Source organism: Photobacterium alginatilyticum (assembly GCF_009910675.1).
Classification (GTDB): Bacteria; Pseudomonadota; Gammaproteobacteria; order Enterobacterales; family Vibrionaceae; genus Photobacterium; species Photobacterium alginatilyticum.
The window spans coordinates 288,358-519,043 of the sequence record NZ_RSEJ01000001.1 but is presented as its reverse complement, the minus strand read 5'-3'; the positions used below and the strand labels follow the sequence as shown (position 1 = coordinate 519,043).

Here is a 230,686-nt window from a genome sequence, read left to right as displayed (position 1 = left end):
CGCCGTAAGTCAGCGTTCCGGTCTTATCAAAGACACAGGTATCCACCTTCACCAGCTTCTCGATGGCACTCCCGCCCTTGAGCAGAATGCCGTTCTGCGCAGCCCGGTACATGATCGACTTAAAAGTAACTGGCGTACTGAGCTTTAGCGCGCAGGAATAATCGACCAAAAAGACCGAGGCAAGACGGTTGACGTCCTGAGTCAACGCAAACACAGCGGCACCGATCCCCAGGGTGATCTTTACACGGCGATCCGCCATATCCTGAGTCACCTGTTGAATCTCGCTTTTCTCGCTCAGCGACTCATAAATCAGCTTGGCAATTTTAGCCGTGGTTGCTTCGCTGCCGACTTTCTCGACCCGTACCTTGATCGAGCCTTCATGGACAGTCGTCCCTGAATACACCACGGCATCAGCCTCACGACGGACAGGTACGCTTTCACCCGTTAGCGTCGACTGATTGATCAGTGCAGCGCCGGACTCAATCGTACCGTCAATCGGAATTGCGTTGCCGGGCATCAACTCAATCAAATCGCCGGCCACCAGCTCGGAGGAATTACACTGAGTCTTACCATCGGCATCAATGCGCCACACCAGGCATTCCTGTGGCCTCATTAGCTCGGCCAGCAACTGATCGCTGCTTCGGCTGGTGCGCTGCTCCATGTATTCACCAAGGCTGATCAGGCTCTGGGTCATCATAGCGGTACGGTAATCACCCCGCCAGGCGGACAAACCAACAGCAACCGCGTCAAGAACCTCGACTGAAACACGCTTATTCCTAAGCTCGTCGATCCCTTCAAATAACGTTGGTGCTATCAAGCTCGCAGTAGCAAGTGCGCCCCAACGTTTGGGTAGCATTGCAGCCGACAGCGTGCCGATAACGTTCATCGCCACATCACCACGGGTATATTCATGCTCAGAATCAGATGCTTCAGCTTCATTGAGATCCAGAGCCGATAAGCGTGCCTTAATGGTTTTGCAATCCAGTAGCTGCGTCTCGTAGGAGATAACCACCGAGCAGGCATGCTCGTTTACCCGAACCTCGCGCACACCCTGAATGGCCATCAGGCTTTGCTTGATCCAGTCACCGATATCCCGATACGCTTTTAGCGCAGGAACTTTGAATCGGATCCGCCCCGGAAGATGATGTCGAACTTGCAGTCCAATCATTCCTCACCCTTGTGAAGATTGCGGTAGTACTCAAGCTCGGCCTGCGTATCTTCCAGACGCTCTTTTAACTCTTCGACTTCGCCACGAACCGCTGACCATGCCTTCTCACCTGTCGCCGCGACACCTTGCTGAAATTTCTTGTTGGTCAGCAGGTACGCAACCGCGGCACCAGCAGCCACACCCATAACGAAGTGAGTCTTGGTGTTTTGCTTCTTATATGTTGGCTCAGCAGCAGGCTGTTGTTGGCCACCGTAATACGGGTAGCCATAATAAGGGTTGTATGGGTTATTATTGCTCATTTTTTTTCTTTTCCGCATATTGTTCCATCATGTACAAACCGGCTGCCCCTGCACTAAGTACAGTAAGCATTGAAAGTACCGGTCTGCCTGCCATTTTTTCAGCGATGTATGTTGTCGCACCACTTGCCAGGCCCGTTTTGAGCGAATCTTTAGCGACAACCGATACCAGCTGATTGGTATCGATCTCACCGGACTGATGCGCCTTCCACTGATTGGCCGCGGACGCCGTGCCGCCAAGAATGGCACCGACCAGCATGGCTCGACTCGCTGGGTTTAGCTTGTCAGATGAATTGCTCATAGATTTTTACTTTTCAAAATCGTCGTGCGCAGGAAATTCATCATCATACTCAGTCTCTTGGGCAGATGCCTTTTCGTGGCTATGGCGCTCAACTGACTCTCTGAAACCTTCTTTGCCAGCTTCATAGGTATCACGGAAAATTTCTCCGCCTGTAGATACATTCTCCTTAACGGAAGAAGCTGTCTGGGTTGCGGTATCTTTTACCGATGCACCACCGCTTTTCAGCATGTCGCCAGCGTTAGATACCATTCCCATCAGGCCCTTACGGACATTTTCGTTGCTTAGGATTAGTGCAGCTGCGGCACCAACCATTGCGCCTTTCCAAAACTCTTTATCATTCATACCCATAGTTCCTAATATCTGCTTAAACATCCCGGCTTCTTCACCGAGAGCACCTTCGAGCATTGCCTGTGCCTGCTCGAACATTGGATCACTTTCCTCTGCCGCCTGCTCTGCCTGTGGTGGCGTCATTCCAGGGTGCATGTATCCCGCATGGGGTGGCGGAGCCATTCCCGGATGCATCTGGCCGGGGTGCATCTGGCCCGGATTCATGTAGCCAGGATGCATATGTCCTGCTTGTGGAGGCGGTACCATCCCTGGATGCATTTGGCCCGGATGCATGTGACCCGGATGTACATTTCCATGAGGATACGCGTGGGGATGCATCATGCCAGGATGCCCGTGATAGTACGGATTCATCATATGGGGGGGATAACCGTAATAACCCGGTGGTGGCACTTGCTGGGCCCACTCCGGCGGCTCGCCATATTGACCGTAAGGGTTGTCAGGCTGCCCCTGGTTTTCTTCATTACTCATGATTCGCTCCGTCTATTTCTAAACAAGCACCAAGTGCATAACAAGCTCGCTCTGCATCTTGTTCGGATTGTGAAAACAATGCGTCTATCAAGTGTGGCTTGACGATGGAAGCGTCATACTCAATGAGCAAGCTGCCAGTCGCATTATTCAGTTTGTAATTTTTAAACGCCGGTATATTCTGCAGTGCACGTTCAATCTCTGAACTGTTGAATGTGGCAAGGTGGGCCAAGATGCCCAACTTGTACTTCAGTCTCACTCGTCCAGGAATATGGTGCCCAACTGTCACCCAGCGTCTTAGCTTTAATGCTGTATCTATATGTTTTTTCATAAGCGGATTATATATATAAAACTATAAATTCAATCACTTAAGGTTAGCCTGAAGTTATTTATTCGCTTTTTCTTTGCGCTCCGTCAATTGGAGTGATAATGTTGCGAATGAAAATGATTTTTATCTACATAAGCATCTTGGTTGGCACTTTTTATGAACACGTATATTCACAAAACAAATCAACGTTTACGGGTGCGCTCAGACTTCATTCGCCAAAACCCTAAAGCCGTCAAAGCGCTAATTGCTGATTTACAACAAATTGATGCCATAGGTGCAATCAAGCATAAGCGCTATGCCGGTTCGGTTGCGATTAGCTTCGACGACAAGGAACTAGATTGCGAGAGCTTACTCGAGATATTAGATAGTCATGGCTGGACCCGTGCTTCAAGCAGACCCACGTTTATTGAAAATGCAGTGACAAATGGGACTAAGACCTTTGCCAGGGGGATGGCGGTAATGGCGCTAAAACGCCTGGTTGGCCCGTCAGTCAGTCGGGTAATAATGAGCCTGTAGAAATTTGCGGCTAAAGACGCTAAACGCGAATATTAAACTTCTTTGCTGCACACTTACAGACGCCGTTATTGAGTGCCGGGCAGCGCTTGCAAGCCGGAGACTTGAGCGGAACACGTACCAATGCTTGCTTTGCATTCAAAGAGCTCGGCAGTTTTATCACAGAACGGAATGAGGGCAAGGAAGACGCAGAGAATTGAAGCTCGCCGCCTTCACGAAACCATGACAAAACCGGATTAAACGGGGTTGCTAACTCCGAGACAGCACTGAGCATCGCCTGCTGTGAAATATCTATTACCTCTCGCCTGACGTCCTCATCAACCCCGGCGACGGACGCTGCTGCCTTGCCAAGCTGCTTTAGCTGCTCTGTCGAACGGTTGGGCACTTTCTCTACTTTCTTCTTCAGTTTTTTCAGTGCTTTTTTGGCATTCACGGCAATAACTTCTTTCTACATTTGTTAGCCGCTAAGCTATCAAAATACCAAGGAAAAATACATATATCCCCCCCCCCCCAACTGAACATCCTGATTGTGCAATGTCACAATCGCCTCATCCACCACAGGCTGAGACACTGTGTTGGTAGACCGGCGCAGATATACCCCACACATATCGCTAACGGGGTAAATTAGGTGCGGAAATAGACAGCCACATCTTTTTTACACAACTTCAATTGTTATTTCTTGTAAAAGCTCTAAAATTGCACGGTTTACTTTTTCTGTCCTGATCTTGAGCCCAGCTCTCAGGCAGATTTTTTAATTCAGTCTTGCAGCCTCCGGTGCTGCAGTCGACGCAGTGAAGGAAACATCATGATTCAAGTAGTAGGGCACAAAAACCCTGATAGCGACAGCATCTGTTCAGCACTAGTAGGCGCAGAGCTTCTTAAAGCACGTGGTTTGGAAGCAAAAGCGGTTCGTCAAGGTGAACTAAACCGCGAAACTCAGCACATCCTGGAACAAGCTGGTGTTGAACAACCAGAAATGTGTACCGGTGTTGCTGGTGAAAAAGTTTGGCTTGTTGACTACACCGATCTGGCACAGGCACCTGACGATATTGCTGACGCAGAAATCCTAGGTATTGTTGACCACCACCGTCTGGGTGACGTGATGACAACAAACCCGCTTGAAGCTTGGATCTGGCCTGTTGGTTGTACTTGTACCATCATGTTCAACCTGTTCAAGATGGAAAACACTGAAATCACTCGCCCACTGGCTATCCTTATGATGTCAGCAATCCTGAGTGACACCGTAGGCTTTGCCTCTCCAACTTGTACTCAAAAAGACAAGGATGCGGTAGCTGAACTGGCTCAACTTGCAGATGTACAAGATCTAGATGCATTCATCAAAGATCTGCTGATTGCTAAAACTGACATCGCGGGCCTTTCTGCTGCCGAGCTGGTAGAAAAAGATCTTAAAGCTTACCCATTCAACGACCGTAACGTCGTTGTCGGTCAGATTGAACTTGCGACTCTTGAGCAAGTAGACAGCATGATCAGCGATCTTGAAGCTGATCTTCAGCGTCGCTGCGACGAAGATGGCCTGGCAATGGCTGCCCTTATGCTGACTGACATCACTACCAGCACCACACGTCTGCTTTATAAGGGCGAGTGGAATGCAACGCTTGATCAGTTCGCTGACAACGGCATGCTGATGATGGAAAACACGCTAAGCCGCAAGAAGCAGGGTTGGCCGTGGCTACAGAAGGTTCTTGCTTAATTGCAACCTTGCTGAACAACAAAAAAGGAACGCCACGGCGTTCCTTTTTTTGATCGAACTAAAGCATAAATCCGCTCAATATTAGTGCTTGGGAGTCAAGGTCGTCGTTTCATTGAGTATGTCGGCAAAATGATCAACAAAATACCGTCCCACCACCTTGCCTTCTCGGTAATCCACTTCTAGATCGTCTTTATCACTCAATAATGCCCGGCTGCGTAATGCTTTTTCCGGGGCTATCTGGATAACTTTCAGGCCATCTGGCGGATTAAGCAAAAAGCCATTAAGTTCATCATAAGAGCGGTAGTAACGGTTAAGCATCTCTATGATTTCTGCACTTTTACCTTTTCCAGTAATCGATAAGAATCGCTCTATATTGTCTGCTGACAATAATCGCCAATTACTGTTTCGAGGTGTAATGATTTGGCTGCTGTCATCGCCGGATTCAATCGATTCATTGCCAGAATCATCATCCGGTTTGTCATTCCACAACTTCCACTGTTCAAGCCGCTGGGTAAGATCACTTCTGATAGCTTTGACCCGATCAATCGACTGGTTCAGGCTCAGCCTGTCAATATAATCAGGCAGCACAGTTTCAATCTTTTCCCGCCAGTCATTAAAGGTACTAGTCTCTCCCTCCGGCACCTGTACCGGCTCAGTCCGGACCACCACCACCAAATCAGCGCCCCGTTGCCAGGCCTCTTTGACGGGTACAGCCGCACTTACCCCGCCATCTACCCATTCAAGATCACGTAAATTTACAGGCTGATTATAGATAACCGGAATGGCACAAGATGCGCGCAGCACTTCACGCCAGTCACTATTGTACATCGGCAGGTAGATATCCTGAAGCGTATCTTTGCGCGTTGCACAAGCCAACGCAAGTCGATGCCTGAGTACCTGCCGGGCGGTCTTAACATCAAGCTGCAATGAACCACCAGGCGCTACTGTTTCCAATGCCCAGTCCAGATTCATCGGCTTTTGCTTGCTCAGGTATTTATATAAGTTGAAGAACTCATTGTCAGTGGTGTAATCGACAATAAACTGATAACCAAACTTGTGTTGACGGCTTATAAACGAGGAAAGATTCAACGCACCAGCAGAAGTGCCGACATAAAGTTCAAACGGGTCAAACCCAGCTTCCAGAAAGGCGTCAAAAACCCCGGCGGTAAAGATACCCCGCTGCCCGCCTCCCTGAACGACTAAGGCAATTCTTTTCTTCCTGGCTCCAGAGAGCTGCGAGGAAAAAGTGTTAACAAGTTGTAGATCGGAATCACTTAAACTAAACGGCAGATGATTCACCATAATCTCCCCACATCAAAGAATACGAGAATTTACTGTCGACACTGTACTATCCTTAGTTTAACCGAAACGGAACACCACTCTTAAAATAGCTAATTTATTAACCTGTTACGCAGTAACTGAGACGATGCCGAAGCTCAACAATACCGTCATCACGACAGCAACAGTACAAAGCGCTAACTTTAGGTCGGTATCCATAATTATATCCCCACTCCCTATAATGTTTTAACATAGTTTTAACTCTAGTTTAGGGTGAGTTCAAGCTTATGACTAATTTAAAAGCATCATTTTCAGATTACTGTCACAATAAGTTATATGTTGAATCAGAGGAATAGAGTCAAAAAATGAAGCTATCAATAATTGCAACTCTCATTGGCGCAGTATTTGCCTCCTTCGTTTCAAGCTCAGCTTTCGCTGAAAATACCATTTACCTTACTCCCTATATCGGCTATAGCTTCTCAAACCAGATCACGGACGAAAACGGTATCGAGATCCGGCCGGAGAGTGATCCCCACACTGCAATCGCAATTGAAACCGATATGGATCTCGGGCGTGTCGGATTATTCGTTAGCCACCAGCCTAATGAATACAGAGATATCGAGGGTGATGGTTCATTTACATATGTACACCTTCAAAGCAGCCTTCGCTTTGACGCATTTACTCACTGGGACTCTTTTTTCGGCGCCAGCCTCGGCGCGACTATCGTTGATGCCGAATGGTCAAAAGACGATCTGCTGTTTTCTGCTGGCCTCCTGGGTGGCCTCGAATACCATATCAACAACAACACACGACTTGTTTTTGAGGCCCGGTGGCTTGCCAACCTCATAGATGGCGATACTTCTGCTGTCTGCCAGCTGCCAACGGGGGCACAAACCTGCCTAATCAGTATTGATTCGGAATGGCTTAGCCAGCTTCAAACAAATGTTGGTGTTACATTTTCTTTCTGAGTATTTGTTCTAAAGGCCGGATTATCTGGCCTTATAGAACCAGACAACCTTTAAGCGCTGTATTTTGATGATTTATCAGTCAATATCGTCAGCCAGAAAAAATAATATTTCACCCTACCCCACCTTCTAAATACAGTTATTTCCTCTACCTACCTATGAGAGTGCAGTAATCTTTGCGCGGCGTATCGCAGTTTGCACAAAAGTTAACACTAAAGCATCACACAATTAACAAACCTACAGTCTATTGCTTTACATATTTTCTATGGTTAATCTCAAGTTATTAACGTGGTCTTTCAATCCAGATCCCACGTTTCAGGAAGTAAAAATCTAGAATAATTCACTTTAAATTACTTGTTTCATAGAGTATTGCAGTACATAAGGAGATGTTTATGAAACGCGAACAATGGGGCTCTCGTGCAGGGTTTATCCTTGCAGCAGTAGGGTCTGCTATCGGCCTTGGGAACATTTGGCGTTTCCCCTATATGGCATACGAGAACGGCGGCGGCGCATTTTTTATTCCTTACCTTTTCGCCATGTTAACTGCCGGTATTCCATTTATGATTATGGAATTCAGTCTTGGTCATAAGCTTCGTGGTGCTGCACCCCGTGCCTTTTCTAAAATGGGCGGCAAGCTAGAGTGGCTGGGATGGTTCCAGGTGTTTATTGCCGCGATTATCGCTGTTTATTACGTTGCGGTTATCGGTTGGGCAATTTCTTACCTAAGCTTTTCCTTCAACCAGAGCTGGGGAAGCGATACCAATGCCTTCTTCTTCGGGGAATATCTAATGCTGGGTGATAACTCACCGAGCAAGCTGGGTAGCCTACAGATCCACATTGCTATTCCGATGGCAATTGCTTGGGCAATTACATTTGCAGCCATCTTTACCGGTGTAAAAGGCGGTATCGAGCGTGCAAGCAAGATCATGATGCCGTTACTATTCCTAATGGTTCTTGGCCTGATCACCCGTATCGTCTTTTTGCCTGGTGCTCTAGATGGTCTTAACTATCTATTCCAGCCTGATTTTAGCAAGATCCTGGATGCCAAGGTCTGGTCTGCAGCCTACGGTCAAATCTTCTTCACTCTGAGTGTCGGGTTTGCCATCATGATTGCATACTCTAGCTATCTGCCTGAAAAATCAGATATCAACAACAATGCCTTCATGACAGTTTTAATCAACTGTGGCTTCTCTATCACAGCAGGTGTTCTGATTTTCGGTGTACTAGGTTACATGGCACAAGAGCAGGCGAAACCGCTAACTGAAGTGGTCTCAGCAGGGGTGGGGCTGGCATTTGTCACCATTCCGGCAGCTATCAACCTGCTACCGGCTCCGTATATCCTTGGTCCACTGTTCTTCCTGGCGCTGGTTGTTGCAGGCTTGAGCTCTCATATCTCGATTATCGAGGCTGTCACCTCTGCCATCATTGACAAGCTGAACTGGTCACGCAAAAAAGCCGCTTCTATTGTCTGTGGTACCGGCTTCGTAGTATCAATGGCTTTCGCTACCAACGGCGGCCTGCTGCTACTGGACTTGGTCGATTACTTCATCAACAACGTAGCACTGCTAACAAGTTGTCTGATTGAACTGGCGGTTATTGGTTGGCTGTTCAAGGTTGCCGATGTTCGAAGCTATGTGAACAACATCTCTGAGTTCAGCATCGGCAAATGGTTCGAGGTCTGTATCCGCTTCCTGAGCCCTGCAATGCTGGCGGTTATTTTGGCAACGAACCTTGTCAACACATTCAACGACGGATACGGCGGCTATGCGATGTCTGATCTACTCGTACTGGGCTGGGGACTGGTGGCAGCAATGTTTGTTGTTGCGGTCATTATCAACCTGGCATCTAAACCACAATCTCATCAGGAGGCATAACTATGACATTCGGTGCAATCATCATGATGTTATTTGGTTTGGGCATCACATGGGGCGGAGCAGCATATTGCATCTCTGTTGCCATGAGAAAACAAAACCAGTAGCAGTATTCGCTTGATACAAACTTTATAGAGGCTCTTCGGAGCCTCTTTTATTTATCTGACTACCCTACCCTTTAACTGCCGCTTATTGTTAAACATCTCAATACAGTTCCGAGTTAAAAACTTTGCTAGCTGTGATTCATTCCTGTAAAGAATCCTTTTCCTTATCTCTATCATATCGTTACAATTGCACCCACAAGCAAATATAATTAACAAAGTCGCACTCAAGGAAAGGCAATGAAGTTATCTGCTATTTTACTCTCTCTCGCTCTACTCCCGTCGTCTGTGCTAGCGGCATCTACCAGTTGTGAAAGCGACAAGTACCATCAGTATGTCGATGCTTCCCTATCGTGGTATCAGAGCCTGGTTGAACTGGCCGTAAAGAAAGATCAAAACCTTGAAGACGTCGGTAAATGGTTCCTGGAAGGTCGCAAGCACCATTTTGAATTGAACAGAGAAGCCGTTGACTGGTATCTGGAAAACGACCAGCAGCAGCTGGATCTGAAACAACCCATCGAAGGCTGGCTAAAACTAACCCAGCAAGATGTTAAGAACCTTGCCCAACAAGATAATGAACTCGGCCGTTTTGCCAAGAAATCTTTCGATGATCGTCAAAGCAAGCCACACCCAAAAAACTATGCGCTACGCAGTGCATTTGCTGATTTGCTGACTCATCCGGGCAACATCGACAAACCGTTAAATGCTTACAATGAAAAAATGACGACCATTGCTGCCATTGAATGTAAGTAACCCTCTACGCTAATCACCGGGAGTTTGTCCTCTTCCCGGTGATACTCTCAGCGCCTTTTGAAAATATCGTAGCATACGATTCCTAATAGCAAATTTGTGATTTGACCTTTCAATGACATAGCGTATTCTAGATTGGCGTATAAGTGACTTTTTGTTAATAAAGTCATAACCTTAAATATCTTATGGCTTTGCAAGGAGCAATAAATGAAGCCTATAAAACTCTGCCTCGTTGCCGGTTTTGCCTCAACATCAGTCTTAGCCAATCAAGGACCTCCACAATGGTCACCGGGGTTTGGTGGTGACATTTCGATACTGGCGGGCTACACCAATACCACATCGCAATTTAACACGGACAATAGTGTCACGGCAGATCTGGACAGCAACGGTGAGTCACAGAGTGATGGCTTCGTTAGCCCGCTTGGAACAATTAGCTACACCATGGAGCAGGCGGACAAACAAATCTACTTTGGTACCAGCCGGTCCGATGTTGCTCTGGGACGTTTTCATGTCGAGCTAGGCTATCGACAACGTATTCCTGATAACGGGCAAATCAGTATCAGCTATGTGCCCGGCCTGCTCTCAAGTGATACGTGGGAAGATCCTTTCGTCACCAACAGCCCACGTACCGAAACCGACAGTACGATAAAAGGCGTACGTCTGCAGTATGATCGTATTCTCGGCTCTAACTTTTCTGTCGAGCTCTCAGGCGGCAAGCAGGAAATTGACTCAGAAAAAAGTGGTCAAACACTGACCTCTGAACAACAGGCACTGCTAGAGCGTGAAGGAGACATCCTGTTTACTCAGCTCAGCTACCTCAAGCCCATTAACCGGGAACAGATTTTCCGTACAGCGGTCAGTTACACGCGTCTTGCAGCCGATGGCGATGCCATGGCCAATGACACTTACGGCGCTGAGGTTGGTATCATTCAAATGTTACCAAGTTCGAGCCTGGCTTTGACTTTCAGCTATGATCTGGCTGATTTTGATGAAACTAACCCCGTATTCAATGAACGACAGAAAGATAACCGCTGGGGTGTATTTCTTGCCTACGAATACCAGGAACCATTTGGTTGGGAGAATTGGGGGCTCGTTTCTCTGGCAGGTTATAATGAGAGTAACTCCAACATTGACTTCTATGACGAAGACGCCTTGCTGATTAGTGCAGGTATTAATTATAAGTTCTGATGCGAACCCAAAATTGGTCAATTAAGGCCGATTTTTACCCCTGACTCTCTTATTACTGATAAGTTGAACAGAGAGCTGGCATCATTTTTTTCGGGACAAGCATGGCAAATTGCATTAAATTAGCAACAATTTGCCAACTTTCACCTTAAGTAACAGCTAAATATGGCAGTTGATAACAGACAAGCCGATGCTTCCGAAGAGTCGCTGCATCGCATATTTACCGTGCCGGAGGCACCCGATTCGACATTAGGCCGAATTGAGAAAGAGATATCGGAAAACCTCAATGCGTTTTTGCAGACGCACATTGCGGCCCGAGAAAAACCACTTGCAGAGATCGAGAAAGACTTCTTATCGGCTGATATACCGGAGAGCCCATCTTTCGTCTCTGAGCATACCCATTTTCTGCTCGACAAGCTCGTGGCACAGTCGGTACATACCTCTGCCCCAAGTTTTATTGGTCATATGACATCGGCGCTACCGTACTTTTTGATGCCGCTGTCTAAGATTATGATCGGGCTGAATCAGAATCTGGTAAAAATTGAAACCTCCAAAGCATTTACCCCACTGGAACGCCAGGTGCTGGGTATGCTTCATAACCTGATATTTAATGAGGAAGAGGCTTTCTACCAGCAGTGGATGCATAGCGCCAACCACTCTCTGGGTGCATTTTGTTCGGGCGGAACTGTTGCTAATATCACTGCCCTTTGGGTTGCACGCAACAATGCCCTCAAGCCTGACGGGGAATTTCGCGGAGTTGCTCAGGAAGGTCTTTTCCGAGCAATGAAACACTATGGTTATGATGATCTGGCGGTGTTGGTATCAGAGCGTGGCCACTATTCATTGAAAAAGGCCGCTGATGTCCTGGGTATCGGCCGAGAGAGCGTCGTCTCAATCAAGACCGATGACAATAACCGGGTTTGCCTTGATGAGCTAAACAAAACACTCGACTCACTCAAAGCGCGTAACATCAAGCCCTTTGCCATCGTCGGCGTCGCCGGTACGACGGAAACAGGCAATATCGATCCGCTTGAGCAACTTGCTGATATCGCCGAGCAACACGGTTGCCATTTCCATGTCGATGCCGCCTGGGGTGGTGCAACCCTGATGTCAAACAAGTACCGACCGCTCCTCAAGGGCATTGAGCGCGCAGATTCGGTAACGATTGACGCCCATAAACAGCTTTATGTCCCTATGGGCGCTGGCATGGTCATATTCAAGAACCCTGCGCTGATGACCGCTATCGAACACCATGCCGAGTATATCCTGCGTAAAGGCTCAAAAGACCTTGGTAGCCATACCCTGGAAGGTTCTCGAAGCGGAATGGCAATGCTGTTGTTTGCCAGCATGAACATCATTAGTCGCCCTGGCTATGAGATGCTGATAAACAACAGCATCGAAAAGGCCAAGTACTTTGCCCAACTCATCGAGTCGAATCCAGATTTCGAGCTGATTTCAGAACCCGAGTTGTGTCTACTGACCTACCGTTATGTTCCTGAAGCCACCCAGCGAGCGCTTAAAATCGCCACGCCGGCGCAAAAAGAAGAACTACTGGACGCACTGAACGATCTCACCAAGTTCATTCAGAAAAAACAGCGTGAATCAGGTAAGTCATTTGTCTCGCGTACTCGCCTGACTCCGGCGAAGTGGGGCAGGAAGATCACGACGGTACTTCGAGTTGTCCTCGCCAACCCGTTGACTACAGATAAAATTTTGAACGATGTGCTTTGCGAGCAACAGACGCTTGCAGCTGAAAGCGAATTTAGTTTTCCAAAAATTATCTCACTGACTAAGACCATTTTAGACAAACAATAACGGCTTCCGAAATTGCTAAAAGAGAGATATAAAATAGCCAGGAAATAACGCCTGGCTATTTTTTTATTAATGCCGAATGCTCACTTTTTAACCACTCAATCGTCTAAAATTCACCCAACCCAATCTATCGACAACAGTTCGCAACTCACGATATAAACGGCTACCAGTCAAATAAGTGAAAAACTCGACATTTATTTCTATGTGTAACATATAAATTTATTTAAAAAACACACGGCTTGCATATTGATTTTTAAAATTTAAACCGTTGTGACATCAACACTTTCAATAAAAACCACAATTAGTTCACAACCTGCTTGTTAATAACAATTAACAACCATTGACCAAGATCAATAAAAGCACCTTTATTAAGCCAATAAAAAAGCCGATATACTGTGTATATCGGCTTTTATATTTCAAATTGTTTCAGCCTGCCGGAATAATAATTTGAATATTCATTCGACAATCATGACTGATTTAGTCACCGGCAAACATATAACCTTCACCGTGGACTGTGACAAAGATTTGCGGATTTTTGGGGTCAATTTCCATCTTGGATCGCATTCGTCTAATCAGTACATCAATGGTGCGATCATTGGGGGCCTCGACGCGATGACTGAGCATATTCAGAATACGTTCGCGGCTAAGAACCACATTAGGATGGGAAGAAAATGCAACCAAAAGTTCGTACTCAGCCTTAGTGAGTTTAACAGGCACACCATTATGGGTCAGTGCTCGTTTGTTAATATCGAACTGCCAGTCACCAAAACGAATGATACTGTCTTCCTGCATTTCAACCATGGTTTCATCGCGCGCTTTTTCTACTAAAGATATGCGCCACAACAAGTTTTTCACTCGTACAAGCAACTCGCGTAATTCGAAAGGCTTGGTAACGTAATCATCAGCGCCCATTTCCAAACCGACGATACGATCAATACTGTCGGTACGTCCGGTAACCAAAATGATACCGACTTCTGAACGGCTTCTCAGCTCACGGGTTAATAACAGGCCATCTTCACCTGGCAAGTTAATATCAAGCATCACCAGGTCAATTTTCTCGCTCACCATGATCTCACGCATTTGATCACCGCTCTCGGCCTGGCTTACTTTGTAACCTTCATTTTCAAAATACCCGACAAGCTTAGTGCGGGTAACAATCTCATCTTCTACAACAAGTACGTGATGACTCATTTTTATCTCTTTATTTATTTCGGCAGTCTTTAAAACGGTAGCACAATACGCGGTTATTAACAATTTGTCATAAAGCCGACTATCCTGTTAACCGCCACCCATATCCTTATTCATATCGCGGAATTAAGATTAAACCATAAAAAATTATACGTCACCGTTATTTACGGCAGACACTCATTCTTTTATGGAATCTTCCACTATGAAAAAACTTTGGCAAAAGTTGATTAAACCAAGCAGCAAGTATCCAATTCTTGCACTGGTTTTAGTCGGTATCGGTATTACACTTGCGGGCACTTTTGTTGTCCACAAGGGCTTTCAAGTCACTTCGACTATCGAATTCTGTACCTCTTGCCACACCATGCAGCAGAACTACGACGAATACAAAGAAACCGTTCACTTCAAAAATGCTTCTGGTGTACAGGCAATCTGTGTTGACTGTCACCAACCGAAAGACTTCCCGGGCAAAGTATTCCGCAAGCTCGAAGCAGCCAAAGATCTCTACCACCACTTCGTGACAGGTAAGATTGATACCCCTGAGAAATTCGAAGATCACCGCCTCGAAATGGCCCAGGCGGTATGGGATCGAATGAGTGGACAGAAATCCAAAACCTGTAAGAGTTGTCACTCTTACGACGATATGGATCACAGCAAGCAGTCTGCAAAAGCAGCAATGGAAATGAAAAAAGCCGCTGCTGCCGACATGAACTGTATTGAGTGTCACAAAGGTATCGCCCACGAACTACCGAACATGGCTGGCGGTTTCCAGAAAGACTTCCAGGAGCTTCAGGCGACAGCAAACGCACAAGGTGGCGCATCCGAGACATTGTACTCGCTGGGTGAGAAAGACCTGTACGCTTCTGCCGATGCTAACGGCAAAGCCGAAGGTAAACTGCTTCCTGCATCGGAAGTGACAGTACTTGAGCGCCAGGACAACATGCTGAAAATCAAGGTTGACGGCTGGCTTGAAAAATCTGGCAAGGGCCGCGTAATGACCGAATACATGGGCAAGCGCGTCTTCAAGGCCACCATCCGCGGCGATGTTAAAGCCACTCAGCAGCTGATTGAAGAGCAAACTGACAGCGCTACTGACATTGAATGGCAGCACGTATCGGTGGAAGCCTGGATCACAGCTGAAGACATGATCGACAACATCCAGCCAATCTGGAACTACGCAGAAGACATGTACGGCTCAACATGCAATGCCTGCCACGCAGCTCCAGACCCTGCACACTTCACAGCTAACGGCTGGATCTCTGGCCTGAATGCAATGAGTGCCTATTACCGCCTTAGTAAAACCGAAGAGCGTACTCTGTTGAAGTATCTGCAGAACCACGGTAAAGACACCGGCGGCGCTGGCGCGCACTAATTCCTGATGCGCGGTGGGTAACACTATCCCACCGCCTTTCGAAAAAGAATTTTAATTTAAGGATTTAACTATGGCGACTCAAATTCTAAGTAAAGGCGTTTCTCGCCGTCGCTTCCTGTCCGGTATGGTTGCAGCAAGTGCTGCCACTGTGGTTGGCACAAGCCTGCTTGCTCCACGCAAAGCCATGGCTGCAACTGACACTAAAGCAACATTCACCGGAGACGTACTTTCAGGCTCTCACTGGGGTGCATTCCGTGCAAAAGTTGAGAATGGCGTCTGGGTTGATACTGTTCCGTTCGAGAAAGACAAGCACCCGACAACCATGATCAACGGTGTCCGCGAAGTTGTTTACAACCCGGCTCGTGTCAAATATCCAATGGTGCGTATCGACTGGCTGAAGCACGGCTATAAGTCAGATACGACCCAGCGTGGTGACAACCGTTTCGTGCGCGTGCCATGGTCTCAGGCGCTTGACTTCTTCTATCATGAAATGGAGCGTGTCCAGAACTCCTACGGCCCTAGCGCACTTTACGCGGGTCACACAGGTTGGCAGTCAGTAGGTAAACTGCACTCTGCCGGGACCATGATGAGCCGCGCTATCGGTCTTCACGGTACTTACCTGGGTAAAATGGGTGACTACTCAACAGGTGCGGCGCAGGTTGTCCTGCCGTACGTTGCCGGTGCGATGGAAGTATACGAGCAGCAGACATCATGGCCGCTGGTCCTTGAGCACTCTGACACCATTGTTATCTGGGGCTCGGATCCGGTCAAAAACCTACAGGTTGGCTGGCTGGTACCGGACCACAGTCCGTATGCCTACTACCATCAGCTTGCCGAGAAAGTGAAGAACAACGAGATCAAGGTGATCTACATTGATCCAGTTCGTTCTGATACTCAGAAACTTGTCGGCGGTGAGCAGGTGCCTGTTAACCCGCAGACGGACGTTCCGCTAATGCTGGCTATCGCTCATACTCTTTACAGCGAGAACCTGTACAACAAAGACTTTATCGCTGACTACACGACAGGTTTCGACAAGTTCGTTCCGTACCTGACAGGCGAGAAAGACGGTGTCGAGAAAACACCGGAATGGGCAGAAAAAATCTGTGGCATCAAGGCCGACGAGATTCGTGCCCTTGCTCGCCAGATGGCTTCCGGCCGTACGCAGATCATCGGCGGCTGGTGTCTACAGCGAATGCAGCACGGTGAGCAGTACGCGTGGATGCTGGTTGTTATTGCTGCCATGCTTGGTCAGATTGGTCTGCCTGGCGGTGGTTTCGGCTTTGGCTGGCACTATAACGATGCTGGCTCGACAACGTCAAACGGTCCGTTGATGTCTGGCTTTAGCGGTGTGACTGGCGTTGATCCTATCCACAACGGTTCATTCAAAGGCTACTCGACCTACATCCCTGTCGCGCGCTTCGTTGACTGTATTGAAAATCCAGGCAAGACCATTCAATGGAACGGCCACGATGTGAAGTACCCTGAAATGAAGATGGCGGTCTTCTGTGGTAACAACCCGTTCCATCACCACCAGGATCGCAACAAGATGATCAAGGTGTGGCGCAAGCTTGAAACGGTTGTGTCTGTTGATCACCAGTGGACGGCAACCTGTCGTTTTGCCGATATCGTTCTGCCAGCAACAACAACGCACGAACGTAACGACATCGAACAGTACGGTAACCACTCGAACGCAGGTGTGATTGCCCTGCCGAAAGTTGTCGAGCCTATGTTCGAAGCCAAAGACGACTTTGATATCTTCCGTGAACTGTGCCGTCGCTACGACCGCGAAGAAGCGTTCACTGGCGGTAAAACGCAAATGGAATGGATCGAGCACATCTACAACGGCGCTCGCCTGCAGGGCCGCGGCCTTGGCGTGCGTATGCCAAACTTCAAGAAGTTCTGGGAAGGCGAAGGTTTTGTCGAATTCCCGGCTGGTAAAGAGTGGGTTCGCCACGAGTCTTTCCGTAAGGAACCGGATCTTGAGCCACTAGGTACAGCCTCTGGTCTGATCGAAATCTACTGTAAGACCATTGCCGATATGGGCTATGACGACTGTCAGGGACACCCTATGTGGTTTGAAAAGAACGAGCGCAGCCACGGCGGTCCGCGTTCTAACAAGTTCCCGATCAACTTGCAAAGTACGCACCCGAAACACCGCCTGCACTCGCAGCTGTGTTCATCAACCGATCACCGCGCAACGTATTCTGTTGCTGACCGTGAACCGATCTACATCAACACGGTAGATGCAAAAGCACGTGGTATTAAGTCTGGTGATATTGTTCGCGTATTTAACGATCGCGGCCAGGTGCTTGCCGGTGCTGTTGTTACCGATGACTACAAGTCGGGTGTTTGCCGTATTCACGAAGGTGCTTGGTACAGCCCTCTGGAAGGTGGCAAGCCGGGTACAATCTGCACCTACGGTGATCCAAACGTTCTGACTCAGGATGTGGGTTCATCTAAACTGGCACAGGCTACATCAGCGGCATCTGCGCTGGTCGATATCGAAAAATATACCGGTAAGGTACCGGCTGTCACCGGCTTCAACGGCCCGGAAGAAGTAACGGACATTAACCCGTTATTCCCGGCTATGGACCTGGCGTAAGCTGACTTTGGCTGCCGGGGGCTAATTGCCCCCGGAGCCTATTATGTTTACGGGAATAGCCCCGTTTTCATTACCTTTTATACCTATAAAGAACCTATTCACATATAATCATTCAGTAAGTTAATGTTCTATCTGAATATGTTTTATGCAAACCGGCGGGATCATAATTTAAACCTTATAAGCCGGAACGCTTTACTCTGGAGTGCCCATGCAAGAGTTTATTGCTTTCAACGAACAACGTGCAGAAATTTACTGGTGGATGTCTTCTCTTCTATCTCGTGAACTCACACAAGAAGATATCACTGAATATCATGGCGGAGAGATGTACACATTCTTGTCTGGCCTTGGTATGACACCGGAGCTGAAACAACCTGTCGAAGCATTTCGTGATGCTTTGAAAAAGCTAGAATCCCGAGAAGATGCGCAACTTGAGCTGGCAGCAGATTTCTGTGGCTTGTTCCTGAGTACACCTAAAAACGGTGCCCTGCCCTACGCGTCGATGTATGTGGGCGAAAGTGGCCTTCTGAATGACAAACCAGCGCAGGATATGAACAAGCTGATGGCTGACTACAATATTGCCCAGCGTAAGGAGTTCAACGAACCCGCCGACCATATTGCCGTCGAGTTAGACTTCATGGGCAACCTTATTATTCTGGCCAACCAGCAGGAAGACGAGAAAAAAGCCGAAGATGTCATGCAGGCACAGCATCAGTTCCTTGAAACCATGTTGCTGAACTGGTTACCAGCCTTTAGCCAGGCATGTAGCGCTCGAGATAAATTTGGTTTTTATGCTGCAGCAGTCAATCTGCTGTTGGCATTCTGTAAATTAGATACCGCTTTCCTGGCGGGAGAAGAACAATAATCCAATCAGCCCATCACCAAGGCTGAAATCACTATCTCATGTTGCCGGCAGATGGATTGCCGGCTTTTTTCTGCCTGTTTCACTTCACGCGGCTTCCCGCTTCCCGTTCAGCTAGCGCACAGCTTTCATGACATTTAACTGACATTTCTCGCTCTGCGCTCCGTTAAATTAAGGACATACAGACAACAAAGAGATATCAGTAATGCATAATATCAATACGATTACGAAACCATCCCCTGTCATGAAGAGCTGGTTTGTTAAAATGTCTTTGCCTCTGGTACTTTTATCCATGATGCTGCTGGCCCCGCAAGTAAATGCCAGCAATGTATCAGCTGACTCACCGGCAGCTCAAAAAGAGACGGTGAACAGAATTAACGCCATACAGCGTGATCTTACCAGTATCAGGCAGCAAACTCTGCAGGAAAACCCAGAGCTTGCCGAACAGGCCAAACAGCTTGAACATGACTTTAAGAAAAAAGCCGATGAAATTGGTTATGAGCCAGAAGAGTTCATTACCAAGGCCCAGGAAATCCAGGAACAGGTACGAGATACTTCGCTCAGTGAAAAGGAGCGCAGCGAACTTATCCAGGAATTTGCCGCCGCCAAGCAAAAAATGGCCGAACAGCGCAAGGCTATTCTTGACGACAAAGAACTAATGGCTAAGCAAGATCAACTACAGGAAGACATGCTAGTCGCCATGAAGGCGCAAGATCCGAAAACAGAACAGCTTGTCGAAGAACTCAACACGCTCGTAAGAGCCATTCAGTAGTGCAACACACTCTGAACCGGTAAAAACGAAGCAACCTGTCAGTTTTAATCCCTTGTTCTGACAGGTTGCTTTCATTTTCTGATACTCGGCAATTCAAAACCCAATCATACCAGCCACCAAAAGCCCTAACTCAGTAGTTCAAGGATCCTTTGCCCTTCAAAAGCAAGTTGAATACCCGAGGACACCCCCATCTTCTTGAATAAGTTATGGCGATGAATTTCGGCTGTTCGTAATGCAATACACAATTCATCAGCAATAACTTTATTAGTTTTGCCCTGAATAATGAGTGGAACAAGATCTTTTTCTCGCTCTGTCAAGGTAGCAACTTTCGCTTTCAAATCGTCGTTACTCTGTCTTGACATTGAAAGGTTAAGGGCCAAATCCTGTGCCTGCGTAACCGCATTGCAAAGCTCCTCGCCATTAACAGGCTTTTGCAGTAAATCATTGGCTCCACGTTTAAACGCAAGTTTAGTAATTTCCACATTGGCATGTCCGGTAAGAAATACAATAACCAAACATGTTTGATGTTCACAGAGTGTTTTTTGCAACTCCAGACCGTCAATACCTGGCATATTAATGTCTAACAGCACGACACCGGGATTAGCCGTATCAACTTGGCTTAAAAAACTCTCGGCATCCGAAAACGTAAATACATCCAACCCTTCCCCTTCCAATAACCAGGATACCGAATCGATTATGGCGATATCATCGTCGACCAAATAAACCGGGCAAGACATAATTATTCCTCTTCTACTGTTAGTGGCAAGGTGATATGAAAACGAGTCCCCAGTGCTTGTTGGTACGCGCTGATAGTGCCATTATGCGACTCGATGATCCGCTTACATATCACCATCCCAAGCCCTAACCCTTCAGGCTTGCTGCTTTGGAAAGGCATGAATAACTGTTTTAGTTGTGCATCAGAAATACCACAGCCACTATCTGAAAGCTCAATAGTTAAGACCTGTTCATCATCATCAACACGTATAGCAATCTCCTTTTGGCTATTAGAAGAAACTTTTAGCGCATCAATACTATTTTGAATAAGGTTGGCAATAACCTGCTGGATCAGTACGGGATCGATATAGATACACGTATCACAAATATCCGTGTTAATTTGAATATGCTGACGTTTAAGAGTGTGCTGAAAAGTCAGCAATGTGTTGTTAATCAATGACCTAATTGAAACGTTTTTTTTGTCATGACTATGGATTTTCATAAAGTTGCGCATTCGCTGAATGATTTCACTAGCATTCAGTGTCTGTTGTTCAATCTTTTCTAGCGCTAGCAATAGTTCCTGCTGGTTGAGCTTTGAGCGTTCGACTCTCCGTCTACAGCCGGTGGCATAGGTACTGATTGCCATTAATGGCTGATTTAGCTCATGGGCCACACCCGAGGCCAATTCGCCACTCAATAAGATACGCTGCGCCTTAAAGAGTTGATTTGTCTCTCTCTCTAACTGGTCAGTTGTCTGCTTGTGTTGCTCAATCTCCTCGCGAAGCTGGGCTGACCGAACATGGACAAGGTAGTTAACACGCAGGTGATAGCAGACAAACAGTAATAGCAAACCAATAGAAACCATGAACCAGCCTCGATATTCCATCCAGATGCGGGTCAAATACGAAGGCTGGATACTCAGTCCAATCTCATCCATCAACTGGTAGATCGCGCTGTCATCAATAGGCACAGACCAGCCACCATAGAGTCCAGAAACAGCTATTTGGCTTGTCGGAGGTATCGTGAGCAGAATTCTGGCAATATGGTTAGCATAGTCTGCCGGAACGTGCTTCATACGCGCCAGTGTCCAGTTTGGATAGAGCTGACTGGATGTATGGCAAGTAAATGCCGATTCTGGAACCTGCCGGCGCACCACTTTTAATGCATTCGCGGGAATAGTGCCATCCCGAACTTTCCTTTCTAACAGGCAAGTCGGTGCAATAGCAAAATCAGCCTCACCCTTTAGTACCTCAGTTAACAAATTCTGCTGTGGGTATCCAATAAATGACAGTTTCTTTAAATCCCCCTGCTCAACCCCCTCAGACATAAACTCCCTGAGCATAACTTTAAAGCCGCCAAAAGCATTCTCGCTGACCGACACAATGGAGCGATTACGTAATGCTTTGAGAGTTACAATTTCCGGCTCGTCTGCCCTAGCTATCAGAGCGGAACCGATAGCATGTTTAGCATCACCATGGAACGGATTTAGGTTGAGCATTTTCACTGCCTGGTGATTGTACTTATACATCAGGAATTGAATGCCGTTGGTTAGGGTGAAATCAATAAGACCACTACTTACCAGGTTATCTAAAGTCGGAATGTCAGCAGGAACTATCACAAAGTGATAATCCGGTAGTGCATAGTTGAGGTAGTCAATAGTCGGCTGCCAGCGCGTTAACGTATAGGCAGGCCCGTTAAATGCGAGCACACCAATTCTGACCAGTTTCTGCTCGGCAAAAGTCGAAAAACTGAGAAACAAGCTCACTGCGAATATCAGAAGGTTTGTTTTCAATGGCGTAGCCTTAGCAAGCGGTTGTTCAAATCTGTGTTTAGCCTCTCATATTGATAGAAAGCTTTTTTGCTGTAGATCAATCATCAAAGGGAACTGCGGTTTACCACTATAGAGGTACTCGCAGCCGCTGCGCACAATGCTCCATATCTTATTGAGAACAACAGTACGCAGCAATGTACATGGAGCAAAAGTTATGTCTGAAAGTAATTCACGTCGTAGTTTCTTAAAACTGGGTTTAGGTGCAGCAGCCATAGCCCCGGTATCAGCGCTTGGCCTTTCATCAGCAGCTTTTGCTGCCACTAATCCTAACGACATCCAGTGGGATGACGAGATGGATGTGCTAGTCATTGGCTCTGGCATGGCCGGAATGATTGCTGCTATTCGCGCAGCAGAAACCGATGCAAGCGCAAAAGTTGTTGTAGCGGATAAAATGTCACGGCTGGGCGGTTCATCGCTGATCTCTGGCCTGAACATGGCTGTGGTCGGTTCTGATCTACAGCAAAACATCGGTGTTACCGATGATTCGTGGGAGTTGCTACTAAAAGATATTGAACGAGAGGCAAAAGGCTACAACCACCGAGAACTAACCGAAGTAGCAGCAAAAGGAACGTTAAAACTGTATAACTTCCTTAAAGAGCATGGTGTGAAATATGACATGTCGATTGGTGGCGGAACGGGTGTTAAAAAGCTTGGCGGTCACTCAAAAGCTCGTTGCGTCTGGCCCCAGGGTGGTGGCACCGAGGTTATCAAAAAGCTACAAGGGTACTGTAGTAGTCAATTGACCAATGTTGAGATACGCAAAAAAATCCTTCTTGACGAGATCCTGCGAAATGGTGAAGGCCGGGTCATTGGCGTAAAAGTCCGTGAGAAATATCGCTTTAGCAGAAAACATGACGATCTGGGCGACAACGACAACCCGACCATCAATAGCTCGGGCAAGGTGAAATACTACAAAGTTAAACGTGGCCTGGTCATGGCAACAGGCGGTTATAACCAAGACCGTAAGTTCCGTGGAGATGAAGTCGGTACTATGTACAATGCCGCGTCAACCACCCAACCTGGAGCTACGGGGGGTGCAATCAAAGCGATGATCATGGCCGGATTTAAACCAATCCATATGACCCTGTTCCGTTTTGCTTTCCCTATTCCAACCGAGGACATTCGATGGGGAATCCTGGTAAATCCTCGCACCGGTGAACGTTTCGTTGATGAGTACAACAACAATGACCGTCAAGCTATTGGTATGGCTATTTTGGAAGAACGCCGCCACATTGATGGTGAGCACACAGTGCTGATTTATGATCAGAAAGGTGCTGAGCATTACCATGACCAACAGCGATTCCACCTGTCTCTTGATGGCAAAAACGGTATAAACGGTACTATCTGGAAGTTCGATACTTTAGAAGCGCTGGCTGATAATTTCAAAATGGATACCAAGCTGCTTAAAGCCAATATTGACAAATACAACAAAAACATGGCAATGGATCAGGACGAATACCATAAGCCAAAAGGCGTGTTAAAAGAAGCCTCTTCTATCTCTCAGCCACCTTTCTACGCAATGCAACTTAACCCTCGCTACAACTATGCGCAAGGAGGAGCAATGATCACTCCGAAAGCAGAAGCGGTTGATGTGGTAACGGGTAAACCGATCGAAGGGGCATTCGTTTGTGGAGAAGCATCTGCTGGTACCTACGGCTATATCCGCTTAACGGCATGCTCAACAATCGATTGCGGGACATTCGGTATGGTTGCTGGTGAAAACGCAGCAAAAACGACACCGTGGGCATAAGCCTAAAACTGGGTGGTGAAAGCCACCCTTCATCCGAAAAAGTATTGCTTATGAAAACCATCCTTACTGCAATGTTAACGTTACTGCTTACAGTAACGGCTTCTTGGGTGTACGCCGATGCTAAACCAGACGGGAAATCATTGGCTGATGAGTACACCTTAAAACCCCATCATCAGAAACTGAAGTTTGACTGTGTTATGTGCCATCAGGGAAATGATCCTGAAGCGTTTGAACCGTTGGAAACAGAAAGCTGCCTGTCATGCCATGGCAGCGCAAAGATAGTGGCCGATCGTCTTCAGTTTATGGATCCCAATCACACTAACCCGCACAACTCTTTTCACGACGGGCTATCACTGGATTGCTATGAGTGCCACGCCGAGCACGAACCATCTACCAACCTTTGCGCCGATTGTCACACCACCACCTCGTGGATGGGCAAGGTGCCATAAGGAGATACTATGAATAGAAAGTGGTTTATTGTGATCCTGCTGGCTATAGGTGGATTACTTGGTACGGGCGCCAGCCTTGTTACAGCTGAAATCGCCCACAGTACAGGTGATGCGGCTTTTTGCGGTTCCTGTCATTCAATGGAACCAATGGCGAATACCTTCAAGCTTGATGTTCACGGAGGTAACAACAACCATGGGTTTGTAGCGCAATGTGTTGACTGCCACCTTCCGCAAGACTCAGTTTTCGGTTACATGGTGGATAAAACTAAACACGGCATCAACGATGTCTTTGTCGAAAACTTCACTAATACGGATGAGATTGACTGGATAGCTCGCAGGGAGGAACGAGAGCGGTTTGTATTTGACAGTGGCTGCTTAAACTGTCACCAAGCGTTATTAGACAGACAAGAAGCTGAAAACCCCAAATCGTTGCAAACACATGCTCACTATAAAAATCAGTTAGCATCAGGGGATCCTATCCAGTGTGTCTCTTGTCACGTTACCGTTGGGCATAATGGAATGCTAAGAAGTGAACTGAACAAGCGCTATCCCGAATACTCTTTTGAGTCCAAATAACCTGATATAAGCCGCCATATATTCTTCTATGGCGGCTTTTTACGCTACGCTAACGCGGCGTGATGGTATACAACCGATCTGCACTATCGTTAACTTGATAGCCGTAAGCCAGAATCTGGTCTCGAATACTATCTGCCTCATCATATCGGCCTTGTTGCTTCAAACTCTGTCGCTGCTCAGCAAGGCGTTGTACCTCATCAGGGATAGTCACCCGCACGACCTTACCAAGATCCAGACCGAAGATTTGATCGAAATAGAGCAACGTTGACTTTTTATCTGCCGGCTCGATTTCACTCTCTATCACTTTCCAAACCAGGGCGAGTGCCTGCGGCATATTTAAATCACGGTTGATATACCCGAGAAATTCCGCTTTGAACTGGCTATCGATATTGCCACCAGCAGGCAGGCTTGTGATTTTATCCCTTAGTCGACGGAGTGTCTTTTGGGCACCCGCCAGCCCCTCCCATGAAAAACTCAAGTGACTGCGATAGTGGCTGGTAAGCGTTAGGTAACGATAGGCCAGCGGTTCATAGCCGTGTTCTATCAGACTCTCCAGACGCAGAGATACCCCGGACTTGGAGATCTTCTCATTGTTAATATTCAAGAAGTAACCGTGCATCCAATAATTTGCCTGCACCTTGCCATTTTTAGCCTGGCACTGAGCGATTTCATTGGTGTGATGGACCGGAATATGGTCTTCACCACCAATATGGATATCGAACGTTTCTCCAAGGTATTTCTCGGCCATCGCTGAACATTCAATATGCCAACCAGGAAAACCTATACCCCACGGACTTTGCCACTCCATTTGCCGCTTCTGCCCGCCACTGAACTTCCATAAGGCAAAGTCCGTCGGATGCCTTTTCTCGGCCATATCAACGCGTATACCCGCCAGCAGCCCTTGCTTGTCTAATCGGGCAAGCTTACCGTAATCAGGCAATTTTTCTGTATCGAAATAGATGCCGTCACTGGTTTGATAGGTATAGCCTTTCTCTTCCAGTGACTGAATAAAAGATATTTGCTCTTGAATATGCTCTGTTGCCCGGCAGGTAATAGAAGGTTTTAGAATATTAAGCCGTTCCAAGTCAGCTAAGAAGGCACTTTCAAAGAAGGTAGCAATCTCCCACGCCGACTTGTGCTGGATACGCGCTCCTTTTTCCATCTTATCTTCGCCGCTGTCTCCATCGGACACGAGGTGTCCAACATCGGTGATGTTCATGACATGGTTTACCTGATAGCCGTTCAGTTGTAACACGCGCTTTAAAGTATCCACGAACAAATAGGTACGCAAGTTACCGACATGGGCGTAGTCATAAACGGTCGGGCCACACGCATAAAGACCAACTCTGAGCGGTCCTATCGAATCAAACGGCATCAGTTGCCGGCTCAGGGTGTTATAAAACTGCAGTGTCGTTTGTGTCATCGTTCATTTCCTTATAAATACAAAAAGGCCGCGGATGTAAACATCAACGGCCTGGGAGATAGTGCGATATATTCGTTAGCTGATAGCTTTTCTAGATAATAGACTTGCTAGATGATAGCTACACGAAAGCGGCCGTAAATTAAGTATTTACAGCAACAACATAGAGGGTAAGCAAGCGTAGTCATAATAGTTTCAAGTTAAAATAGCTAATATTCAAAATCAACCGTTTATTTCTCAATACTTTAATCTTCAGACCATACATCCTTAATTGAAGGCCACTGAAACAATGGCAATCCCTCACCGCAATAAATATTGCGGTGAGTACTCTCAAAGTTTCAGCTATGAACAATCATCTTCATAGTCACTCAAATTGATTCCCATTTCTTCCGCCACCTCGGCCCAATATGGCTCCGCCTCGCAAACACAGCAATCACACCATGGTGCTATCCCTTCGTGCATGTTCTTGCGCTTATTGCGATCCAATTGACGGGAAACTTGGCGTACTCTTTCCTTATCGAGACCAACAGACAAACTTGCCATAAGATACCTCCTCCCACCTTTACAGGGATATCAATGAAAATATAGCCCGACTCCGGCAAGTAGGTGATCACTTCCACGACAGTGGTATGAACATAAAAAAACCGGAACGATGACTCGTTCCGGTTTTCAGTGTTTCATATTGCGTTGCTTATAGCTCTATCGCTTTATTCTGACTAAGCAATTTCATCCCCTGGATATGCTTGACGAACCATTTGACGATTGCCAATGCAGCAATAACAAGCCCAACAACCGGAATGGCACTTAGTAGCTTATCGAGAAAGTCGCTCCGCACCCAGTACTCTGCACCGGCAACCATACCGCTGGTCGTTGCTGCCGTTACACCCAATACCACAAAGAAAGTGAAGAACAAAAAGAAGGTACGGATGATGGTGTAATAGTGGCTGTATGTCAGCTCATCAGTGCCTTTATTCAGCTTATAAGCCGAGTAAAGAACGGCAACGATGCCCGAAATCATAAAGGTTAAAGGGGTTAGAAAACTAGCAATATACGCAAAACGTACACCACTTTTAGTATCACTAGACATAAATAAAACCCGAAATATCTGACGTTAATACATTAATTATCACACGATTTTTCCGCGCAGCAAGCTGGCCATCATATTACGATGATCCGGATCAAGCGTTTCCGCCAGAGTCCGGAATAACGACCTAAACGAACAAAGGCCTGTCGATTACCAAGCAGCGATATGCTGCCAGAATAACCGTCCTGCCATCTGATTTTCTATCTCTAATCTTTACAGCTCTTCGCTCGGTGTTGTGATCTCGCTACCGTCCTTGATTCGCTTATGCCCTTCCTGCATGTGGACAAAATCAACCAGATCGTCACCGCTTACCTGAAATGCCTGGCCAAATCCCTTCACAAACAACCCCTGAGTCGGTTCAAGGCGGAACAAGGTAAAGTCTTCCAACCCGCTCAGACCATCAACTATCTCACCAAAGCGTGCTTTCAACTCTGCAACCGCAGCAAGCCAACGTTTGCTATCTCGTTCAACCACCGCCACATTGGCCTCAAAGGTCAGTCGCTTGCGCGCATAAATAGTCTTTGAAGTCCCTTCATCTTCAATCATCATCAATGACACCTGCGGATTTTCAAGCAGGTTACGGGCATGTTTGGCAATTTGACTGATCAACACATAGTAGCCATCTTCCAACAGGGCAAACGGCGCATAGCTTACGTTGGGCTTACCTTCAGCATCTACCGTTGCCAATTGCAGTGTCAGGCATGATTCTCGAAACTCTTTGATTTCAGGGCCAAGTCGATTTTGAAGGCGTTCTTGCTTTACTTGATTCATCTTTACTTTTCTCCAAGGTATTGTTGTTTTAATTGTTTGAATTTTTCGATTTGATCCGGAAATAGCTGACGTTGCTTGTCACGGCCCAGATACACTTTAAAGACACACTCACCGCCTTTGGCAAAAAAGCCGATAAAATAGCTTTCCTGCCCCATAAACGGTTTGCTGACCAGCGCGATATCTGTGACAAGATCTAAGCGTAAGTGACCGTGTAACTCACCTAACTTCCCCATTAAGTTGTAATAACCACGCGCTTCCTTACCTTTCGGAAACGGTGCTTTCACCTCAAAAATAGAGCCCATTGAATGCACAATAGTCGTTACTGGCCCCCAGGTTGGTAAATCTTCAAGAATTGCTTTAGCGCTCTCTCCCGGAATAGGAACAACCAGTTCGTCAGGAAATGCCATGACGACTTCGCCTTCAGTGATACCAAGTGTGTCAGCAATCGCCATAGCATGCAGCTTGGGATCGGATGTCAGTAGTTCAGCGACTTGGGACTTCATTGCTTCAAAAGACTTATTCTCGTACACAGTTTCTCTCCAGGTAAGGTCATTTCTAAGCTAACTCACGATGCCGTATTCAGAACACCTTCGATAACTTATTTATATAGCTAAATATTAGGCGGCTTTCGGCAATGAATACTTTTGCAGTACTTCTATCATCGCTTGTGCCAACGAGACCGACCAGAATTCGCCAGCCAATGTGAGTAACAAATAGTCACCTTCAAGGTTTACCAATCCGTTGCGCTGCCAGATAGCAAACAGCGGTCGGCAATAATGGAAAATGTCCCAGCCGAACTTGTTACTCAATTAAGCCGCAGACAAGAAGCCCCGATCAAAGCTTGCTTTGACTTCAGAATGCAACACAGCCTGCGGGGCAACACGCGTCATCATGACTACCGGGATCTGCTCCGTTTTCGCCAAACTGTTATAGATGCTCCGCTCTCTATTATCGCGTGCCCAGTGGTTGACACTTAAGCGACGAAGGTGATGCTTGGCCATAAAGTTCACACCATTTTCGAACATCGTTGCTTTCGTCGGGGTATCGGCAGGCTCTGACCGGTGAAACGATCAACAGAGTTTACGGCTGGCCTGTGCACATCACAGCACATCCGACAGATGATTATCTGGTAGTCATATCTTCTGATATAGCAACGGTCTACTCGGAAGCTATCTGAATCTGATATGCATCCAATTGGTGAAAAATCGCATTGAGTTTGTTGATATCTATCAAGAATTTCAAGGTTGGGATACAGAAACGTTGCACTGTGCGCTACACTCAGTAGAATGTGAACGCAAGCGATTACACAATGAAACGCCCGGTAAGGCAAGAGAACAAAGCCGCTCGTGAATGAAGCGGCTTTTTGGCGTTTTAGACGCTGTACCAAACAGACTAATTATCTAATGCAGTCAGATAATTACTCTGTTTGGTACTATTGATGACAAGTGATTATGAAATGGTCGGTTCTGACCTCTGATCTTAAATTATTAGAAGAATAAATATGGCAACGATTAAAGATGTTGCACGTATGGCTGGTGTATCAACGACAACAGTATCTCACGTGATCAACAAAACACGCTTTGTTGCAGAAGCAACACAGAAAAAAGTATTAGCGGCTGTAGATGAATTAAATTACGCGCCAAGTGCTGTTGCACGAAGCCTCAAGTGCAATACTACCCGTACTATCGGCATGCTGGTTACCAAATCGACCAACCCTTTCTTTGCCGAGGTTGTACATGGTGTGGAAGAGTATTGCTATGGTGAAGGCTATACGCTGATCTTGTGTAATACCGAAGGCAACCTTGAAAAACAACGTGACTACCTGCGCATGCTGGCAGAAAAGCGTGTTGATGGCCTGCTGGTCATGTGCTCTGATCTTGACGAAAAACTCCTCGAGCTACTTGAGCGTAAGAAAGATCTGCCTATGGTGATCATGGATTGGGGCCCGGAAAGCCCGCACACAGACAAAATCCAGGACAATGCCGAGCTCGGTGGCTATGTGGCTACAAAATACTTCATTGAGCACGGTCATACCAAGATTGGCTGCCTGTCTGGCCACCCGGATAAATCAACATGTCGTGAACGCCTGAAGGGCTTCTATAAAGCGATGGACGAAGCAAAGCTTGATGTCAATGAAAACTGGCTGCTTGACGGTGACTTCGAGTGTGAATCCGCTGTTCTTGCCGCCAACAAATTCATTGCCATGGAAGATCGTCCAACTGCGATTTTCTGCTTCAATGATATTATGGCAATGGCGCTAATCAGTACCTTTGAACAGGCAGGTCTACGGGTTCCTGATGATATCTCTATCATCGGTTACGACAATATCGATCTGGCTCCTTATTTTTCACCGCCTCTTACTACAATCCACCAGCCTAAGCGTCGATTGGGTAAAACAGCGATCGAAATCCTAATGGAGCGCGTCAAAGATAAAGAACACGAACGACGTATTTTTGAGATGGCACCGGAGCTTGTTGTACGCAAATCAGTAAAAGACCTGAACGCGTAAATGGCATCCCTCAGCCCTTCAAAAAAACCGATATCTGATATCGGTTTTTTTATCTTTAACTCTTTTTTTGCTGTAAACATTTTAAGGCATTTATGCTGCGCTCATCCCATAACCGGGATCTATTACTTGAAGCAAGATCACACTTTTCAGAATGGGAGCAAGTTCAAAAATATTATCTGAGATATTCTTAAAAAGTCACGAACAAGGCAAACCATCCGAAAGGATGGGACGCAAAGCTTCCGGCCTAAAAGTGGTTAGTTTATCAATAACTAAGTTGCTTATGGTAGCGGGGTTGCCGATGGATCTAGCAATAAGTGATGTCATGAATCCTGACATTTTCCTGACATAACTTTTTTGTGAAATTTGCTAATCTGAAATCCTCGCTCTGTTGTTAGGTGACTCAAGATATTTTTCACCGAGAAGAAGCATGGACAAACCAGTACTTAAAGAATCACTACGATTATTCAATTGTTTCGAGAATGTAAAATCTCGCTCGATGTTTGGCGGTTTTGGTATATTCGCGGGTGAAACCATGTTTGCACTTGTGGTAAACGATAAGTTGCACCTCCGAGCTAATGCCGACAATGAAGAAGAATTTAAGCAGGCAGGTTTAACTCCTTACGTTTATAAAAAACGCGGGTTCCCTGTTGTGACCAAGCATTACGCTATTCCGCAGGAATGGTGGGATGAACCTGGAAAAATTCTTTGCCAAGCAAAGCGTTCCTTTACTGCCGCTAAACAGGATAAAGAAACCAAAAGCAAATCAGGTCCTAGTCGTATAAAAGATTTACCGAACCTACGTTTAGCTAACGAACGTATGCTGAAAAAGGCCGGTATTACGACAGTTGAAGAGCTCTTTGAAGCCGGTGCGCTCAATGCCTATAAAGCATTGCAGCAAACCCATCAAGAGTCGGTAAATATCGAGTTGCTATGGGCCCTTGAGGGTGCAGTTAGCGGCCAGCATTGGTCGGTAATTACTAAGCAGCGTCGTTCGGAACTTCTTTCTGAATTACCGTGAACAGCCTAATAGATATTTATAAAAAGAGGTGCTAAGCACCTCTTTTTTTATTGTCTATTTTCAGCATACCCAACTAATGGAAATAAAAATATACGCATAGCCACTCATGCATAATTATTTTATTACCACTTTTTTGCACCTCCCAATGACAATTTTTTGTCATATAACGTCAAATATTGATACCTCTCACAAAGCTGTTCATAAAAGCATCAATATCCTTTTCATCAATGTTGTCATTAGTAGAATTGGGCTGTCATTCTAGCAGGAGGTTGTCATGCACTGTTCCAAGCCTTTTCCTGGACAAGCTGACCAGATGTTCAAAGACAAGTTTTGCAAGTGGCCCAAGCTTATGCGTGCCTTGGTGATCATTAGCTTATTTCCACCCGCTGCTGCCTTGTTTATGGTTACCCGACAACTGGCACCAATAGACGCACTTGATGACACCCTGTCGCTAACGATTGGCTTTAATATCATATTGCTGCTTTGGGGCATATTGCTGAAAATACGCTCCAGAAAATACTGGTACCGCAACTACCATATCGGCAAAACAATGGCCTTGGCTGTCATGCCACTTATCGCATCCGGCTATATATTGTTACAACAGCCTGAAGTGCCGAGTATGGCCAAACAACAAAAGAGCCAAACTGTTTACATTTCACTCAACTAGTCGAAATTAAAGATTTTTTCCTAGTTTTTTGAAATTAATTTGCCCTTTATTCGGTCTCTGTCTCATACCAATCTCGTATTTTATTTGATCATTGCATCTACCAGATTGATATACTCGTTGTAGCATAAAGTTATAACCAGACAGGCATTATTAAGGGGCTCATGTGCGTATTCCAGCCAAACAACACTATTCTTTACTCATCAAGCCATTGCTTTGGCTACAGAAACGCCACTACGGTAATGTACTAAACCCCGCTCTGCTTTGGGGACGCCGCCCTACTCTATTCTGGCTTGTAGCTGGCTTTTTTGGCTACCTGGACCGAAAGTCATCACCTGTTACGCCAGTTACACGTTCTTTGGTCTGTGTGCGGGTGTCGCAACTCAATGACTGCGAATTTTGCGTCGATGCCAATGGCATGAAGCTAGCCGAACGTTGCGACTCTGTCGAAAAAATCAAAGCTCTCGCCAACTGGCAGGTCAGTGATCTTTTCGAACCGCAGGAGCGTGCCGTGCTCGCCTATGTTGAAGCCATTACCATCACAGGCCAACGTGTCGATGAAGAAATGATCGCACAGCTGAAACAATGGTATGACGATGATGCCATTGTCGAACTCACCGCCTTGATTTCATTCCAGAACCTGTCCGCAAAATTTAACACGGCCCTTGATGTACCGAAACAAGGATTCTGTTCGCTACCGATTCAGCCAAACGAGATCCAACAACCGGCAGAACAGCCAATTGCCTCTCCTTCGGACGACGATAAAAGGTAAAGTCATGGATAGAAAAAAACTCCTGTTACTGGCAGCAATAACCAGCCTTATTGGCCTATGGTTTGCCCTCGATCTGGGACAATATTTTACGCTTGAACAAGCAAAGGCCCAGCAAATTGCACTGCAAGACACCATTGCCCAGCAGCCGCTACTATCAAGCGCGGTCTATTTTGTCCTCTACGTTATTGTTACAGCTCTGTCGCTACCTGGGGCTGCCATAATGACGTTACTTGGGGCAGCTCTATTTGGATTCTGGTGGAGCCTGCTGCTGGTTTCCTTTGCCAGTACGATAGGCGCAACCCTGGCCTTCCTTTTCAGCCGCTTCATTTTACGCGACTGGGTTCAGAGCAAGTTTGGTCACCGCCTGGCGCCAATTAACGCCGGGATTGCCAAAGACGGTCCTATTTACCTCTTTACTCTGCGCCTGATCCCCGTGTTCCCGTTTTTCGTGGTCAACCTGCTAATGGGCCTAACCCCGATCAGCACCCGTATGTTCTATCTCGTCAGTCAGGTCGGGATGCTGGCCGGTACCATGGTTTACATCAATGCAGGTACCCAGCTTGGCGAAATCGACTCGCTCAGCGGCATCATTTCAGCACCTGTACTTATTTCGCTGGCGTTGCTTGGGATCTTCCCATTAGTGGCCAAATTCGTTATCAACCTGATCAACCAGCGCCGTGTCTATGCCAACTGGCAACGTCCTTCGAAATTCGATCAAAATATGGTCGTTATCGGTGCCGGTGCTGGCGGGCTGGTCAGCTCTTATATTGCAGCGGCGGTAAAAGCCAAAGTAACGCTTATCGAACGGCATAAAATGGGGGGCGATTGCCTCAATACCGGCTGTGTGCCTTCTAAGGCGATCATCCGTGCCGCCCATACTATGGCCGAAATCTCCCGAGCAAATGAGTTCGGTATTTCAACCGGAAAGCCTGAAGTCGATTTTCAAAAGGTGATGGCACGTATTCACAAGGTGATTGCCAAAATTGAACCCCATGATTCGGTAGAGCGCTACTCCAAACTCGGCGTCAACTGCATCAAAGGCGATGCCAGAATCCTCTCGCCGTGGGAAGTCGAGGTAAACGGGAAGCGTATTACAACAAGAAATATCGTTATCGCTACCGGTGCACGTCCACTGGTACCGGCTATCCCGGGCCTTGATACGGTCACCTACCTGACCTCTGACTCGATCTGGTCGCTTAAGGCACAGCCGAAGCGCCTGCTGGTACTCGGTGGCGGGCCTATCGGCTGTGAACTGGCGCAGAGTTTCAGCCGTTTGGGCAGTGACGTTACCTTGGTTGAAATGGCTGAACAGCTCTTGATCCGCGAGGATAACGATGCAGCTGAGCTTGTCAGGCAAAGCCTGCACAACGACGGCGTAGATATCAAGCTGGGCCACCGGGCCATGCGTTTTGAATCTGTTACCGAACAAGACGGGAAAGTGGTTCAGCGGGCATACCTTGATTTCAACAATGAAAAGCAAGTTGTTGTCGAGTTCGATGCCGTCATGCTGGCACTCGGCCGTGTCGCCAATGTTCAGGGGTTCGGGCTTGAAGAACTCGGCATTACCACAACGGAGCGTGGTACTGTACAGGTAAACGAGTACTTACAAACTGAATACCCGAACATCTATGCTGTCGGTGATGTCTCCGGTCCGTTCCAGCTCACCCATGCTGCAGCGCACCAGGCATGGTATGCCGCAGTCAACGGGCTGTTCGGCCAGTTCAAAAAATTCAAGGCGGACTACTCTGTCTTGCCGGCGGCCACCTACACCTCGCCGGAAGTTGCCCGAGTAGGAATAAACGAAAAAGAGGCTGAAGCCCAAGGTATTGCTTATGAAGTCGTTACTTATGGGATAGACGATCTTGACCGTGCCATCACAGATGGGGAAGATCATGGCTTTATTAAAGTGATTACGCCGAAAGGAAAGGATAAAATCCTTGGCGCGACCGTTGTTGGAAATAATGCTGGCGAGCTACTGGCCGAATTTACACTTGCGATGCGTCACGGGCTAGGGCTGAACAAAATACTGGGAACCGTACACCCCTACCCAACCATGAGCGAAGCGGTCAAATATACTGCTGGCGTCTGGAAACAAGCCAACGCGCCTAAAGGCCTGCTTGCATGGGTCGAAAAATACCACGGCTGGATGCGCAAGGAGAGCAGCGAAAAACAGCCAGATTCCGAACCAGCCAATTCTGTATTAAAAGAAGAAAGGGATAGTTAAACATATGAAGAAATTACTGTTGGGTGCAGCCATTTCGCTTGCTACCAGCCTGACACCGGCCCAAGCCTCTACCGAGGCTGCCGGTGACACATGGCAGCAAACTGTTACAAAAGCCCAGGGACAAACAGTTTATTTTAATGCCTGGGGAGGCAGCCAGGAAATCAACGACTATCTGCGCTGGGCCGGGCGTCAGCTTCAGGCTCAATACGGGGTGACGCTAAAGCATGTCAAAGTGGCCGACATCGCCGAGACAACCCAGCGGCTATTGGCAGAAAAAACCGCCGGCAAAAACAGCGGCGGCAGTGTCGATATGGTTTGGATCAATGGTGAAAACTTCCGCTCCATGAAGCAAGGTGGCCTTCTGTACGGTCCGTTTACCGAGCAGTTGCCGAGCTGGGAATATGTCGATAAATCTCTGCCGATCGACGAAGACTTTACCGAGCCAACCAACGGCCTTGAGGCGCCTTGGGGCGTCGGTCAGCTCGTCTTCATTCATGACAAGCAAACACTGAATAATCCACCCCAAAACTTCAGCGAGTTACTGAGCTTGGCGAAGGCCTTTCCCGGTAAGGTCAGTTACCCGCAACCGCCGGAGTTTCACGGCAGTAGCTTCCTAAAAGCAGCCCTTATTGAACTGACTGATAACAGAGAGGCTCTATACCAGCCACTTGACAGCAAGAAGGATAAAGCCAAGTTTGATCAGGTTACTGCCCCGCTGTGGCAATATCTGGATCAGCTTCATCCGGTATCATGGCAGCAAGGGAAACGCTTCCCGTCCGGCACCAGCGAAACGATCCAGTTACTGGATGACAAGCAACTGTTACTGGCAATTACCTTTAACCCCAATGCTGCGCGGGCTGCCATTGAGCACGGTAATCTGGTCGAAACCGCGCAAACCTATGCCTTCAACCAGGGCGCATTGTCAAATATTCACTTTTTGGCCGTCCCCTGGAATGCCTCGGCTAAAGAAGGAGCCCTGGTCGCGATTAACTTCCTGATGAGTCCGGAAGCGCAGGCTCGCAAAGCTGACTCCTCGATTTGGGGCGATCCGTCTGTTCTTAAGCACAGTGCACTCGCCGAAGGAGGCGCACAAGGCTTCTCACTGTTTAAATCTATACCAGAGCCTCACCCGAGCTGGCTGACTGCGCTGGAACTCGAGTGGCAAAAACGCTACGGTAGCTAAAACTGTATGGGTATTGGCCTTAAACAACGGAGCCAATACCCATTCATTAGGTTGTTTATGATTCGTTTGCTATACCTTTTCACCCTTGCTCTCTGCGCGCTGCCATTTGTACCCGGGGTACTAGGTATTTTAATTCCCGCCTTTTCCTGGCTTCCGCCTTTAGGACTAACCACCCCTAATCTGTCTGCTTTCGACGCAGTTATCCAATGGCCGGCTCTAACACAGTCCCTTTGGCTAACACTGTTTACAGGCCTTGGCAGTACCGGACTGGCGGTTCTATTTTGCTTTCTGATCCTTCGCCAATACTGGAATAGCCCTCACTGGCAACGGGTGGAACATTCTCTATCTCCCATGCTGGCGATGCCTCATGTCGCCTTTGCCATCGGTTTTGCATTTACTTTCGCCCCTGCAGGCTGGTTCTTCCGCTTGTTTGAGGCCATTGGCCTGGATACCCACGGCTGGTTCAGCTTAATCAAAGATGAGTATGGCATTGGCCTTCTGCTCGCCCTTGCTATCAAGGAAACACCATTCCTATTGTTGATGAGCATTTCTGTCCTTCAGCAGATTAAGGTCAACCGCCTGACCGCCGTAGCATCCGGGCTGGGATATAGCCACAATGAAAGCTGGCTCAAGGTTATATTGCCCCAATGGCTACCGGGCATGCGACTGCCGATTTTTGCCGTCGCGGCGTACGGTATTTCGGTTGTCGATGTGGCACTTATTTTAGGGCCAGCCAGACCCCCTACCTTCTCGGTACTGGTGTGGCAGTGGTTCAATGAACCTGAACTGACATTGCTTCCGCGAGCCGCAGTAGGTGCTATGGTATTATTGGGCCTGGCTCTGCTAGCTCTCGGGTTAATCCGTCTACTAGAGTGGCTAATGCTGCAGCACTGCCGCCAATGGCAAATCGACGGCCCTCGCCACTTAAGCTCAAAGGCTCACCGCCGCTTACACCAGCCCCGTGCTAAGCTGCGCTTTCCAAGCTATGCGCCGTTTGTTCTGATACCTATCCTGGTGATTCCGGTATTAGTACTCTGGTCTTTTGCCCATCGCTGGCGGTTCCCTGACTTACTGCCGAACCGATACAGCCTTCGCTTCTGGCAGCAAGAGTCTCTGTCGCTGGTAGAGCTTGCAGCCAACAGTATCAGCCTGGCGCTGGTGAGCAGCCTCTGCGCCCTGGTTTTGGCCGTTGCCTGCCTTGAGTATCGCCAACAGTACCAACGAGGAATACCGAGCTGGCTTATTGCATTGCCAATGGTACTTCCTCAACTATCACTGTTGTTTGGTATTCAGATCACCACCTATTTAATTCCCGGCCAGTGGTATTGGCTGTGGGTCGCATGGAGTCATCTGTTTTTTGTTTTCCCATACCTGTATCTGGCATTGGATGGCCCATGGCGTAATTACGATATACGCCTTGATCAGTCCGCCCGAAGCCTGGGCCTTAATGGCTGGCAAACCTGGTGGCGTGTCAAGCGCCCGCTACTATTGCCTGCGATTTGGCTGGGCCTGGCTGTCGGGGTAAGTGTTAGCCTTGCCCAATACCTGCCGACCCAAATGCTCGGTGCGGGCCGTATCTCTACCCTCACCACAGAAGCGGTAGCACTTGCCAGTGGGCAGGATCGCCGCGTCAGTGCAATATATGGCCTATTGCAGGGAGTATTACCTTTCCTTTTCTTTACCTTGGCTATCGCGGCAAGTCGTTACTCAGCCCGCTATACCCGACGAACTCAGCAACAACGGAGAGAACGCCCAGATGACATTATCTGTGGAAAACCTCACTATAAGTAATAATGAGCAACACTTGTTTCAGCCGATAAACTTTTCAGTTGAACCGGGCAGTATTCTCACCCTGATGGGACCCAGTGGCTGTGGCAAGTCAACCTTGCTCAGCGCCATTGCCGGCCACCTGAGCCCGGAATTCCTGCTCGATGGAAAAGTTACCCTTGACGGGCAAAGTATGGCTGAAATGGCCCCCGACCAACGGCGTATTGGCATCTTATTCCAAGATGATCTCTTGTTTCCGCATCTCAATATCTGGGAAAACCTGGCATTCGGCCTGCCCAAGAGCATCCGAGGAAATGAGCGCAAGATAAGAGCGTTGGAAACCCTGCGACAAATTGACCTGCCTGAACTGGCCGACAAGATGCCGACAGAGATATCAGGCGGCCAACGTGCCCGTATTAGCTTAATGCGTATGTTACTATCCAAACCACATGCAGTATTGCTTGATGAACCGTTTAGCAAGCTAGACAAGGCCCTACGCTGCGAGTTCAGAAGCTTTGTCTTCAACCAGATAAGACAACAACAAATCCCTGCGTTGATGGTTACCCATGACGATGATGATATACCCGAAGGTGGCAGCGTACTGCGCTGGCCATGGATCGATACCCCTCAGGACTGAAGAGAAACACTATGTTAGACCGCTATGCCATCAAGGTCATTCGATGGCCACTACAAACCTTTTCTGCCCTGCCGGACAAACTGGGGATCACAGCCAACCAAATCACGATTTCAGGTTTCATTCTTGGCCTGATGGCGCTGCCAGCATTGATGCTGCAGGAATACTATTGGGCGCTGGCCTTTATCCTGCTCAACCGACTATTTGACGGGCTCGATGGGGCGGTAGCCCGGCGTCAGGGGATCTCCGATTGCGGCGGTTTTTTGGATATTACCTTTGATTTCCTATTTTATTCGATGGTGCCATTCGGCTTCGTTCTTGCTAATCCAGAAGCCAATGCCGTTGCCGGGGCTTTTTTGATCTTTTCGTTCATCGGAACCGGTTCGAGCTTTCTCGCCTTTGCCATAATGGCCAGCAAACGTAATATCGAAAGCCCGGTTTATAAACAGAAGTCGCTTTATTATATCGGCGGACTGACAGAAGGCACCGAAACCATTAGTTGTTTTATACTGTTCTGTCTCCTTCCCCAGCACTTTGCTGTTATTGCCTTGATATTCGGCACGCTCTGCTGGATCACAACGGCCACTCGAATTTGGGCAGGTTACCAAACGCTTAAAGATACCCTTCCCTGATAGTATCAACACCCTTATCAAATAACATACAGCCCCGTTTCGCCGGGGCTGATTTGTTCCCGGTTAACGATTGATATTACCCACCACGCCACGCTAACGTATGCCCTAAAGGGCAACTCACTTATCCGTTGTAGATAAAAGCCGAGATTCCACTTGTCTTCGATCTGGATACCGCTACAATCACCGCCTTACTTTGACAAGCGAACCGACACGATGAACCGAAAGAAAAAAATCAACGAAGCGTTAAAAAAAAGAAAGAAGAAGACAAACGCAAAGCTTCACCGCAGCAACAAGCCTCGTTACATCTCCAAGGCAGAGCGTGCCAAAATGGAAGCGGAAGAAGCCCAACAGCAAGATGCGACGGCCGAATCACCAGAACAGTCTCCGTCAACTGACAGTGAACAAACTGATTCTGAGAGCAAATAGACATCAACCGAATAATGAATAGCTCGCCGTATCGGCGAGCTATTCGATGTGTTCAGCGCATCCACTCGCGGTGAAGCTGCTCACTGTCGCCCAGATATTCCAGCAACCAGTCAATCGCCGGGTTACGGCTCTCCTTATTCCAGGCCAAGCAACACGGGCTCACAGCAGGCTTTGTTGCCAGCTGTTTTTCAACCAACTCACCGGCCTCAACTCTCGGCAGGGCCATATGTTCGGGTACGACGCCGATACCCAATCCAGCTTTCAGACACTGAATCGCACTGTACCAATTTGGCACCATAAGTCGGCGCTGGTTGTCCATCACCCAGGTAACACGCTTCGGCAGCACCCTTGCCGTATCCTCAATACAGATAGCCGGGTATTTCACTAGCTCTTCAGGCTCTATATCATAGTCAGCGGCAGCCAGCGGGTGCTCGGGGGCAACCACAAACTTCCAATACAGCGTCCCCATATCCCGATAGTCAAACGAACCGCTAACCGGTACTGCTGCCGTTGCGCCAATGACCAGATCCGCCCGACCGTCAGCCAGGGCATCCCATACCCCGTTGAACACTTCCATCGACAGATGCAGCTCAACGTCGGGAAACTCACGGTAGAAATCTCGCACCAGGGTATTTACCCGGCTTTCCCTCACAACGGTATCGAGGGCAACCGACACACTCTGGGACCAACCATTGGCAACACGCTGAGTTTGCGATTTTATCTGTTCCATCCGCTTTAGCAGAGCACGTGCCTCTTCAACAAAGTACTCACCAGCAGGTGTTAGCTGTACTTGCCGGTGCAACCTAACAAATAAATCAACAGCAAGACGCTCTTCTATTAGCCTTACCGTGTAACTGATTGCACTTGGAACCTTATGCAACTCTTCCGCAGCGGCCGAAAAACTACCTCTTCTGGCAACAACATCAATAACTTGCAAATCATTGTATGAAAACATATCAAATCAAAATTTTTGAAAGCAGTGTTTAAATATTACCGTTTCACAGTGAAACAAAGCAAGATTAAACTGGCCGCAAATGTAATACAGATAAAGTCTTCTTTTATGAACAAACAACCTTCAAAAATCACCACATTCTGGTTTGCATGTCTAAGTATGCTGGGTTTCCTTGCAACTGACATGTACCTGCCTGCTTTTGAAACAATGCGGTCAGATTTTAATACATCACAGTCACTTATAGGATTGTCATTAAGTATTTTCTTACTTGGCATGGCCTTAGGGCAACTTATCTACGGACCACTCTCCGATCGTGTCGGCCGTATTAAAGTTCTGATGGGAGGAATGATTTTATTCAGTATCGCATCCGTGCTTTGTGCTTTCGCTCCGAACGTCGAGTTCTTGCTGGTTGCCCGTTTTGCACAGGCGCTAGGTGCTTGTAGTGCAACAGTTATTTGGCAAGCCGTAGTAGTAGATCGCTACGAAGGTAAAGTCTCCGAGCGCGTATTTGCAACCATTATGCCTCTTGTGGCATTATCTCCTGCTCTTGCTCCGCTCGCCGGTGCGTTACTTGAACACCAATTTGGCTGGCGCAGCATATTCGTCGCACTAGTCGGTTTTGGGGCAGTTTTGTCCGTTATGACACTAAAAGAACCTGAAAGCGCCAATTTAGAAAAGAAACAGGATAAGATCAGCGTTCAGCTACGTCGCGATTACCAGCAAATCCTTAGCTCAAAAAAATTCATTGGTAACATGATGATTTTTGCCGCCTGTTCTGCGGCTTTCTTTGCCTACCTGACAGGCTCACCGTTTGTCATGTCAGAGATGGGCTACTCAGGCTCTGACATCGGCTTAAGTTATGCACCTCAGACTGTTGCCTTTATTATTGGCGGTTATGGCTGCCGCACATTGCTGAACAAGTTCGACAGCCAGCAGCTTCTTCCTTGGATCCTGAAGCTGTTCATTACCAGCGTTACCGTGATGTTCCTGATTTCGGTCAACACTGAGCCGACAACTATTTGGCCTATCTTAGTCCCATTCTGTCTGCTCGCCGTGGCTAATGGTGCTATCTACCCAATCATTATCAGCAAAGCACTGGAAGACTTTAAGAACTGCAGTGCAACAGCTGCAGGACTGCTGAACTTCCTGCAAACCATGGTCTGTTTCGCAGCCAGTGGTATCGTATCGGCACTTTCCGCATACGGATTGCTTACTGTCACCTCGACAATGTTTGCGACCGCCTTTATCGCGCTGACTGGTTATGCATTGGTTGTCCAAGCTCGCAGGCAGTTGCTTCAAAACGCACAAACTGCATAAAATTCCATTTGAATCAGTTCCCCCTCTCTTGGCCACCTCTGGGTGGCCTTGTTATATCTGGCCTAACCTCCCTTTCCAACAAGACAAAAGATGACTAAAATCTCACCCCTAGTTAGCCTTTCCTTTTTCCCTTCGCGCCATTGTTTAACAAGCTACCTGCAACAGACTGGTTTAATCAGATAAAAACACCAACAATCGAACAATTAATAAACAATCGTATAACACATAAGATTATTTATACATTTTTCTTGCATAAGATCCCACTTTGGGTAATATAAAAAACCAGTGACGATTAATGCAGTATGTCAGCATGAGTATTCAAGTAACCAATATCAATAAATTCTACGGACCCACGCAGGTTCTTCATGATGTGAACTTCAGTTGTGACAAGGGCGATACCCTGGTATTGCTCGGGCCTAGTGGTGCCGGTAAAAGCTCATTGCTACGCATCCTGAATCTCCTTGAAACAGCCAGCAGCGGTGAATTACATATTGCCAGCGAGCAATTCAATTTCGGTGCGTCTGTCGCTGAGAAAGAAGGACTGAAACTGCGCCGTAAGGTTGGCATGGTTTTTCAACAATACAATCTGTGGCCTCACCTGACGGTATTAGAAAACTTAATTGAAGCCCCGATCAAAGTAGCAGGGATTAGCAAAGAAGCAGCAGTAACTGATGCGCTGGCAATCCTTTCGACTCTTCAGCTTGAAGACAAGGCTGATGCCTGGCCGTTACAGCTATCAGGTGGTCAGCAGCAACGTGTTGCGATCGCTCGTGCCCTGATGATGAAGCCAGATGTTTTATTGTTCGATGAACCAACAGCTGCACTGGATCCGGAAATCACCAACCAGGTCGTCAAGATCATCAATCAATTAAGCGAAACCGGTATTACTCAGGTCGTGGTAACACATGAAGTCGATTTTGCCCGAAAGATTGCCAGCCATGTTTTGTACCTTGAACAAGGTCGAATCGTCGAACACGGCAGCAAAGAGGCATTCATTAATCCGACCACACCGGAATTTGCCGAATACCTGACACACTGATTTATCCCCTTTATTTTTATTACCTAATTTCCTGCATCATTCTTGCCAACGATGCAGAGCACAGTTACGCACGGAGTATCGCGATGAAAAAAGTTCTACTAGCTTCCCTAATCGGCCTGGTTTCATTTCAATCAGCAGCTCAGGAAGAAATCAAGTTTGCCATGGAAGCCACTTACGCCCCTTTCGAGTATGTTGATGAAAACAACCAGATTCAGGGCTTCGATGTCGATCTGGCTAATGCGCTATGTGAAGAGATCAAGGCAACGTGTTCTTTCCATAATCAGCCGTTTGACAGCCTGATCCCGGCGCTGAAATTCCGTCGTTATGATGCAGCCATTTCCGGTATTGATATCACCGAGCAGCGCTTGCAGCAGGTCAACTTTACTAATGCCTACTACGAGAACTCTGCGGCTTTCGTTGCTATTGAAGGCAAGGTTAACAGCCAAAAAGCACTGGTTGGTAAACGTGTTGGTGTCCAGAACGGTTCAACCCACCAGAGCTACCTGATGGAACAAATGGACGGTGTGACTGCTGTCCCTTATGCCAGTTATCAAGATGCATTCATCGATATGCAAAACGGCCGTATTGATTCTGTATTTGGTGACACAGCTGTCGTTGCTGAGTGGTTTGAAAAGAACAATAAGCTTGCCTACGTGGGAGAGCAGGTCACCAATGCACAGTATTTCGGTAACGGTTTCGGTATCGCCGTAAACAAGAACAACCAAGAGCTGGTAGATAAACTAAACACCGCACTAAAAACCGTGAAAGCGAACGGTAAATACCAGGTGATCTTCGACAAGTATTTCGGTAAGTAATATGGCGTTATCAGGTTATGCGCTTACCCTGGCAGAAGCTGGCTGGCTGACATTGCAGTTGGCTTTTGCCAGCCTGTTGGTAGGACTTGTTTTAGCGGTACTTTTTGCCGGTGGCGAAATGTCCCGCTACCGCTTTATCTCATGGCCGACAACCGTACTGGTTACTATTCTGCGTGGTCTGCCCGAATTACTGGTTGTGCTATTCATTTTCTTTGGCTCGACACAGGTATTGTTCATTGTGACGGGTGATTATGTCGAAGTCAGTCCGTTTCTGTCCGGCGTTATTGCCCTGTCGCTGATATTTGCCGCCTATGCCGCGCAAACATTGCGTGGTGCATTAAAAGCCGTTCCTAATGGGCAACGTGAAGCCGCCAGTGCCCTGGGGATCAGCAAGTTTCGGGCATTTATCCGGATAGTGCTTCCTCAGGCTGTTCGCCACGCGCTGCCGGGGCTAACCAACCAATGGCTGGTTCTCCTCAAAGATACCGCGCTGGTATCACTCATTGGTGTGACTGATCTCCTGAAGCAAGCCCAGTTAACTGCCGCCGCTACCCATGAGAGTTTTACCTGGTACGCCTGTGCAGCAGCCATTTATCTGGTGATCACCCTGATCACTCAAAAAGCAGTAAAGGTAATGGACAAGAAGTTTAGCGCGCAGGGAATGAGCAATGCACAAGGAGCAGCGGCATGAACCAACAGCATCTTTGGCAATTACTTGAAGGCCTTATTACCAGCATTGAACTCACCGCCGTTTCTCTGTTTGTCGGCTGTCTGCTAGCGCTGTTAATGACATTGACGCTGATCCTGCGTACACCTTTTGTTCATTGGCTCAGCCGCGGTGTGATCACTCTTTTTACCGGCACACCGCTGCTTGTACAGATTTTTCTCATCTACTATGGGCCGGGACAATTTGATGCAGTTCGTGAAAGTATCTTCTGGGATTGGCTAAGCCAACCCTGGTTTTGTGCAATGCTTGCACTGGCGTTAAATACAGCAGCATACAGTACTCAGTTATTTAAGGGCGCTTTTAATGCCATTCCACCCGGCCAATGGCATGCCTGCCAGGCATTGGGTATGGGAAGAAAGGCTACCTTGGGTGTGCTCTTGCCTTACGCAATACGGCGGGCTATTCCAGCCTATTCAAACGAAGTGATCCTGCTGTTTAAGGGAACATCCTTAGCAAGCACAATCACCATTATGGACATCATGGGTTATGCCCAGCGTATTAATGCCCAAACCTATGACACCCTTGTGGTCTTTAGCGTCGCCGGACTTTTTTACCTGGCAGTAAACGGTCTTCTGACCATAGCTTTTCGTCAAGTTGAAAAGAAAGCACTGGCTTTTGAAGCTGCTCGTTAATAGGACTCATCGCTGGAATTTATTATTAAACCAGTCGCAAATGCGGCTGGTTTTCTTTTTATTTGAAAGCAAAACAATTAAGATATTAAGTTACAAATGAGATTTGTTATTATTTAACCTCATAGCTACCACCCACTTTATCTTGATATGCACATTTACACTTATTCATAGTTGATTCACATCTCTCATTTCCTTATGGTGATTGGAAATAACCCGTAAATTGCTAATATCATTAACGCATAATCATAAGCTGATAGACCCCGTTTATAATCAGTAAGAAATAACACTCAGACAACACAACCCACACATTGATAACAATTATCAAACACAGCCCAGCCTGATTATATTTTATTTATCCATTAACATTTATTAATAAGAAAATATAAACAATCACAACTAATTTATTCTTATTCATGTTTCCGTTGAGGATCAAAAAACATAACGATTAAATATATTAATAACGCCAAGCTAATTGAATTGCTGCAAATATATATTTTATGATCATCCTAAAAATAGAATTGTAAAATTCCTCCTTTGTTTTTTGTTAAACAAATAATATACAGGTAGCTCTATGAACAATGGCATAAGCACAGCGAGTCAAGACAAGCGAAAGCTTGAGTGGCGAACTTTCTTTTTAATCACAGTCGTTCTCTTCCCTGTTCTCAGTGTTATGACAGTAGGTGGATATGGCTTCTTTGTGTGGATGATGCAGGTGTTTTTCCTGGGTCCTCCTGGTCACGGCGGCTAACCCCTTCACGATACTAACCAGAATCAACAATAAGAGAACCCGATATGAAATCATTATTAACCAAAACTTGGCAGACCTTGTCCCGCCCAAGTATCCATATCAGTCTTGGTGTACTAACGCTAGGCGGCTTTCTAGCCGGTATCATTTTTTGGGGTGGATTTAATACTGCACTGGAAGCGACCAATACCGAAGAATTCTGTATTGGCTGTCACACAATGGAAAACAATGTTTACCAGGAGCTGCAGGAAACTGTTCACTGGAAAAATACCTCTGGTGTACGTGCAACCTGCCCTGACTGTCACGTTCCTCATGACTGGACAGCAAAAATCGCCCGTAAAATGCAGGCAAGTAAAGAAGTGTTCGCCCAACTTTTTGGTGATCTAGACACCCGTGAAAAATTCGAAGAACGCCGAATTACCCTAGCCCAGCACGAATGGGATCGTTTCTCTGCCAACAAATCTCTTGAATGTAAAAACTGCCACAACTACGAGAGCATGGATTTCGATAACATGCGCCCAACCGCTCGCATTCAGATGAAGCAGGCTGCAGAGCGCGACCAGAGCTGTATTGACTGTCACAAAGGTATCGCGCACAACCTGCCGAAAAATATGGACAGCACCGGCGGCATGATTTCTCAGCTTGAACAACTTGCATCTAACACCAAGTTCACGACCGGCCAAGAGTACATCAGTGTTCGTCATCTGCCGCTTTATGAAGAGAAAAGCCTGTCAACAGAAGCCGGTCTGCTAAACCCGGCGTCTTCGGTAAAAATTATCGACCAGTCTAACGATGCAATCCAGGTTGAAGTATCTGGCTGGCGTAAAGATAAAGGCTTTGGCCGTGTTATCCAGGAAGACTTCGGTATGAACATCGCCGTTGCCTCGCTGCTTAAAGAATCAGCCACCAACGATCAGATCGTCGAGAAGTTCGAGCGTAAAGAAGACGACCTGACCGGTCTGCCTTGGCAGCGTGTTACCGCCAAGCTGTGGATGAAAAAAGAAGCATTGCTGGACGATGTACAACCAATCTGGGATCAGGCGAAACAGTCATACCAAACGAACTGTTCTGTATGTCATACCCAACCTGATGAGGCACACTTTGATGCCAACACCTGGCCTGGCATGTTTAACGGCATGATGGCATTCGTTAACTTCGATACCGATAGCAAAGCGCTGGTACTGAAGTATCTACAAAAACATTCATCAGATTTTTCTGACGGCCACCACTAAGAGATTGATGGAGTATTTTGAGTATGTCTGTTAGCAGAAGAAGTTTTCTTAAAGGTCTGGCAACCACAAGTGCCGTCTCCGTCATTGGCCCTAGCCTACTGGCTTCAGCCAAGGCAACTGCCGCGGAAACCACCGGTACATGGAAAATGTCGGGCTCACACTGGGGAGCTTTCCGTGCCCACATCTATGCGGGCAAGGTTCAGGAAATCAAACCATTAGAGCTTGATAAGCACCCAACCGATATGATGAACGGCATTAAGGGCATTATTTATAGCCCATCACGTGTCCGTTACCCTATGGTGCGCCTGGACTGGCTGAAAAAGCACAAATACAGTGGCGAAACCCGTGGTAACAACCGCTTCATCCGTGTTACCTGGGATGAGGCGCTGGATCTTTTCTACCGCGAGCTAGAGCGAGTTCAGAAAGATTACGGTCCTTGGGCACTCCATGCTGGTCAAACCGGCTGGCGCCAGACAGGTCAGTTCCACAGCTGTACCAGCCACATGCAACGTGCTGTTGGTATGCACGGTAACTTCATTACCAAAGTGGGTGACTACTCTACGGGTGCCGGACAGACGATCCTGCCTTATATACTCGGGTCAACCGAAGTCTATGCACAAGGTACGTCTTGGTCGGAGATCCTTGACCACAGTAAGAACATCGTGCTTTGGGCAACTGACCCGGTTAAAAACCTGCAGGTTGGCTGGAACTGTGAAACTCACGAGTCATATGCTTACCTGGAAAAATTGAAAGAGAAAGTAGCGAGCGGCGAGATCAACGTCCTTTCAGTTGACCCGGTTAAGAACAAAACTCAGCGTTACCTTGGTAACGACCACATGTACATTAACCCGCAGACTGACGTGGCATTCATGCTTGCAGTAGCGCACACCCTGTACACCGAAGAACTGTACGACAAAAAGTTCATCAAAACATACTGCCTGGGCTTTGATGACTTTGTGCCTTACTTCATGGGAACGAGCAAAGACAAGATCGAGAAGACGCCTGAATGGGCGGCTGAGATCTGTGGTGTCGATGCCGACAAGATCCGTGAATTTGCCCGTATGCTGGTTAATGGCCGCACCCAGATCCTGTTTGGCTGGTGTATCCAACGTCAGGAGCATGGTGAGCAACCATATTGGATGGGTGCTGTTATTGCTGCAATGGTTGGCCAGATTGGTCTGCCTGGCGGTGGCGTCTCCTACGGCCACCACTACAGCTCTATCGGTGTTCCTTCAACAGGCTTCGCTGCACCCGGTGGTTTCCCGCGTAACGTTGACCAAGGCCAAAAGCCTAAATGGGACAACAATGACTTCAATGGCTACAGCCGTACTATCCCGGTTGCTCGTTGGGTTGACTGCCTGCTAGAGCCTGGTAAAGAGATCAAGTACAACGGCTCTAAGGTGATTCTGCCGGACTATAAGATGATGGTGATCAGCGGCAACAACCCTTGGCACCACCACCAGGATCGCAACCGCATGAAGCAAGCGTTCCAGAAGCTGCAGACAGTTGTCACCGTAGACTTCGCCTGGACGGCTACCTGCCGCTTCTCAGATATCGTACTGCCGGCCTGTACGCAGTTCGAACGTAACGATATCGATGTCTACGGCTCATACAGTGGTCGCGGTCTGATTGCCATGCACAAACTGGTTGATCCACTGTATCAGTCTAAGACTGATTTCGAGATTTTCACTGAGCTCTCTCGCCGTTTCGGTCGCCATAAGGAATACACCCGTGGTATGGACGAGATGGAATGGGTACGCAAGCTATACGCTGATTGTCGCGAGGCAAACAAAGCGTCATTCGACATGCCTGAATTTGATGAGTTCTGGGAAAAAGGTGTTCTTGATTTTGGTGAGGGTAAACCATGGGTTCGTCATGCCGACTTCCGTGAAGACCCAGAGATCAATGCACTAGGTACGCCATCAGGCTTCATCGAGATCTCCAGCCGTAAAATCGACCGTTTCGGTTACGAGCACTGTCAGGGCCACCCAATGTGGTTCGAGAAAAGTGAACGATCCCACGGCGGTCCGGGCTCTGAAAAACATCCGTTCTGGATGCAGTCTTGTCACCCTGACAAACGTCTGCACTCCCAGATGTGTGAATCGGAAGAGTACCGCGCAACTTATGCAGTAAAAGGTCGTGAACCGGTTTACATCAACCCGAAAGATGCAGCGGAAAAAGGCATTAAAGATGGCGATATTGTTCGCGTATTTAATGACCGTGGCCAGCTACTTGCGGGGGCTGTGCTCACCGACAGCTATGCACGCGGCGTGATCCGAATCGAAGAAGGTGCATGGTACGGCCCGCTTAACGAGAAGGTCGGTGCAGTTTGTACTTATGGCGACCCGAACACCCTGACTCAGGATATCCCGTCATCCGAGCTTGCTCAGGCAACCAGTGCCAATACTTGTCTGGTTGATTTCGAGAAGTTCACCGGCGAGGTACCACCTGTGACGTCATTCGGCGGACCAATCGAAATACACTAACGTCTGTTGCCAAGAAGTTAGCTAGAAAAGCCATGTAGTAAAAATCTAAGCCCCGAACCCGCTAATTCCAAGCCTGGGTTCGGGGCTTTTGTAAATCAAAACCCTAGTAAACTCAGAAGTAGGACAGCTAGCTTTTAACTGGCGACGTAATCCTGTTCACCCCATTTTGCCTTCTTAACAGCAGGACCAAGCAATAGGAAGATAAAAACAGCAACCAGAGATTAACTCCCCACCAGAATGGATCAAATTCGCTATTAATCGCCCAATACGAAATAGCCATCAGTCCTGCACAAAACATAAGAGAAAGCGAAAACACAGAAAGATAAAGCTCGTTCGCTCGGCTAACATTCCCGAATCTGGCCACCAAGCCAGTTAAGGCAAAAATGATATCTATTGGGAAAAACGACCAATTCCATGCAACGACCAATGGGTTTGTATAATCAGAATACATATACTCCGGTGGAATATACATAACATCTAAAACAACCAAAGATGCAAACACCCAATAGAGAACCATGCCAACTTCGGTAATGGTTAATACAACCCTCTCAAATATCATTAAAGCTCATCCAAAAATACGAATATAATTGCTGGTATAGACAGACCTGCTAAATAGACACAGACAACAGGTGTGTTATTTCCGCAAATGTAACAGCTACAACTTCGCTGCCAGTGCAAAAACCTGCTTACTCCATTTTTCTCGCTGCTGCTCAGATGAGCTAATAACAGGGCCGATATAGGTTGGCGATCCGACTTTGATGCCACAGAACTCCAACACTGTTCTCTTAAGTTGTTTGTAGACCGGATTACCCTGAATCCAACGATAATAAAGAGGCGGTGTATCCATAGTAAGAATAATATCGGCACTTCGCCCGCTAAGAAGCTTGTCTGGAGTCATCTTGCCTTCTTGATATTTAAAGGCAAAACCCGATAAAAAAGTCCTGTCTATCAGCCCTTTTAACTTTGCAGGCATTCCTCCCCACCACACCGGCAAAATAAAGACCACATGCTCGGCCCATTTCAGTAGCGATTGAAATTCACTCAGATCAGCTTCAAGGGGCTGGATTTCATCATAGCCATGGTGCAAGTCAGGCTCGAACGTCAACTCACTGAGAGAAAGCACCTTCACTTGATGCTTATTCTGGCTTGATAAAACATATTGCTCAGTTAACTCATGGCAAAAACTGCTTGCCTTCGGATTTCCATTGATTACCAGTATTTTTCGGCTCATAACGCTCTTCCTCTATAACTGAGGGCAGCATAAACCTTGTCCCTAGGGGAAGAGTCAATAAGCTTTTTACGATTGGTTTATGGATGATTTAAGGCTCTGAAGGCAATACTCAGTTTCAGCACGATATAGAGATATCCGTTCACTCAACGCCTTCAGAGCCTCGTTATCCGTCTTTAAGAGTCAGTGACTTCCTCAGTAGATCCGTAACTCAACACCTGCAGGAGCTATCATCTCGGGACCTTGCCTCAGATGCTGGTCAAAGAATTGAACCAGCAGAGCATTGCTGGCATTGTGCATCACTTTCGAGTCGATGCTGCCAAGAATACCTGCATATTTTAGATATGGGAGGTGGTTCAGAATGCTGAAATTCATGTGCGCAGCCCCCGTAAACACGGCCTCACACCCCCCCCCTGAATTCGCCTTTGCTACCTGCTGATCCATCCAGGAATAATCATGAGTCACGCCTTGCAGCTGAGTGTCAGTCGTATAGACGAAACAAATCGGGGTAGCATTATTTGGGTTTAGCGAGAAGGAATAATGCTGACCGTCTAGGTTAACACCAGCTTTCACACGCTCGTCATTCATTGCCAAATGTGATGCCATAGAGCCGCCGAATGAATGACCAAAAGCGGCTAGTTTGTCGAGATCAAGGTGTCCAGTTAACCGCGTTTGTTGTGTGCCACTGGCAATACTTGGCAGTGCGTCCAGTAATAACTGATTGTTCTCCAGCCACGGTTGGAAATTACTCACCGCCTTACTCATGATCTCTTGCTCATATTGTTGCGCTTTTTGCTGCCATTCAACCAGCGATTGGCTCTGACGTATACGCTCAATATATGTCGAAATACTGTTTGCGATGTCGACATTAAAATCATTAGCACTAATTGCAACGCTCCGCTGCTGAGGCACAAGATCACCATTAACACGCTTCATAATCAGACTATGGCCAGGATGGCCAAGTGCCAGAACCACAAAGCCATGACTGGCCAGCTGCTCCACATTGGTCAAGTTTTGTTGCGCAAAAGAACCGTATCCGTGGTTAAAAAGCAGTACTGGGTGTTGTCCGGCCAGCACCTCTGCATCAATAATCGACTCTGTAGGGCGTTCATCCGTCATCAGCTCTCCGGGAAAACCTTGTTGCTCACCTAACGCTTCGGCTAAATAGGCAGGCATATAGGGTAACCGTTCACCATCTGCATTATTTACTGCAGGATACCAGGCTGTCACATGGACAAAACGCCCCCCATCTTGCACTTCGAACTCCGTTACTCCAACTTTATGCTCACCCTCGGGCTCAGGTATCTCCGGAGGTGGTAACAACAGAACAACTCCCACCAGCAATGCTAAAATGCAAACCAAACCCGCGCTAAGCCGGACAAACCACTTCATATCATTTCCCTTACACATCAATTTGGTAAGGAATTTGACAGCAGTTCCCGTAAGCAGCAAGCGCAATTACGCGTCTACTTTCTGTCTTATCACTTGCATCGAAAGTCTTCGGGTCATTTCACAAAACGTTGGCCAGATATGCATAATTAATCATCAACATCTGAACTCAAATGCGCTTTTTTGCCCCAAATCTTTGTGGCTATCACTTCTTTACCTGTGCAGAAGCTTGCCTCTTCGTGGAAATTAACGATACACTTTTTACAATTCGCTATTAGGGCCGACTAGGTGTTCTTAAGGCACTCATCAATTTCAGTCCGATACATAGATATCTGTTTGTTCATCTCCTTCAGCGCTTCGATTTCGGCATTAACCTTACGTTGCTTATGGTCCAGTAGTTCCATCACTGCATACCAATCGAGCGTGTTGCGGCTAACCACCAGCTGCTGTAACTCCGACAAACTAATCCCTAACTGTTGGGCCTGCTTGATGAGTTTGACAAACTCAACATCCTCGGCATTGTAGACCCGGTAGCTTCCTTCCCGACGGACATGGGTAAGCAGCCCAATGTTTTCGTACAAACGAATGGCCTTTGGCGAGGCACCGGTCCGCTTGGCTATTTCACCGATATACAAAGTCATTTTCCTTATCAAAGCTGCATCAACAACAAATAGTAATATCAGTTTTTAAATCAACAATATACCTATCATTCTCATCAGCAATAGCTTCAACTCCATCACAAGATAGCAGCATGATTTCACTAACCGTCTGAACATTAAAGTGTTTTCACGGTAACTGAGATACCAGCTCGTAGTTACCTACTTTAGGTATACACTTCTTTAAGAGCGCCAACGAGGCATTGCTACAATCTAAGAGGAAGCTGGAGCATGGCAAAAGCATTAATTGTATTGACCAGTCACTCGCAAATGGGTGAGACAGAAGAAAAAACCGGTTTTTGGCTATCAGAACTTACCCACCCCTACTACGCGATTGTCGACCGCGGTATTCAAACCGATATCGTTTCGATCCAGGGCGGCGAAGCCCCTGTTGACCCACGTAGCTGGGACGAAGAAGACAAACTTAATGTACGATTTATGTCGACGCCAGAATTGACCCAACTACTTAAAAACAGTCCTTCGTTGGATGATATCGACCCAAATGACTATCAGGCCATTGTCTTTGCTGGTGGTCACGGAACCATGTGGGATTTCCCCGATGATCCTGATGTACAGGACAAAGCGGCAACCATTTACGAACAAGGTGGAATTGTCGCAGCTATTTGCCATGGCCCAGCCGCTTTGCTCAATATCAAGCTATCTGACGATACGCTGCTTATTGATGGCAAACAGGTCGCTGCTTTTAGCAACGCTGAGGAAGAGGCGGTACAGCTAAACAAGGTTGTCCCGTTTTCTCTTCAGGATGAACTGATTATCAACGGTGCCAAATATATTGAGCAACCAGCATGGAATGCCAATGTCGTTACTGACGGTCGGCTTATTACAGGTCAAAATCCTCAATCTGCAGCGGGGGTCGGAAATGCCGTCTGCGATTTACTGCAGGAGCTTACCTGTTAGGGAGTTGAGTTCAATAGAATTAAGAATTGATGGCAAAGCAGAACGCTCTGCTTTGCCATCTGTCTTATCGATTATTTCTCAGCCTGCGGTTTATAGTAATCATTCTGATAGGCAAGGCTGCCCCAGAGGGCATTGGCTTGCGCCATCTTCACCATCTTTTGCGGCTGCGCCTGTTCAATGAGATCGGAGGTATCCTTATTGTATTCAAAGCCTTTCGGCCCCTTGTCCGGCTGGAAAATAACGACATTGTTATTATCATCCATCCAGGCAAAGTTTTTGTAGAACTGCATCATTGCCCGCAAGTCTTTGCTCTCGATATTTTGGGTCATATCATGACCTATCATCGGGTTATAACTGTCAATACCAATAAGGGACAACAGCGTAGGAGGAAGATCAATCTGGCTGGCCAGTCGCGCGTCCTGTTTCGCCTCGATATCCTTACCAACAATAACAGCTGGAATATGGAAGCTGTCAATAGGCACCAACTGACTGCCATACGCCCGTGAGTCATGGTCAGCGACGACGACAAAAACGGTATCATTCCAATAGTCAGATGCTTTGGCCTGCTTGAAGAACTCCCCCAGAGCATAGTCTGAGTATTTCGCCGCATTTTCTCGCGTTTGTTTCGGTTCATTGTACGGCGTAATACGGCCATCCGGATATTCAAACGGACTGTGGTTTGAAGATGTAAATACTAAGCTGAAAAACGGCTTCTCTGACGTAGCCAGTTTGGTAAATTGCTTATGGGCTTTCTGGTACAAATCTTCATCAGACGCCCCCCAAGAACCAACAAAAGTCGGGTTTACAAAAGTCGGAAAGTCCTGCATGTCCTCAAAGCCGTTACCGAGGAAGAAGCTCTTCATATTATCGAAGTGGCTCTCTCCGCCGTATATAAACTGGGTATGATAGCCCTTACTTCGCAATAAACCCGCAATCGTAAAGAAACCTTTCTGACTCTTGCCCAGTTTAACTACGGCACGTGAAGGTGTTGGCGAGAAACCGGTAATAACCGCTTCAATACCTCGTATCGAACGGGTACCTGTCGAATACATTCGGGTAAAGTTCCATCCCTCTTGCATCAAGCCATCAAGGTTTGGCGTTAGCGGCATGCCCCCCAACCCGCCGACATAGCGAGCCCCGAGGCTTTCCTGCAGCAAGATTACAAGGTTCTTGGGCTTCCCCTTATAACTCGCAGAGTGATAAGCCATTGTCGGGATGTCATCGGAGATAAACGCTTTGCTCTCTCGGCCTGTAGATTGACGGACAAGATCTATAACATCGTCACGATCCATGCTGTCGTAATATTTGCTCGCGCTATCTTCCGCTGACATTTGCTTCACGGCAAACACCATTGAATAAGACGAATTCAGCACTAAATCATTGACTAGCGGATCGGTCGAAAACGAAACCATGGCAGGATTAAGCGGACGGTGACCAAGCGTCGACCTTGCCCCCATAACACCCAGTGCAACAACCAGGAGCCCTAAAGGAATACGCCAGTACCAACGAGGGAAAACAAGCCCGGAGACCAGGTGGCGAGTCAGCTTCCAGCCGAAAAAGACAGTTGCCATGCTAACAACAGCGCCAATGAACAACTCTAATTTATAGCCGCTCCATAGCATACCGAACACTTCTTTCGGATAGGTAAGGTATTCGACAAATAACCGGTTAGGACGAACATCATATTCCATAATAAATGATGGCGTCGCCAGCTCCATGTATACCAGTAGCCATAAACCCGCAACTAGCCATAACCTCAGTATAAACAACCAGGTTCTGCCTATAACGCCCTTACCAGCTAATATACATGTTAATAGTCCGGGTAATATCAGCAGATAACTAAGTGTTGCAATATCTATCCGAATACCGCTAATAATTATATTAAGCCAACCATTTGCATCAGAAACCCGATCGCTTTGCCATAAGCTCAAACCAATACGGGAAAACGAGAGAAGCAAAAGGAAAATTAAAAAAGCGGTAGCAATTGGGTAAATAACACCCAGCCGCTTTCTGACAATATTTGTCATTGTTACATCCTGTAATTTAACCGGGTGTTAAAGAACCATGGTTGAAGAAACGATATACACCCAAGTTAATATCGCCATAATAAGGGTTAGCATCACGGCAGCAGAGCCCATATCTTTCGCCTGGCCGGAAAGTTCATGCTTTTCCATGCCGATACGATCAACAACAGCCTCAATAGCGGAGTTTAATAACTCGATTACAATAACCGCGACCACAGACCCAATCAGTAATAACTTTTCCAGCCCAGATACGGGCAGAAATAGAGCGATAGGAGACAAAATCAAAAATGCGACCAACTCTTGCCTAAATGCAGCTTCGCTGCGCCAGGCAGCACACAGACCTAACCAAGAGTATTTCGTTGCGTAGATTAGGCGAATAAATCCTGTTTGTTTGCTTTTCACACCACACCTGTTTTATACACGTCATAAATATACCTTAATGGCATTATTGGGGTGGAAAATAGGTGAAAAGTTCCCGGCAATATACTTATTTATTCCAGAACCTTTAATCCTGTACCAAATTTAGAAGCAGAATAAAGCATGCAGTTTCATATTAATTCTTATAATTTTCATACATACTGTATAATTCATACTAACTTCTCGTGGCTAGTTGCTGTCAAGGAAACTAAACATGTCAAGTTTGTAACTGGCCGCACGCATTCCTTCTCCTCTTCCTTAGCTCCTGCCTAGCTGTCAGAGATCACTTCACACAGACTTGCATACCATTCATGTGATCATGACGATAAATTCCCGCTATCGATATGCGCCTTTTTTCATTGCTACACTATACTGTTAGCAGATAGGTGTTCAATGACATCATGGATGATATATGAAGCTAGCTTTTCTCCGCTTTTTGGCACTGCTACTGCCGTTATTATCAATAACAGCAGCGGCTGCTTTCTATATCTATCATGGTGATGTGATCCAGCTAGAGCAACGGATACAGGAGAGAGAACGCAGTCTTCACCAATCGGCCCTGCATATCACACGGCTGCATTTCGCCCCCATTATTGATGATCTTCGCTACCTGACTCAGAAAGCCAATGAAGTCAGTATCAGCACTCACAGTAGCAACGAAAAGAAAGATATTCTTGCCAATACCTTCAAGCGCATGACCCAGACTCGAGCCTATTACGATCAAATAAGACTAATTAATGCTCAAGGCCAAGAAGTTATTCGTATCAATATGAAAGACGACCAGGCATATCGTGTTCAGGAAAGCCAGCTTCAGAATAAAAGTCGACGGCCATATGTACAGGAGTCACTGAAGATCAATCCCGGCACTTTCTATACTTCACAGTTTGACTTAAACATAGAAAATGGTGAAATTGAAACGCCCATTAAACCTATGCTTCGCTTTATCAGTCACTTTACTATCAACGGTGAAAGCTGGCTAATCGCACTTAATTATCTCGGGCGCGATTATCTGACTGAGCTGGATAACCAATATAACTGGAACAGCGGACAATCTTGGCTTATCAATAACCAAGGGCGCTGGCTGCTGGGCCCTACATCAGACAGTGCCTGGCAGTTCATGCCATCACGGCAGAAAACAAACGGACAAGACTTCTTCGAAGCCCACCCTAAGCTGTGGGAGAAAATCCAGAAAGGTGAAAGCGGGCAGATCCTCCAACAGGATCATCTCTATACCTTTACCCGATTTTTCTCTGGTGACAGGTTCTTAGGAGATGAGCTTTTCACGCTTCCTTTTGATGGTACAGATCTACCATGGACAATCATTTCGCACATCAACATGAATGAAGCGGTTTTTGACCTTGCATTTTCGCAACAGCGAATTGTGAAGTTTACTATTTTCTCCCTCTTGATCATGACATTGGTTTCGGGCTGTATTGTCCTGGCCTGGCATCTTTCGCAAATGCTCCGTCATGAAAAGCGGCTAAAACAGAACATCGAGGATGTTGCACTTCAATATGCCACTGTACTGGAGCATGCCCCTGACGGGCTCATTACAGTCAATCAAGATATGACGATCAATACCATCAACAAAGCTGCAGCGCATATTCTTAATATCAATGACCAGTCTGCCAAGGGAAAGAGCCTTCTAAAACTCATCAGCGGACACAAAAACCGCGAACAAATCAGGCAACTGGTTGACGACGTTCACGAAAATAAGACCAGAAACAATCCGCGGCCGGTAAAAACACGCATCCAGCTAAGAAATCTGAAGACCCGACACATAGAGTTTGTAGCAACCGAGACAACCTACAGTTCAAGCAGTGAAATCCTGCTGAACTTCAGAGATGTGACTTACTGGATTGAACGCGAGGAAAAGCTTAAAAGCATGTCTCGCGCTCTAGAACAGAGCAATGATTCGATTATCATCACCAACCATCGCGGCATTATTGAATACGTCAACCGAGCTTTTGAAAAATTCACAGGCATGAAATCCGAAGATATCATTGGTTCCCAGTCATCCAACCTTCTCAAGCGAACACTGAATGATGAAAAAGATGTCAGAGAAGTTCAGAAGCAATTAAAAGATGGTCAGACAATCCAGCGTGTACTCGCACGAAGACAGAAGGACGACTGTATTCTCTACGAAGAAAAAACCATTTCCCCTATCCTTAACAACCGAGGAAAAATAAGCCACTATATTTCAACAGGGAAAGATATCACTGAACGCGTACTGTTCGAGAGTAAGCTGCACAAACTCGCTCACTACGATATCTTAACCGAGCTACCCAACCGAACGCTGCTCCAGCAATATCTGGAAAAAGCCATCGAAGATGCCAAAACAAGCCACAGCAGCATAGCTTTATTCGCCATCGACCTTGACCATTTTAAGAAAATCAACGATTCGCTAAGCCATGAAACCGGAGACAAAGTCCTCCTCGCGGTTTCAAAGCGCATCAGCAATTCGCTACGCGGCGATGATCTTCTCGCTCGATTAGGTGGAGACGAGTTCGCCATCATCATCAAACAAGAGGTGGAGCCCGAGAATCTGGTCAATATGGCAAACCGTATTATTCATCATATCAGCGAGCCACTTTGTATAGACAACAAAGAGCTGTTTATTACTGCCAGCATGGGAATTAGTCTGTACCCCGATGACAGCGATAGTGTGGAGACCTTATTCAAGAATGCTGACATTGCCCTATATCGTGCCAAAGAAGAGAGCCGTAACAAATTCTGCTTCTTTACCCAGCAAATGGGGCTGGACAGTATCAAGCGTATCCAGCTTGAATCTGAGTTAAGAAAAACAATTGGCACCCCTCGATACCAGTTCTACTACCAACCCAAAGTGAATGCGATCACCCACGACCTCTGCGGTATCGAAGCCCTGCTTCGTTGGGAAGACGAAAATGGCGAAATACAGTCTCCACTTGATATCATCCCTATTCTTGAATATTCCGGGCTCATTATCGAAGTGGGAGAAGACCTGATCCAACGAGCATGCCGTCAGCTAAAACAGTGGCAAGAAGACAACCATTTACTTCATTTTGCCCTCAACATTTCTGCTCGCCAGTTACTGAACTCCAACATAGTCGAGACGGTAAGCATGGCGATCGAGGAAACTGGCTGCGACCCGCAATATCTAGAACTTGAAATCACGGAGAGCGTAATCATGGCGGATGTCAAAGCAGCACTGAGTAAATTAAGAGGGCTGGAGGCACTTGGCGTTAAAATCGCTATCGATGATTTTGGTACCGGTTATTCATCGTTAGCCTATCTCAGCCGTTTCCCGGTCCATATCCTGAAAGTTGATCGTGAGTTTGTTAAGGATCTGCCTAAAAACAAGGATAACATTACGATTACTCGTTCTATCGTTGAGCTTGCCCATAACCTCGAGATGATTGTTGTTGCCGAGGGTGTAGAAACCGAGGCACAAGAGCAATTCCTAGCCAGCATTGGGGTAGAAGAATTTCAAGGATATTACTTTGGCGCCCCAATGCCACTAAAAGACTTTGAGCAGCAGTACCTCACCTTGCCAGATCCACAGCTTATCAGTGAGCAGATTTGTCAGGGTATATAATCGGCGAATAGCATTTGTTGCTTCCCACGTTCAAGCATATAATCGATGTAATCGCACCAAGTAATACCAAATAGCCTGACAGGTAATATTATGAGTTTTAGTGACCACTTAGATAACTTCCTTAAACAACGTGACCAAAAAGCTCAACCTTCTGCCAAGGGGGCATTTCGCCGCCAGTATACTGTCCAGGAGCCAACCAACCAAAGTGTAGCCCGCGAAGCGATAGCAAAGGCACAAGAAGATGCTTCTGAGCAAGCAACGATAGACACCAAGGCCCCCCATATCAGGGTCAATGGTCGATGTGTGACTGAAAGTGAAGCACAGGCACTTGAACAACTAAAAGTTGACGCAGCACCAGCCAACCCAAATCGCATTGACTATATTAAGCGGCTTAGAAAAGAGCTGAAACTTAAAAAACGCTCTTAGTCGAAATATACCGTGCTTAAATCATCGCGCTAATCAGCAATTCAATCGTTATACCTAAGCGAGTTAGCGCTCTTCTCTGCACTTCACCTCCCTAATGCTTCAACTCTTTCAATTCATCAACCATAATACTTGTATCCAAGCGTAAATTTTATTAATTGAACAATATACAACCCGCAAAACCGTACAAAAAACAAACAGAAACTAGTGAAGCCAAGGATAGATTGAATGCTAAGAAAATATTTCGTTGAAAATTTCAAAAATAAAACCGACTAAAAATAAAGCTATCTGAACACTTTTCATACTTGCAAGTAAATATACGCTTTTTTTATATTTCCAGCACGCCCATCAACAAAACACTCACATCAACAGTTCATCTGCTTTTTTTTATCAAAATGAGCATCAAGTTGATAGTTTTTATCTAAGCCATTGTATATAAAGACATTTATATATTTTGATATGTTCACACACGTGTGGTTCATGAAATATCAAATTTCATTCAATTATTTACAAACACCCTTTCAACAACACAAACATAATTACAATTAAAAACAATACCAAAACAACACACACAAAACACAAAACCAGCAAGCCACAAAAAGCAACATTACACACAATTCAACAACCAAGCATCTACACCAATTGCTATTCAATTGCAATATAGGCAGGGCGCTTTTTAAGGGTTAAAATTGCCGTCTAAAAAAGTATGTAAAGACATTATCATGAACTCATTAATTCAAATTAACGAGCTGGAATCTCTGCTCATTGCAATTATCGTACTTTTTCTTGGCTACTTTATTAATAGCAAAGTTAAGGTTCTAAGAAAGTATAATATTCCAGAACCCATAGTCGGTGGCCTCATAGTCGCTGTAATTATTACTATCCTTCATCAGCAAGGTATTGATGTTTCATTCAAGTTAAGCATCAAAGACACTCTGATGCAGATGTTTTTTGCGACTGTCGGACTAGCAGCCAGCTTTAAACTGCTAGCCAAAGGTGGGTCGCGCGTATTTTTGTTCCTCGGTATTGCGACCCTCTATATCACCATCCAGAATGCTGTCGGCGTTAGCCTGAGCTCTCTGCTGGGCCTAGACCCCCTTCTCGGCCTCATTGTTGGCTCTATTACGCTTTCTGGCGGCCACGGTACTGGGGCTGCATGGTCACAAACATTCGCGGACAGCTTCGGGCTGCATACGCTTGAGCTCTCGATGGCGGCTGCAACATTTGGCCTGATTATGGGCGGGATCATTGGCGGCCCGGTCGCTCAGCGACTGATCAACAAGCACAAGCTGAAGTCCGAATTCGGTGGCGGTGAACATCACCATATCGAGCACCCGGATCTGGTTACCTATAGTGATCACGAAGAAGACCGCATCACGGCCAAAAATACAATTGAAATTCTCTTTATCCTGCTTATATGCGTTGCCGGTGCAGCACACGTTAAAGAGTTTATCGACGGATTCGGAATAAGCTGGCTTCGCATCCCAGACTTTGTCTACGCCCTCTTCATCGGTGTTTTCATTACCAACCTATGCGAAACCACCAAGCTCTACAAAGTAAACAACGAAACGGTTGATGCGCTGGGAACTATCTCCCTGTCCTTGTTCCTGGCCATGGCTCTAATGAGCCTGCAGCTTTGGGAACTGCTTGAGCTTGCATTGCCGATGTTGCTGATCCTCTCGGTGCAAACAGTAACACTGGCCATTTTTGCCTACTTCATTACCTTCAGACTGATGGGCAAGAGCTATGACGCCGCGATAATCGCCGGTGGCCACTGTGGCTTTGGTATGGGTGCAACACCGACAGCCGTGATGAACATGGGATCACTGGTATCCAGAAATGGCCCTTCACCACAAGCATTTATGGTGGTGCCAATCGTTGGTGCATTCTTCATTGATATTGCCAACCTGATTGTGCTGCAGACTTATATCAGCTTCATCCAATAATCTGCGCTAAATCACAAAAAGGCCAAGTGACATTGTCACTTGGCCTTTTTTGTTCGCTCTGCTGTCGCATCAACGATTTTTCGTTCTATTATTAATAAAAACAGAACAACAAACTTTCGTGATTCACACCAATAATACGGATTATCATTCTTTATTTGGTTAATTATGCGCAACTAAACTCTTATATCATCGGGCTTTTGCAAGTTGGTATGATCATAACAAAACCAAAGAAAAAGCAGGGCTTCACACACAAATAGTATGGAGTATTAAGATGTTAGGTGAAAATCACGCACTCTACATTGAGTTTCCTGAACTACAAGGCAAAATCCAGCAGCTAAAAATGGCTGATGAAAACTTCAAAGCTATGTCAGACAGATACCACAAACTCGACCATAGGATACGAGGACTAGAAGGAAACAACATCCCTACTGAAGATTCACATTTTTCCCAACTCAAACTGGAACGGGCTCAACTGAAGGACAGAATCTACAGCATCTTAACCAATTAGGCGTTTGCTAACAGGCTAGGTGGCAGCAGCAGCTGTCGTTTCCCTTACTTAGATAATCCCCCATTCGTTAGAACGGGGGGTTATTCACTTCCCCTACTCGCACCAGCTCTGGCCATTCGGGCATTCAGCAGACCAGAAGCATTTGTAACAATGCTATTTCCAGCCATTTTCAATTCAAAAAAAGTTGATAGAATCCGCGCACCTTATCGAGGTTGCAACTTTTGTTGATAAAGCGATGCAGATCCTGCTTGTCGCAGGTGTCCTGCAAGACCGTCTGGGGCCACGCCTCATCCTTATCTTGGGCACCATTAGGTTAGCCTTGGCTGGTTGTTGCCACGGTTGGCGTTGATACTGTCGGTTTTTTATTTCTCAACTTTATACAACCTAGGACTTAGGAAAATCACTTTTTTGCTTAACCTCTTATTAGTAATACACCTTCTTATTTTCAATTACCTTTCATATTAATGTTTTATAAATAACACGGCTCATAAATAATAAATTGTCTTCAATTTATTTATATTAATCACCACTGATAAAAATTCACCAAATCTAAAATTTTTGCCTTACTCCATGTCTTTTAATTCCCACATTTAATAACAACATTTATGTGGTTTCCGGTCATTATTAAATGGCAGTACACATTTAACTCTAACTATAAACACTTCAAGCAACCCATTGGGGATTTTTCAGGAGCAAACAATGGAAAATAATAATATGCGAAAACGCGCCCGGCTAGGCGTATTTATCGCAGCAACGGGTCTGCTCGCGGCTTCCATACAACAAGCCGTGGCAGCATCCCCCGAAAAGCCAAGCAGTTATCTTCCCGATAACCTCCCCCCTGTTCCCGGCATCGAAGAATACATAAAAGACTATGATGCTGCGATTAAACTCGGGAAAGCGTTCTTTTGGGATATGCAAACCGGTAGCCAAGGCCAGAGCTGTGGTAGTTGTCACTTCTCGGCAGGGGCTGACATTCGCGCCAAAAACCAAATAAGCCCTGGTGTACTCAGCACCATAGTCGAAAACCAGGACAAATTTAACTACGACGGTTACCCTGAGCTACCTTCAGGGGGTAAGGGCGGACCTAACTACACGTTAACTAAAGATGATTTCCCGTTATACCAACTCGAAGATATCAGAGACAGGGATTCCAATGTCGTTTACGAGACTGATGATGTTATATCATCACAAGGTGTTTCCTTTGCCAAATTTAAAGACCTCGAAGGTAACCACTACGGGTCTGAATTTGAAGACGGCAAAGAGCGTTGCGAGAACCTGACGGATATCTTCCACGTCAATAACCTCAATACTCGACGGGTTGAGCCTCGAAACACACCAACTGTTATTAATGCCGTTTATAACTTCCGTAACTTCTGGGATGGGCGGGCAAATAACATATTTAACGGTGTCGACCCGTTTGGACCTCATAATGAAGACGCCTATGTCCTTTATTATGATCGGAAGCATGGCAAAACAGTCCCTAAAAAAACACACCTTATTAACTCAAGCCTTGCCTCTCAGGCCGTGGGACCTCCAGGCAGTAACTTTGAAATGACCTGTGACGGCAAACCGTTCAAGGCCATGGCGAAAAAATTGCTTCGCTTGATACCATTAGGATTGCAGGAAGTACATCCAAACGACAGTGCCTTGGGTTATTTGAGTGCCTACCCCGCCAAAGGGTTGAAAACTGACTACCGTACACTTATCAGAGAGGCCTTCCACGAAGAGTATTGGATGAGCCCGCGCCATGACGAAGATGGCTATACCCAGATCGAACATAACTTCTCGCTATTCTGGGGACTGGCAATCCAGATGTACGAAAGTACTCTTGTCTCACTCGGCCATTCGAAGTTTGAAAAAGGAGAAGATCTAACTCCGCTCGAACTGCAAGGTGCGCAAATCTTCAGTAGCTTTGGTGGTCCCAATGCAGGTCGCTGTATCGGCTGTCACGGAGGTCCGGCATTTAGCCAGGCAACTCTGCACCTAACCGGAAACACAGGCGCCGTTATCACTCAAGGACCTGTAGGTCCGACATTTGCGCAGGCAGTCCGCGATAGAGGATTTATGAACATTGGTGTAAGACCAACAGTTGATGATCTCGGCCTTGGTGGACTGAGTAACTTTGGCTATCCATTGTCATTTACTCGCCAGGCGCAAAACGGTGAAACTCCGGATGGCGAGCTTATCAGCGGGCCTGTCGATCCATCAGCAAGAACAGCGATAGATGGTGCGTTTAAGATCCCGCTTCTGCACAACATCGAGTTAACCGGGCCATTTATGCACAATGGTAGCCTGGCAACACTAGAGGAAGTCGTCGACTTCTACTTCCGCGGAGGTAACCGCCGGCTGGATCCAAACAACCCTATCGGCGATAATTCTGGCCATGGTGGCACGGCTTCCAACCTAGTGTTTAACCTAGGTCCACTACCTCACCTGAACGATGATCACAAGAAAGCCCTGGTGGCCTTCCTGAAGTCACTGACCGATGAACGTGTTCGTTGGGAAAAGGCACCATTTGACCATCCACAGCTATTCATTCCTGTCGGTCACGTAGGTGATGAATACAGTGTACAGGATGACGGTACCGGTAAGGCTGAGGTACAGTGGGTAGAGGTTCCAAGTGTTGGTAAAGAAGGCCGTTATGCTGAAAACCTTCCTCCTATTAAAGGATTCCTGGAAGAAAGCAGCGAAGAACCGGAAGCCTATGATGACTATGCCGAAGTCAAATACCCTCATGAGGTTACCATCAACCTGATGGCAAATGACAAGGCAGGTAGCGCACCACTAGACTACTCATCTGTGAAAATTGTTGAAGCACCTGACATGCGTTACGGTGTGCTGACAAATCACGGTGACGGTAAAGTGAGCTACCGCCCAATGCGGAACATGGATACGAGCTTTACTTATCAAATTAAAGATAAAGATGGCTTATTCTCCAGCCCTGCCAAGGTTGAGATAAAAGTTTCACGTTAAACTACAGTAATGCTTAACGCTAATAAAAAGCCCGATATATAAATATCGGGCTTTTCATTGCTGCGTACTTAGCTTGAAGTAGGCATTAACTGATAGCGATACCAGCATAGTTTCATTAACCAGCTCTTCTACATCAAACGTAATATCACCATCAGTATTAATTCTGTCTAACTGGGTTTGAGTAGCTCGTTTATTCTAGATGTTTCTTTAATTGCTTCAGGCACTGTTCAAAACCAAGTAACTCGCTGTACTTTTGGGTTTTATCAACCAACTGATGACGAATAATAGGAGCCTCAACGGAACCATCAAGCATCAGATTATCGATTAATCCAAAGTTTTCCAGTGTCATTTGCTGCTGGTCAACAAATAGTTCATCAGACAAGCGATTTACACCCGGCAGTTCTTCGATGTTACGTTGCAGGAAAAAACGCTCATCATTGGAATAAGCAAAAACAGGTTTGCCTAGCCCTCGAGCTAATCCCATTTCATAGGCTGTACCGACATCACAACTGCAACCTCGAAAAGGGGTAATGTTAGCGATGATTGCATCTGCTTCTTGGATAAGCTTTTCATTGGCTCTTGCAATCATGAGACCGTTTTCCTGTGGATTATTTGCGTTAAGTTCAAGCACATTGTCCAGCGGGTAAAGCCCTTGGAATCCATAAAGTCCACAGAGTTTTTTCTTATATTCACCAATTTCAGTGGCATTTTGTAGAAAGACTTCAGGGCCGGCCAGATAGATTTTATTCATGATTTCACTTGTTGTTTATTATAATAAATAAAAATTAAAGTACTGCGTACTGCTTATTGATTGCATTCTTTAATACACGTCAATGAAATAGTATCTAGTATTTTACCTTTGCCCTAATGAACATATCTAAAAAGCTATTAGTTTAATTTTCATTATTAAACAAAGCCTTAAGATAGAGTAATTACTCTATCTTAAGATGAGATTGATCAATTGATTTCATGAGAAAATCACTATATTTTACTTGTATCCTTTGACTCAAGCCGGCTATTGAGGGAAGCAGCAATCCATGTATTTCCACCAGAATACCACACCATCTGTTGGCTGCTACGAAGCAATCTGCAGCTTCCATAACCTAGCATAAACACCGTCCTGCAACAGCAATTCATCATGAGTACCTTGCTCGACAACCTCTCCGTGCTCAATCACCAAAATCCGATCGGCATACCGTAGTGTATTCAAACGATGCGCAATACTGATCACAGTCCGCCCCTTCGAGATCGCCCCCATATTTTCCATAACCGCAGCTTCCGACTCGTAATCTAGTGCACTGGTAGCCTCATCCAACAACAAAATACCCGGATTGGTCAGCAATGCACGGGCCAAAGCTACCCGCTGCCGCTGACCACCCGACAGACGGGCCCCCTTCTCCCCCACCTGGGTGTTATACCCCTGGGGCATATCACGAATAAAGTCATCAGCACCGGCCAGCATAGCAACTTCAACCACCTCGCCCTCACTGGCTTGTGGACGGCACAGCCGGATGTTTTCAGCGATGGTGCCGGAGAAAAGTAAGCTTTCCTGAAGAACCACACTCATATTACGACGCAGCGCCACGGGATCAGCGATCGCCAAATCAATTCCATCGACCAAAACCTGTCCATGCTGGGGCACATACAGGCGCTGTAACAAACGGGTCAAGGTAGATTTCCCCGAGCCGGAAGGTCCGGTAATACCAACAAACTCACCGGGTTTAATCTCAACGTTCAGGTTGCGCAGCACTTCCTGAGCATCCTCGCTGTAGCGGAACCGCACACCCTTGAATGTGACACCACCACGCAACTTAGGTACCGATGCCAAACCACCGCAACCTTCCTCTGTCTCTTCATCAAGGATATCACCCACCCGGCGCAAAGATATCAGCGTATGCTGGAAATCCTGCCACATCTGTGCCAAACGCAGGATCGGTTGAGTCACGTGACCGGATAGCATATTGAATGCCACTAACTCACCAGGGCTTAGAACCCCATCCATCACCAGAGTAACCCCCCACCAAAGTACCAAAGCCGAGGTCAGTTTTTGAATCAGCCCAATACCTTGTCCGGCCCAAATACCAACAACCTTGGCACGAAACGAAGCACGCACAAAACTCGCTAACTGTCGCTCCCACTGGTGCAAAAAGCCAGATTCAGTCGCAGTAGTCTTGACGGTTTCAATCCCGGTTACAGACTCGATCAAGAACGCGGTATTATCAGCACTTAGCTCATATTCTTGCAGTACACGAGCTCGCAGCACCGGTCCCACCCCCAACCAAAACAAAAAATACACCGCTAGTGAGCCGAGTACTATCCAGGTAAGCTTTGGGGCATAACCAAACATAACCGCGACAAACAGGCCGATAAACGCAAGATCAAGCACCATAGTCAGTGCCGAACCAGTCAGGAACTGGCGGATCTGATTCATCTCGCGAACGCGTGCAATAATCTGACCTGTCTGACGCTGTTGGAAATAACTCAATGGTAGCGACACAAGGTGCTGGTAGAGCCGACTGGACAGCTCTGAGTTCACCTTACTGGCAAGATTCGCGAACAACCAGGAACGCATAAAGCCATAAAGCGGTTCGAACACTGCCAGTGCCAGCATCGCTATCCCCAATACCTGCAGGCTGGATAAACTACGGCTGATCAAAACCCGATCGATCACGTTCTCAAACAACATTGGCGTTACCAGTGCGATCACCTGCATCATTAAAGACACCAGCAACACGTTACGGAATTGAGCAACGTGCTTACGCACAGACGGAATAAACCAGCTAAAACCGAATTTCTGCTTCTTCGGGATATCGCCCATCTCTGCCAGTAACACCGCCTCTCCGTGCCAATGTTTGGCAAAGGCCTGTAACGGATAGCTACGGCATTTATCTGTCGTCGGGTGATACAGGGTAACCAAGGTGTCATCAAACGACTCCAGCACCAGCCAACCTTGATCGGTATAGAGCAAAATCGGCAGCGGCAGCGCCTGCAAGCGATCAAGACCAGTGGTGATGCGCCGCGCCCGAAGACCTATCCAGCGTGCACAGCGACAAAGGTCTTTGCTATCAACGTCCCCTTCACTAAGACCTAGTTGATGGTTCAGCTGGGATGCCTCTACCGGTAAATTAAAGCTATGAGCTGCGCGTACCAGCGCCAGCAATGCAGGATCTATCGATTGCTCGGCCTTGGCAATCACCGCATCCATCTCAAACTGTTCGACCGCCGACATTAGCGTTCCCTCATTGCTTCGGATTGATATTGCTGCAACGGACTTAGCAGGTAGTCAATCACACGGCGATCACCGGTACGGACCTCCGCAGTAATACTCATCCCCGCCTGAAGCGGTACTTCCCTATCTTCTACAACAATACTGTTGCGCGCAATTTTTATCCTGGCAGGAAAAACCAGCCCGAGCTGCTCATTCTGAACCGAGTCACGCGACACATGGGCCACTTCACCGGCAATAGTGCCGTAACGGGTGTACGGAAATGAGTCCACCTTAATTTCCACCGGCTGCCCGCTGTGCACAAAGCCCACATCTTTGTTCAGTAGCATCACCTCAACTTCCAGCACCGCGTCATCCGGGACAATTACCATCAACTGCTGGGCCGGTTGCACAACACCGCCAAGAGTATGCATCGCCAGTTGCTGAACAACACCGTCAACCGGCGCTCTGAGGCTCTGCAATCGATGCTTCTCATTGGCCTTAATCAGCTCCTGGGCCATCACGGCGAGCGATCCCCGGGCGTCATTCAGCTTGTCGTAATATTCACGGCGGTTCCGGGCAAGATAGCTGTCACGCTCCTCCTGTTTGCTCTCATATTCAGCCTGCAACACATCGATTTCGGCATACTGCTGAGACAATGAACGTTCGATTTCCAACCTTTCCCGTTCCTGCTCCAACAGCTCTACCCGCGGGATCAACTTATTGGCTGCCAAAGTACGACTTGCATCAAGGCGATCGCGAATATTGACTGCCAGATTTTCTAAAGCGGCAATCTCCGCCTTCCTCGCCTGCAGGCTCGCGCGGTTAACGCTCATCTCTCCGTCGATAGATTCAAGGTTGGCAATCACTTCCTGCCACTCACTTATCAGGTGCTCTCTGGCCATGGCAGCCTGCAATGGGGAGGCCTCGGCCGGAGCCTTAAAGTTCGCAATGGGGTTATCAGTCAGTAGTGCCTGCAGGCGTGCCTGCTCAAGGCGTTTAAAAATAAGCTTTTCCTGTAATTCGCGGACTTCAGCTTCAACGCCAATAGGATTTAAGCTTATTAACACGTCGCCTTCTTTCACACGCTGACCGTCACGCACGTTGATCGCTGCTACTTCCCCCGGTTCGAGCGACTGAATGACTTTCGAGTGACTGGAAACAATCAACCGGCCTGTAGCGACGGCATGAATATCCAGACGTCCAATGATCGACCAAATCAAAGCCCCCAGCAGTAATAAGGTCAGTGCCATTGCCGTACGCCTCGCCCAAGGCGCTGGCGGGCGTTCTACAATCTCCAGATAGCCCGGCTGAAACTCGTACTCATCACTGGAACGTTTTATCGCTTCAGGTTCCCTGCGCACCTTTAGCCATGCCTCTCGGAAGGTAATCAAGTGCTTCATAAACATCAAACGGATTCCTTACGTAATTCTTGCTGTAGTTGCCATAACCGGGCGTAACATCCCCCCTTTGCCAACAACTGATGGTGGCTGCCAGACTCGCTAATTTGCCCCTGTTCCAAAGTAATGATGCGGTCACAATCACGCACCGTGGACAAACGATGGGCAATAGTAATCACTGTCCGGCCCCGGGCAATCTCAGCCATATTGGCCTGGATCAATGCCTGGGACTCATCGTCAAGCGCACTGGTTGCCTCATCAAAAATCAGGATTTTAGGATCTGCCATCAGAGCACGGGCGATAGCAATACGCTGTCGCTGTCCACCAGACAGGGAACTGCCGCCTTCGGCTAGTACCGTGTCATACCCCAAAGGCAACTGCAGAATAAACTCATGGGCACCCGCCAACTTTGCTGCGGCAACAACTTTCTCCAATCCCACAGTCGGATCTTTCACGGCAATGTTTTTTCGGACACTACGGTTGAACAGGTAATTCTCCTGTAACACCACGCCTATCTGACTGCGCAAATAATTGGGACTCAGGCTATGTAACGGCATTCCATCTATCAGGATTTCGCCGCTTTCAGGGGTATAAAGCTTCTGCAGCAGGCGTGTCAGGGTGGATTTTCCTGAACCGGAAGGACCGACAATCCCCAGACTCTCGCCAGCCTTCACATGTAAATCAATTCCTTGCAATACCGGCTGCAGATCAGGCTGATAGCGGAACACCACTCCCCGCATCAACAAATCACCGTTGAGCGGATCTGTTGGGCTATGACAGCCCAGATCCTGTTCCACTGGCTGGTTGAGCATATCGCCTAGCTTGTCGACCGCTACACGGGTCTGCACGAACTGCTGCCAAAGTTCGATTAACTTGGCAACCGGCTGACTAACATGGGACGTCATCATGTTAAATGCGATAAGCTGGCCGATAGTCAGCTCAAGCGACATCACAAGGCTGGCACCAATCCAGATCACGCCAACACTGGTAGACTTCTGTAACAAGGTGACAAGGTGGTTAACTAGGCTGTTCAGCGTCTGGGTATGAAAGCCAGCTTCCACCATTTCTTTTGTTTGGGACTCCCAACGGCGCTGCATACGAGGCTCAACGGCCAGACTCTTGATTGTCTCCGCACCGCTGACAGATTCATTTAAAAATGAAGTGTTTATCGCCGACGTCTGGAACTGGCGTTCGATACGCACCTGCAAGGGCCCGGTGCTCCACCGAGCCAACAGGAAATAAAGCGGCAGAGATGCCAGCACAATGCAGGTAAGCTGTGGCGACAACCAGGCCATTACACCAAAAAATACCATGGTGAAGGCTACATCAACACACAGCGTCAGCATGGAACCAGTCAGGAAGTTGCGAATGCTATCTAGTTCTTGCACCCGGGTGATAATTGCCCCCACTTGACGGTGCTTAAAATATAACAATGGCAAGCCGAGCAAATGTCGGAACAGCTTGATTCCAAGACCAATATCAATCCGATTAGAAGTATGTGCAAACAGGTACTCACGTAATCCTTTGAGTACCACTTCGAATACCCCAACAACTACCAGAACCAGCACCAGTACATCCAAGGTCGAAAGGGCGTGGTGCACCAGCACCTTATCCATGACCACCTGAAAAAAAAGCGGCGTCGCCAATGCCAGCAACTGCAACATCAGCGAGAATATCAGCACCTCTCCGATCAACTTCCGGTGGCGAACAAACTCGGGGATGAACCAGGAAACATCAAATCGCAGAGCGGCCCCCTGCAAAGTCACCACTTCACCGCCCCACTGGGCATAGAGTTCTTCGAGTGAAACAACCTGCGGCGACACTGCATCAGAAGCCTGAATCAACGCCTGCTCATCAGAAATCCGCGCCAATACGACGAAATCCCCATTTACTTTACGGTACGCCAGCGGAAGATGCTGCTGCGAAATGTCGGCGCACTTCAACCGACCTAAGCTCAGGTTGATCCCATGCGCTCTGCCATATTGCTGAACGAGCTTTTTTAACGGCAGTTCGAGCGCTGGATCTCCCTCGTCCTTTTTCAGCTCAATCCCAGCCAGTTGCAGCAACAACCGACTGCAGGCTAACGCCGATTGTTTCAACCCGGAGCCTGATAATGAATTCACAACTCTTAAATACCTGATATTTTTTATCTGTACTGAATAAAAAAAACCACCTCCATGGGAGGTGGTACAAAAAGACAAGACAAACTTGCGTTATCAGACATATTCAAATGAACATGCCCAGTAACTTTAAAGCTGACTGATTAGAAAGCAATTTCAAGTCTGCTTCGAGAATACTACCTCCAAGGCGCACAAAAACTGCCATTAAATTCCATAAAAAAACACCAAATAAAAAAACCACTTATATCAATGAATTAAAATAGAGTAATTACTCAAAAAGAGCAGTTATAAGCTTAACAAAAATCGGCTTACCGATGGCCCACTCGCTGATCATCAGGTCAACGCAAGGCTTCAAGGCAGGCCGGGAGCTTATACAGATGGAATTGTTAGGAGGGAAACAGAGGGGGCAAGCCCCCTCATCCTATCGAAGCCTGTTAGCAAACAGCCACTTCAGGTATGGTTATCACTGGCTGGGTGCTCTTCACGCTATCTTGCGAAGCGCTTCCACCTTCACCGCCAGCATCGCTGCCGAACGTGGACATTGCGGCAGTCAACTGCGCCAACCGAAGAGTGTCGACGTTAGCATCAACGGCGTTGGTCTCAAACTTCACCGACAGCCCCTCCAGGCGCGCGCCATATTGACCAGCCCACCACTCATTATCCTTACCGGCGTCAGTCACTTCGATATAGTGTACATCACTGCCATAATCCTCCAGGCTATGAGTCACCAACTCAGATTGATCTCCAACTGTCCGGTCACCGGTACTCCAGCTATATAGCTCATTGCCGTTGCTGTCCAACATCCGAACGCTTAGCCTGTAGTTGTCATCGATATGACCGACCTTATGAAAGCTCTCACTGACACTGATCGCATTGGCACCGTAAGTATCGATAAGTCCTGAAACATCAAAGCGGCGAGTCCTGCTGCACCATTGATAAGATGTGTACAAACCATCCTCACCAACCGCAAAGCCGTTCCCGCCATTATTCACGTTCCAACCACTCAACGAATTGGCATCATCCACCAGCTCGACAAAACGCGGTACAGGTGCTGCAGCCTTCTCAGGCAGTTCGGTAGACTGCACTCCAGTTTGCAACAATGCCGTGTACCGGGTCAGCACGTTGATATCTGCTGCACTGTGACTCTTACCGTCCGCGGCCTGTACCGTCATATGCTGATATGCGTTACCTTTGAACCAGTCCTTCACCAGGATCTGAGACTTGGCTTCACTGAGATTACCGTCATCGCCCAATTGCAGCACCAGCAGGTTGTCACCCTGTCGCTGGTAGCTCAAACGGCTCAGCGTAGCCGCGTCCCCCAGCTTCAGGGTATCTTGGCTACCGTCGGTGTCATAGTTGTAGATCACCTTGGTTCCACCGTTGCCAGCCCCGACCTCATAGGTATCGGCCCCTTTTCCGCCTTCAAAGTAGTTGAAATGACCGTTGGCGACAAAAGTGTCGTTGCCGCGACTACCAAGCACTGAAACGGCCTCAGAATCCGCCGCATAACCAATATTCCAACCATGTGAGGTTCCGGTGGCCTCATAGCGGCCCTGAGATAGATCCACACGATAGGAAGCCAGATCGGTTCCGGACAAATCCAGAGATTTCAACTGCTGCCTACCGTCCTGATAATCCCACACCAGCTCTCCGAGGTAACGGTCCTTGCCAAAGCTGAACTCCAGCTTGTCGGTGGTGCCATTAAGATTGATGTGAATATCAGTACCGTTATAGTTCACCGCAACGTCACGATACACAGAGCCGCCGTAGCTTACCTGCTTATAACCAGACGACAGCACGATCCGATCGGTGTTCTTGCCGTCACCCTGCGCGCCGATAAAGATACGCCCCTGACCTTCACGGATCAGGTAAGTATCCTTGCCGTTGCCACCGCTCATACTCACGCCGTAGTCACCGGCAACACCAGCCACGAGGATATCATCGCCGTCCCCACCGTAAAGGTTATCGTTTCCGCCTCGGCCTTGGATCACATTGTCGCGGTCGTCTCCGAAGATATTGTCGGCATGGCGACTACCGATCACATCGACCACATCACCATTCAACAGTTTCGTCCGCTTATTCTCGTTACCACCTCCAACAGGGTTTTCATTGATCTCGCCGCTATACAAGTTGACCTCATACCCGCAGCGAGATTGCAACTGCAAAGTGTTCACAGTTATATTGCCATCTTTGTCGGCAACATAGTCCCCGGTGGCAAGATCATTCGGCAGATAAAGATTACCCAGCGAATCCATCAGCGTCAGATGGCGGTTTGCACTATCCGCGTAATAGTCCTTCACCTTGATCACATCATTACGATTTGGATTCTTCTCCCGGAATGTCTGCGCCAACTGTTCTACCAGCTGTTTTTCCTGCCACGATTCAAGGCTGGTGAAACGCTCCATTGCCGACTCAAGATCTACATCATGGATGGTTTCGCCACACTCTCTCAATGGAACAACGTATTTCTGAGTAAACGCACTTATCGTCTGTTCGTACTGGTTCCAGACTGTCTGGTTCGAGAAATCTTGCAGCGCATCATCCAGCAAATTCTTCAGCGCTTGCAGATCCACACGCAGCTCACTGAAGAAGCGATTGGCAGCCTGCCAGCCAGCATTGACACTGAGCAGCAGATCATCCCCTTCCCTGCGCATAGCCAGTGTATCGACATCCAGCATCAGCACATCCTGATCCTCACTCGGGCTGCCGTCTTCATCCGACCAGTTTGAGTAGTTATCGATAGTGTCCAGATCACCTTCACGGATCAGATCGTCCACAGAGAAAATGTAGCTATCCATTCCCCTGCCACCCCACAGCAAATCGCTGCCATGGCCACCACGCAACTGGTCAGCACCGAATCCACCATACAGCTCATCGTCGCCGCCATTACCGATCAAAAGGTTATCGGCATCATTACCGGAGATAATATCGCTCCGTTGGGAACCGAACACATTCTCGATATTTTTCAGGCTGAGATTAACGTTCTGTCGAGTATGCGAGTCATGCTCGCGGTTAATCACACGGCCGTAATCAGTGCGATAAACAGGAGACAACCGGACATCGAACCCTTGCCCACCATCCTCGGCGTAATAGGACTGCAACGACAAAGTATCTTTGTCAGCTCCACCATCGAGCTTACCAGTCACCCAGCCCCCGACTACTTCAAACGTATCGTTCTTATCTGCACCGGCAAAATCAACTTCAGCCGTCTCATTCATCAGGAACACATTGTTTCGGCCATGGTCGCCCCTGGCGACATCATAACCGCCACCCAGCGCAAACAGGGTAGTTCTGACACCCCCGCTAACCGCTCCTGGATCTTCCTTCACACCGGCATCGTACCCGGTAAAACTTTCAAGCATCGGCTCAGGTGCGCCGGCCATCTGTTTGGAAAACGCCAGCAGTTGCTCGACATCATCATTTGGGTAGAGACAACTTGCAAAGAATCTTGCAATATCCTGATCGTAAGACACCCCAAGCTGGTGCAGTGTATTTGCCAGATCCCATGCTTTCTTACGCTCATTATATAAGGCCATTCCCGTCGACTTAGATGCAGCGCGTTCCTCTTCGGAAGCATGGTAAATATCGTTGGCCTCCTCGACACGCGCCGCGCTATTGCTGTGGAATTTTGTTCCTACCGCTTTATGGGAATAGACGAACTTATCCACTCCGAGTTGTCTGTAATAGTCGAAATTCTCTTTCGCTGCAGATTCAAGTTGCTCGCGAGTGGTGTTAATCGTTGCCTCTTTTGCAATCCGCTCAGGGATCGGGAAACCAAAGAAGCTGACAAATCCTGCGAGGGCACGATCACCGGCACTGATCCCGGCATCCTTGAGACCTTCGCACAACCGCACCGCATTGTAGATCCCCGTTGCCAGAGAAATCGCCACCCCTACAGCGGCACCTATAGGCCCGAAAGCCGAAGCCGCAACCGCTGCCGCAGAGCCTGCAGTAGCAACCGCAGAGACAATGCCGGCAATCCCGCTGGCCACCGAAAGTACCGCGCTGCCGACCTGCAGGGCACCGTTAACAATCAGATCCGTACGGCGGTCGCCGTCCGTCTCAACGTCCAGACCCTTAAAGGTATCCACTGCAGCCCAGATACTGAATGGTGCAGAGAGCAAGCCTCCCAAGCCACCAGAAATCTTGCCCAGCACATTGGAAAACTTCGATGCCACCGAGGCAATCTTCGTACTCTCTGCCAGTGTATCGACCAGCATATCGACGCCGTCAGCGAGCATTCCCCCCAACTCCCGGCCAGCTTCGTAATCGTTGCCTTTAACAAAGCCATCAACAATCGCAAATGCCGAGCCGGGGAACATCGCCATCGATAAGCCTGTGGAGAAGCGGCTTATTCCTTTGCACAGGGCTTTCAGAGGAAAGCGCGTTCGCACGTTTTCCGGACCAAACATCCGATCCTGGCGATCAGCTTCGTACAAAACGGCATCCTTCAGGACATCGACATTCGCCGCACTGATATCTGCATCGGTCAGTTTACTGTTAACCTTATTCCATGACTCCATCAACGCTGTCGTTTTGCTGCGTGACTCATCACTACCAGCCAGGAATGAAGTATCACTGTCATCACCATTCAATCGTCGAATGGCGTCAAGTTTTTCTACCAATTCAAGGCGAGTATCACTTGAGTGCACCGGAGAAGCCATGGCATCAGCATTCAATGTCAAGCGACCATCATTCAGAAGCTTGTTCAGATCCATCTCAGCCAGCTTCCAGTCCAGGCTGACAAGTTTCCCGTCAAGCTTAGCCCCCATCATCAGCAGATCACCGAGGGTCAGCGTCTGATCGCCCAAGGTGACTTTCTGGCCGGAATCGTTCAGGCGTTCCACTTCAGACTGCAGCGGCTTCGCCAATAGCTCATTCAGGCGCGCGGCCTGTGCACGGCAATCGCCCTCTCCCCCGGCTATCCCTGAAAGATCCAGTCGATCGATGTTCACCATGTCATCGTAGATCTTGCGTAGCTGCAGATCGTCATTCTGAACGACAAACCGATTATTTTCATCGATCTTCAGGATAGGCAACTCAAGGCGATGGCTGATTCCCGGTACAGGGCTATCCATTCCCGGATGGGATTTAAGGTGCGCCTCACCGAAGACCACCACGAACTTCTCACCCTCAGGTAGCCCGTTCAGCTTTTCAACGGCGACGTTGTTGGCGGCACCGGCGCGGTACATTAATCCATGTTCATTTGCGTAGCGTGCGGTGCTGTTCGCGTCCAGCGCTATGATCTTCATACCATGCGAATGAGCCTGCTCGAACAGTTGCATCAAATGCCCTTCCGACTTGCTGAGGATCATCGCCTCGAGCTCGGCCGACAATACTCCTGTTTTCAGATAGTCGTCGATGAGCGGCTGCGCCAGATCGGCTCGCAAATGTTCCAGGCCGATCGTCGTCACGCCCTGCTTTTTAAGCGCATCAAGATGCTCGACGATGAAGCGCTGACCGTTCAAATCGGAGCCGTGAGTCTCGCTGATCAACAAGCCTTTCTGATCGTTCAGCAGTACAGACAAACGACCGTCGATATCACTCTCAGCGTTTAAGCGACGGTTCAACTCGTTCAGCGCATCTCCAGAGAACTTCTTATCCCATTGCGAGAAGTCGAAATCCTTACTACTAATGAAGATCTCCCTGGCCTGGTCAAAGCGCGCGACCTGAAGCTCTTTAATGTAGCCGGGATCGCCATACTTGCTTAGCAGCTGTATCTCAGGCTGCAGGGTAGACGCAGAGTCCTTGGCACTCTCCTTGATGAAATAAAACGTCATCGACGCCACTTCACCGAATTTCTGACTGGGTTTTCCGCAGATATCCTGCATTTCCTGATAGCTGTAACCCAAGTGCAGAATCTTACTGTCGGCATCAATGGTCGCCTTCGTCAGTAGCCCCTGTTGTTGGGCCTTGCCCAGAAAATTGGTAATCTCTGTATAATGCGCACTGATGTCTATATGGTATTTGGCTTCAAAACCTAACTCAGCCGAGCCCGGCGTGTTGCCAGAATAGCCCTTCATACCAGCCAGCATCGGATCTTCGTTGACCCAGCGGATCAGGAAGTCGGTGATACCTGCATCTTCCCCACCCAGTTCGCGCTGCGCATCAGAGTAGATAGCTGCCGCCAAGTTAGGGCGATCACCAGTGAGATCCGTCAGGGAACGCTTTAGCGCAGCAGAATCATCGCCGAACAAACTTGTCTCCAACTGCTCCTTCAGGATCCTCAACGCATTGTTGCGGCCCGAATTCGGATGATCGGCCGTATAGCTGTCAATTAAACCAATTAACTTAAACGCTGCCTCTGGTTGCGGTTGAGACTCACTCTTGAACGTCGACAATACGTCGACAATGGCATTGTACGCATCGCCCCGGCGTTTGCCGAAGACCGACGCTTCTTTGACCAGTTGTTCACTACTCATCACCCCGTCCATGTCCATCAGGGCAACCTCGGGTTTAAGCCCCGATAACGACCAATCCCCTTTGTCTTTCAGGTAGTCCGCGGCAAATTGTGTCATCGCGTCGAGGTTGGCAAAGCCTTTCACCTCACCCTGCCCGGCGATATAAACCGCATAGCGATGATTAGCTGCATCGCATATCACCGCCAGTGACTGATCACCAACAGTCAGTTTGTACTGCCCAATGCCTGCAGCTTCCAGTGCACCTTTCAGCCCGATGGCGCTCTGTTGCCCATCTAGGGTGACATAGCTGTCTTTTTCAAGCGTTGCCGCTGTCAGAATCTTGCGTAGCTCACCAATCTGCAGCAGCTCGTCGTCCGTCGCCAATCCCAGCTTTTCCCGGCGCAGGATCTCGTTAGCCTGGTGAATATTCTCCAGCAGAGCATCGCTCCCCTTACCGGATGCCTGCAGGCGGAGGTAGGCGTCTACCGACGCATTTTTCAGGCCATCGTCGCCCAGCAATTGGTCGGCGAACAGTCGAATTGTGGCGTTGGCATCATGATCGCGTACATCTGTAACCAGATCACGGGCGTTTTGCACCGCTTTTTCAGGATCGACCGCGGCCGGCGCCTTGTCCGCTGCCGGTTCGAAGATCTCCCGGTTCAAAGTATCCAGTACGCTAGGCGAAAACGGACCAGTCTTGAACTTTCCAAGCTCGTCCGCGTTAAAGCTAGTCACGCACTCAAACAATGGGGTCTTGCCGTCGGTATCCAGCCCCATTTTATACTTCCCGGCAAAGTTCATCCCATCCTTGCCGAAGTGTCCGTGCATATATTCGGAAAACTTCGCGCTAGAACTGAATTCAACCAAGCCGGTATTAGGATCGTAGAAGCCGAAAATCCGCTTGCCATCCTCGGTACGGGACCAAGCCGACATCGCATGAAACTTGGTATCCACCTCTAGAAAGACCGGCACATGCGTCAGATCCAACTGCCCATCGGCGTCGGTCGGCGTCAGCTTCGCCAAAACACCATCCAGCGTTAATGGCTGTTTATTTTCGACGCTCCACTGACCCCGTACGGCTGCCACAAAATCACTGTCATTCTTTTTGTGGAGCCTGCGCACATCGCTCATGAATACCTTAGCGTTCGCTAACTCCTGAGCCGAATACTTATTCGGGTTGTTGATAACGGTGACCACACTGAAAAAATTCTGCAAAAGCCGGGAACCTGCCGTTTTCTGACCCGATGCGGCTAGATTCTGCGCCACCAACATCAGCTTCGACAGGGGATCACAACGTCCACCATTGCCATCGTTGATCAAATTCAGCAAAAAACCCTGCGGTGCCAGTTGTTGACGCGCCCGGGCGTCAAAGTTCCCACCAGCCGGATGCCCGGCTGCATCCCTGAACAGCTTGTTGCTTTCACTGACCGTATCCGGCATGCTTTCCTGAAAATACCGATATTCGATTTCCCGCGCGATTGTCCCCTGCTGCTCTTTGCTCAAACTCCCACCAGTGAACAAGGCGACCAATTTTTTTAGGCTCATCCCTTCCTGAAAACCCGGAACTTTCGACACCTCCCCACCGGTATAACCGTCAAGAAAGTACTGATTCTTACGGAGGTTGACCAACTTACCATGCGCATCAGGCTTCGGTGATAGCGCTTTGATAAAGTCCTTCATCGAAGGATCTGCGCTTGCTTTCTCCTGACTTTGGATACTATTAAGCTCTCCAGCCGAAGCAATCGCATGCTCGTAAAGCCCGCGGATCAATTCAGCCTGGCTGTCCTGCGGCCATTGCTGCAAATATTCGCCAGTTGCCTGCTGCAAGTTAAACAGCGCCAGATTCTGATCCACCTTATCGCTGTTTAACTGGTTGACTGCATCGACGACAGCCAAGTACGCCTGGGCTCTTCCCTTACTGAGCTGGCGGGTGATCCCCGGGGAATCCGGCAGCAACTGGCCTTGTACAAATGCATTTGCTGCTGCTTTTACATCTCCGCTTGCAGGGTCGAATGTATCTGGATCAGCCTGCTCCTGAATAGCAACTGCCAGCTGACGCAAAACATGGGCCTTGCCGGCATCAGCACGGTTTAATCCTGCTAGAGAGCTCTTGCCATCAAAAAAGTCACTGCCCAGTGAGATCATGATACGGTCGGTGCCAATCAATACCCGCTCGCCAACATCCGAACCGGCCACTACTTCGATACGCCGGTGCAGACCTTCGGGAACGCCTTTCAGCTGCTTCAAGGCGGCCCGTACCCGACTTTTGGTCAACTGATAATCTGCATCGGTACTGCTTTTCTGCATGCAGATCCGTACATCAAACTCTCCCACATAGAGCTGCCGCTTACGGCCATAGAAACCTTCACGGTTCATGGCTGCGTCGATATCGGCTCCAGTTGCCTCTCGACGCTGCGTCGCCTGCTCAGAGAGCGCGGTCTCGATACCACGTTTTTGCAGCTCAGCCGCCACCCAGTCCTGCTCAGCTTCCACCTGCTGGAGCCAGTTAGGTTTTTCCGTTGAGCCCTTAATAGCCTCAAGTGACTCAATCTCAAAAGTGGCTGCATCAGCCGATTGGCCGATTTTAGAAGGCCAGTAACCAGCGCGCATCATGCCGTCGAAATATGAGTTCAACAAACGCTCGAAGGCTGCGGGATCAGACGTACGAGTCACCCCAGTATTCGGCTCAAAGAAGCTGTAGACACCATCACGTTTTGTCACCGCCATCGCATGGTTATCTGACGAGATCAGGAAGAATTTATCTTTATCACCTCCCAGCTTACGGGTTACCAAATCATGGATATTGACATCAGCATCGGATTCGAACCCGGTCTGCGCCCCCTCTTTTTTGAATATAGGATCCTGGTTTCGGGTAGAAGCCTGGTACTGAAACAACTTTACAATCGGATCGGCCAGCGCATCAGCGCCCTGCTCGCGTCGATACTGCCGGGTTAATTGCTCACGTACGCTGTTAGCGGTGTCTTTACGCTCAAGACCGCCGAACACTTGTTGCAGGCGATTAAGAAAAGCATCCCCCCCTTTCTTGCGATACACCTCTGCAGCCAGGTATTCAGCCGCCAGCCCGTAACAGACACCATCGCGTACCGAATCGGCATTAAAACCATCAGGCATACGGCGGTTAACCGTTTCAAAAATCTTCAGCTGCTTACCGGAAAGGAACTCACTGACCTGAGAGAGCTTCTGAACATCACCAAAATGCTTGGCGCCTGCTGCTTTTACTGCATCAAGCATCTTATTGCGCTTCAACGTAACAAATAGCAGGATATCCAGTCGTGCATGTCGGGTCACCGGCGCATCCAGCACATCACTGTCGGACAGGCTCTTGCTTCCCAGCTCCGCCATCTCCTGCTCAGTACGTTGCTTCACGTTATCAGGCAACAGCGCCGCATCAGGCTTGATCGTCCAGTGTACCTGTTGGCTGAATGCAAACCAGGTCGGCATTATCTCGAGTATCGCCTCATCAAGCTTAGCCTCTCCGGCCTGGTAGATCTCTTCAAACCGGGAGAACTCCATCTCCTCATTCAGTACCAGATCGGCCGCCACGGCCATCAGCTTGTCCATGACACCTTTAGAGACATCACCACCTTCGGTCAGGATCTGCTTACTCTGCTCAAGAAACTGCTCGCGCGTCATAACATGTGAAACGCTATCATGCTCCTTTGCCAGCGCGTTGCTAAATTGCTCTATTTCATCCTGGCTGAACGGCTTGCGTTCCATCGGATAGATCGTCCGCTCCGGTTCAGCGGCGGGCACCAACATCACATTGCATGATGCTGCCAGAAAATCTGAGAATATCTCCCCCCATTCCCAGTCATAGATTTCCTCCCGCCATATATTCACAGCGCCCTGTTCAGCTGCCCAGCCACGCATCCAGGTCAACATCTCCTTACGCAGATCGTTTTGTCCATCCTGCTCAAGCTGTTCCCAGCTCATTCCCCTTTCTGCGGCATATTTTTGCAATGTCTGCTGGAAAAGAGCATCGAATTCCTCGCCGGGCACCACGCGTACAGTCATGTTTTTTAGTTTTTCACGATCCCAGTGGAGGGCATCGTTATCCATCACCGCGGCGCACACAGCCTCTTCAGGAATGGCCACCTCGGCATCTCCACTAGGTTGGTTCAGTCCCATTTTAAGCATTTGGATTTTGTTGTCATATCCGAAGTCCTGCGTCAGGATTGACAACTCAGCAAAACTCTCGCCCGCCTTAACAGTGACGCTATATCGCCCGAACGCCCTTGCCATTTCCGAGCTGCCGCGCGACTGAAACAGCACCTCTGGTGAAGCCCCCCAATGCCAGTCTATGTAACCGTCCGCGGTTACCTCGAAGCTGATATCCTGCGTTACCGCCTTATCCAAAACAACCCGGAACTGAAGCGACTGACCCTCTTCAGTCACCGCTTGGACGGCCTCCAATCGCGCTATTGCTTTTTCTGACATATAGTCCTCATACAAGCTTATTCTTTTGATTTTCCAATCAATACAAATGTACTAATTATTTTCTCCCACTCCCCTCACTGGATATAGAGAAATTCAAAACTGTCCATTAAAGACCAAGCCAATATAGACAAGAAACATTCAAATCCATGGATGCATGAATATTGAGTGATCTTGTTAGGTTCAATTCAAAAATAGTGATATGAAAGTCAGCTGGTCTTGGAGGGAAAATGGGCGGCGATATTCTACGCTCAACCCCAAATTAACTGTAATCATCAAAAACAAAGTTTTATTCAGAATAATAATCCCTATAAATCATAGGTATAGGGTAGAGTAATTAATCTAAAGACAGACGCAAAATTTATGTCAGAATTTTTATTATCAATAGTATAAGGAAGAATAGCTTAATTCAGAAAGCAAGAAACAGTATCTGTGACATGAGTATTAAGATCATGCTCTTACAAACACGGTGTTAGTTAGAGGGGCTGCAGACTTTACAGCCATTAAAGTGAATGCGACTTCTCAGTCTACGTTGATGATCAGGTGAACAATTTAATACACTTCACTGAATTCGTCAGTAAGCTTGAATAGCAAACAACTTCACGGTCCTGAAAAATAATCTGAAAATACTGCTCTTGAGGATATTCAAGCATATGTGCTTCAGAATAATCAGGTTCATCCTCAGCCGTATAGTCCTTATCCTTGCTTGTCAATTTTATAGAAAACACATCGTCATCCCAAAAATGAACATCATAGCTTTTCTTTAAGGTTTCCTGTTCATCAAGAGACATAATAGTTGTTTTCATTCGATGCGTTCCTAACATACCGTGCTCAATAGTGTGAAATTTCCTGTACCTGTAAACACTATTTTCTGAAAACTTTATCCCATGACCATAGACAATAGGATCAAAATAGCTTTTCATAAACAGTGGTTGGTTTTGAATAGTTTTGATTAAAATCCCAACAAAGACAACAAATGCACAAATAGCATAACAAATAAGTAATTTATAAATATTTCTCATTTATACACGTCTCAGGAAATCAATTTAACGCACTGAACTGAGTCAGTCAGTAAGCTTGAATAACAACACAGGCCGCTATCCTGGAAGATGACCTGAAAGAACTCCTTCTGCGGATACTCAATAAGATGTGACTCTGTAAGATCCGGCTCTTTCTCTGATGTATAGTCGTCATCCTTCTCGATGATTTTTGCTGAAAATAAAGAATCGTCAAAAAAATAGACAGCATAGGTCTTCTTAAAGATCTCCCTATCATCCATGGATGTAATAATTGACTTCATATTGTGAAAACCAAGTGGATGCGAAATAATTGTATGAAGCTCCTTAAACGCATCACTACCACCCTCAAAGAAGGTGATACCATTAGCATATATAATCGGGTGGTCATAACTAAACAGAAAATAGGGGCGGCTAGTATTACTTTTATATACAATACCAGCAAAAACTGCCAAAGCGCAGAGGGCATAACTAATAAGCAGCTTATCGACAACTTTCATTGATATGCTTCCTAATTTCATCTGCTGTGTAATTAATAGTGAATGTCAGATTCAGGATCTGCCTGTCTTGATGTCGTTGTGAATTGAATTCACAAGCAACATAAAACTGTTCGTGATTTTTAGAAATGAACACCCGTGAAATACTACTTATTATTTGACCCGCTAACTCTTGGTATAACATCTCGCTTGCATGGCTACCCTCGATGTAAAAGGTGGTCCCCTCACTTATTTCGATAGACCAGGGCCGCTTTGTAGCCGCCTGCGATTGCATATATATCGAACCTGCCCAAAGGAAAGTTAAGGTCGATACAAAAAACACAGTAAGGGCCAGCACTTTTACAGCAACTTTCTTCATCGCGGGGAACATCTGCTGTGATCCACCTTCTGGCTGTATCGAAACCGATGAATCACTCACAGCACAAGGCTCTGCAGCATTATCACATTTCGTTTCTATGTTTTTTTCCAAATAACAGGCATCAAAACATACACTACCCGATATTAACTGATAACCCTCCTTGGGCAGCGTTTTAATGATCTTTTGTTCTTTGCCACTGTCCCCTAACGCCAGTCGAAGCTGAGCGATAGCCTGGGTTAAACTCGAATCAGAGACAACTCTGTCCCCCCAAGTTTCAGCTACAAGCACGTCCTTTCGAACGACCAGATCCTCATTATCGAGTAACAGTCTCAATATCCGGCACTCTGTCGATTTAATGCTTCTTGATGCCCCAGACACACTGTTGCTCAATTGCACCTTGTTATTAGGATTAAAAACCCACATCAAGTTATCTCACTTTACTTTCACTATTTACACCTTTTCAAATCGCACAATGCATAATCGTGCGCGAGATCGGTACAGGTATTTTATAATAAGTCAAGACATCATACATATATCTTATTATTAAGTCACATAGTATATGCGCAACTTGGGATTTTAAACACTTACAGTTAACATGTTGAGTTTTAAAGCAATACACCATTAAATGCATATTAATAACTCAGGAATCATTGCCAATTACTGCTCCAACAATTAATGCATTTTGCTTCACACTCATAATGTTGACTATTAGCCGCGTACATCATTTATCTTTCGTAAAATAATCAAACATGCTAGTAAACAGCATCAATTAAAGTAATTACTCTAATTTAAATTGTTGATATTTTTCATTTATTTTAATTGGTGATAATTCACTAGATAGATTACCACCTTACTTATAACCTGCCCATCAACAAGCAAATAAAGCTTGTAGTAACTTATGCACATATTGATTGAAGTTATGTTAGTTAAGCAGTTTTGTCAGCCTTCCATTTGCAGACAAAGCTTGATGGTCTCGACAATCATCGCTTTTCACCCTGCTGACTAAACACACAAGTGCATAAGAACCATATAACTAATTATGTGTAGGATAAATAATGCTATATCCAATCCCAGGTACAGAACAGTCCACAGTTAAGTATAAAGAAAAATATGATAACTATATTAATGGGCAGTGGGTTTCACCTGTAAACGGTGAATATTTTAACAATCATTCACCAGCTAATGGACAGTTGATTTGCAAAGTTGCTCGTTCTGATGCAGCTGATATTGAGCTCGCATTAGATGCAGCACATAACGCAAAAGACGCTTGGGCTAATACAAGTGTTACCGAGCGTTCAAATATCTTATTAAAAATCGCCGATCGTATTGAAGCGCATAGTGAATACCTTGCTATTGCCGAATGTTGGGAAAATGGCAAGCCAGTGCGTGAAACGCTTGCCGCGGATTTGCCTTTGGTTGTAGACCATTTCCGTTATTTTGCTGGCTGTATTCGAGCCCAAGAAGGCAGTGCCGCTGAACTTGACAGTACGACTGCCTCTTATCATTTTCCAGAACCTGTCGGCGTGGTTGGCCAGATTATCCCATGGAACTTTCCTTTATTGATGGCTGCATGGAAATTAGCACCAGCAATGGCTGCTGGTTGTTGTGTTGTCCTAAAACCAGCAGAGCAAACACCTGCATCTATTTTGCTGATGATGGAAATTATTGATGACCTGGTACCGGCCGGTGTTCTCAATATCGTTAACGGCTACGGCAAAGAAGCAGGTAATGCATTGGCAACAAGTAAGCGAATCGCGAAGCTTGCCTTTACCGGCTCTACTGAAGTTGGTAACCATATTTTAAAATGTGCTGCTGATAACTTGATCCCTTCAACAGTGGAACTAGGCGGAAAATCACCAAATATCTTCTTTGAGGATATTTTCCAGCATGAAGACAGCTACTTAGATAAGTGTTTGGAAGCGGTATTACTTGCCTTCTTTAACCAGGGCGAAGTATGTACTTGCCCATCTCGCGTATTAATTCAGGAGTCCATGTACGAGAAGTTTATGGATCGCTTGTTAGAGCGTCTTAAAACCATCAAGCAAGGTAACCCGTTAGACACTGATACACAAGTTGGCTCCCAAGTATCGAAAGAGCAGTTTGACAAGATCTTAAGTTATATCGAAATTGGCAAGGCTGAAGGTGCTGAAGTTCTTGCCGGTGGCGAAGCATTCAATGAAGGTGAAGGTTATTATATCAAACCGACTATCTTGAAAGGTCATAACAAGATGCGCATCTTCCAAGAAGAAATTTTCGGCCCTGTAATTGCTGTTACAACCTTCAAAGATGAAGCAGAAGCGTTAGCCATCGCAAATGATACAGAGTACGGTCTAGGCGCTGGTGTTTGGACACGTGACACGAATAAAGCCTATCGCATGGGACGTCGCATAGAAGCAGGTCGCGTATGGATTAACTGTTACCATGCATACCCAGCCCATGCCGCTTTCGGTGGTTATAAAAAGTCTGGTATTGGTAGAGAAACTCACAAAATGATGCTGGATCATTATCAGAATACCAAGAACTTGTTAGTAAGCTACAGTGAAAGTCCTCTAGGATTCTTTTAATTAAACTTTAACTTCTGGGCTGACGATGTCAGCCCGATATTATTCTGGGGATGAGAAATGATAACTTTTACGGTCGATTCCATTAATAAGATATTGCCAATATTAATTAGTGAAACCAAGAAATCTGAAAACAATTTTCTCTTTGATGATGGAGTAGAAACACATCGTGTTTTAGGTTTAGAGCCGACAGTTGATTGCTTTGAATGCAATGGACAATATAACTATGAAACTGTTGGCTATATATTAAAGCTTGCTAATGACATTATGATATCTTTTAAAGTTTGTGATGATGAAATCATTGTTTGCTAAATATGTACTTAAGAGTATTGAAAATATAATCTAATTTTAACTCTGCGTATTTAAAATGAATTATTATAACGTTCACGATGCTACCATTAATGTGTTGGGGGATTTCCCTTGTGCAGGGCAGGAAACAAAACAATTCACATTAGTTAAGGATGATTTCAATATAATCACTCACTCCGAACTATATGGAAAAAGGTGCGTATTATATTCCTTCTTATCTGTTGACATGCCAGTTTGTGCCGAAAGTGTTCGAGAGTTTAATCGTCTTGCTTATAGGATGAAAGACATCGAAGTTGTCTGTATTTCAGTTGATACTCCTTTCACTCTTAACAGGTTCTGTCAAAGAGAAGGGCTTGACTATATCACTACTGCCTCTTGTTTCAGTTCTAGTGAATTTTCATTGGATTTCGGCGTTAAGATTGATAATCCGATGTTCTCTGGCTTCACAGCTCGTGCTGTGCTCTGCTTAAATGAGCATGGTTTAATTACCCATAGTCAAATTATAAAAGATATAAACCACCCCCCTGACTATGACTCCGTGATTTCTGCATTATGCCCAGCCATTGATTGATGCCGAGACAGCCGGGCTTGCGATCAACCGGGGTCGCACCCTCCGGGACTCGATGGTCCGGCATTCCGGCGGGGACGCCAAGTTACGCGAAAAAGTGCGCAGCACTTTCTAGAGCGTTAAATATGAAAAAAGCCTGACGCTTTCGCATCAGGCTTAAATCATTGGCGGAGCGGCCGAGGTCGCGCACGACCGGGATTCAAGCCGAAGGCTAGAGAGAGTCCCGTTCACGAACCTGTAAATAGCAAAAAGCCCAAGTCTTTTGACTCGGGCTTAATATAGTGGCGGAGCGGACGGGACTCGAACCCGCGACCCCCGGCGTGACAGGCCGGTATTCTAACCAACTGAACTACCGCTCCAATTCTGTACGAAACCCGGCTGTTACCCAGTTTCTAGAATGTGGCGGAGAGATAGGGATTTGAACCCTAGATACGCTACAAACGTATGCCGGTTTTCAAGACCGGTGCTTTCAACCACTCAGCCATCTCTCCGTAAGTGCGGTGAATAATACGGATTTCGGATTTTTCTGTAAAGCCTTTTTTGGCAAAAAAATCACAACTGCTCAAAGCAAGCCCAAACGGTTGAAAATATAACGATCACCAATGGGTTAGGTTATTTATTAAGCACTTGTGCAAGATAGGTTCAGCTTGCCTTCCCTTTGATAAACAAGTTATTGGCTCAATCACTCAAATTCGAAAAAAAAACACCATATCTCTATACTTTCATCAGATATTTCACTTAAATATGACATTTCCTATGATTTCATAGAAAACGTAATACTTTAGCCTCGAGTTATTAGCACCATGATCTGTCAGCAAATACAACGGCCTGCATACTGGCTTATACTCGCCCTTTCTTGCTTTTCATTGAATAGTTACGCAATTGAGTCCAGTACAGCAAACTGCAAGGTAGATAAGGTCGAGTCCGGCTGGCAATATCTGAATGCACAGTGCGATATCGGAAAGGGGCTATGGGGCAGAGCCCCCAAAAACAAGGACAGTAGTTTTTGGATTCAATGCCACTATGGTCAGTCGTTACCCAATTCAAGAACCACGGCAACAATCAATAAGCTGTTTAAGAATAATAGCTACCTGGTTCCTGATAATGGGAAATCTCGATGCCTGATAGGGCCATTTCAAAGTCATGCACAGGCTCAGGGGGCCAAACTACAACTCGCCCGCCACCAGCTAAAAGATACCTTCATCCGACAGACCAACACGCGGATCACTTTGCCTGGACAAGTAAAATACTCACCAGCACCTGTCAAGCCGCAAACAACCAAAACTAGTGCAAAAAGCAGCAGCAGCAGCAGCAGCAAAAAAACCTTAGTTGAAAATAGAGTGGTATTAAACTCTGTCATCTACTCGTTTACTTTTAACAATTTAAAATACCATTTACCAAGAAACATCAACTCTACCCAAGATATGCCACCGATGTTTGTGCGTGAACATAACCAGTACTGGTCAAAGGTTAACTATGCTGCTGCGAATAAATGGTGCCAGCGTTACGGGCTAAGGCTCCCGACAGCTGAAGAGCTTAAGGAGCTTCAAACACACGGGCAACATTTCTTGTTACGCAATAACTGGCCGATCAAGTCGAGTTATTGGAGCAGCACAATTAGCCTCTACTCTGGTGAAATAGAATCTATAAACCTGCGTAATGGTCAGCGTGACGAATACCGCCCACTCGCACTGCTATATACCACATGTGTGATTGCAGCTAGCTGACGCCAAACTGGCTACCGCCCCCCTCTTTGTCTCCCCCTCAAGGCTGCGCAACCGCGCGGCCTTTTTGCTTATCTCCTCCAAAGCTGACGCTGTGTATTATCACCCTCAAGATCCGAAAATATGTTGATAACTAGAAGAATTACAATCTATTCCTATACTGAATACTGATACAAATTACATAGTTTTATTGGATAAGTAATTTATAAGAAATCAAGAGGTTTGTTTTCTCCTCATTTGGATCGACGGGACAAAACTATGAAACAAACACTAAAGTTATCTCTGGCCATTACGACCCTGGCGCTATTACTCTCCGGCTGCGACAGTAACAATGCTCAGGACAAAGAACTGATCAAATCACTGGAAGCAAAAGTACAAGCCCTCGAAAAACAGCTTGAACAAGCTGAACAGCCCGAAGCCACGGCAACAACCGACACAGACACTAAAGCACTGGAAGACAAAATTCTCAGCCTCGAAAAACAACTGGCAGCTAACAAGGCATCAGCTGAGCAACCCGGCGGCACCTTGGAGAAAGTAAAAAAACAAGGGTACATCCAATGCGGTGTCAGCACGGGACTACCAGGATTTTCTAACCCAAATGAGAACGGCGAATGGGAAGGGTTAGATGTCGAATTCTGCCAGGCTGTTGCAGCAGCGACCATTGGCGACAAAACAAAGGTAAAATACATCCCACTCACGACCAAGGAACGTTTTACGGCACTCCAGTCTGGCGAAGTTGACCTTTTAGTCCGTAACACAACCTGGACCCTTCATCGTGACACAGCGTTAGGAGTTAATTTTGCCGGTGTGAATTATTACGACGGCCAAGGATTTATGGTCAATAAAAGCCTTGGCGTTTCCAGTGCCACAGAGCTTGATGGTAAATCGGTATGTGTCCAGTCCGGTACGACCACAGAACTGAATCTGGCTGACTATTTTAAATTCCGTGAAATGAAATATACCCCTGTCGTTTTTGACACCGAAGAGAAAACTGTTGGCGGGTTTAAAGAAGGGCGCTGTGATGTTATGACGACCGATCAGTCTGCGCTCTACGCCCATCGCTTAGGCATGGAAGAGCCTGACTCTGTGGTCGTGCTTCCCGAACTTATTTCCAAAGAACCACTTGGGCCTGCAGTACGTAAAGATGACGACCAGTGGTTCAACATAGTGAAATGGACTCTCTATACCATGCTCCATGCTGAAGATTTAGGGGTGTCATCGATCAGTGTCGATGATATGAAGAACTCCAATGACCCGGACATTCGTCGCCTGATTGGTCTCGATGGCCCGAAAGGCAAAGGGCTCGGCTTAAATGACGACTGGAGCTTCCAGGTAATCAAGCAAGTCGGCAACTACAGTGAAAGCTTCGAGCGTACTATCGGTATGAGCTCTCCGCTCAAAGTACGACGTGATGTCAACGCACTATGGCGTGATGGCGGCATTCAGTACGCCCCACCTATCCGGTAACCTCTGCCGTAGTCATCAGGAGGAGCAATCCTCCTGATTGTTTCATCACACGTCCATAATAGTAACTGCAGTGTTTTCTCAGCGCGTTACTCCCCCTCTCCTGTAAATTGTTGTCATTCTCATCAACAAGCCTGGGATTAATTCTCATTTTTGTGAGCCAACTAGGAGTTGAAACATAAATTTACAACTTAGAGCACCAAGATAATGAATTGTTAAGTATTATCTGTGTCAACAACTTACAGAGAGCATATAGCTGATAGTATTCACTCGATTATGTACTAATGACTTGCATTTATAAGTGAATACCCCAATATATGTCTTATTAGCAATCTCCATAACTAACCCTGAAGGGAGTTTTTTATGAACGATCGTATTGTCAATCGTGGCTCAGCTTACGAAAGCGTACTTTCAACCAACAAAGTTCTACGCAACACATACTTTCTACTATCGCTAACCCTAGTGTGGTCAGCTGTAGTTGCAGGCTTCGCGATGGCAATGAACCTACCGCACCCAGGCCTGATCATTACCTTGGTTGGCTTTTATGGCCTGATGTTCCTGACAGAAAAGAACCGCGACAGCGGTTTGGGTATCGTCTTTACGTTCGCTCTAACAGGCTTCATGGGTTATACCCTAGGTCCGATACTGAACATGTACATCGGTGCCGGTATGGGTCATGCCATTATTCCGGCACTTGGCGGTACGGCACTGACCTTTATGGCATGTTCGGCTTACGCACTCACTACCAAGCGCGATCTGTCTTTCCTTGGCGGAATGATCCTTGCGGGCTTCGTGGCTATCGTAGTGGCTGTTATTGCTAACATCTTCCTGCAGATGCCAATGCTTTCACTGGCTATTAGCGGCATGTTTGTTCTGTTCTCATCTGCTGCTATCCTGCTGACCACACAGAACATTGTCCGTGGCGGCGAAACGAACTACATTTCAGCAACAGTAACGCTGTATGTCTCTATCTATAACCTATTCCTTAGCCTGCTTCAGATCTTGGGTGTTATGGGTGGTGATGATTAATCATTACGATTAACTCTTTTCAAAAAGCGCCTTTCGAGGCGCTTTTTTCTTATCTCTGCATTACCTGTTGCGACTTTTACTTGCAGCCTCTCGCCTTAATCACTATTCTTGCCCGGTTCAAAATATCGGGGCGCATCATGCTTGAATTTGAAGGTAAACAAATCGAAACCGACGCTCACGGCTATCTGAAAAATATAGATGACTGGTCCGTTGAGCTTGTCCCTCTTCTTGCCGATGAGGAAGGCATTGAGCTTAGCGAAGCTCACTGGGAAGTTGTTCACTTTGTACGAGATTTCTACAAGGAATTTAATACCTCTCCAGCTATTCGTATGCTAGTAAAGGCAATGGCAAAAAAATACGGCGAGGAAAAAGGCAGCTCACGCTACCTCTACAAGCTTTTTCCAAAAGGGCCAGCCAAACAAGCCACTAAATTGGCAGGGTTACCCAAGCCGGTAAAATGCATCTGAGGCTATCTAGCCCGGTGACTGGAACCTGGTTCCTAGACACGAATCTTCTCGTTCTAGGTTCTAGGTTCTGACTCTACATAATCTCGAAGCCGTCAATATGACGCCACTCAACTTCTTCGGTCTCGACACTGTCCACTCTTGATGATCTCGGACCGGTATTCAACCATTGCAACAGTTGCCCCACTTTCTCTTCGTGGCCGCAGGCCAATACCTCGACACTACCGTCGGGTAAATTCTTCGCATAGCCAGTAAGTCCGTGCTTTAGACCTTCATGCGCAGTATGAAATCTGAACCCAACTCCCTGAACCATTCCCTTGATCATAGCTTTTACACAAATTTGCGACATGGATCACCTCAAGAATTTCCGCACTATCCCGATAAAAAATTAATATGTGCTTTATCAATAAGCCGCTATAAAACACCCGTAAAAAAAATAGGATGCACTAATGAAAGAAGTAGCCTTTCGATGGATCGATAAGTATCTAATTCATATAACAATACAGGAAAAATTTTATCTTCTCTTCCTACTTCCAATCATTGCTATTCTAAGTATCAGTGCAATTTTAGTTGATGCCGCCGATGAACAACGTATTGAAATCACGACTAATCAGCTAAATTCAACGGCGGCACTGCTATCTGAGTACCAAGTCAGCCTGTCCGATGCACCTGTCTTGCTTGCGAAAACCGGTGCCCGTATCGGTAATGGCGAGCTATCTGCCATCGTGCAGGGCATGAACTACTCAATCACTGCAAATGAACATCCAGGCCTTCTCAGCTACCTATCAACAACTCAAATTAGTATCACTGCCATTATACTCGTAGTCGCTCTTGCTGCTGTGTACTACATCATGACTTTCATTGGTGGTGCGATGTTTACCACCAATAAAGCCCTACAGGCACTCGCTGACGGCGACTTAACCAACCGCCTGAATTTCTTCAAGGTTCGGGATGAATTCAGTACCCTGGCCATCACCATTGACCGCGTTAGTGAGAGGGAACAGAAACTGGTACTGGCAACCCAGCAAGCAACTGCACTAATGCAACAAATCAGCAGTGACTTACGCCAGCGTAGCCACGAAAGTGAATCGCTGTCTACGGACCAACAACAGCATCTGGATTCGTTAGCCAGCGCAACGGAAGAAATGGCAACATCGATCCGCGAAGTGGCTACCCATGCCCATGAAACTTCAGAGCAAACCCGCGAGGCCCAGCAGGTTTCGGAACAGGGCCGAGCTCAGGTGAACCAAACCCGTACGGCTATCTCAGTACTTAGCTCCGAGATCAGCCAGGCATCCGATGCAGTTATTGAGCTTGATAGCAATGCGGCCAAAATTGATGACGTCGTCACCACGATCAATGGTATTTCTGAGCAAACCAACCTACTCGCCCTGAACGCAGCTATCGAAGCTGCTCGTGCCGGCGAACAGGGACGTGGCTTTGCCGTTGTTGCCGACGAAGTCAGAACACTCGCAGGGCGAACTCAGGGAGCAACAGTTGAAATTCAGCAAATGATTGAATCCCTGCAGCAAAACAGCCAGCAACTGATGGAAGTGATGAAAAGTACAGTGACCAACGCAAGCAGCAGCGAACAGCTAATGGATTCGGTTGATAGCGAGATCAACCAGATAACCGAACGTAACCAGCTGATTTCTGACCGCAGTACTGAAATCGCAGCGGCCGCAGAGCAACAAGGCGCTGTCGCCGACAATATCGCTACCAGCGTCGAGCAGGTTCGCTCTCAGTCAAATCAGATCTGCGACGTGATCACTCAGTCTGCCAATCAGATTGAACATTTGAACCAACAGGCGGAAGTCCTCGAATCATTAATGAGCGGCCTTAAAGCCTAACTCTAACCAGTAACAATCCAAGGGCGTGCCAGTGTGCACGCCTTGTTTCTTTCAGCTCCCAAAACAACAAACACAAGCCAGGCAAAGAGAGGCAAAACTCATTTCCATCCCGACCACAAGATAAATTTGCTTTTCCTCCTTGCGAACAACATAATACGCGACCATTCCGAACTCCTTACTGGGCATGTCATGACAGCTTCAATTTATCTGGTTAAAGGCCGCGAAAAGTCACTTCGCCGTCGTCATCCTTGGGTCTTTTCTCGCGGTATTCAACGTATAGAAGGTAAACCTTCTCTTGGAGAAACCGTCGAAGTCTTCGACCATAAAGGCGAATGGTTAGCTCGTGGCGCTTATTCTCCACAATCTCAGATCCGTGTTCGGGTATGGACATTCAATAAAAACGAAGCTGTAGATGTTAACTTCTTCGTTAACCGCCTAAACAGCGCACAAGGCCTACGCGATATATTGGCTCAACGTGACGGCCTGACTGGCTACCGCCTTATTGCCGCCGAGTCTGACGGTATGCCGGGGATCACCATCGACCGCTATCAAGACTTCTTGGTGTGCCAGCTATTAAGCGCCGGTGCCGAAGCGCAGAAAGAGGCGCTGGTTGAAGCGCTGAATATCTGCTACCCGGAATGCAGTGTCTATGAACGTTCAGATGTCTCAGTACGCAAGAAAGAAGGACTGAAACAGCGCACAGGTGTACTCTCAGGCGAGGAGCCGCCAAAGTTTGTTACCATCGAGGAAAACGGCGTCAAAATCAACGTCGATATTGTCGGTGGCCATAAGACCGGCTTTTACCTCGATCAACGCGATAGCCGCCAAGGCGCTGTCAAATACGTAGACGGCAAACGCGTACTAAACTGCTTCTGTTACACTGGCGGATTCGGCTTGTACGCCCTTAAGGGTGGTGCGAGCAAAGTGATCAACGTTGATGTCTCGCAGCCTGCACTGGATACCGCGCGCCTAAATGCAGAAATGAACGAGCTTCCTGTTGAGAATGCAGAGTTTGTTAATGCTGACGTGTTCAAGTTACTGCGCGACTACCGTGATCGCGGTGAAGAGTTCGATGTAGTTATCATGGATCCGCCGAAATTTGCAGAATCGAAATCTCAGCTGGTTGGCGCATGCCGGGGCTACAAAGATATCAACATGCTGGCTATGCAAATCCTCAAGCCAGGCGGTACCCTGCTAACTTACTCGTGCTCTGGCCTGATGGACAATAATTTATTCCAGAAGATCATCGCCGATGCGGCACTGGATGCCAAACGCGAGGTTCAGTTTATTGAGCGCTTCAGCCAGGCAGCCGACCATCCATTGGACAGCGCCTATCCGGAAGGCTTCTACCTGAAAGGCTTTGCGTGCTACGTTAAATAGCCGTACGCAAAAATAACAGCCTCGCAATTAAGCCAGACCAACTATATATGGTCTGGCTTTTTAATCACTCAAGGTCGCAGCAATACAGCCGCAGAGTGTCATAATAAATAAAAACCACTTTAAGGTTTCTGGCTTGGCTTTGATGGCCATCTTGACCGCCAAGTTTGCCCCGAACATGGTTCCGAACGCCAGAATCAATCCAGGTCCCCACATGACCAGATCTTCAGCGATAAACAGCCCTAACGCCACAACAGTAAATACCAAGGTACAAAGCATTTTCAGGGCATTGGCACGGACCAAGTCGTAACGCAACGTACCTGCCAAGGCTGCCAGCAGAACAAAGCCTACCCCAGCCTGTACAAAGCCCCCATAAAAACCAGCAAGACCCAGCCCCCACCATGAGCTTGGTGTCTCCATGACTTTTCGACTTAGCGTTCCCGGCTCCGGTGCAACAATTGACGGCTTGACGAGAATAATGAATGCCATCGCCAGCATTGTGCCCAGCAACAAGGGCTTTATCCAGCCGGATGGTGCGTAAGCGGCTGCAGCAGCTCCTAACAGCCCTCCAATGATAGTCGGAACCAAAATGGGCCCCGTATCCGACGTATCAAGTTTATTGTGCTTACGGAAACCGACAACAGCAGTCAGCCCCTGTATGGCTACACCAACTCGGTTCGTGGCATTAGCAACCTCTGCCGGCATTCCCATCACCATCAATGCGGGCAGTGTCAGGTTCGAACCACCGCCCGCCAGGGTATTGATTATCCCTGCTAAAAAACCTGTAACCAGCAGCAGGGCAACTTCAAGAAGCGTGATATCCATATACTTTTCAACTTCCTATTTAAATTTCTATCAGTTATACATTAATCTCTGTGCTATACGCTACAGCATTCAGGTTATATTCAGGCCATCAGCGCCAAACTGCTGTGATAATAGAACCATCAAGGAACTGACATGAAATTTCGTACTGCCATTCTGGCCTTAGCTGCATGTGGGCTAAGTTTCTCTGCTCTCGCCAATGTCACACTAGAACTTCCCTACAGCGCCGAACTCGTTTTAGTTAACGGCGTTGAAACGTCTGGAAACGATCCGCTTTCACTCGAAAACGGTGAAAACCAAATTGCCTTCCGCTATCAAGACAGCTACCGTGAAAACGGCGAGCACCAGATGTTTAAATCTGATGTCGTCATCATGAAATTCTCCGGTCAGGACGGCACTTATCAGCTTAAGCTACCAAAACTACGTACAGAACAAGACGCCCAGAGGTTCAACCGCAGCCCTGCGATAACTTTGACGGATAAGCAAGGCAACTCTGTTGAAATTCAACAAGATAAGCTGATTAAGCACGGCCTGCAATTCGGCCGTGATTTTGAAAAAGAAATTGCACAGTATAACCTAACGGACAAACCTGCTGCGCTTAAATCGGCTATTGCAACAACCACACTACCAGCCATCCTTCCGGCATCTGGCAGCACCCAGCCAACAGCTGAAGCCACACAACAAGGCCAAAACGTTGCAGAAAGTATGCTGAATTACTGGTATTCCCAGGCTGACGAAGCAACTCGAGAGCGCTTTAAGGCGCGGATCAACCAGTCATAATCGAACAGTTCTGGCACCTTACTCGATCAAAAAAGGCTCAGTTGATCTGAGCCTTTTCTTCATCGGCTTATTCCTTAATTGAGCAAATAAGCGTCGCTCTTCATTTCCCTGAGCATTTGCCTGTAAAGCCGAGGGACCAAATCAAATGAAACGCTGCTTCCCTCCGTCAGCTTGGCCAGTTTATTCCAATCTGCAGATTCATAAGCAATAACCATATCGACCACTTGCTGCAGCTCACCGCCGTTGCCTGTCAATGCCTTCTTGATATCATCATGAATCTTAAGCATATCCAAAGCCTCTTCCATATCTAGGCCAAGGATATCAGGCAAATTTGAAAATAAACCACTTAAAAAAGCCCTATCAACAACGGCTCGTCGTCGGCCCATCTTAATAGCCAGCAACTCACAAAAACGCGCACGACTGGTCGCCTTGTTATAGATATCTTCAGGACGAGTATCCGTAAGCTCCTGCGCCGTCAGTAACGAAATGAACTTACGCATTTTATTTTCACCAATAAAACAGATAGCCTGCTTGATCGAGTAAATATTACCTTCTCGTCCATACATGACTGAATTTAATAATGAAATTAACTTATGCGTCAACTTGGAGTCAGAGGCAAGGATATCGGTTAATTCCCGGTAACAATAATCTTCGGTCATCACATGCTGAAATACATTCAGTAATGACCCTTCCTGCAACTTATTTTCTCTAATCTCAAATAAATCTTGCTTAGCAAATACATTACCCTTGAAAAAGTCCACACTTAATGTGCGGTATTGATTAAATTCCTCATCGGAGGCAATGTTTTCAATAATTATACGGACGCCATGCCTTTGTGCCTTATTTACCAGAAGCTGTATTATTTCCTGGCTTTTACCTGCTGCGTTTACTTTTATGTGACTGACATAATTAAGAAACTTTTCATTTCCGCTTAGCAGCGCCTTCTCGTTCAGCACGATATGATATTGGCTCTTCCTGGCGGTTCTAATTAGCTTAAGAAGCTCTGCATCAAAAACCTCATCAGGAGAAAGCTCCAGCACCAAGCTTCTCGAAGAGAAGAAATAGTCAATAATCCCCTTCAGAGTCTCTCTGTCAAAGGTAATGACCATCGTTTTATTATCTGAATAGCTACCTATTCCCGCACGCTCAAGAAGCTCATTGAGGTTACGGGGATCGGACCTATCTTGGAAGACTGCCGCAGGAATACATTTATTACTCAGCTGCTCCCTATTGATAAAACTAACTTGATATGCCACCTTGGCTTTTCTTGCGTTATATATCGGCTGTCTAACCGCAGAGAATTCCATTAATTTCTATTACTCTCTAATACTGACTCGTACCTAGAGAAAATACTCCATCGTTAAGTTACTCAGAAAGAATACCATCACTTTTATACGAACGCACAGTAATCCAGCCAAACTTCCGAGTTGATTTATATGCTACAAGTTGCAATACTTAAACGACAGTCTGCCTCGAAATACTACAGGTTAGATAATATCGTAATTATCTAACCTGTAACTTCATCTGCTATTTTACGAGCAAATTAATCATCCTACAAAATAATTGCTTCATGACGCGAAACAAGAGAGCATTTATTACATGTTATCAGCAGTTTTTTGCGAGTTAACATGTAAAAGACAACAATAACAGGTTCCTTGTTTGGTTATTTTTCTATAGTTATTTCACGGCGAAACTAAAGCATAAACACGCCGAAATTTTAACTTTACCGATAATAGAACAAAGACTTAAGGATGAAAAAAATGACTCATTTGATACACGGAAAGGTGTTAAAGCATACCTTCAGGTTAAGTGCTCTCACCGTTTCATGCCTGCTCGCTTTCAACGCCCATGCCGCAATGGATTGCAGCACTGTAGATCACTGGGATAGCGCCGTTGCTTATAGCGGAGGAGCTCAGGTACAAGAGACGAATAAAGTTTACAAGGCCAACTGGTGGACACGGGGCAATAACCCAACGGCCAATACCGGAGAGTGGAGCTTTGTCGATAACTGTCGTGCAGGCGGCGAGAACGTCTTGCCAACTGTATCACTAACATCACCTTCTGGCTCTGCCAACCTCACAGCCGGTGACACCGTTTCTATATCGGCCAATGCCTCTGACTCAGACGGCACAATCAGCAAGGTTGAGTTCTATATCGGACAAACTCTTCTCGCAACGCTCACTAGTGCTCCTTACACTGCAAACTGGACCGCAGTAGCCGGCGCTCATACCATTAAAGCCAAGGCATTTGACAATCAGGGCGGCGTTTCGGAATCCGCGACGGCTGTTACAGTACAGGAAGGCAACACAGGCAATACCGCTCCGACAGTCGACCTGACGCTCTCCGCTACCTCAGTCAACCTAGGCACCGCCGTCACCTTGACATCTCAGGCCCACGATCCTGACGGCACTGTCGACAAAGTCGACTTTTTCGTCAACGGTGCGCTAGTCGGCACTTCAGCTACCGCCCCATTCACTCTGGCCTATACCCCGGCTCAGGCTGGTACGCTTAACATTCATGCCCGTGCAACAGATAACTTAGGTGCAACCTCAGACTCAGCAACTGTCCAGCTTGTCGTCAACGGTGGCACAACAGCCAAGGACTGTCGTCCCGACGGCCTCTACCAGACCGAAGGCATTAACGTGCCATACTGTACGATCTATGATGATCAGGGCCGTGAACTGATGGGGACTGATCACCCACGACGTGTTATCGGCTACTTTACCAGCTGGCGTGCCGGTGGTGATCCTCAAACATCCTACCTTGTCAAAGATATTCCCTGGGAACAGCTGACGCACATTAACTACGCTTTCGTTAGCATTGGTTCTGACGGCAAGGTTAACATCGGTAATGTCAATGATCCGGCCAACCCGGCGGTCGGCATGGAGTGGAACGGTGTTGAAATAGATCCAGCACTAGGCTTCAAAGGTCACTTTGGTGCCCTGGCCACAGCGAAAGCCAAACATGACGTCAAGACGCTGATTTCGATCGGCGGCTGGGCTGAAACCGGCGGCCACTTTGGAGCCGACGGCAAACGTGTTGCTGACGGCGGTTTCTATACCATGACCACCAATGCCGATGGCAGTATCAATCATGCGGGCATTCAAAAGTTCGCTGATTCTGCCGTCGACATGATGCGCAAATACAAGTTTGATGGCCTTGATATCGATTATGAATACCCTACATCAATGGCTGGTGCCGGTAACCCGGATGACAAAGCGTTTATGGAACCTCGCCGCCAGTACCTATGGGCGTCATATCAGGAGTTGATGAAGGTTCTTCGCCAGAAGCTTGATCAGGCCTCAGCGCAAGATGGCATTCACTATATGCTGACCATTGCTGCACCTTCGTCTGGTTACCTACTCCGTGGCATGGAGACGTTTGATGTCACCAAATACCTCGACTACGTCAATATCATGTCTTATGACCTACATGGGGCATGGAACGAGCATGTTGGCCACAATGCGGCACTCTTTGACACCGGTAAAGACTCGGAGCTGGCGATGTGGGACGTGTACAACACGGCTCAATACGGTGGAATTGGCTACCTCAATACCGACTGGGCCTACCACTACTTCCGCGGTTCAATGCCAGCAGGTCGAATCAACATTGGTGTGCCTTACTATACCCGTGGCTGGCAAGGGGTTAATGGTGGTGAGAACGGGCTGTGGGGACTAGCTCCGCTGCCAAATCAGGCAGAATGCCTGCCGGGTACCGGTGAAGGACAGAAGAATAACTGCGGTAATGGTGCAATGGGCATCGATAACTTGTGGCACGACAAGGGCGCTGCAGGTAATGAAATGGGAGCTGGCTCCAACCCTATGTGGCACGCTATGAACCTCGCTCAAGGAGTCTATGGTTCATATACTGCCGCTTACGGACTCACTCCGGCAACCCATCCGCTAACCGGTAACTATACCCGCCATTATGATTCTGTTGCGGTCGCACCTTGGCTGTGGAACCCTGAGAAGAAAGTATTCTTGTCTACTGAAGATGAACAGTCCATTAATGCCAAAGCTGACTATGTAATGAACAAAGAAATCGGCGGCATCATGTTCTGGGAACTCGCTGGTGACTATAACTGTTATGTCCTTGATGCCAACGGTAACCGTACGACAGTTGATGCTACGGAAAATGCCTGTAAGACCGGCAATGGTGAATACCATATGGGTAACACCATGACCAAGGCTATCTACGATAAGTTTAAGTCTGCGGCTCCGTATGGCAATAAGATTGCCACCGGCGCAATAGCGACTGAAGCACTTGATATCACTGTTGCGGTAGGCGGCTTTAAAGTTGGCGATCAAAACTATCCTATCAATCCGAAGCTAACTTTCACCAACAATACCGGGCAGGAAATACCGGGAGGTACCGAGTTCCAGTTTGATATTCCGGTGTCAGCCCCTGATAACGCAAAAGACCAGTCAGGCGGCGGCCTGAAAGTAATAGCCTCCGGCCATAGCCGAGCCAACAACATTGGTGGTCTGGACGGTGTAATGCACCGCGTCGCCTTCAGCCTGCCAGCATGGAAGAGCCTACCTGCAGGCGGTACGTACGAACTGGACATGGTGTACTACCTACCGATTTCCGGACCGGCAAACTATAGCGTGAATATAAACGGTAAAGACTATGCCTTTAAGTTCGAACAACCCACCCTGCCTATCGGTGATATCACGACAGGTGGCGGTGATAATGGTGGTGGCGAATGTGTAACAACCGGGCTCAACACCTACCCTAACTGGCCACAAACAGACTGGGCAGGAAACCCGAGCCACGCTAACCAAGGAGACAAAATCATTCACAACGGCGTTGTGTACGAAGCCATCTGGTGGACAAACTCTGTTCCCGGCAGCGATAATACATGGTCGACAGTGTGCGCAATTTAAGCACTTGTTAACCTAACAACCAGGCGCGGGATATTTCCCGCGCTTTTTCTATGGAATTGTCCACTTTTCGACCAGTTACCTGCCTGTACCTTGCAAAACCAAGCGTCAAAATAACGTCACAAGGTGCAACCTGGCTCTTAACAAAAATTTGACACCCCTATGAAAGCTCAAAATAAATGCGATATTGTGCTCAAAAAACAGACAAACAGTTCAAGGAAGGATAATTCATTCTTTGTGTTCCCTACTCACTGTCTTTGCATTATAAAACAAGAATATATAATCATTTCAAATGTAACAGTCTCAGCTTTAGGATATTTTGCACAATCCTGACACTGACTGCTGATAATAATAAATTCCCATTTTAACGTAATGTATTTAAAAACAAACATCACTTCACGCATCAATTAAACCGGATTTTTTTGCGCATCAGCACACTGGTACAGCAATCATTCAAGTCTAAACTTTTTATTATTTTATGGTAAAGTCTCGCCATCTTAGTCATAAATCAAACAATAGAGTGTTTAATAAGAACAATGAAGAAGGCGATTTACCTGTTCATCTTGGTTTTTTGCTATTTGCCGCTGCAAGTATCTGCCAGTAGTACTCACAGCAACTCATATAGTAATGTTAATAGTCCTGATGTCGTCATCAAGCACGTATATAAAGAAGCAAATTTAAAGGGAGTTATTGATTTTCAAGTATTTAAAGAGGGCTATAATGCTTACTATAATACTAAGGGAAGAAAGAAACAGTTACTGACTATTATTGATTACAGCAAGCCTTCTACTGAGAAACGCTTCTTTGTTATTGACCTGAAAAGGAACAAGCTCGTCTACCACACATACGTATCACACGGTGTGAATAGTGGTGGTCGTGAAGCAACACGTTTTTCAAACATTGTAAATTCTCGACAAACGTCTTTGGGAACCTTCCTAACAGACACCACCTACTACGGTGGGAACGGATACTCGTTAAAACTTGATGGCATGACACACGGTGTTAACGACAATGCGCGCAGGCGTTATATTGTCGTCCATGGTGCTGACTACGCGACGGAATCCTTTATTCAGCGACATGGATATTTAGGACGTAGCTGGGGCTGCCCTGCGCTACCAAAAGGATTGTCACGACAAATCATTGATACGATTAAAGGCGGAAGTGTTATTTACGCTCACGCTTAATAAAAACACTCTAATAGGTGGCTGCTATATATTTAACAGCCACTTAATTACTTTCAATACAATCACAACCAGTGAATGAATAATTAAAAACAAACACTTAAGACTAGTTTAAGTGTGGATTCATTAATACATTTTATAGTTAAACCCCACTCATAATAAATACAACAATATTCAACGCAATTATTGGAATTACTCCAACAGCGCATCAAACACCGCCATGAATGTACCTTTTTCTGTATTTTCGCCCATTAGAAAAGTCTCTTGAACTGCTGCACCTTCGCTTGTCATAAAATCAAATAACGTTAATTTTGCATCAGCAGCCAGGTGCAATCCAAAGCTGTTTCTCCCTTTGTCAGTTCCCAAAATAAATTGAAGGAGCTTCATGCCGAAAGCATATTCACCCTTTACAAAGTGCTCAGCATAAATATCACAAACTAGGCCGCTTCCCTTAGCGGAAAATTGCTTCATCATCTTCAGCGTTTGTCGAACCGATGGTTCATCAAGATACAAAGTGACACCTTCCCACAAAAACAATGTCTTTTTGTTCGGATCATACCCAGCTTCCTCGAGATTTTCGCACCTCCCAAGCTCAGAAAAATCTACTGGTACAAATGTCACCGAACTGATATCGATACCCGCTTTCTTCAGGCTCTCGATCTTAAGCTGCTGAACCTTAAACATGTCCAGCTCAAAACAGGCTAGCTCAGAGGCTTGAAATATGTTGTAGCATCGCGTATCAAAACCCACGCCATACATACAAACTGCACCACACTATGTCGGTGTTTATCTATCAGTGAGTCAATATACACAGTCCGTGCGGTAACAAGATCAGAAAGTCCCTCCTGTTCTGTTGACGGTATTGCAGGATAGCCATAGGAATTAACAGAGTCTGCACAATAACGAAAACCACCAAAGCAACTGCGGGCAGGATGATATAAAAGGGAGGCAAAAAAAATCCCTGCCTGAGCAGGGATTTGAAGATTGTCAGTTAAAGAAGTGGCGACTAAGCAAGAGCTTCTTCAGCTGGTACATATGGCAGGTCAAGAGCAACGGCAACTTCATCACAAGTGATTTGGCCGCGGTATACGTTTAGACCGTTCATTAGGTGCTTATCTTCCTGTAACGCAGCTTTGTAGCCTTTATCAGCTAGTTTCAGGATGTATGGCAGTGTTACGTTGTTCAGTGCGAACGTTGATGTACGAGCAACGGCACCCGGCATGTTTGCAACGCAGTAGTGAACAACATCATCGACGATGTAAGTTGGGTCACTGTGAGTTGTTGCGTGAGAAGTTTCTACACAGCCGCCCTGGTCAATTGCAACATCAACAATCGCAGCACCTGGCTTCATTTTCTTAATCATTTCAGCAGTAACCAGTTTCGGTGCAGCCGCACCTGCAACCAGTACACCACCAACAACAAGGTCAGCTTCCAGTACGTGTTTTTCGATAGCATCTTTCGTCGAGTATACGCACTGTACTGTGCCACCGAACTGCACATCCAGGTTACGTAGAACGTCAATGTTACGGTCAAGCACAACAACGTTTGCACGCAGGCCAACAGCCATTTGCGCCGCATTAGCACCAACAACACCGCCACCAATGACAACAACTTTAGCTGGCTCTACACCCGGTACGCCCGCTAGAAGCATGCCGCGGCCACCTTTAGATTTCTCTAACGCAAATGCACCAGCCTGGATTGACATACGACCTGCAACTTCAGACATTGGCGCCAGCAGAGGCAGACGACCTTTGTCATCAGTCACCGTTTCATAAGCAATACATACTGCTTTGCTGTTCACAAGATCAGTTGTCTGCTCTGGATCCGGGGCAAGGTGAAGGTAAGTAAACAGAATTTGACCTTCGCGAAGCATTGCACGCTCTACAGCTTGCGGCTCCTTAACTTTGACAATCATTTCTGATTCGGCAAAAACAGCTTCCGCAGTTGGAAGAATTTGAGCACCGGCATCAATGAAATCTTGATCACTGAAACCGATACCTGTACCTGCCTGTGTTTCAACATACACAGTATGACCATGTGCTACCGCTTCGCTCACTGAAGCTGGAACCATACCTACACGGTACTCATGAACTTTAATTTCCTTAGGTACACCAATAATCATCTTTGTATCCTTGCTGCCTTGTTTAAAAGTTATATACACAATAATGAAAAACTCTTGGAATGTGCGTCCGTTTTTTAACCTATTTACAACAAATGAATCTAGAATTTTGTTCTGCTGTGGCACAATAATCTGTTTTTGACTTAGCTCACACAACATTTGTTTGTATTTACGAGTGAAATTAGACCAGTAAACCAGCTTTTTGCAAACATCCAGTCATTTGCGCCAAATAGAAAAGAACAAGCAGTGATAATACCTGCCTATAAATATGAAATTGCGTGCAAAAAGCAGCTATATTCAGCGTTTTATCATCTACAATAAAGCATAAAATTCAGAATCTGGGCTTTTTTTAGACAAAATATGCACATGTAAAAAAACGCACGCATCAGATCAAAACACAACACACGATCACAAAAAATAAACAAATAAGTGATATTTTCGTGTAGCAGTGCACAGTTTTCCAGGTATAAAAAAAGCCGCTAAAGCGGCTTTTATAAAATATTATGAAGAACAGTTATTCAGCCTTCAAACTCCCAAGGCATTTCCGGTAACGCATTCAAGTTTTCACTATAACGCTTCAGATCAAAGCTACCTTCATTTTTGGCCACGTCAAAAACCTCGACAGATAATGCACAGGCAATCATCTGAATCGCCTCTTCGCGTGGCGTGCCAGTCATCATCAAGCGCATCAAGGTCTCTTTGACCTTGATCGGATTACCTTCTGCCAACTGATTTTCAACGGTTTCAACCAGCATATCGCCAGTCATGATTTCATCATTTTCCATAATTAAACCTGTTTGTTTCGCTTCCTATACTATACGCGTAATCGTGGGCATTAGGCGTATACAACATCATTTTTTTCCGCAGCGTCGCGAGGGCGGCGGATCAAGTCTGCCACAACGGAATGTGCCTGCGTCATAGTCTCGAAGTAATAGTCGGGCGTGATATGCCAATCGTGCGGCTCAGTATTCACCAACACAACCTTCAAACCAGCGTAGTAGGCCGATTGAACACCGGTAAAACTATCCTCGATTGCGATTACCTGTGAGGATCTAAAACCCAATGTGTTACATGCATGGTGATAGATATCTGGTTCAGGCTTGTTATTGTCGACATCTTCACCGCAAAAAACATACTCGAACAGATCAAGCCAACCATGGTGGTGCAAAATTCCTTCGACATACTCTCTTGGCGCTCCGGTGACAACAGCCATAGGCAACTGACCATGTAACTGGCGAAGCATATTATCGACACCGGTCTTGGCCGGGATCGTTCCTTTCATGAGCGCATCACGTGTCCGATGTTCCATTTGAACAAGCATCTGCTCAATAGACAGTTCTAAAGAAAAGCGGTTTTGTAATGCGGCGGCGACTTTATCCCAGGTAACACCGGCAAACTCACTGAGAAACTGTGCCGATGGCATTTCTATTCCGTTTATTGCCAGATAATTTGACCAGTTATCGGCATGGAAAACTTCCGAGTCTACCAAGGTGCCATCAAAGTCAAAACAAATTGCCTGCATATACTTTCATCCTAGCTAACAACAACTTCAGAGGCGCTATAGTAGGGACTCCCCTCTATTTACGCAAGTTAGCGGGATGCCAGAAAGGCAATACATAAATCCAGCGGGACCGGCTTGCTGAAATAGAAGCCCTGGACATACTTGCACTGTAATTCTCGCAATATCTTTAGCTGCGCTTCTGTTTCAACACCTTCGGCAACCACTTTGATACCAAGCTTATGGCTAAGATCGATGATCAGAGAAACCAATGTCAGGCTATCTTGGCTTGAGCCAAGCTCTTTGATAAACCCCCTGTCTATCTTGATGATATCCGGACGCAGTTCAACCACTGCACTCAACGATGAGTAGCCTGTACCAAAATCGTCCAGCGCTACCTGAATATCCCGCTGCTTGAAATAGCTCAGCAAACTCTGGATATCACTACTTTCTTTGGAAGCCGTGGACTCTGTGATTTCAACGATAATCGATTTATCTGGCAAGTCATATTGCTCAATCACCTCCCAGACCTGGGGCTCGTCACTACTGTTAATGAACTCTTTCACCGAACGGTTGACTGAAATACTCAAGTGACTAAAGCCAGCCTCATGCAGTTTTTTTAGATCCCGGCAGGCCTGATGAAGGACAAAAGCACCAATCTGCTTAATCAGACCGTACTTTTCAGCAACGGGAATAAATTCTACCGGCGAAATGTGCCCTTCGACTTCGTCATACCAGCGCACTAAGGCCTCAAGTTTATTTATCTCGCCAGTTTGAGCATTCACTATTGGCTGATAGTGAACCGTCAGTGCTTCTTCGGCAATGGCCTTTTTCAGGCGATCACGCAACTTGAGCTTTTGGATATACTCCGACTGTAGCTCACTATCATATTCACAGAAACCATTCCGTCCCTGCCCCTTCATGTTGTACATGGCATAGTCGGCATTCTTGAGCAAGGCATGGTGAGTCAATCCACTATCCGGAAAGGCCGATATACCGATACTGACCGTGGTATTGATTTCGATCCCTTCAATATACAGCGGCTTGGAAATCGCGGTGACAATATCCTGGGCTCGCTCCTTGGCATCAGCTGCCGAGATATCCGGTAACAAAATACAGAATTCATCGCCACCATAACGGCATATATTGTCTTTCTCATGAAAGATCTTCTTCAGTCGCTCGGCAATACGGGTCAGTACCCGGTCACCAAAGTCATGCCCATACAAATCGTTGATCGACTTGAAGTCATCCATATCAATAAACAGCAAAGAGAATACGTGGCTGTTCTTATGGATCGAGTTAATCAGCTGTTCGACACGGTGAATAAAGCTGCGACGGTTAACCAAACCGGTAAGGGGATCATAATAAGCAAAGAATGTCAGTTGCTCTTCAGCTTTCTTCCAATGACTGATGTCTCTAAATACCGCGACATAATTGATGATCTCATCGTTACTGTCGCGTATCACATTAATTGACATTTCTTCGGGATAAATTTCGCCGTTTTTCCGCTTGTTCCACACTTCCCCTTTCCAGTGTCCCTTGGTATTCAGGCTAAACCAGAGCGACTGGTAATACTCGTTCTCATGAAGGCCAGAGGATAATACGCTAGGGGTTAGTCCCAACAGCTCTTTTTCCCGGTAGCCTGTTGTTTCTTCAAATGCGCGATTAACAGAAATGATATTGTTGTTCTTGTCGGTGATCAGGATGCATTCAGACGTATTATCAAAGACAACCTGGGCCCGGCTCAGCTGCCGTCTGGCCTCAACAGTATGGGTTATGTCTCGCTGAATACCAGCAATCCGAATCGGGTTGCCTTTTACATCCTTTGCAATCACGCTCCCTTTCAGCTTCAGCCACCGCTCATTGCCATCAGTAAGCTGGGCATAATGGCTGTCGCTTAAACGGAACTCAAACTGAAATACACTTGTGAAGTTTTGCTGGATAAAACGCTGGAAAAAGTTCAGCCCCTCAATGCGATCTTCCGGGTGGATACAGTCCAACCATTCAGAAAAATCACTGCCGTCAGCCGGCTTTTCTCTTTCAAGAATGCTCCAGAACTTAGGCGAGGTAAAAAACTCACCGCTAACAAGGTCATACTCCCAAATTCCTTCTTCGACTGAATTGAACGTCGTATTCAGCTTGTGGGAGGTTTTGGTCAGTTTGGCTGAGATTTGATAGACATCGGTAACGTCATGTACCGTGCCTCGCATGAGAAGTGGTTTGCCTTTGCTGTCTCGTGTCACATCAGCCCGTTTGCGCAGATACTTAATCGTACCATCAGCCAATTGTGCTCTGTGGACAAGGTTATAGCTAATCGACTCTGACTCTATTGAACCAGTAAGCGTACTAATCACCCAGTCTCGGTCTTCGGGATGTATAAACTCTGATAATAAATCGATCGTTGGTGTGATCGACATATCCTCAAGACCATAAATACGGTATACCTCATGGCTCCAAGAAATCGTATCTGATGTTAAATCCCAGAACCAGCTCCCGACTTTACCGACTCGCTGGCCTTCTTCCAGCTCCCACTGCAACTTCTCTTGCTTGGATAACAAGGCCGAATACTTTAATTCGACACCAAGATGATAACTAAGATCGTCGCACCAACTTTGTACTTCCGCTGTGTGTTCATACCGTTCTTCGAATAAACAAACAATAATGCCAACGGCTTCCTCACTTTGAGAAAAAACAGGTATTCCCAAATAGGCCTCAGCCCCTAATTCCTGCAGCGCGATATCATCAGGAAATTGGTTAATCACATCAGATGGGTAGTAACAAGCAGTACTTTTTTCGTTGACGATTTGACAGGGGGTTCCTGCGAGCGGATAAGTGAAGTTCTCTTTTAGGTTACCGGCTTCACGGTACGAAAGGGTTTTCGCATACTTGCGTGATTCATCAAAGCAACCAATAAAACAATGCTTAGGTGAAAGGTGCTCAAACAGGAGATGAGTAATTTGGTCAAAAAACTGATTTCCATGCAAATTTTGTAGCGATTTTTCGATTGTTTTATTCATCACTGGTTTAGTAACACTCTGAACTATAATGCAACTCCAGGAATATGGCCTGGTTATATATGCGAAACGCCTGAAACTTTACAACATGGGTTACCTTTATTAAAGGAAACTCTACAAGTTGCTTATGCGATTATCCAAAAATGTTGATAAACATCACTATATACAGCAAAGACATTCGAGCCATTCCTATGGGGAATGGCCCGATTTTGACTATACCGCAATCAGTGAAAGCGAAAGCATCATTGCTGCCACTAACTAACAACCTGAGTTTTTGGGTGTGCAGGCAGGCGTATTGATATCAGGGTAGTAATCACAAGAAACGCAAAAGAAACCCATAAGCAAGCCGCAAGACCGGAGGTTTGATATATCCAACCAGACAGAATAGTACCAATCAAGCGCCCCATCGCATTGGCCATATAATAGAAGCCGACATCCAGCGAAACTCCGTCATCTTTGGCGTAGCTCACGATTAAGTATGAGTGCAACGATGAGTTAACGGCAAAAACAGCGCCAAAGATAAGCAGTCCGACCACAATGGTGATCTCCGGCTGCCAACCTGTCTGAACGCCAAAGGCTACCGCCGCAGTGATCACCGATAGCAATCCGGCCCAGCCTAGTGCAGCTTTACCGTCAGGAACGACTCCCCTAGCCTTCCCGGTGATCCGCGGCGCGAAACCCTGCACAAATCCATAGCCAATGACCCAAAGGGCCAAAAAGCCACCAACCAAGGTATGATTCCAGCCAAACACCTGCCCCATATAAATTGGCAAAGCAACAACAAACCACACATCCCGGGCACCAAACAGGAACATCCGCGCGGCCGACAAGATATTAATGCTGCTGCTCTTAGAAAAGATATGACTGAATTTTACCTTAGCCTTGGCTTTGCCCATACCTTTCTCAAGCCAAGTCAGGCTCATAACCAAAACCACAAACAGCACTGCCGCCATTGCAATTACGGCACCTTTGAAGCCAATTGTGGCCAATAGAAAACCACCGACAAAGAAACCGGCCCCTTTCAAGGCATTCTTTGACCCTGTCAGGATAGCTATCCACTTATACAGTGCTCCCTGCTGATTTCCGGGTACCAAAGTCTTGATGGCACTTTTGGCACTCATTTTATTCAGGTCTTTAGCAATACCCGATAGTGCCTGTGCCAACATGACCCAAGGTACGGTCAGATAAACGGACGGTACAGCCAGCATTAACAACGCCGCCACCTGCATTGCCAGGCCAATATTCATGGTTCGGTTCAGACCGAGTTTAGCCCCCAGCCAACCGCCAATTAAATTGGTTACCACACCAAAAAACTCATAGAACAAGAACAAGGATGCGATTTGCAATGGGGTATATCCCAACTGGTGGAAATGCAGCACCACCAGCATTCTTAAAGCACCATCCGTGACAGTGAAATTCCAGTAATTGAATGTCACTAACATGTACTGACGGACATCTTTAGATAAATTTGAAAAAGCAGCTAACATGCTCAGTTCTCTTATTTCGGTGTGGCTATATAACTAACGGGTCAACAGCTTCTTATGCCAGACCAACTTTACGGATCAGTTCAGAGGTACGTGTGGCATAGCCCATCTCGTTATCATACCAGGCATAAACTTTCACCATACGGTCATTAACAACCATGGTCGACAACGCATCGACGACGGTTGAGCGCTGATCGCCTTTGTAATCGATCGATACCAGCGGACGGTCTTCAAAACCAAGAACTCCCGCCAATTCACCTTCAGCCGCCTCTTTCAGCAGAGTGTTTACTTCTTCAGCTGTTGTATCACGGCTCACGTCAAAGATAATGTCCGTCAACGATGCATTTGCCAGCGGCACACGCACGGCATGGCCGTTAATTTTGCCTTTTAGCTCAGGAAAAATTTCAACAATCGCTGTAGCTGAACCCGTTGTCGTCGGGATCAGGCTCATACCACATGCACGGGCACGGCGCAGATCTTTATGCGGGGCATCAAGGATGGTCTGGGTATTAGTCAAATCATGAATCGTAGTGAATGAAGACTGCTCAATACCCAGTTTTTCGTGGATAACCTTAACCACAGGCGCAATACAGTTTGTGGTACAAGATGCAGCCGTTACAATGCGATGCTTCTCAGCATCAAACAGGTGATCGTTAACACCTACCACCACGTTCAGCACACCTTCTTCTTTTACCGGGGCAGAAACGACAACACGCTTTACCCCCTGATCAAGGTATTTCTGCAGGAAAGATGTTTTGCGATGAACGCCGGTTGCTTCCAGAACCACATCACAACCAGACCAATCAACCGCATCAATATCGCGCTCTTTGGTACAACGGATGCTGTGCTCACCGATAACAATCGTATCGCCGTCGGTTTTCACTGCGTGGTGCCAACGGCCTTGCACCGAATCGAACTCAAGCAAGTGGCCCAGTGTATGGGCATCACCAGCGACATCATTAATCTGAACAAACTCAACGTCGTCCCAGTCATAAGCGGCACGCAGTGCCAGACGACCGATACGACCAAAACCATTGATACCCACTTTAATTGCCATTGTTACTGTCCTTTTTGATAGTGCTACAAGCAATATAGTTAAAAAGCTGACTATATGGTGAACAAAACATCCGAAAAACCATATATATGAAATTTCAGATATGGTATCGAGTTCTTGCTCATCTGGCTAGATCTTTTTGAAACAAAACCTCAGCGGCTGTGCTGAATTACAAATGCAAAGGTCTTACTAAGACAACATGGTATATAAGGTGTTGATTAAAAAACAAAAAAGCCCCACAAACGTGAGGCTCATTGATACTGTAGCTCGTTAGTCGACTATTTATTTATATTGCTGAATATAATCAATGTGTGCCTGGCGAGTGAACGCACCCGGGCGCAGTGCCTGGATCTTCTCAATCGCACTTTCAAGCTCTACACCACGGTCCAGCATAATACAGGCAGCAATCAGCCCCGTTCTGCCAGAGCCACCCTTACAGTGGATGACTAACGCCTCCCCCTCATCCAGCATAGATTGAGCCGCTTTGTTGGCCTCAGGCCAGTTAGCATCAAATTCAGCACCAGGTGCACAGTCATCTTCAATAGGTAAATGGAACCATTTCAGACCCAGAGCTTTGCACTCTTCTGCCAGCTGAGTCAATCCTTCACCCGGTAGATCACCTGGCTCCAATGCTGTCAGTACCGCCGTTGCCCCGGCATCTTTCAACTGAACCAACGATTCTTTCAGATTGGCCTCTTTGGTGCCTGGACATGGTGTAAGTAACAATTTTGCACCACACGCTAGCGGTAACGTCCAAAATGGATGCGCGTTAGACATAGTATTTTCCTAATAATTGAACAAATTTGTGATTCAGGCGCCAACCTGGTTGTTGGCTTTTTGGCTAAATCCGGGCTTTTTCCTGTCGGTGATCTGAGTCAATTTTAGTTTTTCCTGATTGATCATACCCGGGTTACCATTTCGTACTGTTGATAGCGTGTGACGTATCCACACCGGAAGATGATCGGCCAGGCGATAGAAGATCCACAACCCTTCACGCTGATCTTGAAGTACCCCGCCGTCACGCAATAAGGCAAGATGCCGTGACACTTTCGGCTGACTCACATCCAGTACCTTGGTCAGATCGCCAACACTGAGCGCCTGCTCGTCCTCAATCAGCATCAGGATCCGCAGACGAAGCGGGTCGCTCATAATCTTGAACAGCTCCACCGGACCAACAACACTGTCCTGAGCCTCGCCGTTAAGCATGAGGAATAGTGAGATCCTGTCTCTTAGACCTTCAAAGGTTTCTCGGAAGCTGTCAACTCCCGCCACAGGCTTAGGATCTTTAAAATCCCAGTGAATGAGAGCATCTGAGTCTGCAAACAAGGCACACTCATTGCTGGCCTTGTCGCACAAGGTAATCACGATATCAAAATGTTGATCATGAATATCACTGGCAGACAGACTCTGCAGATTATCTGCACATACCCCTTGCTCAGCCAACACCTGATAGACACGCGGGTCGACGCCTTCCGGCTTCATACCAGCACTCATTACCTGATACTGCTCCCCTGCCATGTGACGCATCAGCGCCTCAGCCAGCTGTGAACGCGCAGAGTTACCAGTACAAAGAAAAAGTATGTTCTTCTTCATGATCATCTCTGTAATAATTTAATCGCCGCCAGTATATACGATTACCTATATATAACAATAGCCATATATAGATACATCTAAAACGGAAGAAGCATAAGGAAGTATCAGCGGTAGCGGTGCAGCGCCCCAGCATAGGGCGCCTGCTGCTGTTAGTTACTAGGGGGGAGTTCGTCACGAGTATCTGTGCTATTCGACAATACCCACTGCTCAACTTTTCCGGTTACCTGCGGGTGCGTTAACAAGTCCAGATGGTTAATACCAACGCCTACCCACTTATTTTCATCAAGATAGTTCAGCGCTTGCTGATTAGCTGTCGATTCGCCCAAAGCACTTGAAACCGGCACCAGCCCATCACCCAACTTGAGATTATTCTCATCTTTCAGATTCTGGCCGAGGCAACTTGCAATAGCACAACAAACAACGCCCTCAGGTAATAACGGACGTCCCTGTAAATGAGGGGCCTGCCCAGCCTTCTCCCAATCCACATGGCGAACGAATCCCTGGCTCAAGTCTTTCGTCCCGCTACTACGAATTTCAGACAACTTATTAAGTGTCTTCAAATATGGAGCATCAGCAAGTCTGCCATCTATCCAGCAGGCCAGCTGCGCCAAGGGGGCACCATTGTGCGGGGTGCCAAGGGTAATGAAAGTACGAAGAGTCGATAGCCAGTCAAGCTCATGTTGCTGGGCATAATAGCACGCGCTGCGGGTTACCAGCCCGCCCATGCTATGACCAATAATCACCAGCTCCTTCACCTGGCACGGCCAGGCTGCAATAAGTCGTTCGAGCATTAACGCGAATGCTTCGCCGTTGGTCGAGATATGCAGGCCGGTGTTATATCGTAAATAAATCGGCGTATATCCGTATTTTGCCAAGCTTCGGCCGTGATCGTGATCCTTGCGCTTCCACTGGACATCATTCATACACCAGCCGTGTACACACAATACAATGCGCTCACTACAGTCGGAAAGCTGCTGACTCAATATGTCAGTTTCAAAGCTTAGAGTCTGGCGCTGATCACGGATAGCCATTTCCTGCTTCAGACGGCTGTCTCGCTGAACCAGATAATCACCGAGAATGCCATTTAATGTGGCAATGACTACGTCACTTTGAACGGGCGGGAGGCCATGCTCTATGAAGTCGCCAAGCTTTTCCTTCGCCACCACTCTGTTTTCAGACACTTTTGACGATAGCTCATCCATCAGCACCTGAAACTTCTGACTTAGGTTATTCCTAGAAATCATACTTCAACCTTTGTTAAGCCACATTTACTAACCATCATTGATTAGCTGAATAATGAAATCAAGCACTTCTCAAGAAGAAGGGGCTTATTTTTAAATATTGAAGAGAGTGGTTGTCAGAAGTTGAATATAATATGAGGGGTTCAAAATAGAATCATAGAAAACTGCAAAACAAGTATGACAATAAAAATTAGAAAAATCACTCTAATTATCAATTTAAATAAAAATAATTTCAGGCTATATATTTACAGCCTGAAATCATGATGATAAATAATTATAAAACCTCGGCGGCTATCAGCTCTTCATTGAGAGACTTTTTTATATAATCGTCCAAGATCATATCCGCCGCTTTCTCAGCAATCATTATTGTTGGTGCATTAGTATTACCGCCAATTAATGTCGGCATTATTGAAGCATCGACCACACGCAAGCCCGAAACGCCCCGGACTTTTAACCTGGGATCCACAACAGCCATTTTATCCAGCCCCATTTTACATGTACCGACAGGGTGATAAATGGACTCGGCTTTACGGCGGATAAAGGCTTCAAGCTCCTCGTCTGTCTGAACCTCTTTGCCAGGAAACACCTCTTCTCCTCGGTAGTGATCAAAGGCAGGCTGTTTAAGGATCTCACGAGAAAGCTTAATCCCTTTTATCATCACAGCAATATCTTCTTCATTGTCGAGATAGTTCGCCTGGATGATTGGCGGCGTTGCCGGATCACTGTCCCGGAGTACCAGTTTTCCCCGGCTTTTCGGACGTAGATTACACGCATGCAACGAATACCCATGTCTGACCGTCTGCCACAGATTCAGGCCATGATTATCCAAAAAGCAGGGAGAGAAGTGAAACTGTACATCCGGTACCGCCTGCTCTGGAGAGCTCTTCACAAAGCCCCCCGCCTCTGCGATATTACTGGTGAAATTTCCTTTCCTAAACAAGATATAATCAAAGAGGCCTTTTATCGAACGCATTAGAGCAACTGGTGAAAACCCGACAGAGTGGAAGGTTTTTTCACGGGTAACCGCAAGTACATCAAGGTGATCCTGCATATTCTCGCCTACACCGGGCAGGTCGCACACAACTGGAATATCATGTTGATCTAATTGATTTTTGTTTCCCACTCCCGAAAGCAGTAACAGTTGCGGGCTATTAATCGCCCCGCCACTGAGCAACACCTCTTTGCTGCAATGAAGCGTATGTGTCTGGCCCTCTTTAAGGTATTCAATTCCAGTCGCTTTGGTTCCCTCAAACAGTACTCTTGTTGTCAAAGCCTCTGTGATTACAGTTAGGTTATCTCTTTCTTCCGCCGGACGCAGATAACCTACCGCAGTACTGCAGCGCTGGCCGTTTTTCTGAGTCACCTGATAGTAACCAACCCCTTCCTGTTCAGCGCCGTTAAAGTCCTCGGTATATCGATGCCCAGCCTGTTTGGCTGCCTTGATAAACGCCTCCGACAACGGATTCTTTATCCTCAAATCAGAAACATTCAAAGGCCCGTGTGAGCCATGGTAGGTATCTCCACCCCGCTCCTGGTGTTGGGACTTCTTAAAGTAAGGCAATACCTCCTTGTAGCCCCATCCTTCATTGCCCAACGAGGCCCATTCATCGTAGTCACAGGCGTGTCCACGTATATAACACATCGCGTTTGAAGCGCTGCTACCACCAAGGGTTTTTCCACGCGGCCAGAATAGCTGCCTGTTGTTAAGGTTTGATTCCTCTTCGGTGTAGTAGCGCCAGTTCATTTTCTTAGAATGCATCATGCCAATGATGCCAAGTGGCACATGGACCATAACACTTGAATCTTTTGGTCCGGCTTCAACCAGGCAAACCTTTATTGACGGATCTGAAGACAACCTATTAGCAAGTACACACCCTGCTGACCCTGCCCCCACAATTATGAAATCATACATAATACCCTCTCAAGTTAATCGCGATGATTTGCCAGCCAATCTATAAAAAACCAGTCATTGATATTGATTATTTCTCACACCTTCAATCATAGATTAATTTAACTGTTTTTGATTTATTTCCTTAATGAAATTGAAATACTTGCCGATTTACAAAATAAAAAGGTGATCTGTTTAATAAAATTAGCCATTAACTAAAGACAACAACTCAGACCAGTGTAAGTTATATTTCTTAAAGGAATAAAGAATATTGCCCATCAATTAAGGAGAGCGAATGGCATATTTTCTAACAGGTGGAACGGGTTTTTTAGGCCGTAATCTCATCACCAAACTGCTCAAACGCGAAGGAACTATCTATATCCTTTGCAGGAATGAAAAGGCCCAGGAAAAACTGACAACCTGTATATCGGAATGGGATGTTCCGGCAGAGCGTATTGTGCCAATCATGGGTGATCTGACACTGCCTCAATTAGGATTAACCAAGAGTACAGTTGCGGCATTAAAAGGGAAGGTTCACCATTTCTTTCATCTTGCTGCAATTTATGACCTGAATGCGACTGCCGAGGCTCAAGAGGCCGTGAACATTGAAGGAACTCAAAATGCTGTAGAAGCCGCCGAAGCATTGGATGCGGGCTGTTTCCATCACATTAGTTCAATCGCGGCTGCCGGGTTATACGAAGGGCACTTCCGGGAAGATATGTTTGAGGAAGCCGAACACCTCGAACATCCTTACTTTTCAACTAAGCATCTGGCTGAAAAGACAGTCCGTGAACAGTGCAAGATACCGTTTAGGATCTACCGCCCAGGCATGGTGATCGGTGATTCCAAAACAGGTGTTGCAGATCGTGTAGACGGCCCGTACTACCTATTTAAAATGATCCAACGAATTCGAGCCGTGCTGCCAGCATGGGTACCGACAATTGGCCTTGAAGGCGGAAGCCTGAACATCGTGCCGGTCGACTACGTCGTCAACGCACTAGACCATATTGCGCATAAGGATGGACTCGACGGCCAGTGTTTCCATCTTACCGATCCGAAGCCTTATCGCTCCGGCGAAATCATGAATATTTTTGCCGAGGCAGGTCACGCTCCCCGTATGGCGCTTCGACTTGATGCCAGATTATTCGGTCTGGTGCCGAACCAGGTCAAGAGCGCCATTTTGTCTCTGCCGACCATCAAGCAAATCACAGATGTGACGCTGAGAGATTTAGGGATCCCTTCGGATGTACTGAAATTCTTCACGTATCCTACTGAGTTCGACTGCCGTGAAACGCAGAAGGCGCTAAAAGGCTCTGGTATCGAGTGCCCTCGCCTGCCAACGTATGCACCAGCTATCTGGGACTACTGGGAACGTCATCTTGACCCTGAGATCTCGGGAGATCGCAGCCTAAGTGCACGCGTCAGTAACAAGATCATTATGATCACCGGTGCCAGCTCAGGGATCGGACAGGCGACAGCATTCAAACTGGCTGAAAATGGTGCTGAAATGATTTTGGTGGCCCGTGATGAAGAAAAGCTGGCTAACACCAAACTTGAAGTCGAAAAACGCGGTGGCATTGCGCACACCTTCCAGTGCGATCTTTCTGCTATCGATCAGGTTGAGCAGTTGGTAGCGGATGTACTCGAAGCACATGGCCGCGTCGATATCCTCATCAATAACGCCGGACGCTCTATTCGTCGCTCGATTGCTAACTCAATCGATCGCTTCCACGATTTCGAGCGGACCATGCAGCTGAACTACTTCGGTTCACTGAAGCTGACTCTCGGCCTGCTACCAAGCATGGAAGCCCAGGGCGGCGGTCATGTAATCAATATCTCGTCTATCGGGGTATTGACCAATGCGCCGCGCTTTTCTGCCTATGTAGCTTCAAAGGCTGCGCTGGACGCATTCACCCGCTGTGCGGCGTCTGAATACTCAGATCTGAATGTGAACTTCACCACCATCAACATGCCGCTGGTTGCAACACCAATGATTGCACCGACCAAAATCTATAAGTCGGTACCGACACTGACACCAGATGAAGCGGCCGATTTATTGGCTACTGCGATTATCGACAAGCCAAAACGTATTGCAACAAACCTCGGTATTTTTGGTTCGTTGCTTCACGCACTATTCCCGAAACTGGCTGAAATCATCATGAACAGCAGTTTCCGAATGTTCCCTGATTCCAAAGAAAGTGATCAAGGGAAAGAACAAAGAAGCGAAAAAGCCTCTTCGGCAGAGCTCATTGCATTCTCTGCCCTGCTGAAAGGCATTCATCTTTAATCAACCAAACACTCGTCTCAAGGGTGTGGCTAGGTAACAACTATTTAAGGACAAAATCATGGCTGATCTAAAAGAAAACTTTGAACAAGCACAACTAGACGTTAAAAAACTGACCAAACGCCCATCAAATGAAGAGTTGCTCGCACTGTATTCTCTGTACAAGCAGGCAACGGATGGTGATGTACACGGTAAACGTCCTGGTATGTTTGATTTCAAAGGCGCTGCCAAGTACGAGGCATGGGAAGGCCTGAAAGGCATGGATGCTGAAACTGCAATGCAGCAGTATGTTGATAAGGTCACTGAGCTGACTGCAGCTTACGCATAATTCCTTCGAATAATGACAGTATAAAGGCCGCTTTTGCGGCCTTTTTTCATAAACGTAATTATTACTGCTTCACTGCAGGCCTGCGATACCAATGCTCATAATCCCATTTTTGAGTCTTACGATCACGATTGATTATCCCTTTGTTATCCCGCCATACCGTCTCATCGATAAAATCCTTGACCGGATTGTTAGCTTCATCCAACAGTGGCGAACCATCAGCCTGATAGAAGGTGGTTTCCAAGCGAGAATAGTATTTACATGCTGGAACAGTTCTATCTAACGCGAAGTCAACAACTTGTTCTACACCTGCAAAAACAACATGTTGCACCTGCTTAAAGCTGGCTTTTTGTTCTGTCGGGTTTAGCAAACTTGCTTCATGATAATGAACTTCTGGTATGAAATAAGAACCCTCAACTGAGCGCTGCTGACTCAAGGTATTTTTATGACCCCAGGCGATATTATCAATGCCATTTTCGCGACCTTCAAAGCCCGCCATCATTCCATTAGCATGCTCGAAATACCGTTCAATGAACGCATAACCACTTGTGAATGTACCTTTTAGCAAACTTTCAACTAAACCTTCATACCCTTGCCAAGATATCCCTGAATCTACCAACGAGACGAATTCGTACGTTCCATATTGCTCTGTTGTCTCAACCTCTTTACTGTTTGCATCTACTTTGCTGCCAGAGCGGTACATATTGAACAGTAGGCTGTCATTTTTCTTCCGTTCATAATCAGCATCAGGGAGATCTGCTAAGCACTGTGCCATCGTAACAGGCTGATCTTCAGGAACATGGCTAGTTACAGGATCCTGACCATACAACACTCCGTTATGAATCATGCCATTCAGCACTTTTACAGAATCAGTATATCCCCAGCTTGGTTCACTCTCTGGCTCCCCCTCGCTATTAAGATTATATTCAAGGTTATCTTTCTCCTCTCTAACCACTATCCGGTCCTTATCCAGATAACGCTTAGCGCTTTCAACTGAATATTTGCCTGCATCATTCCACTTAAACTCGGAATCATGCTGTACTACACAGGCTTCGCGAAGTCCAAATAAAGTATCAATGATTTCTTTTCCGACATAGACAGAAGAAATTTTCTCATGCCTTATTGCGGCTTCTGGAGAACGATGGTCAATGCGGTCCACCCAACTCGTTGTCTTCTCCTTCAACGTCATGTCATTAGGCGCATTGGTCGCAAGATTAATTCCCCACCAGCGGCGGAATACATCTTCATAGCCAAGATATTGTTGGTTATCAGCATCGACGTAAGATAGTTCAAAGCCGGGATTCCAAACCCCTGCTTGTGCCCCCGGTGTTTGAGTGACAATCTGGGTTACATCAATAGTTCTTTCCGCTAGGTTACCATCTGGCAATCCGACGCGCTGACCGACATAACGCTCTGTTTGTGTTGACTGACTACGCTCTGTCTGGCCGTTGTTCAACTTTGAAATAGTGTATAACAGACTATTTGAGCCATCCGGGCGTGCTGCTGTGCCTTCTGGGTAATCAGGCAGAGTTTCAAGGCAGGCATTGAACGTTTCAGGAATAACAAGTTTGTTCAGCGGCTCATTATCCTGGCTATCTATGTAGCCATCGCCATCATCATCGTCGTCACTGTTATTGCCGATACCATCATTATCAGTATCTGCCGACTCATTTCCATTCAGAGGGAAACGGTCATCGGTATCATCCACCCCGTCGCCGTCATCATCGGTATCTTTATTATTCCCAATGCCATCAGTATCGGTATCTGTGTCTTCAGAAGGGTCTTCCGGGAAGGCATCCTTATTATCTAAAACGCTGTCGTTATCATCGTTCGGATCTTCATTATTACCGATGCCATCTGAATCTGCATCCTTGTGCTCGGAAGGCTCTAACGGGAAGGCATCTTTATCATCATCATGCCCATCACCGTCATCGTCGGTGTCTGCATTGTTGCCTACCTTATCACCATCAGAGTCATACCACTCGGTGTCATCGTCTGGGAAAGCATCTAGTGCATCGATCACACCGTCGCCATCACTGTCCGCCTTTTTCACGACCTTAACACTATCGGCAGCATCCGCATCATAAATAACGATCTCATCGCTACCAGCATCTTTCACGCTGCTGGTAACCGTACCGCTGCGCCCCAATACAATATCCGCCTGTGCTGCCAGTTCATCTAACGTTGTTGGCATTGCCCCGGCAACTACCAGTGAGACAGCCGCCTGTTCAACTTTTGCAGCTTCTACTGATGAGAGTTTCTTAAAGTCAGACAGTACAACTTGGGCATTATCGGCGTTAAGGCCAAGCTCTGCGGCAACCTGTTTACTGGCTTCAGTTATAGAAGCTGCACTGGCAGCGGAGCCTGACTGCCTCAGTTTCATTTCGACCAGGGTTGTCAAAGGAGTGACAACACTTGAATAGGTGGCAGATTGCTTGAAGGTGCGCAATTGTACGTTTTCACCAACGATTAGTGGTGCCGTGAGATAAAACGAGTTGGCAACAGTCTTGCCATTGTCTTGATCAATGGTCTTTCCCGCTGTTGCTTTTGCTACCAATACATATTTGTCTAAGGATTCAGGGTCAATGTCATTAAAGACTACTACACCCTGTTTATTGGTTACCGCCTGCAGTTCATCTCCATCTGGCATGAAATTCTGGTTTTCTTTCTTATCCAACCAAACCGTGGCACCTTCCAGATATCCATCTATAACTGTTACCGACAGCGATTTATTCTCAACTTGTGTCGGCACAGTCGGCGGCTTAGGCGTAATTTTTCCACTTTCACCACTGTCACTGCCACCACATCCAGAGATAATAAATGCAGCCGAAATCGCCAACGCAACCTTACTTATATTCATAACCTAACCTATTGAAACAACAATAATTCAATAGATAATTTTAATGATTGAGCTAAATGATATTACGTACGATAAGAACTTGTTCGGCCCACTCATCAAGAAACGAAACACCACTGTTGAGCATGTGCTAATTTCGACTCAACCACAAAACCGCATCATTCTCTCGGCCATCAAAAAGGCCATATAACATAGCGTTATATGGCCTTTATTTACGTGAGTGGGGTGATTCTAGTGAAGACTTGCTGCTTTCCTCTCTGAGTCTTCCAGGCTATCCTGATTTTTTGCCGCCGCCTGAGGATCAACCTCAACAGTAGCTGACAACATTTCCGTCAGCTTCGCCAGTTGCTTTTCAAGCTCTTCGACTTTTTTCTGCTTCTCGGCAAAAAGGATCTCGAACTCTTCATCTTCAGGTGTTAATGAGTAGTTCGCCGCTTCTACTGCCGTCTCGACCGCAAGCGTTTCATCCTCGCGATACTCAAGCTGCTCTGCAACTGCCGATACCGCAGTATTCATCACTTCCGCCTCAATATCTTCCAACGCTTCAACCATGTAATCGGCTATCACCTCGAAACCAGGCAATGACTGGTTACAAGCCACCAGCGAAAAGTACATGATATCGGCATTACTAAAGAAAGTGATGTTAAGCGTCTGGCCTGGCATCAGAAGCGACACCGGGTACTGCTCCTGTACTTTAGCGCCCATGAAATAGAGCTTTTCTTTCGCCCCGGGAACGTTAGAGATAAGCAAGTTACTCGCTGGTGGGATAAAGTTATTCAGACCAAACTTACCACTAAACAGCGAAACCCCATTGACCAGCAATGAATAGTTTACATAAGCATCCGGCGAGATATTCAAAGCTTCTTTCTTTAGATCTAGCGTCGCGTGCTGGATCGCTTCTAGCCTTTCCAAAGCACTCAGGTGGGGCTTGCCCAGTTCCACATGTCCAACCGACATTTTGTTACCCTTGACTTCAACACCGCCGCTACCTTTACCACGCAGGTTGATCGGCATCATCGCAACCAACGGCTTTCTTAGCGGTATAGCACGGTCAATAAGGTAGCGGTTCAACGCGATATCACTCACGGTAAACAAGATGTCATTCATTGATGCACCGGTGATCCGGCTGATATGCTTTAACTGGCCAATAGAAAAGTTGCCCAGACTAACGGCCCGGCTGCGCTTCGGACTCAGGTTGAACGGTGTCTTGGGTGCGGTAAATGGCACTTTCAAATCACAATCGGCAAGTTTCACCGCTTTTAGCGCCAGCTTGCTACCCAATCGAAACATGGACGGAATCAGGGATATCTGCTTCGATGCAGCCATTGCCGTCTTCATCACCATGTCGGTCAGATGCGTTTCTTCACGACGCTGAGACCGGCTCTTGCGCAAATCACATTGCCAAAACGGTTTATTCTCAAACGAATCCTCAACATCGGCCGAACAACTATCGGTAAAGATACGGCTTGCGCGCACACCATCAGCCATTGAGTGGTGGATCTTCATCACTAGGGCGACACGGTTATTTTCAAGTCCACCGATGACCCACAGTTCCCACATTGGGCGGCTGCGATCCAATACCTGGCTGTGAAGACGACCGACAACCTGCTGGAGCTGATGTTCCGTTCCCGGTGACGGCAGCATGGTGATCCGCAAATGGTCTTCCAAATTGACATTGCGCATGACATCCCAACGAGGTTTACCTGTCAGCGACCAATTTAACTTCCAGTTGAACGGAGGAATCGTCTCTGTCTGCTGCAAAAAGTGACTGTATAAGTCCTGGGCATATGTCGCCGCGTGTTCTTCCGGCGGCTCGAGAATGACCAACCCGGTAACGTGCATTGGTGTCTTTGCCGTTTCAAAGGCAATGAAGCTGAAGTCAAGAAGAGACAAACTTGGCATATGATGTTCCTTATCTAGCTTGCTTGGCGGCCAATCTGCCTCAAACAATAATCGGTGAATCAAAACACTCGCAGGTTGTTGCTATTTAACTTCTTTCGCTAGCTTTTCCACTGCAAGCTGCAGTCGATCAACTTTATCTTCAAAATCAGACAGACGATTGCGATCAAGGCCACAAGTTTTGTTTAAGGCGGTATTAAACTGTGATTCTGAGCGTTTCAAAATAGCAGATTGTGTCACCTTGACACGTTCTAGTGTTTCCGTCTCAACCTCCAGGCCTTTTTCAACCAGATCACTAAAACGCTTGGTGGCCAAATGCTGAGCCATGCCAGCCTGCTCGATACCTTTACTGTATGCACCCAAACCTGCCAATACGACATTTTTCAGCGACTTCTCACCCATATTGGCCACAGATTTAATATTCCCCATCATATTCATCGGATTAATCATAACTCTTTCCCTATTAATATCTCGTTGGGTATTTCAAGCGAATTTATAACCAAACCAAAGCGTAACAATCAGAATTAGATCATTCTTTCTAATCTGAATTATGAACTGATAGCAAGATCACAGATTACTGTAAATCTAAAAAACTTACTCATATACCATTGATTTATAAAAACAAAAACAGTTCACCTCAAAAATTAGAATCCTCCACCAAATTGTGTTTTTTTTAGTCTAAATATGCTCACTGTGACTAAGTTCAATTTATTGAGACAGAACTATCATCAAATTATAAAACTAGAGTGACGACTCTAGTTTTAACACGAAGAATACAATTCGATAATAATAAGAAAATGCCTGTCTCCAATAAGAATATCGAACAAGGAATGCAAAATGTCAGTATTAGAGTTAGTTGATACCCACGTTACACCTCTTGCCACCAATGCCGCCTCACAGGCCAAACCAGCAGCCCCGGAATTCGCTGATGCCGAAAAGCTCGTCGATCACATCATTGAGGTCGTCGGTAAGGAGATTGTCCTTGGTGCTCCGTTGGCAATAGGTAAACCTGTCTCCTTTGTCAATGCGCTTTACCAGCGTGCCAAGGCAGATCCAAGTATTACGCTGCGTATCGAAACCGGGATCACGCTGGAAAAGCCTGTTGGTAAAAGCAAGCTGGAGAAAAACTTTCTGGAACCCTTTGTCGAACGCGAGTTCGCAGATGTCCCAGATATCGACTACATCATGGATTTAAGAAAAGGTGAGGTTCCACCCAACATCACCATCAGTGAATTTTTCTTCAAAGCAGGTAGCTTCCTCAACAGCCCGCAACAGCAAAACTATACCAGTACCAACTATACCCACGCCGTCCGCGATTTGCTGGACAAAGGGGTCAATGTTGTTGGTCAGCTGGTCGCCAAACGTACGATAGACGGCGTTACTACCTATAGCTTGTGCAGTAACTCTGATTTGGCTCTCGACTTTGCGCCGGTTCTCAAAGAAATGCAGGACAGTGGTAAACCTGTTGCGATGATAGCGGAAGTCAATTCCAACATGCCTTTCATGCAAAACCATGCTGAAGTAGCTGATAATGTTTTTGATTTTGTCCTCGACCAGAACCTGAAGCCAGACAACAAGGACTACGCCTTGTTCGCCGCTCCCCATGCTAGTATCTCACCAGAAGACCATATGATTGGCTTCTACGCCAGTACACTGCTTAAAGATGGCGGAACACTGCAGGTTGGGATCGGCTCGCTCAGTAGTGCACTGATTTACAGCACCCTGCTTCGGCACCAGAACAACGCTGTCTACAACCAAATCGTAGACGAGCTGAACATTGCCGAGAAGTTCCCGATCACCCGCAGTGTCGGTGATCGCGGTATTTTCGAAGAGGGCCTCTATGGTTGTAGTGAGCTGATGGTCGATGGTTTTATGAACCTCTACAAAGCAGGGATTCTTAAGCGTGAAGTATTCGAAGATCTCACCGTTCAGACCTTACTAAACAACAAAAAAATCACAACTGACGTTAGCGTCTCGACTCTGCTGACTTTACTTGAGCACGACGCGATTCATCAGCAATTAACAGCCAAAGATGTGAGCTACCTGAAACGCATCGGTGTATTCCGCGAATCCGTCGAGTTCTTCAACGGTCAGCTTCAGGCCCAGCATCAAACCATGCAGGCGAACCTGGGTGATGCCGAAGCGCTGCAGTGGATCACCAAGTTCTGCTTAGGCGACAAACTCAGCGGCGGAGCCGTGATGCACGGTGCATTCTTTATCGGACCGAAAGACTTCTATGAAGCACTCAATAACCTGAGTGATGAAGACCATAAAAAGTTCTGCATGACCAGTGTCAACTATGTCAATGATCTCTATGACCACTTCATTGGCAGCCAGCAACTGAAACAGGCACAACGCAAGCATGCGCGTTTCATTAACTCTGCAATGATGGTCACCCTGAACGGTTCGGCAATCTCCGATGCACTGGAAAACGGCCAGGTTGTCAGTGGTGTCGGTGGTCAGTACAACTTTGTTGCCCAGTCCCACCAGCTACCTGACTCTCGTTCTATAATGAAGCTTCGGAGCTGTAGCGTTCGAAATGGCAAGTTGAAGTCGAATATCATGTTTAACTATGGCCATACCACCATTCCACGTCAGTTGAGGGATATTGTCATCACTGAATATGGTATTGCTGACTTACGCGGTAAGCCTGATCACGTTGTATACACTGAGCTGATCAAAATCGCCGACTCTCGTTTCCAGCAGCAATTGCTAGATCAGGCAAAAGCGGCAGGTAAAGTCGCCAAAGACTATACAATCCCAGTTGAGTTTGGCAACAACACGCCTGAGTCCATTCAAGGCATTTACCAGAAGTATACCCAGCAAAATATATTTGGCCCGTTCCCGTTTGGCTGTAGCTTTACGGCCGAGGAGCTTCAGCTAGGCAAAGCGTTAAAAGCCTTGAAAGCTAAAACGGCGACACCTAAGGGTAAAATCAAGTGCATATTAAACGCGATCACAACACCTAAGCCAGATAAAACCATACAGCCATTGTTAAAACGAATTGGTTTGGAAAACCCAACCAGTATCCAAGATAAGCTGACTCAGCGGTTGCTTATCGCGGAACTCAGAGGCCGGTAAACGGCCCGTCAATGTGAGCAAGCTGATAGAGGTAAACATGGCAAAAAAAAATAAGGAAATAGCACTGTGTCCCTACGCCGCTATTTGGGGTTGCCCCAAATGTCCGGTTAAGAAAGTTTGTCCGGGCAAAACTACCATAGGAGATCAGCCTCTTAAGGTTAAGCGCGACAACATCGAAAGTAAGTAACACTGATGTATGCTCCTTAGTACCAACAAGAAAGAAAGCCCTTGTGCTTTCTTTCTTACTTTTTCCCAAACCACCTCACTGCTCACTATTCTGATAAATGCTTCGCACGTTTGTATAATGGTGGTAATAATTTTCCAATCTCATACTCTATGTAACTAATAATAGAAAACAGCCGCGGCTCAAACAGGTACTCAAAGCCCGAGAAGTACTTGAGCTGGCCATAACAGAGCTGGCCGTAGACCATGCGACCGGCGAACAGATTGCCTCTTTTCGGCAGCTGGTTGAAGAAGAACATCAGGCTTTTGAACAAGGCTATATTGGCCGTGGGAACCGCCTGTCGGGAGAGTTCCACATCCAGCTTGGTGATATGGCCAACAACTCCCCTCTGCTCTCCTTCCAGCGCAGCATTGTCTCTCAGACGTCACTGATTATTTCACTGTATGAAGTTGGTACACGCAGCCAGTACTCGTTTGACGAACACAATAACTTGCTAGATGCAATTGAGGCTGGCGACAAAGCCAAGGCAATAAGCCTGATGAAAACCTACCTTGAGCATATCAAGTCAAAGCTAGCCCTCGACGAAGAAGCCATAACAAAAGATCTGCATGCTGTTTTCTCGGACGTGATCAGGAAATAGTAGGCAAAAAATGAATAGTACGCGGACCGTACTACTCCATAGGGATCGGACACCGTGGATCCGCGGCGTAGGTTGCGTGCCTATCTATGTACTGATCGAGGATGTGGCGACAGCCGATAAAGCTCTGGGAGGGAAATTGTAACCTTATGAATTTATAGAAAATAAGAAAAACACCATACATATAAATCCACCAAACCATGCACAGTTATCGAATAACTAAACATTATTCTCTCTCTGTAACGCCAGTCTTCCCCCGTTTTAATTGATGCCCCACTCGTTGGGTACTGCAAGATTATGCGCTTTAGAAACAGTCGATTAGATGTGGCACACTTTTAGCCACCCTGACTATGCTTAATATAAAACAGTTATTTTTTCTCACCTGAAAGTCTAGTTGTCAAAGGTTGAAAGGAGAGCTTATGGAAGTAATGAAAGCATTCATATTCGGCTTCATCTTATCCCTTTCCATCGGACCCATCGCCATACTGGTGCTCAATAACGGTATCCAGCACGGTTATACGGTTGCAGTAAGAAGCGCTATTGGTGCCGCGCTGGCAGACTACTGTTATGCCCTTATTAGCTTCATCATCGGTACCTGGATCATCACTTCGTTTACCGGTTATCACTACCAGATCATTTTGCTATCTTCCTGGGTACTTATCTTTGTCGGCTTCTACATGATGTTCGGCGCACTGCAAAATACCCGGCTGCTGGCCAATTTCAGCCAACCAACCCGTAAACTTGGCTTCCGCGCAGCTTTCTATCTGACGCTTGCCAACCCGATCGCAGTGATCGCGCTCTCTGCCTTTATCGGCCATGTTACCGATCACATTGATCTGCTATTTTCACTTCAGTTGGCAGGGGCGATTTTTACCGGTAGTTTGGTGATTCAGTGCATACTGGCCATTTCTGGCTCATTCTTTAAGGATCACTTTGACACCCTCACCTTTCCATTTTATCTGCAGCTACTCGGCGGATTGATGATCTGTCTGTTTGGTGTCTATAACTTTGTAGAGCTTGCCAAGTGACTTCGATGCCGCAGTGCAATAGCGAGCATATTTAACAATAAGAAACCAACCGCATAATATTGCATTACATGCGTGTTAATGAATGTAATATAACTACAAATTAAACGATTGCGTAATCGCTTTCGATCCCTTTCCCTTATTTTAGTGGTTCAACAGCCCATTCATGGTTGTTATAATTACAACATAATTTATACAAGACCATTCGGGGCAAGGAATCTCCCCCTTTAAATCAATCTTCGATTGATTACAGACTCATGATGAGGTGATTGGCAAAACTAGAGGGTAACTATTATGGAATTTAACACAGTTGAACTATTGGGCTATGCATCTTCTTTGATGGTAGCAATCTCACTCATGATGAAAGACATTGTATGGCTACGTGTTCTGAACTTCGTTGGCTGTGTACTTTTCACCACTTACGGCTTCATGATTGACGCGATGCCAGTAGTTGTAACGAATGGTTTTATTGCTTGCGTTAATGTTTACTTCCTGGCGAAGATGCAGCAAGAGCGAAGCAAACAAGCCGACCTCGCTTGCGAATCAGCATAGCAATCAACTAAATAACGAATTTAAAAAAAAAGCCAACAGCATGCTGTTGGCTTTTTTGTTATGACTTTTTTAAGTGTTTTTTCTTCACACTTTCGGATATTTCCCGGACGAGCCGTTTTACCCTTTCATTGTTATACATTTGCAGGTCCAATGCAGAGAGTGAATACATAATATGTTCCAATAGTACGAACTTTCTCTGAACACAGGCTGTCTACAAATGATACCGCACAACATCACAGTGTAGCGCAGCAAGACTGTTACTTGGCCCGTTAAATTATCTTCGATAAAAACTGCTGCAATCTCGGATGCTTAGGCGTATCAAAGATATGCTCAGGGGTATCACCGACCAGCAGCTCACCATCTTCCATAAAGAGCACACGGTCAGCCACTTCTCGTGCAAACCCCATTTCATGGGTAACGACGACCATGGTCATCCCTTCGGCGGCCAAGTCTTTCATCACATCCAGTACCTCTCCCACCATTTCCGGATCGAGTGCCGATGTCGGCTCGTCAAAGAGCATCACATCCGGCTTCATTGCCAATGCCCTGGCTATCGCAACCCGCTGTTGCTGTCCTCCTGACAAGTGACTCGGAAACACATCCATTTTTTCAGCAAGACCAACCCGTTTCAGAAGCTGCTCGGCCTCAACTTCAACCTCGGCAGAATCGCGCCCCGATACCTTTATCGGTGCCAGCATCACATTGCCTTTTACTGTCTTATGGGGAAACAGATTAAAAGACTGAAACACCATCCCGACATTTTCACGAAGCGTATTGATATTGGTCGCCTGGGCATACATATCCAGCCCATCAACCCATATGTCTCCAGACGAAGCCACTTCAAGCTGATTCAGCGTACGGAGAAACGTAGACTTTCCGGATCCAGACGGCCCTATTATCACCACCACTTCACCACGTTTAATCGTGGCACTGACATCCTTCAGCGCATGACAGTTGTTCGGATAGATTTTGTTTACATTCGTTGCAACGATCATATCGTCGCCATCATAATTCCTAGTCACTGGTCGCCAACCTCTTCTCTATACGCTGAACACCCCAAGATAAGGTAGTGGTTAACAGCAGGTATAACCCGGCTACAACAAACCATACTTCGAATGTGGCAAAACTACCGCTGATCACTTCTCGACCAGCTTTGGTGAGATCCGTAATGGAAATGACCGAGACTAGCGACGAGTCTTTAATCAGTGTGATCAACTGCCCGGCCATTGGCGGTAGCGTGCGCTTAAACGCCTGAGGCAATATGACATATACCATGGCCTTGGGATAACTCATCCCCAGCGAACGCGCTGCCTCCATTTGTCCCGGAGGAATAGACTGGATACCTGAGCGAATGATTTCGGCGATATAGGCACCGGTGAAGATAGACAGTGCGACAATTCCCGCTGCAAACCGGTCTAAATCAAAAATGGTGCCGAGGAAAAAATAGACGATAAATATCTGTACCAGCAGCGGAGTGCCGCGGATCACTTCAACATACAGATAGGCAAAGTTTTTGGTGACCGGATTGTGAGAAATCCGCATCAACCCGGTAATTAAGCCGAGAATAATGGCAAAAAACAAAGAGATAACCGATATTTCAATGGTCACCCAGAGGCCAATCACCAAAGGCCCCATGGTCCATTGCTCGCTACGCGCGATAAGATCCCCTTCAAAAATCAAGTCGCCGTCTTCTACCAGACGTTCGTCATAAGTGGTGATCAGCTGCGGTTCATCACCATAATCGAAATTAATCGTAATACTGTTATCGGCATTGATAACAGCCGTCCCGCTACCACTCGCACGAATCTCTTGTGGGCTGGTATCAACAAGAAACGGTGTGATCCGCTCCCACTGCCAGTTGTAATTTATTTTTTGCGATGACTGATAAACGGCGAAAACTAAGACAGCCAGAATGACCGCAAATACGCCGTGCCAAAGCCACCGGCTCGAGTTCCTAAACATATACATCTTCCATTAGGAGCATTGAAACGTGTCTGAAAAGCCAAAGACGGTAGCCGGGCAAGCAAACCCGGCTCCGAGAAGAGCATTACTGAACCTGGCTTAGCCACTTATCGTTCTTAAACCATTTGTCATAAATACGATCGTAACTACCGTCGCCTTTGATCTGACGCAGGAAGTTATTCAGGAAGTTCAACATATCCATGTCGCCTTGTGCGATCGCCCATCCCAAAGGTTCAAAGGTAAAAGGCTTTTCAAGGTGGACAACCTTTCCGGCATTTTGCGATGCGTAGATTGCATTGAACGGCATATCATAGATAAATGCATCTGCTTTACCGTTAGCCACTTCCAGCACGGCGTCGGCCTGTGTTTCAAATACATTCAGCTTAGCCTTGCTGATCATACGCTTAATCGCTTGCTCACCCGTCGTGCCCAGCTTGGTTGCAATCGTGTATTTGCTGTCGTTTAAATCTCTATAGCTGGTCACTTTCCCTTCCAGCTCAGGATTTAGCAAAATACTTTGTCCAACGACAATGTACGGGTCTGCAAAATTCACACGCATGTTACGCTTGGCATTAATTGTCATACCGGCGTTAATCAGGTGACACTTACCAGTAAGAAGCGTTGGGATAATACCGTCCCAAGCCGTATTAACGGGAACATATTTCACTCCCATCTGACGTGCCATGATTTTACCGATATCAATATCAAATCCGATATAGGAACCATTTTTACTTTTCATTTCAAACGGCATGTAACCGGCATCAAAACACACTCGAAGCTCGCCAGACTTGGCAATATCATCGAGGATCGGTCCTGCGGAAACCGTTGTTGAAGCTGTCATCAAAGCCATAGCTGCGACAAAACCACTGAATAACTTGCGCATAGACATCCTTGTATCCTTTATTATTGGTAAATTGGCTTGTATCAAGCTGATACAAGCTTGGTTATAACAAATAAAATATCTCGGACTCAAACGTCGACTGGAAAAAAGAAATAAAAACCACAATTACCAGCATAAATATTCAGGCCATAACACCAATACAAAGTAAAACTTCAGACCTATCAACTAACCACATCATCCATCTCTATATTTGATCTCCCAAATCAACCAAAAACCAAAATTTAACAAAAAACTTCATTTTTTTGACATTTGGTTAATTGCACCGCTTTATGAGAGATGGCTTTCAGATAGTCATTACGTACCGATCAGCAATTGAACGAGATACCTGAATCGCAACATATTTCCTTATTACGAGCCTAAGTTAGAAGCACATGTAAACCCTGAATGACTATACTTAAGCGGCCTACTGAAACCTAACCGCGGAAGAATCAGCATGAAAAAGCAACTGAGTGAAAAAATTAACAGCTCCCGCGAAAAAATCCGGGAAATAACCCAAGCAATTGACGAAAAAACTGACGAGCTGTCTGGTGAAACCAAACAGCTATGGAGCCACGCCAAGGAGCGGCTTTCTGAGGTAAACCAAAAACTTGGGGAAGCATCCAATCACCTAGCAGGGAAATCAGATGAAGCCACGCTGCAAGCCCATTTAGCCGCCATGGAAGCCCATGATAAATGGCAGCACATCAGCAGTTCTGTCGATAAGTTGGCACAAAAGACAAGTCGCCAGGCAAAGACTGAACTCGATCATGCTGCACTGCAAAGCCACCTGGCGAAAATGGATGCAGAAGACTTCATGGAATCAACAGGAAATAGCATCGTCCATAATTTCAATACTGCACGGCACAAGATCGAAACGACCACCGAGGCGTCCATTAAAGATATGGAAGCGTACTTTGGCCGGATAGCCAAACAGTTTCGCGATAATGGTTAGCTTCCTTTATTGATTATTGACGAGCAACAATTTGCGAGATGGCACTTTGGGGGTGGGCGACAACACCTTCAAACTGGTGCAAGATCTGCCACGCCCCGAATTCAGTGACTAATTCGTTATCATTGAGCAAGAAATCAGGATTATGGGGGCGCCCATAGGCTCTCTGCGCAATATTGAAGGTTTCGTAAATAAGCAAGCCAGAAGGCACAATGCTTGTCTTTATGGCTGCAAATAATGGTCGGTAGAGGTAGCGAAACACAACAATGGCACCAAATTTCTTTCCAGCAAGCGGCTGGCCAGTCTCGAGATCGACATGCCATGTCGTTGCATCAAGTTGCTCTTTCTGAATGGTCTGCTCGATTAGGCTAAGCTTCTCTTCATCTTGATCTGCAAACACGACTGGAATCCCCTTTCTTGCTAAATACAACCCATTACGACCACTGCCACAAGCTAAGTCCAATACAGCACCGTGCTGGGAAGCCAATTTCAATTCGCGCACAAACTTCTCAACTAATGCTGAATGATCCTGATGTTCATTATCCATTGCCATCAATTTAGCCACTCCCAATATTATTATTCCGTTCCATGATATTCATTTTGTTATCAAGTAGGTAGCCTGCCGGTAGTATTTATACCGTCAGGCATAAAAAAACATCATACCTAAGTATGATGAGCTTCTATGAAACGATTAATACTCATTGAGTTATCAAACTCTTCGAATCCAACTGTGTAAGCTATTAACAAAGGTCTCGCATAATAATTTCATATTCTTCCTTGGCTTCATCGATTAACAGAGTCAGGTCTCTGGCATCACTAGGAGTAAGGTCAATATGCCATAATGTATGTGAAGGCGTACAATGCTCTACACAATCCAGACCCGTTATCTTTCCATGTGTCGAAAAACATAAATCGTCAAACTCAGCTTCTAGCTTTTTATGTTCCTCCTCAATTTCAACTGACAAAATCCCAGTCGGATTAACAGCAAGATGCGCATGATGATGTGTGCTCCCTGCAAGCGTATATGAACGATGTTTAACGTACATTTATCCTATCTCTGATCTCTAATAACAAATACAGTTCAAGTATAGATTGCGAATGTAATATTCGGGGGGCATTTGTTTCGAATACCAACAGTGACTTAGATTCACAAGCAGTTCAGGTGCGGAAAAATGCACCTTTTGAGGCCATAATTATAGTTCATTCGAAGCCGGTTCAAGGCTTCAATTATGTGATTGAAGCCTCGGCTCAATTAGGAGCTTCACTGATGAGGATATTATCGATTATCTCAACCCTAACTTTGGTCACTGTAGCTGCATCGCCGGTATACGCTGCGAGCACCGAGTGGTTTGTTGGTGCAGGTGTCGGTTATCAGGAAGACAGCATCAAAGGCAGATTTGATCAGAATGGCGAAGACGGTACTTACCAGTTACGTGGTGGTGCCATCCTGAACGATCATCACCGCCTAATGGGTACCTATAGTTATATTGACAAGTCGTCACAAGACCTGCTTCTCGCTTCGTACGACTATCTTTACCCAGTATCAAAACGTGTTGACATCTATGCTGGTTTATCAGCGGGTTTTGCCGACAGTAAAATCCAAACCACCAGTTCAACAGATTTTGCCTGGGGCGGCCAGATAGGTGCCATCTATGAAATAAACAATAACTGGTCTACCGATCTTACTTATCGCTATATAGACCAAAACTACGAAGAGAACGACACGTCCATTGATTACTCACAACAAATTATCTTGTCGGTAGATTATAAGTTCTAATCATGCCTCTTATATTAGCTAAGCGCCTGAAAGAGGATGTATATCCTCTTTCATACATGGCGATAATATATTTCTTAACACTGCTTGTTATTAACTCCTGCCCTATCAATTATTACCAAACCTATAACTAAGCAATTAATTCCACAGCATCAAAGACCATAAAAAAGTCAACACATTAAAGACATTGTTTTTCATACACTGTCATCCAGAACAACAGACGAAAATTACTATTTTTCACGACTACGCTCAAATAATTGGTATTCACATCCTCTGTCTCTTGAAGTTTATTTCAATGAGTGGGATTCTGACACTATGGGTTGAGCTAGAAATAGCCTGACATCTAGCTAAAGCAATAGGTGAGTAAACGTTATTCCCACTTTTGACAAACGATTTCTGATAGATTCCCACTATGGCGTGGTGATCCACAGAAACTTCACCCCCTTATATGCCGATGATATTTACGCGCAATTCTTCGGCTACCACACTGGCGAGGAAATGCTTGCACTCGACAGTTTACTGCACCTTATTGCACCTCATCAGCGAACTAACGCTATCCAGACATATAACGCCATCATGTCTGGAGAAGAAAAACCCGGCTTGAAAACTTATCGAAATATCGATAGCGAAGGTAATGAATTTGTTGTATTAACTGTCGATCATATTGTTGACTGGCAAGGTGAGTCAGCAATCCAGACAACAGTTGTTGATCTGAGCAATTATGTCGATACAGTGAAAAAACTACATGCCAGCGAACAACGGTACCGTGAGCTTGTTGATGGTTCGATACAGGGTATTCTTGTTCACCGAAACTTCAAACCGCTGTTTTGCAACCAGGCTTACGCGCAAGCATTGGGCTTTAGCAATGAACAGGCGTTAGTCGCCAGCGATTCAATCCTGCCCTTTTACGACCCCGCATTTCATGAACAGGCTCATCGCAATAACCGAGCCCTGTTATCCGGACGAAAAAGTACGATAAAAACCGAGGCAAAATGCTACCGCCTCGACGGCTCAGCTGTATGGTTGGGGTTGCTATCACGACCCGTTACCTGGAATGGCGAACGCGTTGTTCAGGTCACAACAATGGATATCACCAAACAACACCGGCTCCGTGAACAACTCGAGCACCGAGCCAACTATGACGGTCTTACTGAACTTATCAACCGTCGTGCAATGACCGAGATACTTGACCAGCAGTTTCGTAGCCACCAGGCTCTTTCATTACCGTTATGCTGTGTTCTAATCGACATCGATGACTTCAAATCCATCAACGACCAGCACGGACACCATACTGGGGATGAAGTATTGAAACAGTTCGCCGCTACCTGCCGCAATAACATTCGCCAAAGCGATCACATCGGACGCTGGGGCGGAGAAGAATTTGTATTATTGCTCCCTGACACCAGCATCGAACAAGCAGAGCTTATCGCACAGCGACTGCGCAAAGATGTCGCCAGACAAGCCATCACAACCACAAACTCGCAGCTTGGCTTCACTATCAGCTTGGGTATTGCCGCACTTACACATGACGACCATACCATGACACATTTGCTCTCACGCGCAGATAAAGCCCTGTATGAAGCTAAACGTAATGGTAAGAATCAAGCCGTAATAGATTAGGGTTCGATGATAGACCGATAAAACCGATCCACCACCTTCATAACCATACACGCCCTTTAGCTCACCGCTTCTTCCAACTGATACTTTTCGGCATCTTTACGCAGACGGGTAAACTTGGCCACTAATTCGTGTTTCTCCAGTGTCTCGTCACCAAAAAAGAATGCATCACTCGCCCTCAACTGATCGAAGTGAAGCTCAACGAGCTCTAATACCCAATCAGCTTTTTTAAGCGTATAAACACTGCATGACTTGCCATGAAGATCATCGAGTAGGTCGAGCAAACTCGAACGATAACTTTCAACAAGATAAAGCTCATTAAGGGCCTCGTTATTATCCAGCGCACGCTGCCAGCGCAGGGTCAATCCTTCAAGGTGGTCAATCACAGGCTGATCCGCCTCAAGTGCTAACAGTTGTTTCAACTTGTACTGATAGGCCGTCAGGGCACATTGTTTCTCGACCCGGTATAAATCAAAAAGCGCTTCTGCTGATAAGTTTGAGGGGTTCTTCAAAAAATAATCAAACAAGAAACGAGTTTCGAACCGCTCGATACCATGAAATAACGGTGTTGCTCTACCGTTGCTATTAAAGTGCTGCAGGGGATCAAACTGATACATATAGCCGAAATCAAATAGTTTTATTCTTCCCTTGCTGTCTAGCAAGATATTGCCCGGGCAAAAATCCCATTCAAACAATCCATTCAGCTCGAGGCTAACAATAGCTGAGAATATCTGCTGGAAGATATCACCAGATAAGGTGTGTAACCGCTCGCCCTCAATCCACGGCGAAAGAATAATACCATCTTGATAAGATGCAAATTGAGTATCAACGATGTGCTTAAAGCTATCGGGATCACTTTGCTTTAGCTGTGTAATATCTCGTCTTCGCTGAACCTCATTTAAAAATGAAGTCTGACCATCAATATTTTTGACTAAGCTCTCTTCCCTCTTTTGTTTTAATGTCCACTCTGTGTCGCCAATTCTCAGGTGATATACCACTGCAGTCAGACCCGAACTAAAAGTTTCCACCACATAATCGGACTGAGGTGTCGTCGTTTTGAGCTGCTCCAAAGCCATTGGCAGGCCTTCCAAAGTACCGACAGTAATGTTTTGTCCGCTGCTAACAAAATCGAGCTGTGCTTGTTGTCGTTGTTGTTCCATCATCTTTTTCTCCATAAAAACGGGCTTACAACAAGCGGTGAATATATAAATTGTGATGCCGTACAAACAGTGATGGAAGTAATAGAACGGGAAATTTTCCCGCCACTTGGCAAAACAACCGCCAAATATAATGAAAACTCAGTAAATAACATTAATATAGTTAAGGAAATGATGAGCATACACTTTCATAATCATATGGAGCGTCTTACTAATAAAAGACTAAAAGCAAAGTTAAACAAGCTCAGCTCAAACTAAAATTTTAATTAGATTTCCCCTAAAAGCCAAAGTTCAATAATACATTTAAATACATTGTGCATGCTCCATGACAGGGACTTACATACCGCATATTTAATTTCTCTCTTAATTCGACTTTAATTGCATTCAGATTAACTGGATGTCCAAGCGGCATTTTTCACGTTTTATTCACTATACAGCCTTTAAAGTCACTTCGTAAGTAAGCTTATTTGGTAAAGGCTGCCTAACAATACTGAAGAGATTATGAAACCAGGAGAAAAAGGATTAACCCGTATTATTCATGCAACGGGTTATTCTCTACAGGGTCTGAAATAGGCTTTTCTTACCACGCTTATATTTGCGGTTCTTATCAGGACGGTAATTTGACTATAAATCCAAACCATACGATTTGATAACACCATGAATAAATTTATAAATTTCTTATCTTATAAGAAAATATCCTTTATCAGTTTGCCAGTATTGCTGGCACTCTACTTTTCACTCATCATAAACTTTCCGGTATTATCCGAACTGAACGCGATCTTAAGCAAGTTAGATAGCGTAAAGCTTGGCTTCATCATTTCGATTCCGGTGTTCTTTTTTGCGGCCTTTAACTTTATCTTCAATTTATTTAGTTGGCCTTACTTATCGCGTCCTATCTTTACCCTCTTGCTTATTGTATCCAGTATGGTCAGCTACGCTATGTACAACTACGGCGTGATTTTTGACTACGGCATGATAGAAAACATCTTTGAAACAGATACCAGCGAAGCAACATCATACCTTAGCAATTACTCCGTTTTCTGGACAATGGTAATGGGTGTACTGCCTGCTCTATTTCTATGGAAAGTTAAGATTAAGAATGACAAAGGAGCAGTGCACTTCATCGTGATGAAAATGACTTCAATGGCCGCCTCATTGGTTATCATTGCCATCATCGCCTTTTTCTTTTACAAAGACTATAGTTCAGTCGGCCGAAACAACAGCTACCTGAAGAAAATGATCATCCCGACCCATTATATGTATAGCGCTGCAAAATACATCAACAATACCTATTTTGCGGAACCTGTCGAGTACCAACAAATAGGTCTGGATGCCAGGCAAAGCAATGCGGCTTTGGCAACAGCACAGTCTAAGCCTACACTTTTTGTTTTTGTGCTGGGAGAAACGGCCCGGGCTCAAAACTACGAGCTTAACGGCTATGATCGTCCTACCAACCAATATACCCGTGATCTGGGGCTGTACTCTTTCCAGGACGTAAGCTCATGCGGTACCGCTACTGCTGTTTCTGTCCCGTGCATGTACTCTGCACTGCCTAAGCACAACTACGATAAACAACTCGCCAATAGCCAGGATAACTTTCTGGATATCATGCAACGCGCTGGTATTTCACTTCTATGGAAAGAAAACGATGGTGGTGACAAAGATGTAGCCAAACATATTCCAAAGCAAGAAATAGATCGTAACAAACAGGATCATCTGTGTAATGGAAACACCTGCTACGACATGGCACTACTAGAGAACTTTGATAACGATGTCTCTGCTATGAAAGGGAACCGTATGCTGACCCTGCACCTGATTGGCAGTCACGGACCAACTTATTATCAACGCTACCCTGAGGATAAACGCTTCTTCACGCCAGACTGCCCACGCAGTGATATCGAAAACTGTAGCCAGGAGGAGATTATCAATACTTATGATAATACTATTTTGTATACAGATTTCGTAATAAGCCAAACCATTGCCAAGCTAAAACAGCTAGAAGACAAATATAATACAGCGCTCTTCTATATCTCTGATCATGGCGAGTCCTTAGGTGAAAATGGCTTGTACTTACATGGAACACCGTATAGCCTTGCGCCAGAGCATCAAACTCAGGTGCCGATGATGGTTTGGTTTTCAAATAGCTTTTCGAAGAGTAAAAAGATTAATACAGATTGCCTTAAACATGCTGCCGAAAAGAACAGCTACTCACAAGATAATATCTTTCACTCGATGTTGGGCATTATGGATGTAGAAACGGAAGTGTACAATTCGGGAATGGACATATTTTCCCGGTGCCGTAACTAGCCTTCTCTTCCGTGAAAAGGCGGCTTTGGTAACAGCAAGGTCGTCTTTTAATTAACGCTTCTGAACACCATGGAAAGCAAAGCGGTTAAATTCACTACCATCTTCAGTTACTGCTTTATATTTTACAGATCTAGAACTATTTAAAGAAAGTGGAATAAATACACGGCCACTATCATCAGTCTGATAAGTACCTTTCACCTGAGGTTGATTTTCGACGGATACAACAGCATTTGCAGACGGCTGTCCATTGTCTGTTACTTTCACCCAAGCGCCATTTTGCGTGTCAGAAATACTGATATCAGCAAATGACATTGAAGAAAATGCAATCAATACAGACGATAGCGCAATATTTACCTTTTCATCTTAATTTCCCCATCTTTATATTATAGTAACCACCAATAGTCTCTTTAAGTAAAACAAATTAAGCTTGTAATACTTCAGAAACAATCGGCTTAGACTTAGGTTACTCTCTGAAGCTAAACAGAAGTTGAACGTATAGAATTTTTGAAAAAATTCACATTGTGTATATTTAGTTACCGCAATATGATCATCCATCAATTCGGAGATTAAGTTTAATTACGGTATCTATCAATATCTTAAAGAAGTTCTATTAACTAATTCCTAACTTGCTCAAAAGCTTTTTCCATACTGGAATTTGCTTTTGCGGTGCAACATCTTCCTGTCCGATCTTACGGTCAACCACACTCAGGCTATCGAGCTCAGTTTTTGCTTCTGAAATAGCTTTTTCTGCTATTTCAGGCCCCATGGCCAACGCCTCGCCATACACCACCTCAACATCCGTAATGCCGATAAAGCCTAGTACCGTTTTCAGGTATGGGATCATCACATCTGTCGGGCCATCTTTATGCATTCCGCCCCGAGTAGTAACCAAAATGGCTTTCTTGCCTGTGATTAAACCAACCGGCCCGGTTTCTGTATAACTAAAAGTAACACCTGCGCGCGCAACCAAGTCGATCCAGTTCTTTAGCTGAGTAGGAATATGAAAGTTATACATTGGCGCAGCAATGACGATCGTATCGTGGGCTTTCAGCTCATTAATCAATTGATCAGATTGCGCCAATGTTTCCTTCTGACGCTCTGACAAATCATCCCCTCCACGCAAGCCACCAGCGATTTCACCATCCAGTACAGGCAATGGCTGAGCTGCCAAGTCACGCTCTGTAATATCAGAGACATTGCCTTCAAGAGAGCTAACCAGGTGATCGATTAGACCGTTCGACTGAGAGTAATCACCAAGAATGCTTGATTTAAGAACGAGAACTTTAGACATATTGCTATCCTTACTAGATTCGATGCTTGTTGCTGATGGAGTAACTATAGGGACAGCGTAGTGATCAAGATAGCGTAAATTTTAGCTAGAGTTATTCGAATTTTTCGAACGTTTAAGACCCTTATTTATTACCAATAAAAACAAACATTTAATTTCAATACTGTTCATGAAACCTAACTCATCATCACTTTTCATAGTGAGTGCAACAAAAAAAACGGCTATATACCCAAGCTAGCTCAAGATGCAGGATTCAGAGTGAGACCAGCAGAGCCGAAACCTTTCAACTCTATTTTATTAATACTATCGATAGAACATATGCAAACGCAGTCCTATTCGATTGATATCGTTCACGATAAAAAAATCGCTTGGTTTTATCAATGTTTACAAGAGTATCCCGTTTTTGACATTTTAAACTTGCGCTGTTGTCAGACAGAAAGTACAACGTAAAAAATTTCATTAACAACAACCCTTTACCACTAACTAAGAACCAATAATTAAACTGGTTTTATATTTACTGCCCATTAGCAGTAAATATAAATACGTAACCTAATCAAAGAATATAAAACCAGTGGCTTATAAACCTAATCAAGAGAGTCTGCTTGTCAATGACTACTATAAATGAATCACATCTAGACAATGATCTAAATAACCTCCACAAACACAGTCGTTTTCTTCGAAAAATAGCCTGGTTCGTTGAACTTATTGTTGTGTTCATCGGCCTTTGCATCTCAATATCGCTGATATTGAATGGCGATAACCTAATCGGTACATTTACCCTCTCAGCACCGTTTGTCATGATCTCACTGGTAGAACTTACCAAAATTCCATTTGTTATCGGGCTGTGGCATTCAAGAAAATCGTTTATTATGTATCTGATCATGCTCTGCTTCTTATGCCTAATCACCTTCGAAACCCTTCTAAATGGCTTTGAAAGAGCATTCTCTTCAATTAATAACCAAATCAATTTGAATGAGATTGAGATCAGTAAAATTGAAAACCAAATCAAGAACAACGACGAAAACATCCTAATTGCGTTACAAGACTATGAAGTAAAAACGCAGGAAATCTCTACTGACAAAGAGGCGGTTGATAAGAACTACCGGCAGCAACATGCTAGCTTAGTGGCACAAAATGCGCGACTATCTAAGAATGTTCCGGATCTCAGAAGGTCTTTGAGTACGGCACGCAGTGAGCTCACTAAGCTGAAGTTGGAAAAATCAGAGTTGCTAAGAGAACTCTCTCTTAAGAAAGAAGAAAGATTTAAATCTAGTCTTGAGCGATCACAAGGCTCTGTTGATATGGTACAAAAGGAACGTACCCGCCTACTCGATCAGATAAGCTCACTGACTATCGAGAAACAGCAAGCGCTGGACGACGCGAACTTCTTTACTTCTGATTCTGTCAGGAGAGATTATGATGAAAAGATACGCTATGTCGAAGAGCAGCTAAGCAACATAAACGACAAGACTATCACCGGAAAGCAAAACAAGGCCGACTTTGAGTCTGTCGAGTTCCTCGATGGTTATTACTCTGATTTACTATCGCTCAAAGATGACATCATCAAGCAAAAAGAAGATGAAATAAGCTCTCTTACACGTAGCTATAATCAAGCCGTAAGCGCCAGCAACAAGAACCTTGCTATTAGGGAAGCCCGATTACTAAAAGAGAAGAAGTCCGCACTTCAGAACTTAGACAACAAACTTGATGAAATCGACATTGCCTTTTCCAGCGAAAAACAATACATCAATGAAATCAGGCAAGCCAATAACAAGCTTCGCTACGATATTCGCGTTATCGAAATCGAAACTAACACCCTTGCGCTATCTAATCAGGTGTATCGAATGGCATCGTATATCGATAATGTCAACCATTATAAGGACGTTAAGAAAGAGACACTAACGCTTGTCGGTTTATTCTGGTTTGGCACTCTCGCGCTTATTGGCTCCATCACAGGCATCGCCCTAACACTGTCAGGCTTACATTTGCATAGTCTTGCCACTAAGCGCGATAAAAAACAGTCCGTCGAATTAACGCAAGCTACGGCCTAATACTCTAATCTGTTGTAAACCAAAGCCACAAAGAAGAGCCCTAATCAGGTATTGATTAGGGCTCTTAAATTTGAACTACTCATTGTTACAGCACAAGTTTGGCTTATTACAAATTCACAGCCTGATTTATTACTTCCGTGCTACAACAACAATTCCGGCCACGGCGCTTTGCTTCATACAAAGCATCATCTGCAGCCTCCAGCAATTTTCGAGATGAAAATGCCAGATCAGGAACTACAGTAGAGACGCCGACGCTGATAGTCAGATGCTGGTGTGACAACGAAGAGCTATGCGGAATATTCAGCTCATCGATACTTTCCCTGATCCGCTCTGCCGCCAACATGACGCCTTCACGGTCAGTTTCTGGAAGTATAATGGCAAACTCTTCACCACCGATGCGGGCTATTTTATCCATCTCACGCAATGGAACACTTGCCAGCGTACGAGCGACTTCCCTTAGGCAGTCGTCTCCAGCCTGATGCCCGTAGGTGTCATTATAGGCCTTGAAATGATCAATATCCAAAATGATAAAAGAAAGCGGCTGCTGTGAACGTGTTCCCCGCTTCCACTCCTCATTAAGCACTTCGTCGAAACGCCTACGGTTAAACAATCCCGTCAAACCATCAGTGGTAGAAAGCAACAGAAGCTGCTCGTTTGTTTCTTCAAGTTGCTGCTGAAGCTCTTCAAGCTCAACAAGCTTGCGGTCAAACTCCTGAGTTTTTTCGCGCAACGCTTCTTTCTGTTCATAGAGTTCGATAAAGATACCGACTTTACTCTGAAACATCACAGGAATAAGGGGCTTAAGCAAATAATCAACAGCGCCTGACTCATAACCTCTGAAGATATGCGAAGGGGCCTTTGAGGCTGCGGTAACAAAAATAATCGGGATATGTTTATTTTTTTTATTTCCCCGCATTAATTCGGCAACTTCATAACCATCCATTCCCGGCATCTGTACATCGAGCAAAATCAATGCAAAGTCATGATCCAACGTATGCGCCAAGGCTTCGTCGCCTGAGTTGGCTTTTATCAGCTCAACATTAAAAGGGTCAAGCAAGCCTTCCAGAGCCAGCAGGTTTTCTGGTCTATCATCAACAATCAGTATCTTGGGAATAGCCATAATCAGTCAGTGGTACAAAGTGAATTTAAAAAACAGCCTATCTCGTTCAAGGGAAGGATGTAATCAACGTCTGCGGCCTCAATAGCCGCCCTTGGCATAGCTTCAGCCTCTGCGGTCTCAGGAGACTGAACCACAGCCAACCCTCCAAACTGCTTAATTCGTGCCATTCCGGCAGCACCATCTGAGTTTGCGCCGGTTAATACCACCCCGACTAACTCGTCTAAATAAGCATCCGCTGCTGTTTCAAACAATACATCAATAGAAGGGCGGGAAAAATTCACCCGTTCCTCTGTCGAAAGCGCTATTGCCTGGTTGTATTCAACCAGCAAATGATAATTGGGGGGAGCGAAGTAAATCACCCCTCCCTCTATTTGCTCTTTATCTTCCGCTTCTTTAACTTCCAGCAAACATCGTTGGCTGAAGTGAATGGGTAGATAATTTTCTGATGTCGGGCTGACATGCTGAACAACCAAGACAGGAAGCGAAAATGTGCGGTCAAGAGCAGGCAGTATTTTATCTAGGGCAGCCAAACCTCCGGCTGAAACGCCAATGACGACTGCTCGATAATGCCCGCTCGTGCTCATTTCAACATTCCCTAAAATGTGCGTTTTTTCCGGTATATTTTCTCGCGTTCACATACCACTTCAAATTTATCAACGACATCAGAAAACCTGATACTTTCCTTGGAACCCAGACAGAGGAAACCGCCTGGACACAAACTATCACAGAACAACTGTAACACCCTGTTCTGCAACTCCCTATTGAAATAGATCAATACGTTACGACAAAAGATAATGTTCATTTCACCAAATACACCGTCTGTTACCAGGTTATGAGGCGAAAAAAGAACTTTATCCTTAAGCGAACTGTTTATCGCCACGTTATCATAATCGGCGGTGTAATAATCCGAGAAGGAGCCCGTTCCTCCCGCTTTCTGATAATTTGCCGTGTATTCGCGTACGAGATCCATCGGGTAAATACCCTGTTTCGCCTTTTCAAGGATCCGCTCGTTGAAGTCAGTCGCATAGATCTGAACGCGATCCTTAACTCCCTCTTCCTCAAGTAAGATCCCCATTGAATACACCTCTTGCCCCGACGAACAACCGGCATGCCACACTTTGATAAATGGGTAGGTTTTAAGGTGTGGGATCACGGTATCGCGAACTTTTTGGTAGAACCAGGGATCTCTGAACATCTCAGTGACATTGATAGACAGATCGAGCAGCACCTTGTTAAAAAACGGCTCTTCACGGATCACCCGGTGCTGCATTTCAGAGAAGCTTCTCAGCCCCTCATGAGCTCGTCTGTTCTCCAGCCGCCGCTTGGTATGTGCGAACGCATAATTGCGGAAATCATAGCCATATTTACGGAATATGGCCTCTAGCAGTAGCTGGATCTCCAGCTGCTCATCTGAAATTGTTATTGTGTTAGACATTAGTACAACCAAACCCTCAACATAGATAGCAGCTTGTCGGTATCTACCGGTTTAGCAAGGTAATCACTTGCCCCCGCTTCGATACATTTACTGCGGTCCCCCTTCATTGCCTTGGCTGTCAGCGCAATAATCGGCAACTTAGCAAACTCGCGCTGCTTACGAATTTCTCGCATCGCTTCATAGCCATCCATCTTCGGCATCATAATATCCATCAATATACCGTCGATATCATTTTCCTCTTTGAGCTTGTCGAGGCATTCTAGTCCGTTTCTGGCTATCAGCACTTCCATACCTTTCTCTTCCAGCACACTGGATAACGCAAAGACATTACGCATATCATCATCCACCAGCAACATGGTCTTGCCGTTAAGCACTGCTTCCTTGTCATGGATCATCTTCAGCATGTCTCGCTGCTCATCAGGCAGGTTGGCTTCGACTCGGTGCAAGAACAGCGCAGACTCATCGAGCAAACGTTCTGGCGATTTTACCCCTTTGATGATAATACTCTCGGCGTAGTAATTGAGCTCCTTCTCTTCATCGCGGGTCAAGTCACGGCCGGTATAGATAATAATCGGGACACGGGCTGCCGTTTCACTTTTACGAATGCACTCTAGCAAATCAAAGCCAGACATATCCCCCAACCCGAGATCCAGCACCATGCAGTCGTACATACCATTTTCCAACTCCTGCAAGGCTTCGGCACCCGATCCGACAGCAGTGATGCTGACATCTCCGTCGCCAATCAACTCTCTGATACTTTCGCGCTGGACATCGTCATCTTCGACGATAAGCAAACGACTAACCGGCTTGGAGATAATATCTTCAATTTTGCCGAATGCTTTATCCATCTTATTGATATCGACTGGTTTAGTCAGATAACCAATTGCACCCATTCGCATCGCATCCAATGTACTGTCATTGGCCGACATAAAGTGCACCGGAATATGACGCAGCTCGGAGTTGTCCTTCAAACGCTCCATCACCGTCCAGCCATCGATACCCGGCAAACCAATATCGAGAATAATGGCGCTCGGTTTATAAAAATCGGCATAGTGGAGGCCAGATTCCCCATCTTCGGCAACGATACACTTGAAGCCCCGTTCCCTGCCGAAATCGCGCATCACTTTGGCAAAAGCGCAATCATCTTCGATAATGAGCAGGCTCTTCGAGTCAGCCGTTATCTCTTTACGATCATCATCGACAAACTCATTCTCCAGCGGGTGCAATTGCAGTACCTCTGTACCATGTATTGGTGGAAGAGGTTGTGGCTGTGGTCTGTGTTCCACAACTTGCGGTTCAGCCGTCTCTGGTTCCTTGACCAGGTGAATAACCGACGCCATTTCAGTGCTCACTTCCGGTTCCGGGAGCTCATCTATCTGTGTCACTTGCTCGGCCTTGGCAAGCGGCAGCACGATAGAGAAGATACTCCCTTTGCCTTCTTCACTTTCCAGATAAATTCGCCCCCCCAGCAGATGAGTCAGCTCTTTAGTGATAGACAACCCTAGCCCTGTGCCGCCGTAATTTCGGCTGGTACTGCCATCGGCCTGCTGGAATGCCTGGAAGATGGCTAGCTGTTTCTCCTTGGCAATACCGATCCCGTCATCTTTGACCGAAAACTGGATCAAAGACTCAGGTGTCGCATTGAGCGGTTTGCAGACTTGCGCTGAAGGCCTTGATATTGCCAGCTGTACCGCTCCTTCATGAGTAAACTTGAAGGCATTGGTCAGCAGGTTACGTAAAATTTGCTGCAGGCGCTGAGAATCGGTTCGCAACGATTTAGGTACATCATCAGCAATATTCAGCTCAAACGCTACGCCCTTTTCACCCGCAATATCTTTGTAGATACGATTAAGATCGTTGATCAGGCCATCAATTCCCACATCCTCAATAAAGAGGTCGATCTTGCCCGCCTCAATCTTGGAAAGATCCAGGATCTCATTGATCAGAGAAAGCAGATCCGAGCCGGACGAATTAATCGCATTGGCCGATTCAATTTGCTTATCGGTCAGGTTACCTTCTTTGTTATTGGCAAAGAGCTGGGAAAGAATGAGGATGCTATTCAGCGGCGTTCTCAGTTCGTGAGACATATTGGCCAGAAACTCTGACTTATATTTACTCGCCACTTCCAGCTCGCGGGCTTTCTCTTTGACAACTTCCTGCGCCTGAACCAACTTTTCGTTCTTGGTGAGCATCTCGCCTTTTTGCTCTTCCAACGCCTTGGTACGCTCTTCCAGCTCCTCATTGGTCACCCGCAGCTCTTCCTGCTGGGCCTGCAATTCAGCTTCAGATTCTTTGAGTACTTTAGCCTGCTCCTCAAGTTCCTCGTTACTTACACGCAGTTCCTCCTGCTGGGTTTGCAACACTTCTTCGGACTTCTTAAGCGCATAGGTTTGTTCTTCCAGCTCTTCATTGGTTACCCGCAATTCTTCTTGCTGGCGCTGGGCTTTCTCTAACAGCTCTCGGATCACCTGACGGTTGCTGGCAGCATTGAACATGATGCCGGTATTGAGGATCACCTGCTCGACAAACTGCCGGTGCAGCTGAGTAAATTGCTCTGTGGAGCCAAGTAATACCGCACCCAATAACTTGTTATCCAGGGTTATAGGGATGGCCATGAAGTTGTTCGGCACCACTTCACCGGCACCGTAATTGATAGCAGGGACGTTATCAGCCACGTTGGTGAAAGTAATCACTTCCTTTTCCAGTGCGGCCTGACCGATCATACCTTCACCCAGCTTAATGTGATTGAAGTTACCGCGGCGATCAGTAAATGCGTAGCTGGCCTGCAACTCAAGGGAATCTTCACTAGCCAAATACAACGCACCGAGCTGGGCTCCCATATGCTTACTAAAAAAAGTAATAAATCGAGTCGCAAGGTCAGTTGTTTCCAGATCACCACGCAGCTGATCATCAAGGGACTCTTTACCTGACTTAAGCCAATGCTGCTCCTGAAGGTTACTCGCCATATTATTCAGCGCTTTGGCCAAATCACCCAGTTCATCTTTTTGCGGCAACGTCAGGCTTGTTGTTAACTCGCCTTTGGCAATAGCCTGGGCAAACCGCATTCCTTCAATCAAAGGCTGGGTAACTGCACGTGAGATAAAAAAGGCAGCAATAACGATCACAGAAAGCAACAACCCGCCCACAACAAGCATCGTCTGATAGATCTTATAAGTAGGCTGAGTCACTTCATTCTCGTTCATCTTCGAGATCAGGTACCAATCAACACCCGGCGCATTCACCTTGTTATAGCTCACCAATACAGGCACACCAGCACTATCAATATAGGTATCAAATCCACCGTTGAAACCGTTTTCCACGGCTTCGTGCCAATAATCAAGAGGCGGATCCACCGAATAACCTACGACATGGCGACCGTTGCCCATGGTTTCCATGTTGCTACGAAATTCGTAACTACCATCTTTCTTGCTGACACCAATTAAGTAGGATTCGCCGGTCAGCCCCATTCCGATACGAGAATCAACAATACGGGTGATAAGCTCTGCCGACAGCTGTAGCACCAGTACACCTGTCACTTTCCCGTTTTGATCAGAGAGCGGCTGGGCGATAAAAGAGGTTTCAGTACCGTTGAGCGGTTCGTAAGGCGAAAAGTCAATAAAGGCAACCTTTCCGGTATCAGTCACTTTGCGCCAGGCTTCGGCCAATCCACTGCGGCGGTAGATACCATTGCTTAGGTTTGTCCCCTGAATTCCGGTATCGGAAAGGGAGAACATGACATGGCCGTGTTCGGCACCAAGAATATAGAGATCGCTGTAACCGTAAGCTTCAACATAGTCTTCAAAATGGGGGATATAACTTTCGGTTAGCAGGGCATATTCACGAGTCCGGACATCTAACGAGCCTGTCGACTGGGCATCAACATCTTGCTGATACTGGTTTAACCTTTGTACCAGTTCAGTCACACGTTCAGAATCTGCAAGGACGCTAATATCAGCCAAACGTTCATTGAAGAAATCTTCAATATTGCCTTTTCTAATGGATTGAATAGTGGTCAGTCCATCGAAGGATTTATGAATCAAAGCATCAGCAGCCAGTTTGCTACTGAAGTAGACCGCTATCACCATAGGGATAACGCCAGTTACTACCAGTAACCCCACCAGCTTGGGGCGAATACGAAAATCAGCAAAGCGAATCATTGTTACTCCATCAGAGCATTAAAAACGATCGGCTATACAATTAGATACAACTTCACTGTCGTTCAATCCATCGAAGGCAACACAAGCTTAACCAGACATGTCAACGAATTGTCACTCTATTCCAGTCAGGCATCGATCATTGAACAAATGTAATATGAATTCCGTAGAAATGTGATTCAGGCACCCTGCTGCTCCATCAAGATATCAACCGAACATCAGGCTATCTCATCCCCTACATCAATCGCATAGCCAAGGTGAATGAATGTACCACAAACCGTATACAAATTCTAAGCAAGCGACTGTAATTACATATAATTAGGTAGGTATTGATAAGATAACCAGTTTATTTATCTTTCATAGCTATTCATCAAATATGGCTAAAAAATTGAATCAAGTAGCAAATTTGCTTCTGTCTGAACAATACCGTCAATAGAGCGGATGCGTCCCAGCAAAGCACCTAATAGCGTCAGATTTTTGGCTTGGATCTCAGCGATAAGATCCCAATGACCATTGGTATGGTGAAGAGACAAAATCTCAGGAAAATGATGAAGTTGCTCTAGCACTTTATTCTCGTCCTTAGCCACCACACTGATACTCATGATCACCTTAACCACGCTCTCATCCGCGTCTTCTTTTAGTTTCACGGTGTAACCGAGAATAACGCCCTCTTTTTCGAGCTTACTGATCCGGTTTTGAACAGTTGCCCGCGAAACGCGTAGTTCCTTGGCAAGGTTAACTATTGGCATACGGGCATTTTTTCGAAGCAACGACAACAACTGCCTGTCAGTATCATCCATTTTACTCATGAGTTAACTCCCTTTTGATCAAGGCACTATCATATCGCCATATACGACTGACATTATGTCAGCTATGTATAATATTTTGTACATATAGCTGGCTTTTTGTTGGCTCCAATGAGCAGTAAAATGCACACGATCAAGTCAATATGAGTTAAGTTTATTATTGGAGTAAGGGATGACGTTATTTTTAGATGTAACAACGTTGGGCTCACTAGTAGATGAGCGCGGTACTGATGGCTTCATGGCCGGACTTCTTGAATACATGAAGAGTGATTTTTGCCGCTGGGAAGAGTTTGACAAATCGTCTCGAACGGCAGCACACAGTGATATCGGTGTTATTGAGTTAATGCCGGTTGCCGATAACGTCAACTACGGTTTTAAGTTCGTCAACGGCCATCCTTCGAATCCCTCCGTGGGCATGTCTACGGTAATGGCCTTCGGTGCCCTTGCAGATGTGTCGACGGGTTTTCCACGATTACTCTCGGAGCTAACCTTATCTACGGCCTTGCGTACCGCGGTAACATCGGTAATGGCCGCCCAGGCTTTGGCTAAACCAGAGGCCCAGTCAATGGGGATGATTGGGTGCGGCGCGCAAAGTGAATTCCAGGCTATCGCGTTTCACACTATTCTAGGGATCAAAGAACTGCGGATTTTCGATATCGATCCCGAGGCAATGGATAAAGTTGTCGAACACCTGAAAGACTACCCTGAACTGACCGTCATTAAGGCACCTTCGGCCAAAGCCTGTGTCAAAGGTGCCGATATTGTCACTACCGTTACAGCTGACAAAGCCTACGCCACTATTCTGACCCCGGACATGATTGAGCCCGGTATGCACATCAACGGCGTCGGCGGTGACTGCCCGGGTAAAACAGAACTCCATTTAGATGTACTCCTGGCCGGTAAGATTTTTGTTGAGCACGAGCCGCAAACCCGTGTAGAAGGCGATATTCAACAGCTACCTGCCGAACATACAGTTAATCCGTTGTGGAAGGTAATTGCCGGGCTGGAACAAGGACGCGATAGTGCAGAGCAAATCACTATCTTTGATTCTGTCGGCTTCGCCCTGGAGGACTTCTCAGCCCTTCGCTATATCTACGACCAGGCGGTAGAAGTTGGTATCGGAGAGAAGATTGAGCTGATCCCACAGCTAAATAATCCTAAAGATTTATTTGGGTTAACTAAAGCTCAGAGAGCAGCAGCTATCAAAGAAGTCGCATAAATCACAACCATGCCCCCCAAAAGGCACTACATTGTCAGGAGAGGCTCCCCTCTCCTGCCTTCCTGTCACCAGCTAATAAGCAATGATAGCCTTGTAAGCACAGATATCGAAAAGTATAATTACTATCAGTAAGTTATGACGACAGATTTTATTCAGCAGTATTAAGGTACGCAATGTCAAAACGTATGGATAAAGCGGCAAGAAGAGAGCAGCTTTTATCAATAGCAGTATCGATTATCGAAAGCCGCGGTGCAGAAGCATTAACACTCGCCTCGGTTGCGGAAGAGGCCGGAGTCACAAAGCCGATTGCGTACAACCACTTTGAAACTAAAGAAAACCTGTTAAAACAAATCTATCAAGACATTGATAACCGCTTGATTGAATCAATACAAACCGCGAAAAAATCAAGTAACCAGTCAATCGGCGATATTGTTGCTATTCTTTGTGAGTCCTACTTTGACTGCATGCAAGTAAACTCAAAGATTTACGGCCTTACCATTGCTGCACTAAAGTGTTATCCAAGCAATGTTGACCTTTCGCAAAATATTCAAAACTTCTTTGTTAAAGCCTACTCGGAACTTTTTCAACTGCCAGTCTCTGGCAATAACTATCAAAACCGTTTAAAGCTGATTTCTGTTTACGGACTCATTGAATCAGTAGGTGAGGCTGCAATTGCAGGCCTAATCCCACAAGAGGCGGCATTAAGCTACTTAAAAGAAGAGGTTCACCATATTCTGACTAAGTAAACACCGGAAAGGAACATCGACTCAATTAGCTGCAAGCTATCAACTTACGCTTGCAGGTTGCACCGTCAGGCTTATACCCACTTTGCCAAACTACGTTATTGAAAAATAAAATTACACTCACTTCTCTTCTCATCTAAGCATCTTCATGATGTTGATCAAAGATTAATTAATAATCAGCTCAACAAGCATAACTCAACCTATTCATATCGCCAAAATAGTATACCAATCACACTTTTCGCAAGTTACCAGTAGTAACATCAGCCTTAAAAATTAAGTTACCATTGGTAAGATGGCTATATTCCCTGTCTTAAATCCCTATACGCTGATATTAATCTGCAGATAAGACATTGAAGGTTAGCTATCTTTTTAGGCATGAAGAGGTATTTAACAGTATAAAATTTCACAAGTACATTTCGAAAGTTAATTCTCATAATTAAAAGATAAGAGTGAAGGTTCAACATGGAACAATCTTCTATATGGTTAAGCATATTGTCGTATCAATCCGCAATTTCATGGTTATTGATCGCTAGCATTGTGGGTGTCGCCCTGCTGATGGGCCTATTTGTATTCATCAACGGAACATCAAAACTTGAGAGTGGTTTTACTGGCAGGCTAATCCAGCGCTGGTCAATTCGAAGCGTTATAGTCCACTGGTTAGGTGCAATCCCTTGTTTAATATTGATTTTTACAGGTGTCGTAATTGGCGCTGGAAAAGTCATTTTCGAGCCTGGAAGTACTCACTGGGCAGCCGCTGTCAAACTATCTTCAACATTACATGAGTTAGCTGTTTTCCCTTTTATGGCCGGTGCGCTCCTCATGGTTATTATGTGGTGGAAGAAGCAGCTATTTAAAAAATATGATATTGACTGGTTTATTAAAGCAGGAGGCTATATAAATTTTGGTAAAAAACAGCATCCTGATGCGGGTTTTGCTAATGGTGGCGAAAAACTCTGGTTCTGGGTATTTACCATTAATTTTATTATCCTCTCTGCAACAGGCTTAATGCTCTTTTTCTCAGAGATTGCCCCCACGCCTGAAAATGCCCCTATGGTCATTTCACTTCATATTATTTCCGCGATGATTATCGGCGCATTTGCCATTGTTCATATATTCATGGCAACCGTTATTTCCGAGGGTGGTTTAAGCAACATGATCACAGGTAAATGTGATGAAAACTGGGCAAAGCAGCATCACAATCGCTGGTACAAAACAATAAATAAAAATAGTAATGAGGTGGAAAAAAATGGATAGACGTAAGGCGATTAAGTTACTCGCTGGCGGTACCACGGTTTCATTGGTTTCAGCCTCACCCGTCATTGCATCAATAGTCCCGAGCAGCTCTGACAACAATCACAAAAAACTGGCTATGGTCATCGACCTGCGTCGCTGTAACGGCTGTAAAGCCTGCGTCACTGCCTGTGGCCAAGAAAATGGCACGGAACCTGATGAACACCGGACCCAGGTACATCAAAGCAGTACTCAAATTAACGGCAAAGAATATACCCTCAACCTTCCACTGCTTTGTAATCAATGTGATAACCCAGTTTGTACCAAGGTATGCCCGACCGGAGCCACGTTCAAGCGCAAAGAAGACGGAATCGTCGTCGTCGACTCCACGGGCTGCATCGACTGCAATTTCTGTGTCTACACCTGCCCGTATGACGGTGTTCGCTTCACCAACAGCAAAACAAAAACCGTAGATAAGTGTAACTTCTGTATTCAACGAACTTCAAAAGGCTTTCTTCCCGCCTGCGTTGAAACCTGTACCGGCGGTGCCCGTGTGTTTGGTGATTTGAATAACCCCGACAGTAATGTCTCCAAATTACTCAAACAACACGAAGCATTGGTGCTGCAATCAGACAAGAATACCCAGCCTAACGTTTTCTATATCGGCTTGACGGCAGCAGAAAGTGATCACCCGTATAGCTTAAACTCGAATCTTACATGGCAGCGCTAATTATGGACCGAAGACAATTTTTAAAAGCAGGGGCTGCTACAGCTATCACTGGCGGACTGGCAGGCAAAGCAACCGCAGCGACAGGTAACCACGATCATGACATCAGCCGCTACGCCCCATTAAGCCCCGAGCCTGAATTCATAGTAGGGCCTGATAACAAGCTGGCCAACAATCCGGACCAGCGCTTTGCGTTTACCAAATGTTTTGGTTGCTATAACGTCTGCGGTGTTCGCATTCGTATCGACAACAAAACCGGTAAGATTCTGCGTGTATGCGGTAACCCTTACGCCTTATCCACTCAGTCGGGCAGCCCCATTGCCATGGAAGTCTCGCCTCAGGATGCGATGCAGAAATTAATTGGCGAAAAGGGTAACGAACACCGGGCCACACTTTGTGGCAGAGGAAATGCGGTTCCTGATGCTATCACCGATCCACGACGCGTGACTCAGTGTTTGAAACGTGTTGGAAAACGAGGTGAAAACCGCTGGCAATCAATTTCCTACGAGCAACTTGTAAAAGAAGTCGTTGAAGGCGGCAATCTCTTTGGTGAAGGCCATGTCGAAGGCCTGGCACAGATCCACGATGATAAAACCGTTGCCAACCCAGAGTATCCGGACTTTGGTCCTAAGAAAAACCAGCTACTGATGACAGGTTGTTCAGAAGACCCAGCCCGGTGGGGCTTTTACACACGTTTCTCGGAAGCGTCCTGGGGGACACCCAATATTGGTAACAAAGACTCATACTGCGGCCACCAGCAAGTCGCCGGATGTGCATTGGGCGTCGAAGACGGAGCCAACAGTGGTGCCCTTCCAACGACCGATTTTGAGCATTGCGAATTCGCAATATTTATCGGCACCAACCCCGGGCTCAGCGGTATAAGCCTGAACTCCGCCTCCAAGCGATTGGCTGATGCGCGAACACAAAACCCTAACTTCCGTTATGTGGTCGTCGATCCTATCCTTCGCTCACTCACCACATCATCAATGCCAGATAACTGTGAATGGGTCCCTATCCGTTCGGGTGGCGATACTGCACTGATGCATGCCATGATGCAGCACATCATCAACAATGAGCGCTACAACAAAGCCTATCTGGCTTCCTGTAGCCAGGAAGGCGCGTACAAAGCTGGTGAAATCAACTATACCAATGCCCCCTACCTGGTCGTCACCGACAAGAAACATCCCCTTTACCGTAAATTCCTCACAGCCGAAGCCTGCGGCAAAGGCGATGCGGATACCCAAATGGTGATAGACGCTGCAAGTCAGCAGCTAACTACATCTGACAGTACAAAACCTTGCAACATTAAGTTCAGTGGCACAATTAAGACAGAGGACGGCCAGAGCGTTAAAGTAGAAACAGCCTTCTCACTACTGGCAAAACGTGTCAATGAATACTCTATGGCTGAATACGCCAATGAGTGCCAGATCCCTGTAGACAAAATCAAAGAGCTTGCAAACGAGTTCAGCTCACACGGCCGTCGTGTCTCAATCGAGACCAATACCGGCTGTAACGCCAGTGATGGTGGCCAGTTCGGGTTCGCCATGATCATGCTCGCGACACTTGTCGGGGCCCATAACGCCAAAGGCGGGATGCTGCACACCGGCAGTATGGGGTTTGAGAACACTTCTCCGCTCTACGACATGATGGCCTTCGAACACGCACACGTCAGCGGCTTTAATGTTGAACGCTCGGGCGACTACCGGCAGAGCAATGAATACAAGGAAAAGGTCAGCAAGGGAGTCAATCCATTCCCGTCAGATCACCCTTGGAACGAGACTTTCGTTCAGGACAATGCCGGGGAGCTACTTGTTGCGCATGCCAATGGCAATCCGTTCCAGTTCAAGGCCTGGATCGCGTGGGCCAATAACCCTCTCTATGCCTGCTCTGGCCTGAAGGACCAGGTTGAAGAGTCCATCAAAGATCCTAAACAGCTAGGCCTGATCATCGCATCAGACCCGTATATCAACGAAACCAATATCTACGCCGATTATTTTGTTCCGGATCTGGCCCAGTACGAACAGTGGGGCGCTTCTCGCCAATGGGGAAGCGAATTAATGGGGGATGTTGTATCCTTCCCGATTATTACGCCGAGAACACCACTCAATGCTGAAGGCAACCGAGTCTGTATGGAGCAGTTCCTGATTGACGTTGCCAAGCATCTCAATTTACGCGGATTTGGTGAGAACGCTTTCAAGGATGCAAAAGGAAATGCAAAAGCGATCCACACCCCAGAAGACTACTATATCCCGGTACTCGCCAACCTGGCACACAGTGATGAAGTATTGCCTACCCCGACAAAAGATGACATCAAGTTCACCAGTGTCGATCGCATTTTCCCGCTACTCACCGAGCGATTAAATGCAGAGGAAATTGGGCCGACCATGTTCCTGTTTACCCGGGGAGGCCGCTATTACCCGGTAGACAACCGATACGAAGGCGAATTCTTTAACGAGATGATGCGGTGGGATGCGCAGTTCCAGGTGTATAACGAAGGGCTTGCACATATTACCAACTTCCACTCCGGCGAATACCTTGACGGTTTACCGGTCTGTGACAAACAAAGATTCTGGGACGGCACCGCCATTCGAGAGCTTTGGAACGAGAAAGACTACCCGTTCTATTTCTCGACGTTCAAACCTCAACTGCGCAGCCCGTACTCTGTGACACTCAAGGGCATTACAGCCCTGGGCGAGTCAAACTTTATTCAGATGAATAAATCTGATGCGAAACAGTACGGGCTCACATCCGGCGACAAGGCGAGATTAACGTCCCCTAAAGGCACTTTCATTGAAGGCATCGTTCAGGCTGACAATACCGTTTCGAAAGGCTGTATAGCGGTACCGCTTGGATATGGTCATACCGCCTTTGGTGCAAGTGACATCACCATAGACGGCAATACCCTTCCGGGGCTTTCTGAAAGAAAAGGGGGCATGGCCGTTAATGCCTTTAACGCCGTAGACCCTACCCGCCAAGGAGCCAGCCTGTATCGTGATGTAACCTTTGGTTCAACCGCCCGCCACGGGATCCCTGTTGCGATTGAGAAGTGCTAATGGCCTGGTGATGTGTTAATCGATCGATTAACCACTTCAAAGCCGCTCGATTTAATCGGGCGGCTTTATTTCAATAAATCAGGTTCACTCACGATATAGCAAACACTTACTACCCTGCAGCTCTCAAGCGAGTGAATACCGTCCTGTTGTCTGGACAATCTACGTCAACAAACACAGCTCAGCGTTACCTTCCTGTTACCCGGCCTTGCTTAACATAGCCTTGTCCATAGGGTACAAACAAAAGGAAAGGCTTATGTTCAGTTCTCCTCGCAAACTTCTCAATATTGCTATTTTGTGTGCTTCAGCCGGTTTAGTGGCATGTTCCGCCGACTCGACATCACCCGCATCAAATTCCAACGCGACTACAACGAAAACGGCGAATATACGAGTCCCGGCTGAGTGGGAGCCACAAGCAGCCGTTTGGATGCAGTACCCGGATCAATGGGAAGCAAAAATGCGGCCGGCGTTTGCTCGGATCGTTTCAGTTATTCAGAAATATCAGCCAGTGCATATGCTTACCCGTACACAAGAAGAAAAAGACCAAGCCCAGCAGCTTATGGCCAGCCTTAGTGTTACAGAAGCAAACCTCGAGTGGCATATTGTCCCCATCGACAACGCCTGGATGCGTGATAATGGACCCATCTATGTCACTGACGGCAACAGCACCTGGATTCAGAACTGGGGCTTTAACGCCTGGGGCGGCAACTTCGGCGGCGATGTAGGTTATACCAAAGACAACCTTATCCCCGACTATGTCGCCAAGCAGCTCAGCGTCAAATCTGAACAATATCTTGATTACATACTGGAAAAAGGTAATGTCGAGGTTAACGGAGAAGGTATTCTAGTGATCAACTGGGACTGTCAGGACAACCGTAACCCCGGAATGACTCAGCAAGAGCATGAAGCAATCCTGAAAGAAAAGCTTGGTGTGCACACGATCATCTGGGCTTTCGGGCACTACCCCGGTGAAGGGACCACTGGCCACATTGACGGCACAGCAAGGTTTGTAAATTCAAACACACTCGTCGTAACCGTTCTTGATGACAGCAAAACTGACGACCTATTAGTTAGCGATGCAGAGGCTGCCGGGCTTAATGTTCTGCGCTATGATGGCAACCCTAACTGGTTAGTCGGTAACGGGTTTGTTGCCGCCATGGCCGATGAGCAAACACAGTACAATGCGAGCCTTAAAACCCAGCTTGAATCTTTCTATCCGGGGCGGGATGTTTTCCTCATCGAGACCTCCGATATTGCCAACGCCGGGGGTGGTATTCACTGTGTGACCAACGACCAACCTGTCATCTAATCAAACGGAGCCGCAACAATGCAGATATTACTTGTCGAAGATGATATGGACTTGGCAGAATTGATAATCGAGTATCTTGAAGCTGAAGCCATCGAATGTGATATCGCATATAACGGCTCCATGGCGCTCAATCTTATTGAAGAGAATACTTATCAAGTCATTGTCTCTGATGTAATGATGCCAAAAATGGACGGCTTTACGCTGTTAGAAAAACTGCACAACAAGAACATTCAGATACCTTGCCTGATGCTTACCGCGCGCAATAAGCTCGAAGACAAGCTCACTGGTTTTGAAAAAGGTGCCGATGATTATCTCGTCAAACCTTTCGAACTGGCCGAGCTCACTGCGCGCATCAAAGTCTTGGCGCAACGCACTCAGCCGCGGGGCAATAAGATAAAAATATCCGATTTAGTTCTCGATTTAAGGGAGCGCCACGCTTACCGGGCAGGAAAGCTACTAGCACTAAGTGCGGCAGAATGGCAGTTGCTTGAAATCCTCGTCAAACACAGCCCTGCCGTTGTATCTAAAGTCGACATCGAAGACCATATCTGGGGTGGCGACGCACCTTCCAAAGACGCTCTCAAAATGCTGATTTACAGATTACGCAAAGTAGTCGACTTGCCGGAGGTTAGCCCGCTTATCACTACCGTTCGAGGGCGTGGTGTGCTGATAGCGTCACCAGAGGATCAAGCTCAATGTTAAGCCGCAGTATTAGCCGATATATCTCACTACAGATTGCCTTGCTAATCTCAGTCATATTGCTCGTGTTTTATTACATGATCACTGTGGTATACGACTGGGGGCTGGATGATTCCGTTCACTACTTCATGACATTAGAGGCAGAAAGCTACATTGAACACGGCACACCTGCTGCCAGCAATACATCGATCACGGTATATCCCACATACGATGCCCTGCCCCAACCTATCCAACAAGTCTTTGGAAATCAGGCTTGGGAGGAGGAAGAACTGTACTTCCAATCTCAAAACGATCAGTTCTTCTATTTAATGCCTTACTACAACTCCAACGCTGGCCAACTACTATTTGTTCTTCATACCAATTATGAATTATCCAATAACGAGATGGTCGGGCTATCTGTTGGTGAAATCGCCTCACTGTTGGCTTTAACCATAGCCGTACTCACCATCGGAGTAATACGCAACTTAGGCTGGTCATTGATAAAACCGATCAATGCATTACATGAGTGGAATCGTCAGAACTCAGCAACAAAACAGACCTTCACCAGTGCAGATCCCATACCTGATTTTCACTTTAATGAATTGAATGAGGCGGCAAAGCAAATTCGTCACTCGATGATAGAAATCAATCAGCGTAACGATAAAGAAAAACAGTTTCTACGGGTTTTAAGCCACGAACTAAGGACGCCTCTGGCCATTACCAAAGCCTCACTAGAGTTAATCCACAAAACCAAACCACAGTTAGATCCAAAGCTCGCCAATAAACTCAACAAGATTGAACGAGCCAATACCAATATGTGTGCCACCAGCGAAGTCCTACTGTGGCTATGGTCCGATGATTTAACCCAATTTAACACTCAACAGGTCGACTTGAATGAAATCATCAAGCAGGAAATAGAAAGCAATCAATATTTGGCAGCAAACAAAAGTGTAAATGTCAGCCTGTTTGAACACGAGGCGTTTATTGAGGCAAATCCTGTACTGGTGCAATTGTTGGTAAGAAATCTGGTAAGAAATGCCCTGCAATACAGTGCTGACGGCAATATCAATATTGATTTCCAACCTGATTCCGGTTTAACACTCATTAATCCAATCGCCAGCCAAGACAGTTCGATAAATGAACCCGATGATTATGGCTACGGTATCGGACTGTACCTGGTAACAACTCTCTGCGAGAAGATGAACTGGAAATGCGTAATTCAGCAAGATACGGAACAGTTTCAGGTGTATATCAAGAAACTAAGGTAACTGTCAGAGCAGGTATGAGCTAATCCATTTCAGACGAAAAACCCAGCTCTTCTGCTGGGTTTTCTCTCTTCTTTTGCTCTTAACCTACCTGCTTTCTTACTTTAAATTGCTGCATCAATTCTCTTAGCTCTTCGGCCAACTCAGCCAATTGCTGACCCGAGTTTGCCGTCTGTTCTGCGCCGCCAAGCACTTCTCTGCCTGACTGGCTAATACTGACAATACTCTGGTTAATCTCTTCAGAAGCGACCGACTGCTGCTCACAAATTGTGGCAACTTCAATATTCTTATGATTAATTTCATCAACAGACTGATTGAGCATTTGCAGAGATTCACTGGCAATGACGGCTTTGTCTGAACTCTCTTCTACCATCTGACGGCTAAGCTCCATAACCTCTACCGCTGATGTGGCCCTATTCTGTAACTGTTCTATCAGTTTGTGGATCTGAGAAGTCGCGTCCTGCGTACGCATAGCCAGAGAACGAACTTCATCTGCAACAACGGCGAATCCTCTTCCCTGCTCTCCAGCCCGAGCAGCCTCAATAGCGGCATTCAGTGCCAGAAGGTTGGTCTGATCCGCTATTTCAGTAATACTGGTAACAAAATCACCAATATTATTACTTTCAAGTTTTAGCTCATCGAGCTTGCCTGATGCATCCAGGACCTGGCTTGCCAGTCCAGTCACAGCCTGTTGATTCTCAGCGACTATCTGGCTTCCTTTATGCACTTCTTCACTCGCAGTCTGTGTCAGCTGAGATGTATTTAACGCATTGTCAGCGACCTGCTGAACAGTTGTTGACATCTCAGTCATGGCTGAAACGACATGTTCAGTGTTGAGTTGCTGGGCATTCATTGCCTGCGTAGTCTGCTCCGTGGCAGCAGCCATATCTGCCGCAGAAGTTGCAATTAGATCAGAAGACTGAAGAATTCGCACAATGGTCATCTCCATTTTTCTGGCCATATTATTCATGGCTTTTAATAGTTGACCAGTTTCATCACTGTGATCAGCATCAATAATAACTCGAAGATCACCATTAGCCATTTTATCTGATGCGTCTACAGCATATTTCAGAGGACGAGTAATCGTGATGGTAAAGCCGTACCCGCATGCGGCGCCAAAAAGAATAGCAATCGCACCAATAGCTATCATACCAATGATCGCGGCATGCTCATGTTCTTCAACAATGAGCAACGCATCCTCAGTCATCACTTCTACATCAACAAGGAACAACTCCAGATTATGGTTAAGCTTCTTCTGAGTCGACTCAAGAGCAGCAAGCCGACTTTCAGCCTCGACCAGATTGCCTTGCTCAACCTGCTTAATCAAATCATCAACATACTGCTCGTATTGCAAGTGTTGGGAGCGCAACTGCCGTAAACTAGTGCTCAGCGACTTTTCTTCATCCTTTAACCGTTCTGATGTGGCGTGCATCATGGCCTGCGCCAACAGCTTTTCCGCCTCATCTAGCTTGTTATTAATCGTAGCGTTCATGGCTGCGAAAGCCTGCCTGAAATATGTCAGGTTACTCTCTGTATCAGCATCTTTTAATCCCGCATTCCTTAGCGTCCGCTCGACCAACACGGCGGATTCTAACTGCTGAGTTGAAATAATGGTGGCAATATCTGTAAGGGGAATATCCTCAGAAGTAATGCCTTTCAGCTCTTCCCCAATTTGCGACAGCTTTAGATATCCATAGCCCGCTATGCACATCATAAGCACAAGTAGGGTGCTGACCAGAATCAGCATTTTGGTCGCAATTTTCAAATTTTTTATAAATTGCATACTAGCCTCAGTGAATAATTATCACTTTTATTATGTTATTCGGGTTCATATTAAGCGCTTGTAAGCCCCTCATTCAGTTAAAGGTGCTATTCATTGGCTCAGCCCATGTCGTATCTGCACAGAAAATCCCTTATTATTAAATGAGGGATGGGAAGTATGTAACCTTATGATTAAAATTGGTTTTTTCCGCTTCGACCACAGATACTTCTGTGCTCATAAGATTTACAATGAAAAAACCACCCATCATAAGCACCCTGGTGCGCATAATGCGGTTAGCTTATTTTTAATAGTAAGTTTAATCTCTTAACCCTCTGATAATAAAAATATGTTTTCGATATCATGTGATAACTATGCATCACCACTCATTTGCGAGCATAATATATTCTTTCTCTGTAATAATTTGAAACAATTTATTTATTTTTGAACTAAAAAAAAGACGGCGCATTAATTTAAACCTTGGCTATGCTGGAGCGACGATTACGCACAGCGCATCAGTACAAGGAACTGGAATTGGAAGAGAAGAAGGGAAGGCTTCAAGGATAGGTTTATCTGAATGTCAGGCAGAAAAAACCAGCACTCGGCTGGTTTCAATGCGACGGTTAAACTTGTGGACACACTATTCAAGTGTTTGTTGATTAGTACTCGCCTAACATCATAAATACATGTTCTTTTCATGCCACAACGCTATTTTCCAATAGGTTTTAATAGCTGATGGCGGATCCCATGATGAACGACCCAGATCAGCATTACAGTCATGGTTACCGAGATAAAGATTGAGCTAAATCGATATAAAATTGAAAAGAAAGCATCTTTCTGTTCCGGTATTACAGCTGTTGTAAGTGGAACCGAAAGTGCCGACATTGCAGAGAAAGCTATTGCTGATTTGATTTGTCCCTTGGTCTGCCAGTGGCAGAATGGCCCCATTGCAATAGTAAATGCCAACCAATAAAGGATTCCGTGACCAAACCAATTCCCTAATGTTAATTGCACGGCCAACCCAGCAATACACCCCAAACCAGTACCAATGATTCTGACTTTTGCCACAGCCATCGAACCAGCAAGGGTCATCGGTGCAATAATGATAATGATCGATGCCAGTGCCGATAGCGAATCATAGAGATCGGCAACCTGAAATACGATGAAAGCGGCCATAGACACAACCCACCCTAAAGCAACTTGTGCGATATAATCAATATCCTGCTTTACTGGCGTACTAATTTCACTTAAACCTGCATCTTTATCATCCGCAGGAAACAACCAAAATGCCAATGCACATATGGCAATATTTGCCAGCGTAATAACCCATAGATTGACATTGAAGTCTTCAATGTCGAAAAAGTCATAACTTGCAAAATTCAGAACAATTGACCCGACCAATAACCCCGTGAAACCAAATAGATACGTTTTTGGCTTCATCATCGCTATGCAATTAATCAGCATCATCACGCCAACTCCCACAATCAGCAAGGCGGGATACGGCTGAAGTAGCTCGACCAGTAACGTTGCGAGTATTGTTGTCCCAATAGCGGAAGCAACCACCATAAGTAACATGGGTAGATTAAAGCGCTCCAGTTTTCCCAGCACAAATAACGGTAGCATGATGGCAAAAAAACCATAAGACCAATCAAATATTATGCTGAGAGCCAACCCCAAAGAACAGCCAAACCATATGCGTAGTGTCTTCATAAAACCAAACTCAGTATATAAAGTGAAACCAACTGGCCAGATACACTTGAGTTTTTGCCATCAGTGACCAGAAAGTATTGCCTGGTGGGTATAGAACTATGGTTGCTCTTGAGCCAACAAACAGTGAATTTGGCAGACGTTCATTATTCTCTAGGTTAACCCGAGTACGCTGTGCATCACGCACCCACCGGTTGTTTTTTTCTACTTGCGTTAGCGAACCATTGGGTTGCTGCTGAGCTGCAGCCACGCCGTAATCTCGGCTTACGATAGAGAAGCGATACACCTCTCCCGGGTTTGCATCAAAGGTGACTAACGCAGAATAGTTCGCATCAACATCTGCAACGGACTTTTCTCGAAAGTCAGCTGCAACCCACAAAGAGCCTGTCGGAACAAATGTGAGCAAAGGTGAATTCATCCTCGCCGTCGTTCCCACTTCAAGCTGCAGGTTCGTAACCACACCGTCACTTGGTGCCGTTACAACAGTATGCGATAAATCCAACTGCGCTCTGTTAACCATATTTTTCGCTAACAATACCGCCGTACTTTGACCTTTCCCATCCCCCAATTGTGCTTCAATCACTTTAAGATTTTGCTTCTGTGCTCGAAGGGTCGCTCTTGCAATATGATCCTGAGCCGCAGCATTGTCGACCTTAGATTGCGAGATCACGTTTTTCTGCGATAGCTTTTCAAGTCTCTGATACTCGCGGTGTGCATTATTATAGCTGGCAAGTGCTCGGCTAATATCGGCCTGTGCAGCCTCTCTTTGCGAATATAAAGTCGCTTCTTTCTCAAATGCAGACTTTAGAGACAAGTTAGCTTTATCCAGCGCAATGATATATTTGCGATCATCTATTTCAAATAATGCCTCACCTTGCTTTACTTTTTGATTGTTCCGAACATAAACCTGAGTAATTTTACCTGTTACCTCAGGTGCTACTTGAACAACATACCCCAGGACTCGACCTTCTGTTGTTAAAGGGGCATGACGATCAGCAACAATGATATAAGCAAATACTAGAATAAAGCAGACAATGAGAATACGCATCCAATTTTTAAACTGTTGATCAGCATTCATTATGAATTCCATAAATACAAATTTTCGGCCGATTATAGAGAAAGCTATTGAGATTCAGTAGAATGACATTTAGCACACTTATGACCTAAAATCAGAACAATGAAAGTAAACTTCAACGACCTCAGGCTGTTTATTCAAACCGTGGAGCATGGTGGTATTAGCTCAGCGGCGGCTGCCAATAAGATCCAGCGATCAAAAATCAGTCGCCGATTACAAGAACTTGAAGCTGCATTGGGGTGTCAGCTCCTCATTCGCACCACTCGAACCATTGAGCTGACAGAGAAAGGTAAACAACTGTACGAACTGGCATCACAGCCCATCGCCAAGTTAGAACAAGGGATAGGCGTATTTAGCGAGCAGCAGCAAAGCCTCACTGGCACAGTTAGAATTGCGATTCCGACGGCTATCATGACTCTGTCAGCTTTCAAAGAAATCATAACCAAATACACAAGCCGTTTTCCAAACATAAGCGTTGAGATTGAAAACCACCAGGAAAGTGTTGACTTGAAACGACAAGCCTTTGATCTTCAACTACTACCGAGTGTCGCTAAAGTGAGCGATGATAGCTATATCCAATTTAGCCTGCTTTCTTACCGCAGTCATCTGGTTGCATCAAAGCACTACCTATCAGAACATCTCCCAATTACATCAATGGAAGATCTGAAAACTCACCGTCTATTGACCAACCGCTATAACGCCAATCTAATTCCTTCAGAACTCCATGTTTCAGTCAAATCGGATGACCTAAACCTGCTAAGAACAATGGCCATTGACGGTAGTGGGATTGCATTTATTCCTGAAGCTCATTCAAGAAAAGCTGTTGAAGCAGGGCTACTCGAAGAAGTGATGCCTTGCTTTGAGTATCCAGATCATCAAATCACTTTAATCTACCCTTCAGCTTTTTTTCTTCCAGAGAAAATTAAAATTCTGATTGAATTGTTTAGGGAATATTTTTAGCCGTCGCTGATGAGTGCTTGGTGCTCATCAGTCTACTGCCCTCAGCCTGCAAGGATCTATCTAGTCTTCGGGTCTCTCTTTATCTTGCTAATTGAAGCCTAAACAATGCCATACTCCCTTTTTCAACAGACATGCACAATATCATTAGCGGACATCCACCGTCCTATTTTTAGGTTACATGTGTTGAATTATTCACGCTACAGATAGAGAGTGATAACCTCTATAATTGAAATTCATTCCGATGATACCGCTACAAACCTTCATGACAGTTAATACAAGGGTTGGTGAGTATTGAAGTGTTCAGTTCATTGGTGAGATCATGATGTAGCTAACGACAATTACTATCCAATGTTGTAGTAACAAAAATTGAACAAGAACTGGGGTCTTCATGAGAATTGACATATATCAGCTTGCTGTTGAGATACTAGTAATATTTGCCAACTACTTGCTCATTCTACTTTCACCCTACCTAATACTAGGTATCTTACTAAGAATTAGTCGAGCAAAGAGAAATAAAGTTACTAAATAACGACTAATTAATCGTCCATGCGCTTGAACTATACCGATTAATCACTTTATCAGATATTTAAGCTTTTTTTTCTGCTCGTACATGTATCTGTCTGCATTTGCAAGCAACTGCTGAATACTAATATCTTGGCCATGATAAATAGAGTAACCGATACTTAAAGAAGGTTGAATCTGATTGCCACACCATACAAGGGAATCTGACTCAACTGATTGATAGATATGTTTAACAATCTTTTTAATCTGCTCTTGTCTAGAAACACCCCGGAGGACGACCATAAACTCATCTCCTCCAAACCGCGATACTGTATCCGAAACGCGTACAGTATCTACCAGCCGACTTGCAACATATTTTAATAATTCATCACCAGCCTCATGACCTAAATTATCATTCACTAACTTAAAGCCGTTTAAGTCAATGTACAGTAAAGCGAAAGGCTGTTTATTATCGGCAGGTGCCATCAATCGTTCCAGCAGTGTAATAATAAATCGACGGTTGGGTATCCGTGTCAGCTCATCATGTAACGAATCTTTGTGTGCATTCTTATAGCTCCGATACAAAAGGACGACTGAGAAATAGCAAATTAGAGCAACGAAACCGCCAATAGATCGGACGACAGCTTCAGTAAATTGAATCTGTTCAATATTTCTAAGTTGAAAATTTGCTGCCAAAAGCAACTTACCGGTCGGCAAGTTAATTGGGAATTCCAAATCAGAATCGCCAAATGTGCCTGCTTTGCCATAAAAAACCGGTCCTGTAGAGCCATCTAACCTCTGCTTTCGAAGCGAAATCTCTGCGCCCTCAAAGGTTGATAGTCCAGAGTCATCGAGTATTTCCTCATAGTCCATGACCACGCTCACACTCCCCCAATAATCTCCATTCGTAGGATAATCTGAGAAAATTGGATAACGGGCTATTATAGCGACGCCTCCTTGTACTAGCTCGACAGGACCAGCAATGTAGACGCTCTGTAACTCTTTAGCAAACATCACTGTTTTATATTGCTCGGGACGAGTTCTGAAGTCGAAACCAACGGCAGCCTCGTTCCCTTCTAGTGGGTAAACATGAGTGATGACATTGTCAGGAGCAATGCCGACATTACGAACATAACGAGCTTTACCAAGAAGTTTTCCTGCAATAATCGTCCAGTTTTCTTTCGCAAAATCAGGATCAATAGAAACCACTGTTGCAAGGCTATCGGCAAGGTAAGTATCTTTATAAATGCCTGCTTCTATATTGGAGCGAACTAGAGCCAGATTCTGGTGAATGCTTTCCTTCTCGTTACTAATTTCCAGTTCAACAAAAAAATCAGTTACCGTGTTCACGACAAATACAGAAGCAGCTACGAAAATCGCAGTGAGCAACATAAATAAAAACTTTTCTATTGGGCTTGAGCCTGAAAACATGAAACTCCTGAGCTATTAATTCTTAAATTGCGCCGCTTGTCATATCGATAGACAACAAATTGCTGCATTATAACTGATATATTTATCAGCTAACAGCTTTAATAATAACCGCCCGCAATAGCAACCACTTGCACATGAGTATTCAACATTTAGCATAAATTGATTACTATCATATCAGTAACATGCAAATACAACTCCCTAACAATCCACCAACTCATTTCAGTGGATACATTATTCATAACGTCGCTAATTTTCGCCACACTCTAAAAAGGTTTGAATGTTTTATAATAATTCTTAGCTATGAACATTGTCGCTTTACTCAGCGACAATGTTCGAACTCCTCTTAGGAGTAGTTTACCGGAAGTAAGCGACTTGATTAGCTAAATCTACTGACAGCTTCTTCAATTGGCTTGCCCTCTCAGCTGTCTTTTCTGTTGTACTATAGTTGCTCTTATTTAACGAGCTGATCTCATTGACGCTCATCGCGATATCTTGCGTAACATGGGCTTGCTCCTCAGACGTAGCTGCAATAGCTTCAGACTTCACGGCAATCACATCTACCTGACTGGCAATGTTGTCTAACATCTCACCCGCCTGAGCAACCTGCCGGGTGACAGACGTGCCTTTCAGTTGGCTCTCTGACATCATCTCAACCGCACTCGAGGTGTTGATTTTGAGCTGTTCGATAATAGCAACAACATCTTTAACCGAGCCCTGCGTCCGCTGTGCCAAACTTCTCACCTCATCAGCAACAACAGCAAAACCCCGGCCCTGCTCACCAGCACGTGCCGCTTCAATCGCGGCATTTAATGCCAACAGGTTTGTCTGCTCGGCAATATCGTTGATCATATTAGTAACAGCCTGAATATTATCGCTTTCACGGCTAAGTGTCTCGATCACTTCTGCAGTCTGACCTAATTGATGATTCAACGACTCAACGTCAGAAACGACTTTCCTAACCAAAGCCGAGCCACTATTACTGTCCTCATTCGCAGTTTGAACATTATCCGCAATTTCTTCTACCTGTTCGGCAACCGACTGTGCTGACGCAGCTAGCTCTTCAATTGCAGTAGCAACCTGTTCAACCTGTGCTTGCTGAACTTCAGATTGCGATAAATTTGCTCTTGCTTCATCTGAAACACTCACGGCTTGTTGTTGAACCGAATCGCTGGTTTTTCGTATATTGTTGACCAAACGATTTAGCTTGGTAGCCATAGTAGAGGTAGCGTAGCTCAGACGCTCGATTTCATTCTTTGTATCAGCATGTCCTCCCTCCATTGCCATACTGATTTCACCATCACCTAGCCTCTCCATGCCTCGAACCAAAGAGACAAGAGGCTTTGTCAGTCGGTGTATGAAAACATTAATAGCAATAAGTGTGAGAACAGTAACAACAAAAGAAATTGTGACGATTGAGAATAATATCTCACGGCTACCTTTGGTTACTTCGCTGATAAACGTTCCTCCAGCCAGTTTCCAGTTCCAGCCGGGAACATCCGTATAAACTAGATACTTTTCACCAACTGAGTTCAGGTAATGATAAGGGTACATCATCACGCCCGTTTTATGCTCAAATAACTTACCAAACGGTTTATTTCCATCGTAATCAGTAAAATCAAGAATCGACTTCGGTTTTTCAGCAGCTAGCGGATGGTACAGTATTTCGCCCTGATTCTTTATAGCATTGTCCATGACAATGCTATAACCCGTATCGCCCCATTTAACATCAGCTAATGTTGAAAAAATGGACTGGGTTACTGCTTCGATAGGAATCCCAACAAAAGACAACGCTTTTACGCTACCAACTGAGTCCTTAATCGGAAAATAATAAGTTAGATAAAGGTGTCCAAATAGTTCGACCTTCGCATGATATGGCTGGCCATTGCTTAACAGGTTATATCCAGGGTGACTTCTACCCAGCATAGTACCAATAGCCCGGTTCCCATTTTGATCTTTCAATGAGGTAGATACCCGAATAAAATCATCGCCAGTGGCAACGAATAAAGTCGCAATAGCTGATGTATCTTGTGTAAAACGGTCAATGACAGCCGAGTTATTAATCAGAGATTGACCATTTAAACGAACATCTTTTACGGCATGACCTGAAAAATAAAATGGGTCCGTTCCAAAAGACAAGCCATTCAGATAACCTCCTCGAAAAGCTTTTTCCATTTGGCGTGTACTCTCAAGGTAAACATTAAACTCATCTGAAATCATCTCAGCCAAAGCCTCCAACTTCGACTGATGTGCTTTCATAGTTTGTTCAAGAAAAATCGTTGATGTATTTTTGTACACCACGACTGAAATAGAAGAAAATGCAATAACAAGGACAAGACTAATACAGATTCTCAGCTGAAAACGGATACTTCTATTATTCATATTATACCACCGTAATTTTCCAGTTTTATATTAACTTATAATTATGTTTTTAAAATCATGCTCATTAAGATTCATAGTAATAGCCCAAACCAACACAACTTTTTTTGACACGATCATAAATAATTAAAAGTTTGCGCCTTTTGTACATTTCAATATAAATCAAGCAAAAATAGAATCAATACAAGCAAAAATACACTTTGCTCACTCACTCTTTTTTAACTAAACTTCATGCAGGATCGTATTATTCTATCGCTCATAACTCTTCTTAACCAAAAGATAGCAATATAAAGATAAACCTCTGATTAACAACAGAAGTTTGACGAAAGTGACAGGCTAGATCAAAAAAAATCTCTCGTAATTATAATATTTCTATAAAGGCATAAGCGAGAAGAAAATAAAACACAGCCATCTCTAATGTATCAATAATTAGTTGAATGATGTCTACGCTCATGGCTTTCCTTGACTTTTACAAAATATTGCTGTGCTTTAAGATTACAATTATAAAATTACCACACATCATACAAGCAATATATGGCTTAACGTGGAATTGCGCATTTTGTACAATGCTCTATTGAGAGCGGAATTTTATTACATGCGTGTAATTATCATTTACGGTTATTCTCATGGTTTATTAAGTTAAATCTTATCTGATCACATATCAATCGTTGAACGAAATACATCAATAAAATATATATCATACAATATCTAACACATCGAAAAATTATCACCGCTCCACTTAAAAGTATGACAAATAATATCTAAAAATGTACTATCATCACACAAATAACCAATTTAACTAAAGCATTGCAAACAAACAATAAAACAAATAACGCAAACAAAATTGCGCATTTTGTACATTTCCCCAAGACATAAACAATCATTATCAATTTTTATCTATAATTCAAAGATATACATCATGAACTATTTTGACAGACATTTTTATGCCTAAACCGTATTTCACAAAATAATAATTAAGCGGTGGACATTGCTTTTTACATATAATAGTGTGACATTCATTCCAAAAAAAACAGATACCAACTTTGGTACTAACAACATAAAAATGATTATAAAAGATTCTCTTAGTCATAATGATATTGAGCAGTTTGCTGCTTCCTTATCTCATCTTGATCAAACTGTAAAACAATTATCTGGACGCACTTTCAATTTTTCCAATGAGTTGGTTATGTTTCCGAAGGTTATGTTGTCAAGAATTAGTATTGGAGAGCAAGCCATGTTTCATGGTGTTTGTCAAAGTGAGCATTTCGCATTTACCATTCCTAACAATGACACCGCCATAAAAGTTAATGGCATACAAGTCAATGCCGATGATAGCTTGTACATTATGCCACCATCAGAAGAGATTATCGCTTTATTTGAGCAAGAATTAAATGGCTACCATTTTAGTATTGATAGTAAATTCTTGGCTAAACATTTAGGCCATGATTTACATTCTTCATTGATACAAAAGTCTGAGATCATAAGATCAGGGAAGACAAATTTTAATTCGTATCAAAATTTCAAAAAACAGCTGTTCAGAAACATCGACTATTCACTCAAACACAGCGATAGCCTATCCGAAATGGCCGTATTGGACATACAATGCTATATCGCCAACGCAATAAGAATACTCTTTATAAACAATAAAGATGAACTAAAGAAAACAAAAATCCCATACAATAAACGCCATGCAATAGTTACAAGAGCGCTTGAATACATTAACAGCAATAATAACATCTTCCTGTCAGTGCCAGATATAGCAGAGCAATGTTATTGCAGCATCAGAACATTAGAGTATGCCTTTAAACAGTTACTTTCCGTTACACCTAAGCAGTATTTGACGATTAGACGCATGTATATGATTAGGCAGGAATTAACTTTTAAAAATTGTATAAACATCACTCAGGTGTTAAACCTGTACGGTGTCATTAATCAAGGTCGTTTTAGTAAAGACTATTTTAAAATGTTTGGTGAATACCCGAAGAACACACTAAAGAGTCACTAAAGCAAAGTTAACACCTATAAGAACGACAATAATGCAACAAGTATCATTCTAAAAATGATAAAGAAACCCTGTACTTATGGAGAAAAGCTCGGCATCACGGAAATTTATATCTGAGTTTGATTTAGCATAAACTCCACTAATAAAACCACTTAGTGCCGAGTACCCAAAGAGTTTATGCTTAAATAATAATGCACTGATACCAAAATCCTTTGCATCAGCTTTTCGAGAATATAATGGATTTTCGCTATCAAAATCACTTTTGCTTACATACAAATTCTGTACAATAGACCAGTGTTGTGTCGTATAACTATATGTCATTTTAATACCAACACTATGATACTTTTCAGCTACACCATCTATGTCAGCTATCTTGTAGATGAAAGCAGGTGTCAATGTCTTTTGATTCGACAAAGTCCAATAATACGAAATTTCAGACTGAGAAATAGTCCCATTTCGATCAAGCTTTGAAATTTCATTTTCTGTAATCGAGTTACCTTTAATAGTTTTTCCCACTAAACTGTGACCACTTCGTTCCTTATCGACATCTATATTTCGATAGGTGTATGTAAGGTTTACTTTACTGCCTAATATGTCACTCCACGCCAATCGCCCCCCATGGGATTTGCGATCAGTATCATCACGCTCAACATTCGTCTCATAAGGGTCTTGCCATACCTCTCCCGGCATAGCAGAGAAAACAAAACTTCCGGAGATAACACCTTTGTTACCAATTTGCTGTCGAATACCAAGTTGTTGAGTATAATCAAATCGAACAACATCTTGAATCAAGCTACCCAAAAAAAGTTGTGTTCGACTCTCAGCAAAAGTATAGCGGATATCCACATTAAAACTCGGTGTAAAAACACCCTGTGAATTAGGTTTCCCGGATATATTAACCACCTGTTCTTCGCCATCTGGCCCAGTATAATAGTTTGATTTATAATTTGTATAACCTCCACCAGCCATGAAGAAACCTGACCAACCAGTATCTTGCGGAATAGAAAATGGATTTGCCTGTACAAAACAAGAAATAACCAAACACCCTATAACTAAATAACACTTGTACATATAAGCCTCATTTTAACGAACTCATTTGATAAATAATAAGCCGCCGGATAAACTCATAACCACTACATTTATTAAAACACATAGTCTTGCATACTAATGAAACCACAATAAAAATCATGTTACAATTTGCAGATAATATTTCATCGATAATCTTTTTGATATCCTCAGCGACTCGCTTAACCGTTACCAACACTTAATAAATATACAATACCTATTCTTCATCTAAAGAGAAAATGACATAATTTGAGTTGACACTATGAGCATATTGAATAAGATAAATTTGTGCTGGTTTAATTTATTTTCTTACTATTGAATACAACTCAGCTCTCCCGATAGTTTAGTTTTATCAGACAGAATTATTAAGGCATCTTCAAATAAGTTGGTCACTTAAAGAAAAGTAGTCTTTATTCTACTCTTATCAGTATCATCGGTTTACTTATATCTTTAAGCCTCTAACAACATCGATTGATATTCATCATAATTTTTCATTAATGCAACCCTTGCACCTCTTCAGACATAACACTGCAAACTTATCCACCAACAGTGTCAAAGCAGATTACGACTAACTATATGCACCTTACCTTATATATCTTTCGTCAGTTCTTATCATTGGCCAACCGCGCCTTGTCATTCAGATTATTTCCCCCTTTGTCGGGGCGATTCAGGTTTCATTCAACTATATTCATCACAATGTTCCAATACTCACGCTCATGTATGTGAAGTCCATGTTTACCTTTCACCTCTGCAGTACAAACGTGATATTATTCGCAGTTTCAATAATGATAAATATATTAATACAGAAGACAGTCGAAACTGATAGTTTCCAATAAGAACCTATTATTTTTTCCATTTACAATAGATAACGAACATCAATAGAGGATAGTAATGGACCGATTGACCAGTATCGAAATCTTCGTCAGGGCTGTAGAATGCGGCTCATTTGCATCTGTCGCTGAAGAGAAAAATCTTAGCGCGCAAATGGTTGGCAAACATGTTCGTGGGCTGGAGGCATTGCTGGGCACCAAATTACTGTATAAGTCGACTCGAAGCCAAAGCCTGACAACTGCTGGCGAGCATTATTACCACCGATGCAAAAATATCCTTGCAGAGCTACGTGCCGCTGAAGAAGATATCCATCGAACGATAAATGAACCATCCGGTAAACTGAATATTGCATCCAGTGTCAATTTTGGTATCAGCATACTTGCACCGATAATAGCTAAATTCCACAACGACTACCCAAAAATGAATGTCGATATATGCCTAACCAATCAACCGATCGACTTATCAGAAGAGAGCTATGACATTATTTTCAGTGATCATACACAAGGTTATGAATCTTTCATTGCACAAAGAATCAGAAGCTATTCATTGATTGCCTGTGCTTCCCCATGTTATCTCGATCGGTACGGTACACCACAGCATCCAAATGAGTTAGTCCATCATCAGTGCCTAGAAAACAGACTAGGTAAAAATAGTAAACATTGGCGATTTACCGATGGCGAAAAGCTTTACACACCAGAAATCGCATCTCGGTTAGCCATAAACAGTGGACAAGCAATTCTCAATGCAGCTTTAGAAGGCGCAGGCATTACACTCCAGCCAACTTCACAAATAACCGACGCTTTAAAAAATGGGCGATTGGTTCAAATATTAGCAGACTATCCTTTAAAAAAAATAAACATGTATATGATCTATCTTCCGCATCTCCGTAATACGGCAAAACTGAATGCACTTCAAAAGTATTTTGTTGAAGAATGATTTAATCTTAAAATCACTATTTAAGTAGAAGTAATTATCATGTTTTATTTCTACTTTCCCTCCATAAAACGCAGACATATTTTAGCTTTGTGCACATGTATATACGCACTCAATAGCTTAACACTCGAATTTCTCGATTTGATTAATTTCAACTACGCTTTATTCATAATAGATCAATAAATAGACAATCGAAGCTATTTAGACTGCTTTAGGTCCTTTGATTGTTGACTTTAAATCACCTCTCAACATTGTCATCCCAAGTAAAAAACACCTTATATTTTTAGTCAAGCCAATATCAAACTCGTCATTATATAGTGTTAAAAGCACAAGATATCAATAACAAACAACAATTTATATGATTATTAACCATCTTCTAGGTGGTATTTTACATTTACAAACAAATGCAATACCGTGCACAACCTTGTTGTCTTTTGGTGCCAGATGCTTGCCCCCTTATGCCACCAAAAACAAAATGAGACACTCGTCATATTTATTGTTGAATGTACATGTTTATATAAATGCAGTTATTTCATCTTTGTCATTAAATATTTGATTTAAATTTGCATGTAATTTACCCATACTTTATTTCAGAGGCTTTATTTTGAATAAAATAAAAATTGTAAAGGGTGTTGTTGCCGCTAATTGCCATCCAGAAGGGTGTAAAGCGATCGTTCAGCAGCAAATAAATGATGTTAAGAACAGTTCTCCAATTAAAAATGCTCCTAAAAATGTATTAGTGCTAGGTGGTTCCTCAGGGTTAGGTCTCGCGTCGCGTATTTCACTGGCTTTCGGTGGTGGTGCCAATACTCTCAATGTGTCTTACGAGCGACCATCAACAGAAAAAGATTCGGGAACTGCAGGCTTTCATAATAACCTTGCTTTCCAAAAGTTTGCAAAGGAAGAAGGACTCATTGCTGAGGACTTTATTGGTGATGCCTTCAATGCCGATATGCGTGAGAAGGTCATCAACTTCATTCGCGACAACTTCGGGCAGATTGATTGCCTAGTGTATAGCCTTGCTACAGGTGTTCGACCTAAGCCAAACGGTGATGGGAAATGGAAATCTGTACTAAAAACAACAGGTACACCATTTACGGGTAACTTTATTAGCTTTGAACCGGAAGCGATGGTTCCCGTCACACTTGAACCAGCAACGGACGAGGAAATTGAAGGTACCGTTAAAGTCATGGGTGGTGAAGACTGGCATGAGTGGATCGATGTCTTAAAAACCGCAGGCGTATTAGCACCAGGATTCAAGACCATCGCTTATTCCTATATTGGTTCTGATATTACCTATCCGGTCTATTTTGGCGGCACACTAGGAAAAGCGAAGGAACACCTGCATGCAACTGCTGATACGCTGGATTCGAAGCTGTCGGATATCAATGGACATGCTTACGTAGCAGTATGCAAAGCGATTGTATCCAAGGCGTCGGTCTTTATTCCTGGATTATCTACTTATGTTCTTGCGTTAATCAAGGAGCTGAAGGCGCGCGGCGAGGATGAAACAACCGCACAGCACATGCATCGAATTATTAATGAATTCTTATATAACCCGAACGGCACACCAACTGATGAACAACGATTAATTCGAGCTGATAATTTCGAACTTAACCCTGAAGTACAAAATAAAATTAAGGAGATGATTAAACAAATCACACCTACAAATTATAAAGATCCAAATGTAGGTGATTATGAAAGCTACAGAAAGGAATTTTACCAAATTAATGGATTCGAAGTTGACGGCGTTGATTACAACTAACCAGAAACATTTTATTCGCTAAATATTATATCTACGACGAGCAAACATTATGAAAGATTTAAATATTGTACCTATGACCCAAGCAGTTGCTGAAATTAAATCTGGTGATCGTGTATGGATTGGTGGTGCAACAGGCATCTCTTATGAATTCGTTACAACTCTTGAAAAAATGAGCGAAAATCTCAAGGATGTTGAAGTACTGGGTGGGATGGTTTTAAACCCAAAACAAGAATTTATGTCTCCTGCTTATAAAGGTCGTATTTTCTACAAGAGCCTATTTCTAGGACCATTAGAGCGTGCTATGCGCCCATTGGGCAATATGGAGCTAAACACAACACATTATAGCTGCATGAAAGAGCTATTTATCGAAATGAACCCAAATGTTGCCGTGTTAGAAGTTTCTCCACCTAATGATGAAGGTTTTTGCAGTCTCGGTCCAATTGGCGGCATAGGCTCACATGTTTTTGCTCAAAACGCTGAAAAAGTCATCTTAGTCGTAAATGAAAATGTACCGCACTGTGGTGGATTCCGTAACTATATCCATGTTGATGAAGCGGACATGATTACTTCAACTAAAGTGCCTCTGATTGCCATTCCTACCGAAACGACAAGTGATCTCGATAAGCAAATTGGTAATATCGTTGCTGATCTTGTCGAAGATGGCTGTACGCTTCAGATTGGTATTGGCTCTATTTCAAACGCTGTTGGCTACGCTCTGAAAAATAAGAAGAACATCAAGATTCACACAGAAATGCTAACAAGCTCAATGGTAGAGCTTATTCAAGCTGGGGCTGTAGATCCTAACGTAGACGTCACTTGTACATTGGCAATGGGTGATCAAAACCTCATTGACTACCTAAACTCCGCAGACAATTTAATTATCGATCCGTGCTACGAAGTAACCGACCCTTACTTAGTTTCGCAGCATGACAACTTCACCTCAGTCAACACCTGTATTGCTGTCGACCTAACCGGTCAAATTACAGCTGAAGGTATGGGTCATCGACAAATTTCGGGAACCGGAGGAGCATATGACTTTGCCCGAGCAGCCCGAATGTCTAAAGGCGGCAAATCCATTGTTGCGCTGAAGTCAGCCTACGAAAACAAAAACGGTGAGCTTGTTTCTAATATCATGCTTGGTTTCCCAGAGGGTACACCAATTACCTATTTACGTTCAGATGTTGACTACATTGTGACTGAGTATGGTGCCGCTCGACTCATGAATAAATCTTATGAAGAACGTGCTGAGCTATTAATCAGTATCGCTCACCCAGAGCTACGTGAAAGCTTAAGAGAACAAGCCAAAAAATACGGTTTGATTCACTAACCCCTACCCGCTAAAGGGGCTTATGCCCCTTTATTATCACGAAGATATAAAGGATATTAATATGTTGTTTAACGGCACTCATTTTATTCTCACAAAAAATGAAAATAACATCGCAGTACTAGATTTTATCTCGCCTGCTCGCCTAATGTCTAAAGCTGTCATTACAGAATTGCATTCGCTTCTTGACGGACTTGCACTTGAAGAAAATATTAAAGGTTTGGTCGTTACAAGTTCATCAGACAACTTTGCCTACGGTGCTGACATCAACGAATTTACACCATTATTTAAAGGCGGTGCTGGTGATCACCTCGCTTATACCCACGCAGCTTACAATAAACTAGAAGATCTACCGTTCCCTACAATCACCATTATTAAAGGTCATTGCTACGGTGGTGGTGCTGAATTTGCCCTTTCTACTGACTTCCGTATCGGTACGCCAACTCTCTCAGTCGGTTTTCCGGAAGTAAAAATCGGTATTCTTCCTGGTATGGGCGGAACCACTCGCATGCCACGTTTAGTTGGTTTGGACACGTCGCTATCTTGGCTGACATCAGGGCGAAACTTTAAGGCTGACAAAGCGCTTAAAGATGGTTTTGTTAATGGCATTGTCGATACTGAGCATTCGATGGCTGCAGCTATTGACATGATTAACGAATGCACCGACGGCAAGCGAGATTACCAAGTAGTCCGGGCGGCAAAAACCGGGAAATTACCCCTTTCTGCCTATGAGCTTCAAATGTCCATTGCTATTGCAAAAGGTATGATAGGTAAAGCTGCGGGTCCAAACTACCCAGCACCTATGACTATTGTAGATATTATCGAGCAATCGGCGAAGCTTACCCGTGAAGACGCTCTGAAGAACGAAATTACAGGTGTGGTAGAGCGTCTGATTAACACTGGTCACTCTGCTGCTATGTGTCATGTATACCTCGCAGATCTTGGCATTAAGAGCAAAACAAAGAAACTCGCCGGTGAGAAAACAACTGAATGTGCTGTTATTGGCGCTGGTATTATGGGTGGTGGCATCGCTCACACGAATGCAACCAAAGGCATTCGCGTACCTCTAAAAGATATCAATCAGGCTGGTCTCGACCTTGGTTTGAGTACTGCAGTTAATCTACTTGAAAAACCAGTAAAACGCGGAAAACTTAACTTCAGTAAAGCGGCTACCGCGCTAAACAACATCATACCAACGCTGACAAACGAGTCGTTGAAAAACTCAGACATGGTAATTGAAGCTGTTGTGGAAGATCCTAAAGTCAAAAGCATCGTACTGAAGCAGTGTGAAGATGCAGCAATGGATAACGCTATTATTGCATCAAACACTTCAACTATTAGCATCACTCAATTAGCAAAATCTCTCACGCGACCAGAAAACTTCATTGGGATCCATTTCTTCAACCCTGTGAATAAAATGCCGCTGGTTGAAGTGATTCGTGGTAAGCAGACCAGTGAAGAGACAGTCAAAAGAGCTGTTGCATATGTTCAGCAAATTGGCAAAACCCCCATTGTCATCAACGACTGTGCCGGCTTTTTTGTCAACCGTATTCTAACGCCTTATATGCGTGCATATTCTAATTTGCTAGCAAAAGGTGCCGACTTCGTCTTTGTCGAAAAAACGATGAAAAAGTACGGTATGCCGATGGGACCTGCCGAGCTGATTGATGTTGTCGGTCTGGACACATCTGCGCATGTTCTGGAGCTTATGTCGCAGAACTATTCTCACATGCCCCTGCCAGAAAACAACATCGTCCAGGCGTTGGTAGAGAACAGCCTTCTGGGACAAAAAAACGGGGAAGGCTTCTACACTTGGTCAACAGACCGCCGAGGCCGTCCGGTTAAAACACTTAATAACAAAGCGATGGAGCTCATTAAACCGACAGGTAAACTTGAGCTAACCGAAGAAGAAATTATCAATGCATTGCTGCTACCAATGATGTTTGAAGCCAAACGTGCATTGAATGAAGGCATTATTGCCTCGGAGGAAGATGCTGACTTAGCCATGATTTACGGCACTGGTTTCCCTCCATTCCGTGGCGGTTTAGTCTACGAAATGAACAAAAAAGAGCCAGGCCAAATCGAGCAAGAAGCGAATGACATTGCAACCCTACTCGCCGACGAAATTACATACACCGTGCCTGAAATCCGTGCTTAATTGGAGATATTGAAAATGACTAAAGCAGTTATCGTAGACTTCGTACGTACCCCTATGGGTAAATCTAAAAACGGTGTATTCCGTCACCTTCGTGCCGACGAAATGAGTGCTCATCTTGTAAAAGCACTTATGGTTCGAAACCCACAGTTAGCGCCGCTAGATATTGAAGATGTTGTATGGGGCTGTGTACAACAAACACTTGAGCAAGGCGCTAACATTGCCAAAATCATTGCACTTCAGGCCGGTTTGCCAGTTGAAGTCACTGGTACTACTGTTAACCGTCTATGTGGTTCATCAATGGATGCGTTGCACATTGCCGCCCGCCAAATCAAAGCCGGTGAAGGCGATGTCTTTGTTGTAGGTGGTGTCGAGCATATGGGTCATGTGCCAATGACACACGGTGTAGACTTAGCGGGGCCATCAGATTTTGTCATGGCACAGGCCTCTGCCGCCATGGGTCTTACTGCAGAAGCACTCGCGAAAATGAACAAAATTTCTCGCGAAGATCAAGATGCCCTAGGTGTTCGCTCTCATAAGCTTAGCCTCGAAGCACATAACAAAGGCTACTTTGATAACCAAATTGTTCCTACCCCAGGTCATGATGAAACTGGTGCACCAATCATGGTGAGTAGAGATGAGGTCATCCGCGAAGATGCTTCAGTGGAATCATTTAGTATGCTTCGTCCATGCTTTGATCCGTCACCTGCGGGTACTGTAACACCAGCTACTTCTTCAGCATTATCAGATGGAGCTTCAGCTCTCTTAGTAATGAGTGAAGAAAAAGCCAAGAAGCTCGGCCTGATTATCCGTGCCGAAATTGTTTCTATGGCCACTGCAGGTGTTCCAGCCGCTATTATGGGTATCGGACCTGTTCCTGCCTCAGAAAAAGCGCTTCAACGTGCAGGCTTGAGTTTGGATCAAATAGATAAGTTCGAACTGAACGAAGCTTTTGCTGCCCAGGCAATTAGCTGTATCCGTAAAATGGAGCTAACTGAACGTATGGACGATATCAACATGCATGGTGGCGCAATTGCACTAGGTCACCCACTTGGCTGCTCAGGTTCGCGTATTGTTGGTAGTCTTATCAATGTACTGGAAACTCATGGTGGTGAATACGGTCTGGCAACAATGTGTATTGGTTTCGGCCAGGGCATTGCAACTGTACTAAAAAAATACGCTCATTAAACCGGTAGTTATCTAACAAAATTTAAAGCCCATCATAAGATTGATTCATTTGGCAGAATTGAATTCAATTTAGTGATGGGCTTTATCTCAACATAAAACAGGCAAACATAAAAATGGTCAATGTAACGATTACCAGCCCAGAAGAATTGCTTGCAGCGCAAGGGCATAATTTAGGCAGTTCATCATGGCTAAGGATTTCCCAAAAGCGCGTCAACTTATTTTCTGATGCAATAGGACAACAACAATGGACTCATATTGACTCGGTTCAATCTACATCGGACTCATTCGGTGAATATATTGCAAACAGTTACCTAGCTCTGTCGCTAACTACTTACTTTATTGAGCAATTACTTGAAATTCAAAATCTCACAATGGGAGTGAACTACGGCTGCGATAATATTCGTTTTTTAGCTCCTGTCCCTACAAATAGCCGTATTCGAGGTCACGGTAAGATCATCAATGCTGAACAAAAAGGGAGCTTTATTCAAGTTACTATACGTATGATTATTGAACTTGAAGAAACAAAACAACCAACATGTACCGTAGATATGCTTGGAAACTTCATATTTTCAGAAAGACGCAACAAATAGTTCGTAAAGCAAACAACAATATTTCAACTAGAATAGTATAATTATCTTTATGATTTATACGTAAGCACTTTCTGGGGGGAATTATCAAGATGAAAGTACCATTATTTTTTATGATAACCTACGTAGGGAGTATGTTTTCATGACAGACTTAAGCATTTATAACATTCACGAGGGTTGGTTTAAAATTCTGGATCTTAGCGCTATTGAATTTGGGATAGATATTGAAGAGCATATAAATGAGTTTAAGAGTATCAAAGCTGCAAGCAAAAAAATCGATGTTAGAAACGCTCGAAAAATACACTACGACATAATTAACATAACAGGTTATAATTGTTTTCCTATAACAGCAGCAAAGAATATTACCCCCCTTACATTTGGACATTTTTCGCTTAGCTTATGGTCATCTAAAAATATAGCGAGCTTGTTAAAGAACTTCTCAGATTATTCTATTGTACTGGGCTCATCAGTAAGAATTCGTCACATAAAGAACACTGATAACACTGAACTTTGGCTAGTCGATAACGAATTATCTGACCGTGAATCAACCCTTTCGAACGTTGGCATGATATTTTATTTATCCACAATAATTTACATAATATCTAAGGCAGCTTATCTAAATTCGCTCCCCTCTCTCACTGTACATTTGAGAAATAGCCCAAAATCGACAGAGTATGCAAAAAAACTAAGTGAAATTTTTAATTGCAAAGTCAAAATCAATCAACCAGTTTATAAGCTATCATTTGGTAAAAAACTATTAAATCAAAAGCTATATTACCATGACAGCAATATTCACCAACAAAGTAAGTCATCAGTTGAAAATCAGGCAATGCAACTTAAACCGTATGATATAATTTCAAAGATATACGATATATTAAATGGCAAATCGACCTTATCAAATAACTCAAAAGAAGATATATCATCATATTTATGTATTAGTACAAGAACGCTAAATCGGCGTCTGGCCCAATCAGGAACATCTTTCCGAAACTTAATAGAAACATATAAATTTGAGAAATCCCTTCTTTTATTAAGTCAATCAAACATTAAAACAACAGAAATTGCTTACAAACTAGGTTTTTCAGACTGTAGTAGCTTTACTCGCGCTTTTAAGCGTTGGACCAGTGGCATGAGCCCATCTAAATGGCGTTCTTTAAATTTGTAACCTCTTGATTACTCATATAATAAACACCGCATTGGCTAGATAACTAGTTACTAGCCAATGCGGATGTTCCGAAAGTTATCAATATAATACAATTATCATCCTATTGCATTCAAGCAGAAAGAATAGAACCAAGCACTTATCACCGAGGTTAACTTACCTTTTGAACAATAAAGAGGCTATTGAAGCCTGAAACTGCTCAATTCACCACGGACGTCAAGGCCGTGGTTTCCAATATCCTGATGCTGGCAATAACAACCGCGCTGATGGTGAAGAGTATTTTCAACTTATCGCTTCATTCTCTGCAAGTATTCATGGACTTGATTTCACCTTAAAGAATGACCAGCTAAGGTGTCCTAATTGTAGTAGTAAAATCGATATCAGTAGCAAAATACCTGTCAGGGAATAATTCATCACCAGGACATTGATTCAGCAAACCTCAGATTCGACAAAGGTGAATGGCTCGTAAAAATACACGATAAGGACAAACGACAAGCCTGGATAAAGTCACACATTACCATTGAAGCTGATACCACCGAGAACCGGTGAAGCATATTGGGAGGATGGACACCCGAAAAATCACGAATTTGCGAATCAACGTATTTATAGCTGTAATCAACATTGAAAAGCCCTTCAGGTTATCATTCTCGCTCAATCTCCGAGACCGATATTACTCATTATAGGATATTGATAATAAATCGTTATTAATAAAATATTATGATGCAAAAATAGAGTCTCACACAGGTGTAAGTACGGTAAATTAGCTCACAAAGCTAGGTATACCTGAAACACGGCGAGCAGATTAACAACTCGTACAAACAAGAGTTGTCGGTTCTGAATCTAAATTATTCAACAAAACCATTCGGTATTTTCCCAACAAAAAGCTATTTACTCAGGTACATTTTTACTACATCATGAAAACTTCCCTTTAAAATAAAGGGAAGCTCAAATATTAGTAGACATTTAAAATCAGTTTGAGTTAAAAGAAATACCTCACACCTACACGAAACTGACGTTTGTCATCTCTTGCTTCAAATGATACATCTGATACTGCTGGTGTATCTGAGTCTATATCACTAAAGGTTTCTTTATACGATGCTTCAAACCAAAAACTTCTATCATCTGTAAGAGGCGTACCAAATCTTGATTCAACAAGAAGGTCTTGTGTTTTAAAGCTATCGAAATCCAAATAAGTATACTGAGGAATAATCATCAAATAGGTTCCCTTCTTACTTAGATAAACTGAATTGAACACGTTTAACTGGATCCCTTGACCGTCATCACTTCCCGATATAACTTTCTTATATTCGTCTTTCAAGTTTGCTTGGACAAGCGCAATATTAGGGTACATGACATAGTTACTCAGTACAGGAACTTTCGCAACACCACCTATCGCATATATATTATCAACCAGCTCTGAATCATCATTCGAGCGATCAATAACATCAAGAGAATAACCCACTTTAGGCATTACATCATTCCCAGTACCAAAGACCTGGAACCAACGACCACGTATTTCACGAAGGTCAAAACCATCCTCGAATGGGTCACTCTCTTTTTCCGCACCTGAAACTTCTAACATCGTTAAAAAGTTATTATCTTTATTGAATGAGCCAGCAAGTTTCAGCTCAATATCACCAGCAATATTGTTATCATCACTATTCACCCCCATAAAAACCCTTACAGATGTTAATACGCGTGTAACATCTGCAGGATCTGGGGCTCTTTCACTATCATCAGTTGCATGAGCATTCAAACTTGAAAATAAAAATGCAATCAAACACAATGACACTTTAATTTTATTTATCATACTTCTACCATGTTATCAGCTATAAATTATATACACTTTGATTCTACTTTGAATAAATGGACAGGTTATTATTATATATAACCTCAATCATTTTAAATGAATAAACCACAATGAAATTAGAACTATGAACACCTCCCTTATTAACAAGAAAATAGAACCTTAATTATTTGATTTTATATTTATCAAGAAATCTATTTTATTAAAATCATCCCGAGCTAACGTTACTATCGTGGCTTATATTCTAGGTACTCCCCTCTTCTTATTTGAGGGTAAAGGAACTATTTAAAATCACAATGACCGGCCAACTTCATAACCGTCCCATATAGCAGCCATAATTGTGCGGGCGTCTTGGCTATCGCCAATATTAAACACTTCTTCCACGTCTAATTTATTTGCTAACTCTTCATACAAGCCATCAGTCGATTTATAGCCTAAAGCCAAAATGACATGCTCAGCGTAGAGCTCACGAGTTTCAGAGTTACTGTCAACATTGCGTACAATCACACCTTGATCGGTAAGCTTTACGACTCCAGTCGATGTCAACACTGTAACTCTCTCGTGTTGCAATAACTCTTTAAGCATCTGGTAGTTCGCAAAACAGGTACCATGCGGTCCACCAATAATATCGGGGGTAACTTCAACCAAAGTTACATCTTTACCCATTTTCGCCATCCACAGCGCGGCTTCCGCACCTACTAAACCACCACCTAACACGATTACGGTTTTACCTGTGACTAGCTCAGGATTCATCAACATGTTTTCTGCAACAATCACATGCTCTTTTTCAATGCCTTCTAACCACTGTGGTAGATTTGGACGCGACCCTGTCGCAAAAATCACACTATCCGGCTGTTCTGCCTCAATCACTTGCTGGTCTGCCGCTACGCCCATCCGGGCTGAAACGCCTTTTCTTTCAAGTTCACCACTGAACCATTGAATCAATAACTTATCGTCATGCTTAAAAGGTGGTTGGCTACCTGGAATAACGTTTCCACCGAGTGACTGCGATTTCTCAAACAGCACCACATCATGGCCACGCTCTGACGCGATTCGAGCAGCTTCCATCCCGGCCACACCGCCACCGACAACAACAACTTTCTTTACCTTATGTGTTGGTAGTAGCTTGTACTCTTCCTCACGTCCGCAACTGGGGTTAACCGCGCAGGAGACGTTTCCAACTTCAGCCATGCGACCTAGGCAGCCTAAATGACACGACAGACACGGGCGTACCTCTTCAAAACGATTTCGACGGATCTTATTCACCACATCTGGATCGGCTAATAATGGTCGACCCAGAGAAATACCGGCAGCAATGCCATTTTCTACAGCATGTGCGGCGAGATCTGGATTTTCCATACGCCCTGCCATCAGTACAGGAATATCAACCACCTCAGATACCGCCTTGCAATACGGACGATACATACCCGGCTCAAAGTAGTTAGGCGGATGATTCCAGTACCAAGAATCATACGTTCCGGCATCCACATTTAGCGCGTCATAACCAGCATCTTGCAAATATGCCGCAGCTTTTAGCCCTTCTTCAATATCTCGTCCAACTTCCTCAGCCTGCTCATCAGGGAGAATCCCTTCACCAAACGCTTTCATATTGCTCTTGACTGAATAGCGAAGTGAAACAGGGAAATCCTTTCCGCAAACCGCCTTTATACCCTGAACAATTTCAACAGCAAATCGATAACGGTTTTCAAAACTGCCCCCATATTGATCGGTTCGTTTATTGAAGAATGCCATAGTAAATTGATCAAGAAGATATCCTTCATGCACCGCATGGATTTCAACTCCGTCAAAGCCTGCTTTTTGCGCTAACGCTGCAGATTCGACAAACTTAGAGATAAAATACTGAACTTCTTCCGTCGTCAGTTCTCTGTGAGTAACTGCTGAATCAAAACGGTTAGGGGCATCAGAAGGAGCAATTGATTTTTCTACAGGTGTGAAGCCAGGTATACAGGAACGTCCCCAGCCAGCTGTTAGTTGAGCAAATATTTTTGTGCCATAAGTATGAACTCGCTCAGTGAGCTCTTTTGCGCTGCGAATATATGCAGTAGGGTGATTTGTCGGACATGGGAGAGACGGCATAGGAAACTGCTCCAGCTTATTCTCCACCATTTGTACGCCAGTAATAATTAACCCAACACCGCCACGTGCGCGAGCCACATAATATTCAATACCTCGGTTATTATACGCCCCGTCAGCATCGACTAAACCCAATGTCCCCATAGGAGCCATAGAATAGCGATTTTTTAATTTCAATGTACCTATACTCATAGGTTCAAATAAAAGTTTATGAACATTATTTATCATTTCACCCACCCAAATAGAAAGCTTGAAATCCATATATCAACTTAACTAACGATATTGTAAGTAATAGCCTGATTAGATTCTTGACATATCGGGACATCAACTTGACCCAAATACCCGCAAATGTATTTGTATGATGCAGTTCACACCTTTCTTTAATATAAAAACGGAAAATCCCCTCATCATTCAATAGCTCCTAAGCGTAAGTAATACGAGCCCAGCAATACAAACATTTAGTACAATATAAATTACATATACATTAATCTATTCAAGGAAATACGACTCAATTTAAACAACTAGCGAACTCTATCTTTATCATCCAACATGCATAGACTCCGCTTTACTAAAAATAGTTCTATCACTCGTTACTTTGATCTTGCTAGCATTATTACGCTTGCAGTGAAAAATTATATTGAATTGACCTATGCCATGACGGACTATTAAGCATAGAGCTTTAGCTCTATACACAATAGAAACTATCCAGAGGCATACAATGAAAAAAATAACACCAATATGCTTATTACTCGCTTTGACAGTGGCTGGGTGCCAGTCTGATGAACAGGCTACCAATCAATCTCCCACTCAAAATGCCGAAGTCATTGCACAGCACAAACAGGGGCTGGCTAAACAGCTGAGTACCAGTTACGCAGATATCGAACAAACCCTTAAATCTCAAATCTCTGATCAGAACCTAACAATTTCGCTATCGACACTGCTAACCGAAGAACCTGAGTCATCCTTTACCCAGCAAATGTACAAAGCCGATACCAGTATAAGGACGATGAAAGGCGTTTCTGCCTATACAGATGAACTACTTGAAGTCAGACTTGCTGACAAGTCCATGGTACAAGAATGGAAAGACGGCATGAGCCCTTTGTTCGCCTTTGAACCAAAAGGGGATGATGAGTCATGGCAATATATCGAAGCCTACGATATCTACGGGCAGCTTCATCAGCTTGATGCGTACAAAATGCCTGACATGCCTGTGTTTGTTGTCGACAACAACAGTGCTAAAGAGCTAAAAGCAGGTCTGCAGGCAATGCAAGCTGAGATGCAAAAATTGGGGCAACCTGCTGTAATACAGGGTGACAGCGATACCGTCCAGCAAACACAGCTTAAGTCCAGTTTTGGAACTAGCTCAGCTGCACCAATTTCAACAACCGCAATCAAAAAGATTCGCTTAGCGGATGACGAAGAGCCGTGGATTTCCGGCAAGGCCGAAGTCTATGCCATTGTTACCGGTGTTAACCCAAGCCGAGACGAACCGACACTCGACTTGATTGAAATGCCATACCTCGATTATGACAACACCGATTACTATCCGAACCAGATTGCCATCCACTGGTCTCGCTACCGCTGGGGCGCTGCCGACATGATTTTAATGGAGCAGGATGACGGAACGGATTATAAAGAACTGGCTAAATTACTCGTAAAAGTAGCGGAAGAAGTGCTAAAAATGATCCCGGATCCTGAGGTTCAGGCTTATGCCATCATTCCGCAAATTACAGGCAAGATCATTGCCGCCATTCCTGATGGCCTGCTAGTTAATGATGATGACTATGTCGATGTTTACTATACGTTAATGCAAGATACCTCGTATGTTGATCATCCGGGAGCCGGTGGAAACGCCATTGCCACATTTGAACCATTGACTATCTCACCTACCCGTCCTTAATATATGCATCGGCGCTACCGAGAACGTAGCGCCTTTTTTGTGCCCTCTTAGTCTGTATATTCGAGCACCCTGACGGCTTATCAAACTCTTTCTGCATAAATATTCACAACATTATTGACACATTGCCATGTTAGATGTTTGAATCAAGGCATCCCGAAATGATGGGATCAGAAGAGGTGCGTTAACCAGGAAGTCTGTTCGAGGTATCCAAATACCGATGACAGCAGATAAGGGGGATTAACGCCGAGATAGGTTTGCGTTTGGAAGTAATACTTATCGGTTGCTGGGGCTGAATCCCCAGGACTGTCACCTATGGTGGAGAGCTTCTGGTGTTTGTGTGTTTTTTCGCCTTCCTCATGGCACGTGCCATTGGCGCCTTCGCAAAGCCAAGCTCTCTTTACGGATAGCAACAAGTTCGGACAAGAGATGCCAAATCACAATACTACTCCCATTCACGGGAATGAACGCATACAACAGACCACGTTATGGACGGCCCTCATTACTCCGTTCCTGCCTGACGAGTCTATTGATTTTGCAACCCTGAGCCAACTCGCCAAGGAACAAGACGCCGCCGGGAACGGGATCCTACTGCTAGGCAGTACCGGCGAAGCACTGGCAATGACCCAAGACGAGCAACAAGCCATTGTCCGGCATGTTTGTGATATGTCACTTTCTGTACCTTTGATGGTTGGTGTCGGCGGTTTTCAGCTGCTCCAGCAGCTGCAGTGGCTGGATTTCCTGAAAGATTATCCAATTGATGCCCTGCTCTTACCCGTACCACTTTATGCAAAACCCGGCGCAACCAGTCAGCATAAATGGTTTAGCCGCCTGCTCGATGCCAGCAACTGGCCGTGCATGATATACAACGTCCCTTCTCGTACCGGTGTCGCTCTCGATGAGCAAGTACTGGGACAGCTGGCAGACCATCCCAATACCTGGGCAGTAAAGGAAGCCAGCGGGAGTGCCGAAAAATTCAGTCGCTATTACCACTCTGCACCATTGCTCGAGTTCTTCTGTGGTGATGATGGTTTGCTTGTCGACTTTATTGCCAACGGTGCATGCGGCCTCGTTTCAGTGGCCGCCAATGCCTGGCCTGAAGCCACTGCACGCTATGTCAGACAGAGCCTTGATCTTGCTAGCGACGCTAACCAATCCGAACCAAGTTTCAAAACCTTGTGGCAACAAGCGGGGAATAGCCTGTTTTGCGCCGCAAATCCAATTCCGGTGAAAGCATTAATGAAACGTCAGGGGCGCATTGTGAGTGCAGAACTTCGCCCTCCTCTCTACAGTGAAGAGCTACAGGAACTGACCCCGCTCCTAGAAGCAGATGATGCTATTAACCAGTGGGCAGCAAGTATCTAATAATGAAACGGGGAAGCACCTTTATAGATGCTTCCCCGCTGCTGATTAAACATTTAGCCGTTATAAACTATCGATGCTCGCCAAGTGTTCAGTACTGTCCGGATCATATTCACACAAACGGGTTCCTATCGGTTCTATGATCCAGCCTGAACCAACCGTCAATTGAACGGGCGTGTCACTATGGCAATCATCGTCCACCTGTGCCTGAGCCCCCCCATCAATACTCTGGTTTGGTAACCTGCCTGCTTCAATATCACCAATTTGCCATGAGTGCTGCTCCACCGAGCGCATTTGAATACGGGCCAAATCACTCGCTAATAACTCAGGCGGATCACTATCTCCACCTACCCAGCTACATGCCGTAAGTAACAACACCGATGAAATCAAACAGTATCTGAACATATTCATTTAGCTCGCCTCAATCACTCCGTCGGGACCAACATGACTTTTCGCTTCTGTTTTAGTCAGGGAGGCCCCGCCTAAATATTTGCGTATCAGCACATAGAATACCGGCGTCAGCAACAGACCAAAGATGGTAACCCCAATCATACCGGAGAAAACTGCAACCCCCATCGCCTGGCGCATTTCTGCACCGGCACCTGTCGAAATCACCATCGGCAGTACCCCCATAATGAAGGCTATCGAGGTCATCAGGATCGGTCTTAGTCGCTGATGGCTGGCTTCAAGGATGGCTTCCCTTACGGTAAACCCTTCATGCTCCTTCTCGCGGGCAAATTCGACAATCAAAATCGCATTCTTCGTAGCCAGACCCACCAGAACAATAAATCCAATCTGAGTGAAGATATTGTTGTCACCGCCATAGATGATCACGCCGGTAATAGCCGACAATAACGTCATCGGTACAATCAAAATAATGGCTAGCGGCAAGCTCAGGCTCTCGTACTGTGCAGCCAGCACCAAGAAGACTAAAAGCACCACCAACGGGAAAACATACATCGCCGTATTACCTGCCAGCTGTTGCTGATAGGTCAGTTCTGTCCACTCATAGCTCATGCCATGTGGCAGCGTTTCAGCCAAGATTTTCTCCATTGCGGCCTGGGCCTGACCGGAGCTGAATCCCGGTGCCGGAGACGCATTCACCTCGGCGGTCGTAAAACCGTTATAGTGCATGACACGGTCCGGGCCTGCTGAGTGGTGAACTGAAATGAACGATCCCAAGGGAATCATGTCACCGCTTGCATTACGTACCTTCAGCTGAGCAATCTGCTCGGGCTCCTGTCGGAAGCTATCCTGTGACTGGACATTAACCTGATAGTTACGACCGAACTTGTTGAAGTCATTCACATACAGTGAACCAAGGTTAATCTGCATCGTGGCAAATATGTCATCCACCGAGACACCCTGCATTTTGGCTTTTTCACGGTTCACTTCGACATCAATTTGCGGCGTATTTACCTGAAAACTGGTAAATGCACCTGTCAGCTCCGGCGCCTGCCAGGCTTTCATGATCACTTGTTGAGTGACTGCATAGAGTTCCTCGTAACCCAGATTTCCTTTATCCTGGATCTGCAGGCGGAAGCCACCGATATTGCCGAGACCATTCACTGGCGGCGGCGGGAAAATCGCAATAAAGGCATCTTGAATGCTTGAGAACTTACCGTTAAGCGCCCAGGCAATGGCATTCCCCGACAGGTGCTCTTCCTGACGTTCTGCGAACGGTTTCAGCGTTACAAAGACTACCCCCGAACTTGGACTGTTAGTAAATCCGTTGATGTTCAGGCCCGGGAAGGCAACCGACGATTCAACACCGGGATGTGCCAGCGCAATGCTCGACATTTCACGAATCACATCTTCAGTCCGATCCAGCGACGATGCGTCAGGCAACTGAGCAAACGCGACTAAATACTGCTTATCCTGCGATGGTACATAACCGGTTGGTGTTTCAACAAACTGGTAGCCTGTCAGAGCCAATAGGCCGGCATACAACACCATGACAATACCCGCACCACGGATCACTCGCTTCACCGTACCGGAATAGGCATTACTGCCCCAGTCAAAGAAACGGTTAAACGGAACGAACAACCAGCGTCCGAACAGCCAATCAATCAGCTTACTCAAACCGTCTTTCGGCGCTGTTTTACTGCGCAGGAGCAATGCAGATAACGCCGGGCTCAAGGTCAGCGAGTTCAGTGCCGAAATCACCGTCGAGATGGTAATCGTCAGGGCGAACTGACGATAGAACTGACCTGTCAAGCCGGACATAAATGCTGTCGGAATAAATACGGCAGCCAGCACCAAAGTGGTCGCAATGATCGGACCCGTTACTTCCTTCATCGCCTGCCTGGATGCTGCTACCGGCGGTAAACCATTTTCGATATTTCGCTCAACATTTTCGACCACCACAATCGCATCATCGACCACGATACCAATGGCCAGTACCAAGCCAAACAGTGAGAGCGCATTAAGCGAGAAGCCCAAACCATGCATAATGGCGAAGGTACCGATTAACGAAACCGGAACAGCTGCCAGAGGAATGATCGCCGCGCGCCAGTTTTGCAGGAACAAAACTACCACTACAACAACCAGCAATAAGGCTTCAAATAGTGTCTTCACTACCGCATCGATAGAACCACGAACGAACACTGTCGGATCATAGACAATTGAGTAATCAACGCCTTGTGGAAAGTTCTCTTTGAGCTCGGCCATTTTGGCGCGGACACCATCAGAGATCTCGATGGCATTCGAACCCGGACGCTGGAAAATCGGGATGGCAACGGCATGCTTGTTGTCCAGCAGCGAGCGTAATGAATAGCTGTTGGCCCCCAGCTCAACACGTGCTACATCGCTCAGACGAACGATTTGCCCTTGTTCACCAACTTTGATCACGATATTACGGAACTCATCTTCCGTGCTCAGACGACCTTTTAGGTTGATCAGCAGCTGGAAATTATTCTCGGCCGTCGGCTGCGCGCCAAGGCTACCGGCAGCCGCCTGCTGGTTCTGCTCGCGGATCGCATTGACAACGTCCATTGCCGTCATATTCAGAGCGGCAAGTTTAGGCGGATCGAGCCATATTCGCATCGAGTACTCACCGGCACCGAACAGACGAACGCTACCCACCCCCTCAACACGCGCCAGCTCATCTTTCACATTGAGGTTGGCGTAGTTCGACAGGTATAGCATGTCATGACTATCATCTGGCGAGGTTAAGTGCACCACCATCGTCAGATCCGGTGATGACTTTTCGGTGACTACGCCCAGGCGCTGTACTTCCTGCGGCAGCCGAGGCAATGCACGCGCTACCCGGTTTTGTACCAGCACCTGCGCATCATCAATATCTGTTCCCAGCTCGAACGTCACCGTCAGGCTGAGGTTTCCGTCCGACGTAGCCTGCGAAGACATATACAACATGCCTTCAGTACCATTAATGGCCTGCTCCAATGGCGTAGCTACCGTATCGCCGATCACTGTCGGGTTGGCTCCCGGATAACTGGCCGTAACCACCACTGTTGGTGGAACCACTTCCGGATATTCGGTAACCGGTAATTGAAAGACGGCGATGGCACCGGCAATCATGATCATCAAAGAGATGACCCCTGCAAATATCGGCCGTGATATAAAGAATTGAGAAAACTTCATTGTTACTGTTCCTTAGCCGCGCTTACCTGCAAGCGGATCACTGCTGGCTATCGTGACTTCTGCCTGTAGCTCATCAACCCGTTGTTGCTGGCGTTTTATCTGTGCCAATGCCTCGTCGCTGGCCATTGCTCCCGGAGTTGGGTTCACAGCGGCTCCCGGACGAACACGTTGCAGCCCTTTCAGCACAATCGTATCCCCAGGCTGCAGGCCATCACTGACCAATCGTAAGCCGTTGTGTTTTTTGCCCAACTTAACCGGGCGATACTGGACCTTGTTATCCTGATCCAATACCAACACGAATTTGGTGTTTAGATCGGTACCGACAGCTTTGTCATCTATCAGAACGCCCTGATAGCTGGCACTGCCTGCCACTTTGATCCGTGCAAACAAGCCTGGCGTAAATCGACCATCAGTATTTTCAAACACGGCGCGCCCACGAATCGTACCGGTCTGCTCGTTGATTTGGTTATCCATGAAATCGATATGGCCGGTGTAAGGGAAACCTTTATCATCAGCCAGTCCCATCATGACCGGGGATTTGTTGTCATGGGAATCAAGACGGCTACCTTCACGCGCCAAACGCTTGTACTTCAGGTACGTCTGCTCATCGGCATCAAAGTAGGCATAAATCGTATCCGTCGAGACCACCGTTGTTAGCAGGCTCTGCCCTGCCGTAACATAGTTACCTTTGGTGATCAGTGCACTAGACACCCGGCCGGAAATCGGTGCTTTCACCTGGGTATATTCAAGATCCAGCTTGGCCTGATCCAGCGCCGCCTTGCGAGACTGAACTCTAGCATTGGCCTGCTGGAAACTTGCCGCACGGCTATCCAGCTCTTCCTGAGAAATCGCATTCTTCTTAATCAGCTTCTTGCCGCGAGTCAGCTGGCGCTGAGCAAGCAGCGCCTGACTTTCTGCATCAATCAGATCGGCTTTCAATCGGTTTACCTGCGCTTCGAGAGGCTTGGCGTCAATCATGAACAAGACATCACCGGATTTGACCAGTGCCCCTTCCTCGAAGACAACCTGCTCAACATAGCCTGATACTCTTGGTCTCAGCTCAACGGTCTGCGGAGCCTGAAGACGGCCCGTGAACTCATCCCATTCGGTAACCCTTTCACTGATCACTTGCGCTACCGTAATTTGCGGTGCAGGCGGCTGACTCATCCCGGCCTGTTCTTCGCGCTGTGGTTGACAGGCCATCAGCACGCTGGCAGCAACGGTGGCTAAAACCAGATTGCGTAGTCCTTGTTGGGTTTTCATTTTTTTCTCCATGGAATGTCGTTCTTTGGAGGCATTCTATGTCGATTGATACATCACAAATAATTTTAAATCTTTATCATACGTATAACTTTTTGTGATGTATCGAGCAGGGCTAGCCATTAAATACATAAAATACTATGATGTATCGCACCTCAATTGATAAACAGAACGACAGTATGCGCCCACAAGAACTGAACCTGCTGGTGATTTTTGATGCCATCATGACCGAGAAATCGATCACTCGTACTGCCGAGCGATTATCAATGACCCAGCCGGCGATCTCTAATGCTGTCGCCAGAATGCGGGCAGCATGGAAGGATGATTTGTTTGTCAAAGACGGCCGTAACATCCAGCCGACAACCTATGCCAAGAATCTCTGGGATCAAATCCGCGATCCTTTGCACAACCTCAATCAAGCCATTGAGCCTGATGTGTTTGATCCTCAAACAGCCAAACGCACATTTAGGATTGCTGTCAGTGATATTGTTGTAGATACCGTATGGCTCGACTTACGCCGTTATTTTGAAGCCCATGCACCGGGCATTAACCTGCATGCTGTGCCCTATACCATTACCAATGCCCAGCAAGTACTGGATGATGCAGAAGTCGATCTGGTGATGGGTGAAACAATTCCCGTGCCGGAGAGTATCCGCTCGACCCATCTTCTCGATATCTGTCATGTCTGCGCCATGCGCAAAGACCATCCGCTGGCTAAACCGGATTTAACCATTGAAGAATTTGCCAGTGCCGACCATCTGCTGGTGTCGTTATCCGGTGACAGCTATGGTGCTACGGACAGAGCTCTTCATCAGCTAGGTATGACACGCCGCGTTGCTGTTACGGTTAACCATTTTGCCTCGGCCGCACCGCTTCTCATTGATAGCGATCTCGTCGCGATCCTGCCTGCCGCCGCAACCTATAAACACGTTGCCAGCGGCAAGTTATCAGTCACTCACAGTCCAGTTGAAATCCCGCGCGGCTCTGTGTCGATGTGGTGGCACAAACGACAGGACGAGGATGCAGGCTTGCAATGGCTGAGAGATCATATTCAGGAGAAGTTTGTTACTCGCTGGAACCAAAACCTGCGAGAAGTATTTGAGTGCGTGTGCTCGTAACGGCTATAGCTCTCTTGAGACAGCCCTGGAGGTGTTCAACTTAGTTTGAACAAACGACTTAATACGAACGTTACTGTTTGCTATCACGACACCAGATGTTACCAGCACAATCCCAACCAATTGCGTGAAGTGTGGCATTGTTCCCAGTGCCATACTGATCACAAGCGTAAACACAGGAATGAGATTGAACATCGAGGTCACTTTTCGTGGCCCGATCACCTGTGTACCCTGCATCCAGAAATAATAAGCCACCAGCGTGCCGCATATCCCCATATACAAAATTATCGCCATATCGCTTTGGGTCATTGACTTAATGGCAACGAATGGTTGCTCTAGCCAGCTGGCAATTAGCGCCATTTGGATAAACCCTGCTCCCAGCGTCCAGCGCAGAAACTGGCTCAAGGGAATATGCGACACCCATTTCTTTGCCAATACCGTATACAAGCAACCGCTAAATAAGGCTAACAAAGCCAGAACATCCCCGGACTGAAGCGCTAGTTGCTGCCAGTTCCCCCGGGTAAGCACAAGTAAAACACCGGCAAGGCTAACCGCCGTCCCTATAAGGTGATCTCGCGTAATTTGCGTGTTCAAAATCAATGCAGACAATAGCAAACCGGCCAATGGCATATTGGCAATAATGATAGAGGCATTCACCGCAGAGGTATGATCCAAGCTGATGAAGATTGCACAGTTTTGCACCAGCACACCAATAAAAGCCAGTACCAATAAATAGATTTTGTCACGTCGGCTAAGGATAGACTCTGGGCTATGACGCAATAATCTAAGCAGCAACAAACAAACACATGCAACCCCAAACCGAACAGTTGCCGCAACAATAGGCGTCATTGAGGGGCTGAGCCCCTGAATAGCGTTAAAATTACTTCCCCAAAAGAAAATGGCCAAAAGCACCCCAAGCCAGACTTTAGATGTATGCATCATAGAATTACCTACCAATTGAATTTACATTGTCTTGGCAGGATATAGATTGCATAATTGATTATTAATAGCCAATAATAAGAGTGTAGCTATCAATTATGAGAGGCCATTCCCTGGATGATTTACACCTCTTTGTACTTACATCCCAGTATCAGAGCCTGACTCAGGCTGCAGCGAAGATTGGAATGCCTCTGGCTACGCTGAGCCGGAGAATTAAAAAGCTTGAAGAGCAGCTCAACTGTCGCCTGATCGATCGCAGCGCCCACCATTTTGCTTTAACCACCGACGGCGAGCGCTACTTCCAACTCAGTCAACCCTTCATTACCGGCCTCAATAACGTAAAAGACTTGATTGAGCTTGACCGCGAAGAACTCTCTGGACAGTTCAAGATCTCGGCACCTATCAACATGACTCAAGTGTGGCTCAAACAGTGCATTTATGACTTTGCTCTCAAGCACCCAGCCATCCAGATTAACCTGCAGGTGCAGAACGAAAAAATCGACCTGATCTCGGAGCAAATCGATGTCACTTTTCGTGTTGGGGATCCTATTGAACCCGACTGGATTGCGAGAAAGCTGTGGCAAATCCCGTTTGCCCTTTGTGCCTCTACCCTTTACCTGGATCAACACCCGCCGCTTACTCACCCGTCGGAGCTATCAAAGCATCGGTTGTTATCTATCAGCCCTTTGAAGGTCTGGCAAATGTATCACCAGCACAGCGGTGATAGTTTCTCTCTGGACGTTGATTCTCCCTTTCAGTCCAACGATGTGCTGCTAATAAGAGATGCAGCCCAACAAGGACTAGGGATCGCCTGGATGCCTCCCTATTATGTTCACGATGCTCAGCAGCAAGGCCACGCTTTAGTACCTGTATTGCCCGAATGGACAGGCGAAGCGATTGATGTCTTTCTCATGTACCGAGATAAAGATAAGCAACCGGCAAGAGTTAAAGCCTTTATCCAGCATGTATTCGACTGGAAGGCGAAGTTGGCATCCAGTTTTATGACTAATCAAAGTCCAGACACATCTGCATAGATACGATATTTGGTTATTAACTCATTCTTAATCCTAAAAATAGTGACAACCCGAGCAGAATCAGCAAGCGTTTTGGGTATCTACCAATAACTTCTCGGTCATCCCATCAGCCAGGCTTGATACATTCGGCGATAACTCCAAGTTGTTTCCTTTGCGAACCGACTCAGTATGTATGTCACGGTAGATATAATCTGGGAGTACGAAAGGGAGGTTCATTTGTCGAAACAAGCTTTCCAACATCTCAGAGGGCTGGTTAACAAACCGATCATAGTTAAACAGGTGCACTCTATTATGGCTATCCAACCTCTGGGAGAAATAATGCTCGTTTCGAAGGTACCAAAAAAGCGTGGCAGCATCGGCGGGATTCATTTCAGGGTGGTAGTATTGCTCTATTAACTCCTGAGACTCTGTTGATACATTCTCTGACAACCAGGTTCTTGATGAACTTATGGCGTAGCCTGGATCACAGACAGGCCTGATATTATCTCTGGCACCTTCATCGGGGCCAAATTTCTTCAAATTCGAACTCGCAACATCTCTATAATCGCGATAAAGCCATATCGCCTGCGCATCTTCAAAATATTCCATGATCTCTAATGCACGCTGGCTCTCAACCAAGGGTTTACAAACAATAAGCGGAGCGGGTGAAGACTCTATTATTGCTCTGACATTATCAAGTTGGTTCAGGCGTAATCGTTCAGGATCCTTGCTACTAAGAGGACTATATTCACCAAAAACACAAGAGTATGGGAGCTGATCAAAAACATGGGTTAGCAACGTTGTCCCCGATCGCTGGCAGCCAAAAATAAAAATGATTTTCTGTTGATGTGAGTGATAACGTACTCGCTGAAGCCATGGTTTAAACAAGTTATTAATGCGTGACCGTGACGTGATAATGGTTTTCATAGCAATCACTCTTCCCTGGCAAGTAAAAGTCAACTGACTGTCAGTATAGAGTGTCATATCAATCAAACGGGTCAATTAGTCAAAATCATCACTTAGCCCACTATAAATGGTACTAAAGTTTAGAGAATATCAGGCTTGGTATTATGGTGTGTGCCAGTGCTGGCTTAAACTTTCGCCAGCACTAGAATCGTTAGATATGAAGTAAGGATTATTGTCTTTTGTCACTGTGGAAGGCGAAACGGCTATACACATTTCCTTCTTCAGTTACGGCCTTAAACTTGATTGATCTTGAGTTGTTGATTGAGATAGGAAGAAAAACCCGTCCATTTTCGTCTGTCTGGAACGTTTGTCGTACCTGGGGCACATTCACCAGCGACACAGTTGCGTTCGCAGCCGGCTGACCTTGTTCGGTCACTGTTACCCAAGCGCCATGCGACATACTCGAGATTCTGAGATCAGCCAGAGAGACTGACGAAAACGTCATGGCCATTGCCGCTAGAACAAGATGTGTCTTTCTCATTTTATTTCTCCATCACTCTTAACCACACCGGCTACTTACACCACGTGAAATGCGCTCCATGGCATTACATGGTGCTAGCCGAACTTACGTTAATAGTAGCCGTGTGTGAAAACTACTAAGGAGGTGATGATAGAAATCAAATTAGATTCGCATTACAGAGACACAATCTTATCTTTAAATTTAGCCAGCTCAATATTGCTAAGCATATTTACCCCATCCCGACCAGTAATCAAATCGGAGATCACTACCTTACCGTCCTGGTTACTCGATATATAATATTGAGAGGAGTCCCCAGTAAAAAAAACCGTGTTCTTCCCGAAATTACCTGTGATGTGATTATCCAGTTTATTGACAATCACATTAGCATCATTGTTTCCCGTCAAGGTGATATCTTTCAGGTACTGTGAATGATGGGTATAAGGCTTATTCTGATCAAAGCGCAAACTAAAATCACCGCTGAAACTGTCATCGATTCTCGCATTATAAGTAAGATATGGATGAAAGAACTTGTTGCGCATTAACTGCGCCCCCAAGCGGTCCTCTGACATAATTTCATCACGCGTTTTTGCAATATACACGCCCCACATACCATGGGTCTTACTTTCCGTCCATGCGCCCCACAGGCCATAATAAGAATCGACAACAGAAGCTAAATATTCCTGTGACAGGCTATTTTCATCACTCAGCTCTTCAATCCAGTCCAGGCTCTCTGAGCCAATCCCCCAAATCCCACCAGCAAGCGCTGATACCTGTGCATTGCGTATTTCCGCCTGATAGTCAGGTAAAACACCGATAAAGCTCTCATACTGATCAACGCCAATACCGGTATCATGAACCAAGTGGAGTATTTCTTCGAAAGTCGCATCACGGTGTTCATAGTTTTGCTCTATATACCACTGATGCCCCTCAACTTGAATTTCATCCTGATATAACGGCTGTCCGTCAAGTTCAGCCGCACGATTAGTGCCATCATCACTACCATTTAGCAGCAGTAATATCGCGTTGTTATCAGTCATTCTATTAGCTACGGCTGTTTTATCTGCACCATACTCTGAGCCGGGATATGGCATCAGGTAGTGTTCGAGCACCGAACGCGCCCTGATAATCTGATTATCGGAAAGCTTATCCTGTGCAATGATGTGAATTGCTCTCCCGTTTGGCGCAGTCACCTTGGTATAGCGATTAAAGCCAAGTCGGCTGCTATAGGTTTCGGAGAGCTCTTCAGGCACATTGGTGATTCCAAGTGTCAGAGTTTGAGCTGATATTTCGCGGTGAGTATTGGGTTGAGATGCAGAATTTGATTTACAGCCTGAAATAACGGCAACAACTATGGCCAGGGAGCCGGCAATAACTTTATTCACAACACACTTCTTCTTCGAAGGATTTATGACAAGTATGCCATTTTCATTCAATCGTTAAGTATGGGTGTGTATGAATGGCTAGTTGCTGTGTATGGAGTTGTATATGAAATAAAAAACTCACACTTATTCCAAGTAGTGTTGAAAGAATAGCGCCCCATATATGTCCACAAAGCAAACAACAACCGCTCAAAAAACACCCAAAAAGAGTTCAAAAAACAACCTACCACCGATCGATATCAAGTATATAAAGCAACCAAGTAATTAATTACTTTCTATAGCTTGAACCTTACAGATAACTTGATTAGTATTCAGCGCACTTATGTGCATAAGCCTATTATTAATACAGCATAAATTAGGGAATAATAATGAAAAATATCATTGTAGCGGCTACTGTTGCTTCAGCAATTCTTGCATCTCCTGTTTCGTTGGCTGAGGAGAAAGCAACTAAGTCTGGCATTAACCCTTGGACTGACTGTGGTATTGGTGCCATGATCTTCCAAGATATTGCTCCAGCAGCGGCTATCTCTAACATTATTTGGGATTTAGGTACAACAGCAGTAACTTCTGCTGGCCTATCTGAGCAAACCTGTGAAGGCGCAAATGTTAAAACAGCTATGTTCATCCAGCAAAGCTACAACAACATCATTGAAGAAACTGCAAAAGGCAACGGCGAGCACGTAACAGCAATGCTTGATCTTCTTGAAGTGAAGCATGCGGACCGTCCAGCGATCATGGAAAATGTCCGAGAAGACATGGCTCAAGTAGTTAGCCAGTCATCTTACGCAAATGCCACTACTGCAGAAAAAGCAGAAATGTACTATAACTCATTGATTGCAAATACTGCTGTATAATTCACCAAGCTGTATTTTCTGAGAGGGCGGCCTACGGCTGCCTTTTTTATACCTGCTGAAAACTAGCAATTCTTAACTGTAGCTTCATTACTAATGTTCAAACATATCATCACTTCTGCCTTAATAAGTTCAACCCTAATTCCAAGCGCATATGCAGAAACTTCTGCTTCAAATTGGGTAGAACAATCACAATTACTAGACCTGTCGAATAATCGTACTTGGTTAAAACTGATGCACTATGAAACGAGCTTTGGTACAAGTCTAGAAAGTGAAGTTACATCAAATAACTTTTTTATTTCTTCTGAAGGAAAAATCAACCCCAAAATAGAACTTGAAGCAACAATCAGTGCAATGTTAACTGATGAGCCAGAAGATAATAAATCTGCTCAATGCCGGTTTCCAGCACGCAAGCTATGGCTAGATCAAGTGTTGACTGGCATCGCAGATAGTATGCCCCAAGTAAACTGCTCTGATTATCAAGAGCATGCAAAAGAACACTCGGCAACATCGTTAAGCCTGCTATTTGCTACAGGATATCTAGGTAACCCGGCGTCAATGTATGGTCATTTACTAATAAAGCTAAATAACCAAGAAAGCAGTGAACTACTTGAAAATACATTAAATTATGGGGCTATGGTTCCAAAAGATGAAAACAAACTCAAGTACATAACGTGGGGGATTCTGGGAGGTTATCAGGCCAAATTTTCATCTGAAGCCTTTCATCGCCATAGCCGAATTTATAACGAAACAGAGCTTCGTGATTTATGGGAGTATAAGCTCAACTTAAACCAAAATGAAATCGATTTAGTGCTGGCTCATCATTGGGAGCTTCATGACAAAACCTTTACATATTATTTCTTTAAACAAAATTGCGCATACCAGATTGCAAAGCTGCTAGAGCTTGTCATAGATAAACCATTGATGAACACATCCAAGCCATGGGTTATGCCTTACGATATTATTGCAGCTGCATCCAAGCCATATGGTGACAATAAAGATACCGTGACTTCGATTCGCAAACACGAATCTCGACAAGAAGCATTTTATAGCAAATTTCATCAGCTAAGTAGAAGCGAGCAACTTCTCACGCATGACATAGCTGAAGATATTAATATTATCGAATCCAATAGTTACAATGATCTCAACTTAACCAGTAAAAAGCGCATTGTAGAGACTCTTTTCGACTATTATAGCTATCTTGAGGTTTCACTTGGTGAGTTAAACTCTGAACAAAAAGAGAGTCGAAGAAAATTACTTACGGAGCGATTTGCTCTCTCAACCGAGCAAACTAATTGGCTGACGACATATACAGCTCCCCCACATGAAGCCCAATACCCTTCATTACTGCAGGTAACACCAACTTACAACTCTCAAAATGGCGAGGGCTTGGAGCTACGCTACAGAGCTAATTATTATGATCTGTTATCTCTCGATGCTGGACGTCTACCTTTTTCTGAGCTCTCAATGTTTGACCTTCATGCCCTCTACCGAAATGACAGGTTGAGCTTAAAGCGTTGGGATCTATTCCATGTGAAAAATATCAATGTATCAAGTACAGGGTTACCGCATGATGGTGGTTTCAGCTGGTCACTTAAAGCTGGAATTGCTGATGTCGATCTGCAATGCAATAACTGTTTAGTCGGTGGTATTTCTGGATCTTTGGGCCAAAGCTATCGAATAAACAGTCATACGGCAATATACAGCACAGTCGATGGGAAGCTTCAGGCTCCTGACCGTGAAAGAGGGAATTTCAAAGCTGGTATCTCTGCAGGAATAGTTTCACGCCTAACTCCATCGTGGAGAATGTCCTTTGCTACTGGATATTTCTACTACCTAGATAATACAGAGCAACATGGTCATACCGTAGAATGGGAGCAAAGATTCGGTAGGGCTAAAGATTGGGATATTAGAACTAATCTTAGCTATGACGGTGCATCAGAAGTGAGCATATCATACAGCCATTACTGGTAAGTCTTCGTTTTTCATCTACACTTTTTGTATTAATACATAAAGGATTATGCAGTTGTTCAAGCCAGAGAAGCTACTTGTTTATTTCGTCTTCGTCTTATTACTTTCAGGATGTGAAAGTTTATTTTTCTGGCCATCAAAAAAAATGGTACCGTCACCAGAATATTTTAATTTCACCAAACAAGATCGGTTCTTTACTTCTGAGGATGGCACCATTATCCACTCTTGGCTGCTTCCGACATCAAAAGAAAAGCGCGGCACCATTTTCTTCCTGCATGGCAATGCACAAAACCTCAGCTATCATGTAGCCAATGTGTATTGGCTCATCGACAAAGGATGGGATATCGTTATTATCGATTATCGCGGATACGGCCGTTCAGCCGGAAAGCCAAACTTTAATGCGGTTCAAAAGGATGCATTGGCTGGTTATCACGCACTTCTTACCCAACACTCTGACAAGCTCCCTATTATTGTTTGGGGACAAAGTCTGGGGGCCGCTGTAGCAATAAATCTGGCAGCGAACCTTCCCCCCGAAGACTTACCGCAAGGATTAATCATTGATAGCGGTTTCAGTTCGCAACGTAAAATCATGCAAGAGACTCTTGGTAAGTCTTGGATCACCTGGCTATTTCAGTACCCTCTCAGTTGGTCAGTTACAACCGAATATTCCCCTGATGAAGCCATCGTAAAAATTAAGGATATACCACTGCTGTTTGTCCATAGTGCCAATGACCCACTCATTAGTTCTAGCCATGCAGAAACACTATTTGAGCTTGCAAATACTCCCAAACAACTATGGATATCAAAACAGCAAGGTCACATAACAATTTGGAACAATGAAGAATGGCGAGAGAGGTTATCTTGTCAGTTATCTAACTGGCCAATGCTTCTACCTGTTGAGGATGCATGTAAACCTCAAAATTTTGATCCTGCACATAAACAACAATATTATTTTTCTGACATTAATTAAAAATACATTGTATTTCCATCAGTACATTACCCCTCAAGAACCAAATATTATAACTGCATCATAGTAATAATTTTAATTGGCTACATACTAATAACTAGTGATTGAAGTTGTTATCATATTTAGCCCTTAACAGTGAGTTAATATTGGGGCGATTGTGAAAAACTTAGAGTAGTCTATAGATTTCCCATTTTATTATTTATTGCTCGAGAGAAGTTCGCAATGCGTTGAGTTTTACAATACCCAAAGCAAGAAGAGTCCCTACACCAACTACGATTGAACCCATTACTTCATTTATGGTAATTGACTCATCTAAAAAAGTTAAACTTAGTAGTATGGAAACAGGAGGAACGAGGGCTGAAAACAAAGCTCCTTTTGCTGCGCCTAAAATAGATACACATTTTGCATAACAATATAGTGCTAGTATTGCTACTAAGACACCTTGATATACGCCATGCCACACTATCAGATCCACTGGATTATTTTTAATTACTTCTATAGAAAAAGGGGCACATATAATGCCTGATACAACAGAAACCAATGCAGTAGCAGACCACGAGTCAACCTGCCAGTACTTACTGAGTAAAGTAAAGGATGCCCAAAGCGCACCACATCCGATAAACATCATATCGCCAAATATTGTATCAGTACTAATGTTTTGCAAATTACTCAAGCCTATCCAGACGACTCCTGTAACAATAGCAGCAACTCCTATGCACCGACTTAATGTTAATGCTTCTTTGAGAAAGACAATGCTGCCTATCGTTGAAAATACCAACATGGTACTTGGTGCTATCGCACCAAAGTGGGTACTAGAAGACATCTTGATTCCATACATAGCCAAAAGTACGTAGGGCGCACCTGCTCCAATTGCTAGTATAACACCTTTGCTGAAGATCATACGAAGCTTAATAGAATGATATAAAAGAACAGGGAATAGTATTATCCCTGCAATTGTGAATCGAAGTGATGCTATATCTAACGGAGAAAGAGAGTGTGTAATAGCAACTTTCGAAAATACAGGCCAACTCCCCCAAATCAAAGAAGCTAGTATTCCGACCAATATCCCAACACTATTGCTTTTCAGGTTGCATATCATAAGCAGTACTCCTTAATGTTGTTACTTACTCTAGTGTAAGGCTATACTTCTTTCGATCTGCGGAAATCACATCATATAAGAGCATTAATACTGCGATTATTTCGAAATATCGAGGAAAAGCTGCGCATGGATAATTTTGATCGACTAATACTCGTAAACTTACAATCGAATAATAAAGTTACCTCTGAAGAACTCGGACACGAAATTGGTCTTTCGGCTACGGCTGTACAGCGACGAGTTAAAAAGTTGAGAGAAACGGGTATCATAGACAAAGAGATTGCGGTACTTAATAGCAATCAACTTGGCGGATTTGTCACCGTAATTGTAGACGTAGTTATGGTGAAGGGGGGGACACAAATAATTGATGGATTTAAGGAAAAAGCAATAAAAAATCCTGACGTGCAGCAGTGTTACTATGTCGCTGGTGACAAGGATTTTGTACTAGTAATTACAGCAACTAATATGCAGCGATATGAAGAAATCACTCGCGAACTTTTTTTAGACGACGCTAACATTCTCAAGTTTACTTCAAACATTGCTATGCAACCAGTTAAGGTTGGCCTATCTATCCCTATTTAGCATGTTTAAATTAAAGGTTTGCACGTTCGGGCGTATCCGCCCCATGATCCCACGGGGCGACTATTAATGAGAGAAGTTCCAGGGGAGTAGAGAGTCGATATCAGATTCGGGCTGGGCTTGCTCTTCCATACACTTAACCAGATAGTCGTACAGGATTAGCCCGTTAGCTTTAGCAGATTCGATGATACTGTAAAGCATGGCACTGGCCTCAGCGCCCTTCAGCGTATCAGCGAAGAGTTCTTCCGGCCGATGACCAGTGATTTGATGGCGCGTTCCGCTCGGTTGTTGTCGATTGATAAGTAGCCGTCCTCCACATACCGCTCGAGCTTAGACCATTGACCCACTGTGTATTTGATAGCTTTGCCCAACTGACTGGACGCCACGACCTTCAGTGATGTCAGCCACTGGTACAAGTCATCCAGCATTGGCTTCGCCAGTTTCTGCCGTTCGGCCAGCCGCTCTTCTGCGGGCAACCCTTTCAGCCGGTTTCCAACGCATAGAGCTTTTGGGTTTTCGCCAAGGCACATCGGCTTTCCCGGCCTTGCCTTTACCCTGCAGCGTCTTGGCATCCGTGAACTTGCGGCGGGCGAGAGCCAGGCAACCGAGGTGTTTTACCTGCGTTAGCCCACCATAGGCCTCGGTCTGCAGATAGCCGCCATACTCACCAAGGAAGGCAGCAGGACAAGCCCTCGCACGACTATTTTGATAGTCAAACAACACGATATTTTTCATACCTTCCAATGCGGCTTCTGGTGAGTCAGCTCCAGAGCAGTACACCCACATATAACATTGCTTATCTTCCTTGAGGACATTGAGCGGCGTTTCATCGTCCTGCATGACCCAGCGCACCGGAGTTCAGAGCTAAGTCGGTCTCGGATTCAACCAACGCCGCTAGTCCGTTGATAAATTTGCGGAAGTCAACAAACTCGCGATACAGGTAAATGACAGGAGGACTGATTACCCCTTTCATGACTGAAGAGCGCCAATAAGCTCTCCAGATAACCCCAGGAGTTCCTTGCGGAATGCTTAGCTCGATATCATTGATGCTGAGGGCCATATTTGCTAGGCCGAGTTTGGTAAACTGGTAGTGCGTTGTCTGCTCTACCACTTCTGCACGAACAAACCCGCTTTGATGGCAGTCATTGGATAGTTGCAGCGAACGTCGTTTAGCAAAGAAGGTTGAAGTGCTGAGATTGTTCTGTCGACAGAACTCTCTTTGGGTGAGGGAACGACTTTCGTATTGTTGGAATATTGCCATCCATTCTTGGTCGCTACGTCGATTGGCCATGATCCTATCTCCTAATTTTGCGGAATTAAGATCATAAAAGGCTCGTCAGCTTATTTGAATGTGAGGTTTATGGGGCGCTTACGATAGATTCTATCCGTAATCCATCCCTTATGCACACAACAATCACATAACCTATTTATATGTATTGAGTCGCTTATTTGGGGTGAGTAAATAGTACGAATACGAAGGTGTATCTTTTTATGGTTTTGTCGCAAAGTTATGCTGAAGTCCAAGCTAACTAATTTTCAGATACAATTAGTCTGCCAGTACGTAAAACTGCTCCCAAGCAGATAAGCCTTCAGGGTTGTCGAGCTGTCCATTTTTAATCATCACCCAAAGTTCTACACCGGCTAATGTAGCCACCGCGCCTTCGTCAGATTTCCAGCCTAGTACCTGGTTCATATTTCCTTTCACTCTGCGTGACTTTGCTAGACAATATTGTTAAGGTATTTCATTTGAAGGACTTCAATGAGGTTGAGCATCAAGCCATTACACTAAAGCTCAACATTGATATGATGCGGAGCCAACGCATTGGAATATCTTCCATCAATCACCACCTTTTCAGGTAGTCCGTGCTGGCCGATGGCTTTTTGGAAAAAGCTCTCGCTGCCTTTTTGTCTCGCGTATCACGCAGTAGAAAATCGATCACATCACCATATTTATCAACTGCTCGGTAGTAATACTCCCATAGGCCTATTACGTTGATATACGTTCGTCCATCCGCTACGAAAAAGCTACTGGCTTCTTCTTTGCAAGCTCGCTGTTCAAGCAATGGTGCATACTTTATCACCCAGTGGTTCAATGTTGAGTAGTCAACAATGATGCCACGCTCTACCAATATCTCTTCAATTTCACGGTAGCTCAGCTTATCGGAAAGATAGTAACGAACGAACTGCAGTATGATCTCCAAGGAAAAATGATGATCTGTGAATTTTATGATCATGCAGTCGCAACATAGGAAAATGTACCGTAACTATAAAGCATTAGGTATGCGTTGAGGAAAAATCATATAAATCAACACCCTAAGTGCGTACTCGGTAAAGTTGGTTAACTGCATACTGGTTTCCTCTCTCACATCAATGTATAGAACTTTTCCTTGATCTAAACATGCATTTGAGATACAACACTGAACATATATTATAAATACATGTTAAAGGGAAGTCATCATGCTCAACGCTAAAACCATTGAAATCGTCAAAACTACTGCTCCACTGCTGGAGGAAACCGGGCCAAAACTCACCGCACATTTTTACGAGCGCATGTTCATCCACAACCCCGAGCTCAAGAATATTTTTAACATGAGTAACCAGCGAAACGGTGATCAGCGTGAAGCTTTATTCAATGCCATCATCACGTATGCCAAAAATATAGATAACTTGCCTGCCTTACACGAAGCAGTAGAAAAAATCGCACATAAGCACACCAGTTTTCAGATCACCAAAAACCAGTACCAAATTGTTGGCCGACATCTTTTGGCCTCTATCGACGACTTCTTTTCTCCTGGACAGGAAGTCATCGATGCCTGGGAAGAAGCATACGGTGTGTTAGCGAATATTTTTATCGAACGGGAAGAACAGCTCTATCAGGAGAACGAAAATCTTGCAGGGGGCTGGCGTGGCCTTCGTGAATTTGAACTAATTGAAAAGCGCTCGGAAAGCGAAAATATTTGTAGTTTTGTATTTAAGCCAGTTGATGGAAAACCTGTTTCTGCTTTCAAACCTGGTCAGTACCTTGGCATTTACATTCAGAGCGACAAACTTGAGTTTCAAGAAATCCGTCAATACAGCCTGTCATCATCTGTACAGGACAGTACTTACCGAATCTCTGTAAAGCGTGAATCTGGAGGTCTGGTTTCAAACTATCTGCACGATGAACTGAACCTTGGCGATACTGTTAAACTCACTTCACCAGCGGGTGACTTCTTTATGGAAGTCGAAGAAAACACACCGGTTGTTCTTGTCTCTGCTGGCGTCGGCCTAACCCCCACTTTTTCTATGCTGGAAACTCTTAAAGATCATAAAGCCCCGGTAACCTGGGTACATGCAACCGAAAATGGTAAACAACACGCATTCAAACAACACGTCAACCAGATAGTGGACGCCAATGACAACATGAATTCTCTGGTTTGGTACAACACACCAACCGAAGAAGATTGCATAGGTGATGATTATCACTTCTCAGGTTTTGTGGATCTGAATGAATTCGAAGACGCCGTTAAAAGAGACAAGGTACAGATTTACTTCTGCGGCCCAGTGGGGTTTATGCAACACATCGCAAGGCAGTTAGTAGAACTCGGAGTTCCCAGAAAGCAGTTCCACTACGAATGCTTTGGACCTCACAAAATCGTTTAGCCCAAAGCAAGATATCAGCTCCCATCAGGATACGCAGGAACACATATGGCGTTTGAACATTCTCACTATCTACCGGAAACATTTTCGGAAAAACTGGCACTTTTTGTTACGCGGGTACTTAAAAAAACACTTAATTTTTTTTATGGCAAACATTTAGCTAAACGAGCGATGCTTCTGGAAACAGTCGCTGCCGTACCAGGGATGGTTGCCGGGATCTTTAATCATTTGAAAGCTTTAAGACGAATGAAAGATGACGGTGGATGGATCAAGGAATTACTGGACGAAGCTGACAACGAGAGAATGCATCTGATGATTTTCCTTAAAGTCACCAAACCTTCGATCATTGAACGCATATTAGTTATGGCGTTGCAGTTTATTTTTATTCTGGTTTACGGGCTGATTTATCTGTTTTCCTCAAAAACAGCTCATCGAATTGTCGGGTATTTTGAAGAAGAGGCCTGCAACAGCTATTCCGAGTATATCTCTCAGATTCAAGCTGGTTTGTTACCTAACCCACTAGCCCCGAGCATAGCGATTAAATATTACGATTTACCAGACTCAGCAAGTTTTCTGGACGTATTGGTATGTATTCGCGATGACGAAGCCGAACATCGTGACAAAAACCATAACATAGCAGATTTATACAAAAACAATCAGTTACCTGAACACCAAAGCTAAAAACAGCATGTCAAAAAAGGAGAAAGAAATGACTTTTGATGCTCAACCTAAAGAAAACAAAGTAGTATTCATTACAGGGGCAAACTCTGGAATGGGCCTTGAAACAGCAATACTGTTTGCCAGAAATAACTATCAGGTTTACGGTAGTGTTCGCAGCTTAGAAAAAGCAGCCGAGTTAAAAGTAGTGTTTGAACAACATGATCTGCCGATTACACCGGTTGTGTGTGATGTCACTAAAACTCAGGACGTAGAAGATGCAATAAACTTTATTATCCAGCATGCAGGCACACTGGACATTTTAGTTAACAACGCGGGTTATGGTCTGGTGGCAAGTGTCGAAGAAGGTACGGACGAAGAGTTTATACAACAGTTTGATGTAAATGTCTTCGGCATTTTAAGAACATGCAGAGCCGTTATTCCTTTTATGCGCGAGCAAAAATCTGGGATCATTGTGAACGTGAGTTCCTTCCTGGGTAAAATGGGCTTACCCTTACTCACTCATTATAACTCCAGTAAATATGCGGTTGAAGGTATCACTGATTCTCTTCGATATGAACTGGCTCCGTTTGGCATTAAGGTTCACACTGTAGCGCCAGGGTTATTTAAAACTGGCTTTGTTAAAAATGGCCTCCAAGCTAATTCTGTTACAACCAGTCAGGAGTCGCCATATGCCAGTCAGGCAAATACTCTGCTACCGCAGGTGGTAGATAAAATTAATAACGGCCCTTCACCAGCCTCTGTCGCAAAATCCGTCTTATCCATTGTTGAGGGGCAGGAACTCAAGGCACGAGTACCAGCAGGAGAAGATTCTGTTTACTTTGACAAATTAAGCAGGGAGCTTTGTCAGGAGGATTTTGAGCTGGCCGTTTCAAAAGCTTTGTCATTGTAAGATGTATTGCCTAAATAAATTCCGACAATGTGTATGCTTATTATATTGGTATTTTATCTACACGACATAGTCAAGCATAGTGGAGCAATAGGGCATACCATCTAATTACTTAGCACCTGACTTTAATCTTTCTGTTCTTCATACGAAGTTAAAAAACTCTGCATAGAATATATCGGCACCCCCCTGTGTTGTGCCGATATAAATTCCATAGAAAAGAAGTTTTGCCGCAAAGCATTAGGTAGCTTTGCGACAAAACTCCAATGGACTGTTCTTGTACGACTACCTGGTTCAGTGCATGAAAGAACTGGCTAAACCAGAGCCAGATCTCGAATCACTTCTTTCCTGGAACTTCTCACATTAATATTGCGCCCGTGGGATCATGGGGCGCATTCGCAGCTCCCCGTTAGCGGTTAGGTTATTATCCCTCAGACAGAAGTGAAGCTAGCTTTCTTCAAACACAAAAAACCAGCGATAGGCTGGTTTACTATGGTGAAACTATACTCCCAAATTCTTCGAATACACCTTAAACAAACTCAGGAAAGAGTTCTCGGTCTCAAGCAGTTAAACTCGCTAGATTGGGCATATCTTGGATTACAATCAATAAAAGCTCACTTATTCATTGCAGTAGCTCATTTCGGATAATATCGGTTTGAATCAGTTTCATATCAACTTTTGCAGAAGCATAAGGGATCACACCTTCACTTAAAGTTGTCATCTTATGAACTCGTACCAGCCTGTTTTGTATATCATAGAAAATTTCCCCCTTAGTAGTTGCCTTAGGAGAAATATCTGTACCTAATTCACTCTGTTCTGAAGTAATTGTAAGATCTATCTGAATATCACTGACATAACTGATCTGAGCAATGCCATCTTTAGTTCCATTTAAAGTGTAAGTGGTCACCAACTCACCGCGCATTCCCATCACACCGAAAAAATCCTCATCCAACGCATTTTTTACCACATAAGGCTTACCATATTCTAAATCCAAACTTATTCTAGGCTGCATATTCATCAGCTTTGCAAATACCAGTTTCAGAGATTCTTTGGTCTCTTTAGACACTTCATCAGGACTTACAGTATGAAAAACTGTCTTACCTTGATTACTTATCTCACCTTTCATGCTAATACCAGAATAGTCCTTCGCATGCGACTTGATACTTGGTATAAGAATTTCAGAGGTATCGTCTGAAATACGATGTTCCTGGCTGATAAAATTAATCCATATAGGAATAGCTTTATCATTCCCCTCAAAGCCGGTCTTAACATTTGTTGTCACTACTGCCCAATCTTCCGAGTGTAATTGTTCAAGTTCAGTAGGAAACTTCTTCGCATCGGAGGGCAACAGCTCTTTAAAAACAAAATCCTGAACTTTGTGTCGCTCAATAATTACTTCTAGGTTTCTATTCTCGACAGTCTCCCAGTCAATCTTAACTCCGGCAAAACTGACAACCGGAATAAGACATAAAACAGCACTTACCAAACACTTATAACATATTCTGAACATTGTTAATCTAGTCTATATATTTATTAAGAGGCTCAGTCTACTCCGCCCATCACTACACAACTACTCCCGTTTCTGAATATGATAAAGCAATGGAATGCTCAACAAAATTTAACCCAAAATTCGTGACAAGCATCATATCATCCTTGATCATTGATATTTCATATAGGTAAGCACAGAAAAATAACACGAAGAACAAGAGATAAAATGGAGGGAAGATTTCAGAGCGTAGTTTCTCTGAATTCCAAACACAAAAAAACCAGCACTAGGCTGGTTTAATTTGTATGGCTTAGCCATAAATATGGAGGCGCGTCCCGGAGTCGAACCGAGGTCCACGGATTTGCAATCCGCTGCATAGCCACTCTGCCAACGCGCCTTACATTTAGATGGTGCCCCGGGCCGGACTTGAACCGGCACAACGCGAACGTCGAGGGATTTTAAATCCCTTGTGTCTACCAATTCCACCACCAGGGCACGCAATTCTTGATTGCGATGCTCCTAACCAATGTGCTTTATAAAAAAGCGGTTAGACACCATCTTTGATACTGAGTACATCAATATCGCAAAATTTGGAGCGACACACGAGGTTCCTGATCTTCGAGGAACTAGGCGTGACCTCAACCTTGGCAAGGTTGCGCTCTACCAGCTGAGCTAGTGTCGCAAATGGAGGCGCGTCCCGGAGTCGAACCGAGGTCCACGGATTTGCAATCCGCTGCATAGCCACTCTGCCAACGCGCCTTCGTATTACATATAAAAGCAGTCTTTCGACTTACCGCTTAACAAGTCTCCCCGCTGCGGTACGTGGTGTAATTTACTGATTTTAAATAATGAGTCAATGAAAAAATGTCGATTTTCTTTCAACTGCTCAAAAAGCAACAAAAGCAGCGATAAACCACGCAAAAACTGATCAATAACACAACACGCCCTGTTTGCACTGAAGACGCACAGCTTAAAACAATAAAGGCCGCAATGCGGCCTTTATGATTCAAAATCGGAGCTGAACTAGCTGACACTCCACTGTGACAGCGAGCGCTTAAAGTCATCGTAGCCAAACTCGTTCAGTTTTTCGATGTCCCCATTCTGACGCTGGCAGTACACCGACGGCATCTTCAAACCATTAAACCAGTTCAACTTCACCATGGTATAGCCTGCGCTGTCCATAATATGGAGGCGCTGACCAATCTCCAACGGCTGCTCAAACTGAGTCACACAGAACTGGTCGCCCGCCAGACACGAGCAGCTACCAATCACATACTGATGATCACCGCTCTCGCTTGCTTCTGCGATAGAGGCTGGCTCATCGTAAATTAAGGTATCAAGACGGTGCGCTTCCGTCGCACTGTCTACAATCGCTGTCTTGACTTCGTTTTCAACGATATCAACCACAGTAACGACCAAATCCGTCGTCTTGGTGATGATAGCCTCACCCGGCTCCAGATAAAGCTGAACTCCGTGCTTTTCAGAGAAGGCCTTCAATGCCGCAGCCAGCTTTTCAAGCTGGTAACCCGGCCAGGTAAAGAACACTCCACCGCCCAGACTCACCCAGTCTAGCTTATTCAGATACGAGCCAAACTGCTCAGAAATGGCGTCAAGCAAAGCGATAAAGGCATCAACATCTTTGTTCTCACAGTTCATGTGGAACATCACACCGTCCAGCGTTTCAAACACGGACGGATCGATATTGTCTGCCTGAACACCCAAGCGCGAGAACTTACGCGCCGGGTTTGCCAAGTCCTGACCGGCATAGCTCACACCCGGGTTCAAACGCAGCCCCAACGATGCCTTGCCTTCAACAAGATGGCGGTAAGCCGCCAGCTGGCTTTGCGAATTGAAAATCATCTTGTCGCAGATATCAGCCACTTCTTTGACGTCATCTTCGCTGTAGCCAACGCTGTATGCGTGTGTCTCGCCACCAAAGGTTTCATAACCCAGCTTCACTTCATACGGACCACTGCTGGTCGTACCGTCCAAATAAGGCTTGATGATGTCGAATACGCCCCAGGTCGAGAAACACTTCAGAGCCAACACCAGCTTCACACCAGACAGCTCTTTCAGCAGCTTGGCCTTCTCCAGATTGGCAATCAACTTTTCTTCATCAATCATGAAGAAAGGGGTTTTTAGATCAGTTTTCTGCATTTTAATTACCAACAAGCCGATGTCGTGACCGACACCGGCTTTATTAATTCAATTACTTAAAATAATGATCTTACTTAGCTGTGCGCCGCTATTTTGTCTTAGAGCAAGGCGGAAGCGCGGAGTTTACGAACGTAAATGAGCACTTCCAACACAGCTATCAGATAAAAGAGCCAGCACAAATCATTACTTCAGGATGTTGATCAAAGGCTGGCCTACTTCCAGCTCCTGTACATGCCAGTCCAGACCGATACCCGGCATTGTTTCCAGGAACGGATCCGGGTCTAGCTGTTCCATATTGAACACGCCAGCTTCTGCCCAAGTACCGCGGAAGTACTGAAGCGCAGCAGAAATAGCCGGAACACCGGTGGTGTAAGAAATCGCCTGATGCTCAACATCTTCGTAAGCCACTTCGTGATCGGCATTGTTGTAGATGAACACGCTACGCGCTTTGCCGTCTTTCTTACCCTGAACCCAAGTACCGATACAGGTCTTGCCGGTATAGCCCGGCGCCAGAGACGTTGGATCTGGCAGGATAGCCTTCAGTACTTTCAGCGGCTCAACCACAGTACCGTCTTGTAGCGTTACCGGGTCTGGGCTTAGCAGGCCGATATCACGCATGCAGTTGAAGTAGTTCAGGTATTTGTCACCAAAGCCCATCCAGAACTCAATACGCTTGGCAGGAATGAATTCCTTCATAGAGCGAACTTCATCGTGCGCCATTGAATAGACTTTATGACTACCACAGTTCGGGAAATCAAATTCCATCATACGGGTATGACACGGAACCTGCTTCCATTCACCTTCTTCCCAGTAGAAAGAATCGCCCTGGATTTCCAGCATGTTTGTTTCCGGGTCGAAGTTAGTCGCGAACTTCTTGCCGTGATCACCGGCGTTAACATCCATCACATCGATAGTGTCGATTTCATCAAATAGGTGCTTAACCGCATACGCGGCAAATACGCTTACTACACCCGGATCGAAGCCGGCACCAAGAATACCTGTGATACCCGCTTCCTTGAATTTCTCGCGGTAGCCCCACTGCCAATCGTAGGCCTGAGGAACCTGCTGACCTTCAGAGCACAGGTCAACCGCTACAGAGGTATCCAGGTAAGACACCTTAGCCTGGTAACACGCTTCCATGATTGCCATGTTCACCCACGGAGGACCGGCGTTGATAACCAGATCAGGCTTAACTTCCTTGATCAGGGCAACCAGAGCTTCAACATCATCGGCGTTAACAGCACGTGCTTCCAGTTTCTTAGAAGGATCTTTAAGGTTGTTTTTCTTTTGGATCGATTCAATGATCTTTTCACACTTAGAAACTGTACGTGATGCAATCGTAATATCACCAAGTACCTCGTTGTTTTGAGCCGCTTTGTGCGCAATTACCCAGCCAACACCGCCAGCACCAATTTGTAAAATAGCCATCGTTATTTTCTTCCGTTAATAATCAATACGTTTTAGAACGCTGGTGCCGCTACCGCTGTTATCAGCCAGTGCGTAGCAGCACCTATTGTTAGTAAATCAATTAATCAACCAGCGTACGGGCCAGGTCATTAATATTGTTAAGTAAGGTTTCGAAATCAGCCATCGTCAGACACGGGTTAAGAATCGTGAACTTAAGCGCCACTTTGCCGTCCACTACCGTTTCGCCCAATACGGCAACACCTTTCACCAAAGCTTCAATACGGAGCTGCTTGTTGAACTGATCGATATCGACTGTTTGATCGCCAAGAGAGCGGAACAATACCGTCGACAATGCGGGATCGGCCAACAACTCAAAGTCAGTAGACTGATTGATCAGATCGGCAACCTGCTGCGCCTGTCCCAGCAAATGATCATACATAGCGCCAAGCGCCTGGGTGCCCACACACTGCATCGTCATCAGCACTTTCAGTGCATCAAATCGCTTAGTAGTAGCAATCGACTTGTCGACCAGGTTTGGCAGCAGATCATCTTCACGATTCAGGTAATCAGCATGGTGCAGCAGGTATTTAAAGTGCTCTTTGTCTTTGAGCAATACCGCACCGCAGCTGATTGGCTGATAGAACAACTTATGGAAGTCCACGCTGAGCGAATCTGCTCGCTCAATACCGTGCAAGCGCGTCTTATGGCGGCTCAGGATCAACGCACCACCGTAGGCGCCATCAACATGCAGCCACAGGTTGTGCTGCTGGGCAACATCCGCCAGACCGGCCAAATCATCAATCGCACCGTGATCGGTCGTCCCTGCTGTCCCCACAAGAGCAAACGGCATCAAGCCTTCGCTTTTCATCGACTCAATGGTCGTCACCAGCGAGGCCAGCTTGATTGTGCCATCTGGGTTGGTATCCACACACTCCACGGCATGTTCACCCAGACCAAGCAGCGATGCAGATTTCTGTACCGTGAAATGAGACTTCTTAGAACACAGGATACGCAGCTTGCCCGCATAATCCGGCAAACCTTCTTTTTGGATATTATGGCCAGAAATCGTATCTGCCGCCCAGTCACGTGCCAGCAACAAACCCATCAGGTTGCTCTGGGTACCACCACTGGTAAACACACCATCAGCCTGCTCGCCAAGCTCATAAACACCGCACAGCCAATCGACAACTTTCTGTTCCACATAAGTTGCAGAACTTGCCTGATCCCATGAGTCCATTGATTGATTCAATGAGCTGATAAATGCCTCGGCGGCAACCGCTGGCAATAAAGGCGGTGTATGCAGATGCGCAATACAGCTTGGATGCTGGACCATGATCGAGTTCTTGGCGATCAGTTCTCCAGTCTGCTCAATGACTGTTTCCAGCGGCAGCTGCTGATCGTCCAGCTCGATGTTGTTGATCAAGTTTTTCAGTACCAGCGGCTCGAGCCCTGAGTACGGCGCATCAGCCGCTTCGAAAACTTGTTTCAGAACTTGTGTGGTCTGGTTTAGCGCAATCTCAAGCTCATCTGCACCGCCTTCACCAGTGTGGATGAAGTACGAACGCCACTGCTCTTGATCCGATTCCGCATTGGCTTCTTTAATTGTTGCCGGACCAGCGGTAGCAAGAATGGCCTTGCTCAACGCATCGAGGGCAAAATCAATCTGCTCGTAGCTAATAATCAGCGGCGGAAGAAAACGCAGCACAGCACCCTGACGTCCGCCTTTTTCGATGATCAGGCCACGTTCCAATGCAGCGCGCTGGATGTTTGCCGTCATTTCCGGATCGGCCTCTGGCTCACCGAACTTGTTCTTCTGATTGTTTGGCTTAACAATCTCAACACCCAGCATCAGCCCTTTGCCACGCACTTCTGCGATGCAATCGGTGTAACCAGCAATGCGCTCCAAGCCTTCACGCAGGTACTGACCTGCTTTCTCGGCATGCTCTACCAGGTGATCACGACGAATAATCTCTAGTGCCTTGGCACCGGTCGCCATCGCCAACTGGTTGCCTCGGAATGTGCCGGTATGCTCTCCCGGGCGCCAGGTATCAATCGACTTATCGAATAGCAGTACAGACATCGGCAAACCGCCACCAACAGCTTTCGACAAACAAAGAATATCTGGGGTAATACCTGATTCTTCGAACGCAAAACGGTGACCGGTTTTACCGATACCACACTGGATTTCATCAAGGATCAACAGAATGCCATGTTCTTTGGTGATACGACGCAGCTCTTGTAGCCAGAAAGCCGGAGCCGGGATCACCCCACCCTCGCCCTGTACAGGCTCGACAATGATCGCCGCGGGTTTCTGTACACCACTTTCATCATCACTCAGCATACGCTCGATATAGCGAATGCTTTGTTTGGCCCCTTCATTGCCTTTCAGGCCGAACGGGCAACGCAGGCTATATGGGAACGGCAGGAAATGGACATCTGCCATCAGCCCCTGACGACGCTCTTTCGTCCCCAGGTTACCCATCAATGCCATGGTTCCGTTAGTCATACCATGGTAGGCACCATGGAAAGCCGCCATCGTGTTTCGGCCAGTGGTTTGCTTGGCCAGTTTAATCGCCGCCTCTACAGCATCGGCACCGGAAGGGCCACAGAACTGAATACGGGCGTTGGCTGCAAAATCATCCGGCAGGAAGTTCATCACTTCTTTGATGAATTTATCTTTGGCCGGGGTTGTCATATCCAGAGTCTGGTACGGCAGCCCCTGGTTTAGCTGTTCGATAATTGCCTGATTGATTTCTGGGTGGTTGTAACCCAGAGCCAGTGTTCCGGCACCAGCCAGACAATCCAGAAAGAGTTGGCCGCGGCTATCTTCCACCAGTGCGCCTGATGCTTTCTTGATAGCAAGTGGCAGCCTTCTCGGATAGGAGCGCACTTCCGACTCATAATGCTCCTGGCTCAGCAGAAGTTCATCGGGTGTCAAATCGTACAATTCATGTACAACCGGTACGTTTGAGGCTAGCTTGATATCGTCTAAATCAAACACATTACTCATGGGTGTCATCCAATAATTAACACGTCATATGAAACATGACGTTCGGCAGAACATACCTGAGGTACTATCCGACTCAACGTATATAGCATGCAATCAGGTTAATAAATTACACAGCCATATAAAGGGTCAATAGGATGTCAGGTATTCTTTTCCTGCCGGTAAACACAAAGATACCATCAGCCAAAAGCTAATGAGGTAACAGGTTTACAGCAAAAAGCTGAAATGATTTAGATAGGAAATATCAAGGTTCAGTAATAATACTGCAGTTAGGTAAGACTAAGCTGATTTGGGTTTTCAATGTTAGAGTTTTCAATGTTGGGTTCCTTCAATATGCTCCTGCTCTATTTGCTGGCAGGTCCGCGCTATTAATGCCCTTCTACTGACGAAAGGTTCGCCAGTACCTACGGCACGTTGTGACACAATCAGCCTGAATTCATCACAACGCATATGTCTCAGTAATACTGCCCCTGAGATTGCGCAGAAAAGTAACATATTGTGTGTCTGGATGCCAAGTGTTATTTCACAAGCTGCCCGCCCCTATCAAAACTGAGATTATCCTCTCTTATATATAGCGATAACGACACTTTACCTAACCGCATCCGTTTGCACTTTTTTAAAACAATGTGACTCGCCTTAAGGATATAAACCTGATTTCACAACAGAACATGAAGCAGTTCAAAAATCATACAACAGAGTTATGTTAGGTTAATCAACAGGAATCAAAGTTAATTTAAACTACGTCTCGGCATGGTGATCGTTATGAACAGTCATTTTCTGTCAAAGAAGAAGCTATCGGCTTGTATAGGCCAGCTCCTCCCCTGAGGTAAGACTTACGCTGACAGTCTGTCAAGCATGGCTTACTTCATCTCTCTGGCAAAACTCAACTTCCACCTCAAAATCACAATACCCGATCCCGGTTAATTTCAGCTTCTCTCTTCATTCATCTATTAATTTAATACTTTGGGCGTAGCTCTGCTTTCGTTCGCCCTAAAAACAATGATAAGGAAATAATATGGAAATTATCCTCGGTATTGCTGCGCTACTGGCAGCATTGGGTTTGTTTTCAGTATTCAGTTTCAAGGCTCCCAACGGCAGTGCGGCTATGAGTGGCCTTGCTGATGCCGCCATTGCGACCTTTCTGGTTGAAGCCATTCATAAATATGTAATGGGAAACCTGCTTGGCATCGAGTATCTAGCTGATTTTGGCAACATGGTCGGTGGCATGGGCGGTGTAGCGGCAGCTACCCTCGTCATGCTACGAATGGGAGTACAACCTGTCTTTGCCATCGTCACGGGTCTAGCTATGGCCAACCTCGGGATCCTCGAGGGCTTCATTGCTGGTTACCTGTTCTCTTTCGCCACACCGTTGTTTAAGAAATACCTGCCCGAAGGCGTCGATGTCATTGTCGGAGTCTTAACTCTGGCACCGCTCGCCAGACTACTTGGTATCTTCATCAGCCCGGGACTGGATATGCTGATGGGTACACTGGCCAATATGATCACCGAAGCTACCCTGCTATCGCCGCTTGCCATGGGCTTCTTGCTAGGTGGCTTAATCAAGATGGTCTGTACTTCACCGCTCAGCTCAATGGCACTCACCGCCATGCTCGGTTTGACGGGCTTGCCGATGGGGATTGCAGCCATCGCTTGTGTCGGTGGTTCATTCACCAACGGGTATATTTTCCACAGCCTCAAGCTCGGTAAGTCCAGTAACACCGTCAGTGTGATGCTGGAGCCTCTCACTCAGGCCCATATCGTTACCCGTAACCCTGTGCCTATTTTTATGTCGAACTTCCTCGGTGGGGCCATGGCAGGTACCATCGCCGCCTACTTCGGTATTATCAATGATGCCCCGGGCAGTGCAGCACCAATTCCAGGACTGCTTGCCTCTATCGCCTTCAACGATCCGCTAACACTGTTTATGGCAGTAGTTGCTGCTGCTTTCGCAGGCGTTGTCGGTGGTGTAATTGGTAACCAGATCTATAAACGTTTGTTGGCTGACCGTGTCCCATTACAACAGTTTGTAAATGGCTAATCGTCAAAGGTAAGACACAAAGTTGATATAGGCTTACCCTTTGGTAAGCCTTTCTTTTCTTCTGCAATACTTCTTATTAATTCAGTTATCACTAACGTGATCAACAGGGCAAAACGAGCACCTCAATTCATTCATTTACTAAATGTCTGACATTTGATTGCTATAATTCAACAACCCTAGACATTGTTGCAAAAAGTATACTAATAATGCGAAACACTGATGATTTCCTCATTTTCTACCACCTGATTGAACAAGGCTCTTTCAGCAAAGCCGCCGAACAGGTTGGGCTAACCAAATCTGTTGTCAGTAAACGTATCACTCGACTTGAAGAAGAGCTTGGCGTACAGCTTCTATACCGCACGACACGCAAACTTACCCTGACTGAGGCCGGTGAAGTCTTCTTCAGCCATGCCCGCGAGGTTTACCTTTCTGTGCAAAATGCTGAAGATGCGATGAGCGGCCTCGGTGAAAGCCTTTCCGGCAGTATACGAATCACCGTACCGACGATTTCCGGCGAACTGATTTTGCCCCAGGCCATTGCAGAATTCAGCGAGAAATATCCAGACATAACGGTTCATATGGATCTGGATAACCGTTTTGTCGACATAGTCGAAGAAGGCTATGATCTGGCCATCCGCACCGGCGTGTTACCGGATTCAAGTTTTATCGCCCGTCGACTCGCTGATGCCCACTGGGTGATCTGTGGTGCTCCTGCTTACTTCGAGCGTCGCAGCCAGCCAAAGACCTATCAAGATCTGGCAGATCACAACTGTCTTGCCTATTCCTATCAAGAAACGGGAGCCACCGAATGGCTGTTCAAAGGCACATCGTCACCTTTTACCGTCAAAGTCGCCGGCAATTTCAGTACCAATAATGCCTCGGCGCTAAGACGTGCTGCGCTAATAGGACAAGGACTGGTATATGTGCCCAAAGTGCTGGTCGCCGACGACCTGCGAGAAGGAAGACTGGTAGAAGTGCTACAGCACCAGGTCGCGAAGTGTCTGGGTATCTTTGCCATCTACCCCTACACTCGCCACCAACCGGCAAAAATAAAGCTATTCATTGAACACCTTTACCAATGCTATCGACAGCATGAAGATAAGTTCTAGGCATTAAAAAGTGTGGCCATCTCTGGCCACACTCTTATTTTCTTACATTGTCTTTACTTATATCGACACTTTCAGATATCAAACCGCTAAATCAGGGTGCTCATTACCGCAGCGCCAACACCGTAAACCACCATTGGTACAACCGTTCGCTTGATAATAAAACCTTCTTTATTGGCAATACCGAGGATAGTCGACACCGCAATAATGTTATTGATACACACCATGTTCCCCATAGCGCCACCAACCGATTGTAACGCCAAGATAGTTGTCTGCGGCAACCCGACGTTAATGGCGATGGTTTGTTGAATCGCCCCAAAAGTAAGGTTAGACACCGTCGCCGATCCCGAGAAGAAAGCGCCAAGCGCACCAAGATAAGCCGCTACATACTGCCAACTGGTTCCCATCAGATCGGAAAACGCCTGGCCCGTTGTCATAATGGGTGAATTCTCACCGCCCGTCATCATCAGCTTAACCATAATCAAGGCACCAACAAGGGCAATGAATGGCATCTTGATGCGGTTTCCAGTTTCAGCAAACATCTGCTTAACCACATCGGCTGGTAGCCTGAACAGTGGAATTGAGATCAAAACCACCAATAGGAACGGAATAAGCGCGGGTACATACAGTGTCTTATACGCCCAAGACACATCTGTGCCTAGAATATGGCTGAGTTTAAATATCAACGCCTGGCTGATACTAAAATCCCCCAGCGGACCAAAGGACACACTGAACATCTCAGTACTGTCCGTTAACATCCCCTTAATGCCAAACTGCTTGATGCGGGTAACGATCAAAATCACAATCAGCAAAATGGTCGGTGTCATTGCTTTGAACACATCACGTGCCGCAACGGGAACTGACGCCTTGCTATCCACGGATGGTTGCATTGCGACCAAACCAAAACCACTTCGCGCCGTGATCACAGACAGCACCAGGCCGATGGCACCGCCTACCAATGCAGGAAACTCATAGTTCCATTGCGCCAGCAAGAAATAAGGCACCGTACAAGATAAAGTACTTATAAGCACAAACAGGTAATTACGGCGAATTTCACTCCAACTTACGATAAATCGCAATGCCATTGGAGGGATAATAAAGGCAGCGATAAGGTGAATAAGCGCCGTGATCTTGCCCGTTTCTAGCAAAGCGACCTCATCCAGCCCCAAGTTCGAGAAGCCAAACCACGTTGGGGTTCCCACTGCACCAAAGGATACCGGCACAGAGTTCATTACCAATGCCAACATGGCGACCTTCAACGGGTTGAAACCAAGGCCCACCAATATAGGTGCCGCGATAGCAGCCGGGGTACCAAAGCCGGATGCGCCTTCGATCATAAAGGCAAATGCCCAGCCAATGATCATCAGTTGCGCAACCTGGTTACGGCTAATACCTTCCAGCCAACGACGAATAACGTCCTCTGCACCTGACAGGTATATCATTCGATTCAAAAGAATGGCACCCGCAACAATTGAAATCGGCGTGATCGCAGACAACATACCAGCAATGATATTGGCATTGATTAAGGTTATATCAGTGCCAAAATAAAACAATTGCAGTGCACCGACCATTAATGCCGTAATAGGCAAAGCGATATGAGAGGGTACGCCATTCTTCTTTGTCATCATCCAAATCAGAATAACAATTGGTATCACCGATAAAAATAGGGACGTCATTAAAATATACTCCGTGTATTCAGACCCAGTTATCGCCATATAAAACAGCATGTGTATAATAATTCGGGTCTTGCTAACTTTGACGTGTAAACTACACATCCATTTTTATTATTGAAGGCTGAGTGTATTATTATTGTGGGTTGAATATTTTAATGACCTTTTTAATTATTACCACCACCCAAACAACAGTTAATTAACCTATCGCCTACAATTTAAATTTCAACGCCCTATCCATACAACACCTAAATCAGAACAATAGTTATAAAACAGATAGTTAACCATAAACCCCGGAGATATCCATCATAATTGAAGAGGTATATGACACAGTAAGTTTCGCAAACAGTCACTATTAAAAAGATAAATATAGCGTTTTAACCTCGAGTAATCACAATCGTCATCAAGGGTTGAAAAATATAATATTGTAAACTTACAAAATAACGTAGGCAGCAGGCAAGAATAGCCTTAACAAATGAAAGTAAATAACAAACCCAGATATTAGCCCTATTCATTTATATAATAAATAAATGAAAAATTAAGACTAAACATGAACAATAAGAAACAGTGATAAAGTTCTAACAATGCAAGAATTAACCCTAAATACTTATTGAAATATATTTATATTAACAAAGATAATTTATTCATCCATAAAAAAGAGCAAGCTGAACTTCAGCTTGCTCTTTCAAATTACGAATAAGACCAGCAGTTAATTTGTAATTTTAACCGGTTCGCGCCTGACTCACTTTATCGACTAAATAGAGAATAGACCGATATTCAATGCCACTATGCTCTGATAGGCCGATCTCACAAGTACGGCTATTCGAGTAACCTTCTTTACAATTGTCAGGCACCTGAGCCTTAAGTGGCGACAGAGCCGACTCATTGAGTTCTGGCGTCGTAAAGCCCTTATCACCGGCGAAGCCACAACATTGAATATCTTCAGGAATAATTACCTGATTGGCACAAGCCTCTGTCACTTGCTGCATGACTCCGGCCAACCCTTTACGGCGTGATGTACAGGTAATATGCAGCATTACAGGTTCATCCTGAGGTGTAATATCAAGGCGCGGCATCACAAAGTCCGCCACAAACTTGAACGGCTCGTAGATAGTAATGTCCTTACGTAGCGTATCTTTACTCAGGCTTGCACATGGGCTGGTATCCATTAGCACAGGCAGTGTTCCCTGCTCTGATGCTGCCCATAATGCCTCTTCGAGCTGTTTGGCCTTGCTATTGGCTGTATCAACAAACCCTTTGCTCTTATAAGGCATCCCGCAGCACTGGCTATTCAAGTCATTAGGCAGAACGACTTCATAACCTGCCTTTGCAAGCAGCGACATCGTTACTTCTGCTAACGGTCGCGCATCCATAGCCTTCTTCTCGGTTCCCATATTTCTCGAAGCACAGCTCGGGAAGTAGACGACTTTTTGCTTAGACACCGAATGGATGATCAACGCCTCGGGCTTCGGCATCTTGCCTGCCGACCTTGGCATATGCGGCGTCCAAAGCGGAATTTTCTGACCGGATAATTTATGGGCAGCTTTCGACAGTGCCTGCATATTCTTACTGCCCAGCACTGAGTGCATTCCATTCGCAGCACTGAGCCCTACCCGCGTAGCTGCAGTAATGCCATTAAAGTTGTTTGCCGTCCAACGCGCTATGCTTTTCGCCATCCCGGAATGGTCTTCACGTAGCTTGCGCATCAGATCACCGGTATTAATTCCTACTGGGCAACGATCGGCACACAGCCCTGTGGCTGCACAGGTATTTATTCCCTGGTATTTAAAGGACTTTTCCATTTCTGCCAGTCGTACCGGATCTTCATCGGTACGACGCAAGCGGCTGATCTCACGAAATACGGTATTACGCTGCCGCGGCGTTAGCGACAGGTTGCGCGACGGGCAGACTGGTTCGCAGAAGCCGCACTCAATACACTTATCAATCAGGGTATCGGCAGCCGGCATCTCCTTGAGATCTTTAACATGGGCCTGATGGTCATCATTGAGAATAACCCCCGGATTAAGGATGCCGGTACTGTCAAAGATACGCTTGATTTTCTGCATCAGGGCATAACCCTCTGCGCCCCACTCAAGCTCGACAAACGGCGCCATATTACGGCCGGTACCGTGCTCAGCTTTCAGTGACCCTTGGTAGTCAACAGCTACTAGCTGGGCTACCGCATCCATAAATGCACTGTAGCGTTCTACCTCTTCTTCCGTATCAAAAGCCTGAGTGAATACAAAATGCAAGTTACCGGCAAGGGCATGACCAAAGATAATCGCTTCGTGATAGTGATATTTGATGAACAGTTCCTGCAACTCACGTACAGCAGGGGCCAGCTGTTCAATAGGGAAAGCAACATCTTCGATGATAACGGTGGTGCCCGTTTCACGCACCGCACCTACAGCAGGAAACAGCCCTTTGCGGATACCCCAAAGCTGAGCACACACGTTCGCATCACGGCTAAAGGCAACTTGCTCAATCGGTGAATACGCATTAATCAATGAAGTCAACGCCTCGCCCTGCGAGGACAGCGCCTCTTCATTTTCGGCATGAATTTCGATTAATAGTGCTGCCGCCTCGGCATTTCCGTTAGCACCCAATTGTGCAATGAAGTCAGGCATGCCCGGTTCGTCGGCAACAGAAGCCAGTGAACGGCTATCCATCAGTTCGACGGCGGCAACGTTGGTCTTGCTGAGCTCGCTGACGGCCAGACAGGTTTTTTCGATATCAGCAAAGACAAACAGTCCCGACGCCTTGAAAGCATGGTCAACAACTGTGTTATAGGTAATATCGGCGATAAAACCAAGTGTACCTTCCGAGCCTATCATCAGGTGCTGAAGGATCTCGATCGGGTCATCATAGTCCACTAGCGAATTAAGGCTGTAGCCGGTGGTATTTTTCAGGCGATACTTGTGCCTGATTTTATCCGCTAGCTCAGGGGTATCATGGCAATGCTGGGCCAAAGCCGATAGGTCTGCCAGCAACTCCTGGTGACTTTGTTTGAACTGGGCAACACTGTCGGCATCCAAGGTATTTAGGATGGTGCCATCAGCCAGGACAATAGTCATTCCTGCCAGTGTCTTATAACTGTTTTGCGCCGTACCACAACACATACCGGACGCGTTATTCGCAGCAATACCACCAATTTTACAGGTGTTGATAGACGCCGGATCAGGACCAATCTTACGTCCGTACG

At 45.6% G+C, this 230,686-nt stretch carries 177 protein-coding genes, 6 tRNA genes, 5 pseudogenes and 2 riboswitches (2 of these 190 running past the window's edge); of the genes and pseudogenes, 94 read left to right on the top strand and 94 right to left on the bottom strand.

What is annotated here, in order from left to right:
- The 5 genes in view from EIZ48_RS02155 to EIZ48_RS02135 are tightly spaced (at most 6 nt apart) and all read right to left on the bottom strand, a layout consistent with a single transcriptional unit that may run on beyond the window.
- Positions 1-1,168, bottom strand: the 5' portion of a protein-coding gene (locus EIZ48_RS02155) for a heavy metal translocating P-type ATPase (protein ID WP_160648463.1). It extends 893 nt beyond the left edge of the window; the window shows 1,168 of its 2,061 coding nt (coding positions 1-1,168); its start codon is at positions 1,166-1,168; the stop codon falls past the left edge of the window.
- A complete protein-coding gene (locus tag EIZ48_RS02150) occupies positions 1,165-1,467 on the bottom strand; it encodes a hypothetical protein (protein WP_075767778.1) in 303 nt (100 codons plus the stop codon). The genes EIZ48_RS02155 and EIZ48_RS02150 overlap by 4 nt, the downstream gene beginning before the upstream one ends.
- Entirely contained in the window at positions 1,457-1,765 is a 309-nt protein-coding gene (locus EIZ48_RS02145; RefSeq protein ID WP_160648462.1) for a magnetosome protein MamC family protein, read from the bottom strand. Before EIZ48_RS02145 ends, EIZ48_RS02150 begins: the two co-directional genes overlap by 11 nt.
- A 6-nt stretch (positions 1,766-1,771) precedes the next feature.
- Positions 1,772-2,581 (bottom strand): YtxH domain-containing protein, encoded by an 810-nt coding sequence (locus EIZ48_RS29360; protein ID WP_240152832.1) that lies wholly within the window; start codon positions 2,579-2,581, stop codon positions 1,772-1,774.
- On the bottom strand, positions 2,574-2,909 hold the full coding sequence (locus EIZ48_RS02135; RefSeq protein WP_160648461.1) for an HMA2 domain-containing protein: 336 nt from the start codon (positions 2,907-2,909) through the stop codon (positions 2,574-2,576). Before EIZ48_RS02135 ends, EIZ48_RS29360 begins: the two co-directional genes overlap by 8 nt.
- 153 nt (positions 2,910-3,062) lie before the next feature.
- Here EIZ48_RS02135 and EIZ48_RS02130 point away from each other — a divergent pair, with 153 nt between their 5' ends.
- Positions 3,063-3,422, top strand: coding sequence for an HMA2 domain-containing protein (locus EIZ48_RS02130; protein WP_160648460.1), 360 nt, complete (start codon positions 3,063-3,065; stop codon positions 3,420-3,422).
- A 19-nt stretch (positions 3,423-3,441) separates the two neighbouring features.
- Here EIZ48_RS02130 and EIZ48_RS02125 read toward each other — a convergent pair whose 3' ends face one another.
- Complete coding sequence (locus tag EIZ48_RS02125; RefSeq protein ID WP_160648459.1) at positions 3,442-3,852, bottom strand: hypothetical protein; 411 nt, start codon at positions 3,850-3,852, stop codon at positions 3,442-3,444.
- 372 nt (positions 3,853-4,224) lie between these two features.
- Between EIZ48_RS02125 and EIZ48_RS02120 the strand changes: the two genes are divergently transcribed.
- Positions 4,225-5,130, top strand: a complete 906-nt coding sequence (locus tag EIZ48_RS02120; RefSeq protein WP_160648458.1) for a manganese-dependent inorganic pyrophosphatase — start codon at positions 4,225-4,227, stop codon at positions 5,128-5,130.
- An 81-nt stretch (positions 5,131-5,211) separates the two neighbouring features.
- Here EIZ48_RS02120 and EIZ48_RS02115 read toward each other — a convergent pair whose 3' ends face one another.
- Positions 5,212-6,432 carry a patatin-like phospholipase family protein gene (locus EIZ48_RS02115; RefSeq protein WP_192928426.1) on the bottom strand — a complete coding sequence of 407 codons (1,221 nt, stop codon included), beginning with the start codon at positions 6,430-6,432 and terminating at the stop codon, positions 5,212-5,214.
- A gap of 105 nt (positions 6,433-6,537) precedes the next feature.
- On the bottom strand, positions 6,538-6,627 hold the full coding sequence (gene cydH, locus EIZ48_RS02110) for a cytochrome bd-I oxidase subunit CydH (protein WP_160648457.1): 90 nt from the start codon (positions 6,625-6,627) through the stop codon (positions 6,538-6,540).
- A 146-nt stretch (positions 6,628-6,773) separates the two neighbouring features.
- Here cydH and EIZ48_RS02105 point away from each other — a divergent pair, with 146 nt between their 5' ends.
- The 6 genes from EIZ48_RS02105 to panP all read left to right on the top strand — a co-directional run bounded on the left by EIZ48_RS02105 (position 6,774) and on the right by panP (position 13,095).
- Positions 6,774-7,376 carry a hypothetical protein gene (locus EIZ48_RS02105; protein WP_192928425.1) on the top strand — a complete coding sequence of 201 codons (603 nt, stop codon included), beginning with the start codon at positions 6,774-6,776 and terminating at the stop codon, positions 7,374-7,376.
- Between the two features lie 389 nt (positions 7,377-7,765).
- A complete protein-coding gene (locus EIZ48_RS02100; RefSeq protein ID WP_075767784.1) occupies positions 7,766-9,247 on the top strand; it encodes a sodium-dependent transporter in 1,482 nt (493 codons plus the stop codon).
- A gap of 2 nt (positions 9,248-9,249) precedes the next feature.
- Positions 9,250-9,351, top strand: coding sequence for a MetS family NSS transporter small subunit (locus EIZ48_RS02095; protein ID WP_139310521.1), 102 nt, complete (start codon positions 9,250-9,252; stop codon positions 9,349-9,351).
- Positions 9,352-9,585: 234 nt separating this feature from the next.
- Complete coding sequence (locus EIZ48_RS02090) at positions 9,586-10,098, top strand: hypothetical protein (RefSeq protein WP_160648456.1); 513 nt, start codon at positions 9,586-9,588, stop codon at positions 10,096-10,098.
- 204 nt (positions 10,099-10,302) lie between these two features.
- On the top strand, positions 10,303-11,283 hold the full coding sequence (locus tag EIZ48_RS02085; protein ID WP_160648455.1) for a DUF2860 domain-containing protein: 981 nt from the start codon (positions 10,303-10,305) through the stop codon (positions 11,281-11,283).
- Positions 11,284-11,445: 162 nt separating this feature from the next.
- Positions 11,446-13,095 (top strand): pyridoxal-dependent aspartate 1-decarboxylase PanP, encoded by a 1,650-nt coding sequence (gene panP / locus EIZ48_RS02080; RefSeq protein ID WP_160648454.1) that lies wholly within the window; start codon positions 11,446-11,448, stop codon positions 13,093-13,095.
- A 474-nt stretch (positions 13,096-13,569) separates the two neighbouring features.
- On the opposite strand, the gene torR is transcribed toward panP, so the two are convergent.
- Positions 13,570-14,283, bottom strand: coding sequence for a two-component system response regulator TorR (gene torR, locus EIZ48_RS02075; RefSeq protein WP_160648453.1), 714 nt, complete (start codon positions 14,281-14,283; stop codon positions 13,570-13,572).
- A 199-nt stretch (positions 14,284-14,482) separates the two neighbouring features.
- Here torR and torC (EIZ48_RS02070) point away from each other — a divergent pair, with 199 nt between their 5' ends.
- The 4 genes from torC (EIZ48_RS02070) (at position 14,483) to EIZ48_RS02055 (ending at position 19,882) form a co-directional block, all read left to right on the top strand.
- Positions 14,483-15,649 (top strand): pentaheme c-type cytochrome TorC, encoded by a 1,167-nt coding sequence (gene torC / locus EIZ48_RS02070; RefSeq protein ID WP_160648452.1) that lies wholly within the window; start codon positions 14,483-14,485, stop codon positions 15,647-15,649.
- A gap of 70 nt (positions 15,650-15,719) precedes the next feature.
- Positions 15,720-18,251 (top strand): trimethylamine-N-oxide reductase TorA, encoded by a 2,532-nt coding sequence (gene torA / locus EIZ48_RS02065; protein WP_160648451.1) that lies wholly within the window; start codon positions 15,720-15,722, stop codon positions 18,249-18,251.
- Positions 18,252-18,459: 208 nt separating this feature from the next.
- The gene (gene torD / locus EIZ48_RS02060) at positions 18,460-19,113 is read left to right on the top strand and encodes a molecular chaperone TorD (RefSeq protein WP_160648450.1); all 654 of its coding nucleotides are present in this window, start codon (positions 18,460-18,462) and stop codon (positions 19,111-19,113) included.
- A 202-nt stretch (positions 19,114-19,315) separates the two neighbouring features.
- Positions 19,316-19,882, top strand: a complete 567-nt coding sequence (locus EIZ48_RS02055) for a hypothetical protein (protein WP_160648449.1) — start codon at positions 19,316-19,318, stop codon at positions 19,880-19,882.
- 125 nt (positions 19,883-20,007) lie between these two features.
- Here EIZ48_RS02055 and EIZ48_RS02050 read toward each other — a convergent pair whose 3' ends face one another.
- Both EIZ48_RS02050 and EIZ48_RS02045 read right to left on the bottom strand, forming a co-directional pair.
- Positions 20,008-20,619 (bottom strand): response regulator transcription factor, encoded by a 612-nt coding sequence (locus EIZ48_RS02050; protein WP_160648448.1) that lies wholly within the window; start codon positions 20,617-20,619, stop codon positions 20,008-20,010.
- 2 nt (positions 20,620-20,621) lie between these two features.
- Positions 20,622-22,388 (bottom strand): sensor histidine kinase, encoded by a 1,767-nt coding sequence (locus tag EIZ48_RS02045; RefSeq protein WP_160648447.1) that lies wholly within the window; start codon positions 22,386-22,388, stop codon positions 20,622-20,624.
- 193 nt (positions 22,389-22,581) lie between these two features.
- Between EIZ48_RS02045 and EIZ48_RS02040 the strand changes: the two genes are divergently transcribed.
- The 3 genes from EIZ48_RS02040 to EIZ48_RS02030 are packed head-to-tail and all read left to right on the top strand — an operon-like array spanning position 22,582 to position 25,202.
- Positions 22,582-24,177 (top strand): FAD-dependent oxidoreductase, encoded by a 1,596-nt coding sequence (locus tag EIZ48_RS02040; RefSeq protein ID WP_160648446.1) that lies wholly within the window; start codon positions 22,582-22,584, stop codon positions 24,175-24,177.
- 50 nt (positions 24,178-24,227) lie between these two features.
- A complete protein-coding gene (locus EIZ48_RS02035) occupies positions 24,228-24,626 on the top strand; it encodes a cytochrome c3 family protein (protein WP_160648445.1) in 399 nt (132 codons plus the stop codon).
- Positions 24,627-24,635: 9 nt separating this feature from the next.
- Positions 24,636-25,202 (top strand): cytochrome c3 family protein, encoded by a 567-nt coding sequence (locus EIZ48_RS02030; RefSeq protein ID WP_160648444.1) that lies wholly within the window; start codon positions 24,636-24,638, stop codon positions 25,200-25,202.
- Positions 25,203-25,251: 49 nt separating this feature from the next.
- Here EIZ48_RS02030 and cysS read toward each other — a convergent pair whose 3' ends face one another.
- The 6 genes and pseudogenes from cysS to EIZ48_RS30650 form a co-directional block, all read right to left on the bottom strand.
- Positions 25,252-26,625, bottom strand: a complete 1,374-nt coding sequence (gene cysS, locus EIZ48_RS02025) for a cysteine--tRNA ligase (RefSeq protein WP_160648443.1) — start codon at positions 26,623-26,625, stop codon at positions 25,252-25,254.
- Positions 26,626-26,964: 339 nt separating this feature from the next.
- Positions 26,965-27,165 (bottom strand): hypothetical protein, encoded by a 201-nt coding sequence (locus EIZ48_RS02020; RefSeq protein WP_160648442.1) that lies wholly within the window; start codon positions 27,163-27,165, stop codon positions 26,965-26,967.
- Positions 27,166-27,313: 148 nt separating this feature from the next.
- Complete coding sequence (locus EIZ48_RS02015; protein ID WP_160648441.1) at positions 27,314-27,709, bottom strand: hypothetical protein; 396 nt, start codon at positions 27,707-27,709, stop codon at positions 27,314-27,316.
- Between the two features lie 210 nt (positions 27,710-27,919).
- Positions 27,920-28,477, bottom strand: coding sequence for a heme utilization protein HutZ (hutZ, locus tag EIZ48_RS02010; protein WP_160648440.1), 558 nt, complete (start codon positions 28,475-28,477; stop codon positions 27,920-27,922).
- 2 nt (positions 28,478-28,479) lie between these two features.
- Positions 28,480-28,980, bottom strand: a complete 501-nt coding sequence (hutX, locus tag EIZ48_RS02005) for a heme utilization cystosolic carrier protein HutX (protein ID WP_192928440.1) — start codon at positions 28,978-28,980, stop codon at positions 28,480-28,482.
- Between the two features lie 114 nt (positions 28,981-29,094).
- Positions 29,095-29,532, bottom strand: a pseudogene (locus tag EIZ48_RS30650) (heme anaerobic degradation radical SAM methyltransferase ChuW/HutW); the annotation flags it as partial.
- A 446-nt stretch (positions 29,533-29,978) separates the two neighbouring features.
- Between EIZ48_RS30650 and purR the strand changes: the two are divergent.
- The 10 genes from purR to EIZ48_RS01950 all read left to right on the top strand — a co-directional run bounded on the left by purR (position 29,979) and on the right by EIZ48_RS01950 (position 40,306).
- Positions 29,979-30,986, top strand: coding sequence for an HTH-type transcriptional repressor PurR (purR, locus tag EIZ48_RS01995; RefSeq protein ID WP_160648438.1), 1,008 nt, complete (start codon positions 29,979-29,981; stop codon positions 30,984-30,986).
- Positions 30,987-31,181: 195 nt separating this feature from the next.
- Positions 31,182-31,286, top strand: a riboswitch (cyclic di-GMP riboswitch).
- Positions 31,287-31,413: 127 nt separating this feature from the next.
- Positions 31,414-32,004: a TfoX/Sxy family DNA transformation protein gene (locus EIZ48_RS01990; RefSeq protein ID WP_075767814.1), complete on the top strand. Its 591-nt coding sequence runs from the start codon at positions 31,414-31,416 to the stop codon at positions 32,002-32,004.
- Between the two features lie 274 nt (positions 32,005-32,278).
- The gene (locus EIZ48_RS01985; protein WP_240152831.1) at positions 32,279-32,671 is read left to right on the top strand and encodes a hypothetical protein; all 393 of its coding nucleotides are present in this window, start codon (positions 32,279-32,281) and stop codon (positions 32,669-32,671) included.
- A 163-nt stretch (positions 32,672-32,834) separates the two neighbouring features.
- The gene (locus tag EIZ48_RS01980; RefSeq protein WP_160648437.1) at positions 32,835-33,440 is read left to right on the top strand and encodes a carboxymuconolactone decarboxylase family protein; all 606 of its coding nucleotides are present in this window, start codon (positions 32,835-32,837) and stop codon (positions 33,438-33,440) included.
- 4 nt (positions 33,441-33,444) lie between these two features.
- A complete protein-coding gene (gene lpdA / locus EIZ48_RS01975; RefSeq protein ID WP_160648436.1) occupies positions 33,445-35,664 on the top strand; it encodes a dihydrolipoyl dehydrogenase in 2,220 nt (739 codons plus the stop codon).
- A 4-nt stretch (positions 35,665-35,668) separates the two neighbouring features.
- Complete coding sequence (locus EIZ48_RS01970) at positions 35,669-36,847, top strand: ABC transporter substrate-binding protein (protein ID WP_160648435.1); 1,179 nt, start codon at positions 35,669-35,671, stop codon at positions 36,845-36,847.
- 57 nt (positions 36,848-36,904) lie between these two features.
- Positions 36,905-38,638 carry an ABC transporter permease gene (locus EIZ48_RS01965; protein ID WP_160648434.1) on the top strand — a complete coding sequence of 578 codons (1,734 nt, stop codon included), beginning with the start codon at positions 36,905-36,907 and terminating at the stop codon, positions 38,636-38,638.
- Positions 38,604-39,251: an ATP-binding cassette domain-containing protein gene (locus EIZ48_RS01960; protein ID WP_160648433.1), complete on the top strand. Its 648-nt coding sequence runs from the start codon at positions 38,604-38,606 to the stop codon at positions 39,249-39,251. Before EIZ48_RS01965 ends, EIZ48_RS01960 begins: the two co-directional genes overlap by 35 nt.
- A gap of 11 nt (positions 39,252-39,262) precedes the next feature.
- Entirely contained in the window at positions 39,263-39,880 is a 618-nt protein-coding gene (locus EIZ48_RS01955; RefSeq protein ID WP_160648432.1) for a CDP-alcohol phosphatidyltransferase family protein, read from the top strand.
- Positions 39,881-40,093: 213 nt separating this feature from the next.
- Complete coding sequence (locus EIZ48_RS01950) at positions 40,094-40,306, top strand: DUF2986 domain-containing protein (RefSeq protein ID WP_160648431.1); 213 nt, start codon at positions 40,094-40,096, stop codon at positions 40,304-40,306.
- A gap of 52 nt (positions 40,307-40,358) precedes the next feature.
- Here the strand turns inward: EIZ48_RS01950 and punR are convergent, their stop codons facing one another.
- Entirely contained in the window at positions 40,359-41,261 is a 903-nt protein-coding gene (gene punR / locus EIZ48_RS01945; RefSeq protein WP_160648430.1) for a DNA-binding transcriptional activator PunR, read from the bottom strand.
- A gap of 105 nt (positions 41,262-41,366) precedes the next feature.
- On the opposite strand from punR, the gene punC reads away from it, so the two are divergent.
- The 8 genes from punC (at position 41,367) to torA (EIZ48_RS01905) (ending at position 50,251) form a co-directional block, all read left to right on the top strand.
- Entirely contained in the window at positions 41,367-42,575 is a 1,209-nt protein-coding gene (gene punC, locus EIZ48_RS01940; protein WP_160648429.1) for a purine nucleoside transporter PunC, read from the top strand.
- Positions 42,576-42,885: 310 nt separating this feature from the next.
- Positions 42,886-43,614: an arginine ABC transporter ATP-binding protein ArtP gene (gene artP, locus EIZ48_RS01935; protein ID WP_160648428.1), complete on the top strand. Its 729-nt coding sequence runs from the start codon at positions 42,886-42,888 to the stop codon at positions 43,612-43,614.
- A gap of 83 nt (positions 43,615-43,697) precedes the next feature.
- On the top strand, positions 43,698-44,429 hold the full coding sequence (locus EIZ48_RS01930) for an arginine ABC transporter substrate-binding protein (RefSeq protein WP_160648427.1): 732 nt from the start codon (positions 43,698-43,700) through the stop codon (positions 44,427-44,429).
- Between the two features lies 1 nt (position 44,430).
- The gene (gene artQ, locus EIZ48_RS01925) at positions 44,431-45,120 is read left to right on the top strand and encodes an arginine ABC transporter permease ArtQ (RefSeq protein ID WP_160648426.1); all 690 of its coding nucleotides are present in this window, start codon (positions 44,431-44,433) and stop codon (positions 45,118-45,120) included.
- A complete protein-coding gene (gene artM / locus EIZ48_RS01920) occupies positions 45,117-45,788 on the top strand; it encodes an arginine ABC transporter permease ArtM (protein WP_160648425.1) in 672 nt (223 codons plus the stop codon). The genes artQ and artM overlap by 4 nt, the downstream gene beginning before the upstream one ends.
- Before the next feature lie 571 nt (positions 45,789-46,359).
- Entirely contained in the window at positions 46,360-46,536 is a 177-nt protein-coding gene (gene torE, locus EIZ48_RS01915) for a trimethylamine N-oxide reductase system protein TorE (RefSeq protein ID WP_160648424.1), read from the top strand.
- A gap of 44 nt (positions 46,537-46,580) precedes the next feature.
- Positions 46,581-47,765, top strand: a complete 1,185-nt coding sequence (gene torC / locus EIZ48_RS01910; RefSeq protein WP_160648423.1) for a pentaheme c-type cytochrome TorC — start codon at positions 46,581-46,583, stop codon at positions 47,763-47,765.
- Between the two features lie 23 nt (positions 47,766-47,788).
- The gene (gene torA / locus EIZ48_RS01905; protein WP_160648422.1) at positions 47,789-50,251 is read left to right on the top strand and encodes a trimethylamine-N-oxide reductase TorA; all 2,463 of its coding nucleotides are present in this window, start codon (positions 47,789-47,791) and stop codon (positions 50,249-50,251) included.
- 127 nt (positions 50,252-50,378) lie between these two features.
- Here the strand turns inward: torA (EIZ48_RS01905) and EIZ48_RS01900 are convergent, their stop codons facing one another.
- From EIZ48_RS01900 to EIZ48_RS01885, 4 genes are all read right to left on the bottom strand, one after another.
- The gene (locus EIZ48_RS01900; protein WP_160648421.1) at positions 50,379-50,810 is read right to left on the bottom strand and encodes a DUF5360 family protein; all 432 of its coding nucleotides are present in this window, start codon (positions 50,808-50,810) and stop codon (positions 50,379-50,381) included.
- 96 nt (positions 50,811-50,906) lie between these two features.
- Positions 50,907-51,482, bottom strand: a complete 576-nt coding sequence (locus EIZ48_RS01895) for an NAD(P)H-dependent oxidoreductase (protein WP_160648420.1) — start codon at positions 51,480-51,482, stop codon at positions 50,907-50,909.
- 192 nt (positions 51,483-51,674) lie between these two features.
- A complete protein-coding gene (locus EIZ48_RS01890; protein ID WP_160648419.1) occupies positions 51,675-52,871 on the bottom strand; it encodes an alpha/beta hydrolase family protein in 1,197 nt (398 codons plus the stop codon).
- 281 nt (positions 52,872-53,152) lie between these two features.
- Positions 53,153-53,509 carry a MerR family transcriptional regulator gene (locus EIZ48_RS01885; RefSeq protein WP_240152830.1) on the bottom strand — a complete coding sequence of 119 codons (357 nt, stop codon included), beginning with the start codon at positions 53,507-53,509 and terminating at the stop codon, positions 53,153-53,155.
- A gap of 246 nt (positions 53,510-53,755) precedes the next feature.
- Between EIZ48_RS01885 and EIZ48_RS01880 the strand changes: the two genes are divergently transcribed.
- Positions 53,756-54,442: a type 1 glutamine amidotransferase domain-containing protein gene (locus EIZ48_RS01880; protein ID WP_192928421.1), complete on the top strand. Its 687-nt coding sequence runs from the start codon at positions 53,756-53,758 to the stop codon at positions 54,440-54,442.
- A gap of 71 nt (positions 54,443-54,513) precedes the next feature.
- Here EIZ48_RS01880 and EIZ48_RS01875 read toward each other — a convergent pair whose 3' ends face one another.
- The gene (locus EIZ48_RS01875; RefSeq protein ID WP_160648418.1) at positions 54,514-56,469 is read right to left on the bottom strand and encodes an LTA synthase family protein; all 1,956 of its coding nucleotides are present in this window, start codon (positions 56,467-56,469) and stop codon (positions 54,514-54,516) included.
- A 27-nt stretch (positions 56,470-56,496) separates the two neighbouring features.
- Entirely contained in the window at positions 56,497-56,868 is a 372-nt protein-coding gene (locus EIZ48_RS01870) for a diacylglycerol kinase (RefSeq protein ID WP_160648417.1), read from the bottom strand.
- 427 nt (positions 56,869-57,295) lie between these two features.
- Here EIZ48_RS01870 and EIZ48_RS01865 point away from each other — a divergent pair, with 427 nt between their 5' ends.
- The 5 genes from EIZ48_RS01865 to EIZ48_RS01840 all read left to right on the top strand — a co-directional run bounded on the left by EIZ48_RS01865 (position 57,296) and on the right by EIZ48_RS01840 (position 66,310).
- A complete protein-coding gene (locus tag EIZ48_RS01865; protein WP_160648416.1) occupies positions 57,296-60,460 on the top strand; it encodes a sensor domain-containing protein in 3,165 nt (1,054 codons plus the stop codon).
- A gap of 90 nt (positions 60,461-60,550) precedes the next feature.
- A complete protein-coding gene (locus EIZ48_RS01860) occupies positions 60,551-60,886 on the top strand; it encodes a hypothetical protein (RefSeq protein WP_160648415.1) in 336 nt (111 codons plus the stop codon).
- A gap of 719 nt (positions 60,887-61,605) precedes the next feature.
- Entirely contained in the window at positions 61,606-62,829 is a 1,224-nt protein-coding gene (gltS, locus tag EIZ48_RS01855; RefSeq protein WP_160648414.1) for a sodium/glutamate symporter, read from the top strand.
- A gap of 271 nt (positions 62,830-63,100) precedes the next feature.
- Positions 63,101-63,337 (top strand): HP1242/YdcH family protein, encoded by a 237-nt coding sequence (locus EIZ48_RS01850; protein ID WP_160648413.1) that lies wholly within the window; start codon positions 63,101-63,103, stop codon positions 63,335-63,337.
- A 699-nt stretch (positions 63,338-64,036) separates the two neighbouring features.
- A complete protein-coding gene (locus EIZ48_RS01840; RefSeq protein WP_160648411.1) occupies positions 64,037-66,310 on the top strand; it encodes a cytochrome c peroxidase in 2,274 nt (757 codons plus the stop codon).
- 190 nt (positions 66,311-66,500) lie between these two features.
- On the opposite strand, the gene EIZ48_RS01835 is transcribed toward EIZ48_RS01840, so the two are convergent.
- From EIZ48_RS01835 to EIZ48_RS01800, 8 genes are all read right to left on the bottom strand, one after another.
- Positions 66,501-67,061 (bottom strand): nucleoside 2-deoxyribosyltransferase, encoded by a 561-nt coding sequence (locus tag EIZ48_RS01835; protein WP_160648410.1) that lies wholly within the window; start codon positions 67,059-67,061, stop codon positions 66,501-66,503.
- A gap of 324 nt (positions 67,062-67,385) precedes the next feature.
- Complete coding sequence (locus EIZ48_RS01830) at positions 67,386-69,515, bottom strand: type I secretion system permease/ATPase (protein WP_160648511.1); 2,130 nt, start codon at positions 69,513-69,515, stop codon at positions 67,386-67,388.
- A 23-nt stretch (positions 69,516-69,538) separates the two neighbouring features.
- A complete protein-coding gene (locus EIZ48_RS01825; protein WP_192928420.1) occupies positions 69,539-70,924 on the bottom strand; it encodes an HlyD family type I secretion periplasmic adaptor subunit in 1,386 nt (461 codons plus the stop codon).
- On the bottom strand, positions 70,924-73,038 hold the full coding sequence (locus EIZ48_RS01820; protein ID WP_338046887.1) for a peptidase domain-containing ABC transporter: 2,115 nt from the start codon (positions 73,036-73,038) through the stop codon (positions 70,924-70,926). The genes EIZ48_RS01825 and EIZ48_RS01820 overlap by 1 nt, the downstream gene beginning before the upstream one ends.
- Before the next feature lie 431 nt (positions 73,039-73,469).
- Complete coding sequence (locus EIZ48_RS01815; RefSeq protein ID WP_160648409.1) at positions 73,470-83,894, bottom strand: Mcf1 protease effector domain-containing protein; 10,425 nt, start codon at positions 83,892-83,894, stop codon at positions 73,470-73,472.
- A gap of 536 nt (positions 83,895-84,430) precedes the next feature.
- Positions 84,431-84,913, bottom strand: coding sequence for a hypothetical protein (locus EIZ48_RS01810; RefSeq protein ID WP_160648408.1), 483 nt, complete (start codon positions 84,911-84,913; stop codon positions 84,431-84,433).
- Between the two features lie 11 nt (positions 84,914-84,924).
- Positions 84,925-85,407 carry a hypothetical protein gene (locus EIZ48_RS01805; RefSeq protein ID WP_160648407.1) on the bottom strand — a complete coding sequence of 161 codons (483 nt, stop codon included), beginning with the start codon at positions 85,405-85,407 and terminating at the stop codon, positions 84,925-84,927.
- On the bottom strand, positions 85,391-86,185 hold the full coding sequence (locus EIZ48_RS01800; RefSeq protein WP_160648406.1) for a winged helix-turn-helix domain-containing protein: 795 nt from the start codon (positions 86,183-86,185) through the stop codon (positions 85,391-85,393). Before EIZ48_RS01800 ends, EIZ48_RS01805 begins: the two co-directional genes overlap by 17 nt.
- A gap of 632 nt (positions 86,186-86,817) precedes the next feature.
- Between EIZ48_RS01800 and exaC the strand changes: the two genes are divergently transcribed.
- Genes exaC through tpx form a run of 3 tightly spaced genes read left to right on the top strand, consistent with a single transcriptional unit; the run spans position 86,818 to position 89,203 of the window.
- Positions 86,818-88,326, top strand: coding sequence for an acetaldehyde dehydrogenase ExaC (gene exaC / locus EIZ48_RS01795; protein WP_160648405.1), 1,509 nt, complete (start codon positions 86,818-86,820; stop codon positions 88,324-88,326).
- 57 nt (positions 88,327-88,383) lie between these two features.
- Positions 88,384-88,635, top strand: coding sequence for a hypothetical protein (locus EIZ48_RS01790; RefSeq protein WP_160648404.1), 252 nt, complete (start codon positions 88,384-88,386; stop codon positions 88,633-88,635).
- Positions 88,636-88,690: 55 nt separating this feature from the next.
- A complete protein-coding gene (gene tpx / locus EIZ48_RS01785; RefSeq protein WP_160648403.1) occupies positions 88,691-89,203 on the top strand; it encodes a thiol peroxidase in 513 nt (170 codons plus the stop codon).
- Between the two features lie 279 nt (positions 89,204-89,482).
- Here tpx and EIZ48_RS01780 read toward each other — a convergent pair.
- Both EIZ48_RS01780 and EIZ48_RS01775 read right to left on the bottom strand, forming a co-directional pair.
- Positions 89,483-89,559, bottom strand: a tRNA-Asp gene (locus EIZ48_RS01780).
- A 41-nt stretch (positions 89,560-89,600) separates the two neighbouring features.
- Positions 89,601-89,691 (bottom strand) — tRNA-Ser (locus EIZ48_RS01775).
- Between the two features lie 375 nt (positions 89,692-90,066).
- Between EIZ48_RS01775 and EIZ48_RS01770 the strand changes: the two genes are divergently transcribed.
- The 4 genes from EIZ48_RS01770 (at position 90,067) to tusE (ending at position 93,884) form a co-directional block, all read left to right on the top strand.
- On the top strand, positions 90,067-90,927 hold the full coding sequence (locus EIZ48_RS01770; RefSeq protein WP_240152828.1) for an adhesion domain-containing protein: 861 nt from the start codon (positions 90,067-90,069) through the stop codon (positions 90,925-90,927).
- 255 nt (positions 90,928-91,182) lie between these two features.
- Entirely contained in the window at positions 91,183-92,391 is a 1,209-nt protein-coding gene (locus EIZ48_RS01765; RefSeq protein ID WP_160648401.1) for an amino acid ABC transporter substrate-binding protein, read from the top strand.
- 360 nt (positions 92,392-92,751) lie between these two features.
- The gene (locus tag EIZ48_RS01760; protein WP_160648400.1) at positions 92,752-93,417 is read left to right on the top strand and encodes a Bax inhibitor-1/YccA family protein; all 666 of its coding nucleotides are present in this window, start codon (positions 92,752-92,754) and stop codon (positions 93,415-93,417) included.
- Between the two features lie 137 nt (positions 93,418-93,554).
- Positions 93,555-93,884: a sulfurtransferase TusE gene (gene tusE / locus EIZ48_RS01755; RefSeq protein ID WP_128782856.1), complete on the top strand. Its 330-nt coding sequence runs from the start codon at positions 93,555-93,557 to the stop codon at positions 93,882-93,884.
- Between the two features lie 73 nt (positions 93,885-93,957).
- Here tusE and yccX read toward each other — a convergent pair whose 3' ends face one another.
- Complete coding sequence (gene yccX, locus EIZ48_RS01750; RefSeq protein WP_075761763.1) at positions 93,958-94,230, bottom strand: acylphosphatase; 273 nt, start codon at positions 94,228-94,230, stop codon at positions 93,958-93,960.
- 100 nt (positions 94,231-94,330) lie between these two features.
- Between yccX and EIZ48_RS01745 the strand changes: the two genes are divergently transcribed.
- Together EIZ48_RS01745 and EIZ48_RS01740 are read left to right on the top strand one after the other, a co-directional pair.
- Positions 94,331-95,731 (top strand): methyl-accepting chemotaxis protein, encoded by a 1,401-nt coding sequence (locus EIZ48_RS01745; protein ID WP_160648399.1) that lies wholly within the window; start codon positions 94,331-94,333, stop codon positions 95,729-95,731.
- 189 nt (positions 95,732-95,920) lie between these two features.
- On the top strand, positions 95,921-97,111 hold the full coding sequence (locus EIZ48_RS01740; RefSeq protein WP_160648398.1) for a class I SAM-dependent methyltransferase: 1,191 nt from the start codon (positions 95,921-95,923) through the stop codon (positions 97,109-97,111).
- Positions 97,112-97,171: 60 nt separating this feature from the next.
- Here the strand turns inward: EIZ48_RS01740 and EIZ48_RS01735 are convergent, their stop codons facing one another.
- Complete coding sequence (locus EIZ48_RS01735; RefSeq protein ID WP_160648397.1) at positions 97,172-97,933, bottom strand: sulfite exporter TauE/SafE family protein; 762 nt, start codon at positions 97,931-97,933, stop codon at positions 97,172-97,174.
- Between the two features lie 132 nt (positions 97,934-98,065).
- On the opposite strand from EIZ48_RS01735, the gene EIZ48_RS01730 reads away from it, so the two are divergent.
- Positions 98,066-98,710, top strand: coding sequence for a YccT family protein (locus tag EIZ48_RS01730; RefSeq protein WP_160648396.1), 645 nt, complete (start codon positions 98,066-98,068; stop codon positions 98,708-98,710).
- A 74-nt stretch (positions 98,711-98,784) separates the two neighbouring features.
- Here the strand turns inward: EIZ48_RS01730 and EIZ48_RS01725 are convergent, their stop codons facing one another.
- Positions 98,785-100,017 (bottom strand): EAL and HDOD domain-containing protein, encoded by a 1,233-nt coding sequence (locus tag EIZ48_RS01725; RefSeq protein ID WP_160648395.1) that lies wholly within the window; start codon positions 100,015-100,017, stop codon positions 98,785-98,787.
- 453 nt (positions 100,018-100,470) lie between these two features.
- Here EIZ48_RS01725 and EIZ48_RS01720 point away from each other — a divergent pair, with 453 nt between their 5' ends.
- The gene (locus tag EIZ48_RS01720; protein WP_160648394.1) at positions 100,471-103,596 is read left to right on the top strand and encodes a chitinase C-terminal domain-containing protein; all 3,126 of its coding nucleotides are present in this window, start codon (positions 100,471-100,473) and stop codon (positions 103,594-103,596) included.
- A 533-nt stretch (positions 103,597-104,129) separates the two neighbouring features.
- Positions 104,130-104,777 (top strand): murein L,D-transpeptidase catalytic domain family protein, encoded by a 648-nt coding sequence (locus tag EIZ48_RS01715; protein WP_160648393.1) that lies wholly within the window; start codon positions 104,130-104,132, stop codon positions 104,775-104,777.
- Between the two features lie 189 nt (positions 104,778-104,966).
- On the opposite strand, the gene EIZ48_RS01710 is transcribed toward EIZ48_RS01715, so the two are convergent.
- From EIZ48_RS01710 to EIZ48_RS01660, 11 genes are all read right to left on the bottom strand, one after another.
- Positions 104,967-105,533 (bottom strand): class I SAM-dependent methyltransferase, encoded by a 567-nt coding sequence (locus EIZ48_RS01710; RefSeq protein WP_160648392.1) that lies wholly within the window; start codon positions 105,531-105,533, stop codon positions 104,967-104,969.
- Positions 105,534-105,780: 247 nt separating this feature from the next.
- A complete protein-coding gene (gene ald / locus EIZ48_RS01705; RefSeq protein ID WP_160648391.1) occupies positions 105,781-106,896 on the bottom strand; it encodes an alanine dehydrogenase in 1,116 nt (371 codons plus the stop codon).
- A 515-nt stretch (positions 106,897-107,411) separates the two neighbouring features.
- On the bottom strand, positions 107,412-107,678 hold the full coding sequence (locus EIZ48_RS01700) for a hypothetical protein (RefSeq protein ID WP_160648390.1): 267 nt from the start codon (positions 107,676-107,678) through the stop codon (positions 107,412-107,414).
- Positions 107,679-107,728: 50 nt separating this feature from the next.
- Positions 107,729-108,415: an HAD family hydrolase gene (locus EIZ48_RS01695; RefSeq protein WP_160648389.1), complete on the bottom strand. Its 687-nt coding sequence runs from the start codon at positions 108,413-108,415 to the stop codon at positions 107,729-107,731.
- 68 nt (positions 108,416-108,483) lie between these two features.
- Positions 108,484-111,408 (bottom strand): sensor domain-containing protein, encoded by a 2,925-nt coding sequence (locus EIZ48_RS01690; RefSeq protein WP_160648388.1) that lies wholly within the window; start codon positions 111,406-111,408, stop codon positions 108,484-108,486.
- A gap of 251 nt (positions 111,409-111,659) precedes the next feature.
- Positions 111,660-112,892, bottom strand: coding sequence for an organoarsenical effux MFS transporter ArsJ (gene arsJ / locus EIZ48_RS01685; protein ID WP_160648387.1), 1,233 nt, complete (start codon positions 112,890-112,892; stop codon positions 111,660-111,662).
- Between the two features lie 52 nt (positions 112,893-112,944).
- Complete coding sequence (locus EIZ48_RS01680) at positions 112,945-113,946, bottom strand: ArsJ-associated glyceraldehyde-3-phosphate dehydrogenase (RefSeq protein ID WP_160648386.1); 1,002 nt, start codon at positions 113,944-113,946, stop codon at positions 112,945-112,947.
- Between the two features lie 279 nt (positions 113,947-114,225).
- The gene (locus EIZ48_RS01675; protein ID WP_160648385.1) at positions 114,226-114,720 is read right to left on the bottom strand and encodes a cyclin-dependent kinase inhibitor 3 family protein; all 495 of its coding nucleotides are present in this window, start codon (positions 114,718-114,720) and stop codon (positions 114,226-114,228) included.
- A 33-nt stretch (positions 114,721-114,753) separates the two neighbouring features.
- Positions 114,754-115,539 (bottom strand): metalloregulator ArsR/SmtB family transcription factor, encoded by a 786-nt coding sequence (locus tag EIZ48_RS01670; protein ID WP_338046889.1) that lies wholly within the window; start codon positions 115,537-115,539, stop codon positions 114,754-114,756.
- Between the two features lie 146 nt (positions 115,540-115,685).
- Positions 115,686-116,780: a PGAP1-like alpha/beta domain-containing protein gene (locus EIZ48_RS01665; RefSeq protein WP_160648383.1), complete on the bottom strand. Its 1,095-nt coding sequence runs from the start codon at positions 116,778-116,780 to the stop codon at positions 115,686-115,688.
- 271 nt (positions 116,781-117,051) lie between these two features.
- The gene (locus tag EIZ48_RS01660; RefSeq protein ID WP_160648382.1) at positions 117,052-118,689 is read right to left on the bottom strand and encodes a GMC family oxidoreductase; all 1,638 of its coding nucleotides are present in this window, start codon (positions 118,687-118,689) and stop codon (positions 117,052-117,054) included.
- A gap of 271 nt (positions 118,690-118,960) precedes the next feature.
- Between EIZ48_RS01660 and EIZ48_RS01655 the strand changes: the two genes are divergently transcribed.
- Together EIZ48_RS01655 and EIZ48_RS01650 are read left to right on the top strand one after the other, a co-directional pair.
- Positions 118,961-120,952: an SDR family oxidoreductase gene (locus EIZ48_RS01655; protein WP_160648381.1), complete on the top strand. Its 1,992-nt coding sequence runs from the start codon at positions 118,961-118,963 to the stop codon at positions 120,950-120,952.
- Between the two features lie 58 nt (positions 120,953-121,010).
- Positions 121,011-121,277 (top strand): acyl-CoA-binding protein, encoded by a 267-nt coding sequence (locus EIZ48_RS01650; RefSeq protein WP_075761956.1) that lies wholly within the window; start codon positions 121,011-121,013, stop codon positions 121,275-121,277.
- A gap of 61 nt (positions 121,278-121,338) precedes the next feature.
- Here the strand turns inward: EIZ48_RS01650 and EIZ48_RS01645 are convergent, their stop codons facing one another.
- The 3 genes from EIZ48_RS01645 to EIZ48_RS01635 form a co-directional block, all read right to left on the bottom strand.
- The gene (locus tag EIZ48_RS01645; protein WP_160648380.1) at positions 121,339-124,134 is read right to left on the bottom strand and encodes a hypothetical protein; all 2,796 of its coding nucleotides are present in this window, start codon (positions 124,132-124,134) and stop codon (positions 121,339-121,341) included.
- 228 nt (positions 124,135-124,362) lie between these two features.
- Positions 124,363-126,033, bottom strand: a complete 1,671-nt coding sequence (locus EIZ48_RS01640; protein WP_160648379.1) for a wax ester/triacylglycerol synthase family O-acyltransferase — start codon at positions 126,031-126,033, stop codon at positions 124,363-124,365.
- 81 nt (positions 126,034-126,114) lie between these two features.
- Positions 126,115-126,480, bottom strand: a complete 366-nt coding sequence (locus EIZ48_RS01635) for a phasin-related domain-containing protein (protein WP_160648378.1) — start codon at positions 126,478-126,480, stop codon at positions 126,115-126,117.
- A 387-nt stretch (positions 126,481-126,867) separates the two neighbouring features.
- Here EIZ48_RS01635 and EIZ48_RS01630 point away from each other — a divergent pair, with 387 nt between their 5' ends.
- The 5 genes and pseudogenes from EIZ48_RS01630 to EIZ48_RS01610 all read left to right on the top strand — a co-directional run bounded on the left by EIZ48_RS01630 (position 126,868) and on the right by EIZ48_RS01610 (position 131,509).
- Positions 126,868-129,111, top strand: a complete 2,244-nt coding sequence (locus EIZ48_RS01630) for an acetyl-CoA hydrolase/transferase C-terminal domain-containing protein (RefSeq protein ID WP_160648377.1) — start codon at positions 126,868-126,870, stop codon at positions 129,109-129,111.
- Positions 129,112-129,479: 368 nt separating this feature from the next.
- Positions 129,480-129,935: pseudogene (locus EIZ48_RS01625) on the top strand (GntR family transcriptional regulator); the annotation flags it as partial.
- Between the two features lie 10 nt (positions 129,936-129,945).
- Entirely contained in the window at positions 129,946-130,077 is a 132-nt protein-coding gene (locus EIZ48_RS30020) for a hypothetical protein (protein WP_160648376.1), read from the top strand.
- Between the two features lie 274 nt (positions 130,078-130,351).
- Positions 130,352-130,960: a LysE family translocator gene (locus EIZ48_RS01615; protein WP_160648375.1), complete on the top strand. Its 609-nt coding sequence runs from the start codon at positions 130,352-130,354 to the stop codon at positions 130,958-130,960.
- A 291-nt stretch (positions 130,961-131,251) separates the two neighbouring features.
- Positions 131,252-131,509 (top strand): YgjV family protein, encoded by a 258-nt coding sequence (locus EIZ48_RS01610; protein WP_160648374.1) that lies wholly within the window; start codon positions 131,252-131,254, stop codon positions 131,507-131,509.
- Between the two features lie 269 nt (positions 131,510-131,778).
- On the opposite strand, the gene EIZ48_RS01605 is transcribed toward EIZ48_RS01610, so the two are convergent.
- The 3 genes from EIZ48_RS01605 to EIZ48_RS01595 all read right to left on the bottom strand — a co-directional run bounded on the left by EIZ48_RS01605 (position 131,779) and on the right by EIZ48_RS01595 (position 134,354).
- A complete protein-coding gene (locus tag EIZ48_RS01605; RefSeq protein ID WP_160648373.1) occupies positions 131,779-132,504 on the bottom strand; it encodes an amino acid ABC transporter ATP-binding protein in 726 nt (241 codons plus the stop codon).
- Positions 132,505-132,523: 19 nt separating this feature from the next.
- Positions 132,524-133,471, bottom strand: coding sequence for an amino acid ABC transporter permease (locus EIZ48_RS01600; protein ID WP_160648372.1), 948 nt, complete (start codon positions 133,469-133,471; stop codon positions 132,524-132,526).
- An 85-nt stretch (positions 133,472-133,556) separates the two neighbouring features.
- On the bottom strand, positions 133,557-134,354 hold the full coding sequence (locus EIZ48_RS01595; protein ID WP_160648371.1) for a transporter substrate-binding domain-containing protein: 798 nt from the start codon (positions 134,352-134,354) through the stop codon (positions 133,557-133,559).
- 451 nt (positions 134,355-134,805) lie between these two features.
- On the opposite strand from EIZ48_RS01595, the gene EIZ48_RS01590 reads away from it, so the two are divergent.
- Positions 134,806-135,303 (top strand): hypothetical protein, encoded by a 498-nt coding sequence (locus tag EIZ48_RS01590; protein ID WP_160648370.1) that lies wholly within the window; start codon positions 134,806-134,808, stop codon positions 135,301-135,303.
- A 13-nt stretch (positions 135,304-135,316) separates the two neighbouring features.
- Here EIZ48_RS01590 and EIZ48_RS01585 read toward each other — a convergent pair whose 3' ends face one another.
- Positions 135,317-135,853: a class I SAM-dependent methyltransferase gene (locus EIZ48_RS01585; RefSeq protein ID WP_160648369.1), complete on the bottom strand. Its 537-nt coding sequence runs from the start codon at positions 135,851-135,853 to the stop codon at positions 135,317-135,319.
- A 187-nt stretch (positions 135,854-136,040) separates the two neighbouring features.
- Positions 136,041-136,346 (bottom strand): hypothetical protein, encoded by a 306-nt coding sequence (locus tag EIZ48_RS01580; protein WP_160648368.1) that lies wholly within the window; start codon positions 136,344-136,346, stop codon positions 136,041-136,043.
- Positions 136,347-136,567: 221 nt separating this feature from the next.
- Here EIZ48_RS01580 and EIZ48_RS01575 point away from each other — a divergent pair, with 221 nt between their 5' ends.
- The gene (locus EIZ48_RS01575) at positions 136,568-137,077 is read left to right on the top strand and encodes a porin family protein (RefSeq protein ID WP_160648367.1); all 510 of its coding nucleotides are present in this window, start codon (positions 136,568-136,570) and stop codon (positions 137,075-137,077) included.
- A 417-nt stretch (positions 137,078-137,494) separates the two neighbouring features.
- Positions 137,495-138,694, top strand: a complete 1,200-nt coding sequence (locus EIZ48_RS01570) for a diguanylate cyclase (protein WP_160648366.1) — start codon at positions 137,495-137,497, stop codon at positions 138,692-138,694.
- Between the two features lie 56 nt (positions 138,695-138,750).
- Here EIZ48_RS01570 and EIZ48_RS01565 read toward each other — a convergent pair whose 3' ends face one another.
- Entirely contained in the window at positions 138,751-139,854 is a 1,104-nt protein-coding gene (locus tag EIZ48_RS01565) for a protein kinase family protein (protein ID WP_240152827.1), read from the bottom strand.
- Between the two features lie 651 nt (positions 139,855-140,505).
- Here EIZ48_RS01565 and EIZ48_RS01560 point away from each other — a divergent pair.
- Entirely contained in the window at positions 140,506-142,155 is a 1,650-nt protein-coding gene (locus tag EIZ48_RS01560) for a phosphoethanolamine transferase (protein WP_160648364.1), read from the top strand.
- A 51-nt stretch (positions 142,156-142,206) separates the two neighbouring features.
- On the opposite strand, the gene EIZ48_RS01555 is transcribed toward EIZ48_RS01560, so the two are convergent.
- Both EIZ48_RS01555 and EIZ48_RS01550 read right to left on the bottom strand, forming a co-directional pair.
- Positions 142,207-142,467, bottom strand: coding sequence for a hypothetical protein (locus tag EIZ48_RS01555; protein ID WP_160648363.1), 261 nt, complete (start codon positions 142,465-142,467; stop codon positions 142,207-142,209).
- A gap of 298 nt (positions 142,468-142,765) precedes the next feature.
- A complete protein-coding gene (locus tag EIZ48_RS01550) occupies positions 142,766-143,446 on the bottom strand; it encodes an FMN-dependent NADH-azoreductase (protein ID WP_160648362.1) in 681 nt (226 codons plus the stop codon).
- A gap of 605 nt (positions 143,447-144,051) precedes the next feature.
- On the opposite strand from EIZ48_RS01550, the gene EIZ48_RS01545 reads away from it, so the two are divergent.
- A complete protein-coding gene (locus tag EIZ48_RS01545) occupies positions 144,052-145,494 on the top strand; it encodes a coiled-coil domain-containing protein (protein WP_160648361.1) in 1,443 nt (480 codons plus the stop codon).
- Positions 145,495-145,600: 106 nt separating this feature from the next.
- On the opposite strand, the gene EIZ48_RS01540 is transcribed toward EIZ48_RS01545, so the two are convergent.
- The 5 genes from EIZ48_RS01540 to EIZ48_RS01520 form a co-directional block, all read right to left on the bottom strand.
- Complete coding sequence (locus EIZ48_RS01540; RefSeq protein ID WP_160648360.1) at positions 145,601-146,614, bottom strand: GGDEF domain-containing response regulator; 1,014 nt, start codon at positions 146,612-146,614, stop codon at positions 145,601-145,603.
- A 2-nt stretch (positions 146,615-146,616) separates the two neighbouring features.
- Positions 146,617-147,198 carry a chemotaxis protein CheB gene (locus EIZ48_RS01535; RefSeq protein WP_160648359.1) on the bottom strand — a complete coding sequence of 194 codons (582 nt, stop codon included), beginning with the start codon at positions 147,196-147,198 and terminating at the stop codon, positions 146,617-146,619.
- An 11-nt stretch (positions 147,199-147,209) separates the two neighbouring features.
- On the bottom strand, positions 147,210-148,049 hold the full coding sequence (locus EIZ48_RS01530; protein ID WP_075761931.1) for a CheR family methyltransferase: 840 nt from the start codon (positions 148,047-148,049) through the stop codon (positions 147,210-147,212).
- Complete coding sequence (locus EIZ48_RS01525; protein WP_160648358.1) at positions 148,049-152,206, bottom strand: response regulator; 4,158 nt, start codon at positions 152,204-152,206, stop codon at positions 148,049-148,051. The genes EIZ48_RS01530 and EIZ48_RS01525 overlap by 1 nt, the downstream gene beginning before the upstream one ends.
- Before the next feature lie 377 nt (positions 152,207-152,583).
- Positions 152,584-153,012, bottom strand: a complete 429-nt coding sequence (locus EIZ48_RS01520; protein WP_192928419.1) for an Lrp/AsnC family transcriptional regulator — start codon at positions 153,010-153,012, stop codon at positions 152,584-152,586.
- Positions 153,013-153,181: 169 nt separating this feature from the next.
- Between EIZ48_RS01520 and ocd the strand changes: the two genes are divergently transcribed.
- From ocd to EIZ48_RS29890, 8 genes are all read left to right on the top strand, one after another.
- Positions 153,182-154,228, top strand: a complete 1,047-nt coding sequence (gene ocd, locus EIZ48_RS01515) for an ornithine cyclodeaminase (protein ID WP_160648357.1) — start codon at positions 153,182-153,184, stop codon at positions 154,226-154,228.
- A 173-nt stretch (positions 154,229-154,401) separates the two neighbouring features.
- Positions 154,402-154,974, top strand: coding sequence for a TetR/AcrR family transcriptional regulator (locus EIZ48_RS01510; protein ID WP_160648356.1), 573 nt, complete (start codon positions 154,402-154,404; stop codon positions 154,972-154,974).
- A 459-nt stretch (positions 154,975-155,433) separates the two neighbouring features.
- A complete protein-coding gene (locus EIZ48_RS01505; RefSeq protein WP_160648355.1) occupies positions 155,434-156,225 on the top strand; it encodes a formate dehydrogenase subunit gamma in 792 nt (263 codons plus the stop codon).
- On the top strand, positions 156,218-156,931 hold the full coding sequence (locus EIZ48_RS01500; protein ID WP_160648354.1) for a 4Fe-4S dicluster domain-containing protein: 714 nt from the start codon (positions 156,218-156,220) through the stop codon (positions 156,929-156,931). Before EIZ48_RS01505 ends, EIZ48_RS01500 begins: the two co-directional genes overlap by 8 nt.
- 2 nt (positions 156,932-156,933) lie before the next feature.
- Positions 156,934-159,981: a molybdopterin dinucleotide binding domain-containing protein gene (locus EIZ48_RS01495; protein WP_240152826.1), complete on the top strand. Its 3,048-nt coding sequence runs from the start codon at positions 156,934-156,936 to the stop codon at positions 159,979-159,981.
- 253 nt (positions 159,982-160,234) lie between these two features.
- Complete coding sequence (locus tag EIZ48_RS01490) at positions 160,235-161,287, top strand: agmatine deiminase family protein (RefSeq protein ID WP_160648352.1); 1,053 nt, start codon at positions 160,235-160,237, stop codon at positions 161,285-161,287.
- 18 nt (positions 161,288-161,305) lie between these two features.
- Positions 161,306-161,989, top strand: a complete 684-nt coding sequence (locus EIZ48_RS01485; protein WP_160648351.1) for a response regulator transcription factor — start codon at positions 161,306-161,308, stop codon at positions 161,987-161,989.
- An 83-nt stretch (positions 161,990-162,072) separates the two neighbouring features.
- Positions 162,073-163,233, top strand: coding sequence for a histidine kinase dimerization/phospho-acceptor domain-containing protein (locus tag EIZ48_RS29890; protein WP_160648350.1), 1,161 nt, complete (start codon positions 162,073-162,075; stop codon positions 163,231-163,233).
- Between the two features lie 79 nt (positions 163,234-163,312).
- Here EIZ48_RS29890 and EIZ48_RS01475 read toward each other — a convergent pair whose 3' ends face one another.
- The 3 genes from EIZ48_RS01475 to EIZ48_RS01465 form a co-directional block, all read right to left on the bottom strand.
- Complete coding sequence (locus EIZ48_RS01475) at positions 163,313-165,013, bottom strand: methyl-accepting chemotaxis protein (protein ID WP_160648349.1); 1,701 nt, start codon at positions 165,011-165,013, stop codon at positions 163,313-163,315.
- 684 nt (positions 165,014-165,697) lie between these two features.
- A complete protein-coding gene (locus tag EIZ48_RS01470; RefSeq protein WP_160648348.1) occupies positions 165,698-166,699 on the bottom strand; it encodes a DUF2955 domain-containing protein in 1,002 nt (333 codons plus the stop codon).
- A gap of 10 nt (positions 166,700-166,709) precedes the next feature.
- Positions 166,710-167,774: an HlyD family secretion protein gene (locus tag EIZ48_RS01465; protein WP_160648347.1), complete on the bottom strand. Its 1,065-nt coding sequence runs from the start codon at positions 167,772-167,774 to the stop codon at positions 166,710-166,712.
- A gap of 99 nt (positions 167,775-167,873) precedes the next feature.
- Here EIZ48_RS01465 and EIZ48_RS01460 point away from each other — a divergent pair, with 99 nt between their 5' ends.
- Complete coding sequence (locus EIZ48_RS01460; RefSeq protein WP_160648346.1) at positions 167,874-168,731, top strand: LysR family transcriptional regulator; 858 nt, start codon at positions 167,874-167,876, stop codon at positions 168,729-168,731.
- Between the two features lie 570 nt (positions 168,732-169,301).
- On the opposite strand, the gene EIZ48_RS01455 is transcribed toward EIZ48_RS01460, so the two are convergent.
- Together EIZ48_RS01455 and EIZ48_RS01450 are read right to left on the bottom strand one after the other, a co-directional pair.
- Entirely contained in the window at positions 169,302-170,663 is a 1,362-nt protein-coding gene (locus EIZ48_RS01455) for a diguanylate cyclase domain-containing protein (RefSeq protein ID WP_160648345.1), read from the bottom strand.
- Positions 170,664-171,017: 354 nt separating this feature from the next.
- Positions 171,018-173,042, bottom strand: a complete 2,025-nt coding sequence (locus EIZ48_RS01450) for a methyl-accepting chemotaxis protein (RefSeq protein ID WP_160648344.1) — start codon at positions 173,040-173,042, stop codon at positions 171,018-171,020.
- 1,006 nt (positions 173,043-174,048) lie between these two features.
- Here EIZ48_RS01450 and EIZ48_RS29885 point away from each other — a divergent pair.
- Complete coding sequence (locus EIZ48_RS29885; RefSeq protein ID WP_160648343.1) at positions 174,049-175,044, top strand: helix-turn-helix domain-containing protein; 996 nt, start codon at positions 174,049-174,051, stop codon at positions 175,042-175,044.
- Between the two features lie 48 nt (positions 175,045-175,092).
- On the opposite strand, the gene EIZ48_RS01440 is transcribed toward EIZ48_RS29885, so the two are convergent.
- Positions 175,093-176,112: a DUF2860 family protein gene (locus EIZ48_RS01440; protein ID WP_160648342.1), complete on the bottom strand. Its 1,020-nt coding sequence runs from the start codon at positions 176,110-176,112 to the stop codon at positions 175,093-175,095.
- Between the two features lie 885 nt (positions 176,113-176,997).
- Here EIZ48_RS01440 and EIZ48_RS01435 point away from each other — a divergent pair.
- The 8 genes from EIZ48_RS01435 (at position 176,998) to EIZ48_RS01400 (ending at position 186,386) form a co-directional block, all read left to right on the top strand.
- Complete coding sequence (locus EIZ48_RS01435; protein WP_160648341.1) at positions 176,998-177,873, top strand: LysR family transcriptional regulator; 876 nt, start codon at positions 176,998-177,000, stop codon at positions 177,871-177,873.
- A 601-nt stretch (positions 177,874-178,474) separates the two neighbouring features.
- Entirely contained in the window at positions 178,475-179,635 is a 1,161-nt protein-coding gene (fabV, locus tag EIZ48_RS01430; protein ID WP_160648340.1) for an enoyl-ACP reductase FabV, read from the top strand.
- Positions 179,636-179,684: 49 nt separating this feature from the next.
- Complete coding sequence (locus EIZ48_RS01425; RefSeq protein WP_160648339.1) at positions 179,685-180,962, top strand: acetyl-CoA hydrolase/transferase family protein; 1,278 nt, start codon at positions 179,685-179,687, stop codon at positions 180,960-180,962.
- 61 nt (positions 180,963-181,023) lie between these two features.
- Positions 181,024-183,117 (top strand): 3-hydroxyacyl-CoA dehydrogenase NAD-binding domain-containing protein, encoded by a 2,094-nt coding sequence (locus tag EIZ48_RS01420; RefSeq protein ID WP_160648338.1) that lies wholly within the window; start codon positions 181,024-181,026, stop codon positions 183,115-183,117.
- 15 nt (positions 183,118-183,132) lie between these two features.
- Positions 183,133-184,302: an acetyl-CoA C-acyltransferase FadA gene (fadA, locus tag EIZ48_RS01415; protein WP_160648337.1), complete on the top strand. Its 1,170-nt coding sequence runs from the start codon at positions 183,133-183,135 to the stop codon at positions 184,300-184,302.
- 113 nt (positions 184,303-184,415) lie between these two features.
- Positions 184,416-184,892, top strand: a complete 477-nt coding sequence (locus tag EIZ48_RS01410; RefSeq protein ID WP_160648336.1) for a MaoC family dehydratase — start codon at positions 184,416-184,418, stop codon at positions 184,890-184,892.
- Between the two features lie 139 nt (positions 184,893-185,031).
- The gene (locus EIZ48_RS01405) at positions 185,032-186,054 is read left to right on the top strand and encodes a helix-turn-helix domain-containing protein (RefSeq protein WP_160648335.1); all 1,023 of its coding nucleotides are present in this window, start codon (positions 185,032-185,034) and stop codon (positions 186,052-186,054) included.
- A 179-nt stretch (positions 186,055-186,233) separates the two neighbouring features.
- Positions 186,234-186,386 carry a hypothetical protein gene (locus EIZ48_RS01400; protein WP_160648334.1) on the top strand — a complete coding sequence of 51 codons (153 nt, stop codon included), beginning with the start codon at positions 186,234-186,236 and terminating at the stop codon, positions 186,384-186,386.
- Positions 186,387-187,030: 644 nt separating this feature from the next.
- Here the strand turns inward: EIZ48_RS01400 and EIZ48_RS01395 are convergent.
- The gene (locus EIZ48_RS01395) at positions 187,031-187,861 is read right to left on the bottom strand and encodes a hypothetical protein (RefSeq protein ID WP_160648333.1); all 831 of its coding nucleotides are present in this window, start codon (positions 187,859-187,861) and stop codon (positions 187,031-187,033) included.
- Positions 187,862-188,149: 288 nt separating this feature from the next.
- Positions 188,150-190,180 carry an oxidoreductase gene (locus EIZ48_RS01390; RefSeq protein ID WP_160648506.1) on the bottom strand — a complete coding sequence of 677 codons (2,031 nt, stop codon included), beginning with the start codon at positions 190,178-190,180 and terminating at the stop codon, positions 188,150-188,152.
- 490 nt (positions 190,181-190,670) lie between these two features.
- On the opposite strand from EIZ48_RS01390, the gene EIZ48_RS01385 reads away from it, so the two are divergent.
- Both EIZ48_RS01385 and dapA read left to right on the top strand, forming a co-directional pair.
- Complete coding sequence (locus tag EIZ48_RS01385; RefSeq protein WP_160648332.1) at positions 190,671-191,852, top strand: DUF3103 domain-containing protein; 1,182 nt, start codon at positions 190,671-190,673, stop codon at positions 191,850-191,852.
- A gap of 163 nt (positions 191,853-192,015) precedes the next feature.
- Positions 192,016-192,186, top strand: a riboswitch (Lysine riboswitch).
- A gap of 92 nt (positions 192,187-192,278) precedes the next feature.
- Complete coding sequence (gene dapA, locus EIZ48_RS01380) at positions 192,279-193,214, top strand: 4-hydroxy-tetrahydrodipicolinate synthase (protein ID WP_160648331.1); 936 nt, start codon at positions 192,279-192,281, stop codon at positions 193,212-193,214.
- Positions 193,215-193,274: 60 nt separating this feature from the next.
- Here the strand turns inward: dapA and EIZ48_RS01375 are convergent, their stop codons facing one another.
- From EIZ48_RS01375 to EIZ48_RS01365, 3 genes are read right to left on the bottom strand one after another with little or no spacing between them, the layout of a single operon-like run.
- On the bottom strand, positions 193,275-193,622 hold the full coding sequence (locus EIZ48_RS01375; protein ID WP_160648330.1) for a hypothetical protein: 348 nt from the start codon (positions 193,620-193,622) through the stop codon (positions 193,275-193,277).
- Complete coding sequence (locus tag EIZ48_RS01370) at positions 193,623-196,814, bottom strand: efflux RND transporter permease subunit (protein ID WP_160648329.1); 3,192 nt, start codon at positions 196,812-196,814, stop codon at positions 193,623-193,625.
- Between the two features lie 12 nt (positions 196,815-196,826).
- Complete coding sequence (locus tag EIZ48_RS01365; RefSeq protein WP_160648328.1) at positions 196,827-198,077, bottom strand: efflux RND transporter periplasmic adaptor subunit; 1,251 nt, start codon at positions 198,075-198,077, stop codon at positions 196,827-196,829.
- A 176-nt stretch (positions 198,078-198,253) separates the two neighbouring features.
- Here EIZ48_RS01365 and EIZ48_RS01360 point away from each other — a divergent pair, with 176 nt between their 5' ends.
- On the top strand, positions 198,254-199,192 hold the full coding sequence (locus tag EIZ48_RS01360) for a LysR family transcriptional regulator (RefSeq protein WP_160648327.1): 939 nt from the start codon (positions 198,254-198,256) through the stop codon (positions 199,190-199,192).
- 3 nt (positions 199,193-199,195) lie between these two features.
- Here the strand turns inward: EIZ48_RS01360 and EIZ48_RS01355 are convergent, their stop codons facing one another.
- Positions 199,196-200,131 (bottom strand): DMT family transporter, encoded by a 936-nt coding sequence (locus EIZ48_RS01355; RefSeq protein WP_160648326.1) that lies wholly within the window; start codon positions 200,129-200,131, stop codon positions 199,196-199,198.
- Between the two features lie 95 nt (positions 200,132-200,226).
- Between EIZ48_RS01355 and EIZ48_RS01350 the strand changes: the two genes are divergently transcribed.
- On the top strand, positions 200,227-201,162 hold the full coding sequence (locus EIZ48_RS01350; protein WP_160648325.1) for a LysR family transcriptional regulator: 936 nt from the start codon (positions 200,227-200,229) through the stop codon (positions 201,160-201,162).
- A 60-nt stretch (positions 201,163-201,222) separates the two neighbouring features.
- Here the strand turns inward: EIZ48_RS01350 and EIZ48_RS01345 are convergent, their stop codons facing one another.
- The 3 genes from EIZ48_RS01345 to EIZ48_RS01335 all read right to left on the bottom strand — a co-directional run bounded on the left by EIZ48_RS01345 (position 201,223) and on the right by EIZ48_RS01335 (position 203,949).
- Positions 201,223-202,143, bottom strand: coding sequence for a sulfotransferase family protein (locus EIZ48_RS01345; protein WP_160648324.1), 921 nt, complete (start codon positions 202,141-202,143; stop codon positions 201,223-201,225).
- Positions 202,144-202,276: 133 nt separating this feature from the next.
- Complete coding sequence (locus EIZ48_RS01340; RefSeq protein WP_160648323.1) at positions 202,277-202,588, bottom strand: hypothetical protein; 312 nt, start codon at positions 202,586-202,588, stop codon at positions 202,277-202,279.
- Between the two features lie 152 nt (positions 202,589-202,740).
- A complete protein-coding gene (locus tag EIZ48_RS01335) occupies positions 202,741-203,949 on the bottom strand; it encodes a hypothetical protein (RefSeq protein ID WP_205298565.1) in 1,209 nt (402 codons plus the stop codon).
- 365 nt (positions 203,950-204,314) lie between these two features.
- Here EIZ48_RS01335 and EIZ48_RS01330 point away from each other — a divergent pair, with 365 nt between their 5' ends.
- From EIZ48_RS01330 to EIZ48_RS01320, 3 genes are all read left to right on the top strand, one after another.
- Entirely contained in the window at positions 204,315-204,800 is a 486-nt protein-coding gene (locus EIZ48_RS01330; RefSeq protein WP_160648322.1) for a DUF3015 family protein, read from the top strand.
- Positions 204,801-204,893: 93 nt separating this feature from the next.
- Complete coding sequence (locus EIZ48_RS01325) at positions 204,894-206,771, top strand: Lnb N-terminal periplasmic domain-containing protein (RefSeq protein ID WP_160648321.1); 1,878 nt, start codon at positions 204,894-204,896, stop codon at positions 206,769-206,771.
- Positions 206,772-206,817: 46 nt separating this feature from the next.
- Positions 206,818-207,738 carry an alpha/beta hydrolase gene (locus EIZ48_RS01320; RefSeq protein WP_160648320.1) on the top strand — a complete coding sequence of 307 codons (921 nt, stop codon included), beginning with the start codon at positions 206,818-206,820 and terminating at the stop codon, positions 207,736-207,738.
- A 196-nt stretch (positions 207,739-207,934) separates the two neighbouring features.
- On the opposite strand, the gene EIZ48_RS01315 is transcribed toward EIZ48_RS01320, so the two are convergent.
- Positions 207,935-208,834, bottom strand: a complete 900-nt coding sequence (locus EIZ48_RS01315; protein WP_192928418.1) for a DMT family transporter — start codon at positions 208,832-208,834, stop codon at positions 207,935-207,937.
- Between the two features lie 126 nt (positions 208,835-208,960).
- Here EIZ48_RS01315 and EIZ48_RS01310 point away from each other — a divergent pair, with 126 nt between their 5' ends.
- On the top strand, positions 208,961-209,413 hold the full coding sequence (locus EIZ48_RS01310) for an Lrp/AsnC family transcriptional regulator (protein WP_160648319.1): 453 nt from the start codon (positions 208,961-208,963) through the stop codon (positions 209,411-209,413).
- Positions 209,414-209,476: 63 nt separating this feature from the next.
- Here EIZ48_RS01310 and tnpC read toward each other — a convergent pair.
- The 4 genes and pseudogenes from tnpC to EIZ48_RS01290 all read right to left on the bottom strand — a co-directional run.
- A pseudogene (tnpC, locus tag EIZ48_RS01305) lies at positions 209,477-210,253 on the bottom strand (IS66 family transposase); the annotation flags it as partial.
- Positions 210,237-210,383, bottom strand: coding sequence for a transposase (locus tag EIZ48_RS01300; protein ID WP_160648318.1), 147 nt, complete (start codon positions 210,381-210,383; stop codon positions 210,237-210,239). The gene EIZ48_RS01300 and the pseudogene tnpC, both read right to left, overlap by 17 nt.
- A pseudogene (gene tnpA / locus EIZ48_RS01295) lies at positions 210,380-210,701 on the bottom strand (IS66 family insertion sequence element accessory protein TnpA). Before tnpA ends, EIZ48_RS01300 begins: the two are co-directional and overlap by 4 nt.
- A 255-nt stretch (positions 210,702-210,956) precedes the next feature.
- Positions 210,957-211,644, bottom strand: a pseudogene (locus tag EIZ48_RS01290) (IS6 family transposase).
- 223 nt (positions 211,645-211,867) lie between these two features.
- Here EIZ48_RS01290 and hmpA point away from each other — a divergent pair.
- From hmpA to EIZ48_RS01275, 3 genes are read left to right on the top strand one after another with little or no spacing between them, the layout of a single operon-like run.
- The gene (hmpA, locus tag EIZ48_RS01285; protein ID WP_160648317.1) at positions 211,868-213,052 is read left to right on the top strand and encodes an NO-inducible flavohemoprotein; all 1,185 of its coding nucleotides are present in this window, start codon (positions 211,868-211,870) and stop codon (positions 213,050-213,052) included.
- A 45-nt stretch (positions 213,053-213,097) separates the two neighbouring features.
- Positions 213,098-213,730: an alternative oxidase gene (locus tag EIZ48_RS01280; protein ID WP_160648316.1), complete on the top strand. Its 633-nt coding sequence runs from the start codon at positions 213,098-213,100 to the stop codon at positions 213,728-213,730.
- 28 nt (positions 213,731-213,758) lie between these two features.
- The gene (locus tag EIZ48_RS01275) at positions 213,759-214,619 is read left to right on the top strand and encodes an SDR family oxidoreductase (RefSeq protein ID WP_160648315.1); all 861 of its coding nucleotides are present in this window, start codon (positions 213,759-213,761) and stop codon (positions 214,617-214,619) included.
- Positions 214,620-215,235: 616 nt separating this feature from the next.
- On the opposite strand, the gene EIZ48_RS01270 is transcribed toward EIZ48_RS01275, so the two are convergent.
- The 8 genes from EIZ48_RS01270 to EIZ48_RS01235 all read right to left on the bottom strand — a co-directional run bounded on the left by EIZ48_RS01270 (position 215,236) and on the right by EIZ48_RS01235 (position 222,673).
- On the bottom strand, positions 215,236-216,099 hold the full coding sequence (locus EIZ48_RS01270) for a hypothetical protein (protein WP_160648314.1): 864 nt from the start codon (positions 216,097-216,099) through the stop codon (positions 215,236-215,238).
- A gap of 323 nt (positions 216,100-216,422) precedes the next feature.
- Positions 216,423-216,496 (bottom strand) — tRNA-Cys (locus EIZ48_RS01265).
- An 11-nt stretch (positions 216,497-216,507) separates the two neighbouring features.
- Positions 216,508-216,594 (bottom strand) — tRNA-Leu (locus tag EIZ48_RS01260).
- A gap of 96 nt (positions 216,595-216,690) precedes the next feature.
- Positions 216,691-216,781, bottom strand: a tRNA-Gly gene (locus EIZ48_RS01255).
- Positions 216,782-216,784: 3 nt separating this feature from the next.
- A tRNA-Cys gene (locus tag EIZ48_RS01250) sits at positions 216,785-216,858 on the bottom strand.
- A 264-nt stretch (positions 216,859-217,122) separates the two neighbouring features.
- Entirely contained in the window at positions 217,123-218,256 is a 1,134-nt protein-coding gene (nspC, locus tag EIZ48_RS01245) for a carboxynorspermidine decarboxylase (protein ID WP_160648313.1), read from the bottom strand.
- 183 nt (positions 218,257-218,439) lie between these two features.
- Positions 218,440-219,684, bottom strand: a complete 1,245-nt coding sequence (locus tag EIZ48_RS01240; protein ID WP_160648312.1) for a carboxynorspermidine synthase — start codon at positions 219,682-219,684, stop codon at positions 218,440-218,442.
- 100 nt (positions 219,685-219,784) lie between these two features.
- Positions 219,785-222,673, bottom strand: coding sequence for a pyridoxal phosphate-dependent class III aminotransferase (locus tag EIZ48_RS01235; protein WP_160648311.1), 2,889 nt, complete (start codon positions 222,671-222,673; stop codon positions 219,785-219,787).
- Positions 222,674-223,685: 1,012 nt separating this feature from the next.
- Between EIZ48_RS01235 and EIZ48_RS01230 the strand changes: the two genes are divergently transcribed.
- Positions 223,686-224,708, top strand: coding sequence for a PTS sugar transporter subunit IIC (locus tag EIZ48_RS01230; protein WP_075766365.1), 1,023 nt, complete (start codon positions 223,686-223,688; stop codon positions 224,706-224,708).
- A gap of 206 nt (positions 224,709-224,914) precedes the next feature.
- Positions 224,915-225,817: a LysR family transcriptional regulator gene (locus EIZ48_RS01225; RefSeq protein WP_160648310.1), complete on the top strand. Its 903-nt coding sequence runs from the start codon at positions 224,915-224,917 to the stop codon at positions 225,815-225,817.
- An 86-nt stretch (positions 225,818-225,903) separates the two neighbouring features.
- Here the strand turns inward: EIZ48_RS01225 and EIZ48_RS01220 are convergent, their stop codons facing one another.
- Together EIZ48_RS01220 and EIZ48_RS01215 are read right to left on the bottom strand one after the other, a co-directional pair.
- Positions 225,904-227,490, bottom strand: a complete 1,587-nt coding sequence (locus tag EIZ48_RS01220) for an L-lactate permease (protein WP_160648309.1) — start codon at positions 227,488-227,490, stop codon at positions 225,904-225,906.
- A gap of 716 nt (positions 227,491-228,206) precedes the next feature.
- Positions 228,207-230,686, bottom strand: the 3' portion of a protein-coding gene (locus EIZ48_RS01215) for an FAD-binding and (Fe-S)-binding domain-containing protein (protein ID WP_160648308.1). The gene runs 367 nt beyond the window's last position; 2,480 of the gene's 2,847 nt are visible here — the last part of the coding sequence; its start codon lies off the right edge, out of view; its stop codon occupies positions 228,207-228,209.

Excerpts from the sequence above, each read along its gene's own strand:
- EIZ48_RS02015 (WP_160648441.1), bottom strand. The coding sequence starts at position 27,709 with ATGTCTAGTGATACTAAAAGTGGTGTACGTTTTGCGTATATTGCTAGT.
- EIZ48_RS01830 (WP_160648511.1), bottom strand. The coding sequence starts at position 69,515 with ATGGATGCGGTGATTGCCAAGGCCGAGCAATCGATAGATCCTGCATTG.
- EIZ48_RS01530 (WP_075761931.1), bottom strand. The coding sequence starts at position 148,049 with ATGTCTAACACAATAACAATTTCAGATGAGCAGCTGGAGATCCAGCTA.
- EIZ48_RS01550 (WP_160648362.1), bottom strand. The coding sequence starts at position 143,446 with ATGTCTAAAGTTCTCGTTCTTAAATCAAGCATTCTTGGTGATTACTCT.
- EIZ48_RS01875 (WP_160648418.1), bottom strand. The coding sequence starts at position 56,469 with ATGACAAATATTGTCAGAAAGCGGCTGGGTGTTATTTACCCAATTGCT.
- EIZ48_RS01410 (WP_160648336.1), top strand. The coding sequence starts at position 184,416 with ATGGTCAATGTAACGATTACCAGCCCAGAAGAATTGCTTGCAGCGCAA.
- EIZ48_RS01240 (WP_160648312.1), bottom strand. The coding sequence starts at position 219,684 with ATGGCTATTTTACAAATTGGTGCTGGCGGTGTTGGCTGGGTAATTGCG.
- EIZ48_RS01810 (WP_160648408.1), bottom strand. The coding sequence starts at position 84,913 with ATGAGAAATATTTATAAATTACTTATTTGTTATGCTATTTGTGCATTT.
- EIZ48_RS01825 (WP_192928420.1), bottom strand. The coding sequence starts at position 70,924 with ATGTTTATGAAGCACTTGATTACCTTCCGAGAGGCATGGCTAAAGGTG.
- EIZ48_RS01545 (WP_160648361.1), top strand. The coding sequence starts at position 144,052 with ATGACTACTATAAATGAATCACATCTAGACAATGATCTAAATAACCTC.
- EIZ48_RS01280 (WP_160648316.1), top strand. The coding sequence starts at position 213,098 with ATGGCGTTTGAACATTCTCACTATCTACCGGAAACATTTTCGGAAAAA.
- EIZ48_RS01425 (WP_160648339.1), top strand. The coding sequence starts at position 179,685 with ATGAAAGATTTAAATATTGTACCTATGACCCAAGCAGTTGCTGAAATT.
- EIZ48_RS01690 (WP_160648388.1), bottom strand. The coding sequence starts at position 111,408 with ATGAATAAAACAATCGAAAAATCGCTACAAAATTTGCATGGAAATCAG.
- EIZ48_RS01675 (WP_160648385.1), bottom strand. The coding sequence starts at position 114,720 with ATGTCTAACGCGCATCCATTTTGGACGTTACCGCTAGCGTGTGGTGCA.
- EIZ48_RS01985 (WP_240152831.1), top strand. The coding sequence starts at position 32,279 with ATGCACTGTTCCAAGCCTTTTCCTGGACAAGCTGACCAGATGTTCAAA.
- EIZ48_RS01645 (WP_160648380.1), bottom strand. The coding sequence starts at position 124,134 with ATGAATATAAGTAAGGTTGCGTTGGCGATTTCGGCTGCATTTATTATC.
- EIZ48_RS01815 (WP_160648409.1), bottom strand. The coding sequence starts at position 83,894 with ATGTCAGAAAAAGCAATAGCGCGATTGGAGGCCGTCCAAGCGGTGACT.
- EIZ48_RS01320 (WP_160648320.1), top strand. The coding sequence starts at position 206,818 with ATGCAGTTGTTCAAGCCAGAGAAGCTACTTGTTTATTTCGTCTTCGTC.
- EIZ48_RS02040 (WP_160648446.1), top strand. The coding sequence starts at position 22,582 with ATGTCTGAAAGTAATTCACGTCGTAGTTTCTTAAAACTGGGTTTAGGT.
- EIZ48_RS01470 (WP_160648348.1), bottom strand. The coding sequence starts at position 166,699 with ATGAAGACACTACGCATATGGTTTGGCTGTTCTTTGGGGTTGGCTCTC.
- EIZ48_RS01715 (WP_160648393.1), top strand. The coding sequence starts at position 104,130 with ATGAAGAAGGCGATTTACCTGTTCATCTTGGTTTTTTGCTATTTGCCG.
- EIZ48_RS02120 (WP_160648458.1), top strand. The coding sequence starts at position 4,225 with ATGATTCAAGTAGTAGGGCACAAAAACCCTGATAGCGACAGCATCTGT.
- EIZ48_RS01860 (WP_160648415.1), top strand. The coding sequence starts at position 60,551 with ATGAGTTTTAGTGACCACTTAGATAACTTCCTTAAACAACGTGACCAA.
- EIZ48_RS01390 (WP_160648506.1), bottom strand. The coding sequence starts at position 190,180 with ATGATAAATAATGTTCATAAACTTTTATTTGAACCTATGAGTATAGGT.
- EIZ48_RS01710 (WP_160648392.1), bottom strand. The coding sequence starts at position 105,533 with ATGTATGGCGTGGGTTTTGATACGCGATGCTACAACATATTTCAAGCC.
- EIZ48_RS01350 (WP_160648325.1), top strand. The coding sequence starts at position 200,227 with ATGAGAGGCCATTCCCTGGATGATTTACACCTCTTTGTACTTACATCC.
- artM (WP_160648425.1), top strand. The coding sequence starts at position 45,117 with ATGAACCAACAGCATCTTTGGCAATTACTTGAAGGCCTTATTACCAGC.
- EIZ48_RS02050 (WP_160648448.1), bottom strand. The coding sequence starts at position 20,619 with ATGTCTTGCCCGGTTTATTTGGTCGACGATGATATCGCCATAATCGAT.
- fadA (WP_160648337.1), top strand. The coding sequence starts at position 183,133 with ATGACTAAAGCAGTTATCGTAGACTTCGTACGTACCCCTATGGGTAAA.
- EIZ48_RS01540 (WP_160648360.1), bottom strand. The coding sequence starts at position 146,614 with ATGGCTATTCCCAAGATACTGATTGTTGATGATAGACCAGAAAACCTG.
- hmpA (WP_160648317.1), top strand. The coding sequence starts at position 211,868 with ATGCTCAACGCTAAAACCATTGAAATCGTCAAAACTACTGCTCCACTG.
- EIZ48_RS01535 (WP_160648359.1), bottom strand. The coding sequence starts at position 147,198 with ATGAGCACGAGCGGGCATTATCGAGCAGTCGTCATTGGCGTTTCAGCC.
- EIZ48_RS01585 (WP_160648369.1), bottom strand. The coding sequence starts at position 135,853 with ATGGCAATGGATAATGAACATCAGGATCATTCAGCATTAGTTGAGAAG.
- EIZ48_RS01695 (WP_160648389.1), bottom strand. The coding sequence starts at position 108,415 with ATGCAGGCAATTTGTTTTGACTTTGATGGCACCTTGGTAGACTCGGAA.
- EIZ48_RS01580 (WP_160648368.1), bottom strand. The coding sequence starts at position 136,346 with ATGTACGTTAAACATCGTTCATATACGCTTGCAGGGAGCACACATCAT.
- EIZ48_RS01235 (WP_160648311.1), bottom strand. The coding sequence starts at position 222,673 with ATGAGTAATGTGTTTGATTTAGACGATATCAAGCTAGCCTCAAACGTA.
- exaC (WP_160648405.1), top strand. The coding sequence starts at position 86,818 with ATGCTATATCCAATCCCAGGTACAGAACAGTCCACAGTTAAGTATAAA.
- EIZ48_RS01890 (WP_160648419.1), bottom strand. The coding sequence starts at position 52,871 with ATGAAGTGGTTTGTCCGGCTTAGCGCGGGTTTGGTTTGCATTTTAGCA.
- EIZ48_RS01840 (WP_160648411.1), top strand. The coding sequence starts at position 64,037 with ATGGAAAATAATAATATGCGAAAACGCGCCCGGCTAGGCGTATTTATC.
- EIZ48_RS01460 (WP_160648346.1), top strand. The coding sequence starts at position 167,874 with ATGAAAGTAAACTTCAACGACCTCAGGCTGTTTATTCAAACCGTGGAG.
- EIZ48_RS01575 (WP_160648367.1), top strand. The coding sequence starts at position 136,568 with ATGAGGATATTATCGATTATCTCAACCCTAACTTTGGTCACTGTAGCT.
- EIZ48_RS01680 (WP_160648386.1), bottom strand. The coding sequence starts at position 113,946 with ATGGCAATTAAAGTGGGTATCAATGGTTTTGGTCGTATCGGTCGTCTG.
- EIZ48_RS01375 (WP_160648330.1), bottom strand. The coding sequence starts at position 193,622 with ATGAATATGTTCAGATACTGTTTGATTTCATCGGTGTTGTTACTTACG.
- EIZ48_RS01950 (WP_160648431.1), top strand. The coding sequence starts at position 40,094 with ATGAACCGAAAGAAAAAAATCAACGAAGCGTTAAAAAAAAGAAAGAAG.
- torC (WP_160648423.1), top strand. The coding sequence starts at position 46,581 with ATGAAATCATTATTAACCAAAACTTGGCAGACCTTGTCCCGCCCAAGT.
- lpdA (WP_160648436.1), top strand. The coding sequence starts at position 33,445 with ATGGATAGAAAAAAACTCCTGTTACTGGCAGCAATAACCAGCCTTATT.
- EIZ48_RS01615 (WP_160648375.1), top strand. The coding sequence starts at position 130,352 with ATGGAAGTAATGAAAGCATTCATATTCGGCTTCATCTTATCCCTTTCC.
- tusE (WP_128782856.1), top strand. The coding sequence starts at position 93,555 with ATGCTTGAATTTGAAGGTAAACAAATCGAAACCGACGCTCACGGCTAT.
- torD (WP_160648450.1), top strand. The coding sequence starts at position 18,460 with ATGCAAGAGTTTATTGCTTTCAACGAACAACGTGCAGAAATTTACTGG.
- EIZ48_RS02055 (WP_160648449.1), top strand. The coding sequence starts at position 19,316 with ATGCATAATATCAATACGATTACGAAACCATCCCCTGTCATGAAGAGC.
- EIZ48_RS01450 (WP_160648344.1), bottom strand. The coding sequence starts at position 173,042 with ATGAATAATAGAAGTATCCGTTTTCAGCTGAGAATCTGTATTAGTCTT.
- tpx (WP_160648403.1), top strand. The coding sequence starts at position 88,691 with ATGAATTATTATAACGTTCACGATGCTACCATTAATGTGTTGGGGGAT.
- EIZ48_RS01900 (WP_160648421.1), bottom strand. The coding sequence starts at position 50,810 with ATGATATTTGAGAGGGTTGTATTAACCATTACCGAAGTTGGCATGGTT.
- EIZ48_RS01850 (WP_160648413.1), top strand. The coding sequence starts at position 63,101 with ATGTTAGGTGAAAATCACGCACTCTACATTGAGTTTCCTGAACTACAA.
- torC (WP_160648452.1), top strand. The coding sequence starts at position 14,483 with ATGAAAAAACTTTGGCAAAAGTTGATTAAACCAAGCAGCAAGTATCCA.
- torA (WP_160648422.1), top strand. The coding sequence starts at position 47,789 with ATGTCTGTTAGCAGAAGAAGTTTTCTTAAAGGTCTGGCAACCACAAGT.
- gltS (WP_160648414.1), top strand. The coding sequence starts at position 61,606 with ATGAACTCATTAATTCAAATTAACGAGCTGGAATCTCTGCTCATTGCA.
- EIZ48_RS01605 (WP_160648373.1), bottom strand. The coding sequence starts at position 132,504 with ATGATCGTTGCAACGAATGTAAACAAAATCTATCCGAACAACTGTCAT.
- punC (WP_160648429.1), top strand. The coding sequence starts at position 41,367 with ATGAACAAACAACCTTCAAAAATCACCACATTCTGGTTTGCATGTCTA.
- EIZ48_RS01300 (WP_160648318.1), bottom strand. The coding sequence starts at position 210,383 with ATGAAAGGGGTAATCAGTCCTCCTGTCATTTACCTGTATCGCGAGTTT.
- EIZ48_RS01665 (WP_160648383.1), bottom strand. The coding sequence starts at position 116,780 with ATGATTTCTAGGAATAACCTAAGTCAGAAGTTTCAGGTGCTGATGGAT.
- EIZ48_RS02100 (WP_075767784.1), top strand. The coding sequence starts at position 7,766 with ATGAAACGCGAACAATGGGGCTCTCGTGCAGGGTTTATCCTTGCAGCA.
- EIZ48_RS01960 (WP_160648433.1), top strand. The coding sequence starts at position 38,604 with ATGACATTATCTGTGGAAAACCTCACTATAAGTAATAATGAGCAACAC.
- artQ (WP_160648426.1), top strand. The coding sequence starts at position 44,431 with ATGGCGTTATCAGGTTATGCGCTTACCCTGGCAGAAGCTGGCTGGCTG.
- EIZ48_RS01440 (WP_160648342.1), bottom strand. The coding sequence starts at position 176,112 with ATGTACAAGTGTTATTTAGTTATAGGGTGTTTGGTTATTTCTTGTTTT.
- EIZ48_RS01740 (WP_160648398.1), top strand. The coding sequence starts at position 95,921 with ATGACAGCTTCAATTTATCTGGTTAAAGGCCGCGAAAAGTCACTTCGC.
- dapA (WP_160648331.1), top strand. The coding sequence starts at position 192,279 with ATGCCAAATCACAATACTACTCCCATTCACGGGAATGAACGCATACAA.
- EIZ48_RS01610 (WP_160648374.1), top strand. The coding sequence starts at position 131,252 with ATGGAATTTAACACAGTTGAACTATTGGGCTATGCATCTTCTTTGATG.
- EIZ48_RS01805 (WP_160648407.1), bottom strand. The coding sequence starts at position 85,407 with ATGAAAGTTGTCGATAAGCTGCTTATTAGTTATGCCCTCTGCGCTTTG.
- EIZ48_RS01360 (WP_160648327.1), top strand. The coding sequence starts at position 198,254 with ATGCGCCCACAAGAACTGAACCTGCTGGTGATTTTTGATGCCATCATG.
- EIZ48_RS01340 (WP_160648323.1), bottom strand. The coding sequence starts at position 202,588 with ATGAGAAAGACACATCTTGTTCTAGCGGCAATGGCCATGACGTTTTCG.
- EIZ48_RS01455 (WP_160648345.1), bottom strand. The coding sequence starts at position 170,663 with ATGTTTTCAGGCTCAAGCCCAATAGAAAAGTTTTTATTTATGTTGCTC.
- EIZ48_RS01970 (WP_160648435.1), top strand. The coding sequence starts at position 35,669 with ATGAAGAAATTACTGTTGGGTGCAGCCATTTCGCTTGCTACCAGCCTG.
- EIZ48_RS01765 (WP_160648401.1), top strand. The coding sequence starts at position 91,183 with ATGAAACAAACACTAAAGTTATCTCTGGCCATTACGACCCTGGCGCTA.
- EIZ48_RS01225 (WP_160648310.1), top strand. The coding sequence starts at position 224,915 with ATGCGAAACACTGATGATTTCCTCATTTTCTACCACCTGATTGAACAA.
- EIZ48_RS01310 (WP_160648319.1), top strand. The coding sequence starts at position 208,961 with ATGGATAATTTTGATCGACTAATACTCGTAAACTTACAATCGAATAAT.
- EIZ48_RS02035 (WP_160648445.1), top strand. The coding sequence starts at position 24,228 with ATGAAAACCATCCTTACTGCAATGTTAACGTTACTGCTTACAGTAACG.
- EIZ48_RS01420 (WP_160648338.1), top strand. The coding sequence starts at position 181,024 with ATGTTGTTTAACGGCACTCATTTTATTCTCACAAAAAATGAAAATAAC.
- EIZ48_RS01370 (WP_160648329.1), bottom strand. The coding sequence starts at position 196,814 with ATGAAGTTTTCTCAATTCTTTATATCACGGCCGATATTTGCAGGGGTC.
- EIZ48_RS01885 (WP_240152830.1), bottom strand. The coding sequence starts at position 53,509 with ATGACTTTGTATATCGGTGAAATAGCCAAGCGGACCGGTGCCTCGCCA.
- EIZ48_RS01790 (WP_160648404.1), top strand. The coding sequence starts at position 88,384 with ATGATAACTTTTACGGTCGATTCCATTAATAAGATATTGCCAATATTA.
- EIZ48_RS01590 (WP_160648370.1), top strand. The coding sequence starts at position 134,806 with ATGAAAAAGCAACTGAGTGAAAAAATTAACAGCTCCCGCGAAAAAATC.
- EIZ48_RS01555 (WP_160648363.1), bottom strand. The coding sequence starts at position 142,467 with ATGTCATTTGCTGATATCAGTATTTCTGACACGCAAAATGGCGCTTGG.
- EIZ48_RS01635 (WP_160648378.1), bottom strand. The coding sequence starts at position 126,480 with ATGATTAATCCGATGAATATGATGGGGAATATTAAATCTGTGGCCAAT.
- EIZ48_RS01650 (WP_075761956.1), top strand. The coding sequence starts at position 121,011 with ATGGCTGATCTAAAAGAAAACTTTGAACAAGCACAACTAGACGTTAAA.
- EIZ48_RS01990 (WP_075767814.1), top strand. The coding sequence starts at position 31,414 with ATGGACAAACCAGTACTTAAAGAATCACTACGATTATTCAATTGTTTC.
- EIZ48_RS01565 (WP_240152827.1), bottom strand. The coding sequence starts at position 139,854 with ATGATGGAACAACAACGACAACAAGCACAGCTCGATTTTGTTAGCAGC.
- EIZ48_RS01475 (WP_160648349.1), bottom strand. The coding sequence starts at position 165,013 with ATGCAATTTATAAAAAATTTGAAAATTGCGACCAAAATGCTGATTCTG.
- punR (WP_160648430.1), bottom strand. The coding sequence starts at position 41,261 with ATGTTTTCATACAATGATTTGCAAGTTATTGATGTTGTTGCCAGAAGA.
- EIZ48_RS01365 (WP_160648328.1), bottom strand. The coding sequence starts at position 198,077 with ATGAAAACCCAACAAGGACTACGCAATCTGGTTTTAGCCACCGTTGCT.
- EIZ48_RS01760 (WP_160648400.1), top strand. The coding sequence starts at position 92,752 with ATGAACGATCGTATTGTCAATCGTGGCTCAGCTTACGAAAGCGTACTT.
- EIZ48_RS02115 (WP_192928426.1), bottom strand. The coding sequence starts at position 6,432 with ATGGTGAATCATCTGCCGTTTAGTTTAAGTGATTCCGATCTACAACTT.
- EIZ48_RS01435 (WP_160648341.1), top strand. The coding sequence starts at position 176,998 with ATGGACCGATTGACCAGTATCGAAATCTTCGTCAGGGCTGTAGAATGC.
- EIZ48_RS01630 (WP_160648377.1), top strand. The coding sequence starts at position 126,868 with ATGTCAGTATTAGAGTTAGTTGATACCCACGTTACACCTCTTGCCACC.
- EIZ48_RS02090 (WP_160648456.1), top strand. The coding sequence starts at position 9,586 with ATGAAGTTATCTGCTATTTTACTCTCTCTCGCTCTACTCCCGTCGTCT.
- torR (WP_160648453.1), bottom strand. The coding sequence starts at position 14,283 with ATGAGTCATCACGTACTTGTTGTAGAAGATGAGATTGTTACCCGCACT.
- EIZ48_RS01275 (WP_160648315.1), top strand. The coding sequence starts at position 213,759 with ATGACTTTTGATGCTCAACCTAAAGAAAACAAAGTAGTATTCATTACA.
- EIZ48_RS02135 (WP_160648461.1), bottom strand. The coding sequence starts at position 2,909 with ATGAAAAAACATATAGATACAGCATTAAAGCTAAGACGCTGGGTGACA.
- torE (WP_160648424.1), top strand. The coding sequence starts at position 46,360 with ATGAACAATGGCATAAGCACAGCGAGTCAAGACAAGCGAAAGCTTGAG.
- EIZ48_RS02095 (WP_139310521.1), top strand. The coding sequence starts at position 9,250 with ATGACATTCGGTGCAATCATCATGATGTTATTTGGTTTGGGCATCACA.
- EIZ48_RS01745 (WP_160648399.1), top strand. The coding sequence starts at position 94,331 with ATGAAAGAAGTAGCCTTTCGATGGATCGATAAGTATCTAATTCATATA.
- EIZ48_RS01730 (WP_160648396.1), top strand. The coding sequence starts at position 98,066 with ATGAAATTTCGTACTGCCATTCTGGCCTTAGCTGCATGTGGGCTAAGT.
- cydH (WP_160648457.1), bottom strand. The coding sequence starts at position 6,627 with ATGGATACCGACCTAAAGTTAGCGCTTTGTACTGTTGCTGTCGTGATG.
- EIZ48_RS01220 (WP_160648309.1), bottom strand. The coding sequence starts at position 227,490 with ATGACGTCCCTATTTTTATCGGTGATACCAATTGTTATTCTGATTTGG.
- EIZ48_RS01560 (WP_160648364.1), top strand. The coding sequence starts at position 140,506 with ATGAATAAATTTATAAATTTCTTATCTTATAAGAAAATATCCTTTATC.
- EIZ48_RS01965 (WP_160648434.1), top strand. The coding sequence starts at position 36,905 with ATGATTCGTTTGCTATACCTTTTCACCCTTGCTCTCTGCGCGCTGCCA.
- EIZ48_RS02145 (WP_160648462.1), bottom strand. The coding sequence starts at position 1,765 with ATGAGCAATTCATCTGACAAGCTAAACCCAGCGAGTCGAGCCATGCTG.
- EIZ48_RS29360 (WP_240152832.1), bottom strand. The coding sequence starts at position 2,581 with ATGAGTAATGAAGAAAACCAGGGGCAGCCTGACAACCCTTACGGTCAA.
- EIZ48_RS01230 (WP_075766365.1), top strand. The coding sequence starts at position 223,686 with ATGGAAATTATCCTCGGTATTGCTGCGCTACTGGCAGCATTGGGTTTG.
- EIZ48_RS01395 (WP_160648333.1), bottom strand. The coding sequence starts at position 187,861 with ATGATAAATAAAATTAAAGTGTCATTGTGTTTGATTGCATTTTTATTT.
- EIZ48_RS01880 (WP_192928421.1), top strand. The coding sequence starts at position 53,756 with ATGGCAAAAGCATTAATTGTATTGACCAGTCACTCGCAAATGGGTGAG.
- purR (WP_160648438.1), top strand. The coding sequence starts at position 29,979 with ATGGCAACGATTAAAGATGTTGCACGTATGGCTGGTGTATCAACGACA.
- EIZ48_RS01655 (WP_160648381.1), top strand. The coding sequence starts at position 118,961 with ATGGCATATTTTCTAACAGGTGGAACGGGTTTTTTAGGCCGTAATCTC.
- panP (WP_160648454.1), top strand. The coding sequence starts at position 11,446 with ATGGCAGTTGATAACAGACAAGCCGATGCTTCCGAAGAGTCGCTGCAT.
- EIZ48_RS01800 (WP_160648406.1), bottom strand. The coding sequence starts at position 86,185 with ATGTGGGTTTTTAATCCTAATAACAAGGTGCAATTGAGCAACAGTGTG.
- EIZ48_RS01405 (WP_160648335.1), top strand. The coding sequence starts at position 185,032 with ATGACAGACTTAAGCATTTATAACATTCACGAGGGTTGGTTTAAAATT.
- EIZ48_RS01520 (WP_192928419.1), bottom strand. The coding sequence starts at position 153,012 with ATGAGTAAAATGGATGATACTGACAGGCAGTTGTTGTCGTTGCTTCGA.
- ald (WP_160648391.1), bottom strand. The coding sequence starts at position 106,896 with ATGATTATTGGTGTACCTAAGGAAATTAAAGTTCATGAGTACCGTGTA.
- EIZ48_RS01500 (WP_160648354.1), top strand. The coding sequence starts at position 156,218 with ATGGATAGACGTAAGGCGATTAAGTTACTCGCTGGCGGTACCACGGTT.
- EIZ48_RS01725 (WP_160648395.1), bottom strand. The coding sequence starts at position 100,017 with ATGGAATTCTCTGCGGTTAGACAGCCGATATATAACGCAAGAAAAGCC.
- hutX (WP_192928440.1), bottom strand. The coding sequence starts at position 28,980 with ATGAAGTCCCAAGTCGCTGAACTACTGACATCCGATCCCAAGCTGCAT.
- EIZ48_RS02085 (WP_160648455.1), top strand. The coding sequence starts at position 10,303 with ATGAAGCCTATAAAACTCTGCCTCGTTGCCGGTTTTGCCTCAACATCA.
- EIZ48_RS02105 (WP_192928425.1), top strand. The coding sequence starts at position 6,774 with ATGAAGCTATCAATAATTGCAACTCTCATTGGCGCAGTATTTGCCTCC.
- EIZ48_RS02130 (WP_160648460.1), top strand. The coding sequence starts at position 3,063 with ATGAACACGTATATTCACAAAACAAATCAACGTTTACGGGTGCGCTCA.
- EIZ48_RS01735 (WP_160648397.1), bottom strand. The coding sequence starts at position 97,933 with ATGGATATCACGCTTCTTGAAGTTGCCCTGCTGCTGGTTACAGGTTTT.
- EIZ48_RS01720 (WP_160648394.1), top strand. The coding sequence starts at position 100,471 with ATGACTCATTTGATACACGGAAAGGTGTTAAAGCATACCTTCAGGTTA.
- EIZ48_RS02150 (WP_075767778.1), bottom strand. The coding sequence starts at position 1,467 with ATGAGCAATAATAACCCATACAACCCTTATTATGGCTACCCGTATTAC.
- EIZ48_RS02020 (WP_160648442.1), bottom strand. The coding sequence starts at position 27,165 with ATGGCAAGTTTGTCTGTTGGTCTCGATAAGGAAAGAGTACGCCAAGTT.
- artP (WP_160648428.1), top strand. The coding sequence starts at position 42,886 with ATGAGTATTCAAGTAACCAATATCAATAAATTCTACGGACCCACGCAG.
- EIZ48_RS01525 (WP_160648358.1), bottom strand. The coding sequence starts at position 152,206 with ATGATTCGCTTTGCTGATTTTCGTATTCGCCCCAAGCTGGTGGGGTTA.
- EIZ48_RS01510 (WP_160648356.1), top strand. The coding sequence starts at position 154,402 with ATGTCAAAACGTATGGATAAAGCGGCAAGAAGAGAGCAGCTTTTATCA.
- torA (WP_160648451.1), top strand. The coding sequence starts at position 15,720 with ATGGCGACTCAAATTCTAAGTAAAGGCGTTTCTCGCCGTCGCTTCCTG.
- EIZ48_RS01485 (WP_160648351.1), top strand. The coding sequence starts at position 161,306 with ATGCAGATATTACTTGTCGAAGATGATATGGACTTGGCAGAATTGATA.
- EIZ48_RS02030 (WP_160648444.1), top strand. The coding sequence starts at position 24,636 with ATGAATAGAAAGTGGTTTATTGTGATCCTGCTGGCTATAGGTGGATTA.
- EIZ48_RS01700 (WP_160648390.1), bottom strand. The coding sequence starts at position 107,678 with ATGGAAAATGATGAAATCATGACTGGCGATATGCTGGTTGAAACCGTT.
- nspC (WP_160648313.1), bottom strand. The coding sequence starts at position 218,256 with ATGCAGAAAACTGATCTAAAAACCCCTTTCTTCATGATTGATGAAGAA.
- EIZ48_RS01315 (WP_192928418.1), bottom strand. The coding sequence starts at position 208,834 with ATGATATGCAACCTGAAAAGCAATAGTGTTGGGATATTGGTCGGAATA.
- EIZ48_RS01640 (WP_160648379.1), bottom strand. The coding sequence starts at position 126,033 with ATGCCAAGTTTGTCTCTTCTTGACTTCAGCTTCATTGCCTTTGAAACG.
- EIZ48_RS01835 (WP_160648410.1), bottom strand. The coding sequence starts at position 67,061 with ATGAATAAAATCTATCTGGCCGGCCCTGAAGTCTTTCTACAAAATGCC.
- EIZ48_RS01330 (WP_160648322.1), top strand. The coding sequence starts at position 204,315 with ATGAAAAATATCATTGTAGCGGCTACTGTTGCTTCAGCAATTCTTGCA.
- EIZ48_RS01465 (WP_160648347.1), bottom strand. The coding sequence starts at position 167,774 with ATGAATGCTGATCAACAGTTTAAAAATTGGATGCGTATTCTCATTGTC.
- EIZ48_RS01385 (WP_160648332.1), top strand. The coding sequence starts at position 190,671 with ATGAAAAAAATAACACCAATATGCTTATTACTCGCTTTGACAGTGGCT.
- arsJ (WP_160648387.1), bottom strand. The coding sequence starts at position 112,892 with ATGTTAGCTGCTTTTTCAAATTTATCTAAAGATGTCCGTCAGTACATG.
- EIZ48_RS01930 (WP_160648427.1), top strand. The coding sequence starts at position 43,698 with ATGAAAAAAGTTCTACTAGCTTCCCTAATCGGCCTGGTTTCATTTCAA.
- EIZ48_RS01495 (WP_240152826.1), top strand. The coding sequence starts at position 156,934 with ATGGACCGAAGACAATTTTTAAAAGCAGGGGCTGCTACAGCTATCACT.
- EIZ48_RS01865 (WP_160648416.1), top strand. The coding sequence starts at position 57,296 with ATGAAGCTAGCTTTTCTCCGCTTTTTGGCACTGCTACTGCCGTTATTA.
- EIZ48_RS01490 (WP_160648352.1), top strand. The coding sequence starts at position 160,235 with ATGTTCAGTTCTCCTCGCAAACTTCTCAATATTGCTATTTTGTGTGCT.
- EIZ48_RS01595 (WP_160648371.1), bottom strand. The coding sequence starts at position 134,354 with ATGCGCAAGTTATTCAGTGGTTTTGTCGCAGCTATGGCTTTGATGACA.
- EIZ48_RS01660 (WP_160648382.1), bottom strand. The coding sequence starts at position 118,689 with ATGTATGATTTCATAATTGTGGGGGCAGGGTCAGCAGGGTGTGTACTT.
- cysS (WP_160648443.1), bottom strand. The coding sequence starts at position 26,625 with ATGACACAAACGACACTGCAGTTTTATAACACCCTGAGCCGGCAACTG.
- hutZ (WP_160648440.1), bottom strand. The coding sequence starts at position 28,477 with ATGAATCAAGTAAAGCAAGAACGCCTTCAAAATCGACTTGGCCCTGAA.
- EIZ48_RS01895 (WP_160648420.1), bottom strand. The coding sequence starts at position 51,482 with ATGAGCCGAAAAATACTGGTAATCAATGGAAATCCGAAGGCAAGCAGT.
- EIZ48_RS01355 (WP_160648326.1), bottom strand. The coding sequence starts at position 200,131 with ATGATGCATACATCTAAAGTCTGGCTTGGGGTGCTTTTGGCCATTTTC.
- EIZ48_RS01955 (WP_160648432.1), top strand. The coding sequence starts at position 39,263 with ATGTTAGACCGCTATGCCATCAAGGTCATTCGATGGCCACTACAAACC.
- EIZ48_RS01505 (WP_160648355.1), top strand. The coding sequence starts at position 155,434 with ATGGAACAATCTTCTATATGGTTAAGCATATTGTCGTATCAATCCGCA.
- EIZ48_RS01325 (WP_160648321.1), top strand. The coding sequence starts at position 204,894 with ATGTTCAAACATATCATCACTTCTGCCTTAATAAGTTCAACCCTAATT.
- ocd (WP_160648357.1), top strand. The coding sequence starts at position 153,182 with ATGACGTTATTTTTAGATGTAACAACGTTGGGCTCACTAGTAGATGAG.
- yccX (WP_075761763.1), bottom strand. The coding sequence starts at position 94,230 with ATGTCGCAAATTTGTGTAAAAGCTATGATCAAGGGAATGGTTCAGGGA.
- EIZ48_RS01600 (WP_160648372.1), bottom strand. The coding sequence starts at position 133,471 with ATGTTTAGGAACTCGAGCCGGTGGCTTTGGCACGGCGTATTTGCGGTC.
- EIZ48_RS30020 (WP_160648376.1), top strand. The coding sequence starts at position 129,946 with ATGAATAGTACGCGGACCGTACTACTCCATAGGGATCGGACACCGTGG.